This window comes from Shimazuella kribbensis DSM 45090 (assembly GCF_000428065.1).
GTDB classification, from domain to species: Bacteria; Bacillota; Bacilli; order Thermoactinomycetales; family Thermoactinomycetaceae; genus Shimazuella; species Shimazuella kribbensis.
The window spans coordinates 1-230,686 of record NZ_ATZF01000005.1 but is presented as its reverse complement, the minus strand read 5'-3'; the positions used below and the strand labels follow the sequence as shown (position 1 = coordinate 230,686).

Genomic DNA, 230,686 nt, shown 5'->3' with positions numbered 1-230,686 from the left:
ATCTAGGGGTTCATTATCCTAGCGATGTAATCGCTGGATTTGCAGCTGGTGGCGCTTGGGTTACCATTTGTCTTCTGAGTTTAAGAATCTTATCTGAGTGTAGGAAAGGGAACCAACTACATTCGAAAAAGCCCATATCTCCATGATATGAGCTTTTTCTTACAGCAATTGTCGACTGAAATCCCACGGTTTGAATCGTGGGATGAAAGACGATGTTGCTAGAAACCCTAAAGAGGAGTTGCAAGAGAAACGAATATTCTGTATATTAGAACACATGATCGGTGATCATCCTACTGGTAGTAGGTTTGTTCTTTGGAAATGTAATGGTATCGGGTTTCGGCGGCAAATGGATACGTCTCCCGCCGAGTAAAACCATTAGAGGCAAGAAGAGAACTAGAACACTGGTAACAGGTGTTCCGCCCATGCGGGTACACTTCTAACTGAATGGGATGGGGTGATGGCACACCCCTGAACTTGAGTGTTGTTCCAAACGGAAACGGATTGCGGACGCTAACGACTCAAGAATCCCACGGCTAAAGCCGTGGGAGTGTCAATAACTTAAGGCAACTGAGTAGTTTCCATCAAATATTGATCGCACTCCCGTGCAACTTCTCGACCTTCATGGATCGCCCAGACAATAAGACTTTGCCCTCTTCTCATATCTCCAGCAGCAAATACACCATCAATATTTGTCGTATATGCTCCATACTCCGCTTGAACAAGTTTATTATGATGAGCTAAACCCAGTTGATCCATCCATTGTTCATCTGCTCCTGCAAAACCAATCGCTACAAAGATGAGATCTGCTGGCCATACTTTTTCCGTTCCGGCTAGTTCTTGTACATACACTTCCCCAGTCCTTTTTTTGATCACATGTGCTTGAATCGTATGCACTTCTTTCACTTGTCCTTGCTGATCACTGACAATTTTCTTTGTAACTACCGAATATTGACGCGGATCTTCTTTAAATTTAGCTGTTGCTTCTTCATATGCGTAGTCTAATGTGAAAACATAGGGAAACTCTGGCCAAGGGTTATCTTCCGCTCTGCCCTGTGGAAGTTGTGGATGCTTTCCAAATTGCACGACACTTTTACATCCCTGCCTTAGCGCTGTAGCAATACAGTCTGCACCCGTATCTCCTCCACCAATGACAATCACTTCTTTCTCTTTGGCAGATATCGACAGAGGTTCCTTTGTGTTTAACATATGTTTGGTTGATTGCGTCAAATAGTCCATCGCAACATATACCCCTAAAGAAGCAGCACCTTCTACCTCCAATTTTCTCGGCTCCTGTGCTCCTGTACAAAGAATGACTGCATCAAATTCCGATTGGAGTTCATGCAAAGTAACATCTGTACCCAATGCCGTATTCGTCAAAAACGAAACTCCTTCTTGAGTTAACAAATCTACACGACGCTCAATCAAATGTTTTTCTAATTTCATATTGGGAATCCCATACATCAATAGTCCGCCAATCCGATCTGCTTTTTCAAACACGGTCACCAAATGACCTGCCTTATTGAGTTGATCTGCAGCTGCCAATCCAGCAGGACCAGACCCTATGATGGCTACTTTTTTACCAGTCCGTTGCTTAGGCGGTTGTGCTATGATCCATCCTCCTTCAAAGCCTTTATCAATAATTGCTTGTTCTATACTTTTGATCGCAACGGCAGAATCATGCAGGGCAACCGTACAAGAACCTTCACATGGCGCAGGGCAAACTCGTCCAGTAAACTCCGGGAAATTATTGGTCATCATCAAACGATGTAAGGCCTCTTTCCAGTTTCCTTTTGCTACTAGTTCATTCCATTCTGGAATATGATTAAACAATGGACAACCATAATTGCCATTCACAAATGCCCCAGTTGAACAAAACGGTGTTCCACAATCCATACAACGGGAACCTTGCGTTTGAAGCTTCTCCGAGGAGAAGGGGAGAGAATACTCCCCCCAATTTTGTTGTCTTTTGAGCGGATCAATGGATTTAGGATTTTCTCTTCTTACTGTTAACATATTTCTCCCCTCCTCTTAGTTGAACGATGAAGCCTGCGGAATAAGCGTTTCCTCTGTTTGTTCCTCTTGCAGTTCCATGATTTGTTTATATTCTTTCGGTATGACACGAACTAACTGCTCACACATGGATTCCCAATGATGCAACATATACTTACCATACTCGCTATTTGTATATTGCACATGTTTTTGGATCATTTGTTGGACTTGTGCTTGTTCTTTGTCCGTTAATACACTTTCTAGTAAAATCATATCTTGATTACACTTCTGTCCAAATTTTTCTTTATCATCTGTAAAGGTATAAGCAATGCCACCAGACATACCTGCGGCAAAGTTTTTCCCAATCGATCCAAGAATGACTACTCGCCCTCCAGTCATATACTCACAGCCATGGTCTCCTACTCCCTCCACTACTGCATGTACACCACTGTTGCGTACTGCAAATCTCTCTCCTGCAATTCCACTGATATAGGCTTCTCCTGAAGTAGCACCATAAAAAGCTGCATTCCCTGCAATTACGTTCTCAAATGACGAAAATGTAGCTTGTCTAGACGGATATACAATCACTTTCCCACCAGATAAACCTTTTCCAATATAATCATTGACATCTCCTTCAAGAGACAAGGTCATTCCTTTTGGTACAAAGGCCCCAAAACTAACACCGGCTGATCCATGAAAATGGAATCGAATCGTATGATCTGGTAATCCTTTTATCCCATACTTTTTCGTCACTTCACTGCCAGCTATACTTCCTGCCACTCGATTGGTATTGGTGATAGGGAGCACCGCATGCACGGATTGAGCCTCTTGCAAAGTATGGTGACTCAATGGAAGAAGCGTCGTTACATCCATTGTCTGTTCTAGTTGATGATCTCTCCCTTTTTGGCCATATTCTCCCACTACTGCATCTGTATCAGGAAGGTAGAAAAGCGTGGATAAATCCAGATGACTTGCTTTCCAATGCTGCAAAGCTCGATCACTTTTTGTCAATACATCCACTCTACCAACCATTTCATTCAACGTCCGAAATCCAAGTGAAGCCATGATTTCTCTCACTTCTTGTGCAATAAAATGCATGAAATGCACCACATGATCTGGATCCCCAGAAAAACGGTCACGCAAGTCAGGATTTTGCGTCGCAATACCCACTGGACATGTATCCAAATGACAAGCGCGCATCATGATACAGCCTAATACGACAAGTGGCGCAGTGGAAAATCCGAATTCTTCCGCTCCCAAAAGCGCTGCAATAACAACATCTCGGCCGGTCATTAGCTTTCCATCTGTTTCTAAAATCACTTGATCACGAAGATTATTCAACAGTAGAGTTTGATGGGTTTCTGCAAGACCCAGCTCCCAAGGAAGCCCGGCATGTTTCATACTCGTCTTGGGAGAAGCACCCGTACCGCCATCATGTCCACTGATTACAATCACATCCGCTAACGCTTTTGCCACGCCTGCTGCTATTGTACCTACACCCGCTTTTGCTACTAATTTCACACTGATACGCGCATGACGATTTGCATTTTTCAAGTCATAGATTAACTCCCCTAAATCTTCAATCGAATAAATGTCATGATGTGGAGGAGGAGAGATAAGCCCTACACCAGGAGTAGAATTTCTTACTTTGGCAATCCAAGGATATACTTTGGAGCCTGGTAACTGCCCGCCTTCCCCTGGTTTTGCCCCTTGCGCCATCTTAATTTGGATCTCTTTGGCATGTACCAAGTAATCACTAGTAACCCCAAATCTGCCAGATGCGACTTGCTTGATGGCACTAGAGCGAGAATCGCCATTTTCATCCGTTGTATGACGTGATGGGTTTTCTCCACCTTCTCCGCTATTGCTTTTTCCACCAAGTCGATTCATAGCTATTGCTAGTGTTTCATGTGCTTCTTCGCTCAAAGCACCAAAAGACATTGCACCTGTTTTGAAACGCTGCACAATGGATTCAACTGACTCCACTTCTTCTAACGGTACAGCAGGTAAAGTGGATTGAAAATCCAACAGATGACGCAAAAAGATAAGCTGTTCCTTATTTGCCATCTCTGTATATTTTTTAAACAAGGAATAGTCATTCTTTCGGCATGCTTGCTGCAAAGTGTGTATCGTTTGCGGAGCAAATGCATGTGCCTCCCCAGTTCTCCTCCACTGAAAATCACTACCTGCTTCTAAATCTCTGGATGGAAATGCTAAAGATTCATATGCCTGTTGATGACGCAGGATCGTTTCTTTTGCAATAACTTCAAGATTGACTCCACCTAATTGAGAGGGTGTCCGGGTAAAATATCGGTCGATCACTTGCTCATCGATACCAATAGCTTCAAAGATTTGAGCACCGCGATAACTACGTATAGTGGAAATGCCCATCTTGGACATTACCTTTACGATTCCTTCCGTTGCTGTTTGAACATAACGATGGATAGCCTCTGGCAACACCATACCTTGAATCTTCCCGTCTGTTATAGCTTGATCTAATGTAGCAAATACAAGATAGGGATTGATCGCATCTACCCCATAACTGATAAGCATCGATAACTGATGGACATCTCTAGCTTCTGATGTTTCCACGATGATACTTACTTTTGTTCTTTTTCCCGTTCGCACCAAATAGTGATGCAAACCACTAACAGCCAATAACGCTGGAATCGGAGCTAACATTTCATCCATCTTGCGATCCGAGAGAATCAATAACGTTTTACCTGCTTCTATTGCATTATCAGCAAATGAAAACAACTGATTCATTGCGGATTCTAAATCTTGTTCAGATACAGAAAAAAGCATAGGTATCGTTTCCGTTTGAAAAGCCGAAAAAGATTGATTACGAATTTGAGCCATTTGTACATCTGATAAAATGGGTGTCTGTAATCGAATTTTCTGGCAATCCCGTGAATGAGGTTCCAGTAAATTCCCTTCTGAGCCTAGTAAGGAAGTTGTAGATGTGACAGAAGCTTCTCGAATCGCATCAATAGGAGGATTAGTCACTTGCGCAAACGACTGCTTAAAATAGTTATAGAGAAGTTGAGGCCGATCAGATAATACTGCTAAAGGAGTATCACTTCCCATCGAACCAATGGGATCTTTCCCTTCTGTAACCATCAAAAGCAAATTTTTGTGCAGCTCTTCCCATGTATAACCATTCATTTTTTGCATGACAAATAGTTCATCTGCGTTCCATTCAGGTAATACTTGACGTGCTGGGATATCTTCTATAGGTATCATATTTTGATCCAGCCATTTACGATAAGGGTGCTGATTTGCCACTTGTTCCTTTATCTCTTCGTTTCCAACAATTCTTCCCTCTTTCAGATCTACCAACAATGTTTGCCCAGCTTGCAATCGTTTTTTATAACGAATATTTTCTTGAGGAATATTGATAACACCAACTTCGGAAGAGAAAACAATATAATCATCTTTTGTCACACAATATCTCCCTGGCCGCAACCCATTGCGATCTAAAATAGCCCCTATCTGGCTACCATCTGTAAAAGCAATCGCTGTTGGGCCATCCCATGGTTCCATAACACTTGTATGATATTCATAAAAAGCACGAACAGGATCAACGATATCTTCATTTTTTTCCCATGCCTCAGGAATCATCATCATCGCAGCATGTGTAGGAGATCGACCAGATAAAACAAGAAATTCAAAACAGTTATCCAAGATGGCAGAGTCAGTCCCATCCATGTCTAACACGGGTAAAATTTTTTCTAAATCTTCACCAAATAATTGCGAAGCAAATGCTTTCTCCCGAGCGAACATGCTGTTCACATTCCCGCGCAATGTGTTAATCTCCCCATTGTGTAAAAGATAACGATAAGGATGAGAACGCTTCCAACTAGGGAATGTATTGGTGCTAAATCGGTTATGCACCATGGAGAATGCAGATGCAAAACTTTCATCTTGTAAATCTAAGTAAAAAGAACCTAACTGAAATGCTGTAAGTAGTCCTTTGTATACAATGGTTTTACTCGATAAACTAACAATATAAACTTTGTCTTCTGCATGTTTTTCAAACTGCTTGCGAATTACATACAATTTTCTTTCAAAAGCTTGTGTATCCATCCCATCCGATCGTCCTATGATTATTTGACGAATGACAGGAGCTGTCTCTTTTGCCACACTTGTTAGCGCAGCATCATCAGTAGGAACAGTACGCCATCCGATAAGCCGCTGTCCTTCTTGCTCAATCAAAGCAGTGAGTAAACCTTCCCATTCCGTTCGTTCTACTGGGTCTTTTGGAAAAAAAATCATCCCCACTCCATAGTGACCTTCTGCTGGTAAAGAAGGAAAGCATTGTTGAAAAAAAAGATGCGGAATTTGCAACATCATTCCTGCTCCATCACCTGTTCCATTGTTCTCACCGCCACGGTGATGCAGTTGCGTCAACATATGGATCCCTTGTTTCACTATTTCATGTGTCGGATTACCTTTTAAATGAGCAATAAAACCTACTCCACATGCATCATGTTCATTTTGCGGATCATAGAGACCCTGCTTTTGAGGATAATGTGATAGCGTCACTAACTCTCTCTCCTTTATCTTAGAAGTTGCCGATTATCTCAAATTAGAATTATTTTCTTTAAATTTTATACTTATCTTATATTTTCAAACCGATGCGAACAATATATATTTAAGATAGAAATAATCTCAAAATGAGATGGATTTGATGAGAAAGAGGTTTTAGTATGGAGTTAAGGCAAATTCAATATTTTATCGAAGTAGCCGAACGCGAACATATGACCGAAGCTGCATTATCTTTGCATGTAGCGCAATCTGCAGTCAGCAGGCAAATCGCCAACTTAGAAGCAGAACTTGGTGTTCAACTATTTATCCGTGAGGGTAGAAATATAAGAATTACACCAATAGGAAAGATTTTTTTACATCATGCAAAAGCTGCTGTACGAGCTATTTCTAATGCAAAGCAAGAAATGGATGAATTTCTCGATCCCGAAAGAGGTACGATTCGGGTTGGTTTTCCGAGTAGTCTAGCAGCCCATACTTTGCCAACAGTCATTTCTGCTTTTCGTGATCAGTATCCTCATATCGGATTTCAACTTCGACAAGGAAGTTATCTGCAACTGATTGATGCTGTAAAAAAAGGAGAAATCGACCTAGCTTTGCTAGGTCCCATACCAATCAATGAAAAACAAATAGAAGGCCGTATTCTATTTCTGGAAAAGATTGTAGCCTTGGTACCTATCCATCACCCTTTGTCATCTGAACAATCCATCTATTTAAACGATTTACGTGACGATTCTTTTGTTTTATTTCCTACTGGTTTTATCTTGCGAGATATTGTCATCCATGCCTGTACCCAAATTGGATTTTCTCCTAATATCTCATTTGAAGGGGAAGATATTGATGCAATTAAAGGCTTGGTTGCTACGGGATTAGGTGTAACTCTGCTACCAGAAGTAACTTTGATCGATAATGTACCGCGAGGAACAGCGAAAGTACCTATACACGAACCCAATTTAACGCGAAATGTCGGAATCATCATTCCAAAAAATCGTAAACTCCCACCATCTGAGCAATTGTTTTATGATTTTGTAACTCGTTTCTTCTTACGTTTAAATGAATTTAATAGTTAAATTGTCTCTAAAACACGAAAGGGGAGTCAGCATGTTAACCAATCAAAATTCACTCGTGCGTAGAGATGTTCGTTTTCTTGGTACTATTTTAGGTGATGTGCTCACTCAATTAGGCGGAGAATCTCTCTTTTATCATGTGGAACAAATTAGAGAGTGGACCAAACAATTAAGAAGTTCCTTTGATCCTGAGTTACTCGCCACTTGTAAACAAGGAATAGAGCGTTTAGATCCTGCTACGCGTTATGATGTTATCCGAGCTTTTTCTATATACTTTCAATTGGTAAATATCGCTGAACAAAATCATCGCATGCGTCGCAATCGCTATCATCGACGATCAAAAGAGGGAGAAATCCAGAAATTTTCGATAGAAAATACGATCGAACAATGGCATCGTTCAGGTGTATCTGCAACAGAAGTAGAACAAATTCTCTCTTTTTTATCACTGGAATTGATTGTTACTGCACACCCTACCGAGGCAGCAAGAAGAAGTGTCCTCCAAATTCATAAAAGAATCGCCAATGAACTGATGAAGATTGATCAGTTAGAGGAAAACAGCGAGGAATATGAAAACCTATATCACACCTTGTTTTCAGAGATCAGCACGCTATGGCAGACTGACCCTTTGCGCAAGCGAAAACCTACGGTATTAGATGAAGTCAGCAATGGTCTATACTACATGGATCAAACTTTGTTTGATGTTCTGCCACTTGTTCATCAAGAACTTAAACGTTGTTTGACCCACTATTACCCTGAACATCTATGGAATGTCCCTTCGTTTCTCCGATTTGGTTCGTGGATTGGCGGGGATCGAGACGGCAATCCTTCTGTTACACCAGCAGTAACTTGGCGAACACTTATGATGCACAGAGATTTGGTCATTCGTAAATATGAACAAAAAGTAGAAAGCCTATTACCTTATCTCAGTCATTCTTCACAAAGAGTAAAAATATCCGAAAAATTATTGGCATCCATTGAGCAGGACAAGACAGAAGTAAATGCAGAGGATTTGATTCAAGGAGTTTGGCGAAACCAAGAGGAACCTTATCGTATAAAATGCACCTACATGCTAGCTAGACTAAAACATACCCGCTCACCAAGAAGAGAAGCTGGTAGTTATCTTAATCCCGATGCTTTTATAGCTGATTTAAAACTGATTCAAGACAGTTTACAGTGTCACCAGCCAACAGGTATTGCGAATAAGGAACTTCATAGCTTGATCGACCAAGTGAAACTCTTTGGATTTCATCTTCTATCACTCGATTTACGCCAACACAGTGGTGAACATGAAAAAGCAATTGATGAAATTTTAGATACACTCCATATCGTCAAAGGCTATAGTGACTTATCCGAAGAGAAAAAAATAGAGTTATTAACAGCCTTACTTGCTGATCCTAGGCCCTTGACTTCCCATTTTATGGAATATTCATTCGAAACAAAGCAGCTGCTCGAATTATTTCAACTGGTGACCAAAGCAAAAGAGGAGTTTGGAGAGGACTGTATATCCAACTACTTGATCAGCATGACGCAAGGAACGAGCGATTTATTAGAAGTTGTGTTATTAGCAAAAGAAGTGGGGTTATATCGTCATCAGCATGATTCTCGTCTGCATGTCGTACCTTTGCTAGAGACGATCGACGATTTACATCGTGCAGAAGAAATTATGGAGAAGTACTTTCAAAATCCCATGTTTAAACCAGGATGGGTGAATGGACGGGCATATCAAGAAATTACGTTAGGGTACTCTGATAGTAACAAAGATGGTGGGATGATCAGTGCCAATTGGGAATTATATCGTGCTCAATTGCGATTATGGAAACTTGCACAAAAGCACAAGCTCGATGTGAAGTTCTTTCATGGTAGAGGAGGTGCCTTAGGAAGAGGAGGCGGACCTCTACATCAAAGCATAATGGCCAATCCACCACATACGGTACTTGGGGGAGTAAAAATTACGGAACAAGGAGAGGTGCTATCTTCTCGATATGCAATGAAACCAATCGCCTTACGCAGTCTGGAACAAGCTACCTCTACCTACTTGCAATCCGTTGCCACCGCTTTGAACAAAGTTCAAACAGAACTGAATCCAGAGTGGATCAAAACAATGGAGATCATCTCTGATCATTCCTTAAAACAATATCAACAATTGGTTTTTGACGAGCCTTGTTTCATACCTTTTTTTCATGAGGCTACTCCGTTACCTGAAATCGGCGAATTAAAAATCGGCTCTCGTCCTACCAAACGAAAAAATAGCGGTCAGTTCTCTGATCTCCGAGCAATCCCATGGGTATTTTCTTGGACACAGACAAGATATCTTTTTCCTGCATGGTATGCCGCTGGAACAGGAATTGCAAAATACTTAGCAACACATGAAACAGGCTTAGCTGTCCTGCAAGAAATGTATCAAAAATGGCCCTTCTTTTCGACCTTAATCAATAACTTGCAAATGGCTCTTTCCAAAGCCGATATGGTCATCGCTCAGCAATATACATCACTTGTCGATGATCCCGAACATGCAGAGCAAATCCATCCATTCATCCAGCGTGAATTTGATTTAACGAAACAGCAGATTTTAGCAATAACCAGTCAAAATGAACTTCTGGAACAAAACCCCGTGATCCAAGAATCGATTATTTTACGAAATCCATATGTTGACCCACTGAGCTTAATCCAAGTTCATTTATTAAAAGAACGTAGACAAGACGAAACATCACAACAAGATGAACATCTACTAGAACAAGTGTTACAAACCATTAATGGAATTGCTGCCGGACTACGCAATACTGGTTAAGCGCTAAGCGAAACCCATCTGTATTGATGGGTTTTTTTCTGTTTAATTACATTAATATTGTTAAATGCTAAAGTAAGAAGATAGTAGATGGAGAAAGGAGTTTTTTATGAATCACCTAGCAAGTACCTATCAAATTAAAAACTTACATCTTAAAAATAGAATCGTTATGCCGCCCATGTGTCAGTATTCTGTGACAGCAAAGGATGGGATACCAAATGACTGGCACTTTGTCCACTATGTCTCTCGGGCTATTGGCGGGACAGGATTAATCATCATGGAGATGACCGATATTGAACCAGACGGGAGGATCAGTGATTATGATCTCGGCTTATGGTCAAATGATCAGATACCAGCTTTTCGTCGTATCATTGATGAAGTACATAAATATGGTACAAAAATTGGTATACAAATCGCACATGCAGGTCGAAAGGCGGAAGATGCTGAAATTCCAGTTTCTTCCACATATATCGCTGCCAATAAACATTACAAACAGCCACGAGCATTGACTACCGAAGAAGTCAAACAAAAAGTGATCCAGTTTAAAGAAGCAGCAATTCGTGCAGTAGAAGCTGGGGTAGATACAATCGAAATACATGGCGCACATGGCTATTTGATTCATCAATTCCATTCGCCTGCGATCAACCAAAGAAATGATAAGTATGGTCTAGACTTAGCATTATTTGGAACCGAAGTAATTCAAGCAATAAAAAGCGTGATTCCACCGGATATGCCTTTGTTGATGCGAATTTCAGCCGTTGAATATATGGATGGAGGTTATGATCTAGAACATAGTATTGCTTTATGTCGTCGCTATTCAGAGGCAGGGGTAGATATGTTTCATATCAGTAGCGGCGGAGAAGGCCCATCACCCAAAGTAAAACCTAGAAACTATCCCGGCTATCAAGTACCGTATGCTCGCTCTATCAAAGAGGCATTACATGTTCCTGTTATCGCGGTTGGAATGTTAGACGATCCAACTCTTGCTGAAGCAACCCTCGCAAACGGAAATGCTGACTTAGTAGCTATCGGTCGCGCTATGCTACGTGACCCTTATTGGGCATTACACGCATTACAAGGTGAAGAGAGAAAAAGCTTGATTCCTAAACCATATGAACGAGGATTTATGTACTAATAATAGTTGAACAAACCATCGAGCAGATATCAGCCCGAAGGTTTGTTCATGTTCCATAAACAGAAATATTGTCACTCACTTTTGATACATATGTAACCATACAGCTAAATTCCATTTCACACATCATCTGAGATGTATACAAAATTGTTAGGGCTAGATCACGATCTCTTTATCTACAATCAACTAATCAAAACACAACGAAGTACTGTTATTGCTTGTCCGAAAAGAAGGACACGTTGATCAATTGGTTTCACTTTAACAATCCCACCACGTTCCGAAGCTTGGTATCCAATTAAATCAGTTTTATTTAATTTCTTCTCCCAATACGGACCTAGAGCACAGTGAGCGGAACCAGTAACTGGATCTTCTGGATTATCTTCATTTGGATCAAAAAAACGAGAAATAAAATCAAATTCAGCAGACTGAGAACGACTCGTTATGATGATCCCACGGTTAAACATCAGAGAATGAAGAAGTTTAAAATCAGGTGTAACCTGATGAATACTGTATTCGTTATCCACTTCTATAAAATAATCCAATCGATTTTTACCAACAAAAGAAAAATTAGGACATCCCAGTGCAGTTTCTAATTGGTCGGGAACTTCGCAGGCTTCCACAGGTTCAGCTGGGAAATTCAGTTCAATCCATTCCCCGTGCAATTTCGCAGTAAGTAAACCCGATCGAGTATAGAAACGGGCCACCTGATCTTTCGGAAGAATGGATTGTTCCCATAAAATATGAGCAGCAGATAAAGTTGCATGTCCACATAATTGTTCTTCTGTTTTTGGGGTAAACCAACGCAATCGAAAACCATCTTTCTCAGGATATAAGTAAGCCGTTTCTTGTAAATTCATTTCTCTAGCAACAAGCTGCATCCATTTTTCATCTTGAATACTGGGATCTGTGAGTATACAAACAGCCGCAGGGTTGCCTGAAAACGGTTTATTCGTGAACGCATCTACTTGAAAGATTTCATAAGTCATATTGTTAAACTCCTTTAGGTAGCAATAAACTTTTCCAAAACGGGAAAATAGTAAGACAAATCAAGAAATCCATAACAAGAAATCATCTCATTAATCATACACGAAATCCCAATGATGATAAGGAAGATAGCGCTATTGAACTAGTCTCCGCTTCTTCCATTAAGCTGGAGGTTGTGTTTCGGGGTAAGTCATCGCACAAACAGCCCAATAGTTAATTACTTTGGGCTTTAAAAATGGGCAAATTATACTTTGTCGTTGCAGGTTCTAATCGTATCCGTGTATGTGGATTAACCCCTATATTTCCTTTACCATCTTCACAACTTCAGCCTCATAGTTTAAATGCTTGTAGAAGTTAACAGCTCGATAGTTCTTGGAAAAGACATTTAGAACGATCTGCTTGTATCCTTTTTGCCGTGCCCACTCTTCTGCTTTGGTCATTAGTTTCGTGCCGACACCTTTACCTTCACTTTCCGGACAGATAGCGATTGCAACAATATTACCCTGATCTATACCGCTTAAATTATCTCTATAGGGTGCGAGTTCCAAGAAACCGAGTAATTCCCCTGATTCATCTTCCGCTACAAAAATTTCTGTACCAGCAGAAGGATTATCAACGGATTCTCGAGCTATCCTGAGTTGCGCTGTTTTAAAACTATCCTGATCACGCCAGCTCAATAGCTCAAATTCCATAAATCGGGTAGCAAGATTTACAATAAAATCTTTATCCAGCTCTTTAAAAGGTCTTATTTTCATTAGCCTTACCCCTTACAATTTGGGTTTTGTCTACTTTGATCTTCGTCATAGCACCACATTATATAATAAATTTTTATTCACATTTTAAATATAAACGATTTTTATATAATGCAACCATTTTTCCTTCAGACACTTTTTCCTAATTTCTAAGGTCATGGGGACAAATTATTATCTAAATATATAAAATATTTACGATACATTAACCATCAAATGGAAATGCAATGATAAACTCAAAATAACAATGATTCATAGAACAAAGGAATTATTTTGATCGCATGGGTTACAAAAATTTGTAAATCCTAATATTACTATCACCCCTAAACATCCAAATAAGCAAGTGATATAATGCTCGAATACAGTGGCAAGGTTTTCAGATAGATCATGGAGGGGTTAATTTGTTCAAGAAGTTTAAACGAATTCTAATCGGCAGGCCGATGAAATCCAATGAAGCACAAAATCAAAAATTAAACAATTACAAAGCATTAGCAATTCTTTCTTCTGATGCACTTTCTTCCATTGCATATGGACCAGAGCAAATTCTGATTGTTTTAGCCACTGTTAGTGTGATCGCGTTCTGGTACTCACTTCCTATTGCAGTAGGTGTGCTTATTTTGTTAGCAGCTCTCATTTTATCTTATCGCCAAATTATTTTTGCTTATCCCAATGGCGGTGGAGCCTATATGGTGGCAAAGGAAAACTTAGGCACAAAGTTTGGCTTATTTGCCGGAGGGTCATTATTAATCGATTATGTATTAACAGTTGCAGTGAGTGTCTCTGCCGGTACAGATGCAATTTCCTCTGCCTTTCCTGCTTTGCATGAATACAACGTCTTGATCGCGGTAGGTCTGGTTGCCATTATTACACTGCTCAATCTAAGAGGGTTGACAGAGTCAGCATCGATCCTCGCATATCCTGTATATGCATTTGTAGGTGCTCTCGTTATTCTCATTGTAACAGGAATCTATCAAGCACTGATGGGACACGTATCACCCAGTATTCATCCAGAAGTCGGAACACCAGTAATGGGCATTAGTTTATTTCTCATACTTAAAGCGTTTTCTTCTGGTTGTTCTGCCTTAACAGGAGTGGAAGCGATATCGAATGCTGTCCCTGCTTTTAAAGAATCAGCTCCTAAAAATGCAGCGGCAACACTTTCCCTAATGGGTATTATTTTAGGCGTACTTTTTTCTGGCATTGTCTTTTTAGCGTATTGGTATGGTATTGCTCCTACTGAAAAAGAAACCGTTTTATCTCAATTGAGTTCTTCTGTATTTGGACGCAATATTTTTTATTACTTGATACAAGCAACTACTGCTCTGATTTTGATATTAGCTGCAAACACAGGTTTTGCCGCATTCCCATTACTCGCTTTTAACCTAGCTAAAGATAAGTTCATGCCAAGAGCATTTACGGCTCGTGGTGATCGCTTGGGATATTCAAATGGAATTATCACATTGGGAGTAGCATCCATTTTATTAATTATTATTTTTGAGGGTAATACCGAAAACTTGATTCCTCTTTATGCAGTAGGTGTATTTATTCCTTTTTCTTTATCGCAAACCGGGATGATCATCAAATGGATACGCACCAAACCACAAGGCTGGATCACAAAATTAACGATTAATCTGATTGGAGCATTGATCTGTTATCTCATTCTTATCATCTTTTTTGTCACGAAGTTTGGGCAGGTTTGGATGAGCCTTGTCTTTATTCCGATCGCAGTATTTATCTTTCATAAAATCCATCACCACTACATTGCAGTTGGACACCAATTACGAACGGATATATCCGAAAAACTAAAGGAAATGAAGTGTGCTGACAAAGTCGTTATTGTTCCTATTGCAGGAATAACAACAGTTGTTAGACAATCGATCGTATATGCTAAATCATTATCCAATAACGTAATCGCCGTGTATGTCGGCTCAAGTGAAGAAGCAATCCAAAACTTAAAAGATTCTTGGGACAAATGGGAAACAGGTGTGGAGTTGGTAACCTTGCATTCCCCTTATCGAAGCGTCCTAACCCCTTTGAGCCAATTTGTGGATGAGGTAAAGGAAAAAGCAGATAAATCGAAAACACAAGTTACTGTCATTATGCCTCAATTCATCACAAAAAAATGGTGGCAGAGCATCCTTCATAACCAGTCCGGTTTCCTGATCATGGCAAACATTTTAAGAAGGAAAAACATTATTGTTGCCATTGTTCCTTATCAATTAGAAGAATAGCAAGTCACGAAAAAAGCCAATGCTTCTGTCCACACAGATAAAGCATTGGCTTTTACACTTTGATAAGCATGTCTGAAAGTACATCATTCCTAATAAGATCCTATCGTTCCATTCTTTCTCGCTTTTTTTTCTGCTACAAGAAAGAAACTTAAACCTATTATGATGTAGATACCTGTATTTACTAACAACCAACTAAACGCTGAACTGTTGATTATTTGCTGGAAATTCATACTCTTCATTATCATATTTTTGAGATTCAAACATCCCCATGTGATGGGTAAAAACTTCGAAATAAAACCAAAAAAAGAAGGCAATTTACTATCGGATAATGTTATTCCAGTAAAGAAGAGAAATAAATAATGAAAAGTAATCGTAAAAGCACCAATCCGTTTAAAAATCAGGGCAAGTCCTGCTAGTAGAAATGAAAAACCATATATTCCTAGCATTGTTAGTAATAACAAGAAAAGCAAAGCTGTCAAGGAAATATGTAGTTGGAAAAATGCATCCAGAGGTACGCTTGTAATGATGGAAAGAATATAAAAAATAATCACAATTAATGCTATACCACTTATCAATTCAAAAACAAAAGTACTTACAGCTCTGCCAATCAACATTTTGATCAGAGAAGTACGAGTGAGATATATTTGCTCTAATGTTCCGATCTCCCTCTCTTCTTGCAAAATGAAACTAAACTGTGCTACAGCAGATATACCCATGTACCAGATAAATACACCAATTAATAACTGAAAAAAAACGTGTGAATTCCATGTTGAATTTTGGAAAATCGTATAAAACAAACCAATAAATAAAAGTATTTGTGATGCAACAAACCCAAAGGTATCCATCACATATCTTTTATAAAACCCCTTGGATTTAACGAACTCCGCTCTTAACACATATAGAAAACCCATGCTTTCACCTCCCCTTCAATATTTCCCTAAATCCCCATTTATGCGAGCTTTTTTCTCTAGTTTAGTAAAAATAAATAATCCCAAACATAGGTAGAATAAAGTACTCAAGCACAACCAATAAAAGTCGGTTTGCTGAATAAGATCCCATAGTCCCATATTTTCCAAGATTATGTGTCTCAAATTAATGCTTCCCCATGTAATAGGTAAGCATTTGGAAAACCAATCAACTAACGAAGGTATTTGCTTGCTTGATAACGTTACTCCTGTAAAAAAGAGAAATATTTGACACTCCACACGGCTAAAGCCGTGGGATTCTTGGGTAATCCTTAGTATCCCAAGGAAGTTTACCAAGCTTAGACCGCAAGCCCTGCGGCAATGAATCGTAAACCTTCTTGCACTATATTTTTTGCTGCGTTGATGTCTCGATCATGATGTTCGTGACACGAAGGACATGTCCATTCGCGCAAGTTTCGATCTTTTACTTCTTTGTTTTTGTATCGACAGTCTGGGTTGGAACAACGTTGGCTAGAGGGAAATGTTTTCCCTACCTTTACGATTGTTCTTCCATACCATGCAGCTTTGTATGTTAACATCGTAACAAACTCCGACCACGAAGCATCCGTAATCGATTTGGCTAAGTTGTGATTTTTTATCATGTTTCCTGTTTGTAGACTCTCGGTACTGATCACTTGGTTTTCGTGTACCAGTTGGGTGGAGAGTTTATGGAGGAAATCATGACGTTTATTCACAATTTTTTCGTGAATCTGAGCTACTTTTATCCGAGCTTTACGCCAATTGGAGCCGCCTTTCGTACGTTGGGATAGGATTCGTTGTGCTTTCGCCAATTTTTCTTCGTACCGACGAAAGAAACGACTTGGATTGATTTTCGTTCCATCATCGAAGATCGCGAAATCCTTTAATCCCAGATCAATACCAACAGCTTCCTTTTGTGCAGGAACAGATCGGAGATAGCAGCCTTCGCAGAGGATTGAAACTTGGTACTTTCCCGATGGGGTACGACGAATTGTAACAGACAAGATGCGGCCACTGATTTCACGGGTTTGGACAAACTTTACCCAGCCTAATTTCGGTAGCTTGATTTTGTTTTTCACGATTTCGATCGTTGGTCTCCCTTGTTTGGGATAGTTACACTGACTCGTATAGGTTTGAACGCGATTTCGCCTGCTTTTCAAACGAGGGGCATCGTTTTGCTTTTGGAAAAAACGAGAAAACCCATCAGCTAGGTGTTTTAAGGTGTTTTAAGGTGTTTTGCAAAGAAGTGGAGTCGACTTCTTTTAACCAAGTTAGCTCGCGTTTTTTTGCGGTTAGTAGTTGAGAACATTTGGGATAGCTTAGACCTTTACCTGTTTCTTGATAGCTTTCGTTCCATTTTCTTAGAAAATGATTGAAAACAAAACGACTGCATCCGATTGATTTATGAATGAGAATACGTTGTTCTGTTGCGGGACGAAGCCGAAATCGGAAGGCTTTGTGCATCGATTCCACCTCCCTAAATGGGATTTTGTGGATATTATAGAACATATGTTTTTATATGTCAAGGATTTCAAAAAATTAGCCAGACGAGAGATGGCAGAGATTATCTCTCGTCTGACGCTCGCTTTCATCCCACGATGGAAACCGTGGGTTTTCTCGCTCACGAATCTATAAAAGGTGTAATCCTCTTTCGAAACCAAAAGATCACCTCCAAAATAATGCCAAGTAACACCTGTTTGAAATGTAGGAAACATTTTTTGCCCCTTTCTTATTCCCTTGCATAAGGAAAAGCGCCAGATCATCAAGCCTTTGAATAATTTCAGCTCTTCATTTCATACGGACTAAATCCTAAAATTAGTTGGTGTTAAAGGTACGTCGGTTATTGCATTTTTGTCCATCATCATCAAAAGATACTTTTTCGTTCGGACTCTTCTTTTGTTATTTCTTTTTTTGTTGCTACCATACTCGTCTCTCCTCCCATAAGCCTAATTTTCTGACGCTCTTCTTGATGCAAGAGTAAACCTATATTTTTTATCCATCATTTTTAACGAAGCAACTCTAGAAGATAGCGCTCCTGCTTTCGGATCTTCTCCAACTCAAAAACCGAAATATAATTACTAAGCGAAGAACGAAATTGACTCACTTCTTCCTTCTTCCCTGTACGAATGAATTGCAGGAGATCATCTAAGAAATTTTGATTCACCACATCTACACTCTGTTTTACATGCAATTTCGCAAAACGTATCAGGGTTTGAACCGCTTTCAAAAATTCCGAACGGGTACTGGCTAATCTTAATTGCTCCATGAGTAAAACATAATAAACTTCCTCACCAGCATAATAGACAAAATATTCCGATAATTTTTCACTCACATTATCGAATGACAACTCGTTCTACCTCCTGCCCTTCATATAATTGGTTCATGCTAAAATCAATGACTATTAGGAAAAAATATCATAGCTTGATCCTTTTATTGTTACTTTGTTGCTCTCCATGACTACCTTACTTACTTTACTCAAAGGAATTCGTAAGAGTTCACCACCTGTAGTCTCTAATTTCACTGTTGCCATCACTTTGTTTGGTTTATATTCAAACGAACACATAAGAGACGTGGAATGGTGTGGATGCATCTCTCCAGCAGTCACCTCAATCTTGCTAATATACTCTGGCTTATCGAGTAAAGCAGATAGTTTGATTCTCTTATCTCGGGAAAAAGTTTCACTCATTTTTACACCTCCATGATGATACGATTTTTTTCTTTGACCAACGATTTGTTCTTAACGCTATTATCGCTCCTAATGATTAATTTTTCAAACAATTAATAATATTTTTATTTACGTGAATTCCTATTAAAATACTATTTTCCTTATCCCTTTCTTTTCTATTACTTCAAGGACATCTAGATTTAAATTTTAATCCCTTCTTCTGAAATAGAGTTAAATTTTAAAATATTGAAAGTTTAATTAATTATATGTAAACTTTTAGTAGAAAATATTCGATTCTGGTGGTGTTCATTTGGAACAAATTGATCCTATTAAATTAGGCAAATTCCTCCGACAAAAACGAAAAGAATTAGGCTATCGGATTGAAGACTTAGAGGATAAGGAAATATCTTCTGCTACGATCAGTAACATCGAAAGGGGAAAATCAACGCTTAAATCAGATAAAATCCCCTATCTCTGTCAAAAACTAAACATCAATCCTCCAGGACTTCACAAACTAATCAATACCAATCAGAGCAGAAAAAACTTAATCAAACAACGTTTACAAGGCTTAGATGCGATCATTGAATTTGATACTGATTATGTTTTACAACAACTAGAGGAAATTTCACTAACAAATCTTGATTCGTTATCATCATATGTCGAATTTTTAAAAGGCAAGGTCTTTCAATACAAGAGAAGTTGGACAAATGCCAAAAACCACTTTATAGAAGGAATTGAAATTGTAAATCGTAACAAAGCACTTAGAAAAACAAATCTAAAAACTATTTGCCTGACTCAATTAGGAAAACTTTATTATTTTAACAATAATCCCGAACAAGCATTGGAATACGTAAATGAAGCTCTAAAAGAATTCCAACCAGATGGAGAAAAACAAGAGAGTAAACATATTGCGCTTATAAGCAAAGCTATCTATCTAGACGAAATTGGTAAAAAGCAAGAATCGTTGGGAAAAAAACAGGAGTCATTACAGGTTATCAACATCCTTTTAGAAGATACATCAAAAATAACAAACATTGATGTACTACTTAATGCATATGAACTAAAAGGAAGTTTACTTCGAAGGTTACAACTTCCTCAGGAAGCTTTACATTGTGTGCTGGAAGGTCTAAATATCGCAAAATCAAATAGTATGTTTATTCGATCAGTCGAATTGTGGACAGAACTTGGGAAAATTTATTTGGATTTGAGAGAAATTGAAGAAGCAAAGTGTGTCTTAGAAACAGCCATTCGTTTTGAGCCTGTTGTCCCAAAGCAATTTTTTCTAGTAGCCTATACTACACTAGGAAACGTGTATATGATGGATCAAGACTGGGAGATATCAAAGCAATACTTTCAAACTGTTATCGAGCTTATCACTCCAGATACTCCTGTCACCAAATACATTGATGCTTATATTGGACTTGCGGATTGCTATATGTTCCTCGCACAACATGAACAAGCAATGGACACCTATCAATACGCACTCCAAAAATGTCGAGAATTTGGATTGCGAAATAAAGAAAATTATGTTTCCATAAAGTTATGTGAATGTGCTAAAAAATCAGATCAAAGGTTGTTCTATACTTATTTAGAAGATTTGTTTTACGTTCAAAAACAATTATCTGAAATCAAACGTTGAAAGGGAGGGCATTAGCAATGGTTCGTTTTTTTGACGTAGAACCCCCAGACAACTAAATAAAAAAATAATCATCATCGAAGGGGTGTATTCAAATGAAATACACCCCTTTTTATTACGAAAAATGAAATTAGAAATAAAATCATCTCTATTAATAATACTTAACTAAATTCAATTTTCGTTGTATTCCAAACCACTCCCTGCAATTCCAATGTGTTATTTTGCTGTTCCTTCTTTTGCTGATTTGGTGGCAGACAACCACATGGAATATCCTTAGAGAAAGAACAACCCCCGATCAAAAGAAATGAAAAACACCCAAACAAAATCATCCATTTTTTCATCGAACAAACCTCTCTTCCTACTAAGGAAAATATCATTTAGGGACAAGTAGTAAAAAGATCGAAAAATCCGTCACATCCTTGTAGTTCTCGGTTACTGCCGCGAAATAGTTCTTTCTTTATCTGAATAAATAAATCTAGGATCGAATTATCTTTATTGGCTTCAATCTCTTGATCCGTTACATCAGTACCTTTTCCTTGTTTGATTAATTCTTCATGTGGTTTATGAACTACCGGCTTGTCAAACTCGACTGGTGAGCACGCTGAGATTAATGAAATAATCATGAGCATGAGTAAAAAAAGCAAAAGAAACTTTTTATAAAACATGCTATTCTTCCATTCTGTTTTTTTATTCTATCAATTGGAGAGAAAATTAGAATTTTGCCATATCATCCATTGTTTATACTGTATAGTATAGCACTGGTATTGAATATAGCATTATTAATCAATCAGATATCCAGCAAGCCTGAATATGCTATTCATAATTAAAGAGCATCATCATTTCCTATAAAAAACAGATCTTACATAGAAACACCTCTACAAGTTTTCAATAGAGGTGTTTGCCGTATATATGACATTCATGTATTTTCCAGCCGGACAACGAATTCATTGTCCGGTAGGATTATTCTAGTAAGAGAATCCTCTTTCTCGTTCAGCAAACGCAAACGCTCGAAGAGCTTCCTTCTGCGTTTGATCATCGAGCCCGCTGGATGAGATCGCTCCCTTCGAAATCCACGCAAAGTCTACATGAGACTTCCTATTGAGCTCTATCTTGATCGGATGAGGAATATAACCCCAGTAGTTGCAGGTACGGTAGGAGAAGAACTTGAACTTCTTCATGTAGCTATCACTGAACGGATACAGGTTGATCCCAAGCTGATGGATATCCATACCTGTCTCCTCCTGCGTCTCCCGGGCAGCAGCTACAGCGATTCCTTCACCCATTTCGACACAACCACCGGGCGGTTCCACCAGATCATCACGCCGATTCCTATTGGACCTCCTAAGGATAACCAGATCCTTAGGTGATCGAGTGAGAACAAGCAATTCACCCTTTCGGTTAATAAGATAAACACGGACTACGATGAGATTCAAAACCCTACGAATCCTCACCATATTTTCCTTTCTCTTTGGCGAACGGAAAACTATCTATTCTTACATTACCACACTATTTCACCACATATTGTTGCTTTCCAAAAATAACACTCTTATACTTTCGTAAAAACACTGTTTCGATCATTTTGTTTCATACTCGTTCTCTTCTTTACTTTTGCTATGCCACAAACAGCTCTTATGACTGAACCGAAAGCAGCCTCTAGCAGTGTTACTGTTTATGAAGGTATTCATTTTTCAGGGAATTTCACACCTTTTGCGGTAGTACTGGCTATGTTGGTGACTATTGGAATGACCGAATAAGTTCGTTTAAGGCAGATTGCGGGATGAATGCGATCACCGTTTATGATAATGCTGATTTTAATGAAAATGCGGAATGGATAAAGCTTAATAGAGGATGTCGGGAAATAAGCGATTTAACCATTTACAATTTCAATGATCAGATTTCATCGATAAAAATAGAGTAGCCAACGGAGAATCACCTTCTAAAAACCCCCTTCTGAATGTAAAGATCAGAAGGGTTTTCTATGTAGAAATAACATAATCATATCGATCAAATTGCAACTACATAAGTATTTCACTGATTTCTTTACACTTAAATCTTCATACAACAAAATCCAACACAAATCTTCATATTCTCTATGCTATTCTTTTAAAACCTATATTATAATAGAAGTATCTGTAATCGAACGACCTAAGGGGTCAAACCGCATGTTCACCTTCTCTGTCATCGCCGGTGTCATCTCCCGATACAAGTCGCGCAGCTCCCGCCCGGTCGAGCAGCCGACCTCGCAGCAGTTCCCCGAGGGCTTCCTCGAGCGACTCGCGCTCGCTCCGGTCGAGTTCACCAAGCCGATGTTCGGTAACAACAACAGGAGCATGGAGCGGCCGCCGGCGCTGAAGGTCCCCGTCTGTGGTTCTGCCACGACGAGGCGCAGGGTTCTCTGATCATCAACCCGACCCGCTAGGTCGCCCAGTTCCGCGGTTTTAGACAAACCGCGGAACCCAGCATACCCACAATATGTTTTCATATAAATGTAATATCTGAATAATCGGTTTTCTGTTGTGCACAAAAATCGTGCACAACTGGCTAAAGCCATAAAAAAAGCCAATGCTTTTCTATTCACACAGATAAAGCATTGGCTTTTACTCTAAGTATTTTCCATCATCTTTAAAATGCTTTTTCGATCAAACAAAAGCATCGACACTACAGAAACATTGGATTGAGAGACAATTCAATGTTTCTTTGCATGTATGGTTTGGGAACCAATGCAGGGTTTTATCTGCTGGAGATAAAGGCCTCCAATTAGAATTAATTGCAAGTCATAAAATTTCATTCTCTTGCTGGATTCTTTTTTTATAGTTAGAAATGAGGAAAATAGAAACTTATTATTTACCCTTTTTATTTTTTTATGGCATTTTATAATAAAACAATGAGATCAGAAAATAACAAGTATTTCTTGGAATCATTTTATTTATAAAAGGAGCATTAGAAATGAAAAAAATGTTTGGAACTATTTTATTTTTAGCTGTGTTTTGTTTAATAATAAGCGGATGTACGATTAACTTATCTGCAAATGATAATCAACAAAATACAAACGCGAACTTAATTCAAATCAAAGTAAATTTCTACGCAGAATATGGGGATAGTTTTGAGCTGCAAATAGAATTGGATAATGCACAAACAGCAAAAGGAACATGGACAATAAAAAGCTGTAGTGGAGAGATTGTACAAAAGGACAAAGACACTCCCGTCCTTGTCGGTTATCAGAAAGGCGGATGCGAGTGGGACAATAAAACGATCTATATCAACTTTACGGGTATCGCAAATGGCAAACAAATTTCTTTGGATAAAATTCATGAGTTGGATTATAAAGAGCTGGAAACTGCTCCTCGTAATGAAGCGACATTATCAATGGGTTGGAATAATTTGAAAATAAAAGCTCAAGAGGGGTACTTGGTGAATACATCAGCTCATTTAGGAGCTTCTAAAGAGGATATTTTAACTCATATGGGAGATCCTGATATGGTAGACGATGAGAATGATCTAGTGTACAAAGATTTGATTATTGCTTTCAACAAGAACCAAAAAGTAAGTTTCCTCTCTTTTAAAAATCCGAATATTTCTAGTAGCATAGAAGAGATAGAACAAGTATTTGGAAAATCAGAAAAGATTGATGCTTCTTTTGATGGAGTATTTTGGCTGTCCTATATACTAGGTGCTTATGAACTTAATATATGGTTTGATTCTGAATCGAAAATTACTGAAATAAATCTAATGCCTAGTTATAGATAGGGTAGTATTCCAGCGTATCTAGACTAAATAAAAATATTTATATAGTCAGTTGATCTTTGGACATGAACGAAGCTGTATCCAGAAACTACAAAAAAGGGTTATCCTAATAGACAACTCTTTTCTTATTTCTTTTAATTGGGAGCTTGAGTAGCATAGACTACTCAAGCTTTTGGGATGTTTCCCTACCTTTCAGCTCTGCAATGCCTTCATGATGCAAGCGAGATAAGCATCGTACGGACAAAGACGCAAAGCTTCGAGACGAACGCCTAGTTCATCACACTTTGCGTACATGGCAATCGAGACTCGTCCATCACTCCGTTTCCAATAGTAAGTCTCGATTTCTTCGATAGAGCTGGCATGTTGATCAATCTCATCGATACCAGCCTGAAGAACCTCATCTGCAACGTGCTGATCCACTCCGCCTCCATCAATCGAACTCACAAAGCCGACTTAATTCAAGAATACCATACTTGTCGCTCGCTTAAATCGGCAAATCCTTGCGTTTAAAAATAATTGCTGACAGGACAAACAAAAAAATCGAAGCACCTGCCAATCCAATGGACAACGGCAGTACTTTTACTGTTCCATCCGAAATCTTAGCTGGATCAAAGGCATGAAAAAGGGTAAAATTACGAAGCCAATCCAAGTCTTCGCTCACTTTCCCCACGATATCCAAAATTAAGAAAATGATCGTGATGCTAGCAGATATAGATAATGCTCTTCTTTCGTCATTAAATAGGCAAGAAAATAAGAAACTATAAGCACAAATAACAGCAAAAGTAAGACAGCCTATTACATTGATCTGAAGAAACCTATCCATCTCTAACATGGATGTATCGATCAACCAAGCATCACTTACCAAAGCGCCTAATACAATACAAACACTGATAAAGACAAGTCCTGTAAGTGAAAACAGCATCTGAGTAGTGATAACACGTAATCTTGAATTTGGAGTGGCGATCAAATAAGCCATAGAACCACGATCGACCAACCGAGACACCAAATGATTAGCAGTAAGCACACTATAAACAATCAGCAAAATAAGGTAGATCATACTGTAAAATTCGGCAACTAAAAAACCATTTAATGTGTTTAGCCCATCACTTAGGTTGAACGCTTTTAGCAAACCTTCCGGCATGGATTTCAAAAGTTGATCCATGTTTTGATTGGCGATCGTAGGGAAAAGTGCCACATATGCCGCCATGATCACAAAAGAGCCCAAACCCATGTATAGCATTAATTTTCCATTCGTTTTTATCATTGTTCGATACAAAGCACCAATCATGACCGTCCCTCCTGTTCATAGTAATGCATGAACAACTCTTCCAAGCTTTGTGTATGAAGATCTAAGTTTTGTACATCCAAACTAGCAAGCGTTTTTAAAAAAAGTGGATAATCATCTCTAATTACCACTTCTACACGAGAACCTTCTTGATGACGAACCAAAAGATCAGCAGTCTTTAATTTCTCCACCTCTTGGACGGAACCAAAAGTAACGACAAATACTTTCTGTTGTTGTTTTCTTACTTCTGCAACATCGTTTACTGTGATCATTCTACCTTCTTTTATCAGGCCAACTTGATCACATGTCCGATCTATTTCTTGAAACATATGAGAAGACATAAGGATCGTTTTTCCTTGTATTTTCTCTTCTTCTAGAAGTTCAACAAATGTTTTTTGCATCAAGGGGTCTAATCCCGATGTTGGTTCATCTAAAATTAAAATTTCGGGATTATGCATGAAAGCCAGTATGATTCCTACTTTTTGTTTCATTCCTTTGGACATTTTGCGAATCGGAACATCTGGATCAAATTGAAAACGTTCAATCAATTCATCTCTTCGCTTTCTATCCTTTAAACGACGCATGTCGCAGATCAGCCTTATCAAATCTAAGCCGTTCATATTTTCCATTAAGGCGATTTCACCGGGAAGATAGCCTACTTTTTCTTGGATACGCGCTGCATCTTGCCAGCAATCCATGCCATCAATCTTGGCGGTTCCTTTAGTAGGATGAAAAAATCCCATCAGATGACGAATTGTAGTGGTTTTCCCAGCACCATTAGGGCCAAGAAAACCAAAAACTTTTCCTGCTTGTACTTCAAATTGAATATCAAATATTCCCTTTCCATTGGAGAAACGCTTTGTCAAACCTTCCAGTTGTATCATCACTGTTCTCCTTTTCTATACATGCCATGTCGAAAGATTTCCATCACAAGCTCTACGTCTTTCATCTTCTCATCCCATTCAGTCAAGCCTTTATCTGGCTGTTGCAAAGCATCCTTTACCATTTGTTTTCCCATCGCTTCCAAACTGAGAGAAATCAAAGTCATTGCTTTTTCTTGATTGATATCCGTTCGAAAATTAGATAAATCTACTCCATCAAAAAGAACTGGCATATGAGCTTGAACCGATTCCTTCATGAGGGAATCAAATTCGTTTGGAAACCGATACTGAATGTCTTCATAGGCAGAGAGAATAAAACCATATACGATTGGTTCTTGCTTACAAACTTCTAACTTTAATCTCGACAAATAAAGGAGACGATCAAAATAATCGGAGGGCAAGTTTTGTAACTTCGGTTCATAAATCTCCCAAAATAGTTGCGAGCTGTAATCAAAAGTTGCGAGATAAAGTTCTTTTTTGCTCTTAAAATAATGAAACAACAACCCTTTTGAGATACCGGCATCCTGAATAATTTGATTGGTAGAAGCTTTATCATAAGAATGTAAGGTAAATTCTTTCATCGTAGACTGGAAAATCTTATCTCTTTTATCTACAGGTACTCGTTGATACAGGCTATTCAAATAGTCCATCCTCTTTCGACCAAGTGGTCAATTCTTGTATAAAATCAAAATATCACTTTTTGACCACCAGGTCAATTCCCTCCATATAAAAAAACAACAAATGAGAGCAAGAAAAAAGACTTTTCTTTAAAACATGTCAAAGAAGGAAACATAGGTAAATCGAGATCATTTATATTTTTCAACTCTATCATAAACGCAAAAAAGCTGATTCTAGTGTGGAAAATCAGCCACTACTCCTATTCATTTGCATCTAAGAAATCCCAATTCGCGAAGGAAAACCTCTCACTATGGTTAAATGATCAAGCCACTTATATCATCATTTAAACGAATTGCTGGCGTAACCTCACGTATGTTTGTTCTTCATTCCTGCTGGATCAATTTATACTTTACTAAGTCGAAAAGACAAATAGATAATAATTCCATAACGACCGACCGCCTGAACCTATCCGGAGAAATGGTTCAGGCGGTCTTTCCCTCAGGTGGTCAGGTCACTTTCCGCAACGGCGGAGGGAGCTGGTGTACCTTCCGGCCACACGCTCCAGCTCTGTACCCCTCATGCTGCGAACGAACACCGCACGGATCTTCTTCGGTCCTGCCTTACGCCTCATTGCACGGATACGAAAATTGTCACGCTTGGCATTCTTCTGCATACTGACCCCTCTGTGGAATGGACAAATTTGTCCTTACTATTCATTGTATGCATAACACCTCCATAATTCAACATCATAAATGTCTAACCTAATTACCCAGGAAACACAATGGTCTTATTTCCATGTACCAGTACTTGATCATTCACATGCCAAGATACGGCTCTCGCCAATGCAATTCGCTCTATTTCACTCCCAATTCGTACCAAGTCTTCTGGCCGCTGACGGTGACTGACACGTTGAACATCTTGCTCGATGATCGGCCCTTCATCTAGTTCTTCTGTCACATAATGTGCTGTTGCACCGATCAATTTTACGCCGCGGTCAAATGCCCGCTCATATGGATTGGCCCCCACAAAAGCAGGTAAAAAAGAATGATGGATATTGATGATTTGATTGGGATACACATCGATCATGCTAGTGGGAATGATTTGCATATATCTCGCTAAAATGATCGTATCCACTTCTTCTTTATGTAAATACTCCAATTGTTCTAGTGCTGCTGTTTCTCGGTTCTCTTTGGTTACAGGTATATGGTAATAAGGCAAACCGTATGGTTCCACCAAAGGTTTGCAATCAGGATGATTACTGATCACCATTTTTATGTCCGCATCCAACTCCCCAATTCGCCATCTCCATAGCAATTCTTGTAAACAATGATCATATTTCGATACAAAAATTGCGAGTTTCTTTTTGTGAGCAGGCAAAGAAATCCGCCAATCCATCATAAAGGAATCGGCTACTTTTTGAAATTGTTCCTTTAAAAAACTGATTTTTTCTGCAAGATCGTCTAACTGGAAAGCGACACGCATAAAAAACATACCATTTTCTTGCTCTGTGGCATGCTGATCAGAGTGAATAATATTTGCTCCATGCTGATACAAAAATTGTGAAACTGCTGCGATAATCCCCGTGCGATCGGGACAGGAAATAAGCAATCTGCCCACATCTTTCTTTATTTTTGCTAGTTGTGCATTCAAATTCGAAACTTCCTCTCTGATAAAAAATCGATCAAAAACAACGATTACATGATAAAATATACATAAGTTCCATCGACTGAAGGAAGTCACATGAAGGAAAGCAGAAGGGAAAGGCTCCTTCGAAAGGCTGAAAAGGCTGAGAAAAACGCAAGAGAATACGAAGCGCATATGGGCGCCTTGGGGTGGTCGTTCCTTATTCCCCCTGCGTTGCCCATCACGATCCCCGTCATGCTTCTCTTTTCAACCTTGTCTGACAAGGAGAGCAAGCGGGCCGAACGTCTTCGTAAAAAGGCGAATAAGTAAGGCCTCTGTTCAACCGATACCTTCAAAGCCCACAGGAGAGCACCAAATCCTGTGGGCACCACTTTTTGTTTATACATACCGAGCAAGCATCTCATCTATCTGCTGTCCATAAGATTCCCCATAATAATTCAAATGTAACAATAAATAGTATAACTGATAAATGGCTTTACGATCAAAATATCCACTATCTAGTGGCTGTATTTCTTCATATGCATCATAAAAACGTTTGGAAAATCCTCCGAATAACTCTGACATGGCAATGTCTACCTCACGGTCACCATAGCTAACTGATGGATCGATAAATATCGCTTCTCCTGACTGGTCTACGAAGGAATTGCCATTCCACATATCTCCATGCAGCAAGGAAGAAGTAGGTCCAGATGGGATGAAATCGCCTAGTTTATCCATTAACTTTTCCATTTTGTTTAATCTTTCTGATAATAACAGCCCCTTCTCTACCCCGATTTGTTTTTGTACTTGTAAGCGTCTATCTCGAAAAAAATCGACCCAGTTATCCGACCAAGCATTTGGTTGAGAGAAAATACCCAAGTAATTATCTTCAATAAATCCATACAAAGTGTGAGTAGATTGATGAAGTTGTCCAAGTTTTCTTCCCAACTCTTCTTCTGCTTGTTCACATCTTAATCCGACGGAAATCCATTCTAGCCACAAACTCGCTTCCCCTGTAGATTCATCAAATTGATAGTGATACACCTTTGGTACACGAACCTTACAAGACAAAGCAGATAAACCTAATGCCTCTTGAATGAAGAAGTTCTCCGGCATATTTGTATGCGCTTTCAAAATGTACTTGTTTTTATCTGTTTCTACATATGTCACTCGGTTAATACTGCCACCTGATATAGACTTTATCTCACGAATACAGGTGTTATCCCCAAAATCTCGCAATGTTTCTTGCAAATGATTCAATGCAGGTTTCCTCCCTTTTTTCCCCTTTTAAAAATATTGTTTATGTTACAATATCTCCTATACAACTAAAGGGGTGAACAACATGTTTGGCTTTCGATATCTCAAAACCAATCCAACACAGTTTGTGCTTCATTATCAAAAAGGACAACTGAAACAAAGTGGAAAAGGATTATCCTTCTTCTATTTTAAACGTTCTTCGTCTATTTCCGTAGTCCCAATTTCGAGTAAAGATACATCTTTTATCTTTAATGAGATTACAGCTGATTTTCAAACGGTATCTATACAAGGACAAGTCACTTATCGCATCACAGAACCAGAAATGGTTGCGAGTCTATTGGATTACACCATCAAAGATCGTTCCAATCACTACATATCTGATGATCCTGAAAAATTAGAACAACGTATTGTCAACTTATTGCAAGTACATACCCGAACCGAAATCCAAAAACGCTCCTTGCGGGAAGCAGTACAAGTGTCAGACGAAATAAGTGCATCGGTTCGCAAGCTTTTGACAGGATCAGGAGACTTAGAAAAACTAGGAGTGGAAATTCAAACGCTTGCTATTTCTGCGATTAAGCCTACACCTGAGATGGCCAGAGCATTAGAAGCAGAAGCGAGAGAAGAACTCCTAAAAACAGCTGACGACGCTATTTATGAGCGCCGCAACGCAGCAGTCGATCAAGAAAGACGAATCAAGGAAAATGAACTGCACACAGAAATCAAACTAGAAGAAAAACAACGTCAAATACGAGAAACAAAAGCAGAAGCAAATTTAGCGATTGAAATGAAAGAACAAAAAATTCGCGAAGCCAAGCTGCAAGGTTCTGTTAGACTAGAAACCGAAAGAAAACTTCTTGTTGCAACAAAGGTCGAAAATGCCAAAGCCGAAGCCGATTCACAGGCATATGCACTTGCAGCCACATTAAAGCCACTAGCTGAACTCGATCCATCTCTCGTACAAACACTTGCCATCCAAACAGGGGAGCCACGCCTCATGGTGAGCATGGCAATCAAAGAGCTAGCTCGCAATGCTTCCAAAATCGGACAACTCAATATATCACCTGATCTACTCGAATCCTTAATGGATGAGAAACAAAAGAATAAACGATGAATTACGAAAAAATCGTATTGGTCACCAGAGAAACTCGTCTGGATGGTTTAGTCAAACGTTTTAATACTCGATCCCAAGCTAAATTTTACGTCAATCAAAGCCTACAACAGGCTTCTGGGCTGACATCAAGTAATAAGACTCAAGATTTTAGTCTATTTGAAGCTGAACATAATACTTACCTTTCTGCAGTAGAATCTGTCAAAGAACAACTGAGAGAGACTTATAAACTGCAAGTGATTGATCGCTCTTTTTTACCTAATTATATTTTTTCTCCTCAAGATATTGTTGTAACCATCGGGATAGATGGATTGGTGGTAAACACAGCAAAATATTTATCAGGTCAACCACTAATCGCTATCAATCCAGACCCTGAAAACATAGATGGTATTTTACTGCCCTTTCATATACATGACGCGTTTACTGCTATTGAAAACGTCTTCAATGGACGGGAAAGCTACAAACGAATCACGATGGCAAAAGCGAAATTGAACGATGGGCAAACCTTACGTGCTTTTAATGATCTCTTTATTGGTGCTGCTACTCACGTCTCAGCTAGGTATCGTATTGGCTACAAACAACCAAGCGAAACGCAATCTTCAAGTGGAATCATTGTTTCTACTGGAGCTGGCTCAACTGGATGGATCAGCAGTGTGATGAATATGGCAAATGGCGTCTATCAACATTACCAGCCAAAAGGAAACCGTTTACCCACACCAAAATTAGATTGGCAGGATGAATCTCTACTTTTTGCTGTCCGAGAACCTTTTGTAAGTAAGACAACTTCTGCTCAAATGGTGACAGGTACGATTTCGAAACGTCAACCGCTTGTGATTGAGTCCCAGATGGAACAGAATGGGGTTATTTTTAGCGATGGAGTAGAAAATGATTTCTTAGCATTTAACGCTGGAATGACTGCGATCATTTCGATCGCGGAGCAGAAAACGAATTTGGTAATAAAATAATAGCCTAACGCCTGAGGTTTAAATCCTTAGGCTTTCTTTTACGTGTTTTTCTCAAACAAAGGGATTTCATTCTAAAAATAATTAGGCAATTCAAATGATAGGTGATACTCATGCGAAAAGAACATCCCTTATATCAGGACACACAAGCAACTCTAGCATTCGACCTTTTCAAAGTAGCTGCTATACAATTTAACCCAGTGCTAAATCAATGGGATAAAAACATAGAAGAGTTGTTAAAACTTACAAAAGAAGCATTTCAAAATGGCGCAAAACTCGTTGTAACGCCGGAAATGTCTACAACTGGATATCATTTTGCGAATCGTAAAAGCATTCAACCATTCGTGGATACCATTCCTGGAAAAACAACAAATGCGTTTGCAGATTTGGCAAACGAATATGATGCCTATGTTGTACTCGGGTTGCCAGAAATAGATGAAAAAACGAAGCTTTATTATAATGCGGCTGCCTTAGTTGGACCTGAAGGCTACATAGGAACATATCGAAAAACGCAGTTGTGGGAAACAGATACACATTGGGCTGCTTGGGGAAATCTAGGAGTCCCCATATTTCAGACGAAAATTGGAAAAATTGCGATCAATATCTGTATGGATTCTACTTTCTTCGAAATTTCCAGATTAGCTGGACTTGCAGGAGCTGATATATTAGCTTTTCCAACTAATTCATCCGCTCAAGCATTATTTTCTCTCCCTAATCGGGCAATCCAAAATGGCATGTATGTGATAGGTGCTAACCGGTCTAATACGGAAAACAGCTTTCAAATGATTGGAGGAAGTGTCATTTGGTCACCAGAAGGAAAAAAACTTGCCGAAGCTCCTATCCTAAAGGAAAATATCGCTATAAACGAACCAACCATCGTTTATGCACATATTGATACGAAACTATATAGCAATAATAATAGAGATCTCTTACATAAAAGAAGACCAGAAATTTATAAAGAAATAATGCATTATATCGCACCATGGGATTTTACAAAAAACACAAAATCTCATGATATTGTTGCTGCTACAATTCAATATGAACCAATCATCGGTGATAAAACAAAGAACAAAGAAAAAATTGCACAATTGGTAAAACAAGCAAAAAGAAAAAATCCAAAATGTAACCTCGTCGTTTTACCCGAACTCTCTGTAACTGGACCTTTATGTGATATGGAACGAAGAGAGATAGAGAACCTAACAGAAAACGTAGAAGGACCGACTATACAATACATAACCAAACTAGCGAAACAATATCAAGTTGCGATTGTGTTTGGGTTTGCTGAAAAAACAGAAGAAGGTTTATACAACGCTGCACTTCTGATCTCCCAAGAGGGAGAAGTAATAGGAAAATATCAAAAAACGCATCTTAGCAAAAGTGATGAAAACTGGGCATTACCCGGTTCCTCCTTGTCTGTATTTGATGTCAAAGGATTAGGGAAAATCGGCATTTTGATTGGTGAAGATGTTATTTACCCAGAAACATCTGGTGTGTTAACCGTAAAGCGTGCGGATATGATTGCGATACCATCAGCTTGGAATGGTCAATATGGAGAACCACTAAGTACTCATCCAGATCTCTCCTTCCAACCTTATCCAACGAACGCAATGGGAATGTGGAGCGCAATTGGAATAGATACTCAAGCATACACACTGGTAGCCAATTTTGTGGGAACAAAGAATGATTATTTAGGAGGGAGTAGTCTCTATACTATCGATCCGCTCTATGGATTGGATCATCCTATGGTTGCTTCAAACAATCAAGAAGAGGCGTTCATCGTGACATTTAAAACATTGCAAACGGATTGGTGGTTTAATCAAGAACGATATTTACTTGCACGTCGAACATCACATTTTTCACCATTGGTACAAGAATAGATTAACTATTTCATTAATGAATGAAGATGGTGTAAGACCCCACAAGGGTAACCACTGACCCACGAGGTCACATCGCTCACGCAAGGACCCTAACTAATACTAAGAGTTCATTGCCGTGGTCTCGACGTTTATATGTCGAGACCACGGCACACAAAATTCCAGTACATCCAATTCGTACTGGGATCCCGCAAACAATGACTTATCTATAAAGAAAAAGTACCTTTGACAGGTGCTTTTTTTATTTTTTTATTCAGGAAATCTGTAGTATAGATTTTGGAAAACAACTTTATTCTTCTCCATACCTTTCTTTATACATAACATCATTTACAACTCCAATAAACAAGGAATCACCTTAAAAAAACAGCCCAAGTTTTAACTTTGGGCTGTTCGCTATGTAAAAAATTATTTTTTGAAAATAAACCTAGATATTTAAAACATTCCAATTATTGAAACTATCAATGATATTAATATCTCCAATTAAACTCAAAGCAAACACAGCGATGGAAGCAGTAAGTAAAGATTTCATCATGTTAATAACAACTCCTTTTGATATTTGCACTTTTATTATAACAAGTAAAAATAAAAATACCGCATTCAATTATGTATATTTTGTAAATTATACTTTTTATTTCTATTTCGATTTTGATTAATTTTATCCAGTTTGAGAAAACGGAGAATGCAAAAGCGATGAAGGTATTTCGCTTCTATAACTGGCTGAAAAATAATACCTCAAAACTCAAAAGGGAAAGTTAGACATCTAAATTTCCCTTCCTTTGATTGCATATAGAGTATAGGAACGATTAACCATTTGATATTACTGTTGTTTTCTAGTTAGATTCGAATTTCAATATATTCTAATGATAGAAAGACTTATCCACATATGGCCCCTTTATGGCAATACGCATTAACTGTGTTGCCATATATTTTGGCGTGTAAGGCATGTCCTTTTCTAGCCACCAAACAATCACCCCCAGAAATGCAGCAGCAAAGTACCTCACAGCGATTTCCCGTGGTACGGTAAGCATCTGGTCATCTGGCTGCACACTGTTCATTCCTTTCGAAATAAAATCAACTAGGACATCCATTACACAGGAAGTGAAATGGGGCATGTTTTTTTCGGTAAGGAAAACTTTATATAATCTGCTATTTTGTGAAATTTGTTCAAAAAGGTGAATGAAAATTTCATGCGGTTCATCGCTTAAAAAGTCAAATTCTTCTTTTTCATCAAAAGATAAGTTAATACTCTTAGTTAAATCATGTAATGTTTCTTCTGAACTTTGATATAGAAGATCAAATTTGTCACGATAGTGAAGGTAGAAGGTGGCACGATTCAAAGTAGCACGGTTTGTAATATCTTGAACAGTAGTGTTCTCATATCCTCGTTCGTGCATTAATTCAACGAGTGCGTCTCTTAGCATTTGACGCGTTCTTACAACACGCGGGTCCATTTTTTTTGACATTTTTAATCTCCTTGTATTATTTTTTCTAATTTAACAACACTATTTAACAAACTGTCTATTAAGCAACCGTTTCACGAACGATGTTGATTGCCCTTTTTCCGATGACTGTTATAATTATTTTATCAACACAACGTTGTTAAAACAACTTATTGTTTATGTGTTCACGATATCATGATGATTCAGGTATCGTTGACTAGAATAATGGATGAAGAAGAAAAGAATACTTATTTTGCATCAAGAGGTACCATACGAATTTTCACAAAATACATTCGCTATATGCGAGGAGGAATAAAACATGGAACTCACAAATAAGGTCGCTGTTATTACAGGTGCAGGAAGTGGAATCGGACGAGCCAGCAGCATGAAATTAGCATCTATTGGTGCAAAAGTCGTTTTGGTTGATTTCAATAAAGAAGCAGGAGAAGAAACATTAAAACTTATTAATGAACAAGGCGGACAAGGCATTTTCATCCGAGCTGATGTATCGAAGAGTGAAGATGTGCAGAACTATGTAAATCAAGCAGTTGAAGTATATGGACATATCGATGTATTTTTTAACAATGCAGGTATAATCCAAAAGTTCGCTCCTTTCACCTCGATTGAAGAATCAGAATTTGACCGTATTATGTCCGTCAATGTGAAAGGGGTATTCCTTGGATTGAAATATGTATTGAAAGTGATGGATAAACAAGGATCTGGCTCTGTTATCAACACCGCTTCTACCGCAGGGATTCGCTCAGAACATAGCGTAGCTGTATACTCTGCCAGCAAACATGCAGTAATAGGTTTAACTAAGGGTGCTGCATTAGAATATGCAAAAAAAGGAATTCGAATTAATGCTCTTTGTCCAGGAGGTGTGCAAACAGCATTAACAGCTAGTGTTACGGAGCAGTTTGAAAAAGGGGGTTACATCCCAGAAGAGTTACCGAATATGAGAATGGGCCGTTATGCTGCTCCTGAAGAACTTGCGGAAATGGTCGCTTATTTAGCTTCAGAAAAAGCGAGTTATATGACTGGCTCCGTTGTTGTTGTTGATGGGGGTCTGACTTTATAAATATTTAAAAATCAAGAGATAGTTAAGAAAGCACCTAGTATAGGTGCTTTTCTCTTCCTTTGATGTTACATATGGAACAAAGAAAACCCACTTGTTTGAACAACAAGTGGGCGTTGTACGTTTATTCATGCGGATACTTTTTGATATCCTCATCATGTTCGTCATTTTCTTCCGTCTGATTTTCACGAGAGGTGAGGTCATGAAAATATATATTATCTTCCTCTTCTTCAGTGGAGACTTTACTTTCTTTGGTTGCAGTATAAGTCTTCATAAAGCCGCCGGCTAGATCAGACAATTTATAGATACGGAACTTGTCTGAGATATTTATCCCTACTTGATTTACCTTTCTCCCCAGATCCTTCCCGACACCCATAAAAAGGGAGGACAAAGCACTTAAACACCCACCTGCTTTTCTACGTGCTCGTGGAGAAATGATTAAAATGATGGCTGAAAATATGAGTAATCCAAATAAAACAGAACCGCCGGATGATCTACGTCGATAGCTATAGTACATATTGCGTCACGCCTCCATTTCTTTCTCCTTATGAGTTTGCGCTAAATTTGCAACTCTATACAAACAAACTTAACTGATTGCTCTCAGGTAAACCTTTTAAACATCCCATTCGTTGCAAGCTTTCTACAACAGTGCTGGAAATACGTCCACGACGCTGCAAATCTTCAATCGATAAAAATTCACCTGCTTCTTGTGCTTCCGCTATCCCATCTGCTGCACTTTCTCCAACCCCAGCAATAGAAGCAAACGGTGGAAGCAGACCGCCTTCACGGATCAAAAATTTATCGGTATGGGACTGATGAATGTCGATCGGTAGAAATTTTATCCCCCTAGCATACATTTCTTGTGCTAATTCCAATATCGTCATTAAACTTTTCTCTTTTGCAGAGGCACCATAGCCTTTTTCTTTGATCTCTTTCATGGCATTGGTGATGGATTGGTATCCTTTTACCATTAACTCAATATCAAAGTCTTTAATTGCCTTACTAAAATAGGCTGCGTAAAACGCTTCTGGATGGTAAACCTTGTAGTATGCGATCCAAATTGCTGAAATAACGTAAGCAGCAGCGTGTGCTCTCGGGAACATGTACTTGATTTTGCGGCAAGACTCAATATACCACTCTGGTACATCGTGTTCCCGCATAAGTTCCGTCTGTTCGTCTGTTAGGCCTTTGCCTTTCCGTACTGCTTCCATGATTTTAAACGATGTTTTATTTGGAAGTCCTCTGCGGATCAAATAGAGCATGATATCGTCCCGGTTACAGATCGCTTCTGACAACGTACATACACCGTTTTGAATGAGTTCTCTTGCATTTCCAGCCCATACATCTGTTCCGTGGGATAATCCAGATACACGGGTAAACTCCCCAATTGTTCTTGGACGAGCAATCTCCAAAATGCCTTGTGCAAAAGCTGTTCCAAACTCCGGTATTCCAAGCGTTCCTAGAGATACTCCGCTGATATCTTCTGGTTTGATCCCAAGTGATTTTGTACTTTTAAACAGCTCGATTACTTGTGGATCGTTGGTAGGAAGCGTAACGGGATCTACTCCTGTCATATCTTTCAACATTTTGAGCATGGCTGGAGCAGTGTGTCCAAGCAAATCAAGCTTCAATATTTTTCCACCGATAGCATTATAGTCAAAATGGGTAGTAGTTACGGTTGTCTTCATGTTGTTCGCCGGTCTCTGTACTGGTGTGAAATCTTCTACGTCCATTGTCTTCGGTACAACCATCAAACCACCAGGGTGCTGTCCAGTCGTCCTTTTTACCCCAATACATCCGTTGGCAATCCGGGCGATTTCAGCTTGACGGAATGTTCGATTGTTTTCTTCAGCATACTTTTTCACATAACCAAAGGCAGTTTTCTCTTTTACTGTACCCACACTACCTGCGCGGAATATACATTCTTTTCCTAGTAATTCCTCGGTATATTGATGACATCGTGCCTGATAATCACTTGCAAAGTTCAAATCAATATCAGGGGTTTTGTCCCCTTCAAAACCAAGGAAAGTCGCAAATGGGATATCGTGTCCGTCTTTTTTCATCTGTTCAGAGCATTTGGGACAGGCTTTGTCTGGCAAGTCAAAACCCGTCTCCACTGATCCATCGGTCACAAACTCCGTAACAAAGCAATCTTGACAACGATAGTGTGGAGGCAATGGGTTTACCTCAGATACCCGTGACATCGTCGCAACAAAAGACGAACCAACTGATCCACGCGAACCAACTAAGTAGCCATCATCTATGGATTTGACTACCAACTTACTGGAAATCATATAGATAACCGCATAACCATTGCTAATAATCCCGTTTAGCTCTGTCTCCAAGCGCTCCGCTACCACATCAGGTAATGGATTACCATACCATTCATGAGCAGTTTCATAACAAATCGTACGAAGTTCGTCTTCCACTCCCTCAATCTCAGGAGTATAAGTGCCTTCTGGGAAGGGATTGATGTCTTCCATTTGATCTGCGATAAGTTGCGTATTGGTGATAACAACCTCTTTGGCTTTTTCTGGTCCCAAATAGGCAAACTCCTCTAACATCTCATCTGTTGTACGCAGATGTGCCCTTGGTAAGGAACCAGTGAATCGAGCACCGCCCATCTGATTATTGGAGACAATCTCCCGATAAATCGCATCTTTCTCGTCTAAATAATGGGCATTACCTGTCGCAACTACTGGTTTACCGAGCTTTTCCCCGATTTTCACAATCAATTTATTAGCTTGCTTGATTCGATCTATACTCTCTATAAAACCTTTTTCGACCAAATGCTGATTGGTTTCTAGAGGCTGAATCTCCAAGTAATCATAAAACTTTGCTACTTCTTCTGCATCTTCTGGTGTTTTGTTTAGAACCGTCTCATACAATTCCCCTTTTTCACAGCCAGAACCAATAATCAAACCTTCTCGATATTTTTCCAACAAACTTTTGGGGATTCGAGGTACTCGATAAAAATGCTCGATATGAGATTGAGAGACTAGTTCATATAGATTCTTCAATCCTGTTTTGTTTTGAGCAAAAATAATCGCATGAAATGGGCGCAACCTGTTGGTATCTCTGTTTTTGCTCACTTCATTTAATTGATCTAATTGGTGTATATCTCTCTTAACCAACATCTGAATCAACTTCCAGTGAACTTGGCCTGTAGCTTCTGTATCATAAATGGCACGGTGATGCTGTTCAAGGTGTACATCTAGTTTTTTGGCTAGTGTATTAAGGCGATGATTTTTTAAATCCGGAAACAAATACCTAGCCATTTCCAGCGTATCCATTACAGGATTGGTAACCGCCAAGTGACCATATTGTTTAAAAGCGGCTTGGATAAAACCCATGTCAAATCGAGCATTGTGGGCAACAATGACACTGCCTTCTAAAAACTGCTTAAAATCTGGGAGGATTTCATGCAAATCTGGTGCATCTTTCACCATATCATCAGTAATCCCTGTGAGCTCTGTAATATGTGCAGATATTGGCCTGTGGGGATTGATAAATGTTTCATATCGATCAATAATGTTACCTTTTTTCATTTTTACTGCTGCCAACTCTATCATCACATCATGACTGACCGATAATCCTGTTGTCTCCACATCAAATACAACATAAACATCGTCTTCTAGAGAACGATCTTCTGGATTCATTACAATGCCTACTCCATCATCTACTACATTGGCTTCCATTCCTAACAGCATCTTAATTCCATGATCTTTGCCCACACTATAAGCCTCAGGAAATGCTTGGATAACGCCATGGTCCGTGATAGCTAAAGCAGTATGGCCCCATTCTTTTAATCTTTTGCATACTTTGGAAAACTGAGAAAATCCCTCTTTCTCAAATCCATATAAACCATCCATCGCAGACATAGCGGTATGGAAATGAAGTTCTACCCGCTTTTCATCTGCCTCATCCATTCGATACTCTTCTACTTTCGCTACTTCTATCATGTCTCGCGCAGTTAACACGAGATCACGCGAAAATGTATCGTATTGGACTGGTCCTCGTACTTTCAACCAAACCCCATTCTTAATTTGTCTCAATGTAGGCATATCTTCTTTATTCACGAACATTTTCATGGCAATCGAATTTGAATAATCGGTCAGATAACAAGTAAATAAGGTTCTACCACTTTTTAAATCTTTCCAATCTATTCCAAATACTTCACCAGCTACTGTAATACGCTTTTCTTCATCTTGAATGGTATCTATCAATACAGGGGAATCTTGAATCTGATTACCTAATTGAATTTTACTGTCGACAGGAGCCTTTGCTTGCTCTTCTATCTTCGCTTCTTTTATTTGATTTTGATAGAGTTCTCTGCGTAGAACTCGTTCTTCTCTTTGTTTCTTTTCTACTCTTTCCGATGTATCCAATAATTGCTCATCGGTTTGAAGTACAACACGAATATCTTGTCCGGTCAAACGACGATAATATCCTAGAACCAAAGAATCCAATTCTTTTTGTCTTGCCATTTTCTCCATAAAATGATTTGGAAAGGTAATCTCTAAGCTGTTGGAAACAATTTTCCATTTTGCTTTTCCTAGCCATCCACTGGAAGCAACAGCTGATTTTTCTGCAATCTGCTTCTTGATCCAATGCCAATATTTTTCCATCACGACTTTCGTCTCTAGCGGATCATATATGAACTGTACCGTAGCATCGATTGGAGCTAAGTAACGTCTGATCTTCTCTTGAACTCCTTCCCATACCTCAACTGGTACCAGCTCTGGTAAATGGATATGTATCATCCAAGATTTCTTTTGTAGTTGAACATTTACGTTAGTAATGAACGATTGTGTGAAATAAGCTTGATACCATTCGGAAGGGATTTCAGCGATAGAGAATAACTTTTGCAGAGCATCATAACCTCTCGACAAATCCCCCACATCCTTTTCTCATAGTACGAATTAGTTTAACAGATTTTCCTTCAGAAGTCCCTCGCTTTATTCCATTTGAATACTTCTTCTTGCAGGCTAATATAAATATATCAACCTTCACCTAAGCTATACCTAATATTAATAAACAATTAACACTGTACATCCAAAGCTATACCAGCCAAACACCTTATGCACAAAGGAATATAATCGATTATTGGGATCTCAAAAGATTCACGCTAATGTCATGTATTTAGACACAAAATGCAACTGACCTGATATAATAAGCAATGGACTACATCCCTATGATAATGATAAAGGTGATACCATGTTAGGTAATATTATCGCTGGCAGATACGAAATACTAGAGCATATTGCTGGTGGCGGAATGGCTACAGTTTATTTGGGAAGAGATAATGTTTTGAATCGAATCGTGGCAGTAAAAGTAATGGACCCACAACTAGGGCAAGATGATGAATTTGTGAAAAGATTTATTCTCGAAGCCCAAGCCACTGGACGGTTATCTCACCCCAATATTGTAAACGTGTATGATGCTGGTGAAGAGAACGGCATATATTATATGGTAATGGAATTTGTAGAAAGCATCACCCTGAAAGACTATATTATAGAAAAAGGTTTTCTGACCGCAGAAGAAGCGATCGATATCTGCATGCAAATCTGTGATGGACTAGCACACGCACACAAACAGGGCATTATCCATCGAGATATTAAACCTCATAATATTTTGTGTACTCCTGATGGCAGATACAAATTGACCGATTTTGGCATAGCCCGTTTAGTAGATGCTGCTACCCATTTGACCAAAACAGGTACAGTGATGGGATCTGTACATTACTTCTCGCCCGAACAAGCAAGCGGTCATAACATTTCTTATCCTTCTGATCTTTACTCTCTTGGTGTTGTTTTATTTGAAATGCTGACAGGTTCTGTCCCATTCGATGCGAAAGAACATATCTTAGTTGCTATGATGCATCTTCATGATGAAGTTCCAGATCCGAGATTAGTCCAAGAAGATTTACCAGAATCCCTCAAACTTGTATTGGATCGTGTATTGGCAAAAAAACCCGAAGAACGTTATCAAAATGCGGACGAGTTCCGATTGGCTTTGCAACAAGCGTTAGCTTATGGTTCAGAGAATAAACAAATGCAAACCGAATCTGCTTTTCACAATCGCTATCATTCCCAACCAGCAACAGACGAAAGAAGTTGGGAGCAAGAAACAAAAGTGGAACCACCTTCTCAAAGCAGCATGAAATATATGTTGATCGGCTTAGCTGTCCTTGTTATTGTAGCTCTCAGTTATTTTTTCTGGCCAACTGGTGAACCAAATGCACTTACGAATGAAAAAGTCCCAACTAAAGAACAAACTTCAAACACTTCTCAAAATCAATCATCCTATATTGTCATAACTGGCATTTTTAAAAATCGTGAAAACGCAGAAAAATTAGTAGAAAAACTCAAAGACCACCAATTGTATGCTACGGTAAAACCAAAGCAGCTAAATGAAAAAAAACGCTATCAAGTATACTTAGGGCCTTATTCTAGTAAAGAACAAGCGAACGATACATTAGTAGAGCTTAAACAATACAATCTCAAAGATGTAAAAGATCCTTATATTAAAAAATCAGACGATGAAGCGTAAAAAAAGAGTGGTTCTTGTACAAGAACCACTCTTTTTTTATATTTGTATAAACTCTGTGACCAAACAGACAGGCTTATCTTCTTCATCATAACCCCAGTATGTAGGATAAATACCATGTCCACTGCCTGTTTGAAAGCTAAATATATTATATCCTACTTGATTGAGCATTCGCTCTCCCCATGTCATATCGTCTTTGCTGAGTAACTTCATCCAATCTCCGCCATCTTCTACTTCATCTCGACGAACCCGCAATAAATTTGCTGTTTCCAAATCCATGAAGCATCCAACTCCCGCATCGACCGCATAACCAAAAATCTCATCTTCTTTTAGCTCTCTGATATCTTGCCCTTTGGTAGTGGCTAGCTCCCAACGAGCTACTCTCCCATCACCAAAACGCAACATGGCATGAGCTACCTGAATATTTTTTTCATCCTCAGAAGAAACACAATGCAAATATACAGGATACCTCCCTTGAGGTACTACTTGTATAAATGGCTCATATTCTGGACCTAGTGGATATATGTATGGATCACAAGCAACAATTCGACCTGTAGGGAGTAAGATCGTCCCTAATTTCTTCCAACTATCTGATTGTGTAATCGCTTCTTTGCTGTCAGCCTCTAAAGTTATTTGTCTCATGAAACCCCTCCAAATTTTTTTCTTATCATAACATATTGAAAATGTATTTAAATTTCAAGCATGTTTCATTACTTTAACAGTAAAAAGGATGATAGTTACAAAAATAACATATACGAACAATAGGATAGGCATATCTGTCATTTTTAATAAAAGAGTAACTGTCAACCTCCAATCTTTATGAAGAGAATTCCTAGCAACAAAAGTGCAATACCGATATATTGATTGTGCTTTATTTTTTCTTTGAAAAAGAACCATCCTATTAAAGCACCAAACGCAATGCTCAGTTCTCTTGTAGCGGATACATAACCTACTGGTGTTGTTTGCAGCGCATACTGAGTAGCAGCATTCGCTCCAAAAGTGAAAACTGCACCAATGATAGCTTTTGTTCGATAGAAAAGAAAAACCCTTTTGTATTCATGTACTGAAACTCGATTCATGATCACCTTCCCCAAACAAATACCAATAAAAACCATATACTTAAACAAAATCCCGGACATCATAACTGCACCCATGCTGTCAAACGTAATTGCACATCCATTGATAATCCCTGCTAGAAATGCCCAGCCTGATCCAACTTGCCAGGATAATTTCCCACTATACTGCATAAGTAAAATACCTATAACAACAGTTGCGATTCCTCCCAAACCTAACCAAGTCAAAGAAACACCCAAGAAAAAAGAAAATACGGTTGAAGCTAAAGGGCCAAGCCCTCTGACAATCGGATAAGCATAACTAAAGGGCAATTGCTTATATGCTCTAGCCAATGCAAAAAAATAGATCAACTCACACGATGTACTACCTGCCATATAAAGAAAAGCTTTTGGAGGAATAGGATGCTCCAACAAAAGGTAAATTGCCAAAGGCATATAAATTAGGACAGCTAGTCCCAAGATCAAAGTAAAAAAAATATCTTTTTCCTCTACTTGTTTGGAGATCGCATTCCAACCAGCATGTCCCAATGCAGCGATAAACAAGAAAGATAAAATAACTCCAGACAATACATCACATCCTCAATAATTAAATCCATAATGTTACAAAAACAAGAAATCCATTCTTATAACTACTCTTTTTATTATAATTGTGACATTTTGCAAAAAAAAGCCAGCTATTTGCAAAAACAAACTCATAATCATTGTATTTTTAATAAAAACAATAAAATGAACGATTTCATATTTTGATGTGGATATTATTTTTATTTCATTTTACGATTACAGAAATTATCAAAAAATCAAGTATTCTCTGATTTATTAATACGATAAAGGATTAAATGAGCAAAATAGTGACGATTCATATCTTTATCGACAGCTTATAATCTCCATAAAAAACAAAAAAGAAATAGACAGTTTTTTTGAAAATTTATGTAAAAAGGGTAGCAAAATTTTCATTGATGATTTATAATGAAATTGTCCACCTCATCCGAGGAAGCGACGACACCCATCCAAGGAGCTAAAATATAGCTTGGACCTCTTAGGAGGAATCATGTTCGAGAACATGATCGTCATCATGGCCGACGAGTCTTGCGGCAACTGTGGCAAGAACCACGGTGCTGGCCCGCGTTGCCTCGGCGACATCCGTCCTAACAAGGGATAACCAGAAGGGATAGGGAAACAAAGGATGAACGCTGATCATCCGTCGCCTGTACTCTAACCAATACATTGATTTGGTAATGGGATAGAGTACAGGCGGCAGCAAAAATCAAAACACGATATGTGTTTCCTATATGAGCAAAAAGAGACTAGTAGCTTCTAGTCTCTTTTTATTGACGAAAAAGGAAAAAGTATGAAGTGAAAGGGGTCTTATCCATAGAAAAAATCAATGCGTCTAAAGAAAAGGAAGAAAAATAGAAAATAGTCCATTTGGGTCATATCCATATCAGTAGAATATTCTATAATGAAGAAGGAAAACATACAGGTTTTTACATTTAGGTGGTTCTTTATGAGAAAAATAGTAGCTTTTGTCTTATTAGTAGGTGCTGGTGCTGTCTTTCTATTTACCCCTGTGCAAGTTTTTGCCCATGCTTATTTGCTGGACAGCACTCCTGCTCAAGGGGAAACCGTACAACAAACACCAAACGAAGTACACCTACATTTTAGCGAACAAGTAAATGCAGACATGGTCACCATCACGATCACCAATTCGGGCCGGCAATCAATCCCAGTAGATGTTCACTTAGCACCTACAGATCCTTCCCGTGTGATTATCTCTCTACCGAATCTTTCCAAAGGTACTTATCAAGTAAAATGGTCGATTCTCTCGGAAGATGGTCATCCAGTAAGTGGAGATTTTTCGTTTGCCTATGGTCAAAAAGTGAATCAAACCGCTGGCGAAAGTTATTCCGCTCATCCTTTTGCACAATTTTTACTAATTATCCTTCGTTTTCTTTCGGAAGCAGGTTTGCTGCTCGTTACCGGATTTGCTTGGATAGCTTATTTTGCCGCAAAACAAAAATTACCTATCGTTGCATGGCATGATATCTCGAAAAGCAAATGGCTCGCTCCGATAATATGGCTTGGGCTACAAGTATGTATTTGGTTTTTGTATACTTCTCAGTTACCCGAGAACCTAATCAACAAATGGCTAGTAGAAGGACAATTCTCCTTATTGCTTCAGGTACCATTTGTCATCATGCTTCTTGTACAAGCATTTCTCTTTTTATTCGTACTGATTCCTAATATGATGACAGGCTGGTATCTCTCCCTTTGGATACTAATCACTGCCACATTTGCCTTTAGTGGTCACACTTGGTCCAGTCAATTCATTGGTTTGGCTATGATCGCAAAACTGCTTCACCTTTGGTCTGGAGCCTTGTGGTTAGGATCACTTGCCTATCTTTTATTTGTTTGTGTTCGCCAACAGCAAAAAATAAGAGAGGCATTAACTCATTTTCGCTCTTTCTTCTCAAAGCTAGCATTTATCGCATCTAGTTTACTCATTCTCAGCGGAGTCCTTCTTGTAACAGTACAAACAGATTGGTCGAACGTTGTTACCTTTCAAACATTTTGGAGCCGTTTTCTCATCCTGAAAATAATGCTTGTTGTTGGCATGCTTGTCTATGCCGCATTACAGAATCGACAATGGAAAAAGTCAAACACCCTGGAACGTGATTCTCTGCGTACAGAGTGGATGTTAGGTTTAATTGCTTTACTACTTGGCATCTGGATGAGCCAAATCGCTTATCCCATCATGCCTTAATAAGGAGATTATTCAATGAAAAAATATGTTGTTCCGGTAACACTCTTCGCATTGTTTATTTTTTTTGGCTTTGTAACTACCGTTGATGCTCATGTTACGGTATGGCCAAAAGAATCAAAAGTCGGAGCCTACGAAAAATACACCGTTCGAGTCCCATCAGAAAAAGAAAGCAATACCACAAAAGTAGAGCTTGAATTTCCGAAAGAAGTATCAGTAAATACAGTACACCCTGTACCTGGATGGAGCTACCAATTTATCAAAGGGTCAGATGGTAAAAATACAGGCATTGTCTGGACTGCCACAGACGAAGGAATAAAAGCGCATGAATTTTTCGAGTTTCCGTTCATCGGTGCAAATCCAGATCAAGCAGCATCTCTTTCTTGGAAAGCACATCAAACGTATGCTGATGGTACAGTAGTAGACTGGGCGGGAGCACCTGAGAGTGAGAAACCAGCATCTGTTACGAATATAAGCGTAAAAACTGGTGCCGTTGATGAAAATCACACCACAGATACCAATCCTATCCAAACAAATTCAACCGATTCAAAATCTCAATGGATTGCCATTGCACTAGCAGCACTAGCACTTCTGTTTTCTCTCATCAATTTGTTTCGTAAAAAAGCAACAAATGAATAGACATATCTTATCTAGAAGTCGAAACCTAGTTCGGCTTCTTTTTTGTCTAATGAAAACACAAAATCTGAATCCTTGCTATTACGTTAATCTCGGGATATTACTGAATCGAAAAAATAAATCGCAAGGCGATAGCAGAAATAGTATTTATATAAAATAGAATAGATAGTTTAGTTTTTATTGATTGTATCAGATCCCCTTTATTATAAAGATTTTCTGTCAGAAATAGAAAAAAGACCCAGAAAATTAAAAATCCCTAGATCTTAAAAACATGGACTTACCATTTTGGATAAAGTTTATAGTCTGTTCTTAGAGGAATCTGAATCAGGAGCAAGCGTACATCTTGATCCGAATTGGCTTTCACTTGATACCGTTGTTCTGTTTCCGCATCCAGTACTGCAAAATCTCTTTCTTGAAAAGGCACTTCTGTCTCACCAATCCAACTTCCACTACCTTGCAACGATAGCGCAGCAACCGCATACCCATTAGGTATCGTATGTTCCAATACGGCATTCCTGGATAACAGTACATCCCACATTTGTGCATCTGCGGTAAGTTCAACAGGAGAATCTTGTCCAATAATTGTTTTCACTTGTACTCCGTCATGCTCCAATAACGGAAATGCGGAAGCATCATATTGGTTATATTGCGGAGGAAGCTTGATGGATTCTTGAATAAACGGTTCAAACCAGATTTGAAATCCTTCCATATCTGGCCCAATAAATCTCTCTTCGTGTGAAACTCCCGATCCTGTCTGCATCACTTGAACTCCACCTGGACCAACAACACTTTTTGTTCCTAGTGAATCTCCATGTTCTGCTTGTCCTTGTATCACGTAGGTAATAATTTCAAATGCTTGATGGGGGTGAAGGGGAATATATCCTTCTTGATCGGCTCGTGCCCAAGCCCAATAAAATAAAGGACCAATCCTTTTCACAACAGATCCTTCTCCAGAAAAACCAATTGGTTTTTGTTCTGTGATTTTCCCCCCATCAAAAGCTCCTCTTGCTTGGTCTTGTGGAGTATAGATGGTAATCCCCATTCGTAACACCTCATTATATAGAGAAAATATGTTCCCTTTACTTTTTATTAGTATAAGGCATTCACTTACTTTTGTAAAGTTGGTTAAAAACAAGAAGAAGCGAATCCTATAGATGGATTCGCTTCTTCTTGCTGATTATTCTACTACATGAATGATAACATCAATATTTCCTCTTGTTGCTCTAGAATAAGGACATACTTGGTGGGCTGCTTCTACTAGTTCTTGAGCTGTATTCTTATCTACTCCAATAACTTGGACATCCAATTGAACCGCTAACGAAAGTCCATTATCTGTATCGCGACCAATCGAAACATTAGCAGTTACCTTTGTATGCTCTACTTCTTTCAATCTCTTTTTGCGTGTAACGAGGTTTAAAGCACTATCAAAACACGCTGCATACCCTGCTGCAAATAGTTGCTCTGGATTTGTTGCTTCTCCTCCAGGTCCACCTAGTGATTTCGGCATTTTAACATCCAAATCGAGGATTCCATCATCGGATACTACTCGTCCATTTCTTCCACCTTCAGCAGTTACTTTAGCAGTATATAACGTTTGCATGTATGATTCCTCTTTTCTTATTTTGATGCATTCATATGTTTGAGCAATGTTTGTAAACGCTGTAACATATCTTGCATTTCTTCAGCAGTTAACCCGCTTTTCTCAAATAGTTCTTCAGGTATACAATACGCTCTTTCTTTCAAGGATGTCCCTTTTTCTGTCAAACTTATCCATACTACTCGTTCATCATCCTGCGAACGATATCGTTTTACTAAATCATTTACTTCCATTCTTTTTAACATTGGCGTAAGGGTACCTGAGTCCAAATACAACGCCTTTCCTAATTGTTTAACCGTGCGTTCTTTGTGTTCCCAAAGCACCAGCAGTACCAGATACTGCGGATATGTTATACCTAAATCGTCCAACAACGGACGATACAACCCAATTACTTCTCTCGAACAAGCATATATAGAAAAACAAAGTTGTGAATCCAAATAAAGCATGGTTTCTTTACTCATCATCTCTTATCCCCTGAATCTCTTTCCTCCACATAGGCACCCTTTTTATATTGTTAACAATTTAATTGTGCACAATTAAATTATCATAATTCCATCTTGCTGTCAAATAGTCTTCACCGACAGTGTTAAAAGAAAACAAGGCATAAAGAAAAGAGATCACCTTTATTGGCAATCTCTTTTCTTGTATCTCCTCTTATTTTCTGCTATCTTCTGACTTTCATTCACCATATGCTAATTCCATTTTTCTTAATTGATCATTCCCTTGATGGTCATGCTGAGCTGTATAAAAATCTCGTAGTGTTTTCAGAGCTGAATTTTTGATCGTTTTATCATTGGTTTGGAGAGCTTTTTCTAAGTATTCTATACCCTTTTTTTGATCTGAGGTGATAACCTCTTGATCTTCTGGACGAACTGGTTGTTCTTGAAGGTAAGCCACTCCCAATTTCACTTCGATAGCGCTTACATTTTGATTATTAAATTTACTTATAATGTACTCGTAAATGAATATTTTTTGCCACCTGTTTCCATTCGTTTCGATATACTCTGCAAAAGATACAAATTCCTCAAATGTGTGAGGTATAGGTACAGAAACCAACCAATAGCGAATGTTCAAACGAATGATGAAAAAGAAACTAATAAGGAGAACAGCTAGGTAAGCGGAAGAAATAATGGAAACTCCCATTGGATTTTGAGCAAATTCGGCCATTGCTTTACTGATAATATAATAAATAGCACCAGGGACAGCGAATAAGAAAATGAGAAGCCCATATGGATACAAAAACCATCGTTTTGGTAGACCAGGATAATCTGGTAGTCCATTCGGTAAAATGCGCGATAATGCTTTATCAATTTTTCTTTCCATAAATCCACCCCTAATCTATTTCATACTTTTCACATGCCAATTGGATGTTTTTTTAAAATATTGAAGTAATCTTATTTTATCAGAGGTTGGATTAGGAATCACCTCTTTTTTCACAAATTAGACACAAAAATTGAAAGCCCTTTCTATTTCTATGTCATTTCATCGGAACAACAAAGAATTCGAATGTAAAGGAATACAAAATGCGAATTCTATATAAAAATCTATTAAATCGCTGGTTCGAATCTACTATTTATAATAAAATTTACATTATATTTTAAACGCAAAAAATAAGGAGATAAAATATGGATCAATTTCATTTTAAAGTAAACCTCAAAGGGATGATTGATCTACTATCCAATCATTTATACAGCACACCACAAGTCTTTGTTCGAGAACTTATCCAAAATGCAGTAGATGCCGTTACTGCACGTCAAAAAGTAGACCCTGTGCACATGGGACAAATCGGATTAGAACTATTCACATCAGACAATGCATCACCTACTTTATATATAGAAGATAATGGGATAGGTTTAACCGAACAAGAGGTACACCAATTTTTAGCACAAATCGGGCAAACCTCTAAAAACAAAGAAGATACCCAGGATTTTATCGGCCGTTTTGGAGTGGGTCTTCTGTCTTGCTTTATTGTCAGTGATGAAATTGTTTTACTCACTCGATCTAGCAAAGAACCCAAGACGATTGAATGGCGAGGAAAACCAGATGGAAGCTATACCATTCAAATCTTAGAACAAGAGATGGAAGTTGGTACAAAAATCTATCTGCAAAGCAAACGAGGTTTCGAATCTTACTTCACCAAAGCTAGAATTCAAGAGTTAGTCAAACATTATGGAGAATTTCTGCCATACCCCATCCAATTTTATGACGATCAACCCATCCAACTGAATGCAATTCGAGCACCTTGGGACATGAATCTTGAAGAGGCACTGCATTATGGAAATAACAAAATGCAAATGAACTACCTAGATGTTATCCCATTATATTCGCTATCGGGAGATGCAAATGGAGTAGCTTATATTCTTCCCTATTCCATCCGGATAAACGCCAAAAAACAACATCGGGTTTATGTGAAACAGATGCTACTTTCTGAAAAAGTGGAGGGCATTCTCCCTGATTGGGCTTTCTTTGTAACCAGTATTCTTAATGTCAATGAACTAAAACCAACTGCATCACGAGAAGAATTCTCCAATGATAAGCGGCTAAAAAAAGTGCAAAAAGAGCTTGGAGAATGTATCAAACGATATCTCGTTCAATTAACAAAAACAAATCCAGAGCTTTTCAAAAAAATCATCCAAATCCATTATGAATCGCTCAAATTTTTAGCTCAGGAAGACGATGAACTATATGCGCTCTTTATCGATTGGCTTCCATTTCATACTTCTTTTGGGCGACTTACGATGAAAGAAATTCGTGATCAATCCAAAACGATTTTGTATACCTCCAATATGGATGAGTTTCGCCAAATAAACCAAATAGCCAAAGCTCAGTCTATTTGTATTATCAATGGAGCTTATGTACATGACACAGAGTTATTACAAAGATTAACAAGCGTTTTCCCTGAGTGTCAGGTTAAACACATTAATCCAAACTCTTTTATGTATCAATTTACAGATCTAGACCTAGCAGATCGTAGAAAAACATATGATTTTATTCAAATAGCAAATCAAGTGCTACAACCTTATCAATGTTCGGCTGAAATGAGAAATTTTCAACCTGAAGATTTACCAGCACTATATACAACCAGCGAAGAAGCTCTATTTCTGCGGACAACCGAACAGACGAAAGAAGAAGCCAATGATTTATTTTCATCGATTATCAGTCAGTTAACTAGCAGCAAAGTCAAACCTAGCTATGCTCAACTCAGCTTCAACTTTCAAAATCCAACCATTCAAAAAGCAATCCAATCAACGGATACAAAACTCATTCAATTGATAGTAGAAATGCTTTATGTACAAGCTCTTTTACTCGGTAGCTATCCACTAAAAAAACAAGAATTCCATCTGTTGAATAAGGGATTAATCTCATTTATGGAACGTGGGTTAGGAGAATAGAAAAATGGAAAATACATTTGACGAGTTAATGGATCAGGCTTATTTGGCTCCAAATGGTCGAGTAAAAATTGGATTACTAGAAGAAGCAATTCGATATGCTGATATACATCTGGATGTAGATGCACAATTTGAGGCGAGAATGGAACTAGTTGACACAGCGATTTTTTCTGGTCATGGCGAAAAAGCGATTGTCGCTTTTGCTTGGTGCTTGGCTCAATATGACAAAGATCCGGATATATGGAATGAACACCAGATGATGTGGAACTACAAATGGGTTGTAGACCGTTTGCTCCTATTCCCAGATATCGAATTAGCAAAAGTAGAAGAAATGATGGAGGATTTGAAAAAACGATTTATGCAGACCGGTCATGGTCCACATTTCTATTACTTTATGAAACAAGAACTCGCAATGCTTTTGGATAAGCCAAAAGAAGTAGAACACTATTATGCAAAATGGATCAAAGAACCAAGTGATTCACTGTCCGATTGTCATGCTTGTACATTGGCAAATCAGACAAAAGCGCTTCTTTACTTAGGCAAATTAGATGAAGCACTAGCTGTTGCACAACCGATTTTAGAAGGCAGAGCATCTTGCCACAGTGTCCCACATCGTACCTATGGAGACCTTCTGCTTCCTCTTTTACACGCTAATCATAAAGCAGAAGCAGAAAAATACTTTCAAAAGTGTTATGAACTGGTCTATAATCAGACGGGATTTTTAGAGATAATCATTCAGCTATTTCAGTACACAACAATCACCAATACACCCAAAGCGATTTCCTTATTCGAAAATTTTTTACCAGAAGCTTTGGATTCAGATGAATCGCTTATCAAATACAACTTTTATGCAGTAGCTACTGCATTTTGGAATATGCTTGATGATCAAGACAAAAAAGCAGTTCGCCAACCCGAACTTAATACAATCGAAGATATCAAACAAGAAATGAATCGACTGGCTCATCTGTTTGATCAGCAAAATCAGACCGATGTTTATACAAAAAGAATCAACCATGTTCAATCCGAAATCAATGAACTTCGACAAACATTCTCATAGCCCTGACCATTTTTTTGTCAGGGTTATTCTTGTTTGACACTCCACAGGGCTGAAGCCGTGTGATTCTTGGGAACTCCCATCTTCGATAGGATCTATTCCAAGCTTAAACCGCAAGCCCTGCGGCAATGAGTTTTATACCTTCTTGCAAAATGTTGTGGGCAGCGTTGATATCCCTGTCATGTTCTTCGTTACATTTGGGACATGTCCATGATCGAAGATTCAGATCCTTTACGTCCTTGTTTCGATACCCACAACAGGAGCATAGTTGGGACGATGGAAATTGTTTTCCCACCTTTACAAGGTTTCTTCCAAACCATTTTGCCTTATACTCTAGCATGGAGGTAAATTCAGACCAAGAAGCATCCGTTATCGATTTCGCTAGTTTGTGATTTTTGACCATGTTTTTCACTTGCAAGTCTTCGATGCTGATCACTTGGTTTTCGCAAATCAGCTTCGTAGACAGTTTCTGAAGAAAATCATGGCGTGCGTTTACGATTTTTTCATGGATTTTTGCTACTTGGATTCTGGCTTTTTTCCAGTTTGAACCGTCCTTGGTACGTCTGGATAGGATTTGCTGTGCTTTCGCTAGCTTCTTTTCATAGTGACGAAAAAACCGATTTGGTTTGACTTTTGTTCCATCCGTAAGGATGGCAAAATCGTTCAAGCCCAAGTCGATTCCCACTGCGTCCTTTCTTGCTGGAACATGGCGACAAAAGCACCCATCACACAGAATCGAAACAACATACTTTCCTGATGGAGTCCGACGAATCGTAGCAGACAAGATACGTCCACTGATTTCACGCGACTTAACAAACTTCACCCATCCTAGCTTAGGAAGTTTGATCTTGTTTCCCTCTACTTCGATGGTTGGCTTTCCCTTCTTTGGGTAGTTGCATTGGCTGGTATAGGACTGCATTTTATTTCTTCTGCTTTTCCAACGCGGTGCATTATTTTGTTTTTGGAAAAAACGAGAAAAAGCATCCGCTAGGTTTTTTAGTGTGTTTTGTAACGAAGTGGAATCGACTTCTTTTAGCCATTCGAATTCTTTTTTCTTCGCCGTTAACAGACTGGAGCAAAGAAGGTAGGTGAGACCTTTTCCCGTTTCCTTATAGGTATCGTTCCACTTGCCCAAAAAGTGGTTAAATACAAACCGACTACAGCCAATCGACTTGTTGATGAGTGCTGCTTGTTTTGTTGTTGGGTACAATCGATACTGAAACGCCTTGTGCATTTGCTTCTCCTTTCCTTCTATCTAGACACTTACATGGCATTTTCCATGAATTAGTGGGAATAGCTTATCAATCGAATGTATGTTTGTAAAGATGCTTTCAAAAAAATATTATCGGACTTTTGCGAGGATTAACCCTCTCTTGTCCCACGCTCGCTATCATCCAACGATTTAAATCGTTGGTTTTCTCCCTCGCAAATCTTATAATTAAAGAAAATAGATAGGGGATAGTAGCATGTTTGTCACCATTGATCAGTTTCGTGAAGAGTTTATTGAGCACATGATACAAACCCAAAGACTCTTTCAAGCGTTAACGGATGAATCTCTTGACTTGAGAATTACAGAAGACCACCGTTCATTAGGGGAACTAGCATGGCATGTCATATCTTCTTTTCAGTTTGCAACCATGCTCGGATTGCCTATGCCTGCTCTAGAACCAAATGAGGAACAAGTAAACTCAGCAGACCATATCTCTCTGGAGTATCAAAAAATAACGAATGCTTTACTAGAATCGGTAACAAATAATTGGAAAGACAAAACTTTGAAGAAAACCGTAGTTCTCTTTGGACAAAAATGGACATTTGGAGTTGCCCTTCGTTTTGTACTCAATCATACGATTCATCACTGTGGACAGATGACCGTACTTATGCGACAAGCAGGTTTGAGTATACCAGGAATGTATGGCCCAACAAGAGAAGACTGGATTGCTCAAGGAAAAGAACCCTTAATGTAGGCTATTATAAAAAAAACAAAAAACAGGACATTCGATGATGAATGTCCTGTTTTTTTCATACTCCAAAATATTTTACATTTCGGAAACAAAATTTATTCTTTTTCGAAAAAAATGGAAACTATAATAATTGCAAATCAACGAAAAGAAATTATAAAAATGAAAAAAATAACAATTCTATCCATCGCTTTTGCTTCTATTGCACTGTTACAAGTAGGGTGTTCATCATCAGGAGCAGATATCGCTAATTCAGATCCTACAACTCAAACCGTCTCTACGAAAAAAACAACATTCGTATCATCTGAACACAAACAATTAATCCTAGAAGCATTGGAGGTAGCAAAACAAGGAAAAGCACCAAATGGGAAAGAACGAAAGCCTGTCGATGATTTGACGATTGATGATACCAATCAATTATGGGGCAAACCAGATGAATTAAATAATAATCAAGCAACTTACAACGGTAAACAATTATCTTTTTATCACTGATGCAGAAGTAGAAAAAATTTTGGGCCAACCTGATGACCTGCTTACAGGTGATGGGTTCGGTTACCTCTACTATGCTGAAATTATCAGGTTGAATTTATTTTCAATTGCGATAGTGAGTGTATGAGTAAACCAAATTCCATTTCCAACCTAAAAACATATACATCTTTTCTAAATGAGCTTTTACCCAAATTATGACTTGAGGAAACCTGCACAGGTCTCTCAGGTCTTTCTTTATCTCCAATACCTATTCCAACAAGGGGTGACCATGGATATGACACGTAAACTCTTTTTGCGTAAAAATGAATTCGCAAGATTGTTTTCTTTCGGTATTTCTTATTTTTCGTTTTTTTGCGAAAATAAAGATTATCCTTCTGAGGAGGAGATCTTACTGCAAGCAAAAATTTTAGTCGCAGATGACGAAAAAAGCATGACAAAAATACTTTCCTATGCTCTTCAAAGAGAAGGGTTTTTAGTAAAGGTGGCACACGATGGCGAAGAAGCATATGAGCAGATTATGCACTACCAACCAAATATAGCGATTTTAGATGTGATGATGCCAAAAATGAGTGGGTATGATATTTGCAAAAAAATAGGGTCACAAAAAAATCTAGGAATTATTTTACTGACAGCCAAAAATGATATCGTCGATAAAGTAGTAGGGATGGAGTTAGGAGCTGACGACTACATCACCAAACCTTTTGATATACGAGAAGTATTAGTAAGAGTAAAATCATTGCTACGTAGATTACCATTCCATCAGCCTAACTCGAGTGAAACACACAGCATATCTGATTTGACGATTGATAAATCAAGTAGAAAAGTATCGTTAAAAGGAAATACCATAACCCTAACTCAAAAAGAGTTCGATCTATTGTTTCTGCTGATCGATAATATAGAGAGGGTTTTCACAAGAGAAGAGCTACTGGATTTGGTATGGGGAATCGAGTATTTTGGAGGTACACGTACAGTCGATATCCATATTCGACGGCTTCGTCAAAAGCTAGGAAAACCTTATGACAAATTATTAAAAACATCACATGGAGTTGGTTATAAAGCAGTCCAATTGGATTTAGAAGCATGAAAAACAGCTTAAAATTAAAGTCCAGTATCTTTTTGGCACTGCTCTTAAGCATGACCGTTTTTATTTTAGGTTTTATGATCATAAAAGAAATTGATCAAGATCAAAAAAGACAACAAGAAACTTTTTTAAAAGATGCAAGCAATACTGCTCAAGAGTACGTAGAGCAAGTCATTATATCCGAACCAAGTTACCAAAACAATTTTTCTATACGAGGAACGATTCTATTTAAAAAAAGGGAAGCGATTACCACCCATTTAGAAATGAAGACAGGAATGCATGTAGAACTCTTTATTCATGGTGACAATGGTGAAACTATCGCAGATCGCCCTTTTACTTCCTCTAAAAATACAGATTTGAAATTGTTTCAGTATGCCGATGAAAATAAAATTGCTTTTAAAACAGAAGGAAATACATTGTACTATGTAGCACCGCTAAATGATGGATTTGATGGTGTGATCGGATTTGCTTATCCGTTAAAAGAAAGTCAGCTTTTCCTTCAAAGGATACAACGGTTTTTTATTCAAATAGGTGCACTTGTGGTTATTGCTAGTTTCTTGATTGCTTATTTTTACTTTCACCGTATTACCAATGAAATTTTACGATTAAAAGAAGCCTCTGAACAAATTGAACAAGGGAACTATCAAGCAATCACCCCCACTAATCGCAAGGACGAATTAGGCAAACTGCGACAAGGAATCCACTCGATGAGTCAGCGAATCGAAGCTCATGTCCGTGCAATGGAACAAAAACAAGCAACCTTAAATCTTGCAATTGATAAACTAAAGAAATTGGAAAATCAACAAAAGACTTTTATCGGAAATATTACCCACGAATTTAAAACACCATTGTCCATTATTCTTGCTTATATGGATTTATTAGAACTATATGAGGATGATCCAAGCTTAGTTCAAGATGCACGAGGAAATGTAAAGAAAGAAGCACAGCGATTGTACAACTTAGTGGAAAAAGTACTCCAGCTAGCTTCTTTTGAGAAATATGATTTTGAGTTACAGCAAGAAAAAATAGAATCAGCGGAAATATTAGAAGAACTATGCGATCGCATGAAAGGCAAAGCACAAAAATTTGATGTGTCGATCTCTGCTGATCTCCAAAAAGCTACACTATGGTTTGATAAAGAAAGCTTTCATTTGATCTTTATTAATCTCTTAGACAATGCCATAAAATACAATATTCCAGGTGGAAAGATAGTGGCTAAGAGCGAAATAAAAGGAGAAATGCTAATCATCCAAATCATCGATACAGGTATTGGAATACCAACAGATGCTTGTGAGAAAGTATTTGAACCATTCTTTACCGTTAGTAAAGATCGTTCCAAACAATCTGGAGGAACAGGCTTAGGATTAGCACTTGTTAAACGATTAGTAGAAGATCAACAAGGAACCATTACCATTCACCCTGCCAAAAATCATGCTGGGACAGAAGTTACGCTTTCTTTTCCTCTCTATTTGGAATGGAATAACTCCCAGAAGGCATAACGCTTGAATCTTTTTACACCAAGAAGAAGAATAGGGAGGTAAAAAACATAAAAAAAATGGTTCATGTATTTACGATAACCTTAATTTTCCTAACTTTTGGTTGTCAATCGAATACAGATGGGATTACGGTACGTGAGAATGACAATGTTCAGTTCAATAAAGTGGACATGAAAAAAATGGAGATTTACAAAAATATTTCTGCAATTGATTGGCTTAAAAACGACACGATATTAGATATCAATCTTCACGAATATAAGTTGAATACAAAAAAAACAAATCGTCTTGTTTACACAACAGAAAAGTATTATCTCCTCTCACCAAATAAAAAGTACTTGTTAGATTATACAAGTAAAAAAAATGTTGTAATGAATGTTGCGACCAAAAAGAAAATAGATGTACCTATAACAGAAGATTTAGCATCCATTAGCTGGATTGATAATCAAAATCTTATCTTCGCCACGATAACTGGTAAAATCCATATGATGAATATAAATGGGACTATAACAACAATAAATCATATCTTGAAACGTGATGATTTCCCTCTTTCAGATATATCCAACTTTCAATTAGTCAAAGTACAGGATCAGTTTTTTTATTTAGAAGAAGATAATCTAATGGTTTGGAATAGTAAAACTAAAGAAAAGAAGACACTTATGGATTCAGTAAGTACTTTTGTACTGTCCCCAAATAAAAAATATCTAGCAGTCAAAAAACTTACCTCTATTAAAAAACAAAAAGACTGGCCATTTGGTATAATCGAAGCCACTGAAACACTAATGGTAATGGATTTGTTTGGGAAAATCAGATCAACAGTAGCAACTGCTCCATTTATTACTAGTACCTGTTGGTCTGAAGATTCTACAAAGATAGCTTACATGGTGACAAAAAGTAGTGCAACTGAACAAACAGAACTATTCGTATCGGATTTAAAAAATGGACATCCTTCTATGTTAGCAGTCAATATCCCAGGTGGAGTGATGGCATGGAGTCCTTCTAATAACAAATTGTTAATCAATAGCATTTACTATTCCCAAGCCAATTCGGAACCAAGCCCTGTGTTATATGTTGTTACCATTAAAAGTTAGATACGTCTTAAAATACATCACGAACAAGAGGAAATAAAATGGATGAAAGATTGGTAAGACAAAAAAGTAAATTTCTTAGCCTAATTTTACGTCATCAACCAGAACTCATCGGCTTAAAATTGGACAAAAATGGTTGGGTTTCTGTCTCCCAGCTATTAGCTGGATGCGCAAAACACGGAAAACCATTAACAATGGAAGAATTACAATTCATCATCGACACCAACAACAAAAAGCGTTTTGCCTTTGATGAACAAAAGCTACGCATAAGAGCAAGTCAAGGTCATTCGATAAATGTTGATTTAGGTTATGAACCAACATCCCCCCCTCCAATTCTTTACCATGGAACTTCAACACAACATGTTGCCAACATCTTAAAAAATGGATTGATAAAAAAATCTCGTCACCACGTCCACCTTTCTCTCTCCAAAGATACTGCATGGGATGTAGGCAAACGGCATGGTTCTCCTGTAATTCTTACTATCAACGCCTACCAAATGGAGAAAGATGGTTATCACTTCTTTCTGTCAGACAATGGTGTCTGGTTAACGGATCATGTACCATCTCTATATATTGACAGCAAAAAAACAACCACTTTCTAAGAAAGTGGTTGTTTTTTATTGTTGATTTGATTCCATTAGTTTGGATTGACTTCCACTTTCAATGTTGTTGTGGAGACAAATTCTTTTGAGTTTGCAAAATGTAAGCGGTAGTATTGACCCGAAACGGTATTGGAGATATAGAAATAATTGTAATGAAAAGATCCTTTATTGCAATATATGGTTCTCACTCCACGATTTTCCCATTTTCCAGTAGGCATCTTGCGTTGCAAAAACATTGTATGGTATGCACCTTTCGTATTTTTGCAATACACTTTAATACCTAGACCACCACGAATATACTTAAAAGCTTCAGTAGTATTATAGGTCATGAATTGTTTATTTAGAACAGGTTGATACGATGCAAAAGCTTCCGTTGTTGGTATCATAGCAACAACCAATGTTAGTAAACCCAGTACAAGCAGAGCCAGCTTTTTTTTGTTTCTTCTGACTATTAATCCCATGGACTTTCACTCCTCATCATAGCTAACTAACCCAACACCATAACATAATCGAAATATAAGAATTTTTCTACTAAGTATGATTATTATAGAACAAAATACCTTTAATTTCATTAGAATAATTGATAAATTCTTTAACTTTTGCTTCTGTAACCATAGTCTTATTGGTTGATATCAGTATTTTTTATTCTTTTCCAAACATAAATGAGAGTTTTAACAACTTACTCCCTAAATAATTCATCAAAATCAGAATCCACATATATTTTTAATAGGAATTGTACAATTACAATTCTATGCTATAATTCAAATCAAGAAGTATAAACTTCTTTTTTAATTTAAATTGTAGTATAAACTTCTTCAAATAACATTTGGAGGAATAGCGATTGAATATATCTTTTGCGCAATTAGTCAAAGAACATTTTGAAAATTTATCACCTGGCCAAAAAAAAGTTGCAGAATACTTACTCCAGCAACTGGAGGAGGCCGCATTTCGTACTGCTGTACAGATTGGGCGGAAAGTTCAAGTCAGTGAGACGACAGTTACTCGCTTGTCTTATGCACTAGGTTTCAGTGGCTTTTCTCAAATGCAATCCTTTATCCAACGTCAGATCGTCAATGGCCGTGAGACGGTTGTGGAGGAAAAAATGGACTATGCAGATGATAGCTTAGCGCCATTCGTTGAACTCATTCAAAATGACATTTCCATTTTGAAACAAACCGTCAATCAGTTGGATTTGGTCAACCTACTCAAAGTGGCAGATGCCTTACTAGATGCAGACCAAATTCTCGTTATTGGATCTCGATCTTCTTATGGACCTGCTCATTGGTTCTCTTTTATGTTAAGTACGTTTCGGGAACATGTCTCTCTTTCTGAACCCAAAGGTCTGATATATGAAAAAATCTGTGATCTTACAGATAAATCGGTTGTATTTGTCATTTCGTTCCCAAGGTATACCAAAGAAACGATTGAAATTGCAGAAAATGCAAAGCAACTGGGAGCTAAAATTATTTCCGTGACAGATCTTTATCTCTCCCCTGTTGGAAGGATATCAGATATAACACTCATCACAGAAGAAAATATAGGCACAGGTACCGATTCTATCGTTCCAGTTATTGGTTTATTGGACTTGATTTTGCTTGCTGTCAGCAGACGGAATCCATCCCAAATCCAAAAAAGAAAACAACGTTTAGAACGTTTGTATACCAGCGGGGAGGTGTTTCTGGAATAGGTCCTCATTTTGTCCTTGAGACTTTTTAAAGAGGGGAAAAAAATGTTTCCAAACCATTATTTACTTCAACAAAAAGAAAACATCATCCAAACATATGAAGAATTACATGCACTAGCTGAGCCTAGTTGGAAAGAAGAAAAAACTTCTGTCTATCTGCAGACTCGTTTAGCTGATGCGGGATTGATCCTCACACGATTTGCCAATCATCATGGATTTTTTGCTGAAATCCCTGGCAAAACGAAAGAAGTGATCGCCTTACGTGCAGATATGGATGCACTTGTACAAGAAGTAGACGGACAAGTCATACCCAATCATTCCTGTGGCCATGATGCTCATAGCACCATGGTTCTCCACACCGCACTATGGTTAGCATCTTTAAAACAAACTTTCGATAAAACAGTTCGTTTCATCTTTCAACCAGCAGAAGAAGTTGGAGCTGGCGCTTTGCAAATGATCCAAGATGGAGTGCTTGATCGAGTTTCCTTGTTAATCGGTATCCATCTTCGACCATGGATGGAAGTACCTTATGGCAAGGCTTCACCAGTAATTCTTCATCGAGCTTCTGCCACAATCAAAGGGAAAATAATGGGTAAACAAGCCCATGCAGCTCGGCCAAAAGAAGGAATTAATCCCTTGATCTCTGCATCTGAGCTTATCCGAGAGCTGCAACAAATGGAGATACCAAATGCTATTTTCTCTGTAACGATGACTCATCTAGAATCTGGTCATGCTGGCAGTTCCAACGTCATTCCAGAACATGCCGTATTCGCTTTAGATGTACGGGCCCAGAACAATGAAACCATGGCTCTGCTACAACAAAAAATTGCCACCATCATAAATAACGTTATGAACAAAACAGGTACAATGATTCAATGGAAATGCGCTGATCAAGTGCCTGCTGCTATCAAAAATGATAGCGCTATCATTAAAGTGACTCAAGCAATTGCATCCGTACTTGGCTCCAACCATATTGTTCCTGTCTGTATTTCGCCCGGAGGAGAAGACTTTCATTTCTATTCTCAGCATCAACCAGAAATGCTTTCCACCATGGTTGGACTTGGTTGCGACCTCCGTCCTGGATTACATGATCCACATATGCATTTCCGTACAGATGCACTAATCTATGGTACTGAAATTTTAACAACTGTCTTATGGAATAACTGCAACTTTCACCATCACCGTACGGACAACAAGGAAGACTAGATATACGAGATCAACAGTAGGATGCAAAAGGAAATGATAAAACTCAATAATGGATGTTCACTTCTAAGGAGGAAATATCGTGATAAAAAAACGTAGAAAACTCTTAGGTCTCACACTCCTCGCTATGTTATCTCTGTTTATTTTGTCAGCATGTGGAGCAAAAACAGATACATTAGAACAAATCAAATCCAAAAAAGTTATCAACATTGCAATTGAAGGCGCTTACCCTCCATACAATTTTATGGATTCGAAAAACAAACTAGCTGGTTTTGATCCTGAGATAAGTCAAGAAATTGGAAAACGGTTAGGAGTAAAAGTAAATTTAGTACAAACCCCTTGGGATAGCATGATTCCAGGACTTATCGCAAATAAATACGATATTATCGTCTCCGATATGGCTATTACAGAAGAGCGTAAGAAGAAAGTGGATTTTTCCAATCCTTACTTTGTAACAGGGAACCAATTATTTGTGATGAATGATTCTTCTTTAACTCCTGAACAAATGAAAGGAAAAGCGATTGGTGTCACCCTTTCCACTACAGCAGCCGATATGGCAACTCAAGCTGGTGCAGATATAAAACTATACAAAAATGATTTCCTCGCTTTTTCCGATATGATTAATGGCCGATTAGAGGGAGTTGCTACCGATCGTGGTGTAGGTGCTCAAATCATTAAAACAAAAAAATATAACGCCAAAGGTGTAGGAAAATTATTAAATACAGAACAAGCTGGTATCACTATTCGCAAAGGTGATGACAAATTAAAGGCAGAGATTAATCGAATCATCGATGAAATAATGAAAGATGGAACTTATGCTAAGATCAGTCAAAAATGGTTTGGGACCGACATCAGTGGGAAGTAGAGGTGAATAGCAGATGCTGGATTTCACATTAGTGCAAAAATATATTCCTTTTCTTATCAAAGCATCTTGGGTCACCCTTGAAATCTCGATTTTGTCCATTCTTATAGGTCTGATCTTGGGATTGGTCATTGTATTAATGAAAATCTCCTCTATTAAACCTTTATCCTTATTCGCTGATTTTTACATTTGGGTCTTACGCGGAACTCCGATGTTGGTTCAACTCTTTTTGGTATATTTCGGTTTACCACAGCTAGGAATTGAGCTATCTCCTTTTCTTGCATCCTTGATCGCACTAGGAATGAATGCAGGGGCTTACATGGCTGAAATTTTCCGTGGGGGAATCCAGTCCATTCCCAAAGGTCAGATGGAAGCGGCACTTTCTTTAGGTATGGATTACCCTACTATTATGAGACGAATTATTCTTCCTCAAGCATTTCGAGTCAGTATTCCAGGGATCGGCAATGAATCCATTACCTTGTTGAAAGATTCTTCCCTTGCATCACTTGTTACCGTTTCCGAATTGATGATGACATCACAGCGATTCGCATCTAGTAATTATGCCTTCATCGAATTTTATATTACTGCGGCAATTTTTTACTTGATCATGACCACCTTATTGACCTTTGTTTTACGAAGAATTGAGTCTAAGTTAGCAGTTGCGGATTGAGGGGGATGAAAGATGATACAAAATCCGATAATCACAATGGAAAACGTTCACAAAAGTTATGGTGATTTAGAAGTACTCAAGGGAATTGATCTACAAGTTTATCCTGGTGAAGTCATCTCTCTGATCGGCTCTAGCGGCTCAGGAAAAAGTACACTCTTGCGATGCTTAAATCATTTGGAGAAGATCTCCAAAGGCACAATTATTATCGATGGCATACATTTGGATGAATCATCGCGACATATTAATCAAATTCGTCGTGAAGTGGGAATGGTTTTTCAGCAATTTAACCTTTTTCCTCACATGACTGTTTTGCAAAATGTGATGGAAGCTCCCATTCGAGTACTCAAACGTGATCGGTCTGATGTAAAAAAACAAGCGCTTACTTTGTTAAAAAAAGTTGGACTTCAAGATAAAGCAGAAGTATATCCAAAAAAACTATCTGGTGGACAACAACAACGCGTAGCTATCGCCCGAGCTTTAGCCATGAATCCAAAAATTATGCTCTTTGATGAGCCTACTTCCGCATTGGACCCAGAACTCGTAAACGAAGTGCTACTTGTGATGAAAGAGCTGGTTGCAGAAGGAATGACGATGCTCGTAGTCACACACGAAATGTCATTTGCTCGTGATGCTTCTGACCGTGTCATTTATATGTCCAATGGGATCATCGAAGAAACAGGTTCTCCAGATGAAATTTTTCATCATCCGAAAAGTCAAAAACTGAAAAATTTCTTAGTATCGATTAAATAAGCAGATTTTTTGCGAGGAGGATTTGGTAATGAAAGTTCCCAACATACAGATTCGCCTCTTGACTTCCCCTGAGGAACTAGAGCAAGTTCGTGACTTAGAAGCAAAAGTTTGGGATGGAGATGACCCAACACCTGTGCACCAAACAGCAACAGCTGTAAAACATGGCGGAATTGTGCTGGGTGCTTATGATGGTGATCAGCTAATTGGCTTTCAATATAGTTTTGCTGGTTTTAATGGTACAAAAACTTATCTTTGTTCTCATATTCTTGGCATTACTCCTGAATATCGCAGTAGCGGGATTGGTGCCAAACTAAAATGGCATCAACGAACAGAGGCGCTTGCCAAAGGTTACGATTTAATCACTTGGACATACGATCCACTTGAAACTGCTAATGGATATCTCAATATAAAAAAATTAGGTGCGATCTGCCGATCTTACTTACCTAATTTTTATGGTGAAATGACGGACACCCTCAACGAAGGGCTGCCAAGTGATCGTTTTATGGTCGAATGGTGGATCAAAAGTGATAAAGTATCGCAAAAAGCAGATCAAAAACAACATCAAAATACAAAGAAAACATCTTTATCTCTTATCCAAACTTCCTTAAACCCGAATGGTCTACCTACTCCAGAATCCATTGTTCTAAATCAAATGGGAGCAACTACTTCGCTTATTGTCCCTGTACCTGCATCTTTTCAAACACTGAAAAAACAAGATGCGGTACTAGCCAAACAATGGCGGATGTACACAAGAGATGTTTTCACCCATTATTTCCAACATGGTTGGAAAGTGGATGATTTTATGAAAAGCGAGAGCTCAAAAGACGCACTTCACTACTATGTTCTATCTAAATGAATTTTGGGGTGAGACAAATGATCGAAATCAAACATATCGTGTTACGTCATATGAAAATGCAACTATTATCTCCATTCACCACAAGTTTGGGTACAGAATACGACAAAGATTTTGTACTTGTTGAAATCCGTTCAAAGGATGGTATCTCCGGTTGGGCTGAATCTGTTGCTGCTATTGACCCTTATTACAAAGAAGAAACAGTAAAATCCAATTGGAGCATCATGAATGATTTCCTTATCCCTCTCTTACTCGAACGCCCTGTCGAACATCCAGATGAAGTGTCCGAACGATTCGCTCACATCCGTGGCAATTTCATGGCAAAATCAGCCCTTGAGGGTGCGATTTGGGATATTTATGCCAAACAAAAAGGCATTCCTCTGTCAGAGGCATTAGGCGGAGAGAAAAAACAGATCGATGTCGGGATAAGCATCGGAATACAAAATACGATCCCAGAACTTTTGGACCTCGTAGCAGGTTATGTAAAAGAAGGTTACAAACGAATAAAAGTCAAAATCCAACCAGGTTGGGATGTAGAGCCCTTATCTGCCATTCGAGAGCAATTCCCTGATATTCCATTGATGGCAGATGCCAATACTGCCTATACACTAGCGGATATCGATCACTTAAAACAATTAGACGCTTTCAACCTCACCATGATTGAACAACCTTTGGAACACGATGATATTGTGGATCATGCAACACTTCAGAGGCGACTTCAAACTCCTATTTGTTTGGATGAAAGTATTCATTCAGTAGAAGATGCACGAAAAGCATTCCAACTAGGGAGTTGTAAAATCATCAACATTAAAATAGGCCGTGTTGGCGGTCTGACCGAAGCAAAGAAAATTCATGACTTCTGTAAAGCTAATGATATTCCTGTTTGGTGTGGGGGTATGCTTGAATCCGGAATTGGACGAGCACATAATGTAGCGATTACTACGTTGTCTAATTTTATTATGCCCGGAGACACAGCAGCATCCTCCCGTTATTGGGAACATGATATTATTGCTCCTGCCGTTACGGTAGAAAATGGACTGATAACGGTACCAGATGAGACGGGAATTGGGTATGAACCAGATCTAGAACGTATCCAGGAATATACGCTATACAGCAAGACGTTTACTTCTAGCAATACATGAAAATAGTCTTTTCTCTTGTTCTTAAGATGGGTTTATCCATTTTATGGAATGTCGGATAGTACAGATTTAGGCTAAACGAAAAAGCGGAGTCACTATGTTACATACTAGTTACTCCGATTTAAGAATAACCTTAGGTATTTTTCCAAATTTGGTTTGCTGTTATCTTTCTCAATAGTCGAAGTGATTCCTTTCGTTATAATTATGATCTTAGGATTAAAGAAAAGTTTAAGATTTGGAGTAGCTAGAGGAATTTGAAGTGTATTGCGATTAGCATCACCCATATAAGAAACATCAGTTATCCATTTTGGATGGCTGGTGTTTTTCTTTATGCTAATGATCAAAATCATGCAAATAAATGTTAAAATATTTTTAATTGGTTGAACTTACATTTTAAGGGTGATGAAATGACAGCTAGATCAGGTAAGTTTCATTCATTTTTGAAAAAGATGATCACAAGACATAGGAAAAAAAGATATCAAGGGATTAAGCAATTATCTTCTGGTCGATCTTTTATTCGAGCAATAGTAATAATGCTGGAATGTTGGATCATGCAAGAGAAAATATCATGGGATTTTCAGTACGCTAAAACGCAAAGTCCGATCGAACGCAAATTATATAATTTACTGAAGCAGAAAGGGTATCGACTAAAAACGCAAGTACCGTGCGGGAAATACTTTATCGATATCGCCATCCCTCGCTATAAACTTGCAATAGAGTGTGATGGCAAGGCTTATCATTCTTCTCCAGAACAAAAGCGACATGACGAGAGGAAAAACCGATATCTGAGAAAGAACGGATGGAGTGTATTGAGGTTTTCAGGTAGTGATATTAATAGCAGACTGGGATCTTGTTTAAGTCGTATAGAAAATAAATTGAAAGCATCGTAACCCCTTTTTTCGGGGTTTGGAGCAACGCCATCCTCCCACGATTGAAACCGTGGGCTTTCAGTCGGCACAAGTCTGTAAGAAAAGACGCTCTAAGACAGATAAACCTGTCAGAGCGTCTTTTCTTGTTTTCTAAATAGGTGGTGGTAATACCTCACAAAAAAAGGGGAATGATCAAAATAACAGTTTGAATGGGTCCACTCTGGAGATAAAAATGGTATTTATATTAGGGAAAACACAAACCACCGCCACCTACTAACCCAAGTATCAAATTATAAAAGATATGTCTAACTCTTTTCTTGACCAATACTAGTTATATATAATTATAAAGATGATAGCTAAATAGTGGAGGAAATTAAAAAGATGGGTATGATTGGTTATATAAAAGCAATTTCACCAGAGTTGTTACAATCTATTTTAGCAAATACTATTTCACTAACAGAAGTGGTTTTTAATAACGATCACTTAGCTGAAGAATCTCTCGATTTGGATAAAGCATGGAATGGAATCCATTATTTGCTTACTGGTGTTCCATGGGGTGGAGATTCTATACTTGCAAATACTATCTTAGGTGGAAATGTATTGGAAGACAGTGATTTTATAAGCGTATTCTATAAAACACCTAGTCAAGTGAAAAAGATATCAGCAGCTCTTTCCGAATTTTCCGAACAAGAGTTAGCCATCCATTACAATCCAGATAAAATGAATAATTTGCACATATACCCGATGACATGGTCACAAGATGATTTTAGTCATCTATTGGAATATTTCAGGCTACTTTCAAAGTATTATCAATCTGCTTCTGAAAAAAAGAATGCAATCTTGATATATATTTTATGATGCCACTTTGACAGGATGATAAAGATAAGCCCTCTCGACGTAGAGCATACTCGATCGCATCTGTAATGTTTTTTTCATCATCTGCTATTAATATTTCCATTGATTTCCCCTTGCTATACTCTTCATTTATGACAGAGTATAGCAAGCAATAATAATATTCAGACTATTTGATACGATTTAGAGTAACAATGAGAAGTAAAATGTTGACTACATCACTTTGCCTATCCCTAAGCACAAAAAATCCCTCTGCTAAATGCATAAGGGATTTTTCATTTAGACTACAAATATATCGCTCGTTTCTGTAAGCTACTTTCTTTTGCTAACTCAATCAATTTAATCGTCATTAAACCTTCCTCTGCGGTCACAGGAGAATCTTCCCCATGAACAATATGGTCATAAACTTTTTGATAATACGTGAGATAAGATCCTGGAATCGTTTTCATCCTTTGAGATAGAGGATTTCCTTGGTTTTCAAGTGTCAACACTCCATAATGTACTGGATCATCTAAGCCCCAAACTTCTCCTATCGGTTTCTTTCCTGCTTTTAGCGCTTCCTCTTGGCTATCTAATCCATATTTCATGAAGCTGCCTTTTTCACCATGAACAATATATTTTAAATCATTCGCTGGAACGATCGAACCAGCATGTAAAATGACGCGCATGCTATCATATCCTAGTACAACATGGAAATAATCATCCGTCACAGCATTATCACGTTGATTCATAATATCTGCTTGCACAAATTGTGGCACTCCGAATAGATGTAAAGCTTGATCGATCAAATGAGACCCTAAGTCATACAAAATTCCTGAACCCGCCCCTACTTGTTCTCGCCAACGATTTTGTACGTTTGGTCTGTATCGATCAAAATGAGCTTCATAGGTATGAATTTCGCCTAGAACATCTTCGTTGATAAGGTGTTTTATTGTTAAAAAGTCATTGTCCCACCTTCTATTCTGATATACACTAAGCATTCGATTTTTTTCTCGAGCCAGTTTCACGAGTTGTTCCGCTTCTTCCACTGTGTTTACCATTGGTTTTTCTATTACTACATGCTTTCCAGCAAGTAGCGATTTTTTTGCCATATCAAAGTGAAGTGTATTGGGAGTCGTTATAACCACCAATTCAATCGTAGAATCATCTAAAATATTCTGGATGTCAGAAACTACTTCAACATTACCTAGATCTTCTTGTACTTTTTCTGGATTGGAAGATAGGACTTTCGCAATTTCAAAGCTCTCCAGTACTTGTAGGAAAGGAGCATGAAAGGTTGCACCGGAAAATCCATAACCAATAAGGCCTACTCTCAGCATCCGCATAGAAACACCCTCTTATTTTTTTAGTTTGTCTCTTCGATCTCTTTTTACAGACTTTTGCCGACTGAAAGCCCATGGTTTGAATCGTGGGATGAAAGACGGCGTTGCTCCAAACCCCAAAAAAGGGGTTGCAAGGGCAACGAATATTCCGCAAAATAGAACACATGATCGGTTATCGTCCTACGGCTAGTAGGTTTGTTCTTTGAAAATGTAATGGTATAGGGTTTCGGTAGCAAATGGATCTGTCTCCTACCGAGTAAAACCATTAGAGGCAGGAAGAGGACTAGAACGCTGGTAATACCACAGGCACTTCCTTTGGTCGCAGGCGTTCCGCCATGTGGGTACACTTCTAACTGCATGGGACGGGCTGATGAGACAGCCCTGAACTTGGGAGTTGTACAAAGCAGAAATGGAGTGAGTGCGTTAACTACCTAAGAATCCCACGACTTTCGCGCTTCCTCTTCTGATAAATCACCAAAGGCATAGTCGTATGGAGTCTCAATAGACCTGCTTTTAATGCAAACAAGGCTGCTTGTGTTCGATATCGTATCTCCAATTTTTTTATATAGAAGAGATATGATTCTTCCCTGTGCCTTCGCTAATATACATATGGAAATAACAACTCCTGTTATAAATCCATTCCCTTTTTTCAAAAAAAATGAACATCTTCCACCTAATTCTTTTACACCGGTTTGCAAGTTTTCAGTCCGAACCCCAATTGCAAATGGATCACAACCTACTCCATCATCTTCGATATTTAGCTGAAATTGATTATTTTCTGCACGGACATGCATTTCAAGAATAAAAAAATCCACAAAAGTAAGGGATGCCATCACCAACATTCGTAAAGTTATCAATGGAAAAATCGGATTTACTATTAAATGTTTTTTAGTGATCACGGATGTCTCCCATTTAGATAAAAACAAAATTGCCTTTCTTATGGAAAGGCAATTAATCACAATAAAATTAATTAATCTTCTGTAGATAACTTTCGTTTCTTCCCTATAAAATTAGCTATCCAAAAGCACAAATAACCAAAGGGTCCAAAAAGGAGGGTGAAAAACATAATAGTAGATTGTAGAGGGAGAGGAATATTTTTATCCTTCTGATTTTCCTCCATAATAATGTGACCTACAAATAAATCAAAACAGAGCAAGTGAATCCAACATAGAATAGCCAATTGAGGATCAGATAACAAATGAATAACACCTTGGGCAGAACCAAAATCTTTTATAAATCCAAATCCATTTTGAATAATAGTCATAATGATTCCTATTGAATACAATAATGCAAGATAAAATGGGATTATTTTTTTTTCTACTACAAGAACGGTAACTTTCCATGTTGGTAAAAATATTAGTAGCAGCCAAAAGAATATGACACCATTTCCCAAAGTAAATATCACCTCAAACATGTTTCATCTTGCCCCGTTTCTGTATCCAATAATTCTTCAGTCATGTATTGGATCATGTCTTTTTTTTCAAAAATCGGTTACAAACCCTCTAGGAGCATAAGCAAAAGATTTATGTGAAAAAGGGAATGGTAGTTGTCGGATCAGTATCATTGTAGCCGCACATAACTCATCTCCTTGTCTGATGCCAACACGATATGTTTTCCAGTTTCCAAGCGAGGCTTTAAACGTGCCCCATTCACTACTTTGCAGGATATGGCTCTTTTTATGTTTTTGAACAAATGCTGTATACTCTTCTTCTGTGATAAAATCAACAAATTGATAAGGTATATTCATTTTTTGTCGAATACTCTAATTCTTCTAGGACAAAAGCTTCCATCTATCTTGCCCCCAATATTTGATGTTTTCACTCTGATTGGGTTCATTATAGAATCCTTTGAATAACGGAAAAAGTGAAAACAAACACATATACATTTCCTCTTTTTTACAATAGAACGAGATTTTTGGAATATTTCAGCTAGGAGAAAATAGATTGAAAAAATTGCCCCTCCTATTCTAAATAATGGCAAATAACTTTTCCCTCCACAAGATGACGCGAAAATGTTCATTTCTCTATGTAAATCGTTCCATCTAACCACAATTCTTATAGTATGATAGTCAATGAAACGTTATTGGGTCTTTTCATCATGTAACTGATCACTCTTTCTCATTCTGATAACTCCATGTTCGTTATTGAAATAAACTTGGAATGTTCTCAAGACCCATTTTATTGGCGTTTCCATTCATGCTTTTTTTACATAGTTATGGTGCCTGCTTAGTCTTACAAAACTTTTATATTATTAACAACTGATATCTTTTTGGAACAGTAGAGGTGTACATCATGGAAAATTGGATTACTTCTTTTATGGAGGATTTTGGTTACTGGGGCATTTTCTTGATGATTATGTTGGAAAATGTATTCCCACCTATCCCATCAGAAATTGTACTAGCATTTGGCGGGTTTATGACAACACAAACGGATACAACTGTTTTTGGTGTGATTGTAGCAGCAACATTAGGATCAGTTGCCGGTGCTATCATTTTATACTACATTGGAAGTCTTCTTCACATCAACCGATTAGAAAAAATAGTGGATCGTTGGGGATATCTCTTACGCACAAAAAAAGAAGACATCCACAAGGCAAATCAGTGGTTCGATAAATATGGGGTATGGACTGTCTTCTTTAGCCGAATGGTTCCTATTTTACGAAGCCTAATATCGATTCCAGCTGGTATGGCAAAAATGAACTTTCTTGTATTTATTATTTTCACTACAATCGGCTCCATCATTTGGAATGCAATACTAGTTAATATCGGGGCTGCACTAGGAGCTTCATGGGCTAAAGTGCTTGATTATATGAGCGCATATCAAGATGCCGTAATTGTTATCCTTGTTATTGGATTCGTTATTGGGATCATATGGTTTATCAGAAAAAAACGTAATACACCAAGCAACCCAACCAATTAACAAAAATAGAAAACTCATATACATAAAGGCCTCTTTATATCCTATAAAGGGGTTTTTTTATAGTCTTGCGAGTGTGAAAACCCACGGTTTGAATCGTGGGATGAAAGCGAGCGTCACTAACACTGGAGTACAAGTTTCGCTAAGCCACTAAAGTGGCAAGTCTCACTTTGCAGACGAGGGAGGTTTCTACCTCTCACAAGTCTGGAAATTTTTTCAAAAAACATTTTACAAACATACATTCTGTTGTTAAACTATCGGCAGTTGCTCTTTGAAAAATGGATAGTATATAGGGTTGTGCAAACCAATCGTTTTGCACGTAAAATGCTATGCGTACCGAAAAATGGCTAGACTGAAATGCGAAAACCAAGCAGTAAGTCTATGCTATGACGAAAGCAACAAAACTCTGTTCAACCGTGGGACTCACGGAGCTAGCTTGGTAATGAAGTAGTCAGAAGGCTACCGTCCCAAGAATCCCATGGCTTCAGCCATGTGGAGTGTCAAAAATTCGTTAAACCCAGAAAAACTTCCCTCAGAACAGAAAAAAAAGGTCAGGACATCTATATGATTGATCGTAAGATTTAACGAAAACAAATCAAACCGATTTTAATGTAATCATTGTTATCTCAGGACGACAATTCAGTCGAATCGGATATCTGGTAATGCCCAATCCCCTTGTTGTATAGACCTGCAACTTAGAATTAACCTGATACAAACCGCTTGAGTATTTGTGCGAATGCGGCGGGGTATATAAGGCTCCAATCAAAGGTAAACGGACTTGGCCACCATGACTATGTCCAGATAATTGCAGGTCAATTGGATAGAAAGAAAACTCATCTGCAAAATCTGGTTCGTGGGCCAAAAGAATGGTACAAGCATCTTTTGGGATACCTTTCATTGCTTGCTGTATATTTCCATCGCCTACCCAAGGATCGTCCACACCAGCAATATATAAATCATCCGATTGTTTTCGAATCACTTTATGGAAATTGTGCAGAACAGAAAAGCCTGCTTTTTGTAAAACTTTGTGAACTGATCTTCGGTTCCCCCAGTTATCATGGTTGCCGAGCACAGCATTTTTCCCAAATGGAGCTTCCAGTTGAGCCAAATAATCGATCGTTTTCGATATTTCCACAGGCTCATGATCAAATAAATCTCCTGTAAAACAAATTAAATCTGGCGAGCTTTTTTTTATTCGTTTAACCACAGAAGCCAATTTTTCCGGTTCCATATAAAACCCTAAATGCAAATCACTGAAATGGCAAATACGGAATCCTTCAAATGCCTTTGGTAAATTGGGAAGAACAATACTAATATGGCTAGTTTCTATTAAATATGGTTCAACCCAATGTACATAAATACTAGATAAACCCATTGTACCAGCCATACCGATCACAAATTGTAGACTCTTTTTCAAGAAGCTCCTTCTACTAAGTACTGGATTATTCGTCATGGGAATACCCCTTTTGAAACGGTGCAGTACATAAAACATCTAATCCTAGATTTTTAGTTGTATTCATCCATATTCTCTTCAATTGAAAATACCTCCTACTCATCTAATGGTAAGAGGTAAATGTTACATCAGTTTGACAATCCTTCATTTCCCTTTTTATGTTATCAGCAGCATATCAATGGTTAAGGTAAACCAACCATTTTCTTGATCTACTCGATAACGATAATGGTGTCGATCCAAGATTGATTTCACTATTGCCAATCCCAAACCAGTTCCTGACTTTTTTTTATCCCTTGAATCAGCTAAAACAGTGAACGGATCCCAGATCCTTGCTAAATCCTCTATTTCTTTCTCCCTTCCATTGGATATATGGAAGGATAGAATGGATTGATTCTTAGACCAATGAATCACTATCGATTTGTTATCGGTATACTTTGTTGCATTACTTAGTAAGTTATGAAAAACCATTTTTAATTTATCAGGGTCGGCATAAATAGTCCATGGCTCTTTCGGTAATGCTGTATAGCTGCAAATAATCTCTTCTCTTTCAAAAATCACTTGATGTTCATTCAAACAAGATTCCCACAAAGACACTGGATCAAGAGAAGTAAAATGAAATAAATTTTGTTCCAACTGTACAAACCTCAACAATTCATCAATTAGATCAGATATACGTATTGTCTGGCTTATAATAGTCTCAAGATAAGTTCCATCATCCAAATCATCCTGAATCCCACTTGCATACGCCTGAATCAAAGCAAGTGGCGTTTTCAATTCGTGAGTTAAATTTGATGTTAAATGCTTTAAGTTTAGATTTTTTTTCTTCAACTCTAAATGTGCTTGTTGTAAATTCCTACTCATTTTATTGATTGACTTTGCTAAATCTTCTATTTCATCTCGTGTTTCAATCTGAACCTGTTGGAACTTCAATTCTGCAATTTCTTGAGCTAATTTGTTTAACTCCCTGATTGGTTGAGTGATCCGCTTTGAAAAAATGTATACCCATATCAAAGTAATAATTAAAGTAAGGATAAAAAAGATAGCATTGAATTGATTAACCATCTTTATCATTGCTTCCATATGTACCAAGGAGATACCAATTACTATCAATTGATTATCCTTTTGAATAAAACGAACATAGAAACTAGACTTTTGCTTTCGTTGATCATAGATGCGATTAATCGCTTGTCCCTGCTCCAACTTTTGGATCACTTCTGCTGATATCCAAAACCGATTTAAGGAAATTCCTTGTTTCTTCAGTAAAAATGTAACTGTATCGTTTAGGTGCTCAATCGACCGAGATGTAGGAACAAAAACAACCGTAACATCCATATCATTATTCCATTCCGCTATTTTCATCAAAAGCTTAGTTTTGTCCGTCTTCTTTATTTCTTCCGAAATTTTTATCAGCTTTTGTTTATTTTGATACAAAGAATAAGATGGGAGGAGAAATTTAGTCATCAAAAATAAGCATAATAACAAACTTAAAATAATCATAGAAATACGAACCGCAATTTTGTTGCCTAACTTACTCATGGTTATCTTCCCAACTATATCCTATTCCGCGATGCGTTTTGATCCAATACTCCCCAACCTTTTCACGTACCCGACGAATATGAGTATCCACTGTCCGCTCTTCTCCTATATAATCTAATCCCCATACCCTATCCAGTAATTGTTTGCGACTAAGAATTTGTCCTTTATGAGTGGCTAAACATTTTACTAACTCAAATTCAATCCTTGTCGCCATAAGATCAACATCCTTCCGATATATTTTTTTTGCCTCAAAATTGATTGTGATATCACCATATTTCCATTGTTGATTCGATCTGACGAGTCGTTTCGCTCTTGCAATTAAAACACGTGGATGAAATGGTTTACGAAGATAATCATCTGCCCCTGCTTCCAAAGCTATGATTTCATCTTCCACTTCGCTCTTGGCAGTCAACAGAAGAATTTTTGTATCTCTCTTTTCTTTCATTTCACGACAAGTAGCAATCCCATTTCCTTTTTGCATCATCCAATCCAGAATTACCAAATCATACACCTTCTCATAAAAAAGGTTCAAAGCAGCCTGACCATCTCCTGCTGTATCTACTTGAAAACCTTCTTTTTCAAAATAAGCTCTTAAAATAGATAACATTTGTTTTTCATCATCTGCGATAAGTACATTCATCATTTCTTCCTCTTTCCTACAAGCTTACAATCCGAAAAAAGAGTTTTTATTACTTTTCCCTTTGAATGCCTAAAATACGGAAAATGATTAGAAATACCATAACATTTCACGACGAATATCTTGTTCATGAAACACAAAACACCCTTCCAACAGTAGGAAAGATGTCTTTTTGATGCTCACCAATTTTTTAAATCATTCCTACCAGTATGGATAAGGATAATCCGAATTTTCGATAGATGATGTTGATCTTTTAGATGATTTGACCTCAGATTTTGTCTTTGGTTTTCGACCATAAGTATCAGCAACACACTCATCTGTAGGACCAATCACAATGGTCTCGTTGTTCAAAGGAGCCAATGCTTTCTTAAGAAGCTTTGGATCTAAACAATACGTATGAGATAAGACTTCAATTGGGGTTTTGGTTAATAAATCAGATCCAAAAATATATTCTGGATAGGGTGCATCGAAAATCGCAAGCAAATGGGTACCATCTGTGGTTGCCTCTTCCCAATGCCACCAACCTTTTGGGATATTTGCCACTTGCCCAGGTGTAATCGGAATATCTGATCTTTGGTTTGTAAATGGATTGATAAGAGATACCAAAACACTCCCAGAAATACAATACACCAACTCCGCAGCATTCTGATGATAGTGGGGTTCTACCACTCGACCTTTGCTCAAATAAATATCTAATAGAGAATTATTCCCCAATGTGTTTAAATTGTCTCTTCCTAGTCGGTTAATAAAATTTTCATCATTACGTGTATTTAATCGATTTTGATTGAGGTCAAAAAAGAACTCGAGTCCTGGTCTAGTGTATTCTTTCCATGGATTCTTTGCCATTTTCACTGCCCCATTTCTCTAGCCATACTCTCTGGGCAGTATATGTACAGTGAATGGATTCGTGACAAATGCCTAGGGAAACAACTTTCTTATCAGTACCAAGCCGTCGATGTTGGGTGCACAAAAAAGAAAAACGCCCTTCATGAATAGGAGGCCGTCTTTTTTTTCTTTGCTGATAGAAATCATCTCATATAACTCTAAAATATGAAAACGAAGCACATTTGCACAAATTCTTATACAAAACCAAAAGGTTAAAGTTCCTACACATAAGATGGAAATATCGAAATAAATCCTTTAAAAGTACGCGGCCTGCCGACATCATAAAGACGTCAGCAGGCCATGCCCCCTCAGGAGCCAGCATAGGAATCGAAAAACCTACGCCATTTGGATTCTAGACAGAGCTACTTGCCTTTCTGGCTGTCGTCGTCAGGATCCTTGCCATTCCGAATGTCATCCAGAATTTTGGCACCCTGATCTCCAGCAGGGCGGAGGAATTCATCTTCGGTGGTTTCCCTGTGTTGCCGCAGATAAGCATCCGTTGCTGCATTCGTGAGAGCGGCCTGAATCTTCTTGAAAACCACTACGTTCTCCACTCGAATGAACATTATTCCGTCTAGATTTATTATTTTCTCAAATAATTGATTTTATTGCAAGATGGTAACGCGTTACCAGAACATAGTATTAACTTATACAAGATTCTCTAGATCAAACAAAAAAATCCGCTAAATAGAAAACACCTTCCACTTTAGGGAGAAGGTGTTTTCTTTATTTTTCTACTTATACAAAAAAGTAAGGGCATTCGTTCAGTTCTCTTTATTGGTATGTTGCTTGATCAAATCAATGGTGTGAAGGAGTAAGCTCTTATCTCCCCAACTTCCATGTCCTGCTACAACTGTTTGGATAGTTGGATACTTATTGATAACTTTCTGAACAGAATCATCCCATTGCGCTACATTTGCATCAGAGAGATTTCCAAGATCTTTTGCGTCTAATGATTTGATGAAGCATCCACCAAATAATATGTTCGATTGAGGAAGCCAAACTGTAATATTATCCTTCGAATGACCTTCTCTAGGATAAAAAGCTTCCACTACTGTGTCTCCTACTTTCATTACTGGTTTTGCATCCAGTGTCGGTTTAGGAGAAGGATATCCACGGTCTTTCGCTAGTTTTGCTGTCAAAAGGGTACTACGTACATCGATTCCCTCATTCAATAACGCCTGAATGCCTCCGATGCTGTCATCATGCGCATGCGTAACTAGCGCCAGAACTACTTTTTTCTTGAAATGTTTTTGAATCATCTTTAATAACTCTTCTGTTTTTTGGTAGTTGTCCACTGTATCCCATGCTGTATCAATCAGGACTACTCCTTTGGAAGTAGAAACGATCAACCCATTGTGGTCAAAAGTGTTGCCATTCCATTCATTGTAGGAAGTGTGTCCCCATACTTTGTCACTCAATTTCGTCAATACAATCGTCTTATCGGCATTGGTAATCTGTGAGGGAGATGATTTTTTCGATTGATCCTTCATTTGACCTGAACTTGTTGTTTGTTTTTCTTTTTCCGTAGCATTCGTTTGCATTGATCCGTCCTGAAAGAGCGTGGAGCCTATAAAGAGGCTTAATCCTAATAATCCAATACCAACAACTGTTATTATCTTTTTCGTTTTCAAGATAACCAATCCTTTCTCCTCATGCAATTTTAAAAAATAGTGAAGTATAGATGAACATAAACATTACCCAAATTGTCACCACTTGTATGTAAGGGATACAATAGAACACATTTTTACGAAATTTCATGAATAGTCGAATATTACCTAACTCTTATAAGTTTCATCATTTGTAAAATGGATGCAACCTCCTCTTTTTTTAGTTGATTACATTTGTAATACAATACTACACTTGTAATCTGTTGAGTCAAATTTTTTCCTTGTTTAGTGAGTGGAATAAAACATCTTGCTGATTTCTAAACTTTGAACATCTCTACCACACCTTTCGTTATAAATCTTGAATCTGCCCAAAATAAAAAAATTCTCGACCCGTTCTTGCATTTGTATCGCAAAAAAACTGGTAGAATGATGAATAAATAAAATACAATTGTTAATTTTGTATATTCGTGCAAATTTCTTTATCTTAAAAGAGAATAGAATTATGTGATATCTTAAGTGAAAGATCGATGAAATGGAGACGAATTGTATGTTCTTTACTTACTTTGTAGTAAGTTTTCTGATGTCTTCTATTACTGTTGCCATCATTATGCTGATTAGGAAGATATTCTACAAACAATTATCCGCGAAATGGAAATATAATTTATGGTTTCTTCTTCTAATCATATTGACTGTTCCCTTTATACCAAATCATTTCATTGACATTGGAAATCACTTTACATGGGATATTGTTCAAAATAGTAGACTAAGCTCATCTACTGCTTTTACGAATGAGCATGTATTCTCAGAGGAAAATTGGATGCAGGACTTTACACTAGCAGTAACTCGGTTCGATATGGCATCCCTAAATGAAATAGTAATAGGTATATGGATAATAGGAATGTTCGTGATGACTGCCTTGACAATAAAAGCTTGGTTACAATTAAAGAGAATTAAGGAAAGTGTATCGAGCTTAAAAAATCAAGAAATCCTAAGTTTATTCGAACAATGCAAGAAGAGGTTAACTATATCGAATCATTTGATTATAGGAGAATCACCTCTTATCACATCTCCACTCACATTTGGTCTTTTTAAGACTTATGTTGTACTTCCAGTTCATATTGATGAATGGCTGTCTTTGGATGAGATAAAATATATCTTTTTGCATGAATTAAATCATTACATATATAAAGATGTTCAAACGAATTACCTGATTGTCTTATATCAAATTTTATACTAGTTTCACCCTCTTGTTTGGATAGCCTTTAGAGAGATGAAATTGGATCGTGAAATCGCTTGTGATAGTGCAGTCTTACATTCTTTGGATAAACAATGTTATAAAGAATACGGGAATACAATTATCCATTTTGTAGATAGATTCTCCAGACCAAAGTTTATCACTTTGGAACAACCGCTAAACGGTTCCAAGAAACAAGTGAAAAAACGCATTGAAAGTATCGCATCTTTCACAACTGAATCCAGACAATGGAGACGAAAAAGCATCTTCATCTTTCTATTTTTGGGAGTCTTGGTGGCAATTCAAATTCCCCTCTTTTCTGTCATGGCTTACGATGATGAACGTTACGATTTTGATGGCAAACGTACAATGTATGAGGATCTGAGCAAATATTTCGCTGGATATGAAGGCAGCTTTGTTTTATACGATTTGCAAGCTGATCAATATCGTATCTATAATAAACGGAAAAGCACATTGCGAGTTTCTCCTAATTCTACATACAAAATTTATAGTGCATTGTTTGCCTTGGAGTCCAATATCATCACAAGCGAAAATTCCACCATGAAATGGAATGGAAAGCAATTTCCTTATGATACATGGAATAAGAACCAAAATTTATCTACAGCAATGAAAAGTTCCGTTAGCTGGTACTTCTAGGAATTAGATAAAAAGATTCCTCCAACTACGATTCAAAATTATCTCAAGCAAATTGACTATGGAAATTCCAATCTTTCTGGCGGGAACTCACAATATTGGATAGAATCCTCCTTAAAGATTTCTCCCATTGAGCAAGTACAATTACTCAAAGCTTTGTATAAAAACGAATTTGGATTTAAAAAGAAGAATGTTCAAGCAGTTAAAAAAGTCATTCAACTAGAGGAATCAAACGGAGTCCGACTCTCTGGGAAAACAGGCACGGGAAGTGTCAATGGAAAAAAAATCAATGGTTGGTTCATCGGATATGTAGAGACAAAAAAGAACACTTATTTCTTTGCGACAAATATACAAAATGCAACGAATTCCTATGGGAGTAAGGCAGTCGAAATAACGAAATCTATTTTGAAGGATAAAGCTATCTATTAAATATTTTTAAATCAATCCGAAGTTATCCCTTACGCTTAACGATAAAGTAGCAGAAAGGAGGATTCCTTTGTTCAAGAAAGTACCTAAAATATCAGATGCAGAATGGGAAGTAATGAATATCCTTTGGGAAAAGTCTCCGTTAACAGCCAACGAAGTCATTTGTTCCTTGCAGCAGCAAACGGACTGGAAGCCCAAAACGATTCGTACACTTTTGGATCGCCTTGTCCAAAAAAAAGTAATTGGGGTTAATAAAGATCAAAAAGTATATACTTTCTTTCCTCTTTTTTCCCAAAATGATTGCCAGCACGCCGAGACTCAGTCCTTTGTTAAGCGAATTTATGGTGGAACATTAAAATCAATGTTAGTTCAGTTCATACAAGACGATTCCTTATCCGAAGAGGATATAAAAGAACTACGTTCTATTTTGGACAAAAGTCCTAACAATTAAAGTCGTTGCTCCACGAGGTGTTGTATGTGGAAAGACATTTGTATTATAAAATGTTCATAAATATAGACCCTCACTATTGTCATCCTAAACGGAAAGATAGGAATAGTGAGGGTTTTCTAGTTCACACTCTATCCTTTTCCTTTGGAAGAATAAGCTAGTCTTGTTTGGGACTTCATTACTATCCAGTGGATAAAGAGAATATAAGAACAGGTTTGAGGATATAAGATCCCGGATTCTACTGGAGGTAGAACCAACAACCACTCAACATGAAAAGGGGAATTTGAAATGTCCAAACAAAACGAGTTAGTTACCACTCGTATCTTTGATACGTCACGGGAGCTTGTATTCAAGGCGTTTACGGAGACTGAGCATCTTAAACACTGGTGGGGGCCAGGTTACATGATGAATGTCATCAAGTTCGATCTCCGTCCAGGTGGTGTATTTCACTACATCAAGCGATCGCCTGGAGGCGGAGAAATGTGGAACAAATTTGTTTATCGCGAAATCATAGAGCCAGAGAGACTTGTCTACACGAATTCTTTTTGCGACGAGGAAGGCAAGACGATCCGGGCTCCATTTGGCCCTACTTGGCCGATGGAAATCCTTAATACTTTCACATTCATTGAGCAGAAAGGCAAGACGATGCTCACCATGCGTGCGGTTCCTCTATCTGCAACGGAGGAGGAGCTCAAAACCTTTGAGGCAGCACATGATATGGTTCAGATGGGATTTGAAGGGCTCCTCGACCTGCTTGGTGGTTATCTGGCCAGGGTGTACAACTTGTAATTATCCAATTGAAAAAAGTTAATGTTAAATAATTACAAAAAAATTGCCTCCAAGTTTCTGGAGGAAATTTTTTTTATTATACTTCTCTAGATATAAAATAATTTTAGTACATTTGTTTTATATACACTTATCTACTAATCACTTCTCTGAAAATAAAACAGTTGTTTGCATATTCATAAATTATTTCCTGTTTCTCCTTGATAAAACAGTATACTACTTAGAAGGAGGAGAGAGAAAACATGCTATTTAAAATATTTATCGTAGAAGATGATGAAATGCTCCTTTCATTACTAGAAAATTTTTTGCAAAAGTACGGATTTGAGACCTTTTGTGTAAGAGACTTTGATACGCTCATGGAAGATTTCCGAACTTTCCAGCCACACCTTATTCTATTAGATATAAACTTACCCAAATACGACGGATATGAATGGTGCAAACAAATCAGAAAAAACTCAAATTGCCCAATTATCTTCATTTCTGCTCGGGATAGTAAAATGGATCAAGTCATGGCATTGGAATATGGAGCAGATGATTTTATTACAAAACCATTCGACTATGAAATCACACTTGCAAAAATAAAAAGCCATTTAAGACGTGCTTTTGGGACATATGCAACACTGTCCAATCAAAGAATAGTTGAAGCAGATGGTTTACAATTAAACTTAGATCGTTTAACACTCGCTTGGAAATCAAACACAGTAGAATTACGAAATACAGAAGCGAAAATATTGGACTTATGTATGACTCAAATCGATTGTGTCGTTAGTCGAGATCAATTATTGGAAAAAATATGGGATGATCAAGCATTTGTCGATGAAAATACATTGAATGTCTATATCCGACGAGTACGGAACAAGTTAGATCAATTGCAATTAAATGGTTCGCTACAAACCATTCGAGGAGAAGGATATCGCCTAAGATCCATTTGGAGGGAGATAACATGAAACTATTTCTTCGAGAGCAAATATCTTTGTTTGTCTTAAACGTACTGCAATTAGGTTTTATGATTCTACTTCTGTGGATGGATGGTTTTCATGAGCTAACGAAACTGGCATATCCCATTTTCTTTTATTTTTTTCTGCTTTTTTTGTATCTTTGTTACCGCTACTTGACAAATCGGACTTTTTACCAGCGATTATCCACAAATGTTCACTCGGTAGATGCGATTGAGATGAAAGTACAATTGGCTCCACTATCACAAAGTTTAGGGAAACTATTAAAAAATCAAAGTGAACTTTATAGAAAGGAACTACAGTCATATAAAGATCAAATCGATCAACACATTCAATTTATGAATCAATGGGTACATCAAATGAAAACCCCCTTGGCAGTAATCGATTTGATATTACAAAATCATCAAAACAAAGAAGGTAATGCCATTTCTTATGAACTAGACAGACTAAAAAAAGGACTGGAAATGGTTCTTTATACCTCAAGATTAAGTACATTCGACCGGGACTTCTTTGTCGAAAAATTAAACTTAGAATCCATCGTACGTACCGTTACCTCAGATCTGAAGAGATTTTTTATTCAAAAAAAACTTTACCCTCAATTTCAATCGGACAACTCTCTCACCGTTACTTCTGATGAGAAATGGTTATCTTTTGTTGTAATGCAAATTGCGATCAATGCGGTTCGATATAGCCCCAAAGAAGACAGCAAGATTATTTTCCGTATTCACCATCGCGAAAATAGAACTGTCTTAGAAGTAATAGATACAGGAGTAGGTATACCCGCGAGCGACTTACCACGTGTATTTGATGCCCATTTTACTGGCCAAAACGGTAGGAATTTTCACGAGTCTACCGGTATGGGACTTTTTCTAGTAAAACAAATTTGTCAAAAGTTAAACCACCAAGTGGAGATAGAATCAACCGTCTCCAAAGGGACTACTGTGCGGATTTTGTTCTAAATCCACTACCTTACCGAAAGGTAAGATGGAGTAAGATAAACCATTGGTTTGTTCATTTTTTTTTTATTATGATACATACATACCCAGAAAGAGGTGTACACGTGTCTACTTTAAGGGTGAATAAAATCTCAAAAATATATGAGAAACATCCCGTTTTGGATCGTATTAGTTTTTCTATCGAATCTGGTGAATTTGTAGGAATAATGGGACCTTCCGGAAGTGGAAAATCAACTTTATTACGAAGTTTAGGTACATTGGATCATCCAACAAATGGAGAAGTATGGATGAAGGATGAAAATCCTTTTGAGTTACAACAAAAAGACTTAGCTAGGTTTAGAAGAAAAAAGTTAGGTTTTGTCTTTCAGCAGTTCGACTTACTAGATACGTTGACCGTTGAAGAAAATATTCTCCTGCCTCTTATTTTGAATAAAGATGATATTCCTTTTATGAAACAGAGATTGCAAGAGGTTACAACGGAATTGGGAATAGAAAAACTTGTAAAGATGAGGATTGACTCTTTATCTGGAGGTCAGAAGCAAAAAACTGCTATTGCACGGGCGATTATCCATCATCCAGAGCTGTTACTTGCAGATGAACCAACAGGTAGTCTGGACTCCAGGGCTTCACATGAAATCATGGAGATATTCTACTCCCTCCATAAACAAAATAAAACCACTATCTTATTAGTCACCCATGACCCTGTCATTGCTAGTTACTGTGATCGTCTATTATTTCTAAAAGACGGTCGACTATACAATGAAATTTACAAAGGTGGTAACCAAAAAGAGTTCTTCCAAAAAATAGTGGATATGCTTGCGTTGCTAGGGGGAGACAGACGTGACTTTTACACAGTTAATTTTCCGAAATATGATCCGTAATTACTCTATGTATCTAGCTTACTTCTTTAGCTGTGTACTCTCGATCCTGAGTTTCTTTGTGTATACACTTTTCGTCTTACATCCACAACTTAACAATCGAGTTGTTTTACAAAACGCTGTTGATTGGATGTATGGCGCAAGTTGGATTATCTATACTTTTGCGTTATTTTTTATCCTATATTCGATACAAATTTTCCTTCAAAACAGACACCAAGAGTTTGGAATATGGTTTATGCAAGGAATGTCCATCCGTCAATTTCGTGGCATGATCTTTTATGAAAACTTGTGTATCGGAATAAGTTCCATTGTAGTGGGAATTGTTTGTGGGATTAGTATCGAGAAGTTATTTCTTTTAGTCAGTACTCAAATTATGGATATTTCCATTCTAGAATTTTATTTTCCTTGGAAAGCGATTTTCATCACGATTGAGGTATATGTGTTCCTGTTCATTGTATTGGCCTATGGAACTCCTTTTCTCATGAGGAAGAAAAAAATAGTGGATTACCTATATGGTCGAAAACAAGGAGATCAATCGAAAAAAGTATCGATTTTCTTGTCCATTCTATCTATTGTTTTTCTTACTCTTGGATATTATCTAGCATTTGTCACATCAAAATCTACTATTATTTCCAATATTTCTCCAATACTCCTATTGATTGGAATAGGGACTTATTTCTTCTTTACACAACTTATTCCTTTGGTTATCTCTTTATTTAAAACAAGACTTGCTTGGTATTGGAAAAAAACGAATTTCCTTGCAATATCCAACTTATCTATTACATGCAAAAACTATGCTCCTATATTCTTTATCATCACCATCATCTATACCGTATCTTTTTGTATGCTTGGCACATTCGCTTCCTCACAAGCACTAAATAAGCAATTCCGTTTGGATTACCCACTTGATGTCGGTTATATCGCTAAAAGCAAAGAAAAGTTTCATTTGCAAAATATTTTAAAAATAAAACAAGAACTAAGTGCAAGAGGAATCCATTACACAACATATCAATCCAATATAAAATATATCCCAATAAAATCAATGAAAAAGAAAAGCTATACAGATATTCCCGTCATCTCGTATACGGATTACAAAAACATGCTTCTCCAATCGGGGCAAACCGTTGTTGAGCCCAGCATAAAAGGAAATGAAGTAATAGGTTTGTTGACGTCTCAATTAGATAGTTATCTGACCCATGACAAATACCATGTGAAAAATACAACTATCACCTTGTATCAAGAGAAGATGGGAAAATACGTAACTATTCCATGGCGGTTGTTACAAAGCCAAGCTCTGATTGTAAGTGATGACATGTTTGCTAGATTCAATCCATCTAAATCTGCAACATTTACTGGGTTTTATAGTACTGCCCCCCTCACTAAAACGTTAGATTTGGGGAAAACATTGGTCCGAGAAGGTCGTATAATGCCCAGCGATCAAAAACCTTATAGCATGATTGTCAGTGGAACTTTATATAAAAATCAAATCCACCTGTTTCGTATTTTATTTTTTATCATATTTCTGATAGCTATTGGTACATTTGTTGCTTCTGGCAGTTTTGTCTATTTGCAACTTCTCTCCAATATAAACAAGGAAACGGAACACTTCATCATTTTACAAAAAATAGGATTATCGGAACGAGAATGGAATAAAACGATCACTTTTCACTTGGGAGCACTATTTTTTCTCCCTATCACAATAGCAGTTATTCACAGTATATTTGCGTTGATAGTCCTGCAAAACTATTTTATTGTATCCATCACATCAGAATGGATCATTGTAATAACTACATTTTTAGTAGGACAATTATTTTATTTCTTAATCATCCGCAAACGATATAGTTGGAATGTACAAAAAACTATTCTTAATTAGAGGTGTAAATAAAATGGAAAACTGGATCATCTCCTTTATGGAGGAATTTGGGTACTTAGGGATCTTTCTTATGATTATGTTAGAAAATCTTTTCCCTCCAATCCCTTCCGAAATCGTCTTAGCATTTGGTGGATTTATGACAACAAAAACAGACACTACCATTGTAGGAGTAATCACTGCATCTACATTAGGCGCAGTAGCTGGTGCCATCATCTTGTACTACTTTGGCAAACTTCTTCATTTCGAACGATTAGAAAAAATAGTAGATCGATGGGGTTATCTCTTGCGCACGAAAAAAGAAGATGTTCATAAAGCAAATCAGTGGTTTGAAAAGTATGGTATCTGGACAGTGTTCTTTTGTCGGATGGTTCCGATCTTACGAAGCCTTATTTCGATCCCAGCTGGAATGGGCAGAATGAACTTACCTATCTTCCTATTTTTCACTACTTTAGGATCACTCATTTGGAATACCATTTTAGTGAATCTTGGTGCAATGCTTGGTGCATCTTGGTCAAAGGTTCTCGAATATATGAGCGTTTATCAAAATATTGTCATCGTAATTATCGGAATAGTAGGGGTTGGCTTTATCATCTGGTTCATTCGAAATCGCATGTACAAAGCAAGCCGATAATGTCTAAGGGAGTTTAACCATGAATAATAATCAAAAAATTAAAACTATTATGATATTATCATTCGCATTTTTGTTTGCTTGTATCAGCCTTTATACCATTATTCCACCAAGTCCAGATAAGAATGCTGATATCTCGAAAAATTTCTCAGCAGATCGTGCGATCCAACACTTAAACCACATAGCAAAGGCTGCTCATCCAAGTGGCTCAGTAGAAAATGAAAAGGTAAGAAATTATCTTATTGAACAATTACGACTAATGGGATTGAGGCCAGAGGTAGAACACTCCAATCATGCTTCGTTGTACCCTAAAATGTTAACTGGCGGAGATATGTACAATGTAATCGGTAAACTTGAAGGTACTAGCAGTGATCATGCGATCATGATGTCTGCACACTATGACTCTGTTCAACAAGGACCCGGAGCTAGTGATGACGGAAGTGGGGTAGCTGCTTTATTAGAAACCATTCGTGTTTTACAATCAGGCCCTCCTTTAAAAAATGATATTTATTTCATATTTACTGATGGCGAAGAGCAAGGATTAATGGGAGCAAAGGAATTTTGGACGAAATCAAAACATAAACAAAAAATGGATCTCATCATAAATTTGGAGGCAAGAGGAACTAGTGGCCCGTCTATTATGTTCCAAACCAGTGATCAAAACGGTTGGATTGTAAAAGAATTTGCCAAAGTAGCCCCAAATCCTGTTACTTCATCCTTACTCGGAAATCTTTTTGAGATCATGCCAAACGACTCGGATTTAACGGTTTCCAATGAAAATAAAATACCTGGATTGAATTTTGCCTATGGTGATGGATGGACTGGATATCATACACCACACGATGATGTCAAACACCTAGATATACGTTCGTTAGAGCACCAAGGGCAAAATGCCTTAGCAATGGCTAGGCACTTTGGTCAAATGGAATTAAATAATATCAAGAAAGAAAATGCAGTTTATTTTAATTTTTTCGGAGTAGTTATCTCCTACTCCTATTACTGGATTTACCCCCTAACAGGGTTGATCGTACTTTTGTTTGTGATGGTTACGACCTTTGCAGTAAAGAAAAAGGGCGCCACTTACAAAGGATTAGGGATGGGTTTATTAGCTATACTACTAGCTGTTATTGCTTCCATCCTCGCAACTGTATTGATTTGGATGGGCGTAAACGCACTTTGGGCTGAAAAAATGACCTTATTTAGTGGTGCAATCTATGACAGTCTTTATTATCAGTGGGCATTTCTGTTATTCACTGCATCTATCTGTTTCCTTATCTGGAGGAAATTCCATTCCATAAATGAATGGGAAATGACTTTGTCCGCGATTTTTCTCGGTGTCATTTTTCTCGTATTGTTAACACAATTTCTACCTGGTGCTAGCTATCTGTTCGCTTGGCCATTACTTGTATCTCTGTTGGTACTTGGGTGGGCAGTATGGAAAAATAAAATGGATAAAATAAGCTCTAACTCATGGTTATTATCGCTTATATCCTTTTTACCAGTGGTACTATTCATACCCCTTCTCAAGTTACTATTTACCTTTTTTCCAATAAGTCTTGTTCCTTACCTCATGTTGCTTGTTGTTTGGCTCTTAGCCTTGGTATTCATGCACTGTAAACAGCTATTTCAACTGGGACAATGGGTTCCTTATACCTTAATAGGAATTGCGGTAGTGGTATTGGCTATTAGCTTTTTCCGCTCCACCCCAAACGCTGATCGTCCTATAGATAGTAACTTATTCTATGTCGTAGATCAGGACAAAAAACAAGCACAGTGGGTTACTACCCAACAACCGGATGATTGGACGAAGAAATATATATCCACAGCGAATATATCAAATATAAAAGCTATCTTGCCGTTTAACTATGATAAAAAAGCATGGGTAGGAAATGCTCCAGTACGAAACTATCAAATGCCCAAAATAAAGCTAGTAAAGACAAAGAAAAAGCAAGGAAATAAAAGAGTTCATATCCGATTATCAGGCGGAACGGATGTACAAAACATGTATCTAGCTATTCCTGACGGACGCGTTCAAAAAATAAAAATTGGAAAAGAATCGTTCACGATACCATCCACCATGCAAACTTTTTACTATAAACAAGCGGGTGTTCCAAAACAAGGTTTGGATGTGATGGTAGAAATAAAAGGAGAACAACCTGTAGAATTTACTTTTGGTGCTGAGCAACATCCTGATCCTGAAATCCGCTCTAACCGTCCATCCCATCTCATTACAAGTGGACTGTTTGATGAAAGTATTTTAGTAATCAAACGTATTACTTACTAATTCTTTAGAGTTAGAAGGAGCATTTCTTGATTTTGTCTATCATTCGCCCAATAGAATTATATGTAACAGATTAATATGATTCTAAAAAAAAGAAGTTCTAAAACAAACTATGAGAGGACCATTAATAATATTAGAATAGTAGGAATCATTTAGATGGCAAATGAAAAAGAAAGAAATGAGAAATAGATAGGTGTGGAAAAAGAAAAAACCTGTCAGGGAAAATCATATGTACAATCAAGGAAAGAGGAATTTATAATACAGGAAGGTGATACTGTGACCAATACATGGGAACCCACGTCATCAGGTGTGTTGCGACTTCCCTCAGGCCGACTCATCCGCGGCCGAGCACTAAGACGCCCACTTCTACCAGGACCACAGCCCACCTTCGCGCTCTACCTTCTGGGACACCGTCCATCACCCGTAGCATGGGAAAACCGCTGGATCCATTGGCCTGATTTCTGGCTACCAATCAACCGCGATACAACCGCTGAGGCTCTTCGCGAAGCATGGGAACGAGCTGAATTTGAACGGGTCGAAATCGCTTGTGGTGGAGGGAATGGACGCACTGGTACTGCACTTGCTTGCCTCGCCGTGATTGATGGGGTACCTAACCACCAGGCTGTCGCCTATATCCGGCAACACTACGCTCCGCACGCCGTTGAAACACCTTGGCAACGCCGTTTCGTCTCTCGTTTCCAGTAGTGTTCATCACAAGTTGTTTTCTTGTTACTGGTGTTCATACCGATACCTTAACATAAAAATCGCCTCCAAATTAATTGGAGGCGATTCACTTTTCTTTCCTTTGAAACAAATGCTTCAAAGCATGGTACACTTGGCTTTTTTCTCGGATAACAAAATGCATAAATTTTGGGTCTACTAAATGGAGATAGGCTGTCATGAGAAGTACTGTGACGGTTGTATTGTTATAACTATCCAAGACATAGTCAAATTCAAGTTTAATAAAACACTCTTTGTCGTTGTCTTTCCTTTTCTTTCATTAGAAATGGTTAAAAATTACCGGAAAAATGGCAGTTCTTTTACACCAATCATACGTGCATATATGAAAAGTTGACCTTTATGGTGAACTTCGTGATCGTACATCGCGGTGAGATACTTTTTCTTAGGTCCTTGTAGTTTTGGATGTAACGAATTATTTTCAGCTTCCAACTCATCATCAGTGAATGACTTATAGGTAGCCTTTGTTTTTTCCGTAAAATTCTTTACTGCCTTACGAACATCTTCTATATTTTTACATTCGGGTATATCTGGTGTAGCAAATTTTTCTGTTTTTACCATCGAAACGAACACATCATTCCATCCTGCAATGTGTAATACAAGTTCGCCAAGCGTCATAGCATCATCCCAAGGTTTAAAATCAATATGTTCATCATGAATCTGTTTTAGCAGTTCCTCCAACACATTTCGATGCTGTATCCAATCGTTCATCATTTGCTTAGCTAATCCCAAACCAATCTCTCCTAAACATTCTGATTTTTAAATTTGTAACCTCTACATTCGTTAGCAAAAATCCCAAAAAAACAAATGTTCCTATATGTACACTATTTTATCACATAGTAATCTCTTGTTAATAGGAAAATTGAATAGTAGGAAATTTCCTGTCAAAGATTTGGTTAGATATGCACACCATTAAGGAGATATTTTGTATTTTTAGCACCTAGGTAGTTACTTTCCGTAAATACAACATTCGTGCAAACAAAAAGTACAGAATCAATAATAAGCATTGCAATCCAATAGAAATCCATAATAGGATAGGTAAATCTCTTGTAAACAAAATACTTGCACCCAAAAAGTGTAAACCTGCTGCTAATAAAAAGGGTCCAAAGTATAGGTAAATCATCTGACATGTTCCAAGTCGACGGGTTTCCAGCCTTGACCAGCCTAGTTTAGCCAAAATCCGATACTGTTCTTCATCTGACATTTGTTCGACTCGATTACGGAAATAGAGGAAACTTACAGCAGCAATGAAACTAATAATTGCACCAAATAACCCTTCATTTTCCCCAGTAAATAAAGGATCACGAGCAATTAAATTATTAGTCTTTTCCCATCTCTGACTAATGTTAAATTCAGGAGAGCCATACTTTGGATCGCTTTTCATCCATTTGGGTACCAAATAAACAAGATATCTTATTGTCAAAACTTTAGGTTCTTCTCCGGTTAGTTCGGTGGGTTTAATGAGTCTCGATAGTTTTGCATAGGTATTATCCGAGACAACAATGGTATCTACATAAGAAAATAATTTTATCGACTCCCTATGAACCTGAACAGGCTTGGAGATACCCGCTAGTTCTAATACTTTTGACACACGGTCGTTTTGTTGTTTCCTATTGGTATATTCATCATATAAATAAAGTACTTCATTATCTTGTAATGTTGGACGTTTCTTTTGTCCCGTCATAGCTGTTAAAGCTTGATAATTAGAGTATTGTAATACTTTTGTCCTTTCTACTCCATCCAACCAAAGTGCATCAAACTTTTTATACTTATAGGAAACTTTCTCTTGGTCTAACATTTGATTTAATCGAATTTCATCCTTATATGGCTGATTCTTACCAGATGAATTTAAAACTAAGATATACGTGAATGAAGAACTTTTTGTCGGCTGATCGACTTTTTTGTGGATATCACTTATAACCATGTGTGTGAAAAAAATTGCTATAAAGAAAAAGAATGCAGCAAGCACCCCAGCGATCGGAGATGCTTTGGATTGAAATCGTTGGCGGGCTCCCCATAACAAGTAAGTTGGGCTATTGTTCCACTTCCCTAATTGTTGAATAAAAGCACCTAGATGGGCAATCACGAAATAACTCCCTATACAGAAGCATGGAATTAGGATATATCCTTCATCCCAATCCATTGCATAAAAGCCTTTCCCGACCCCAAGCATGACGATACCAATGACAAAGAACAAACTCTTAGCTCTAGATTTTGCAAAGGATTTTCCTTGAAGGAGAGAAATAACTTTTTGGAATCGAATCAAAAGAATGGTAATCAGTGCACTTAATAAAAATAGACCACCGATCATCAGTCCGGTCCAAAACATAGCATTTAACGGAAAATAAAATGGTAATATCCTCGGCATAGATGTCAGCGGAGCGATAAGAATAAAGAATAATTTACTAAGGGATAGTCCAAGTATAATCCCTGAGATGATCGTTGCTACGCCAATCAGCATCTGTTTGAGAAATAGGATGATGCTAAGTTGTACAAATGATGCACCATGTAATAAGAATTGAGCAATTTCTTTTTTTTGAACTTGAAGAAAAAAACTGATCGAAAAAAACAAAAAAAGCAATAAGATAGGAATGTATACAGATTGAGAGAAACTACTAATATTTAAGATTCGTTCTATTAATGTATAGTCAACAATTCCTGATAAATATTTCATCTTCAATGGATGCGTGTTGAGAATATTGCTTAAAAACAAGGTAGTTACGATAATGACATTGCATAGAAAATACGCCAAATAACTTCTTGCATTCCGCCTAACTCCTTGAAAAGCCAATCTTGACATACTCATCTTAGGTCACCTTCCAATAAAGAAAGCAAATCAATGATACGTTGGAAAAAGGTTTGCCTATTCTCTCCTTGGTGAATTTCATTCACTATTTTCCCATCTTTCAGAAAAATAACCCGATGACAATAACTAGCGATAACAGGATCATGTGTAACTAATAGCATTGCCGATTTTTCCGTTTCTTGCACATTACAGAGTAGTTCCATCACATCTCGAGATGTTTTTGAATCTAAATTACCTGTTGGTTCATCTGCTAGGATAAGAAAAGGAGTATGAATGATTGCCCGAGCAATCGCTACTCGTTGTGCTTGTCCACCTGAGAGTTCAAAAACATATTTATCAAGAATAGATTTCATATTTAATTGATCAGCCACTTTTTCTAATCGAACTGTAATCTCATTTGCTTTAAAGCTATTCATCACTAGAGGAAGGGTAATATTTTCCCGAACGGTTAGATTGTCCAGCAAATTGAAATTTTGAAAAACGAATCCTAATTTTCGGCGGATCAAACTACGTTCATGAAAGGGAATTCGTCCCGTATCATTTCCTGTTATGATCACTTGACCAGAAGTGGGTTCATCTATGGTAGAAACGATATTCAACAATGTTGTTTTCCCACTACCTGACGGCCCCATGATCCCTACTCGTTCTTCGGATTGAAGATCAAAACTAATACCATTTAATGCACTTACTAACACATTTCCACTATGCACCTTATACAATTCTTCGATTTTTAATACATTCATTGAAAAACCCCCTTTTATATTGCTACCATAACGAATTGCTGCTTAATTACCTATCGAATTAGTTGAAACCATTCTTACATTGTTGTAAGAATGGTTGTTAGAAAAATAAATCCTTAAGGTGGTCCCGATGCCAACAGTTGACTCCATCTCTATCTGGTGATGCATACGATGGCAAACTTCTCGCACTAAATACAATCCCATACCTGTAGACTCTCTAAACTTCCTCCCATTCCTCCCAGTATAATGGACATCAAACACACGATTAATATCTTCTGTAGGAATTCCTACTCCGTGGTCAGTTATTTCTAAGCTGATTTTATTCCCTTGTTGGGAAGACGCGATTTTGACAACTTGCCCCTTTTCAGCAGAATAACGTACTGCATTCGTCAAAATCTGTTTGATCACAAAAGCCAACCATTTCTTATCTGAGCAAATTACCAACTGATCATCTACTTGAAAATCAGGAAAGATCTTATGCTTAATAAACAATCGCTTGTTTTCTTTTAATACTTGTTTTAATAAAGATGCTAATTCGATCTGTTCTACTTGAAAATCTTTTTCAAATGCATCTAATCGGGATGTATACAGGATCAATTCTAAACCATTCGATACTTTTTCTGTTTCTTCTCGAATTTGTTCTAACACAGGACTGTTCTCTTCTTGGAAAATCAGCGAAATAACGGATAAAGGTGTTTTCATCTGATGAACCCATAAATTAACAAATGCTAAATGCTTTTCTTGCTTCGCTTGATACTGATAGAGCTTATCTTTATACAATCGATATTGAGTCTCTAATAAGTGCTGCAATTTTTTTGGTACTGATGCATCAGATAATGGAGTTACCGTTTCCTCTAGTTTCACTGGAAGTTTTGTAAGACGCTGATAGTAGGTCCGATAACGAACATAACGGTAAAACAAATAAATTATCAAAACCGAAATACTTAGAAAAACAGCATAGAATAAACTCGAAAAGTTACGATATTCACCAAACCAAAATACAATAGCCACAATCGTTAATTGTTTAAGATAGAAAAAAAATAAAACCAAATGTTCACGCAAAAACAACTTCATTTTCATTCACCCCATACTTTCAACAATCGATATCCGACTCCTCGTACTGTTTCAACAGCACCTACAAGCCCAATGAGCTTCATTTTTTTACGTATTCTCGTTATGTAAACGCTTAGTGTATTCTCATCGACAAAGGTATGTTCATCCCATAGTTTTTCTAATAAATGATCTCTGCTCATTACCCGATCCCCTGCATTCATCAATACTTCCATCAGCACAAGTTCTTTTTTTGTAAGCTCTATCTTTTCACCGCGGTAAACTAATTCAAAACGATCTAGGTAGAGAATCAGACCATTTATATTAAGTAAACGTTCTGCATTAGAAAGTGCATACTCACCATACGCACGTCGTAAATGGCTGCGAATTTTGGCTATAACCACATCTAACTCAAATGGCTTGGTGATATAATCATCAGCGCCATTCTCTAATGCCATTATCTGATCCATCTTACCTTCACGAGCAGAGATAAATAAAATCGGACAATTAGAAAGTAAGCGAAGTTGTCTGCACCAGTAAAAACCATCAAAATAAGGGAGATTTACATCCAATAAAACCAAATTTGGCTGTATTTCAGAGAAAATTTTTGTGATTTTCTGAAAATCAACTGCACAATAAGCCTCATATCCATATTTTTTTAACATCGCTTGCAGGCGCAAACTAATCTGTTCATCATCTTCCACTATGAGAATTCGTACCAAAAATAACTCCTCCTATTAGAAAAAAGTGAATATCTTAGATGGGATTCTTTTTTAGAAGGTAACACATATTCAATAACGAAATTATGTCTATCCATCAAACTAAAAACTGACCCACCAGAATCTGCTTCATAAAAACCTGAAATAAAAAATCGCCTCCTATAAAACACTTTACATATTTATCTAATTAAATGCACAACGAAAATAACATTCTCCGATTAATATAGAAGGTTGTTTCAATTCAAACTACTTCTTCCGATCGAAAGAAATGCTTCAACGCATGGTACACTTGGCTCTTTCGCAAGAACAAGATGGGTTTATTCTCTATTTCACACTCCCTTTTGCCACAGGAAAAGATTTAGATGTAACACAGCATGGAGACGAACTAATGATTCAAGTGGGACCCTATCGAAGAAAAGTTACGTTGCCTCGATCATTGACCGGAAGACCCATTCTAGGTGCCCGTTTTATTGAGGAGCAACTATGTATCTGTTTTGGTGACCGTGAATCAACGATGGAAGATGGGGAGGATAAATCATGATTAAAAAAGAGGTAGCCCATCGATTGATTGATCAATTGTTTGAGATTCGTGAAACATTCCAAGAAAAATCAAAAACACAAAAACATTTTCAGCAGGCAAAGAAAGAAGGGTTATTGGGGCTCCAATCTTTAATAGCACATATGATTCAAAAAATAGAAAAAAATGAAAAAAAACAGTCTCAACAAGTACACCAAGAGAAAAAAATCGATATTGAGTATTAATGAGAAACATGAAACATAAAAATCGCCCCCCTGCACAGGAGGCGATTTCTCATTGGACTACTCCGAACACAATCACTTCTGTTGGTGTCATTTCTATCGTTATGAGAGTTATTTATCGAACTCTTTATATCAAAAAATATATAGAAAAATGTAATAAATTACATAATAGAAAGCGTTTACATTTCTTTTTGTTTATAATATTATTGCAATAATAAATAGTATTATAGATTTACATTTTATTCTTTATCTTTCTTTGTGATTTCTATAAATATTAGGAGGGATTCACATGAAAAGGTATCGTGTAGGTCTGGCGGTGATGTTTGCATTAGCCTTAGTTGTCTCTAGTCTTTTTATCCAAACACAAAAGGTTGACGCTGCAAATTTAACGTATGACAGTACCAATCCATATACCACTGGGTGTGCCTACAAAAACGCTTTTGTGTACGAAACCCAGTACTTTTCAGGCGGTTATTTACAACTATGGGGAAGTGCTTACTGTCATACTGCTTGGGCTAGAGTGTATTTATATAATGCTGCTCCTTGGAATGGTTACGCCGATGCGTTTATCCAAAGAAGCGATGGAAAAGAATTACATTGCGATGACATAGGAGGAAATGACACCGTTGATTACGGACAACATTCTTGTCACACTCCACAATTATGGGATAGAAACCCCTATAAATCATGGGCTGGTACAGACGGAGGTATTATTCCTTATTACAAAACAGATTGGCATTAATTCTTTTGAGCCTGTTGTACAAACGAAAAACATTTCTCTGATAAAGAAGTAGTTGCGGTCTATATTACTTAAAGTCGGGATTTTTGATCTTAAAAAACCCCAAAATCATAGACAGAAATATTATGGTCTGCGATTTGGGGATTTATCATGCAGATTAATCTTAGATCCATGATCCAGTGTATATCAGCGTCACATATAAAATATCCCCAAACGACGATACACTGTTGATGCTAGAATTGCTTAAGACGGTACTCTCTTTAATATCATATTATTAATAATAGAATAACAATTCGATATATTTATCGCATTGATACTAGGATGTTAGACTAGATCCTGAATGGGTAAGCTACCTATGCTTAGTAGATTTCAGAGTAATCAATTTTAATTTAATAGCGGTGTATGGTAACTCTTTCCACATCTGATGTTTATTCGTTATTCTGTCGTTAGTGGCTTATTTGTAAATGAACGCATCCATGGTATGATGCACAACATTACCCAACTCATGAAGGGGTTCTTAATAGAAAGCCGATTCATCACATCAATCCAGAAAAGGTAGAAAAAAATATTTTACCCTTATTTCACTCATTTGGCGAAGATTTGAATCAGATCTTATCGAGATATGATGAGAAGGAACTTGAAAACATTCTTGATTTTATTAGACGATGTAATTGTTTGTTAAGGGAACTAGCAGAAAAATGAAAAAATGATGAACTGTATCGCTATCAAATATATAAAGTTTCTCTCGAATATAAAACCAGGTTTATCACAAAAATAGCCTTCTCTGAATTATAGAGAAGGCGGTTCTTTTTAACTACTTCTTGAACTTAAAAGTAATGCTTCAAATACATGGTACACTTGACTCTTTTCACGGATTACAAAGTGAGAAAATTTTGGGTCTACCAAATGGCGATAAGCTGTCATCAAGGTGGAGTAGCGATTGTATTAGAATAGCTGTGCAAGCACTGGGAAATGAATTAAAGAGTTACTTTAACGAAGAATCGCCAACATACCCTGACACCCTGTTGAAGATACCATCCATTCTTTTAGGTTTTTTTATTAACCGTCTGTGAGCATTCTATTTCCTTTATCGAACAGTCACATCAAGTAGTTTTCCAACATCTGGATCTACATTTTGCCAATTAAAGATTACTTCGTAATTCCCAATTTTGTAGTTCCAATATACATGTCCCGCAGCAATTCCAACATGATCTGGTTCTCCAAAAACCTTTTCTACTTCAGATTGTTTTACTTTTAATAAGTTTGGATCTTTGGTAATAATCCAGACTACTCTTTTATTTTCAAGCTCAAAAGAAACATGTCTTTTAGGATAGTCGAGAAAGTCAGATGTGCTTTTCGGTCCTGGTTTCCCATATTCGTTTGTAATGGCGTCTTTTTCACTGCCAATTCCAAATCTACTATTGATAACTTTTCCTTCTGATGCATCTTGTTTTGTCTCTTCTAACAGTTGTTCATTTGATTTTGATCGGTTTGATGATTGAGCAGCAGAAGCGATGTTTACATGAATTACAGAAAATAGTAAGCCAGCAGCAAATAGAAACGCAAAAAATACTCGTATTTCTTTTTTTATCTTCATGACCTTCTTTCATTTATTCTATTTTTAATACATACAGAATTATATGAAAATTATTTATTCTTGTAAATATGAATCTATTTCTCTATTCTACCCATAGGAATAAGGCTTAAGAAGACAAGGGGAAACATAGAAATAATTATAATCAGAAAATAATGCAAAATACCCTAAAGTTGACGGAATAGAGGATAAAGAGAAACAAGCTTTTTATTCCTTGAGCTCTGCAACAAAAATTACACCATTTCCACGATCGGGAGACGAGGAGTACAGATATAGAAATGGCTCAACAAGCTTATCATCTAATAATTGATTATCTTTTCGATTTCAATACTTCCAGTGAGATTGAATCAATCATATCAATCTCTTCAGGTTTCAAAGTAAAGCTCATCGCCTTAACGTTTTCCTCAGCATGATAAATTTTCGATGCTCCAGGAATAGCAAATACAGTTTCACCATTTGCATGAATCATCCAATTTAGTGTAATCTGTGTGGGAGATGCATTATATTTTTGAGCCAAATGTTCGAGTGCATCTATAAGGGTTTTTGACCTTTGCAAACCTGATGGCCGGAATGCTGATGCCCATTTACGCGGGCCATTAATAGACTTCACAAGCGCGGGATTTTTGTGAAATTTCCCACTTAAAATACCTTGCTCGAGTGGGGACCAAGCAATAATTGCAACACCAAGCTCTTTTGCTGTATCCAAAACACCATTTTGTTCTATTCTTCGATCCAGTAAGTTATATTTCACTTGATTCGATACTAGTCGTAATCCGTTTTCTCGCAACACACGATCTGCTTCGCGCATTTTCTTTGCTGAAAAATTACTCACTCCTATATTCTTAATTTTTCCCTGTTTAACCAATTTTGCCATCTCTTTCATCTGGCTTGCTACTGAAGAAAAAGAATAAGGCTGGTGAATTTGATGAAGATGTATAGTCCGATGATCAAGCATTTGCATCCGCTCTTCTATTGTGTTTGAAATACTGCTAGCAGTACGAAAGATAGGCCACCATTTCGTTGCGATATGTGCTTTATCTGCTAAACTTCCTACTTCTTTTAAAGCTTTTGCAAGCATTTGTTCCGATTGCCCTTTACCATACACTTCTGCAGTATCGAACCAATTAATACCTCCTTGTAAACTTATCCGAACTATTTGAAACACATCTTCCTGCGCAAGCACAGGCCAAAACTTTCCTACTATCCCATTTCCATTACTAAATTGCCAACAGCCCAGACCGAGCGGAGAGAGTACTAGATCAGAATTTCCCATCTTTCGCAACTTGAATGATGCTTCCTGTATAACCACAATATCACCTTTCTCTATTTGCTTTATCTCAAAAAGAAGACTTTTGATTTTCTTGTCTGATCAACAGAAGAATCATCTTGAACTTTCGGTTATAAATGATTCAATGTTATCGAAGAGCCGTTTCACTTTAAAGATGGCACTATTTGTTCCAGTTAAAGAATAGTAGTTCTTTGTACCTTCTCGTTTTACTTCGATGATATTGGCATCTTTCAACACTTTTAAGTGGTGAGATACTGCTGGGCGTGATAAGTGTGTCTTTTTTGTAATCTCACCAACCCTAATACCTTGTTCACAACCACATTCAATTAGAGCAATTATAATGGATTGACGTGTTTCATCCCCAATCGCAGTTAGTACTTTTTGGCATTCGCTGAATTCTTGAACTAACCTATTTAAACCTTCTTGTTTATCCATATTCAGTTCCTTTAGTTTAATGGTTTAATTATATAAACGATATTAGCATGAATCATACGTGATAAGTTATTGGGAAAGTATATCGAGACGAATAAGCCACTAACCTTCAAGCTATATCATATATTTCGTTGAGTCCCTAAGCCTCAATCGAAATATATGAGAAAAGATAACAATCAAAAAAGCCTTCTCAAAAAATTGAGAAGGTGATCTCTTTTTACACCACTTCTTTCACTTGAAAGAAATGCTTCAACTAGTGAACACAAAAGATATAGTTACATATTGTTTGTTTTATGGAGAGCCTTTTCTCTGAACTTGATAGACATGTGGAAAATCCAATACAAACGTACTTCCTTCTGGAGAACTTTCTAACAGATATACTTCCCCCTCGCTTAACTCCATGAGGTGTCTTACGATAGACAGTCCGAGCCCGGAGCCCCCTTTATGCCGAGAACGAGAAGAATCCACCCGAAAAAAGCGGTCGAATATCCGCATTTTATCCTGTTCCTGAATACCTATACCTGTATCATGTATCCGAATTATATTTTGTTGGGATTGCTTTACCATTTCGATCGTAATTTCTCCTCCAACCCGATTATACCTTATTGCATTTTCCAGCATATTGATAAATACCCGAAGCATGAGTCCTTCATCAACAACTACTTGAATATCGAGATCTCCTTTTATAAATAAAGAAACTTTCTGTTTTTCAGATAGAGGCTTCACAATCTCCCAAGCTTCTTCTACAATCGGTAAAATAGAAATACTCGCTGTGACCGGCTGTTTTTTCCCCATTGTCAAAATGATCAGATCTGTTACCAATTGTTCAAGACGTTGCAACGCCCTTTCTACGGAAGCAAACGCTAACTGGTATTCAGAAAGGGTTGCCTTCGGATTTAGTTGAATAACTTCTATTTGAGTTCGAATGGTAGCCAAAGGTGTACGCAATTCATGCGCCGCATCTGCAATAAAGTGACTTTGCTGTAAAAACGCTGACTCTATCCGATCAAGCATGGTATTAAAGGAGTGTGCTAATTGAGTCAATTCATCATAAGGCTGGTTTATATCCAGACGAGTATCTAATGTTTCAATATTGATTGACGACGTGGCGTCAACAACTGCTTTTAAAGGGCGAAATGCCATACGAATAAATTGGAACATACAATAAATACCGATAAATATAGTCAAAACAAAACCAATCGTCGAAACGAGCAGTGTTTGTTTTGTATCAAAAATGAACTCAACCACATTGATAAAAGTGACAAGAAATGTACATAGCAAAATAAACATCGTAATGATCCAGAACATCATTTTGATGTAAAAACTTCGGAACGATGACTCTTTAAAATCATTCAACAGATTATCCCTCCTTATTTGTATTAGGAAGAGTTGGTTTGCCAAGTCTATAGCCCTCACCAATCACCGTTTCAATATAAACGCTATCGTTCGCATTCTTTAGTTTTTTACGCAAAGAATTGATATGAACTCTTACTGTTGAGGAAAAAGGATTTGTATTCATATCCCATACATGCTCCAAAAGTTCCTCTGCTGACAATGTTTCATTGGGTCTACGTAGGAAATACTCTAAAACTCCATATTCCTTCTTTGTTAGCCCAATCCTTTTCGTACCGCACCACACCACCTTTGCAATCGTATCCATTATTAATTCTCCATATCGTAAATGAGGATCTCTACCTCTCATATCCCGTCTAAATAAAGCTCTTATTCTAGCTAGCAGCTCTTCAAAATGAAAAGGTTTGACAATGTAATCATCAGCGCCTTGATCCAATCCGAAGATTTTATCATTAGGCTGATCTCTTGCAGTTAACATCAGGATCAGGAGCTGCGGCAGAAGCGCATTTACCTCTCTGCAAACCTCAAGACCATCCATAGTGGGTAAATTCAAGTCCAAGATTAACAAATCATATGTGTTGATCATAACGAGTTCCATTCCCAACTGCCCATCTTCAGCAATGTCTACCGCATAACCTTGCTGCCGTAATCCTTTTGCAAGCGCATCGAGAAGATCCTTTTCGTCTTCAATAATCAAAATACGGATTATGATCACCTCTTTCATAGTCATTATAATGTGGTATACATAGTATGAAAACACAAAACGCCGCATCAACTGCGACGTTTGCAAAAGATTACTTTTTAGTAGGTTTTATGGAGCAGGTTGCCCTATTCAATTGACGAAATCCATACCATGTACCAACTGCCCAAATTAGCGTCACTAATATTCCCGCCAATATAATATTATTGCGGACTAAAATGCCTATCGTGCCTCCACCCAAAATCGTAAGAAGTAGCGTTAATGTAAATGGCAAATGACATGGACAAAATAGAAATGAAGCAGCGATCCAAATTATTCCGCGTTTTTTCCCATGGCTAGATTCAACCTCTGTCATGGAAACTCACCTCATTCTATGCTTTTCTTCTTTTGACAAAGTAAACTATGGTGCATGCAATTACAAGGACAACTGCAGCGCAAATTAAGATTGAAGTAGTACTCATTCGATAACAACCTCCCTATTTTATTTAAATGATCTAGCCACTCTTTTTACTGCAAAAGTCATTAAACTGAAAACATAACAAAATACACAGCCCATAAACTTCGGATATTTTTCAAACTTACACTCATTGGCATTGGCACAATTACTCATCTCACAACCTCCTGGCCACATCGGAATTGCCTTTCTCATTGCATTCTTACTTTAACAAAACCGATGTTAAATCTTTGTTAAGTCAAAAAATCATAAAAAAGACACATGTGCGGCCTATCTTGGGCATTGTTTCTTAAATCGAATAGGTGACAGAATCAGTTGATAGATTTTGAGTGGTCATAAGCCATGTCAAGACAATGTAGGCAGTGTGTAAGGAATGGAGTCCAATGATAACCTTCATTATGTATCTTCAACCTTTTTTTCAATAAGCTGCAAAAATCATGGACACAACCTCCAATTAGTTCATTCCTGAAACTATTAATTCAGAACCATATGTATAACGAAATAGATAGCGGTACCGTTTCAGAAGTGATTTTAATGTAGTAGGAGTAAGAAGAAGTGAGTAGAATTTTCTTCACCTGTCATTGTTCTACTACACACGATTATGATCTGCTTTCCAAGTCTTAATCGATTTTTTGATTTCCTTAGGAGTTAAATTTTCCTCGACAGTTTTTCTACACAAATCCGGAAATTCTTCATCTGAAGCAAAACGTAAGGCAACAATTTGTTTTATGGTTAACTGATCATCGAGTAAATTTCCAGTTAAGGTGTAATAGCGTAGATTTTCTTCTGCTCGAACCGCACGATCCTGTACTGTCGTTGCAAACATTCGTGTAAAAAAAAGTCCAATGGTCGTGATCAGTGCCACAAGAAGGATCAGTGATGAACTGAACAAAGATCCTTCCTCAAACATAGACAACACCCAATAAACAACAGCTGAAAGAGTAGTTAATAGAGCCAATGGGGCTAAAACATAATGAAATCCAGGAACCATTCTAGCGTGATTTTTATAATTTTGCTTATCTATTGTTCTTCACCTCGTATATAAAATGAGATATCACAAACGTGTCATTCTCACAAGCTACTCGCGTCTACCTTTGATTCAACAATCTGCTTCATTATTATGGAAGAACTTCTAAAATAGCATTAGCTATTGCATTCATTCCTGATTGATTTGGATGATAAGACGAAAATGATCCAAACGATGGATAAAATAGAAATGAAGCAGCGATCCAAATTATTCCGCGTTTCTTCGCATGACTAGATTTAACCTCTGTCATGGAAACTCACCCCATCCTATGCTTTTCTTCTTTTGACAAAGTAAACAATAGTGCATGCAATTACAAGAACAACTGCGGCGCAAATTAAGATTGAAGTAGTACTATTCGATAACAACCTCGCCATTTTATTTAAAAAATCTAGCCACTCTTTTTACTGCACAAGTCATTAAACTGAAAACATAACAAAATACACAGCCCATGAACTTCGGATATTTTTCAAACTTACACTCATTGGCATTGGCACAATTACTCATCTCACAACCTCCCGGCCACATCGAAATTGCCTTGCTTTCTTGCATTCTTACTTTAACAAAACCGGTGTTAAATCTTTGTTAAGTCAAATATCATAAAAGAAAGACCAACTTATGACCTATCTTAGCTATCAAATATATAAAGGTCGAAAATCTTTTTGAACTTGTATGTATAACTCATGTTTTTATCACACAAAAAATCACCTTCTCAAACTATACTCGAGAAGGCGATTTCTCTTACACTACTTCTTGCACTTGAAAGAAATACTTTAAAGCATGGTACACTTGGCTCTTTTCTTGGATACAAAGTGAGCAAATTTTGGGTCTACCAAATGACGATAGGCCGTCATCTAAAGCAAATGGCGATTGTATTGATATAACCGTTTAATCACAACTCTTATCGATTCATCTCAATCGTTCTTCATTCGACTTTGCCATCCTACTTCGATCAATCAGGCTTTAGCAATATAGTTATAATGCTTTTTTTCTAAAATCGCAGGGAAAAACGGCTCTACTAGTGCAAAGAAATCCTTAGCATCTGGTCCAGTTTCAAACGCTTGATGTCCTTCTAATGAATCCCATTCGCTTTTAATGATGAAGTGATTAGGTTCCTCTACTCCATTTAATACTTCGAAGGATAAACAATGTTCGGAACGTTGTAGAAATCCACCCACTTCCTGAAAAGCACTTTGGAATTTCTCCAACGATTCTTTTTCTATGTTTAATCGAATAATTTCTACTACCATTATAAACTCCACCTTTTTTATTTTAATAGTGTATGGCTATTGCCTTTTTAATTGTTTGGTTTGTATCTACTATTTGATCTACCATAAAATCGGCTAGATCAGCTCGAGAAATCGTGCTAGTTAATTTCAAATTCCCAGAATCTCCTGTGCGATATTGCTTTTTCAGGGGACCATTTGTTAAAAATGGAGGCCTTACAATTGTCCAATCCAAACTACTATTTCTAATAACAGCTTCCATATCTTCTTTATCTTGAATAGCAGTTTTATCAAGAATCAAACGAATGAAGCTTCTGTTTATTATCGATACTTTATCCAATGATTCAGTTACGCTCGCTTCACTTATTGCAATAAGTCGCTTCACTTGGTATTTTTCCATTGCAGGGACAATCTGTTGAATCCCTTCTGAACAAATCGTTTTTCTCTGCTTGCTTGTAATTCCGAGTGATGAAATGACAACTTCTTGCTTTCGAATGGCGTGTTCCACATCTTCTGCACAAAGAACGTCACCTTTTACAATGGAAAGATTGGGATGACTGATGAATGCGTCGCTTTGGGTTCGGATAAATGCAGTTACTCTATGCCCATTTTGCAAAGCCATGTTGACGATATGTTGTCCTGTCCTTCCATTCGCGCCAAAAACAACAACTTTCATGCCGTAATGCTCTCCTTAACCTTTGCACCATTGCTTCTATACCATTCCACTGTAGCTCTTAATGTTTCTTCTAGTGGTCGAAAAGTAAGATTCAGATCACGTATCGCCTTATCTCCACTTGTTCGTTTCATTTCTGTCATCACCCGAAGTTCATCAAGAGACATATCGACTTCTTTGTTTCTTAATGAAGCTATTTTTTGCGTGAACCATGTAGAAAGATAAACCATCGAAATCGGAAATTTTTTGGTAGGTGCTGAGACACCAGAAACATGTTGTAATATCTCAAATAATTCTCCTAAGCTAGTGTAATGCGCCGTCACGATATACTTTTCTCCACTTGGAGATTTTTTTGCTGCTTGAATCATTGCGTTGGCAACATCTCGAACGTCAACAACATCAATACCAGAAGGAAAGGAACCTGGAAATTTCTGATCTAGAAAATTCAATACGAACTGACCACTTCCCGTTGGAGCTGCATCACTTGGCCCAAACATCCAAGCTGGCATAATTGTAACAATAGGTATATGGTGTTCCTCCATAAATTTCTTAATTTCCAGATCAGCGATTACTTTACTTTTCCCATACAAATTGAGTGTTTCATCTGGATTCATGTGGTCACTCTCATCACTGATTTCCCCGTTATTTCGTTTACGTATTGTAGCATTTGTACTGATATGAATAACCTTACCTACCTCATATTGTTCAGCGAGTTCAAATAATCGAATTGTATTGGTTACATTTATTTTTTCTAGGTTATCCCAATGATCTCCATTGCGAAATGTCTCTCGAAAATAAGCTGCTGTATGGAAAAGAACATCGGAACCATTCATTTGATGTGCCCACGATTCGATATCAAGTAAATCTCCTTGGACTATCTGTACATCTAATCCATCAAACATCATCTCTGCTTTTTTAGAAGACCTCGCCAATGCTTTTACTTCCCACCCCCTTTCCAATAAAAGTCGAACCAAATTGTTCCCCAATAATCCTGTACCACCTGTTACAAATGCTTTCAAAGTCTCCATCTCCTTTATTTTTATTTATTTATTAGTCAATAAATTAATGGGTAAAAAAAAGTACAGTTTTAAATTTCTTCCCAAAGGTAGCTATTCATCTCTTAAAACTGTACATTTCTGGTATATCCAGAACCTCTATTACGACGATAAACTGTCCAGCTGCTATAAATTTTGCTGCTTCTGATTCTGCGTTTTCCACTCCAGCCTGTTTGAACTGATTGGCAATACTTTGGTGAAAACTCTGGTATATTTTCTTTGTGTGTTCCCTAATCCCTGGCTCAGCTATGGTATGAGCTTGCATGACCAATAAAATCTCATCTCGATGCGTGGTGAGAATGGAATGAAAGGACCGACCCATATTATGCATAATTGAGCTTGCAGACCCTTCAACTTTTAAAAATGCTTCTTCCATTCGCTTTGCTGCACCATCGAGCACTGCTTTAAACAATTCCTCTTTATTTTTAAAGAAATGAAAAATATAGGGTTGGGTCACACTTGCCTCTTTGGCAATTTGTGCTGTTGTGGTTTTATAGTAACCTGATTCACTAAAAATCTTAACAGCTTTATTCATGATTTCTTCTTTTTTGTTTTTGATTTTAGATATGAGAGCATCTCCTCTGTAATATTTTCGTTTATTTATTTATCAATAAATATACAGGTGATGTATTTCGTTGTCAAGCGAATATTACAAAAAACTTTAGTTTTTTGTTTTTTATTGTGATTCCGTTGATTCTTTCACTGTTTCTGATACAAAAAGAAAAAAATAAAAACAAAGTAACTTCACTGCATAACTAAAAATCGACTTCTACGGTTAGTAGAGGGCGATTTCTGTTTACACCACTTCCTGTACTTGAAAGAAATGCTTCAATGCATGGTACACTTGGCTCTTTTCTCGGATTACAAAGTGAGAAAATTTCGGGTCTACCAGATGGCGATAAGCAATCATAAGTGTGCTGTGGCAGTTGTATTGATTTAACTGTTTAAGATATATCCGTAAGGTGTTATATCAGTATTATGCAGGATTTTTATGAAAGTATTTCAACAAGGAGAAAGATTGAAAATGATACCATATTATTAAAAGTCGAAGAAGGAATTGTTGTAACTTTCCTTCTTCAACTTTTGCTACTTGTTGGAGCTGTAGTAATTTTTAGCAATAGAATATATGAGATGGAACCATAATACATGATTTTGCTACTCTATCAGGAATGAAAGTTCAGTTTGCTACATTTCGTATTCGTTAATAAATTCAAAATAATTTCTATTGAATTGTTATATGTGATAGAGTAATATAGAATTATTACTCTTCCATATAGAGCTATTAGATAGAACAATATATGTAATAGTTTTCTGTGATATTTTCTTTTATATATGGCAGATAGAAACTAACCAAAAAGAAGATGATAAAACATGTCACCATGCAATAAAACTTACAAAAGTATCATCCCTAGTATTTTTTTCTTCTTACTGTCTCTAATAACAATGTTTTCTTTAACCAAAGTACCTATTGTATACGGGAAAGAACTTGAAACTACCCAAACTCCAGTCTCCTTTCGAAGTAATGATGGAGTAGTATTACAAGGAACAATTGTGTCCCCAGTTTCAGCAAATAAAAAATATCCAGCAATACTCATGGTTTCTGGAGCTGGAACCGGAAAAAGAGATGTGTTTCAAAAAGAAGCTGAGGCATTTGCAAAACAAGGAATAGTCACCTTGATTTACGACAAACGGACCAAAGGTTATTCTATGACTTCACGAGATTATTCGTTACTTGCTGATGATGCGATAGCAGGTATGAATCTTTTACGAAATCGTAACAATGTAGATCCGAATCGGGTAGGAATATATGGACTTAGTGAAGGAGGATGGGTTGCCCCATTAGCAGCAGTTCGTGATCCAAAAACTGCATTTGTCATTGTAGCTGGTGCGGTTGGTCACACTCCTTCTCAGCAACAGGCCTGGAGTTATGGAGAATTTTTACGTCATGGTAAAGTAAAAGGATCACTTCTACCAACAATGCAAGAAACCGTAATGAAACAACTGATTGGTGTTAAACTGTATCCTGAATATGACTACGACACGATTCCAGTATGGAAAGAAGTTAAACAGCCTGTTCTGGCGATGTGGGGATCTTATGATCGAGAAGCTGTAACAAAACAGAGTTCACAAATTATTACGAATGCCCTTCAACAAGGAGGAAATACTCACTATATCATCCGATTCATAAAAGGAGCTCGGCACAACTTACAGAAGACTTATAACAAAGGTTTTGATAGACCCAATAGTCTAACCCCAGGTGTTGCTGATTTGGTAGTTTCTTGGGTGTATGGTTTGGAAAATAAGTTGCCATCTATTCATATCGATTCAAATATTTCATTACCCGAAGCACCTCAAAGCAAATCATTACCTCCACTTAAATGGTATGAATCAACTTGGTTACAACTCTTTATTTTTATTCTGTTACTATTTGCTTTTGTACAGATTCCGGTAATGACCATTTATCGAAAATGGAAAAAGGGTGACTCCAACACCCCAAATTTAAAACTTGAAAATTGGCTTGCTATTATTGGCTTAACGACAATATTGGGAACTATTATTTATCTCTTATTTATGGTTATGACCGCGGCAAATTTGGTTGGTCCTGTGATTTTTGGGCAACCAATTCCATGGATGATACTTCGTATCTTAGCAGCTTCTATAATTATTCTTACCATCATCATAATCGTGAAATGGTGGAAACATCCAACTAGAATACCAATTGGCATTCGCATACAATTATGTGGATTGATTTTTGCAGGTATATTGTTTATACCTTGGGGAATTTATTGGGGATTATTGGATTAGTTCATCTATAAATATATGGATGGTGGCATCTTCTACCCATACTGCAGAAGATTGCGTTATGCAGATGACATAGGTAACATTTACCACTTAATTTGCTAGAACGAAAAAAATATAACCAAATCCTATTTCAAGATCCCTTACAAGCTGGATACAATAGTTTAAGAAACCTATCACAATATAGAAAAATATCAAAAACTTGTTGATCGTTTGTTAATAGTTGACTTAGAATTAGAAAAGAATTTCTTAGATGAGATTCTAATTTTAGGAAGTGACAAAATAAATGACGAAATTATGTCTTTCCATTAGACTAGAAACTGATCCACCAGGATCAGTTTCATAAAGAAACATGAAAACATAAAAATCGCCTCCTCATATCCATCGAGAAGGCGATCTCTTTTCACACCACTTCCTGTACTTGAAAGAAATGCTTCAATGCATGATACACTTGGCTCTTTTCTCGGATTACAAAGTGAGAAAATTTCGGGTCTACCAGATGGCGATAAGCAGTCATAAGTGTGCTGTGGCGGTTGTATTGATTGACCTCGCCGTATCCAAACATATTGGATCTCTCCATTAGTGCTTTGACCAATCCTACACATCTTTCATTATCAGAGGTGAGGTTATCTCCATCTGAGAAGTGAAAAGGATAAATATTGTAACGATTGATGGGATAACGACTATCGATAATCTCAATCGCTTTTTTGTAGGCAGAAGAGCAGATGGTTCCTCCACTTTCTCCTTTGGTGAAGAACAGGTCTTCTGTTACTTCTTTTGCTTCTGTATGATGTGCGATAAATACGATCTCTACGTTTTCATACTTGGTCCGTAAAAAACGAACCATCCAGAAAAAGAAACTACGCGCGATATACTTTTCGAAGATACCCATTGATCCACTGGTATCCATCATCGCAATCACAACAGCATTGGAATGAGGCTGGATTTTCTCTTCCCATGTTTTAAAGCGAAGATCATCAATCGAGATTTTCGAACGTCGCTTGGAACCTGCCAAAGCATTGCGCTTGATCGCTTCGAGCAGTGTTCGTTTTTTATCGATATTGCCCATCAAGCCTTTTTTGCGAATATCCGTGAAACGAATTTCTTCAATCTGGATATCTTCTTGTTCTTTTTGCTCTAAATGGGGTAGTTCCATCTCTGAAAATAGGATGTTTTCTAATTCATCGATCGAAACTTCTGCCTCAAAGTAATCATCACCTGCTTGGTCCCCCGCACCTTGGCCTTTTCCTTTACCTGGAGAGCCAGAGGGGTCTCTTGCTATCACATCACCTACTTGGCTGTCGCCATCTCCCTGACCAACTTGTTTTCCTTTATTAAAATTGTAGCGAATTCGATACTCTTCAATGGAGCGGATGGGAATCTTGACCATTTGTTTCCCATCTGACATGATGATACTCTCTTCACTCACCAGATCAGGCAAGTTTTTTTTGATCGCTTCTTTTACTTTCTCTTGATGGCGCAGCTGATCCTGATAGCCTTTGCGATGGAGGGACCAATCTTCCTCTGACACAATAAACAGGGGATTCTTCATTTTCGGTTCACCTCCCGCCTCGTTCGGTTATCGATTGAGTAAACTTCCTACATAGCGTAGTAGTCCGTTTGCACTCGAAGGAGTATATCCATAATCCTCTACCAATCGGGAAATCACTTCATTCATTTTTTTTAATTGAATTTCATCGGGTGTTTTGGTTGAAGTCGTGATTTTTACAACATCTTTTAAATCAGCGAACAATTTCTTTTGAATTGCTTCACGCAAACGTTCGTGGCTCTTGTAATCAAAGCGCTTTCCTTTTCTAGCAAAAGCAGAAATACGGATAAGGATCTCTTCACGAAATGCCTTTTTCGCATTTTCGGAGATACCAATCTGTTCTTCAATGGAGCGCATCAATTTTTCATCCGGCTCCATCTCTTCTCCTGTCAACGGATCACGAATTTTACCCCAGTTGCAGTACGCCTCTACATTGTCCAAATAGTTATCCATCAATGTTTTGGCTGATTCCTCATAGGAGTAAACAAATGCTTTTTGTACTTCTTTTTTCGCAATTTCATCGTATTCTTTTCGTGCAACAGAGATGAAATGCAAATATTTCTCACGCTGTTCAGCAGTGATAGATGGATGTTGATCTAAGCCATCTTTAAGCGATCGTAAGATGTCTAATGCATTGATGTAATCTTGATCGGTACGAATCAAAGCACTCGAAATACGATTGATCACATAACGAGGGTCAATTCCAGACATCCCTTCATCAAGAAACTCGTTTTGTAACTCGCGTATATCGATATCTTTCATACCTTCAACAGATTCACCATCATAAAGTCTTAACTTTTTGAGTAGGTCTACACCTTGTTTTTTGGAATCTTTGAGACGAGTCAGAATTGAGAAAATAGCGGCGGCTCTGAGAGAGTGTGGTGCGATGTGAATATGAGATAGATCACTTTGTTGGATCAACTTTCCATAAATACGCTCTTCAGCGGTAACTTGCAAATTGTATGGTATCGGCATTACGATCATCCGTGACTGCAATGCCTCGTTCTTCTTGTTTGCAATAAAAGATTTATATTCCGATTCGTTGGTATGAGCGATAATCAACTCATCTGCGGAAATAAGCGCAAATCGCCCTGCTTTGAAGTTTCCTTCTTGTGTGAGTGATAGCAAATTCCATAAAAATTTCTCATCGCATTTGAGCATTTCTTGGAACTCCATCAATCCACGATTTGCTTTGTTTAGCTCTCCATCAAAACGGTAAGCTCGGGGATCTGATTCAGAGCCATAGTCAGTAATAGTCGCAAAATCAATACTACCTGTCAAATCAGCGATATCTTGCGATTTTGGATCAGAGGGACTAAAAGTACCTATCCCTTTACGCTCATCTTCTGAGAGCAAGATGCGTTCGACAATCATATCCTCGATACGACCACCATACTCTTCGTTTAGACGAAAACGACAAGAAGGACACAAATTCCCCTCAATACGAACTCCTAGCTCTTCTTCAGCCTCTGCTCTCAGTTCTCGAGGAATGAGATTTAGCGGATCTTCTTGCATCGGACAACCCTTAATCGCATAAAGTGCGCCTTCGTCCGTGCGAGAATACTGCTCTAATCCTTTTTTCAACATGGCAACAATTGTTGATTTACCTCCACTTACTGGACCCATAAGGAGAAGAATTCGTTTTCTCACGTCTAACCTACGTGCTGCAGAGTGAAAGTACTCCTCTACCAAGCGTTCGATCGAATGATTGAGACCAAAGAGCTCCTCACTAAAAAACAAATACGTTTTTCTTCCATCTGCATTTGTTTTTACTCCGTGACTTTTAATCATGTTATAGACACGTGAGTGCGCTGTTTCCGCCACTTGTGGTTGTGACTTGACAATTTGCAGATAGTCAGCAAACGTACCTTCCCACAAATAATTCAACTCTTTTTCACGGTAGTCGGAAATACGTTTTAAGATGTCCAATGGAAGCCTCCTCTCCGGTAGAACCAGCTTCACTTGCTTAACCGTTTAATTATCGTATTCCACCAATACCCCTACTTTGAAACCTATAAATAGAGAAAAAGTGTATATTACTATATGCTTTTCTATAGAAAAAGGATACGATAAGTTTTAAACTTTTAGAAAAATGGGAGTTCGAAATTCTATCCGTATTTTCTAGGCAAATGGGAGAACATCCACTGTATCATGTATGAATTAAAAAGAATGGATTTGTAATTCCATTCTATTCCCTACTATTTATTATACATCAAGATGACCTTTTTTTCCTTGGTTTTCGCACATTACCGAAGACCTTCTTCCCTTTTTTTTGTTAGTAAAGCATTGTATTTATTTCCTTTTATTTCATGTGATTTTTTCTAGTAATTATCGCAAACCTGGAAATTCGAGCTGACGTAAACCTTCATAAAGTACAATTGCTACCGAATTTGCTAAATTAAGGGAACGTACATCAGGTAACATCGGAACTCGAATAAGACTCTCTTTATTTGCTTTTAAAATCGACTCATCTAAGCCTTTGGTTTCCTTTCCAAAAACAAAAAAATCTCCCTCTCGATAAGAGAATGCTGCGTAAGAATTTTGTGCTTTGGTAGTAGCACAAAAAAAGCGATTATCAGGAAATTTTTCACGAAGTTCTTGAAATGAATCATACATTTGAATATTTAGATCATACCAATAATCGAGTCCAGCTCGTTTTAATTGGGTATCATCTATAGAGAAACCAAGCGGCTTTATCAAATGCAGCTTTGCTCCAGTAACTGAACAAGTACGTACAATATTTCCTGTATTGGGAGGAATCTCAGGCTCAACTAAAACAATGTGAAAAGGCATATCTTTATCTCCTAACATAATCAAATGGGCAAATCATTCAATGTATGTATTATTTTACACTTTAAATTTAAAAATTAACATTTTATAATAATAGAAACAGGTAAAGGAGTAAATTTTTTGATTCATTCAGCGCCGAAAAGAAATGCTTTTATCATCTCCAGTTTCTTTCTATTGTATTTTATCGCAATGGGTTCATTTGCACCCCTTTTTAGTTTGTATCTCCAAGAACTTCGGTTCACAGGAACACAAATTGGAATTATTGCATCGATCAATCCACTTATGATGCTACTTGTCCAACCATTATGGGGATATGTCGCCGATATTACCAAGCGATTTCATTTCATTTTAATCGTTACCATTTTACTCTCAGCTGGGTTAGGGATCGTATTTCCATTTCTCCATGGATTTTCGCTATTTCTTTTATTATCTCTTACACTTGCTTTTTTTCAAGCCGCTGCTGAACCTGTGTCAACGAGTATTATTATGAGTTACACAGAAAGATTCAACCTATCTTTTGGAAACTTTCGATTATGGGGTGCGGTTGGATATGCTTTAGCCGTTTGGGCCCTTGGGCAATTATCTCAAACCTATTCGTTGAAAATAATCTTTTATACCTTTTCTCTATTCCTGCTCTTATCAGCACTTACTGCATGGAAATTACCAGTCTTTGACTGGCAGAGTAAGAAAACATACCCCTCCAAAAATGAAATAAAAAAACTACTGACACATAAGAAATTTGTACTCTTTCTCTTTGCCTGTTTTTTTGTTTATGGTGCTATGCTCTCTAACAATTCCTTTTATGGGATACTTTTTATCAGTTTAGGAGGGACTATTTCAGGACTGGGCATTAGTTTTTTAATCAGTGTTGGCAGTGAAGTTCCTTTTATGAGCCTAGCAGGTAAACTCCTAAAACGAATAAATATCGCAACCATTCTATGTATCGCTTCCCTGGTTTCCGCAGTTCAATATTTTTTATTTTTTTATCCTTCTGCTAAAGATATTATTTATGTGATCAATGTTGCTCAAGGGTTCTCCTTAGGGATATTCATCCCTGTTTCTATCCAATATGTACAACATATCACACCAAAGCAATTACAGACTACAGCAATCGGAATATATAGTGGAGTTAGTTTAGGTCTTGGTAATTGGTTCTTTACGCTCGTTGGCGGAATCATATTAGAACATGCTAATATTCATTTCGTTTATCTCCTATTTAGTATCGTTTCAATCCTTGGGATGTTTCTTTTTCTAGGATTACGTTTTTCATCCCAGAAACTCAACTCTGCCTAATCCTATAAATTTGTGAGGTTAAGTGTAATGAATCCAACATTTCCCTTTCTCGTATCTGATTTAGATGGAACATTATTAAATTCGGATTGCCAGATTCCCTTTGCAGCCAAAAAACACATTACAAAATATCGGACAAATGGCGGAAGGTTCACGATTGCGACTGGAAGAAGTCTAGCAGAATGTAAAATGTATCTTGATCAGCTCCAAGTAGTGGACCCAGTGATTCTCTATAATGGAGCTGCAATCTACCTTCCATTGAAAAAAGAAGTAATTACTCTATCTAGTTTGCCGCCATTCATTATTGAAAAATTATTAAAAGCGATGGAAAATCTACCAATAGAAGCTGATATACTTCTTCATAGCCCAACTAGCATCTATATAAGAAGAATGCGTGTGTCAACAAGATATCAATTGGAACAATTCCCTATACGATATCGTTTATTTCCTCCACGAATGCCGCTATACGAACCTATTCTCAAAATACAATTGATTGGATCTATGAAAGAAATGGAATTCCTAAAAAATTGGTCCACGATCCATCCCTTTGCCCATCGTGTCGAGTTTGTACAAGCAGCAGATAATTATTTCGAAATATTACCTAACAATGTTTCCAAAGGAAGTGCTCTCCATAAAGTATTAAGTATGATAAATCTTTCAGCAAAGCAGGTAGCTGTCATTGGTGATCACTGTAATGATATCACGATGTTTCAAACGGCATCTTTAGCCGCAGCTGTCCGGAACGCACATCCTTTAGCCAAAAAGTACGCTACACATGAAGTTCCTTCTAACGATGCAGATGGCATTGTAACACTCATTCAACATTACTTAATGCGCCCTTCACGTTCCGTATTTCGATAAAATAAAAAGTTCACAATAGAATTCCTTTCTCATTTGACTTGTTTATACGTTTCCAATACTATATTATAGATTCAATGAGTCTTTATTCGAGGTGAAAACTTGAAGTACTCAAGAGCTACCAATTATGCTTTGCACACTATGTTATATATTCTAGCAATGCCTCCAGAAAAGATCATAACAGTTCAACAATTGGCTGAAATGCAGGAGATTTCCCCAACATACCTTTCTAAAATTTTGACCAAGTTGGTGAAATTTGGTTTGATTGAATCCAATACAGGAGCAAATGGTGGATATAAATTATCCAAATCAAAAAATGATATCTCCTTTCTAGATGTCATTTACGCTATCGAAGGCACTACATCTTTGTTTCAGTGCGGTCTAGAACATGCTCGAAATAATTGTGCTATTCAAGAAGTCATGATGGATGCTGAAGGCGAACTAATAAAATATTTGAGTGAAAAAAAGTTAGTAGACCTAGTTGGAAATGTAAATCTTTCTGTCCTATCGAGTGGATCTCGATAATTTTTTTCATCTAATTCAGACTTAAAGTGTCTTTAAAGTCTTTAAAGGAACATCTGGATCTATTCAGATTCCTACAATGCGCATGTAGTTCAGGTATTTAGCGATCTTTAAATTATGTTATTAAAGGAGTGATTTTCATGATAATGGATTGCGCTATTATCGGCGGTGGTCCAGCAGGGCTAAATGCAGCCTTAGTACTAGGCCGAGCAAAACGGAATGTGATCTTATTCGACGATAATAATCCAAGAAATCGAGTAACAAAAGAGTCTCATGGTTTTATAACAAGAGACGGAATCCATCCAATGGAATTTAGAAAAATAGCCCATCAAGAAATCAGTCATTATCCTTCTGTGGAAATGCAAAATGTCCGAATTACAAAAGTAGAAACAGATAAATATCCAGCTTATTTCTGTTTAACTCAGGCAGATGGCGAGAAAATATACGCTAAAAATATAATACTTGCCACTGGTTTAAAAGAAAATCTCCCAGCTATTAATGGTATAAACGATTTTTACGGAAAAAGCTTATTCAACTGTCCTTACTGTGATGGGTGGGAGTTAAGAAATAAACCTTTGATTGTTATATCGGAGCAACAAAACGTCTTTCATCTGACAACTATGGTATGGAACTGGAGTCAAGATTTAATAGTTTGTACAAATGGCCAGCAAAATTTAAATCGAAAACAAAAAGAAAAACTCGAGCAAAAAGGAATACAAGTACAAGATCAAAAAATCATTTCATTAGTGGGTAAAGACGGACAATTAGAACGTGTGATCTTCGAGAATCATGAAGTACAAAGAATGGGAGGTTTTATATCCCCACGACTGATTCAAGCATCTTCCTTTCATGAACTTTTGGGATGTGAAGCAGATGATCAAGGAAAAATAATAAAAGATGATTTCGGCAGAACCAATATAAAAGGTGTCTATGTTGCGGGAGACACTATTACCCCTTCTCATCTAATCTCTTCAGCAGCAGAAGGCAGCCGAGCTGCTATGGGCGTGAATGCGGATCTGACGGAAAGGGAGTTTGCCTGATTTGTTTGTAAGCGGGTTAAACTGATGTTAGCCCGCTTTTACTCCTTCCTAAAACATCGAAAATCCAACCATAGGATGACAGTATTTAAGACTGATATTAACTTCTGATTAGGTGAAGTACTGAATCCTTCAATCATTAGCTACCTTATATGAAAAAAAGCATATTTGATATTAGGTGTCCAAGCAGCGGAGTCTTGGTAAGGCCAGTAACGATATTGACTATTGTTCGTATGGGCATTTACATATGCCTGACCATTTTCATCTTTATAGGTGACAATGGTACTATGATTCCATCTGCCATCCCCTTCAAAGTCATACATAATGATGTCTCCTAATTGCAAATCTTCCACTCTTGACACTTGTACAGCGTGACCGCGTAAAAACCAATAAAAACTATTAGCTACTGCCCAACTGAAACTCCAGTTATTCGGGTTTCCCCTGTGATACCACCAACCTTTACTTCGATTCCTGCCACCAACCATGGGAAAGCCACCAGCATATAAACATTGGGAAATAAAATTAGTACAGTCATCTGTAGAAAAATATCGAAATGCAGGGTTATATGAGTTCCAGTACGTGTTTGCATACGCCACTGCTTGTTCTCGATTATACATACCTCTACCCCCTCCATACATCTATATGAAAAACGAAAGAAGGTGCCACCGTTCATGGTATGATGAAATTGTTTCGATTAAGGATGGAATGAACATTTTTTAATGTTGTCGTATTACAAAACCGACACGTCAAGTAACTTCCAATATCAAGACAGAGTATCCATCCAGATGGATCATTACTTAAGAAATAAAATAATATTTCCAATGAACCTAAAAATCGAATGGATAAGTTTTTATCATCTGATATGAAAGAATGCATACTTAATGTTTGGCGTCCAATTATAGGAATCCCGATAGACCCAGTAACGTTGCTGACTATTTACAGTATGGGCATTGACATATGGTTCTCCATTTTTATCTTTATGTGTTACGATCGTGCTGTGATTAAATCTTCCATCCCCTTCAAAGTCGTAACAAATGATATCACCTATCTGTAATTGATTCGCCTGTAACACTGCATGTGCTTTTCTTCGTAGATAATAGTAAAAGCTATGAGCTACTGCCCAACTATAACTCCAATTATGTGTAGTCCCTTTTTTCCGATACCACCAACCTCTCTTCCGGTCACCACTTGACTCCATCGGGAAGCCACCTTCAGCCAGACATTGAGAAATAAAATTGGTACAATCATTTGTTGCAAAAAAGCGATATGCTGGATTATGTGAGTTCCAATACGTATTTGCATAGACAACAGCTTGTTCCCGGTTATACATGTTTTAACCCCCTTCTTTATTCATATGAGAAAAAATGTATCATGGCAAAAAATTATCAACCGGTGCTGAAACTCGATATTACTTCAAATCAAAAAAATCGCTAAGAACTTCTTAGCGATTTTTAAACAAGTTACCCTCTATTATCATCAGGAAATAAAAAAACTCACCTGTATACTAGGCGAGTTTTTGTTCCATGGAAAGTAAATATTCTTTCTTGTCCAATCCACCACCATAGCCAACCAACTTACCATTTATCCCGATCACACGATGGCATGGAATGATAATAGGAATAGGGTTTTTGTTATTCGCACCGCCAACAGCCCGGACTGCCTTGGGGGAATCAATTGCAATTGCTATGGTTTTGTAAGAACAAACTTCTCCATATGGAATGGATTGCAAAGCGGTCCAGACTCGTTTCTGGAACTTCGTACCATAAAGATCAAGAGGTACAGAGAAAGTCTTTCGGATTCCTAGGAAATATTCCTTTAATTGGGATACGTAAGGATGTAACCTAGTGGAATCTTGTATGATATGAGCATCGAAAATGGAACTTTGACACCATTGTTCTAATCGTTCATCCTCAAAGCCAATATAACACAATCCATTTTCAGTAACAGCAACTGTTAGGGTCCCAAAGGGACTCTCCGTCTCCCATTTATCCCATAATACTTGCATCTTCTTGCTCCCATTTTGCCAAAGCTGTATGAATTTCAGACAGCACTATATCATCTTTTTCTCGACTCAAAGCTTCAGTAAGAGCCTGTTTAGCTTCCAACCCGCCTATTTTTCCTAATGCCCACACTACAGTACCACGAATTACAGGACGAGCATCTGCCTGCAATAGCTCGATTAAATCTGGAATTGCAGATTTATCACGAAAATGAGCTAAAGCGATAATTGCATTGCGTTGTATCGGATTTTTCCCACGCCATGAACCAGACATCTTCCCATATTGCTCCTTAAATTGCCTATTGCTTAATCTTAGAAGGGGTTTTAACAATGGTTTGACTTTTTCAAGGTCAGGTGTGAATTCAGCTTGATGATCAAAATAACGTTTTCTGTTCATTGGGCAGACCGTCTGACATGTATCGCATCCGTAAAGGCGATTACCGATTTTATCACGATATTGTTCTGGAATCATTTTTTTGGTTTGTGTTAAATATGCAATACAAGACTGAGCATCAAGACGACCTGGCTCCACAAGTGCTCCAGTAGGACAAGCTGACATACATAAAGTACAATCTCTGCATCCATCTTCAATAGGATCATCGGCTGGTATATACACATCTACTAACATCTCACCAAGATAAACCCAAGAACCATATTCCTCTGTAATAATAGCAGTATTTTTTCCACTCCAACCAATACCTGCCCGCTCTGCTACTGCTCGATCACTTAAAGAACCAGTATCAACCATTGATTGAATAGTTGCATTAGGCACCAATGAATGCAGGTAATCAGATAAATCATCTAACTTTTGTTTCAGTACATGATGGTAATCTGTCCCCCAAGAAGCACGACAAAAAATTCCACGATAATTTCCAGGTTCAGACTTTGGCGGATTCTTTAGTTTGGCAGGATAAGCAACAGCAATCGCGATGATCGTTTTTACATCAGGCATCAGTTTTTCAGGTTGTGTACGAAGTTCTATATCTGACTCTTCAAATCCAGATGCAAAACCTCTATCTTGCTGTTCGCGCAACCGCTCTTTTAATGTTAAAAAAGGATCAGCAGAGGCAAAACCAATCTTATCAATCTTCAATTCTTTTGCTTTTGTGATCAACATTTCTTTGAGCTGTGCGCCATTCATTTATCCCACCTACCTTTCCTTATTTAGGTACTGCTGCTCTGGCCAATTCATCACATCGATTGTTTAATTCTACGTTGCTATGACCTTTCACCTTTACAAAATCTACTCTATGCTTGCGATACAATGTTAATAATTGTATCCACAAATCCTCATTCTTCTTAAATCCCGATCGCTCCCATTTTACGTACCATTTCTCCCGAAAACAATTGACAATGTAAGCACTGTCTGAGCAAACTTTCACCTTACATGTCTGTTTTAATATTTTAAGCGATTGAATAACAGCCATTAATTCCATTCGATTATTTGTTGTCTGCACCTCTCCACCAGAGATTTCCTTCGTACGTTCACCATGGATTAATATAGCTGCCCAACCTCCCGGACCAGGATTACCAGAGCAAGCACCGTCCGTATAGATAGTTACTTCTTTCAACTCCATACCTCCCTATCAAATAAAAAACTCAATCTAATTGTCAAACGAGTAAATGGGACCGTATGAACTAAACTATAATCAACTTTATTTTGAAGAAATCAGATTTTGGGAACTCCGTTAATTCACATATATCAAGATCAAATGTTCTCTCCTTATTTACCACCATTTAAAGGTTCAGTTCGTTGAGATGATTGATCCCTACAAAAAAACACTTTATCTCTTGCTAAATCCCTCTTTGACAACTCCCCACGGCTGAAGCCGGGTGATTCTTGGGTAATCTTCGGTACTCCAAAGAAATGTACCAAGCTCAGACCGTGAGCCCCACGGCGGCGAGTCGAATTCCTTCTCGCAATATATTTTTTGCTGCGTTGATGTCTCGGTCATGGTGTGCTTTGCATTCGGGGCATGTCCATTCCCGCAGCTGGAGTTTTTTGACTTCTCTATTCCGATATCCACAGCACGAACAAAGCTGACTAGAGGGAAATGTTTTCCCTATTTTCACAAGGGTTCTCCCGTATTCGTTTGCTTTGTAGGTGAGGAGGGAAACAAATTCCGACCATGATGTATCCGTGATTGATTTTGCTAGTTTGTGATTTTTTACCATGTTTTTCACTTGCAGGTCTTCCATACTGATGACTTGGTTTTCGTTCACCAGTTTCGTTGATAGTTTCTGTAAAAAGTCATGGCGTGCGTTAGTGATTTTTTCATGGATACGTGCGACTTTGATTCGTGCTTTGTGCCAATTGGAACCATCTTTTTTTCGTCGTGACAAGACTTGCCCAGCTTGTGCTAATTTTTGTTCATAGCGGCGAAAAAAACGACTAGGATTCACTTTGCTCCCATCATCGAAGACTGCAAAGTCTTTGAGTCCCAAATCGATGCCAATCGCTTCTTTTTGCGCTGGAACAGCTCTTCTATAGCTTCCTTCGCAGAGAATCGATACGTTATATCTCCCTGTCGAAGTACGACGAATCGTCGCGGACAAAATACGACCACTGATTTCTCTTGATTTTACAAACTTCACCCAACCTAGTTTTGGCAGTTTGATTTTATTTCCATTCATTTCAATCGTAGGATGGCTGTTTTTTGGGTAGTTGCATTGGCTGGTGTAGGCTTGGACTCGATTTTTTCTGCTTTTGAACTGAGGAGCATCGTTTTGCTTCTGGAAAAAACGAGAAAAAGCATCCACTACATGTTTTAACGTGTTTTGCAAAGAAGTGGAATCCACTTCTTTTAGCCAAATGAGCTCTCTTTTCTGTTCCCTGAGTAGCTTAGAGCATTTCGCGTAGGTGAACCCTTTTCCCGTTTCTTGGTACGCTTCGTTCCATTGGCTAAGAAAGTGATTGAATACGAATCGGCTGCACCCAATCGATTTATTTATTAACGTTGCTTGTTCTTTGGTTGGTCGAAGTCGGAATTGAAATGACTTGTGCATGGGCTCACCTCCTTTGCTGATTTTCGATATCCTGCGGCTCCTTTCACAACAAATAGTAAGTATATTCAAATAATCTCACCAAAAATGGTCTGGCTTGCGAGAGGAAAAAATCGCCCCTCCCTCGCCTGACGCTCGCTCTCCTCTCCATAGCTGAAGCTAGGGGTTTTCCCACTCGCAAAGATATAAAGAAAAAAGACACATTAGATTTTTTCTCTAATATGCCTTCATCTTGACACCTAAATTGTGGTCGGGGTGACAGGATTCGAACCTGCGGCCCCTCGCTCCCAAAGCGAGTGCTCTGGCCAAACTGAGCTACACCCCGATATGCAATTATAGGTGGTACCGAAGGTGGGACTCGAACCCACACTCCAAAGGAACACGATTTTGAGTCGTGCGCGTCTGCCAGTTCCGCCACTTCGGCTCAGCGACAAGATTTATCTTACGACATATATGCCAAACTGTCAATCCTTTTTTAAATAAAAATATCTTTTTCTGTCCTATCCGTATTTTTTTGTTGTTGAATGAATATTCAATATGTTTTGCTTTGAAAAATATGCTATATTATACCTACTTGTTTGGACTTTATCATCGTAAAGGAGGAATACATCATGAATTGGAAATTTGATATCAACTGGGCTCATGTCACTGATATTCTTGTAAGTTGTTTAGTCATCGTATTCATTACGTACATCGCTTTTCTGATCATCAAAGGAATTATTTATCGTTTTATAGTTGGAAGAAAGAAAGAAAATTCACGTCTTCAAACAATGGCTAGTCTTGCTAGCAACTTTATTGGATATGTTCTATTTTTTATTGCTGTTGTAGCTTTATTGGATCAATTTGGCATCAATGCCACTGGACTGATCGCAAGTGCAGGAATTATTGGTTTAGCAATAGGTTTTGGTGCACAAGGACTTGTAAGTGATATTGTAACAGGATTTTTTATTTTAATGGAAGATCAAGTGAATGTGAATGACCACATTACAGTTAATGGATTTTCGGGTGTAGTAGAACAAACCGGATTACGTGTTCTAAAAATCCGCGATCTAAATGGTGATCTGCACTTCATCCCCAATCGCGAATTAAAATCGTTAACCAACCACTCCAAAGGAACTTCTAATACAATTGTAGACGTAAAAGTCCACTATACAAACGGTAAAAACATGCTCGATTTTATCGCTGAGATTCAAGCAAACTTAAACCTTCTAAAAGAAGAAATGACAGATGTAGTGCAAGGACCAGCAGTGCTGGATGTGCGTACTCCAAACAAAGCAGAAAACTACATAAGAATCATCGCTAAAACAGAACCTAACAAAGGAAGAGAAGTAGCCAGTTTTCTTGAAAAACATGCGAAACAAATTATTGAAGCGGAAAAAAATGATGTAATTTAACCTACAACTTAAAAGGAGATTCTATCAATAGAATCTCCTTTTTTTACTTTTTCTAAAAACGATGTTACCTGTTGTTGTTTTTGAAAGACAAAAATTTGTTTTACATCAGCGTATTCCTTTGTAATATTCCATGCTTTAAAACGGCGATTTGTTGGGTAGTTCCAAATAAAAGATAAAAACTCAAAATCTATTTTTTCTGGACATCCTTGTCCCATATCCGATCTCGTTTTGTTTTGATGTAAGAAATATCTTTTCATCACACAATACAGACAAATCCATCGTGAAAAATCCATAAAAATAATCGTATCGGCTCTTTCTAACCTTGGTGTCCAAATATTGCTATAGGAACCATCCATGATCCATTTCTCTTTTTGAATAACCTTTCCTTGCTTCAACAGCATTTCCTCATTAGAAATGGACACCCATCCTGGTTGCCAAAATAGAGTATCCAGATGAATCACTTCCAATTCTAATATATCCCCTAAGTACTTGGCCAGCGTCGACTTCCCGGAACCAGGTGATCCAATTATACAAATTCGCTCCATAAACAATCCTCCTGATATGGCGTGAGATTAAAAATGGTTCTCTATCCATTATTTTACCTTTACGCAAAAAAAAAGAGAGGTATGAACCTCTCTTATCGAAGCAATCTCAATCCGTTTAAAATAACAAGTAATGTACTACCTTCATGTCCAACGACACCTAGTGGTAAATTAATTAACTCCGTAAAGTTGGACAATAGTAACAACAAAATGACACTTCCTGCAAAAATAAGGTTCTGATAAACAATTCGCTTCATACGCTTGGATAAACGAACTGCGGTTGTGATTCGTGACAGATTATCATTCATTAACACAACATCTGCCGTCTCAAGAGCTATATCACTTCCACCAGCCCCCATAGCAATCCCCATACTCGCTTGACTCAATGCAGGTGCATCGTTTACACCATCACCAACCATGGCAATTTTACCGTGTTTTTCACGAAGATCTCTTACCATATTCACTTTATCTTGAGGTAATAGTCCACTGTAATACTCTCGAATTTCTAATTCGTCTGCAATACTCTCAGCAGTCCGTTTTTGATCACCTGTTAACATTACAGTATGAATACCCATTTTATGCAAGTTTTGAATCAAAGCTTTTGCACTTTCACGAATGGTATCCCGAAGAGCTAGGATACCAACAATTTCTTCTTCTCGTTCTACTACCACAACTGTTTTTCCTTGTTCTTCTAAATCATGGACTTTCCTGTTTACATCACTAGAAAGGCTGAACCATGCAGGCTTCCCTATTCTCCATGTTTTATTTTGATATCTCGCTTTTACACCATAACCGCTTTCTGCATATAATTCTTCTGGTTTTGAACGATCGATACCTTTGTTTTTCGCGTCTGTTACGATTGCTTTGGCTATAGGGTGTTCGGATAACCACTCGATGGACGCAACAGCTTGTAATAATTTTTGTTCCGATAAATCTGCTAACTCCATAATATCCGTCACGATTGGTTTTCCTTCTGTCAGCGTTCCTGTTTTGTCAAATGCTACAACCCGAATTTCAGATAGTGTTTCTAACTGCATTCCATTTTTAAACAAGATACCCTTGCGTGAGCCATTCGACATAGCTGACAATATAGCAGGCATAATCGATGCAACAAGAGCACAGGGTGACGCAACAACTAAGAAAACCATCGCACGATAAAATGTTTCTGACCAACTCCACTGGACAATATAGTGCGGAACAAACAATAGTAACACAGTGGTGAGTAGGATCACTTTAGCATACGTTCTTTCCAAGCGTTCCATTTTTATCTGAGATGTAGGAACTTCTTCCCTTGCTTGATCAACCATTTTTACAATCTTTGCAAACAGGCTGTTTTCGTTTGATACCATTACTTTAATCATTAAAGATCCAGTACTATTCATCGTCCCTGCGTAAACCTGATCATTTTGCTGTTTGGCTACAGGTGTAGATTCTCCTGTAATTGTAGCTTGATCAACCTCCGATTTTCCTTCAACCACTAGTCCATCAACTGGAATCCTTCCACCTGGTCTGACTACTACTACATCATTGATTTGTAAACGAGTAATTGGTACTTCTGACTCTGATCCATCTGAATTTAACCGTGTTGCTACTTCAGGTTGGAGACTGAGGAGATTGGATAAATCTCGTTCACTTCTTGCCATCGTATACGTTTCGAGAGCACCACTAAGTGAAAAAATAAAAATAAGAAGTGCCCCTTCCAACCAATAGCCAATAGATGCTGCTCCTAATGCTGCTATCATCATGAGCAAATCCACACCAAATTCACGCTCTTTCCATAACTCCACTAGCCCTTCTTTTGATTTGATATACCCACCGATCAAAAAAGCCATCAGATACATAGCTATTGCATATGGAAGACTTATTTTTTCAAGGAAAAAAGCAATCAAGGTAAGCAGACCACTAGAAAAAGCAAAAGCAAACTCCAAATAATGATCGGTACTTTTCATTTCTACTTGTTGTTCATTCTTCTCTTTATCTATTTTATACGTCACTAATTCCATCTCGATCACCACCATCACTGGATTTTTCCGAAGGGACAAAAAGAAAGTATGTAATGAGAATGATTTTCATTTTTGCCCATCTGCAACTTATTTGTAATTATTATAATATAGAAATGATTATTTGTGAATACTTATTTCTACTTAATAGCATCTCTTGTTTTATTCAGTTAAAATAGTTCAGGGATTTTAAGCGATAGGAATAAGAAAAGCCCAACGATTATTGAGCTAATAGAAAATAGATACTTCAGAGAGGTTAGATTCAGAGGAAGAGAAAAAATTTTACTTATTTTGTAATGATAAGATTGTGCACCAATCAACTTTTCAAAAACACCCATCTTACTCGAGAAACTTTACTTATCCTTTACATAAGAGGGTGTATCCCAAATAAGAAAGATTTACGCCAAACCTATGAAAGATGCCGTGAATGCGGCTTCTTTTTTCATTCTGATTTCACTATCGTTTTCTGCACTATTATGATAAATTTAAAGAAAATCTGACCACTTCTTGCATAGAAGTTGATTCGATTATGTCCGTTGTAAATTACAGACTAGCCTTACATCCCATATCGTAAGGGAAAGGAGCAGATGATTTTGAAGAGGTTTCACTTCTTACCTTTTCTCATCCCTGAAGGGGTTACTTATGAGATTGAAACACTTATTGGCTCAAAACCAGACTATGAAAAAACACAAAAATCATTGAACAATTACATCGATTACATGAAATGGAAGTGGTACCGACGCTTTCCCTTTCGTATGGTCGAACCATGGATATCATGGGAAATTTACGCAAATGACACACGAACGAGGTACTTCTTCTGGGCCCCAGACCAACAATGGGGAAATGAATTTTGGAATCGCCTTTATTCTTGGAGTCCTGAGCTAAACTTTACATTGGCAGAAACTCCTAAGATGGATTTCTCATTGCCTCATGCCGGTCTAAAACTCCAATTAGAACGTGACTTTGCTGTCCCAATGCGCATTTATGAAAAACCAAATATAGATACTCAATCTGCCTTGCTTGAATTTCTTAGTAATGTGGATGAAGGGGAACAAGTTGGGCTCCAATTTTTAATCAGGCCCATTTTTCATCATCAAACAGCAAATGCCTTTAAAAAAGCTCTAAGAGATGTAAGTCGTGACAAGAGCGCTTCTAAAAGAGAAACCGATCTATATTTTAATGCGATTAAAGGGAAAAGTGCTCAATTACAAGCTGAAGTCTCTATACGTATAGCAGCAACGGCTCAAACCTATGAAAGAGCTTTTGAACTAACAGACCAAACTGCACGGACGCTTAGCTATATGAATTCGAAAGAACTAAATCGTTTTGAGTCTCGTGAATGGTGGCAAATCGTCCGACCGCTCTTTCGCTATGAATGGAATAAGCGGATATTTTCATTTCGAAAAGCCGATAATCGTGTAGTTTTGGGGACTCCTGAACTTGCTGGTCTTGTACGGGTACCTAGTATTGCCGGAACAACAAAATTCATCAAAATTAAAGGAAAAAGAGTCTTAATTCCGGTCGAAGTTCGTACTTTAGCAAATCGACCTGATCCAACTATCTTAATAGGCCATAACAATCGAAACATTAATAGGGCACCTGTTTATCTCCCTGTAGAGGATATGAAAAACCATATATCGATTATTGGCGGACCAAAAACAGGGAAAAGTAGTTTAATCGTCAATATGATCTCTGATTTCCTAAAATTAAAAACAGAGGAAAATAAGCATGGATTAACATTAATTGATACACAAGGGACTTTGTCAAATCAAGTTTTGGAGCAAGTTCCACCGAAATGGCATCATTTGGTTCGAGTAGTTCGCTTCCGTGCGGGGGGCCGTTATCCCTTTAATTTATTTGACGTTGATTTCCCTGCTAGTGATAACCGCAAATCAAACTTAATATCTGAAATCATCAGACGAGTCACTGGTAGTTGGAATCCTATGATGCAAGAAATGTTCCTCGTTAATAGCCTTGCTTTGCTTAAAGTAGGTATGGCAAGCTTAAAGAATTTACTCAAATTAATCGAAGACGAAGAATTTATCAAACGAATTATTTGTTTATTGGATGAAAATGATCCCGAACAAGCCACTCTCATTCGTAGCCTGATGAGAAATTTACGAGATACCAAACGTATTGATTGGCGAAAAGAATTTGTTCTTAGTTCTACTCTTGCTCGATTTAGAGGAATGCTCCTCTCTTATGCTGGCAAGATGCTAAACCAAGAGACAAACTGTATCAAATGGCGTGAGGCTTTAGATGAAGGACATATTGTTATATTAGATGCTTCTGCTTGTCCAGCTTATGAGAGAACATTTTTTGGAACTGCGTCTTATGTTATGTTCCGACAAGCTATGGTTACAAGATCAAAAGAATTCAATGCAGAAGAACATATGCCATTGCATCCTCTAATTGTAGATGATGCCAGTCTTTATATGAATAACACATTGGACAATATTGAATTCACTTTAAACGAAGCAAGAAAATATCATGTGCCGTTCATCTTAGCTAACTCAGCATTAAAAGCAAAGCTATCTGACCAAGGTATTGAGACTTTGTTCCGTAATTTTGGTACCATTTTTTCCTTTCAGCAAGGCAGTTCTACTGACGCCCAAATTGTTGCTGAAAATATGTTGCTGTATGGTCTATCTGCCCGTGATTTCAACTTATTGGAACACCATACTGCTTACTTACAAATGACGGTAAATAACGAAAAAATACGATCTTTTAGTATGCTAACAAAGCAACCACCAAATCCAGCTCATGATAAAACCGCTGATCAGATGGCTTTAGACGCACTTAAATTAGCTCAAGATATAGAAAGTGCAACATATGAGATAAACCAAAAACGGATAAAAAAAGATTGGCTCGATGTAGAAGAAAAAGTGAAATTGCTAGAACGAAAACTAAAAAAGATGGAACCATATCAAACAGAAGATGTAGAAGAAGATGACTTTATCGATATCTTCTATGAAGATTAGTCTCGGTCGAAAGGAGTGAACATGATTGAAAAGATATCATTTCTTACCACATGCAATCCCTAAAGGGGTAACTTATGAAATCAATACTTTATTATCGGAATCGCCACATTATGATATGACTGCAATCGCATGGCAAAATATCCTCGAATTTTTACAGCAGAAGTGGTTCCGGCGTTTTCCATTTGCACTCTACGAACCATGGGTAGCATGGGAAGCTTATGCAACAGGAACAAGGACAAGATTCTTTTACTGGGCACCAAATGAAACGATTGGACAGCATACACTGGATCGAATTGCCTTGGAGCATTTTGAGTTCAACTATGAACATGCTACAGAACCTTATCGGCTTGATTTCTCTAAGCCTCATAATGGAATGAAATTATTTTTAGAACGTGACTTTACTGTACCAATTGAAGTATTCAAAAATAATCATGACAGCTTAACTCAACTCGTAGAGCATATGAGTAATATCGGACCCGGCCAGGAATTATTACTCCAATACTTAGTCCGGCCAGTTTATGATAAACAAATGATCCCAAAGTTCAGGAAAGTATTGAATACCTTAAAGAAAGATCGATCTCCAGATACCTCTATGTATTTAGATGCGATCCAAGAAAAAATGGAACAACCAAAAGCAGAAGTAGCAATTAAAATTGTCAGTTTTGCCGATACAGAAGAGCATGCGAAAAAAATAACAGAACATGCCTACCGTTCGCTTGCTATATTAAATTCACCTGAAATGAATAGCTTTCATTCTCGAGAATGGTGGAGAATCATCCATCCATTGTTTCGATATGAATTAAAAAATCGGATCTTTCCATTCCGAAGATCTCAAAATGCAGTAATATTAGGAACGCCTGAAATAGCAGGGATGGTTCGCTGGCCGACAACATCAGGATCCAGTAAATTGATACGAGTAAAAATGCAGTATCCGCCTCCTCCAATTGCTGTAAGAAAAATCGCCAAAGAACCAGGCACTATTTTTGTAGGAAACGGGCTTCGATTTACTGCTCGATTTCCCATTTATTTTCGGCCTGAAAATCTAGATGATCACATTGCAGTAATGGGTGGTCCCAGATCAGGTAAGAGTGGTTTTATTTTAAATATTATTGACGATTTAATCAAAATGCGTACAGATGAAAATCGAATGGGCTTTACCATGATTGATACAAAAGGCACACTTGCTAACGAAGTATTGGATCGCATCCCTCCTGAAATGCATGATAAAGTTACCGTTGTTCGTGGACGAGAAGGCAATTTTCCACTTAATCCTTTTGATGTGGATTATTCCCTTACGCAAAAAGGCGGGCAAGTAGTTGAAGCCTTGGCTCGAGCTGATTCAAGCGATTGGAAGCCAATCGTAACGGAAACATTATTGCTTATTGGGTACACACTAAGTGTACTTGGTATAGCTACTTTACGAAATATACAGCGTGTAATCGAAGAACCAGAATTTTGTAATTGGGTCATTGATCAGCTCGATGAATCATTACCAGAATCAGCAACCTTAAAACGCTCGCTTTCTAAATATGTGCAAAAGGATAGGACAAAGATTAGCTGGCCAAGAGAATTTGTGGAAAGCTTTAGTACTGCTCGTCTTCGAAACATCAATACTTCCGGAATTAGCAAAATGCTTAATTCTTATACAAGTGGTGTCAAATGGGTCAAATCATGGGAAGAAGGCCACTATGTTATTTTTGATTTATCTGGTATGACACCTGGTGATCAACGATTAGTTGCTTCTACCATCATTTGTCACTTCGAGCTTGGGATGGTATCTCGGGAACAAAAAAATGCAGATGGCAAACTTGCCCAGCATCCGTTAATTATTGATGAAGGTTCTACTTTCATTGACCTATTTGGTGATCTGAAGACATTGACGGACTTTTATCGAGAGTTCAACATGCCTTTGATATTATCCACACAAGGGTTGAAAGACCATATACCCCCTAGTTATGTGGAATCCTTCTTTCGAAACTTTGGGACTCATGCTGTTTTCCAATTAGGAAGTATAAAAGATGCCCAAACCGTAAAAGCAAGTCTTCGTTCCGAAACTTTTTCCTTAACGGAGTATGATTTTTATCAAATAAGCCCTAGACACTGCTATATGCAACATACGGTATTACGATCAGAAGTATTTATCCTCAATCCAAAAGAAACCATTCCTGCACAGTTTAGTGGCAATCGAAATGATCTTGTAGATCAATCTCGTACTCAGGCTCTAGAAAATGAGGAATCGAGATTGAAAGAAATCAAATTAGGACTTAAACCATTGACCAAAGAAAAGCAAGATGATCCTATTGATGCTATGATTGACCAATTATATGAAAATGACGTCTCCTAAAATTAACAAAAAAGGAATATCTGGAGTTCCTAAAAATTTTAATTTTGTATACTCTTCCATGTCCCCTGTATAGTATGATGTGGATAACTTACTAGTGAGGGGAGGAAGAATATGTCCAAATCAACAGATGAAACGAAGGAAAAATCACCAAAAAGTAAATTAGTCAGATGGTTGGAGCTAACATCCATTGGAGTTATCTGTACATTTGGTGGTTTTTTTGTCTATCACTATACCCAAACGTTTGCTGATTCTGCACCGCCTGAAGAAAAACGTGTTCAAACATCACCTATCGTTATAAACACTGCTATAACGAAAGATGTAACGAAACAAATGATGGAAAATCTTCCATCCAAAAGCGTAGAAACTTCACTTGATGTAAAACCAATTTCTTATAAAGGTACAGAAGATGAACCTATTATAGGAGATTCTACTAGTATCACAGGTCCTACTGATACAGCTGAAGTACCAGATACTTCTACCACTACACCTGTAGCTCCAATTACAGGACCTGAAGAAGAGAACAAATCAACAACCAGTCCCATTGAGATCATTACAAATCCAGACCAATCTACCTTTGGACCAGATGAATCTAACAAAAACTCAGAAGTAAAAGGAAATGCAGATAAAGAAAAACCAAAAAATCCTATTGCATCCATTATTCAAAAACCAAAACCTGAATCTAAAGTAAAACCTACACCATTAAAACCAACACCTAAACCAGTTCCTAAACCAACACCTAAACCAGTTCCTAAACCAACACCTAAACCAGTTCCTAAACCAACACCTAAACCAGCACCTAAACCAGCACCTAAACCAGCACCTAAACCAGTTCCTAAACCAGCGCCTAAACCAGCGCCTAAACCAGCACCTAAACCAGCGCCTAAACCAGCGCCTAAACCAGCGCCTAAACCAGCAAAGCCAAAGGCTCCCTATGCAGTACAAGAAACATTTCCTGGTACGAAATATTTTAAAACAGGAGCAAACAATAACTACGTCAAACAATTAGGATATATGCTCGTCGCTGCTGGTTATGGGAAATATTACAAAGTTGGTCCGAGCCCAGAATGGACTTCAGCCGATTTGAAAAACACCCAATCATTCCAACGTGCTCAGGGATGGACTGGTAGTGATGCAGATGGATATCCAGGTCCTGATACTTGGAGACGTCTATACAATAAGTACTATAGTAAATATAGTCACTAAAAAGATTTAAAAACGCTACTTTCTTTTGAAAGTAGCGTTTGTTTGATTCGTTTATTTCTTTTGCATGCGTCTTTTATGCACAAATACATAATAGATAATGTAACACAAAACTATTGCTGGTATACCCAAATATACGGATAAAGAAGTTGCAGGATCGAGCACTTGACTAAGCATGACAATCGCATTTAAGACAAATGCTAAAATTGGTACCAATGGATACAATGGAGTGCGGAATGACAAATCCTCCACTTTCCCACCATTAGCAAGATAGTGACGACGGAAAAAATATTGTGATGCTGCGATACTCATCCATGCGATAACAGCAGTCGTTCCTGCAATAGATAAAATCCACATATATACAGTATCAGCAGCAAACTTTGAAGTTAATAAAGAAAGACTAGCAACTATAAAGCTAATGACTAATGCCCAAAGTGGAACTCCTCTTTTGGTTACGCTTCCAAATATTTTAGGAGCCATCCCATTATTTGACAAGGAATACATCATTCTTGTTGCTGCATATAACCCCGAATTCGCAACAGAAAGCAGCGCAGTTATTACAACAAAATTCATGATATCGGCTGCATACGGAATTCCCATTCTATCGATTGCTACAACAAACGGACTTTCCACTACACCTGCTTGTTTCCATGGTACTAAACAAACCAATACAGTAATAGCTAATCCAAAAAACAATATGGTACGATAAACTGTTTGATTGATAGCTCTTGGTAATGTTTTCTCTGGATTTTCACTCTCTCCAGCTGCAACACCTACCAATTCTGTACCTTGGAAGGAAAAGTTAACCGCAATCATTGTCATGATAATAGCTGCAAATCCATTAGGGAATATACCGTCCTTATACAAATTCGAAATACCTGTATTTCCACCGCTCAAAGGAATTAGACCGAATATAGCCGCAGCCCCTATAATAATAAACAGTACAATCATAGAAACTTTTATAATTGCAAACCAGAACTCCGTCTCTGCAAAACTCCGCGCTGAGAAAGCGTTTACAAGAAATAAAACTGCACCAAACAGCAAACACCACTGCCAGATCTGTACATCCGGGAACCAGCGCTTCATGGTCGAACCAATTGTTACCAATTCTAAAGCAACGGTAGCTGCCCAGCCCAACCAATATAACCAACCGACCATAAAACCAGTTCCAGGTCCTATAAAGCGAGTTGCATAATCTTGAAACGAACCAGATGAAGGATTAGCAATCGTTAACTCTCCTAGACATAACATCACCAAATACATGACAAAACCACCGATTAAATATGAAAGGATGGCTCCAATAGGTCCTGCTTGGCTAATAGTATACCCAGAACCATTAAAAAATCCTGTTCCGATTACACCTCCAAGAGCAATCATAAAGAGATGTCTACTTTTCATGGATCGTTTTAGACCATTATTATTTGTATCCATACATACCTCCTATCTCCCATCGACTAGTATGATCGATAATCATTTTTTCTGCAAGTAATATACAATTTGTTTAAATTTTATAGAAAAAGATGCCTAGATTTAATCATTTTAGGGTATATATACCTTAACTGTTTTCTTTTTCTTGCATATAATAAGAAGAATTGGACTAACCTCGTTTGCAAAGAGAGGAGTATAAACAAATGGCTTGGTCATACGGTTTACTGTTTGACAATGCAGCCGCATTCCTATCTTACATGCAAAAAAATTTATCTGCGACTATTTCAGCATGTCATGTTCATCACACGTATATCCCAGCACACAAAAATTTTACTGGAAGCAATCACCGAAAGCTGCAAGATGGAATGAAAAAGGCTCATCTTTCTCGCGGGTTTTCTACTATAGCTCAACATATCACTATTTTTCCTGATGGAAAAATAATGACAGGACGAGATGTTGATTTATCACCTGCATCAGCTGTCGGTTATAACGAAAAAAATGCAAAACACCCTTTCATGTTTGAGATGATAGGCAATTTTGACCGAGGAAATGATTCCCTAGAAGGAAAACAACTGGAATCTGCAGTAAAAATCACTCAACATTTTTACGAAAAAAATACAAAAATCTTATTTCATCGAGAACTCTTGATTGATGGGAAAGCCCCAAAAAGTTGCCCAGGTACGGGAGTAGACAAAAACGGCTTTATGAGTCTAGTCAAAAAAACTCGCCCTCTACCTGTGCCAGAAGATGATTTGGTTGTAAAAGTAGCAAATCACAAACTTTACAATCGTCCTCTATTCTATAAGGTTCCCATGTTGAAAGGAAATGATGTATTAGCTCTTCAAGAACGTCTACAAATTCATTTGGATCATCTTTTTGGGCCAAATACAAGGGATGCTGTAATCGAATGGCAACAAACACATGATATGAGAGCGACTGGAAGGGTGTATTATGAAGTTTGGGATGCTATGTTTCAGCATATATCTAAAAAAGATACAAATCGATCCTTTCATCGGAATCTAAGCTATATCACCCCTCTTCTAAGAGGTGTAGACATATCACGAGTGCAAAAAAGACTGAATGTTCCGACTACAGGTTACTTTGGCGAAGTTACAGATGAAGCAGTGCGGTTATGGCAGACCAATCATAATGAAAAAGGTAGGCCTGTTGACGATGGAAAAGGATTGCCAATAACTGGAGTAGTAGACAAAAAAACATGGCGTGCACTTTTCCTTGGTGAATAAAACAGCTCAAAAAAGAGCTGTTCTTTTATTAAATTAAATATCTTTATTTACCAAAATTGCTGTGTTCTTCTTGAATTTTTTGCATAGTTTGTTACAATAGTGACTAGTTTCACTACAAATTTTAAAGGAGTTCATAAAAACATGTTTAAAAAAGCTCTTATACTTTTTAGTTGCCTTTTTTTACTTTCTGGTTGTTCCTTGCTTGCTGATTCTGGTACAAAAAAAGAATTAATGGAACAAATGGACAAAATGATGGATCACCATGATAAAAACATGGGATTACAAAGACAAATGATCGATGACTATAACAACGCTAATCAGATTGGAAATAACATTTCACAAGCGATTAATCAGGGTACTACCATGAGTCCTGACCAATATAATCAATTGATGAGTGCTTTAGACAAAGCAAATACAGATCTTAGTACATATAAAAAAGAAGTAGATGCTTTGTTGGCTAAAATCCCTACAGTAGAAAGCAAAGCAAATGAAATTAAAAATGAAGAAACAAAATCTCGTGCAACGAAATATTTAGACGGCTTTAAAAAAGCAACCCAATCACAAGTCGAATATATTAATAATTTTCAAAATCTAATTAATTCCTTTAGAGAGGCTTATGTTACCATCAATAAAGGTCAAGATCCTAACATCAGTCAGTATGATGAGTACTCCAAAAAGGAAGGCGAACTTGTAGATAATTTTAACAAAGAAATTGATGCCTTCAACGCAGATTGGAAAATATTGAATGAAAAAGACTTTAATCGCGAAGTGAAAAATAACATTTCTTTCTAATATTTCCAATTCCAGCTTTCAAATGAAAGCTGGTTTTTCTTATGCCTAATATGAGAGAATAAGAAGAAGTGCACAGTTGTATGTGAAAGGCAGGCCTCTAAATTCATGGTAAGTGATTTACTTGCAAATTTTCCTTTATGGACGTCACTACTCGCGATTTTACTCGCTCAGTTCTTAAAAATTATATGGAACCTTTCTATGACAGGAAAATGGGATTGGATCTGGATCTATCATTCTGGAGGAATGCCAAGTGGCCATACCTCCGCAGTTAGTTCATTGTCTATTGCTATAGGACTAACACAAGGATGGGATTCTGCAACGTTTGCAATAGCAACGATTTTGAGTATTGTTGTCATGTATGATGCTACTGGCGTTAGGAGACAAGCAGGTGTTCATGCCCAGGTTTTAAACCGACTAGTAGAAGATATGACAAAATTACTGAGCGAAGCAAAAGAAAAATCCCCTGCGGAAACAAGGGAAAAGTTAAAAGAAATATTAGGCCATAAACCAATAGAAGTATTTGTGGGATTATGGTTTGGTGTGATTGTTGCCATTATTAATTATTATCTTTGGTATTAAAACATCCGATAACCTTTTGCTCTCAAAAAACGTATAGTTAACCCACTACCAACTACTCCGATTAGACTAGCAATCAACCATGTTACATCGGTAATATGAACAGTATTAATTTGAAAAGCAAAATAAACGATCAGAGCGAGAAACAAGTAAATAGGTAACCAAGTAGTTTTTAATATCATATTTAAGATAAATCCTATCCCAAAGAAAAAGACTAACAATAATGGGATAGAAATAATTAGCTGTACTAGGCTAATTGGAGGAACTGCTAACATTGTCATTTGGAATTGTCTCCTTCCACATGTTGCCTATATGGTACAAAAAATGATACATATGGTCAATCCTACATCACACAAAAGAGCAATCCTACTGAATTTGTAGATGATTGCTCTTGTTTTATTTCCACTACAATGCCATGCTGTTTAAATTTTTACCTAAAACTTACCTTTACGCAATACAAGTGAAATTCCACCTAATAAATATAACCAGCGTAATTCAGTGATTCTCTTCACAAAGGATGCTTTTATTCCCATAACTTTACTATTTTTACCTAAAACTCCAATTGCTTCTTTCCGCCCTAATGATGCTATCGTACCTTTTGTGTGATATACAAATGTTTCCATTTTTCCGCCACGAAGTACTGTTACCAAATTTTTCCCTAAAAATTGTCCTTGTTGTGTAGCTATTTGTGCGGTTGGAGGATATGGGCGCTCGTTTTCACTAGGGAATACTAACGAACTATCTCCAATTATAAATATTTCTTCATGCCCTGGCGCACGTAGTTGTCCATCCACTTTTACACGGCCACGCATTGTTTCTATTCCTGCGTCTTCCACTAACTTATTTCCTCGAACTCCACCTGTCCAAACGACTGTGGATGCTTTGATTTCCTCTCCACCTTTGAGAATAACACCTTCTGTTGTGCATTCAGCAATTGGTGTATTGATATGAAATTCAACGCCTTTACTCTTTAAATAATCTGTAGCATAATTCACTAGGTCTGGATCAAATCCAGGAAGGACACTTGGTGCAGCCTCTATATTCACAATGCGAACTTTTTCTAATGGAATGTCATATTCTCTACATAGTTCTGGCATCCGGTCTACCAATTCACCAACATACTCAATTCCAGTGAAACCAGCACCACCAACAACTATTGTAATAAGTTCATCTTTTTTGTCCTCCGCATATTGTGAGAACATGTACTCCATATGTTCGCGAATCATTCGAACGCTATCAATACTCCTGATAAAAAACGCATTTTCCAATAAACCTTTAATCCCAAATGTTTCAGGAGCACTCCCTAGACCAATAACAAGATAATCATATTCCAATGGATCTTTATGATCAGCTAATGTAACTTTTTTGGCTATTGTATCAATTGAAGTAACCTGATCTTGAATAAAATTTACACGATGAGGATGAATAACAGAAGAAATTGCAAGACGCGCATGATCATGATGAGAAGTCCCTGCTGCTGGCTCATGTAATTTAGTAGTAATGTAATGATAAGAATTTTGGTTCACTAAAGTTACTTCTGCTTCTCCAGGACGAAGATGCTTCTGAAGCCCTTTTGCTGTCATAAGTCCGCCATAACCGGCACCTAAAATCAATATTTTAGGTACTTTCATTGTTCATCACTTCCATCTAATTTTCATTATATTTTTTACTTCCTATGACCTATCGAGACACTATGTGTGAGAGATCACAAACCTATAAAAGAACCTTTAAGAACTTCCTAAAATGCTATCAATAATATGATATGTATTTCACGAACTTTTTACAAGGGGTTTCTGGGTTTCATTCCTTATTCTATAACTTTCTTATCACGATCATGCATGATTTTGATCTTTTACTCGAATGCTAAACAAAAACGAGATGATCTAGGTGAATCAAGGCTCTTATCAATGTCCGCTATGTAATGGCTTTGTTTTTTATCAAGAAATCTGTCCAAACTGCCACCATAAATTGGTTGATTATGGTCCTGTATCATTTTTACTTAGCGCTTATAGCCCTTACCGTCCAATAGATGATATGAAAGAAAATAATGGATGGATCGACAATCAAACCCATCAATGTCCACATGAAATATACTGTTCTCATTGTGGATTTGACCATGTGGTTATGATCAATGAAACACAAACATGAACCTCTCACGACTGAAGTCGCGGTCTTTGTCTACGAAGGTTGATAGCTAAGCTATCCTTATTCGTACAGGCGTGTCCACTTCGCCTCTAGCGTATAAGCCCGTGAGGGCTACAACGTTACTTTTCCGTAAAATATTTAACGCGTCATGGATATCCGCGTGGAGTAACTTACCTGAAGCCGTACGATACAAGCCACGTTTGACACGTTTCCCGCTAAAAGTATATGTTTTGACGTTGGATGGATCATAGGTGGGTAGTTCATCTCGATCCCAAAAACTCGCTTGGGAAGTGTAACTTTCTTCTTGTTGCACAAACGTCATCCCATAGAGCTGACATAAGTATTCCAGTTTCTTTTTGATCATCCCAATTGGAATATTTACGAAGTTTTGGTTGTTGCGCCTGCCTAGATTGCTACCTTTTTGCAGATTTTCGTTATATCCAATGACCAATGTACCAATGCGATGGTTTAAACAGTAGTTAATAATCTTGCGACAGGTTTTGCTGAGGTAATCGTGCACACGACGATTTCGTTTCACAACCAAAGCAAACTGCTGGTCTTTCGGTAGATACCAAGGAATCCGAATAGCTCGAAAGTCGTATTTTCCTTGCTTGGCGAGTCGAATAAGCCCAAAGAAAGACTTCCATACGCCATCGATTTCTTTTAGAATTTGTTGTGCCATATTGCTGTTCAGCCGCTTGTAATTTTCGCTTCCTTTCAAGAGATGATAGTTGTTCTGGTAATTCAGATAGTTTTTCTCCTGAAAGTAGTGCTGGCGAACTTGGTATAAGCCTTCGTTGTACAGGTTTTTAGCAGTGTGACACAGTTCTTTTAAAAGAAGATACTCTTCTTTCGAAAGATGTTTGAGTTGTTGTTTTACGGTGCAATACATAGATTTTTCACCTCTTTTCTATGGAAGATGAAGCTTACTATACAAAATATTAATTTAATTGTCAAAAAAAAGAAAAAACAAAACCTATGAATGAAATCACGGTTTTTCTCGCCGCAAACATAAAACATCCCTCTATTTAAGAGGGATGTACATTAACAATCTGTATCTGGTTTACCTTCATCGACTGCAGTACGGAAAGATGAGCCACATCCACAGGTTAATGATGCATTGGGATTATCAATTTGAAATCCCCCACCCATCAAAGACTCTTTGTAATCAACAACAGTACCATTCATCAATCGCTGACTTTCATCATCTATGAGTACTCGAACACCATGTTGTTCAAGTTCTAAATCTTGTGTTGTTTTTTCTTCATCAAAGCCCATAAGATAAGAAAAACCGCTACAACCACCATGTTGAACACCCACACGGAGATATTGCTTTTCTGGATTCTCTGTATCTTGCAGCATTTCTCTTACTTTAAATGCTGCTTGTTCAGTTAAGGTAATCATCTGTTATCACTCCAATGTGACGGTTGATACCTTTAGTGTACCATACTTCTCGCTAAACTACTGTACGGTATTTTTCATCTAAGGACTCTGTGACCTGATGTTTTGGGCGAGCACGCATATAGTTACGTTCTTGTTTGGATTGATGCCAGTTTCTTTGCCATTCGTTATGCAAATTGTCTAACTCCACACTTAATTTATACACTGCAGGATGACCAATCCCTAAAAGCAATGCAGATTCAACCATCTTTATGCGTAATTTTTCAATACGCTCTTCTAAATCCCACGCTCCCATCTTAAAGCCCTCCTTCATCCTTTATCTGCTACCAATTTTTAGTATACATGTTAACTCGATTTTTGTAAGCTATTTTTTTACATTTTTTTCAGTTTTGTTTTTTTTTGTATATTTTCATCGATCAAACACTGACAAATATCTACAAATACCATTTGGTCTGTATCATAATATTTGGGGATAGGTCAGATGATGACTTTGTGATAGAATGAACTTGTTGAATAGAAAACTGAATGGATGGATTCTTGATAATTGGGAATCCACACATTGTATTGTTTAGAGACTAGAAAATTATTTCTTTCGAAGAAATACCAAGGAGAGAGAAATGATCAAAGAAACGTCTTACTCACCTTCTGATCGACTGTTTAATCAAATAAAGATACTGATTGTTACCTCTGTACTTGCAGAAAAAAAAGCTCTCGAAGAAGGACTAGGAAAAATTGAAAATGTAGATATTGAAGTGGTGGGAGTAGGACCTATTTGTGCAGCGGTAGAGACAACAAAATTGTTATATAAAAAGAAATATGAATTAGTAATATGTGCAGGTATAGCTGGAGGATTTGCAAAGCATACATCCATTGGAACGTTGGTTATATCAGATCGCGTTATATCTGCTGATTTGGGTGCACAATCACCAGAAGGTTTTTTATCACTAAACGAATTAAATCTTGGGAAAACATATTTTCCTGTCACTAGTCCTATTGCCGAAACTGTAAAATCCATACTAAAAAATGGAATGGATGAAGTTGTAATTGGGCCTATTTTGACGTTATCCACAGTTACAGGCACTGATAAAACAACAAAAGAATTGTCTGATCGCTATCCATATGCAGTAGCAGAGGCAATGGAAGGTTTTGGTGTTGCTACTGCCGCAAATGCTTTCTCCATTCCTTTTATCGAATTGCGAGCAATATCCAATTATATTGGCCCTAGAGATAAATCAAAGTGGCGTTTTCATGAGGCTTTTTCACAATTAAAAAAAGCAGGTTATCTTTTACGACAAACCAAGCAATGAACAAATTTACAGAAAGAAGCAGATAAATCATGGATATAGTCTTCTCACCATGTCCAAATGATACTTTTATCTTTCATGCATGGGCTAACGGATTGATACCAAATGCACCAAAATTAAATGTAACTTATGCAGATATTGATATAACTAATAAATTGGCTGAAAGTGGAGATGGACCAGATATATTGAAGATTTCTATAGCCGCTCTTCCTTGGGTGCATGAGAGCTATGGATTCTTACCAAGTGGAGGTGCGCTTGGACGCGGCTGTGGTCCACTCATTCTTACACAAAATGTAAAAAAATCGGTTTCCCTTGCTGGAAAAAAAATTGCTGTCCCCAGTGAACGTTCGACAGCTTATTTGCTATTTCGTTTATGGCTGTCACAGCATGTGCCTGAGGGAGTAAAAGAAATATGTGTTTTACCATTTCATGAAATTATGCCGGCAATTCGCGACGGAAAAATAGATGCTGGACTAGTGATTCATGAAGCTAGATTCACGTATCCCTCTTATGGATTACGTAGTTTAGTTGACCTTGGAGATTGGTGGGAAAAAGAGACTTCTCTACCGATTCCACTAGGAGGTATCATCGCAAAAAAATCAATTGATCGAAACAACATCATCAATTGGATCCAATCCTCATTAGATCATGCATGGAAACACCCATCTGCATCCAAATCTTATGTCATGGAACACGCACAAGAGTTAGATTGGAAAGTCGCTCAAGAACATATAGACTTATACGTAAATTCATTTTCCTACAGTTTAGGAGTAAAAGGCTGTTACGCAATTATGGTACTACTTGAACGAGCAATGGAAAAAAATCTTATTCCACCAGTAAACTTTTCATCCCTTTTGATTAATCAAATACCTATAAACATTAAATAGAGAGGAGAATAAAACATGTTACAAGAAATAACAGATAAAATCAGAGCTGGGGAAAGGCTGTCTTTAGAGGATGGATTGGCACTATATGACTCTCCGGATCTACTCCAAGTAGCACAACTTGCAAATGAGGTAAATCTCAAAAAGAACGGTAAGAAAGTTTATTTTATTGAAAATCTATACATCAATCCAACAAATGTATGTGAAGCGAAATGTGCATTTTGTGGTTTCCGACGTGATCCTGATGAAGATGGTGCTTACACCATGTCAACAGATGAATTACTTCACTATGTTGAAACAAGGATGACAAAAGGAACAAGAGAATTCCACATTGTTGGTGGACACAATCATACTGTTCCATTTGATTATTATCTGGACACCATTTCTATCTTAAAGAAAAACTACCCAAATATTACTATCAAAGCATACACTGGTGCAGAAATTCAGTTTTTCGCTCAAATCGCCGGAAGATCACCAGAAACAATTTTACGAGAATTGATCGATGCTGGATTGGATACTCTACCTGGTGGTGGAGCTGAAATTTTGACAGAGCGTTACCGTGCAAAAATGAGTCCTGACAAAGCGAGTACAGATGGTTGGCTGGAAGCACATCGCATTGCTCATACTCTTGGATTAAAAACACATGCTACGATGCTCTATGGATCTATCGAAAGTTTGGAAGAGCGCTTAATCCATATGATGCGTGTACGTGAATTGCAGGATGAAACAAATGGATTTATGGTATTCATTCCGCTTGCTATGCAACCACGTAAAACTTCCGCATCGCTAAAACGACGTACCTCTGCCATGGATGATATGCGAACCATTGCTATCAGTCGTTTGATGTTGGACAACTTTCCACATATTAAAGCTTACTGGATCAATATCGGGCCACAGCTTACACAACTGGCTACTCATTTCGGTGCATCTGACATTCATGGTACTTTAGTGGAAGAACGTATTAGCCATGCTGTAGGAGCATTAACACAATCAGGAATAACAAGAGATGAACTACAATGGATGATTCAAGGAGCCAATCGCATTCCGGTTGAACGTGATACTTTCTATAATGAAATAAAAGTCTATGCATAACGGTTCCCTTACTCATCCACACAAAAACACCACTTATTTTAAAGAAGTGGTGTTTTTGTATGTAAGAAAGGTCCATACCAAACTTCTATAAAAAAGTAGGAAAGTTGTGAGAAAGCGAAAAACATGATAGGGTAAAAATATATGATGAATTAGTATCAGGTACTAATACCAAGTAACAAATCAACCGAGGTGTAGACAAATGAAAGAATCAAAAGCTCGAATAACCGCTATTGGCACTTATGTTCCAAGAAAAATTTTAACCAATCATAATCTAGAAAAAATGGTAGAAACAAATGATGAATGGATTACAAAAAGAACTGGGATAAAAGAGAGAAGGATTGCTGGTGATAATGAATACTCCTCCACTCTCGCTATCAAAGCTGTTGAAAATCTAATAGAAACTTATCCAGTTGAATTGCAAGATGTAGATTGTATCCTTGTCGCAACAACAACTCCTGACCATATCTTCCCTAGTGTAGCATGCCAAATTCAGAGCTATTTTCATATTCATAGTACAGGAGCCTTTGACTTAAACGCTACCTGTGCAGGATTTACCTATGGATTACATGTAGCAAACAGTCTTATCACGTCTGGAGCACATAAAAAAGTTTTAGTGGTAGCAACAGAAACTTTATCAAAGGTCACTGATTATACAGATCGATCCACTTGTATCCTTTTTGGGGATGGAGCTGGTGCACTTCTTGTAGAATATGATGAAGAAAATCCTAGCTTCATAGCCAGTTATATGGGTTCAGATGGAGCAGGCGGTGCACATGTATATCGAACAAACCTTGCTAGCACATTAGGTGATTCTGTATTACAGAAGACAGATAAAATAGTGCAAAACGGAAGAGAAGTATATAAATGGGCTGTTCGCACTATTCCAATCGGAATCCAAGAATTATTAGTTCAGACAAGATATACGATAGAAAATATCAATTGGTTTGTTCCTCACAGTGCCAATATGAGAATGATTGAAGCAATCTGTGAAAAATCCGAGTTTCCTATTGATAAAACACTTACTAGCATGAAGTATTATGGAAACACTTCATCTGCTTCTATTCCACTATCCCTAGCTTTAGGCATCGAAAAAGGAAAAGTAAAAAACGGAGATACAATGATCTTTTACGGCTTTGGAGGAGGGCTTACCCATTTAGGATTAATAATAAATTGGAACTTATCCTAGTCTATCTAAATCAAAAAACCCCTGTAATCAGGGGTTCTAGTATGATTAATAACGAAATTCCATTTCCTCACAAGCTTCAATGATTTTTTTATATAATTCTTCGGCTGTTTCCGCTGTTACCAACTCCCCATTTACTAAGGCATATGGGGACCTTGCACAAATCCCACAATTCCCTAGACAACCATACTCTAACACATCATAATCCAGATTGCTTTCTAGTTTGGCTTTTATTTGGAGAACATTCGAAGTTAAATTATTTACGCAAAACTCAATTAGTGGCCTCATGATCACTCACTTTCCCTAACCCTAATTTCTCCAATCGTTCACAGATTATTTTTAACTTAGGATTGCCTTCTGCGATTACCTCATCCTGTATCACAACAACAGGATACCATAAATCTTCCTCAAATACCCTTTTTGCAAATAGTTCTTGTTCTTTACCAATTGGTGCATGGATGTCGACATATTGAACATCTACTTCTTTTCCATATTTACGATCCAAAGCATGCGTCAACCAAGATGCGGTTTCTTTGGAAGAAGGAAAAGATACGCAGCTTGGACAAACTTGTTCTGCTCCATAAACGTATACTTTTATCATAGTAAATACCTTCTTTAAGCAAAAATAGCTCTGTCCAAATCATGGATCAAATCTTCCACATCTTCAATTCCGACAGAGATACGAATCAACCCATCTGTGATACCCAATTTTGCTCTTGTTTCTGCTGGAATAGAAGCATGTGTCATTTTAGCTGGGATAGAAATCAAACTTTCTACTGCTCCTAAACTTTCAGCAAGTGTAAAGTATTTCACTTTGGTCAATGCTTTTGCAGCTTTCTGGCCGTCACCTACATCAAATGATATCATGCCACCAAACCCACGTGCTTGCATTTTTGCAATAGCATGATTAGGATGGGACTCCAATCCAGGATAGTATACTTTATCTACTTTGGTAGTCAGCCAATCTGCAATTTTGTTAGCTCCAAATTCATGTTGTTTCATGCGTAAACCTAACGTCTTCATACCTCTCATTAAAAGCCATGAATCTTGCGGGCCTAAGACTCCACCAATTGCATTTTGATAGAAATGCAGTTGGTCACCTAGCTCAGCTTCCTTTGTTACGATCAATCCAGCGACAACATCACTATGTCCGCCTAAATATTTGGTAGCACTATGAACAACGATATCCGCACCTAAATCGAGGGGATTCTGCCAGTATGGTGTATAAAAAGTATTGTCGACAATAAAAAGAGCATTTTTCGACTTTGCTACCCTACTCAGGCTTGAGACATCGGATACTTTTAAGAGTGGATTAGTCGGAGTTTCGACAAAAAGAGCTTTCGTATTCGTTTGAAAAGCAGACTCCACTTCTGCGATATCACTGGTATTTACATAGGAAACAGTTATCCCAAATCGTTTAAACACTTTGTCCATGATTCGAAAAGTACCACCATAAACATCATCACTGCAAATAATATGGTCCCCTTGTTCAAATAAAGAAAGGATTGTACCTGTTGCAGACATACCTGAAGAAAATGCAAGTCCTCTTGCACCATTCTCTAAAGCCGCAATATAATCTTCTAGCGCTTGGCGTGTTGGGTTTCCAGTACGTGAATACTCATATCCTCGATGTTTACCTACTTCGTCTTGTTTGTAAGTAGAAACTTGATAGATCGGAACGCTTACTGCACCTGTTTGTTCATCTATTAAATGACTTCCATGAATTAATTTTGTATCGATTTTCATCTTTATTCTCCTCCTTGGAAAATTTTTTTACTGAGATATCTGTCACTGCCATCTGCAAATAGTACCACAATATTCGCATTAGATGGTGCAATTATTTCTTCTTTCACCGCTGCAAAACATGCGGCACCAGCAGAACTCCCTACCAGTAATCCCTCTTGCTCTGCTAGTTTATTCACCATTGCAAAAGAATCTACATCATCCACTGTGTAAATTTTATCAATAAGATCTCGTTCAAAAAAAGGTGGGAAAAATTCCATACCAATGCCTTCTGTTTTATGTGGTCCTGATGATCCTCCAGCAATGATCGAACCTTGTGGCTCAACAATGACATTTCGAATGCTAGGATTTTTTTCTTTCAAATAGCGAGCTACACCCATATATGTACCTGATGATCCTGCTCCAGCAACAAAAACATCTATTTTTCCACCGGTTTGTTCCCAAATTTCTGGACCTGTAGTCTCGTAATGTGCGATTGGATTTGCAGGGTTATCAAATTGTTGTGGAATATAAGCGTTTGGAATTTCTTCTGCCAGTTCCTTTGCTTTCGCAATTGCACCTTTGATTCCATCTTCTGTGGGTGTATTGACTACTTTTGCTCCTAATGCCCGCATCGTCTCTTGTTTTTCCATCGAAAATTTAGCAGGAACAACGCAAACCACCTGATATTGTGTGCCAATTGCTGCTAACGCCAATCCAATACCTGTATTGCCAGCTGTTGGCTCAATAATGGTACCACCAGATTTAAGCTTACCAGTACGTTCTCCTGCTCGAATTAGCGCGATACCAAGTCGGTCTTTTACACTTCCACCTGGATTAAAAAACTCCAATTTGGCAAGTATGTTTGCATTAGAAGAAAATGTTTTCAATCTCACTATCGGAGTATTTCCAATCAAATCGTGAATACCTTCATATATTTTGCTCATCACATTTTAACTCCCTTGGCAATATCCTAAAAACGTATACTTATTTTAACAGGAATAGGAATAAATTTGCTACATTGCTTTCTTCACAAAGAAGGCATACAATAGCAATGATGTGTACTTTAACAACAGAAAGGAGATCTCTTACTATGGAAGAACAAGTACAAGAAATTTTAGATAAATTGCGCCCTTACATTCAACGTGACGGTGGAGATGTAGAATTAGTAGAGATTGAAGAAGGTATCGTACGTGTTCGCTTGCTTGGTGCTTGTGGAAGCTGCCCTAGTTCCACCATTACCTTAAAAGCTGGAATCGAACGTGCTCTTATGGAAGAAATCCCAGAAGTACGGGAAGTAGAGCAAGTATTATAATATAAACAAGGAGGCAACCTATTTGGTTGCCTCTATTTGTTTTGGCGGTTGATAAGTAGCCCACTTCAAACTATAATCTGCACCAAAAGGATGATACAATACATTTTTTACATACGGTTTTTGAAGGCGTAAATCATTAACGTAAACCAATGGTTTAATAACCGCTTTGTCCACAATTAAATATTTTTCAGCCTGATGTAAATATTGATCACGTTTAGCTGGATTGGCTTCCAAAGATGCTTTTTCGATAAGTGTATCATATTGTTTGTCGGAGAAATTAGAGGTATTTTCCATTGCTTTAGAGGTGAAAATGTTTAGAAAAATACTTGGGTCGTGATATTCTGCGAACCATTCATTGATACTCAGATCATACTCCCCATTTGACTCTTTTTCTTCTTTCTTTTTCACATTATATTTCTCTATATTAACTAAAATTCCGACCTTTAAAAGTTGTTTTTTTATCTCATTAGCTATTGCTAGAGACCTTGAGTCATCATAGGTTAACAGCGATAAATTAAGAGATCCCGATATACCAAGATCTGTTAATCCTGCATGTAATAGTCTCTTAGATTCTGTAAGATTTGATTTTAGTTGAAGGTCAGTTTTAAATGCTTTCCTTTGATTTGTAATTAATACAGGAGGAACTAAACTACTTGCGGCACTAGATTCATCTGATAAATCGGTAACCATTTCTGTTGTATTTAGTGCTAACTGAATGGCTTGACGTAATTTAAAATTTTGAAGATTTTCCTTGCCTTGATTAAAAATTAGGTAAGTAGAGATGGCTTTTTGTTGTTTGAAATTCTCTCTTTGTTTCTTATTCGTTTTTGACATTGACGTTAATTCTGATTTGTAAAGACTGGATCTTTTATCTTCATCAACTTTAACATCAATCTTAATTTCTTTTAGTTTTACATTTCTACTATCCCAATAAACAGGATTTTTAATAAGTACAGCACTTCCAGGATTAAAACTTTTTAGTTGATAAGGTCCAGAATAACTCATTGATTCAGGTACAGGCGAAGTTGCATAATCTTCTCCATATTTCTCGACGCGTTCTTTTGGTAAAGGTAAAAACGGGGTGAGTGTTACCAAACTTAAAAAATTAGGATCCGGTCTATCCAGTTGAATCGTCAAACGTTTTTCATCGTCAGCAGTAATACCAATCTGCTCTGCACCAACTTTACCTAAAGAATACGCTTCTGCATTATGGATCGGATAAAATAAATAGGAAAAGGCATAGTCGTCCTCTGGAGAAAGTGCTCGTTGCCAAGCAAACTTAAAATCGCTTGCCGTAACGGCTTTCCCATCACTCCAAACGGCATTTTTGCGAATCGTAAATGTATAGGTTCGATAATCAGGACTAACCTGATAAGATTCAGCTAATCCTAGTACAGGAATGTTATTTGGCCCTAAACGCATTAAACCTTCTTGTACTTGATTTAAGATATTATATGTAATTTGTTGATTTGCTTTGGAACTGTCCAGTATAGGGATAGCAGTAGATTCTGTGATCGTTAAAACGGGAGGAACTTTTAAGTAATGTTTTACACAACAAACCTCATCTGCATTGTTTGTTTGGAAAAACTTAATATATATGTAGCCAATAGCAATTCCTAAAACCAAAACAAAGGTAAGAAGAATCCACCTTTTCCTAATATACAAACTTTGTGCCTCCTTTGTGAATTTTCATTTTTACAATTATTTTCATTATAGTCCAAACCTCCCCATAAAGAAAACTTTCTATGACAATCATTAAGTCTACAATCATAAACAAAAGAAGATAGGATAACTAAAAAAAGAGACCTTAAGGCCCCTTCCAATTGATCCAATCATTTGCTTCTATAATGATCAAAAACGTAATTAACCGTTCTCTTATAGGAGCTGCTTCTCTACCAAAATACTCTCTCACTCTCGATTCAATTTGACGTACATCGTGTGAACCATCGCACATTTGAAACACAAAACTACCTAATTTATCTAATCTTACTCGGTGATGTGTAGGTTGATTTAAAAAACGAATAGATAAGCGTTCTAAAAAATTTGTTCTAGGGATACAGACAAAAACTTGATCTGGACATGTTATCGATTGTTCCAATACAATGGTTTCTTTTCTCATTGGAAACATGTTCAATACATTTTTAGAGGCCATCTTTTTCACGCTGCTTTTTCATCGTTATTACAAGTAACAATGCAGCTATGCCAAGAAACAGGAAAAACGGAATAAGATTGCTTTCCATCATAACGGCAGCATCTGGATTAATAATACCTGGAACAATCAATAGAGCAATAAACACACTAATCAAAGCTTCTCCTGCTATAAGTCCTGAAGCAAAAAGTGTTCCTACACGCTCTCTTTTCTCCTGTTTATCTTTATTTGCAAATAACTCCGTAATCCAACGAACGATGCCACCAATCATGATCGGAGTGCTAACAGACAGGGGTAAGTAAAATCCAACCGCTACTGTTAATGAGTTTAATCCGAGAAACTCTATACATATCGCTAAAGCTGCTCCAATAAAAATAATATCCCAAGGCAAATCCCCAGACATCAATCCTTGTGCAATAATATTCATCAATGCTGCTTTTGGAGCAGGCAATGCATCTGACCCTAGTCCATAAGTTTTATCAAATAAAATAAGAATACTTCCGATAAAAAGTCCACTAGAAATAACGCCAATCATCATCGCTATTTGTTGTTTCCAAGGTGTTCCTCCAACGAGAAAACCCGTTTTTAAATCTTGGGAAATATCACCTGCTACTGCAAGCGCTACACATATAATGGAAACAACAATCAGTGAGGCAATAATGCCTGTTTGTCCAGAGAAACCCGCTGTTTTAAACAAAATGGTAACGATAAGCAAAGTAGCAATTGTCATACCAGACACCGGCATGGAAGTACTTCCTACTATTCCAACAATCCTCGATGCAACGGTCACAAAAAGAAAACCAAAAATAGCAATAGAAATCGCTCCAACTATTCCTACATTCGTGACAGGAGCAAAAGCAATAACAAACACCAATAAAACTATTCCGATTATTAAGAATTTACTAGGTATATCTCGATCCGTTCTTTCCCTTGTTCCCATATCTTTTTGATTACGTTTATTCAAACCTGAAAATGTATCTCTAAGTGAACGAATGAGAATAGGTAATGTTTTTAGTAAAGTGATAAATCCCCCAGTTGCCACTGCTCCAGCACCGATATATCGAATGTAATTGACATAAATATCATGTGCAGTGAGACTTCCAATAGGGCTTACAGCCGGAAAGATCGAGGCTGGATTACTAGATCCAAAAAAACCTATCATAGGTACAAAAACAATCGAAGATAATAAACCACCAGCTATCATTTGACCAGCTATTCTTGGTCCAATGATATAACCAACCCCTAATAAGGCAGGCATTGCATCCATGCTTAAGCTAGCATATTTGAATTTCCCAAGCCCTGTTGCTACTGTCGTTTTAAAAAGATGAATACCATCTCCTAATACTTTAAATAGACCACCAACAAGAAAACCAAATCCTATTAACTTTGCTTGACTGCCACCTTGTTCACCAGATTTAAGAACTTCTGCACAGGCGGTACCTTCCGGATAAGGTAAGATCTCATGTTCATTAACGATAAGCATACGACGAAGGGGAACCATCATAAGCACACCCAAAAATCCTCCAACCAAAACAATAAATATTATGGTTCCTTGTCCTGGTGCTGCATGGATAAAGAACAATGCAGGTATTGTAAAGATAGCACCAGCAGCAAGTGCTTCTCCTGCTGTCGTCATGGTCTGAACAATATTATTTTCTAAAATGGATTGTCTTCGAAATATACCACGCAGGATGGCCATCGAAATAACTGCCGCCGGAATAGAAGCACTTACGGTGAGTCCGGTCTTTAATCCTAAATAAGCATTAGCTGCTCCAAAAACAATGGCTAGAAAAAAACCTAAAATAACAGCTGTAATAGTTAGTTCTGGTAATGATTTGTTAGATGGAATGTAAGGAACGAAATTCTTTTTTTTGTTCATCTCCACACCTCTTATCTCTTGATCACTCTCTTATCGTAATACAAATCCGCCATCAAAACCATCTTTTTCCATGTTTTCATTGGATATCCTCCTGAAGGAAGGAAAAACTAAAAAAAACGGAAGGGGATGCAGTTATGTCTCCATTAGAACAAACGGTATACTTATGGTTAGAGGAGAGAGGTGTACGAATAACAGAAATTGCGGAATTAACCTTTTTTTTACAATCTGATTTTTATTCTGATGTTACAATGGAAGAATGTATCGAAAATGTACAAATGGTATTGACTAAACGAGAAGTCCAAAATGCTGTTTTAACTGGGATTCAATTAGATATACTCGCTGAAAAAGAGATTCTTCGTGAACCACTTTTACAAATGATTCGATCAGATGAAGGCTTGTATGGAATTGATGAAGTGATGTCATTAGCGATTTTAAATGTTTATGGAAGTATTGGTTTTACAAACTATGGTTACATTGATCGTTTAAAACCAGGAATTTTATGTCGCTTAAACAGCAAAAGCGACGGCAAAATACATACCTACTTAGATGATTTAGTTGCTGCCATAGCTGCTGCTGCTGCTTCACGACTTGCTCACACTCGATCCCATACAAGTTCTCTTATCGACTAGAAAAAACATCCGTTACGATGAATAACGGATGTTTTTTCTCATTTATAATAATGATAGACATTGTCCACTTTGGTTTGCTTGATTTCTCCATTTATTCTTAAAAACTCCAAATGAGCCAATGTCTCTGAAAATGCAAATCTCAAATTATGTATATCCAATGGACGATGAGCAAATAGCTTTTCACATATTTCAAAACCAGTTTGTATCTTACCATCTAGTAAAAAACTTTTTAATTTATCCAAACGCCGTTCATGGTGAGCCTTGATTTCCTCCACTCTTTTTTCTAATAAATGAAAAGCTTCCCCATGAGCTGGATAAACGACTTTGATATCCAACTGTTTAAGCTTATCTAATGTATCTAAAAAGGTCTGTAAAGGATTTGGATCACCGTCTGGTAACAATGGTATATTGGGAGTTACTGATGGCAAAATAACATCACCTGCAAAAAAGCTGCCATCATGATGAAAAAAACTAAGATGACCTTTGGAATGACCGGGAGTAGCTATCACTTCATATTTTTCTCCACTAATATCCAATTCCTCACCTGATTCTATCCACTTTATTACCTGTGGATGTGGTTCTATTACAGCACGAAACTCCTCCATATGGCGAGTAATTTGGGATGATCGATGCTCAGGAAATCCATATGGAATAAAAAAGGATGACACTTGCTTTGGATTTCCATTGTTACGATTCCAAAAAGATTGAATTTGATCAAACTCCGTTTTTGCCATATATATTGGCGCGCCTGACCATTCTTGAAGTTTACCTGCAAACCCATAATGATCAGGATGATAATGGGTAACAACGATTCTTTCCACTTGGTTCCAACTCCAGCCCTGCTCGAAAAAAAATTGTTTCCATGTATCACTTGTTTGTTTGGTATGCAAACCTGTATCAATGATCGTAAGCTTGCTATCGCCTTTGACTACATAACATGTCACTTGTTTGAGAGAATAGGGAAGCGGCTGAGAAAGCGGGTAAATGAGCTGTTTTGACTCAGACATATATATTTCCATTTGCTTTTTCTCTACTTAGAAAAGCATCTATATGTTCCAAAAACTGTTGAAAGACCACTACATCTCCTAGGTGTTCTTCTAAGGATCTATCATCGACTTGATCATAATATCGTACCAATTGTTCACGTAATTTCACAAAGGTCTTCAATTTATTTGCTAGAATAGCAGAAATCACTTGTTCATCTTCTAAAATATCTATAATATCAGAATATCCACCTGGATCACGCATAATAAATCCATCTATAATTGTATTTCCGATATCAATAACACATTCCACTCCGATGTGAAACGATCGCATCAATGCAAACCTTTCGATTTCATTTGTTGGTCTGTCTATCTCTTGGATGACTTGTAAACAGGTAGATAAGTAAGTACTTTGGCTATCAATGCGTGTCAAATTAAGCTCGTACAAAAAAATTACCTCCAATTTTCGAAAGGGGTTTTGTTACCTTTGGTTATGAAAAAATATCGTATTATCGTTCCTATTGTTGTTGTTTTACTCATGATTGGATTTTATATGCTCGGCAGTTCTAACAGTCAAAATGGAAGCGGAAATCAAGATCACTCTTCCACTTCTGAATCAAATACGTACGAATCATCTCCTTCTTCCTTTCAATCCCATAATTCAAAAGAAATTTCCGGACAAATGGATCAATCATCGACTACTTCGCAAATGCCTAACACCAGCAAAGTAGCAGGCAAAGAACAGCAAATGGTATATCAAGCTGATCTCCACATGCAGGTTACCAAACTTCCAGAAGCACAGAAAGAATTAGATGAGGTTGCGAAACAACACAAGGCATCCATGGTGAGTAGTTCAGATTCCCAAAATCTAGATGAAAGGGTTATTCGTATCACCTATAACGTCCCTCAGACTCAATTTCAAACCTTTATAGACCACAGTAAAAAGATATCAGAAAACACACCAGAGATACAAATTCAAGGTGAAGATGTAAGCGAAGAACTAGTGGACTTAACCGCTAGAATCAAAGCAAAAAGAGCGATGGAAACACGTTTAATAGTGATGATGAATAAAGCTACCACAACAAATGATCTTCTAGCTATTGAACAAACTCTCGGTAACGTTCAAACAGAACTAGAGCAACTAACTGGCAGACAACAGTATTTGCAGCATCGTGTTGCATTTTCGACCGTAACAATAGAAATCAGCTCTTCGACTTATCAGCCTTTGCAAACCAAATACTCTTTTATCAATCAGCTCTCTCAAGGATTCCTTCAATCATGTAAAAATTTGTGGACAGGACTCCAACTTTTTGTCATTTGGCTAGCAAAAGCACTTCCTTTTTTGATTTTAATTGTTGTTGTTGCAATTCCTGCCATTCTTTATTTCAAAAAACGTCAAAAGAAGTAGAACGCATAACCTCCCTATTTTTGGTTACAGTATGATTGTATACCTTGAAAGGAGCAATCTACATGCAAATTTCTTCAAAAGATCTTTCGTACTTGAGCGATGAAATGTCGTGGGAATTGATTGCATTTAAAAAATGTCATCATTTTGCAGAAGAGGTGCAAGATCCTCAAATCAAAGCAGCGATCGATAGAATAGGTGCAATGCACCAACAACATTATCAAGAACTGTTGCAATTCTTGCAATCCTCTACAGGACAAATGCAATCCAATTCTTATATGCAGTAAGGAGATCACAAAATATGCAAAACCAACAAATGGGACAACAAACAACATCAGGATCCACTCAAATGCAAGGACCAGAAATGACGGATCGTGATTATGTAAATGATATTTTGTCCACTGAAAAATACTTAACGAATAGTTATAATACAGCTGTAAATGAGGCAAGTATAGACGCACTTTATCAACTTCAGATAAAACATTTAAATGCTAGCCACCAAGCAGCAAGAGATCTATTTACACTCATGCAACAAAAAGGCTGGTACCAAATAGAACCAGCTGAAAGTCAAAAAATCACTCAAAAAACTACACAATTCGCCGGATATACTAGTCAATTTCCATATTAAATAGATAAAAGCGATTATAAATTATAATCGCTTTCTTTTTTTGCAGATCGAAAAAAATACATCTTATCTTATTTTTATACGAAAAATGCAGTCTTTTATCTTCATAGTAATCCTCACGGTCCAAGTTTTCTTTCGATTATTATGGCTTCCTTTGTCAGCTCGTGACTTCCTTTGTCAACGAGCAGGAGAGATAGATATCATGGTAGAAAAAGGTAATAACATCTTTTTATGGGAGGTAATCTATCGTGGATCAACAAGAATTGTTCTCCATTTCGACTCGGGAAGCTTCAGATCGATTAAAAGTAAATGCGAGATGTATTCGTAAGTGGATCGACATGTATGGAGAGTACGTAGGATATGACGTTACCGAAAAGGGTCATTACCTTCTATCGGAGGAGAGTATCGAACGGTTAAAAGAGATCCAAGCGCAATTACAAAGTCCTAACAAATCCATGCGAAAATTGCGTGAAGAAATGATAGAAGAGGGAAAACTATCTCAACCTAGTGAAACATATTATACCCAACAAACTTTTGATGAAATGATTAGTTCTATGCATCAAATGGGGCATATGATGGAAGAATTATTTACACGGATGGAAAGAATGGAAGAGCATCTATATGGCATTTATGATTCTTTTGAAGATATGGAGCAAAAAATGGGTGTCGTAGCACAAGATGCTGTATCCTCTGGAGAAGTTCATAAAATGTTTGATGAGATACGCAAAAAACAAGACCAGTTAAAAATCGAACTACGAAATGTTCACTTTACTCAACGGTTAACATCTGCTACATCTGAACAAGGTTTATTACCCCGTCGACAGAAAAAAAATCGTTTTTTGTTCTTTTTCTAGTATACTAAAGATCATACATACATCTTAGATAGGAGCGAATAAAAATGGAAGAATTTGAGTTTTTGTACGATGATACAGAAGAAACGAAAACTCGTTTCGTTAGTTTCGTCGGGAAAGAAAATCGATATGACCTCGTTATTATGATGTCAGGTCGTTTCTATGGTAAACACCTTATTATGCATCTTCAATCCAATAACTTTGCGATCATTGGCCGTGATGATTTAGAAGAAGAAGGTTACTTAGAAGAAGCATACTCCCTCTCAGAGGCAGAAGCTGAGGAGTTGCATTCTTTCTTACATACCATCGTCTAAATTGGGCACCTTATGAAGGAGGTGACCCAAAGATGGATAAGAAAAAGAAAGAGTATGAGGAATTAGATACTGTCATCGCTTACCACTCTGAAATGGCTTTGGAAGAATTTCCTGAAGGACCCTATGGAGCAGCACATAACGAAGAAAAGTTAGGTAAAAACTCTCCATGGCTTCCCGGACAACATACGTCAGCCTTTACTTATGAAAACCGTAAATTTCATGAAGGCATCGAACGTCAAATGCCAGGCAGTCATCCCACACATGACGAAGTAGAAAGCTAGCCCACGGTTAGCTTTTTTGGTATGACGTGCTATCCATTTATAGTAATCCCTCTCAAACTCTTTGCCACCATTTGCTAAGGCTTGCTGGCTGGCAAATCTCGTTTTATATTTTTTTCAATATGAAATAAGCACAACCATAATTACAATATTCGGAAAGATATTCTTCAAAAAAACTAAACTTCGTTTCGCTTTCAGCCAATTCATGTGTATCTTCATAAAAACCTTTTAATCGAAGTTGACCATATCCCCAATCCCCAACTATATAGTCGTATTTTTCCAATAAATCTACATACCTTTTTCGAAAGGCGTTTTGTTTCCAACCTTTTCGATAGCTCTTGATTAATTTATATTGATTGTCCTCCACTTGAAAGATATCCACCATTATCCCTCCTTAAACAGAAATGGAACTAGCTCCGATAGAAGCTAGTCCTATATTAATCTTTCACTTATAGTTAGGTTGCTACGACTTGTCCTTTACCATTATAAAATATTTTCACTAGTATTTATAGTCTTGCTTCTGCTGATTTTACTTGTTCATGTGCATGATAAGAACTCCGAACCAAAGGACCTGACTCTACATGGGAGAAACCTAGGTTTAATCCAACCTCTTTCCATGAGGCAAATTCATCTGGTGTATAATACTTTTCAATCTTCATATGCTTTTTCGTTGGCTGTAAATATTGACCGATTGTTACGATGTTGACATTATGAGACTGTAAATCTTGCATAGCTTCCACTACTTCATCATATGTTTCACCGACTCCAACCATAATGCTTGATTTAGTAGGAATTTGCGGTTGCATCTCTTTTGCTCTTTTTAACAATTCCAATGAACGTGGATACTTTGCTTTTGAACGTACCCGGTCAGAGCGCCTTCTTACTGTTTCGATATTGTGATTGAGTATATCAGGCTTCGCTTCCATCACTACTTGTAATGCTTCCCAATTACCTTGGAAATCAGGAATGAGAACCTCGACGGTTGTCAATGGATTCCGTTTTCGAATAGCTTCGATGGTGGCTGCAAAAATTGCTGCTCCTCCATCTTGCAAATCATCACGAGCAACAGAAGTTACTACGGCATGTCGAACTCCCATTTGTTCTACCGCTTCCGCAACGCGATCTGGTTCTTGCCAATCAAGTTCTGTTGGCATTCCAGTCTTTACTGCGCAAAAACGACAAGCTCGTGTGCAGATATCTCCTAAAATCATAAAAGTTGCTGTTCGATTAGCCCAGCACTCATATATATTGGGACAACGAGCTTCTTCACAAACGGTATGTAAAGTTTTGCTTCGCATCATCTTTTTTAGTTCTTGGAAGTTCTCACCTGTACTTAGTTTTACTTTTAACCATTCTGGCTTACGCTCTGTCATCATATCACTCCCCACACCTATAAACATCTATCCTATCTTACCACATTGTTACCTAGAAAATTAGGAAGATACCTGTCCTCTACTACGATAGACCAAATACAGAAAATAAGGAACTCCAACTAAAGCAGTAAATACCCCAGCAGGAATTTCTCTTGGTGATAATAAGGTATGTCCGATTAAGTCAGCCCCCACTACCATGACACCCCCTATAAGTGCCGCAACAGGTATAATCAATCGATAATTATTTCCTACAAACCTTCGAGCAAGATGCGGTCCAATAAGTCCAATAAATGTAATTCCTCCAACAAAAGCAACTGCAACTCCTGTCAAAGCTGTACACAGTAATAACAATATAAATCGATCTCGTTTTACTTTGATCCCAAGCCCAATAGCCGTATTTTCTCCTAATTCATGAATCGTTAAGTTTCGCCCATAAAAATATACAATGGGCAGTAATACAATGAGCCAAGGTAAAATAACGATTACTTCTTTCCAAGTGGTACCGTAAATACTACCTGTCAGCCATGTTTTCGCTTGAATAGCACGAAATAATGGGCCGATCAGTACAATCAAATTGACAAGGGCATTCATCAGAATATAGAAGCCTATACCTACCAGTACAAGTCGGAGAGAGGAGACGCCTTTTTTCCATGCTACAAAGTAAATGCATATGGCAACTGTTGTTGCACCTAAAAATGCAAATAATGGCAAATAACTCAAACTAATCGATAAGGAATCCTTTTGAGTACTAAATAACATAATAATGGAAACAGCAGCAACAGATGCCCCGCCGCTAATTCCCATCATTTCCGGAGTTGCCATCGGATTTCTGGTAATTGCTTGAAGAATGCAACCGGCAACTGCTAACGATATACCTGCTAAAGCTGCAAGTAATATACGTGGTAATCGTAATTGAAAAATAATCAAAGAATCAAACGAATTCCCTAATCCTAAAAAAGATTTTACAACTTGAATGGGAGGAATATAAACTTCTCCGACTCCTATACTTACTACCATGAGGCAAAAGAGAATCGAAGCCAGCCAAATCCATGTATATTTTTTCATATTTTTTGCCCCCATGATCTTCTAACCAAAAATAGAAAAATTGGAGCACCTAAAACTGCTGTCATTACCCCGACAGGGATTACTTGATGTATCATGATTGCTCTTCCTAACATATCCGCACATAATAATAAAATGGCTCCTAAGAGGGCACTAAATGGAATAACCAGACGATGATCTTGACCTACCCATATTTTTGCTAAATGGGGGACGAGTAGTCCTACAAATAAAATCGGGCCAGCAATAGCAACAGATCCTCCAGCAAGGAGTACAACCGAAACCCCAGCAAGTAATTTATAAACCGTAACAGATAAACCTAAGCTTTTGGAAACTTCTTCCCCTAAGGCGAGTAGGTTGAGGGAACGAGCTAAAAAAAGCGCTAGTACTAAACCTACTAAAATATAAGGTAAAACAGGGATAATATCTGTCAGTTTACGTCCTTCTACAGATCCAGTTAACCAATATAACATTTGTTCCAAACTTTGCTCATTCAACACAAGAAAACCTTGAGTTAACGAAGAAAACAATGCAGCAATACTTGTTCCAGCCAATGTAAGTTGCAAAGGAGTTTGAGCTCTTCCAATCGCAAAAATCAGCATGAACGTTAATCCCGATCCTATAAAACTAATCCAAATCAATTGATTAAGTGCCAAGCCCGAAAATAACGTCACTGCTATCACCATAAAAAAACTAGCCCCACCATTAATGCCTAGTGTGGTTTCTGAAGCTAGTGGATTTCGAAAGAGTACTTGGGTAATAGCACCTGCTGTCGCAAGGCTTGCACCTACTAGTATCGCAATCAAAGTACGAGGCAATCGATCCGTTAGAACGATTATTTGATCTACAGTAGCATGATAATTCGTAAAACTCTCCACTACTGTTTGCACTGGTATATCCCGGGTACCAACTATTAAACTCAATGCCATGAGAAATAGTAGTAAAATCAAACCACTAATAAAACGAAATATTTTCCCCATCTATCTCAACCTTTTAAAATGTACTTATCCTTTATCAGTTTAAAAAAAGGATTCATCTTGGTCAATGATTTTCATTCTCAATAAGCACAAACCCGTCACAAAAAGCGCTAATTTTTCCTAAACCTAAGCAATTATATAAATAATTCCTTTCACCAATGAAATAATTATCTTTCATAAATCTGTTGACGTTTAGATGAATTTTGGATACATTTGTTATGAGAATGATTATCACTATTAAGAAGGGAATCACCCACCTCATGCGTAAATTGTTATCTTCTATTCTTGTTTTCTCTATCCTTATCTTTGCAATAGCAGGATGTACTCCAGAAAAGTCCCCCGAACCTGCTAGTACTATTTCTATCAAGCATGCAATGGGAACCACCAATGTTCCAACTGCACCAAAGCGAATTGTTGTCCTAACAAGCGAAGGCACAGAAGCATTATTAGCACTTGGCATAAAACCAGTTGGTGCTGTTCAGCCTTACAACGGGAATCCGTGGTATGATCACACCAAAGACAAGCTGCAAGGTGTCAAACTATTAGGAGATGAGAGTGCTCCAAACCTGGAAGCAATCGCCAGTTTAAAACCGGATTTAATTATCGGTAATAAAATGAGACAAGAAAAAGTGTATGCTCAGCTCTCTGCTATCGCACCTACTGTCTTCTCTGAAGAATTGCGTGGAGACTGGAGCCAAAACTTTCAACTATATGCAAAAGCAATAAACAAAGAAGCAGAAGGAAAAAACGTATTAGATGCTTATAACAAACACGTAGAACAAACCAAACAAGCACTTGGAGATTTAGTCAATAAGAAAGTATCTGTAGTACGTTTTATGCCCGGCCAAACTCGTATTTATCAGTTAGATAGTTTTACAGGTGTCATCTTTAAACAGCTCGGCTTCCAAAGACCTGCTAATCAAAATAAAAATGAATTTGCTATCCAAGTGGCTCGAGAACAAATACCAGAGATGGATGCTGACATCTTGTTCTATTTCACTTACGACAAACCTACTGATAAAGGTGGAAGCAAATTAGAACAAGAATTTACCAATGACCCATTATGGAAAGCACTAAACGTAGTACAACAAAAGCATGCATTTAAAGTAGATGATGTGGTATGGAATACAGCAGGTGGTATCTTGGCTGCAAATACAATGTTGGATCAACTGACAGATATGATTAAAAACATGAAATAAGAGATTAGACTAAAAAGCGTTGGAAAATTCCAGCGCTTTTTATTTTTTCACAGACTAGCTTCTAAATCATGCATACGAATTGTTTTTTTTACCAAACTAATAAAGAAAACTTGCTGATTGGCAAGCCTTTAAGGCGCAGACAGAGGCTTAGTTGCACTTATGTAGTTAAGATAAAATTTATACTTTCTTATCTGCCAGCGAAAGGAGTTGGATAATGCGTTATTTATTTCTTTTTATCTTTCTTAATTTGTTTCTAACACCCCAAGTAGCATCTGCTGAAGGAACAAAACCTGAGCTTCAACAACTTTTCGAATCAATGGAAACGCTAACAGGAGTACCTTGGGAGTATCTAGCTGCTTTTGATCAATATGAATCCAATATCCATAAAGAAAAACAAAAAAATAGATTGACTCATATTCAAGTTCCTTCTTACCTGTGGGCAGGAGTAAGTAATCCGTCTCCAGATGATGCTTCGCTCGTGTCCATTCATTATTTTGGCGGGATGGGATTAGATGGAGATGGTGATGGTCGTGCGAGTGCTTCTAGTGATCGAGATGTACTCTATACGCTATCGCGTTACCTTATATCACAAGGCCCTACTGTCTCTCATATACGGGAAAGAATTTGGCACTATTATCATCAACCCATGGCTGTTGATGTAATCACTCATCTGGCAAAAATCTATGAGAAATTTAACACCATCCAACTGGAGGGAAATGCTTTTCCAATTCCAAAAGGCTATATCTATACTTATCGAAGTACATGGGGAGATCGTCGTGGTTGGGGAGGACTTCGAATTCACGAAGGAACCGATATTTTCGCCCACTACGGAACACCTGTAAAAAGTACTTGCTACGGATATGTTGAATTAAAAGGTTGGAATCGATATGGTGGCTGGCGATTGGGAATTCGAGATGTGAACAACCGCTATCATTATTTTGGTCATTTGAATGGATTTGAAAAAGAGATAAAAAAAGGGGATATTGTTCGACCTGGACAAGTAATCGGTTATGTAGGTTCTTCGGGATATGGTCCACCAGGAACTTCGGGAAAGTTCCCTCCTCATTTGCATTATGGGATTTACAAATTTAATGGAAAGAAAACGTACTCCTATGATCCTTATCCTCTTTTGAAACAATGGGAACGAGCGAATAGGAAGAATAATTGAATTATTAAACAATTTAATTTATAATAGAAAAAAGTCGACCACAAAGAGAAGGCGACCAGTCGAAAGAGGAATTATGGGAACCAACGAGAATTCCGAGTCCAGCTCCACCGGATCGGGCAACAGCTCGTTCACCACGAGTACCGGCACGACGCACACCTACGACGAGAACGGTGAGCTGACGTCGTCGGTCACCTCGGACGGCAGGGACATCACCGCTCAGATCAAGAGCGAGTGATGTCTGGGGCCATCCACGAGCAGAAGCTCGCGGACGGCCCCGCTAATTTAAAGACATTTCTATTAAAAAAATACCCACCTTTAAATACAAAAGTGAGCTATTGATTAATTAAATTACCTTTTTCCTTATTGTTTTTTATACAACAAAGAGTGCTTTCTTCCATAAGCAAAATACACAATTACCCCTAACAAAATCCAAATCCCAAAGAAGATCCAAGTTGTCCCGCCAAGTAACAACATCAAATATCCACAACTTACGACAGCCAATATGGGAACCAATGGCACAAATGGCGTCTTGAATTTACGTGGTAAATCTGGCTCTGTTTTGCGAAGCACCAATACTGCAATGGCAACGGTAACAAAAGCTGCCAATGTACCCATATTTACTAGTGTTGCTATCTTCGTTAAAGGAACTAACCCTCCAATTAAACCAGCCACAATCCCGCAAACCCATGTGACTCTTGTAGGAACCTGTCTTTTTTCGTTCATTTTTGCCAATGATCTAGGGAATAATCCATCCCTTGAAATAGAAAGGATGACTCTAGTCAGTCCATAAAGCATAACTAGTATTACCGTCATCATACCTAATACGGTACCGATCGTAACCAAAATAATCAACCAATTTAGATTTATCGCTTCTAAGGCAAATGCGACAGGACGATCCTCATGTCCAATAAAACTTTCCGATGGTACCAAACCTGTAATAACCAAAGTAATAAGAATATACAGAACAGTACAAATTAATAAGGAGTATATGATTCCTCTTGGTAAATCTTTAGCAGGATTTTTGGTTTCTTCTGCAGCAGTACTCACTGCATCAAATCCAAGAAAAGCAAAGAATACAAGGGCAGCGGCACTAAATACATTACCCCAACCGTGTGGAATAAATGGTTTCCAGTTAGCCGGTTCCATATAAAATACACCGACACCTATAATGAGTGCAATTACGAGCACTTTAATAACTACCATCACATTGTTTAAACGCTTCGATTCTTTTACACCAAGAGAGAGTAACAAAGTAATGACCATAACAATAAAAAATGCAGGTAGATTAAAAAACGTATTGACCCCGTCTACTGCTCCAGGTGCTCCAGTCAAGGCTGTAGGAATGTGAACTCCTACACTTTCTAAAAACGCTTGTGCATATCCTGACCATCCGGCAGCTACAGCGCTTACAGCGAGCAAATACTCTGAAATTAGATCCCAGCCGATAAGAAATGCAAAGAACTCACCAAGTGTTGCATATGCATACGTATAAGCTGAACCGGAAACAGGTACAGTAGACGCAAATTCAGCATACGTAAGTGCAGCGAATAGGCATGCCAATCCAGCGATGATAAATGATATGATTACACCAGGTCCAGCCATAATAGCACCCGTGCCAGATAGAACAAAAATTCCTGTTCCGACAACTGCACCAACACCAAGTAAGGTTAAATCCCATGCTCCTAGATCTCTTTTCAATCCTGAATTAGATTGCGAAGCAATCAATGCCCGTATGTCTTTCTTTTGAAATAAACTCATCCTCATCCCCCAGTCATAATTTACAGAATATATAAACGATTCCTTGTTAAAGGTATTGTTATTATATCGAAAGATCAATACCAATTGGAAGTCTTATGTAAAATAAACTAAAATAATGAAATTTTAATGAATTCTTAATGAAATTATAAAACAAATAAAAAAGTCGCCCTCAAAAAAAGGAGAACGACCTTATATCAAACGATTCTATCGACCAAGAGCTTCTAAAATTTCATCCGGTTTTAGCCCTTGGATTTTTTTATCTCCAATAACGGTAACAGGAACTCCAAGAAATCCCATCGCTTTCACTTCTGCTATTCGTTCATCGTTATGTCCACAATCACGTAATTCATAGGTGATATCATAGTCATCTAGAAATTGTTTCAATATGTTGCATTCGATACAATGTGGTTTGGTATATACGATTACTTCCATAGCAAGTCCCCCCAATCTCCTATATAATAAAATCATAGTTTTCATCAACTATCATATAGGAGATTACAACCATATGCATCTTAATTTGCGGTCTTTTCTAAAACAGCTTCGCCGAGAAGGCGAATTACATACCATTGACGCTTCCGTAGATCCTTATCTTGAGCTTGCGGAAATTCACCGCAGGGTTATCGATCAAGGTGGTCCTGCACTGCTATTTACTAATGTAAAAGGCAGTGCATTCCCAGTGGTCACCAATTTATTCGGGACAAGTAGGCGTGTAGAATTAGCTTTTGGTCCACGACCAGAAGAATTAATGAAAGAAGCTGTCCAACTCGTCCATCGATTGATGCCTCCCACTCTAGGTGCCCTGTGGGGTGAAAAGAAATGGCTAAAAGAATTGATGAAAGTAGGATTCCGTTCTATTTCTCCAAATCAGGCACCTGTCTTGGAAGTGTCTCAGCCAAAAATAGATTTACAACAATTACCTGTTTTGACTTCTTGGCAAGAAGATGGTGGGCCATTTGTTACCCTGCCATTGGTATACACACAAAGCCCAAATACAAAGCAACACAACTTAGGAATGTATCGCATGCAAGTGTTTGATACCGCTTCTACTGGAATGCATTGGCAGATCCATAAAGGCGGCGGTTTTCATTATCATGAAGCAGAACAGATGAATCAATCTCTTCCTGTTCATGTCTTTTTAGGAGGACCTCCTGCTTTAATCGCTTCTGCGATTGCACCTGTCCCAGAATTTTTGCCAGAGCTATTGTTGACTTCTCTTATCATGGGAAGCAAGCTTCCAGTTGTCAAAGACGAAACAACAGGATACCATATTGTGGCAGAAGCCGAATTTTTACTAAAAGGCTCAGTTGCATCACACGAGCGAAAAATGGAAGGCCCATTTGGAGATCATTATGGTTACTATTCTTTGGCGCATCCATTCCCCATTTTCCAAGTGGATCAGGTTTTTCATCGCAGAGATGCAATCTACCCAGCTACCATTGTAGGAAAACCAAGACAGGAAGACTATTTCTTAGGAGAATTTTTACAAAAATTACTCTCCCCTGCCTTCCCAATGGTAATGTCTGGTGTAAAAGAACTCTGGACATATGCAGAAACTGGATTTCATCCATTAGCTGCTGCGCGTGTTCGTGAAAGTTACAAACGAGAAACGCTTGCACATGCTTTCCGGATTTTAGGAGAAGGACAGTTAACCCTTACCAAATTTTTGATGCTGACTGATCAATTTGTACCATTAGAAGATTTCCCAGCATTATTTACTGCCATCTTAGAACGATTTGATCCTTCCAGTGATTTGATCATCTTAGGGAATACTTCTATGGATACATTGGACTATACAGGTAGAAGATTAAATCACGGAAGCAAAGCCATTCTTTTAGGTGTAGGAGAGAAGAGAAGAGAACTACCCAGGGGATATCAAGGTTCAGCTCTACCCGGTATTGAACACATCGTTTCTTATGTTCCAGGTGTTCTGGTACTGGAATCCAAAGATAGTTTTGCACTTCATCCAAACTTAGCAGAGGAATTACTGGAACATTATCGAGATGAACTAAAAGATTGGCCATTTGTCTTCCTAGTGGATGATCGTAAAGCAGTAGAAGATCAAACGTCTTTCTTATGGACGATCTTTACCCGATTTGACCCTGCTTTTGATATTTATGCCCATACCACTTTTAAACATCATAGTCCAAACTATCAATTACCTATCATCGTAGATGCAAGAATGAAACCAGATTATCCCGCAGAACTAGAGGTCGATCCAAGTATCAAAAATTTAGTCGACTCCAAATGGAAAGAGTATCAACTAAAATAAAAAATGCTCCCAACAGGAGCACTTTTTATTTTACAGGTGGCACGGGCATCTGTTTAACAGTGCCTTGATCATTATAAAAATAATAATTTGGAACTTTCCCCACTACCAATGCCTGCGCAATAGGGTAATCCACTTCAACAGGTAATAACTCCTCTGTAAAGGGAATAATCAAGTCCATTTCCGTATGAATTTTCAAAACCATGGTAACCATGACCATGTTAATACCTTTCGACTCTAATTTCGGAACAATATTAACTTTAACCGTACCTTTTGGCCACAGCTGCACATATAGCGGTGGACCATAGTTAGCAAATATTGTACTATCTAAAGCTTGACCCAAACTTATATCGATCGGTCTATCTTTTAAATGTTTTAATGAGTCTTGAATTTTTTCTGTAGTATGCTGATAAATCTTGGCTTGAACTTGTTGATTCATCTGTATAAAAGAAATATTACCTTGATTGTCTTTTTGGATACTCATGACTTGATTTATTTGATTGCCTAACTTTACTTGTTCTCCAATTCCATCTACAATAGCTTCCTGTGCTAATCGTTTTGCCTCTGTCTTTGCTATTTGTACCAAAATAGGGTGAACGTTGCGGTCTATTAACCATACCACGATTAATAAAACAAGAAATATAAAAGACCCACCGACAATTATTTTTTGTTTCCTTCTCATCTTGGATCGAAACATGTTGTTGCTATCCACCCCTATCAAATTTTATTACATTCTCCTTTGTATAACGTTTTTCATTAAAAAATTGACATACCTATTAAATAGAGAAAGGAATTGACACAGACCAAAAGAAAGCAGAAACTAGTATAGGAGTTTTGGTATATATCCTTTTCCACAGCTTATTCATAAATGAACAATAGTATGGCACGTAGGGGGATAAAAATGAAACAGTACTTACATTTATTGCAACATATATTGGAAAATGGAGACAAAAGAGAAGACCGAACAGGGACAGGGACAATCAGTGTTTTTGGCCATCAAATGCGCTTTGACTTAGCCAATGGTTTTCCTCTCATCACAACCAAAAAAGTACATCTTCGCTCTATCATCTATGAACTTCTCTGGTTTTTACGAGGAGAAACCAATATCAAATATCTACTTGATAATAAAGTAACGATTTGGAATGAATGGGCAGATGAAAATGGCGAACTTGGTCCAGTTTACGGAAAACAGTGGCGTTCTTTTCCTCGCCCAGATGGAAAGACAGTGGATCAAATCAGTTGGGTAATCGAAGAAATAAAAAAGAACCCCAATTCGAGAAGACTCATCGTGAGTGCTTGGAATCCAGGGCAAATTGATGAAATGGCACTGCCTCCTTGTCATTTGTTATTCCAGTTTTATGTCGCCAATGGAAAGCTTTCTTGTCAGCTATATCAACGCAGTGCGGATACTTTTTTGGGTGTTCCTTTTAATATCGCTAGTTATGTATTGCTCACTCACATGATAGCTCAAGTTACCGATTTAGAAGTCGGCGACTTTGTTCATACTATCGGAGATGCTCATATTTATCTCAATCACATGGAACAAGTAGAAGAACAGCTCACTCGTCTTCCTTATGCACTTCCTCAACTAAAGTTAAATCCGAATGTAAAATCGATTTTTGATTTCCGATTCGAAGACATTTCAATTGAAAATTACGAATCTCATCCTCATATCAAGGGAGAAGTATCTGTATGATTTCCATTGTGGTTGCGTATGACCAAAATCAAGTGATCGGTTATCAAAATCAATTACCATGGCATCTCCCTAATGATCTTAAACATTTTAAAGAAGTAACAACCGGCAATACGATCGTCATGGGTAGATCTACCTTCGACTCTATCGGAAAAGCCCTTCCTAATCGAAAAAATATTGTATTAACACGATCTACTTCTTTCCATGCAGATCAAGTAGAGACAATACATCATATAAAAGATGTCTTAACACGGGAGAATGCCATGATTATTGGCGGAGCATCGGTATATGAACAACTTTTTCCTTATGCCGATGAGTTGTATATAACAGAAATTCACCATTCCTTTCATGGAGATACCTTCTTCCCTACTTGGAATAAATCAAATTTTGAGCTCTTATCACAAAAAAAAGGGGGAGTAGATGAAAAAAATATCTACCCCCACACCTTTTATCATTATCAAAAAAAATCTTAGCGGTTCCAACTCGGGAGAAAGCGTCGTTTTTCTCCCATTTCCTCTTCATAGCTTGTAACATCTTTCAACGCATACTCTTCCATCGGGATACGTATCAAAACCATAGTCAATGTATTAATAAATGTTACAATTGCTGCTGTTAAATATGCCCCGAAGATGATCGGAAAAACAAGCAGCTCAATGGCCACCACTACATAATTAGGATGACGTATAAATTTGTATGGCCCTATTACTTTTGGTTTGTGTCCAGGTACCACCCAAATTCTCGTGTTCCAATACATGCCTAAAGACCGTATACACCAATATCTCAACCCTTGTGTACCTACAAACAGTAAAAAAGGGGCCCATGCCCACGAAGGTGGAGTTGCTCGCAAAAACAAAGTCTCCGCCCATATACCTACAAAAAACAAGATATGAATAAATAGAAGTAACTTATAATGCTCTTGACCTACTTCATAACCACCTTGGCTAGCCATCCATTTTCCATTTCTTTTCGAAATCGCTAATTCGCCAAGCCGCTGCACCGCTACAATCCACCAAAGCAGTATCATCCATGATGTCATCTATCTCCCTCATTCCAATCCAATAATAGTAACTCTGAACTAAATCCTGGACCTAATGCGGTCATCAAACCGTACCCTTTAGTAGGTGATAATTGTAATACTTGTTGCAACACAAATAGCACCGTCACAGATGACATATTGCCAAATTGTTTTAATACCTCATAGGAAAAAGAAAATTTCTCTTTTGATATTTGCAACGCAGATTCATATGCTTCTAATACTTTAAGTCCTCCTGGGTGAGAAACCATAAAAGCAAGATCATTTACTGTCATTTGGAAACCTGCTAAAAAACGATCCACTACAGGTTTTACTTGTTGTTGTACAATCGTAGGAATATCCCGAGAAAAAATTACTTTTAGACCATCCTCTACGACACCCCAACCCATAACATCTAACGAATCAGACCAGATCGCACTACAACTCCCTGTCACTTTAGGAACATGCTTCGTTGTTTCAATTTCGTCTCCTACCACCAATACAGCCGCTGCACCATCCGCGAATAAAGAAGTTGCAACAAAATTACTTTTCGAGCTGTCTTGAGGACGAAAAGTTAAGCTGCACAGCTCCACCGCTACAAACAAGACACGAGAATCTGGGAAACCTTTGGTGTATTCGTAAGCTCTAGCAAGACCAGCTACACCACCAGCACATCCAAGTCCCCATATAGGAGTTCGTTTGATGTTTGCCGACAAACCTAGTTGATTGATGAGATATGCATCTATACTTGGCGTTGCTATTCCGGTTGATGATACAAAAATAATATGATCGATATCTTTTGGATGAGTATTAGCTTGGTCTAAACTCTGTCGAATAGCATCTTCTGCTAACTGACATGCCATCTTGATATATAATTCGTTTCTTTCAGGAAAAGTATGCTCACTTCGAAACCATTCTTGTGGACAACTAATATATCGTCTCTGAATTGCAGTATTTTCGAATATCGTCATTAATCGTTCTATTTGAGGAAAAATACCAGAAAATAACTCTCCAGCAAATGCTTTTGCGTCCGTTTGGGACAAACTATACGGTGGTACTGCTGTTCCCACTGCAACAATTTTGGACAATACCATAAACCCCTTTAGCATTTTTTCCTAGCTTAACCATTTTTCAATAAAAAAATAGCTTATCGAGTCGATAAGCTATTTCTGAAGTAATATATGTTCCAATTTCAAAAGGAAGTTTTTATTTCATGAATTTAATCATTACAAAACGTATTCCACCAACAAGTACACCGAAAATCAGAGGAAAAAATATAGTATCATTTGGAAAACTGTTCATAGTAAGAAGAAAAAATACAATTCCCCATCCTACAGCCCGAATCAAGATTGGCCAAATATACACAGTTACGATTAAAAACAAAAACGCAACTATTGCTGTTGCAGAAGACCCCATTGCAACACCCAATAAAAAACTTAGAAATATTACTTCAATAAAGGGAAAAACGGATCGAGTAAATCCATGAAGTGTTTTTAACAATTTCTCTTCCTCCCATCACAACCATCCATCATGAGTGGACATTTAGGTCAACTCTTCCCGCTGTTGCTCCATATAATGAGAGATTTCTCGATCTAGTTCTTCTACCTCTCTTGCTTCACCAGATTCAATCATTCGTTTGATACCCCAATCCAAACCCCATTGGAATGCTTCTTTGCGTTCATTCGTCTTGTAGTTCGCCATTTTTCCATCCGGTTGAAAAACGGAAGGCGGAAGATTGGACACCACACATGTGGTAACTGTTTTTCGTTGATTCTTTTTCGAATGAATATAGACTGCTGCTGTTCGTTCTGCTAATTTTTCAACAAACGAAGCTTTCAAATGTTTCCGAGTCAGATCCTCAATTTCATCTGCACCTTCTAATTGAGCACAACTAATAATCATCCCAATGTTGCCCTTTATTGCCTGCATCAAATCTTCATTATTAAATTGATCGATTTCTCTTGTGACTAAACCCAATCCAAAATCACATTTTTCATCACTTAAAAAGATCTCTGTAAATAAAGGAATCTGAATTAAATGCACCTCATCAATCATCATCAAATGAAACTTAGCACCCACAGGACGTTTGATCGCTGCTTGATAATAGTGATTGACCAACTGCCCTACTGTTACTTTCAATTCATGATCTTTCATACCATCCAAATCAATAAAGACCAAGTGCCCTTCATTCATATATGCATTGATATCCAGTGTCATTTCTTTTTGCAAATACATCCGCCGCATGGTTGGATCTTGCAGCAAAGGATCAATATGACTCAAGATACCTTCTACTTCTTTCTTTAATTCTTGTTGATCTAGTTTAGTCCAGAAGCGTTTGACATAGGGATCTTTTCCTTTTTGAACAATTTTAGTACGGAATGAGGGGTCTCGGAAAAATTCATCCACACAAAGGATCGTATGACCTTCATCATGCTCCATTAAGCTATGAACAGCTAACGTAAGCAAACGCTTCATTCTAGTCAGAGATTCGCTCTTACCATGTTTGTGCAACAATACTTCCGCGATTTGTTCTGCGATTTGGTCGATAGGAATCTCATTTGGATTCGCCAATAAGTTCAATCCAACAACATGAGAGGTATCACTAGAAAGATTAAAATGATGAATCTTTTCTCTTGGTATCTTCTCGCCATTTTCTTCTAAAAAACGAAGTCGATTTTCAATAATAGGAATAATCTCTCTTGCAGGGTCAAGGATCGTAAAACCCGGATGGGTTTCTGGGTCTTTTAACCAGTCATCTATCATAGACTGAATAATTTGCGTTGATGCACTCGATCTACCCATGCCACTTGTTCCAGATAAAAGGAAATGTTTTGTCAGTTGACTATGACTTACTCTTACTTCTCTTACATGCAGGGGGTGTTTGGCTACCCCTATGAGGACTCCTTCATTTAACTCATCATCTTCCAATGTGCGCTGATCGTTGACCAAATGCATCAAAAACCCACGGCTATTTTTATCTATTTTTTCTGGCTCTTTGTATATCCAGTGAGATGAAGGTGGCAAATGAAATAAATTGGCTAGTTCATTTCCATCCCAAATCATAAACGTAGATGGATACGGATAAGGAACTAGGTTTTTATCTTTGATGGGATTCCACACTTTTTGTGGCCAAAATCGAATAGCACCATCATAATTAATAGCTGTTTCGATTGCATTAGCCGAAGATCGAACAATGGATAATGAATGTTCATGATTCGACCACAGACTAAGTCTCACTTTAAACGAAAGCTCCCTGCCAGTTAGTCGCTTCATCAGACTAATTCTTCGAGCTTTTTCTTCCGGCTCCATCTCAGATATCTTTTTATCTTTAAAACTATCCATCACATCTTCGGAACGATCTTCAAGTTTGGACCAACTGACAGGAGAAAATTGCAAATCTAGAAAAGTACCAGGTCGAAGTGAATTTAAAATGTTGCCAATCGGACTTTCCTTTTTCTGTTCTAATGATGCCAAAGGAAGGCCTTTTCTTTTCCCTAACTGAAAGGTGAAAATCCCTCCAGATCCACCCTGTTCTGGTTCTGGAAATTGTTCTTTATTGATATCATGTATTTCCGCTGAAGGATACACACTCTGAATCGTATCAAACACACTATTGCGTTTATCTTTTGGATAAGACATGTATATTCCAATCTCATTGGAACCAATCGGAATGGCAAAGCGAATCCGAAACCATGGGTTCCCAAACTGAATCCGTCTACCGAAATGGCGAATCATTCCGCCGAATGTTCGAGTCATCATCGTGATTTTATCTATTTCTAGTTCAATATTATCTGCTGGTAAAATACGAAGATACCGTACTCCTTTTGCCGCTTGTTTTCGATAATATATCACCATTAACCAACGAATCGCAATGTACAAGAGAGGAATACAAATTAAAATCAACAAAACCGTAGGCAGCCAAGATAACAGGTAATCGCTTGATGCTTCTACCGTTGAGTTTACGGATTTTACCGCATCTGATGTATCTGGTGACTTCCCTTCTAATCTAGGTTGCAAATAGTTCCAAATTTGTGCGAGGACATAGAGAAATACAAGAGGTAAAACAGCATAAAACAGTACATACCTTGGTATTTTTGACAAATCATCTGGTCCGCCTTTAGGCATTTTCAACCAACTCATGTTTCCCCCACCTATCTTGGAAATTTAATCTTTTCAATCCGAGTTGTAGCAGTTTGTATATATTTCTTAAACTGTTTGGACAGATCCCCTGAATTATCTGTGTATGCAGTGAATTTACCAAGAGATCCATTAACAATGCTGATAAGTTCATTCCTCTTCCAAATAATCCCTACTGTCAAGATCAATTGCATAATAATTGTCCAAGCATAACCAAATTCTTGGGGTGGTGTGAGATTGTACAAAATTTGCGACAAAGTTAAGATCATGCTGAGTAATACACCAACAACAATTTTTAATATCTGAAATCCAATAAACTTCTTACTCCAATCCATTGCCAATCCAGACCACGCTGGATACAGTGCCATCAGAAAAGCAAATGGGGCGAATAGAGCAAAGATGACAAAAATAAATTGATACACCAAAATGGCACCTGCTACAAATAGGAAGACAGCTCCCAAAATAAGATGAGAAACAGCTAGTAATCCAAGAAATGTTAAACGTTGAAAAACACCTAAATTGGTAACCATCACATTTGGTTCATAACCTAATGAACTGTTTCCAACCCGTTCTTCATTGACGGCTTGTATTCTAGTCGCACTTCCTGGTTTATTGTCTAATATTCTTCCAATTCGCTCATCTGTTAATTTGGGATCTCCTGATGTAGTTCCATATTGCAACATGAGATATGGCTGATAAATAAGCATATCGTACAATTTATCTGCTACTACAAAAGAGGAAACTTGAGATGAAAATTGATCCGTATTTTCTTCTGAAGATCGATTTTTCTTTTCGAGTTTCTTATCCTGAGTAGATTCTTCATTCACTTGGTCATTGCTAACCATATCCGCCTGTAATCCAACACCCATGATTTCTTGGCTAATTCCGCTACTGATCCCATTTAAATAATGCATAACACCACTAGAGTTGTTGAAAAATGCAAGAGACACCATCAAAATAAAAATCGTAGAGATGATCCCTGCCCAAGCACTAGAAGTATCTCGTTTGTACAAACCTTTGTATGCAATCCAAGCACCAGCTAACAAAATCATAAAGGTAAGGAAATTTCCCCATATCCCTGAATTTCCTACCACATAGCCATTAAAACCAACGAACTTTTGAATGATCGCATCTACTTTATCGGCAAAAATATCGACAATATCTAAAGAAAATCCATTTTCCACGCCTGATATCACCAAAAAGTCCCAAATCAACAGCATTTGCCATATAGAATTGATCACCAACCAATGAATGAGATTGTATCCGTAATCTGAAAAGTCATCTATGTTCCAATTATTGTGGTCTTCAAATTGAATTTCTAAATAATACCGACTCGGTTTATACTTCGTGTATTTGACATCATAACCTTTTTGTTTAGCCTGTTTGATCCGTTCATCAGGATAGTGTACCAAGGAATCAAACATAAAATTATACCCTGTTTGATCCGGTATCGTTTGTGTTTCCGCACTTGCATTACCCAACATAAAAGTCCACAGGTAACATACCAATACTCCTACAGCCAACCATCTGTTTACCTTTTTCATGAAATCCCTTCACCTCTAGGCTGGATATTTATTGACTTTGAGTAGCACCGTTTCACACAGATATCGTTTCACTAGAGGGAAGAGATTACATGTATAACGATAATCAAAGTCAGTAATACCTAAACTTTCATAGTCTTTGTCTCAATATGTAGCTTTTTTGAGCCAGGTCTTGTATCAAAAGCTTGTAGGAGTCTATCTTCCATGATGCAGATTTCTAGTTCATTCACTCGCTTTTCAAGGTCAGACATGAGACATGTACCTGTAGGAAGATTTCTTACTTTTTCGATGTTTCTTTCATTCGCTTCAATTCCCAATATATTACAAGCAGCCTCTGCTTCCTTATTATCGCGGCAACGGAACACAAAACGACATCCCAAATTCGAACGAATCTCTTCTCCTAACATATCCTTGGCATTTTGACTTATCAGATAGATGGCAGAATTTTTACTACGCCCTGTCCTTACAAGTTCTTCGAGAATTGCTCGACCTTCCCTTACTTTGGCTAACCGCCAAGATTCATCAAACAACACCATTTTGAATTGATCAGAAGATTGATTCGAAAAACGGCGGGAAAAGTCTGATATTGCCATTAATAATGCTATTCCCATACGCCCAAAATCTGTCTGACTTTCCTCAGGAAGTTGCAAATCCTCAATTTGCAGAATGGTAAGGGGTTTGGACAAATCGATCGCTTCTTGTGTCCCATCACCGAACAATAGCTGCCCTTGCCCAGAGGTCGCTAGATAACTGAGAACATCAATCATTTCCTCTAAACTATCTTGTCTTTTCTCTGGTAACTTTTGGATACCTTCCATCAACACTTCTAAAACCATGGTCATGGAAGGTTTTTCTGCTTTAATGACTTGATCCACTACTTTGCCAAGTACAATTGCTTCGTATGTGCCATCTGCTGCACGAGACAAAAATTGCAAAATACGTTTTGCCGTTTCAGAAGCTGCGAATTTCTCTGACTGCGTTTTGGCTCCCATAAGTGGGTCTAATTTTCCACGATCTTGTATACCTGCTCGCAGTGTAATGGTATTGGTTATTGGTTCCAGCTCAGGAAGCATTTTTGCCCAATGACCTCTCTCATCTTTTGGATCAAATATAAGAACTTTCGATCCCTTTAAAAGCGCTTGATATGCTAACAAATTTGCTCCTAGTGATTTCCCTGCTCCAAGGGAACCTATAAAAGCAGCAGAAGCTGTTGTACTTAGCTTTTTATCTTTCGGACCTCGATCATGCTCAAAAAATACCGGCAAGTTTTTCGACATCCCAATAAAGAAGCCATGTTCATCCCCCAATTGACGTACGGCACCAAGCATACTAGAAGCTGCCGCTGTTGGGTCCATGTGATGAACATAATCCGTAATATACCTTTTACTACCTGGGATAAACTCATTAAAACCTCGCCACTGATCCCCATATGGGATCTCTACTTGCACTAACATTTCACTATATAAATCTTTGATCAATTGAATTCGTAATTGTAATTCATCCTTACTCTTTGCAGCTACACCTAAAACAATAGATGTCTGGAGCAATGGGAATTTATCCACCCTTAAATTATTTTCAAGCTCTAACGCTTCTTGACGACTATTCAATATATGAAAAGAAGTATCTTCTCCACTCTCTGTAGCGTGTTCATCTTCCGCTTTTAGTTCTTTCTTTTTATTCTGCACTTGTGATAATGCCTTACGGTATTCAATTGTCTCCGTCCGGACTGATGCCTCTACCGGAAATGGAAGTTTTCCCAAACCATACAACCACTCTGTGCCAGGAAATGGTGCTTTATCTGGTATATGAGATATCGTTAGGAAGGCCATATAGCCTTGTCTCGGTTTTCCAGATACAAATTGCTCCACTATCAGTTGACGTCCACCTGACCCATCAAATCGCCCTTCTGTCAAAGTCAAAATATCACGAGTTGGACGAATTGCCTTTTTTCCTTTTACTTTTACAGAAATGGCTTTGGGTTTCCATTGGTATCTGCCAGGAGGATCACCAATACCTCGATAAAATCCTCTTCGGATTAACCATTCTAACTCACTCGTTTTCAAACGCTTCACGGATAAAAAACCATTCAACCGAGAGAATATGGTTTCCTCTTGAATTTGATAAGCTAGTAATTCTTCTTCTAATATCTCAGGAAAATCGGTCCCAGAACTATTGAGCAAATACCTTTTAAAGTCACGCCATGCATAGGAAATTTCGCGAAAGAAAGAAAGTCCTGAAACTTGTGTTTCCTTTAATTTAATGCCAATAAAAAACCGATATTGATTTAACTCTTTTTCTTTTAAATGTTTTACACTTGCATTTATATGATCCTCACCAGGTTGAAGCAAATTGCTCACCAAAGACTGTTTCATGAATAACTTTTTCTCATCTAAATCTTGGGAAACAGGAATCATCAAAGAATGAATATCTGCATTCATATTCCAATAAAAAGCCTCCAATTTCCCATGGAGGCTAAGCTTGTCATCAACTGTGAGGTAATCATAAGTATAGCCATCTAGTTCATAATAGGCAGTAACGGTTCCATCTTGGGCAAAAACAATATTTTTTTCAAAATATTTAAGCGGGAAAGGAAAGGTGCTCAAATATTGTCACCTCCACTGTTGAAACGAAAAGCAACTTCACCTTCGTACTGGTACTTTGCATTCGTTGTCTTTTCAATGTTTTGATAGCGAGCAAAATAATGATGAGATATGAGATGTTCAAAATAACGAAACAAAAAGCGGTGAGGCGCTTTTCCATCTAACGTTTTTCGGGTAAAAAACCAAGATACTAAAATAGGTACCCCAATAAATTTCACCAAATAGTAGTTCCCAAACCAATTCATGAATGGCAGAGTGTTTAGTAATAGCATGATAAACAAAGTACCAACAAAAAACGCCAACTGCCTATAGGAAACAGGTATAGGTAAGGGAATTCCTTGAATGGAATAAACCGTTTTTTCTATGCGAAATACTTGGTTGTATATTCGGATCTGTTTCATTTTAGATAAGCCTCAAAGAGCCATTGAAATCCATTTTGACCCATTTGCTGCACAAACTCAGGTTTAAATACAAAAACACTAACCAACATAGCAAAAAGTACGAATCCTAAAAACGCTGTAAACGCACGTTTCCAAAACAATGTGACACTAACAAAGATAATGATGAGTAAAAAGATTGCACCTATTTCACTCCCCATTGTATCTTGAAGTTTTTTCCCTGGGCCCTCCGCCGCTAACCATGTAAGAATGGCATTTGTATTCATACTCTATACCTCTCCTTGTTTCATCGATATTACATACCAACGGTCACTTTCCTGTACCAATGTAAAAACATAGTGGCTCACAAACTGTACGCCTGTTTGTACATCTCGTAAGGTAACATTACAGTTGACCATATATTGATCGTCCACCTGAGAAACGACCAAATTATCCATACTAACAAAACTTTGAATGGAGGTTAAACCAGCAGAGGCTTGTTTATTTTTGAAATAATAAGCAATCTCTTGTGGTTCTCCATTGGTGTACACCTTCCAAAACGTTTGCATGAAAGTTTCCGCTTGATTTGCAATCTCTCCAGAAACAGGACTACCGTTTGATTTAGGCTCTTCCATTGTAATATCACTCGACACAGGAGGGGGAATCAAGTAAGGAAAATCTACTACTCGAAACGAATCTCCTGCTTGTTTTATCGGAACAACAATATAACGATCTACTCTTTTTTGATCTGAAGAATTAGTAAGATTCGTTAAGATTGTTTCCGCAAAAACGGTAACTTCCTTTACTCCATCCCCACGATCCTTCACTTGCCAAGCGTTTATATTTTGGGTGTACGAATTATATTTTGCTTCTTTCATATCCAAACCAGCTTGCACATCTAAATTACTATTTAGAAAAGGTTGTAGACGTTGTTTTCTACTTTCCTCTTTTCCGATGGTCCAAAAAAAGTATTCTTTCGCAAATTGTTCAGCAAAAGCAAGCTCTCTCGTTTCATTGGGAGGTTTTTTCTGCTCATCTGTTGCTTGTACTCTTCTTGGCTCTATATTTATAAGTCCAAATTGAATGGACCAAGCAATGGTTGAACTCAAAGCAGTGTAAATTAGCAACCCCCAAAACAATGTCCGAGTCATCCTCTGTTTGTTTAAACGATTCATGGATGAAAATCTCCTTCAATTTACTTCACTAATATTGCTTCAATTATGTAACGTTTGGGAGCAGGTCCGATAAAAGTGAATGGGTAACATGTTGCTAATGTTAAAATCGGTTCATCACGAGAAACGATGACAGTACGATCATCAGGGTTTGTAATCCACATCTTGCGTATACGGTACGTAAATACACCTTGGTTAGAAGATATTTGTAAAATATCTCCATTTTTCAATTGACCCATACGTCGGAAAACAGTATCACGATGACCTGCTATCACACAATTGTCTCCCTCACCAGGTAAAACACTACCTGCATAATGCCCTGCACCCACACTCAGCTCATCTTCATGTGTACCCTCAATTACAGGAATTTTCACTTGTAACCTTGGGATAATTAGATCAGCAAAATGTTGTCCAGTTTTAGGACGTTGATCTTTTGGAACAATAATTGGCAATTCCATACCCGGCTGTGATTTGGCATTTTTTTCTTGTTTTACAACATCGGCGGTTGAAATGATTGATTCATTATTTTGTAATTTTTGGAAGTATAGAATAAGTGAGTAGCTCCCATATGCTACTCCTACCATCACAGAGATAAGGGCGATAATACGATCCCATTTCATTTAAGATTGTTCACGTTTACGTTTCAGTAAAACAACCCCAGCTAAAGCGATACCTGCACCTAGTGCTACTTGATTTAAGTCATTACCTGCTGTTTCAGGTAATTCCCCGCCCTCTTCTGTTTCGGGCAACAATACATCCAAGGATTGATTTATCGATTCATTATTCGTATTTTTTGCTTCTTCCTCTATCTTTTGCTCTTGTTTGTCACTTGGAGTGGAAGAATCAGCTGGTGGTACCTTATTGTTTACATTTTCCTGTTTCATTTGTTTTGAAGAAGTCGACTTTTCTGCTTCTTCTTTGTTTACCGGATTATTCTTTTGTTCTTTCTGAGGGGCTTTTTCTTCTTTTTTTGGTTGTTCCACTTTTTGTTTTGATTTGGTCTCATCTTTTACAGTGTCAGACTGTTCTTTTTTTCGTTTGGTTTCAGTTGTCTGTTGTTTTTGGACTTGTTTTGAAGATTCTCCATTACCCTTTTCTATATGCTCTTGATTGTTTTTACTGTTTTCGGGTTGTTGTTGATCTGTCACATCTGATGCAGGCTCATCTAGTGGAGGGTTACTTGGTGTAATTTCACTAGAATTGGTTTGTGGAACCTTCATTTGTGGTAATTTGACTTCTTTGTCTAACTCCACTTTTGAAGGAGGTTCGTCTAGAGGTGCTTTATTCTGGGGATTTCCATCTTGTGTATTAGCAAATGCACTCCCTACACCCGAAGACAGCCCTGTTACCAAGCAAAGAGAAAGAATTGCTGTATTGGATACTTGACTCAACTCGTTTTTTCGCTTGCGAAACTTCCTAGGTCGATGATGTAACAGCGGATCTTCTTCTTCTACACGTAAAGATTCCAATACTCTTTTTGGATCCTTTTGCAACGGAATGCCTCCTTCAAATCTTGAGCGAAAAAAGATTTGGTCAGCTTCACCAAATCTTGTTCTATCATCATTCAGCAAATTTCATCTTTCCTGCTTCTTAATATGAAAAAAAATAGAACTAAATGTGCGTCTTTTCTCTATATTATTACAGATTAAACCCCAATTTCAACACTTTTTCATATTTTTCGGATATTAGCTCTTGACAAATCGCCTTTTATTTCGACAAAAACATTCACCCGCCTCTTTCCAATGCTCAAAAAAAGCCACCTTTTCTAGTAAAGGAGGCTCAGATGTACATCTTAATTTTCGCCATTTGGAATAAATATTTTTTTAATTTTCTTTCTTCTATATTCAAAAATATCTTCCACTTTATTTTTCACCAACAAGGGATGAAATAATTGTCCAATGGGACCAAAAGGCATAGCATAGTGCACAATATCTGTCATCTCAACACTATTATCTAACTGACGGAAATGATGTTGATGGTGCCAAAAAGCATATGGTCCAAATCGCTGTTCATCTACAAAATACTCTTTTTCTTTCACATGTGTTATCTCTGTAACCCAAGAAAAAGGAATGCGCGAAATTGGTGTTATCTGATATGTAAGAATTAGACCTGGATATATTTCTTGTGGTAAGGAACTTATTAAACGAAACCTTAACCAACTAGGAGTTATGTCCGCAAGATTGACAGGATTTGAAAAATAAGACCATGCCTCATCTAGCGAAACATGTAAATGTTGTGTATGTTCTTTTCGATATATTTTCATTCCTAATTCTCCTATTACGATACTGGATTTAACATCCATATAGATAAATTGAGTAATGCTGCAAACCCCACCCAAAGGGCATACGGAAGAAATAGTATTGCTGCCCACTTAGTCAAATTTCTGGAAATTACAATAAAATAACATATTATACAAAAAAGGATAACAATATCAATTAAAGCAATTAATGGGGATTGCAGCCAAAAAAATAACCAAGTCCATATCAAATTTAAAATAAGTTGGGCACCATATACTTGTAAGACAAATTTACGAATAAGTGTTTTCTCACGAACATATACAAGCCAACCCGATACAGCAATAAGTATGTATAATACAGTCCAAACAGGTCCAAATAGCCAATCCGGAGGTTGAAAAGCTGGCTTTTGCAATCCATTGAACCAACTATTCTCTCCAGTATCAGTGATCAGTGACCCCAATAACGCCACCAAAAAACAAATCGATAGAAACGTTGCAAAAGAAAGTATTGCATGTCTACGTTCTTTCACCACCACTCCCCCTTCTAGTTGTTAAACATATGCTCTAAGGTTCGTTTTAAGTCCGAATACTGAAAAGTATATCCACTATCCATTAGTTTTTTAGAAGATACTCTGTTACCTTCTACCAATAATTCTTCAGCCATTTCCCCATAGATCGCTTTCAATAAAAAAACAGGTATGGGAAAAATGGTTGGACGTTTTAATACACTCCCTAATGTCTTGGTAAACCGATAGTTGGTGACTGGTTCTGGACTGACTGCATTTACTGCACCATGAAGATCCTCTTTCTCTATTAAAAATTGAACGAGTGGTGGTATTTCCTCTAAGGCGATCCAACTAAATGCTTGTCTACCAGTTCCAATCTTTCCACCTAAACCACATCGAAAAGGGAACAACATCTTTTGCAGAGCACCCGAATGCCTGTCCAAAATAACACCGAATCGCATATGTACCACACGTATACCTTTTTCTTTGGCTGGTAAGGTTGCCTCTTCCCAGTTTTGGACTACATCAGCTAAAAACCCTTTTCCTTGTTCACTTTTTTCATCTAGTAAGTCAGAATAAGGGTGATTGCCGTAATATCCAATAGCAGAAGCAGATAATAAACTTTTTGGCGGGTTTTTCAATCGAGCTAATGATGTAGATAATAACTTTGTGCCTAGTATTCTACTTTTTTTGATTCTTTCTTTCTGATTTTTTGTCCATCGTTTACTAATATTTTCACCTGCTAAATGAATGACGACATCCATTCCATCTAGTTGCTGTACATCCAAAAATTGCTTCTCTGGATCCCATGAAATCGTTGCTTCTTTAAAATTCCTGTTGCGTGCTCGTATCACACGGAAAATTTCATGTCCTTGATCACCTAAAGATTGGACCAAGCGTTGTCCAACCATACCAGTTGATCCTGTTATTGCAATTTTCAAGGAATTCCCTCCGTATTCCATATTAAGTTCGTCAAACCATCCTTAATTATGACAAATATTCCTATGTTATATTTTCTCCCATGGTTCGATATCCCCTTCTATTAAGTAAAATAAAGGATGCAAGTCTAACTTTTCTTCTTTTTCCAGGATCTTCATATGAATTTGATCTCTTGTCTTTAGCTTTTCTAATAACCAATTCTTCTCATATTCTACTTGACCATTAGTCACTGGAATTCTAGATTCTGTGTGATTGGCTACTATTTTACTTCTGTCAAATTTATATCTGCGATTTTGTGCATGTTGATGAATACCACTTAAATAAGTTGCAATAGCAGACACTGGGGTAATATGTTCCTTAAAACGGTTTAATTGGGGATGATTTTTATAACCTTTCGTATTCCCTAACAGCACTGCTTGCGCTAATAATGTCTCTCTCCATAATGCTACTAATCCTTTTGTATCCAGATACTTCGGATGAATACTCCAAATACGCACTTCCCACACTCCCTTTTGGGATATATTTACATTCAATAAAGGAAGAAAACCCCGATCATTCGGGGTTTAACTCACTTGAATATGCGACTTTCGATCAGAAAAATTCCATTCGGGATAGTAACTATCTTTAACCAAAAGATTAGGTCCTGTGCATTTTGCCGCTGGACATATACAGTGTAGCTGCTTCGCAAGTGGGTGATCTAACCATGCATGAAAAATATCAACCAAATTATGATCATTTATATTCCCAAATGATTGTAGCTCTGCAAAATCGGTGATGGTTACATTCCCTGTAAATAAATTGATATTTAACCGATTTCTACCGTCCGGATCTTGTCTCACAGTAACATCTGGATGCTGGTGAAGTTTAGTCCATAAATTTTGATCTCTTTTATCATCACTACAGGGAAAGAAAGGCAGTGTCCCAAATAATATCCAAGATTGAGGATCTTGGATAAGTAATTCCACTGCGCGACGATATTCTTCCAAAGACAGCAAAGACATCCCTTTTGCAAAATCACTCGGGTACAATGGATGAACCTCATGACGTTGGCAGCCCATCTGGACTATGTCATCATGCATGGCTAAAATATGAGGGGCTGTAAAGGGACTTAAAAACGTTTCAGCAGATACAAAAACCCCTTTTTCAGTCATTCTTCTTGCATTATCTTTCATTAAGGCAAAGGTTTTTTCTGCTACCTTCGCAGATACTGTACGATCCATTTTTGCGTAGACCATGCGATGAAAATCTTGAAAGTCGCGATAATTATAAGAAATATGTACCACATCCACATCTTCGATCCACCCATCATATCGGTGATAAGGAAGTGTTAGATTGGTATTTAATTGTGTATAAATTCCCCGATTTTTCGCGTATTGTAAAATGGGTTTAATTGCCTTTTCAACCGTATCTGGATGAAAAACAGGTTCTCCACCTGTTAAACTTATCGTTTGCAACGATTCTACTTCATCTAAACGTTCAAATACACGAGAAAGCGGGATAAATGGCATTTCTTTTTCTAGCAGCGTCTCTCCCACTGCACAATGCTCACAGCGAAGGTTACATAGATTGGTAACCGTAAACTCAATGCTTGTTAACTCATAATGTTGTTTTGCTTGAATCGTGTTCCAAGCATCCCATGGGTCCCATTGTGGGGAAATTGGCTTTTTCATCTTTCATCCTCTTTTTGACTAACTACGAATATGTTTTCCATCTATCGAACGGTAATAAATAAAGTCATATCCATGTAAATATGAACACAGGAAGGGTTTATCCATCTAACCATTCGACTTATTCCTAGGAAATAGACAAACGCCAATCTAGATATTCATCATAACTCATTTGTTTATCAATGATTCCAGTTGGAGTAAACTCTATGATTCGATTGGCAATGGTTTGAACAAATTGGTGATCATGTGATGCAAATAAAACGGTACCTGAAAAATTAGTCAATCCTTTGTTTAGAGCAGTGATAGATTCTAAATCCAGATGGTTTGTAGGTTCATCAAGAATCAATACGTTTGCTCCACTCAGCATCATGCGTGAGAGCATAGAACGCACTTTTTCTCCACCGGACAGTACACTTGGCTTCTTCATAACTTCATCGCCTGAGAAGAGCATTCTCCCCAAAAATCCCCGCAAATAACTTTCCGTTTGATCAGACGAATATGGACGTAACCAATCGACAAGGCTCGACTCATTTCCTTGGAAATAGTCAGCATGATCTTTAGGGAAATATGCTTTTTTGATCGTTATTCCCCAATGAATCTCTCCAGAATCCGCTTCTAATTCTCCCATTAATACTTGAAAAAGAGTCGTTTTTGCTAATTCCATATCTCCAACAAAAGCAATTTTATCTCCCTTATTCAACGTAAAACTGATTTGTTCTAAAACTTTTTCATCTTCTAATTCTTTTGTAATACGATCTACACGCAAAATATCATTTCCGGCTTCTCTTTCTGGTTCAAACTGAATAAATGGATAACGGCGTGTGGATGGTTTGATATCTTCTAATGTTATTTTCTCTAATTGTTTTTTTCGAGAAGTTGCTTGTTTCGATTTTGAAGCATTTGCACTAAATCTAGCAATAAATGTCTCCAGTTCTTTGCGTTTTTCTTCTAGTTTTTTATTCTTTTCTCTAGTCAATGTCAAAACCAATTGACTTGATTCATACCAAAAATCATAGTTACCTACATAGAGGCGTATCTCACCAAAATCAATATCCACCATATGAGTACAAACCTGATTCAAAAAGTGTCTATCATGCGATACAACAATAACTGTATTTTCAAACTGAGCTAAGAAATCTTCTAGCCACCTTATAGCTGCAATATCCAAATGGTTGGTAGGCTCATCAAGTAATAAGATATCTGGTTTTCCAAAAAGAGCTTGCGCGAGCAAAACTTTTACTTTTTCCGGTCCAGAAAGGTCAGCCATTTTTTTCTGATGTAAATCTTCTGTTACCCCTAGTCCAGTTAGCAAAATAGCAGCTTCTGACTCAGCTTCCCACCCATTTAGCTCTGCAAAGTCACCTTCTAGCTCTGCTGCACGCATTCCATCTTCCTCAGAAAAATCTGCTTTCGCATATAAAGCATCTTTCTCTTTCATAATGTTATATAGACGTTCATGTCCAATAATTACTGTCTCCAATACAGGATATTCATCGTATTGAAAATGATCTTGCTTTAAAACAGCTAATCTCTCTCCAGAACTAATAGAAATCTCACCTGTATTTGCCTCTAATTCCCCTGACAAGATCTTAAGAAAAGTAGATTTACCAGCGCCGTTTGCCCCAATCACTCCATAACAGTTACCAGGAGTAAACTTAAGGTTCACATCTTCAAACAACTTTCGACCACCTATGCGGTAGCTTACATTACTTACATGAATCATTATCTTTGACATCCCTCTCCTATTTGTATCCGGTCTTATTGTAACAAATAACAACATATTGTAGTTTGATTACAACATTTTTTCCCTAACTTTACATGTAGATTACATTGTAGCAATTTTTAAGACAAATAGCATTCCTGTCTGTATACTAAATCTATCAAGTTAAACAAGCCTTTAACAAACTTACATAGATGAATAGAAAAACAAAATTTCAGGGGGAAATGAACTATGAACGCAACGGTCGGTATTTTAAACGCAAGTCTAATGAGCATTCCATTATGGGCATCCATTTATGCAATTATTCAACTTTGCTTCTAAACAGATAAGATTAAATCGATATTTTCTAATCTACCAAAAAAAGGCCTAAAAGGCCTTTTTTTATTGAAAAAGATCAGAAGCAATGTTGCTTCCGATCTTATGCTTTAACTATTTCTATTTGCTACAAATAGTTGTACAACTTGAGGCCCATAACTATTACGTACCAGCTGAAGCTGCTCCTCGCTTGGTTGTTGCACTTCAACAGACAAGTTTTGTCGTTTTAGATAAGTCAATAATTTGCTGAATTCATGCTTACCGATTGTAGATATATTAATGTCATAGGTTTTACCATTGCGAAAAACCAACCGATTGATAATCGAAACAGTATTACTATTTGTATCGCCTAACACAGTTAAAACAGATTTCTTTAAATCTTTCCAATCCACTTTTTCTTTATCACCAACATTCCAAAATTTCGATTCCACTACCTCACGATCGGAAATATAAAAATAGGAATCCATGCTAAATATTTGGAGTGGTAACAAAATGACAAATAATATCGTATTCAGTGTTAGACACCACTTCTTCATTGTTTTACCTGAATCGTTGCCACGTTTTGTCAATAAATAGAAGTAAACCGCGATGGTACAAGCAAATAATGCAAAAAACAAGGTGCCAGGTTTTCCTTGAAAATAGAAAATTTTCATTTTATCGGTATAAATTAGCTTTTGTCCTGCTAAAAGTATTCCACCTAAAATAAGTGTTAATAGGAGGGAAGTGACAAGTCGAAAGCGATTATGGGTTTTTGTCTGGCTCATAAAAAAACTCCTTCCCTGACAAGTATAGTTATACATTTAACTATACTGTTTACTATCCCCCTATTGTTACACCTATTCATTACAAAATGAAAAAAATTCTTTTACAGATTTACTACATTCTGTGATCATTTTGAAATAGATCCTAATCTTCTTACATTTTTCATTTTTGTTCCTATGAATGTTTGGACACAAAATAGTTCATTTTTCTTTGGTAAATCCTTATAATAAGCATTGAGGTGACAAATCGGTGAATACTCCATTTCTATTATCCATTTTTTATCAATTTTTCTGGGTCTTATTGATCAGTTTAATGGCAATTGGTGGATATTTTATGTTCCGGAAATTCCTAAAAAGCTTACCAAAAGCAGATGGAAAATCTGAATTGGATTGGCAAAACCATTATATCCAAAAAACGCTACACCTATGGAATTCAGATCAAAAATTGTTACTAAATGACCTCGTATCCCCTGTACCTGAACTATTTCGGGATGTAGCAAAACAAAAGATAGCAGGGAAAATTGGAGAGATTGCACTCCAACATCATGCATCAAAAATGACAGAAGCCTACATCATTGAAGGATATATTTTAGCAACCCCAAAAAGAGATCACAAATGGCTTATTCAGACATTAAAAAAGAAAAACATCGATCTGAAACCTTATGAGCACTTGCTAGATTGATCAGCTTTATGGCATAATAGGTTACAGAATTAAAAAGTGGAATACCCAAGTACGGTCTTGTGGCCTCTTGTAAGTAGGTTCATCGATCCAGTTTCTTAGGATCCGCTTTTTAATACACAAAAGGAGGCCCAAGAATGAAGGGTAAAGTTAAATGGTTTAACGCAGAAAAAGGTTATGGTTTCATCGAACGTGAAGATGGTGGCGATGTATTCGTACACTTCTCCGCTATTCAAGGAGATGGCTTCAAAACTTTAGAAGAGGGCGAAGCTGTTGAATTTGAAATCGTTGATGGCGATCGTGGTCCTCAATCCGCAAATGTTGTTCGTGTAAACGGATAATCATTATATAAAGAAAAAGAAGCACAAATCTGTGCTTCTTTTTCTTTATGCATTATACTTGTATGGAAATAGAAAAATAGAAATGGCAGGAGGTTTATAATGAGTAAAAAACGGGTGGTATCTCAAATTATTCGATTTGCAACGAAATATGTTTTGCCGATTGTATTACGAAAATTGCGCAAGAGAAAAAGATACTAATCAAGCATTTTTTGAAGTGCTTCCGCTCCAATCATCCCTTCGTTAATGCCTAGCTCCCTAGCTGAATGAGTGACAGATTCCAATGGAGCTACAAGAAGCTCCTCTAACGTTTTTACACCTACGGCTCTACCCGCAACAATTTTTCTACTTGATAATCGGTCATTAAGTAATCCGACATCAAGTGCACCGCACATGATATAACCTATATTGGTAGTAATGGCAATCAATGTTGTTTTTGGCAATTTCACTTCTACACCAAGTACTGTTACCTCATCACCTATTGTTATTGGTTTTAATTCAATCAAAAGAAAACACTCCTTTCCTTGCTACCATATGTGCAATAGCGGAAAAGAGTGTTTTTTTAATGCAAGCGAGTGCTATCTGTAAAAGATTTGATTGTTTGCAATTTGCCGTCTTGCATCATTTTGATTTTCAGCATCTCCACTAAATAAATACCCAGCATTTGGGAAAGTTCGTCCATGCTCAATCCCTCTAGCAAACGAAGCAAATCCTCATGTGATTGTTCTTCGAGTAGGTTAAGTACAATAGAAATAGCATCTTCTTCGTTATCCTGAAGCTGATCACGGTACATGGAATATACTTCGTCAGCAAAACTCATGGAAAATCCTCCTCAAATTAGACATACTATGTAATAGGGGGAATCAATAATGAATACAAAAAACATTACAATTGTAGCAATGATCGCAGCTATTTATGTGCTACTTACTTATTTATTTGCGCCGCTTTCTTTTAACTACATCCAATTTCGGATATCTGAAGTACTTACAGTACTCCCATTTTTCACCCGACTAGCAATTCCTGGCTTATTTATCGGAACAATACTATCCAATTTGCTAAGCCCTGTCGGAATTTATGATGTGATATTCGGAAGTTTAGCAACACTCATTGCAGCTTATTTAACATCGAAAACAAAGAATCGATATCTTGCTCCACTACCACCTGTAATCGTCAATGCAGTCATTATCGGCGTATTACTTGGTGTTGTGGGTGGACTTCCTGTGAGCATCCCTTGGTTAATGTTATATGTTGGTATTGGAGAACTTGGTGTTTGTTATCTACTCGGAATACCTTTTATTTTCCTTCTTGAACGTTATCGTTCTGTTCTACCGTGGGGATCGAAGTAATCCAACGTTTTACCTTCGATCCTTCTCGCAAATCAGCAGACTGCAAACTATTAGCTAATACATACCGTAAGGGATCAGCAACATAATACTGGAGAACTTCTCCTTTGCTCATAAGTATGTATCCAATACCATACACAAACATGCTCACTGTAGCTATATGGTATATGTTATCATCTAATAGTTGATTTTCACCCATGTAGATTTGTTGTATTTTTTGGTAGGGGGGGTTTGTCGGATTATATTGAACCGTCATTCCAGAAATAGATAGGCCCCCCAACCACTTTCCTCGAAAACCGAATCCGTGGAGTTCCTTCATCGTATATTCTTCTAACAACGATTGCTCTAAAGTATGACGTATGTCTTTCCCCTTCATCGCTATTACAACTGGATTAATTGGATGCGGACACACTTTGTGCAGATCTTGTTTCGTAACCACTCCTGAAGGTAAGGAAAATAAAATTTGGCCGTTGTTCACCATGCCATATTCTACACCTGTCCATTTTACCAAACTATCAGCCAATAAATTTGGCAATCGCGTTTCTTCTTGCAACTTTACGTCCAACTGTTCGTCTATATTGGCTATTGGCTGTGTTAAATGCTCCACTGCCTTTTGTTGATATTGTTCTAATAAAGACAATATTCGATAACTTGGCTCCTCTTTCTCTAATGAATAAGCACCGCCTTCTACCCGAAGCAACTTCCCATTATCGTTGCAAATTAATTGCAAGTGACCGATATATGCACCAAATTTACCTGCCGCTGATAAAGTCGTCAGACCCCTTCTTTCAGGTGTTTCTATCAAGTGATGGGTATGACCACCCATGATGACATCAATACCCTCTATTTCTTCTGCCATTTTTACATCACTTGGATAGCCTAGATGGGATAAAACCAAAATCAGATACCCTTTCGCCCGCAATTGTTCTGTTAGCGTTCGAATACGTCCAAAAGGATCGTTCACTTTCCATCCAAGTGACTCGTATAAATCTTGAAAACAAACAGTCACTCCAATCAAAGCGAGTTTGACCCCATCGGTTTCATAAAGTTGGTAAGGAGGAAAAAGAGCATCTTCTACATTGCTACAGATTACTTGAAAAGAAGAGTTCGTATATATCGCAGACAAATCACGGTGAGAGAACGTAAGCAATTCATTGTTACCTAGTGTAACAACATCATACTCTGACATCTCCAAAATAGCTTTATTTACTAAACCATCCGTACCCTCCGTTTCCCAACTTGCTCGATCCAAATGGTCTCCAATATCTACTAAAAAACCTGTTTCGCCATTACTCTCCCACTTTTTTCTTTCTCTGCATACATAGGTATCTATCTGTGCAGCTGCCTCTAAATGGCTGTGTACATCATTTGTATGAATGAGATGTATTCGCTTCATATCGATCCTCTCTCTACATAAGATGTGTTCCGTCCAATATCATCTTAATGGCTACTACAAATAGGGTAAATCGAAAAATAATTAATAGGAATCCGCTGCTCATTTTTTGAGATAAAAATGCTCCTAATCGTCCACCAATCCAAGAACCGGGTGCAATTAAAACAAATGCTAACCAAGATATATGATCTTGCAAAACATGAGTAACACTCCCTGTAATAGAGGAAAGAAAGATGACAAACATGGATGTGGCCGTTGCGACTAAAGGGGGGAATCCAAAAACGATCAACATCATGGGTACGAGCATAGCCCCTCCGCCAATTCCAAACAAGCTAGAAATGATGCCGATTCCAAAGGAAACAAAGATCGCAGTTGGAGGGTGAAAATGGTATATAAAACTCTCACCAGATGAATCTACATAAGTTCTTTGAATCTCATTTGTAAACCTTATTGGTTTTAATTTTTTTTGAAACAACATGAGTGAAAATAAAAACAGCAAAAACAACCCAAAACCGACCATAAATGCATCAACTGAAAAATAAGAAGAAAAGGTTGCTCCAAGCAAAGAACCAGGGCCTGCTCCAACAAAAAATAATAGTCCGCTACGGTAATCTATCCTTTTTTGTTTGTGAAATGCAATAATAGAAGAGATAGCCGTAACCATTACAACCAACAGTGAAGTTCCTGCTGCCAGTTGTGGAGTTATGGTTGACAGACTCATAAAAACAGCAGCCAAATACAAAAGGCTGGGAACAATAATTATTCCGCCGCCAATACCTACTAAACTACCTAATGTACCAGCAAATAAGCCAATCGAAAATAAAAGAACCATTTCCATGCCTATCATTATATGTACTCCCTAAAATAACTCTGTTTATCTTGATGCAAAGCGAGACTAGGAGCAAAGCGACATAGCGAGGCTTGTGCCCTAATCTGAGGTGCATAGTGAGACTTGTACCCTCACGCCGAGTCACACACGAATAGAAACCGTTAATGGATTTGCCTGACTCAAAGCCTAAAATAATTCGGATTGTCTTGGTGCTAAATTTGTATAGGAGATCCCGTATTTTTGAATGAATTGTTTGGCGTTGTCCACTGCATCTCCTTTGGAGTTGTTATTAAAGAGTAAAATCATTTGGTTTGTTTCTTTCATCATGTGCTTAACTCTCTCTACCCATTCATCCAGTTCATCTGATGAATATCGATAAGCATATCGTACATCCCGCCAGTTTGGATTTTTCGAATCACTCCATCCATTTATATTTCGTCCATGAAATCGAACAAGTACATGATTCTGGTTCGTAACCTTTGTTATAATGGGAACGGACCCAACAGGAACTTGTGGTTCATCGCAAACAACATGAACCAGATTTTCGCTTGCCAAAAAAGAGAGCGTTTTTTCATGATAAACAGAGGAAAACCAGCTTTGATGGCGAAATTCGATTGCGATTGGATAATCGGCAAAAGCATGTCGAACCTTCTGGATATATCTCACATGTGATTCTTTGCAATCATACCAAGGAGGAAATTGAAAGAGCAGAAGGGATAACTTGCCAGTTTGCCGTAAAGGTAACAGACTTGCTTTGGTTTCTTCCACAAGTTCAGACCAAGTTCGCTCTGGTGCTTTTTCAGTTCGTCCATGACCTGTTAACTCTCTGTATGCTTTCACTACAAATCGAAATGTATCGGGAGTTGATTTTACCCATCGATCCATGCGATCAGCAGGTGCAATCGCATAAAAAGTGCTATCGATTTCCACTACAGGGAAATGGCCTGCATATACGGATAATTTATCCGCAGCTTTGGTACCAGGTGGATAAATATCATGGTCACCCCAACCACAAACGCCGACAAGAATAGAACTCATGATGGTTGCCTCACTAGTTAAAAAGTTATTTTTATTCTATCACAGGAATGTAAGAAAGGAGCGACAAAGATTGGGGGTATCCCACCATTTATCGATTCATAGCAAGGTAATTTCGGAATTAACCGCATATTGCTATGAACAACTTCCTGCTGAAGGTTATGGTTTTTTGGCAGGAGCCGGCCGAGAAATAACCCATTTTTTCCCTTTGAAAATTTTGGATCCTTCTCCCTGCTCCTTTGGTTATTTACCTGAGGTATACTGGGAAACGATGAAGCAGATAAGGTCTCATCAATTAGGTTGTCTTGGAATCATACATACTCATCCACATTTGCCTGCATATCCATCAAAATCAGACGCAAAATATTGGGAAAGGCCCGAACTAAGCTGTTGGATTCTTTCCTTTCGTGAAGCCCAAAAAAAATTAAGTGCATTTCAAATACAAAGCGGGGAAATCAACCCACTTATCTATGAAATCATCTACTAGGAGCTCATCATGTCTATCTCACTACATACCGATAAATATCAACTTACGATGATGTACGCACATTGGAAAAATGGAACTCATACCCATCGCCGTTCGTTTGAACTATTTTTTCGATCGCTTCCTTTTGGCAATGGATACGCTGTATTCGCAGGACTGGAACGAGCAGTAGAATATCTGGAGCATCTCCAATTTACGGAAGAAGATATCGATTATCTACAAATAAACTGCCCAGATTTTGAAGCTGATTTTTTTGATTACTTGAGACAGTTTCGTTTTCAAGCAGATGTCGATGCACTTACAGAAGGGGCCATTGTATTTGCTGAGGAGCCTCTTCTTCGGTTAGATGGGACCATTTTTGAACTGCACCTCGTAGAGACAGCACTTTTAAATTTTATCGGCTATCAGACTTTAGTAGCTACAAAAGCAGCTCGTATTCGTCATATTGCCCCACACGACACCTTAATGGAATTTGGTAGCAGACGCGCACAAGAGCAAGATGCCGCACTATGGGGAGCGAGAGCCACTTATCTTGCTGGTTTTGATGCCACTTCCAATTTGCTTGCAGGGCAACGATTCGATATCCCTACGAGTGGAACACATGCTCATGCTTGGGTTCAAGATTTCCCAAGCGAATTAGAAGCATTTCGTGCATATGCCTTCGCTTTTCCTAATTCATCTGTGTTACTGGTAGACACATACGATACATTACGCAGTGGTGTCCCACATGCGATTCAAGTGGGACTGGAACTTCGCGAAAAAGGACATGAATTGGTAGGGATACGCCTCGATAGCGGGGATCTAGCATACTTGTCCAAACAAGCCCGCAGTATGCTCGATGAAGCAGGTCTCACTTCTACAAAAATTATTGCTAGTAGTGATTTAGATGAGGAAACGATTTTAAATCTCAAGCAACAAGGGGCAAAAATTGATGGCTGGGGTGTTGGTACCAAACTCATCACGGCCTATGATCAACCAGCACTAGGGGCTGTGTACAAAATGGTAGCAAAAGAAAACGATGGTACATGGGAACCAACCATCAAAATTTCTTCTAACCCTGCCAAAATATCGACCCCGGGCCGAAAAACGATCTTCCGAATCATCGATAGAGAAACTGGCAAAGCAAAAGGAGACTGGATTGCTTCTTATGAACAATTGCTCAAAGAAGAAGAGCCACTCACCTTATTTCATCCAGACCATCCCTACAAACAAAAAATCGTCACCAACTATCTTGCGATTCCTCTGCTTCAACCATTGCTTCGACAAGGAAAATTGGTCACTTCCTTACCAACGCTAGCGGAGAGTCGTAAATACCATCAAGAACAAATCCAATTGTTTTGGGACGAGCAATTGCGCATCCTAAATCCAGAAGAATATCATGTGGATTTATCCAAGCAGCTTTGGGAACAAAAACAAGCAATGATTGAAAGTATATATACGGAAGTACATCGATAGAAAAAAGGCTAATGCGATATGGCATTAGCCTTTTTTATTTATATGGGATCTCATTGTATGCTGGTGCCCCGGGTTGGAGCACGCTCTTTCGAGGCTCGACAATACGGGACAGTGTGACCCTCAGGTCACTTGACGACGTCGCTGGTGATCGGGACTCCCTCGTACTCCGACTCGGGAATGTTGTCCGTACGCTCGGGGACGGTCGGGGACGGCTTGGCCGGCTGGGTCACAGCCGGGTTCCGGTTCCCTTCGGGAGCCTGGGTGGCCTGGTTGGCCAGGTAGAGGTTGGAGAGGAAGCTCGACACCATCAGCAGGATGCCGACGCCCACGCCGATCAGAACCTTCTTGCAGCGGGACATCTTCTTGCCCTTCTTGTCCGTGGTGGACTTCTTCTCAACAGAAAACTGGTCCATGGCGGATTCCTTCATCTCTAAACCGACGACGTTGATTACCTTTATTTTATAAGATTTGCTCCCTTCTTACTAGTAACAATAAAAGAAAATTTATAGCCGAATTTGTCGATTTTCTTTATACTTAGAGATAACAAAACAATGTTTGTCATTAATTGTTATTTTCAATTTACGGATAGAGGGGAAATACGATGAATAAAAAAATCCTCGTTCTCATTATTGGTGTTGGTGTTTTAGGACTATTTCTGCTTTCTTGGATATTCGCAGATGACGAAGAACAAAAACCGCAGACGAACAATCCACCTGTTACAAGTGACACTCCTTCCCAAGAAGAAATCGAAGCCAAAGGGAATGTAAATAGTGAGGATCTGAGTCAAAGCAAAAATAATTCGATCAAAGCATTTGCTCGCGATTTTACTACAAAATACCTAACTTATAATCCAAGTAAACCTACCGCACATATTGAAAGCGTCAAAAATCTCATGTCTCCCGAGCTATATAACGAACAAATGGCATTATTTAAAAATGGTTCTCCGACGATTACCAATATTGAAATTCGCAAAATTTATATTACTGATATTTATGTAGGTTACAAACATGATAATCTTACGGTACCGATTGATGTGACACTAACAACTAAACAAGGACAAAAAGTAGATACAACTTATATATATATTTACAACATCATCCCAGATGGTACGGGTTGGAAAGTGGTGGGGATACACGATGAGTCAGTCATCCACGAGTAGGACAGTTAGCAGCATATTTTTGGTCGCCGCTGTAATTGGTACCATAGGTGTAATAGCCTCTCTTGTCATAATGGTACTAGGGGGCAACAACACATGAGTAAAACAATTAGCAGCATATCTGTATTTCTCGTCGGCATTGTAATTACTTTGATAGGTACATTATCCTTTTTCGTCATCATATTACTTGGGAACAACAACAACTATAACAAACCCGACGAAGCACCTGAACAAAAAGATATACCTTTCCAAGCAATGTACCAAGAAATAGCGGCTAAATACCCCAGTGTTCCGTGGAATATACTAGCAGCAGTACACCAGTTATCTCCTGAATATGAAACCCATATGAAAGCACTTAATACTGGAGCAGAAGTATCTTTAAAAGATAAAGATCCAACAGTCTTAAAAATTATCAACGATTGGTCGAAAAAACGTAATCTAGACGCCGTTTTAGTCGCAGCTCTTATTCAAGCAGAGAGTAGTTGGAATAGAACTTCCAACTCAGGAGCGGTCTCCGATTGCGGGGTAGGAGCTAGGGGATATATGCAAGTTATGCCTTGTAACTTTAGCTCCATGGGATACAATGCAGATCGTGATGGATTTGATCCAAACATCAATATTGAAGTAGGTACAAAAGTTCTTGCGGATTGTTTTAGAATGTTCAAAGAAACAAGAAAGGCTTTAATGTGCTACAACGGCGGACCAGGCGGGGTCTCCAATCCATACTCAGAAACAGTGAAATACCCAGGAAGAGTATTGGGATACTACGAACAGTATAAAAAAGAAAACCAAGTTACACCTGTCGAGAAACCACAGGAACCAGATAATAAAGTTGACTTGGTTGTTACGATGGATACAGTGAAAAAATGGCTGGATGCAAAAGCAAAACAAATAGCAGAACAATACCGTCTTCAATCGGATAGCTCTAGAAGTTCGGGACAATGTGTCAAAACAGCACAAGAGAAAAAAGAAAAAAAGAGTATGACGATTGGGACATTTTCTTTCCCTCTCAGCTGCGCAATTTTTTACACCGCTCCAGACAAGTATACAAGCAGTGATGATGTTACATGGGATTACGTACAAAAAGTCGAAGTAAGAGCAAGTGAAATCCTTGGAGGAGGAGATGGAACCGTACAGTTTGGTAATTTGATAATGGCTGGTGGAACTCTGCCAATGCCCACTACAACAAAGGTAACCATACCAGGTGGAGGTTCACGCTTTGGATGCCGAGTCCACCCTGTTACAGGTAAAATAAAATTCCATTATGGTGTAGATATGCCAATTCCGACAGGCTCTGCTGTTGTGTCTGTAGCAGATGGTACTGTTGTAGAACATACCATTGATGGATTAATTGGAAACGCATTGGTAGTGGATCATGGACCTATGGTCTTTAATGTAAATGGAGCATCAACAACAAAAGATTTTCGATCCAGATATTTGCATATGATCTCTGTTAATGTCAAGAAAGGACAGAAAGTAATTAAAGGTCAAGTAATTGCAAAATCTGGTGGTGCTCAAGGAATCGTCTACAGTACAGGGGCTCATTTGCACTTTGAAGTCTATTTCAAAAATCCCGGTCAAAAGGAATACGAAATAGGGAACCCTTATCCACTCTTAACAGGTCAAAACGATAGCCCAAATATGAGTTGTAATCATCGCTAAGAAAAACCCGATCCATAGAGGATCGGGTTTTCATTTAAAATTTTTAAAACTATATCTTTTTATAATAAATTTAATTATAATGAGATTAGTCTTATTCTTCTACAGAAAGTATCTTTTTCTCTTGATTTCGTAACTTTATGAGCTGATACACATGGCTCACCACTACTTTCAAAACTGCATACGTCGGGATGGCGAGCAGCATGCCTAAAAAGCCTGCAAGGCTCCCTGCAACAAGTAACAGCAGAATGATTGTCAGTGGATGTACATTTAAGTTTTTTCCCATGACCCTAGGTGTAACGAAGTTTCCTTCCACCTGCTGGGCAATCACTGCAACGATTAATACTTTGAGAATCATGGAAGGAGAGTGGATCGAAGCGACGATAGCAGCTGGTACTAGTCCAATCAGCGGTCCAATATAAGGTATGACATTGACAAACATTGCAAAAATCGCAAGCAATAAGGCATATGGCATTCCAATAATGAGATAACCGATGAACACAATCAATCCGATTGTAATGGCTACTAGAACTTGACCTTTGATATAAGAACTAAGAGCATGATTGAGATCATGTAAGATCGATACCCCATGCTCACGCTCACGTTCTGGCAAGATTCGAAGCATATATGGCGCCGCTTTTTCTCCCTCTTTTAACATGTAATACAAAATAAATGGAACAGTCACGAACACAAGAATGATGTTCGTTATAATACCAAAAAAACCGGCTAAGTTTGTACCAATGGTCGTGTAACTCGTTTTTAAATAATTGATGACGCTGTCGGAAATCACATTCCAATCCACATACTTATTTACCCATGGATTATGGTTTAATTCAATGAATTGCTTCTTCGCAGTCTCTAGCATACTAGGAAAATTACTGATGAGCGCTTCAAATTGATTTCCAAGAACGGGTCCAATAGAGAATCCTAATAAAACAAAGGCTCCAACAATCACTGCATAAATAAGCAAAATCGAGATTCCTTTTGGGATTTTAAATCGAACCATAAACGCGACAATGGGGCGAAACAGATAAAACAGTACACCTGAGATCAAAAATGGAAAAAACAAAGTTTGTACGAAGACAACAATAGGACGAAAAACAAAACTTACTTTACTTCCAAGTAAAACGATCAGAAGCAAGAAAATGATGGCATATAATGTTCGGAAAAACTTAGTTTGTGGCAACTTCTACCATCCTTTCGATCGAAACATCCATTCATTTTTAGATTTATCTTAACACAAAGCAAAGAAATCTTGATAAATATCTTACTTTTTGGGTTCAAAATAGGTTTTTGCAATCAATTGTAGAAGAATAGTCACTATTTGACCTCAATAGAAAGAGGATTTCCGAACAAAGAGAAGAAATAACCTAAGCACTCATCCAAGCCTTGATCATAAGTCTCGCTTTGCACCAAGACAATTCGAATTTTTTAGGCTATGAGTTAATAAATCTTTTAACCATTTCTATTTGGGAGCTTGGGATAAGGGCACAAGTCTCGCTACGTCGCTCTGCTCCTAGTCTCGCTTTGTAGGTTTCTTTTCTTCTGACATGGCTGCATTTATATTTCCTCCAATAATAAGTACCAAAGAGGATATATAAAACCAACCTGTCAGAATAATGATTCCTCCTAAGTTTCCATAAACAAGTGAATAATTGTTAAAGGATGCATAGTAGGAAAATGCAAAAGAACTAAGTTGCCATCCAATTGTCGCAAATATAGCACCTGGTAATGCTTTGACCAATGGTACTTTTGTATGTGGTGCCATAACATAAAGACTTAGCAGTACAACAAACACCAAAGCACTGCTGATAAACCACCGAACATAGATCCATAGATGAACAAACCAAGCAGATAGAGTAATCTTACCTAAAAAATAACTAGCCAAAATTTGTCCGAATACGGATAATCCAAGACTGACTAAAAGTCCTGCAAGAATTCCGAACATGAGGAAAAAGCCCAAAAGTGCTGCTTTCCAAAAACTTCGATTATCTTTGACATCATACGCTTGGTCCAAACTGCGAATAATCGATTGAAAGGCAAGTGATGCTGTATAAAGGGTTGTAATAATACTAAAAGAGAGCAGCCCTCCATTTTGCTCATCTAAAATACTAACCAAATTACTTTCAATTAAATGATAGGTGCTGGCGGGAATGACTGGTTTTAATACGGACAGTACATTTTCACTACTATAAGGTAAATATCCGATCAACGTCACAGCAAGTAATAGAAATGGAAAAAAGGATAGTAAAATATAGTAGGAAAGTTGTGCAGCAGTATCAAAAACTTGATTATCCCTTACTCGGTAAATTATGGTTTTTAATAAATGTACCAAAAGTCTTACCTCCAGTTTCTCTCATCTTCAATATTGACTGAAACACCGCACGTTAATCTTTTGAAATCTGTGTAATATTTTTAAAACTCGGTTTTCTTTTGTTTTATAAAAGTTTAATATATTTATGTCCAAACTTTTCCGTTGAGGTGATAAAAATGAAAACACTAGCTCTACATGAAATGGGGGAAGTGATACGTAAAGTTCGTAAAGAACGCGGTCTGCGCTTAGAAGACTTAGCAGACGAAAACATTTCCCCAGCAACTGTAAGTAATATCGAACGGGGAGTAGCACATGTCAGCCCCGAAAAAGTAACTTATTTACTTGAAAAATTAGAATTACCAATGAGCAAATTACCTGAAATGCTTGTACAAGAACAAGTAGAATTAAAAAGAGTAAAATTTGCCTTATTAACCATCTCTACTCTCCGTCAAATCGGATATGTAGATGATGCTCTAGCTAAATTAGAAGATTTGAAGTTAGATGATAGCCATCCTTATATCGCTCATGCCTACTTCTACAAAGGCAAATGCTATATGGCCAAAAAGAAATGGAAACAAGCAGAACGTTCTTTTTACAATGCACTTCGTAGTGCACAACAAAATGCATACCATGAAAACAATATGGAAGCAGCTAGCTACCTTTTACTCGGAGTTTGTAGCAACCATCAAGGTAATTTGGATCAAGCACTAGAATATATCAATGATGGTCTTCTTGCATTTTATGAAGAAGGTGAAATGCAACACGTAAAACATCTTCTGCACAAACACAAAGGAATCATGCTACAAAAACTTGGTCGCGTTACAGAAGCCATGCAATTGGTACAAGATTCTTGGCACCTCTTAAATGAATTGGACGATATTGAAACTACCTTAGGCTTCTATTGGCTGAGATCCGAATTATCTCGTCGAACAGGCCTCGTTGAAGAAGCGATTGAATATGCAGTTGAAGGTATTGATATCGCAAGACGCAACAAACAATACAGTGCCATGTTTGATTTGTGGATTGTACTTGGAACTATCTATACTGCACAAAAAGATTGGGAGATGGCAGAAACTGCTTTCCTCATGGCTCGAAAATTGGAAGAAAAAATACCAATTGACCAACGTTGGGTCATGGTTTACAGCCGTACAGGTGTCCTCTACTTAAAACAAAACAAATTGGCAGAAGCATTCGAATACTTCCAGCATGCCATTCGCTATGCAACAAAATTTCAAGATGCTCCCCAGTTGATTTCCAATTTAGTACTAACTGGTGAACTTTGTCAAATGATGAATGATACAAATAAAGCAATTCATTTCTTTGAACAAGGGATAGAAATAGCTCAAAAATACCAGTATAGAGATATGGAATGGAAAATCTGGTATAACCTTGCCGGCTGCTTTAATGGACAAGATGAAGAGAAATTCCAACATTGCATGCGTAAAACCTATGAATTAAAAGAAACTTTACTAGATAATCCTACCGATCTAGGCTTGGCGAACTAATCTATTTTGCTATTAAAAAGAACTCCTTTTGGAGTTCTAACTTTTTTGTTAAAAAAAATAATGCCAAACCTTCAATTAAAAATAATCCTGCCCAGGATTATTTTTAATTTTATCTTTTGTATTCAGTGATATATTTAGAAGCTTCCCTGAAAAATATCCATCACTCCATAGTCTTGAAACCCCAGTGACAGATAGACATTTTTACCCTTCTCTGTCGATTGTAGAATGACAATTTCATTTGGATCAATCTTATGACAAATCAATTCATGAAGAAGAGTACTTGCTAGTCCTTTTTTTCGCTCTTCTTCTATTGTAGCAACCAAATAAATTCCACAAACTCCATTCTCGGGTCGAAATAAAAGAGTAGTGACAGCAGGCTTTTGATCAATATATCCTATATAAAATTCAAAGTCTGTCAATGATAGCAAACTGTTTGTAAATGTTTTTAAATATAAACTCTGTTGCTCATCTATAAATCGATATACACTTGATGCAGTAGAGATCCATACTTTTAAGTCCTCTAAATTCTCTACTTTTCTGTATGCAAAATTAGGTTGAAAACGTATTTCTTTTAATCTTGATCGCTCTAAAGCCATACAAGTGAGTATCTTCGTCTTGGAAAAAGATTGTCTCTTTAAAAAAGAAGCTAAACTTTTGGTTTGAGTGGATGGATTTAAAATCCATTCCCATTTTCCACCTACTTGCTTCAAAATACTCATCGTTTCCGTTAATTCTTTTTCGCATTCTATCTGAGAATAAAGCACTCGTTGCATACTTGGTAATGCAATCCATCTCAATTGAGATCTTTCCTCAAAACGAATACCATCATTCATTTTAAACTTCATCCAAAATTGCGAGAAATTGTTTTCTATCTTTTCAAGTATCAGATTATGCATGTCTTTTTTATCCACCTCACCTTGTCTTCATTCTAATTTAACTCGGATGATAAGTATGAAAAATCTAACAAGAAAGAGTGTACAGAGATATACCATTGTCCAACATATGTAAAATGTATTTTCTGATTCGAGGCAGTCACTGCCTCCTGTGTTATGTTATACTTTTGACTTAAGATTGATTGAAAGGATGAAGATACATGCAACATTTAAACTCTGAGGAGCTTGTCCAATATATAGCAAAATCTACAAAGAAAACACCTGTTAAAGTGTACATAAAGGGTAACCTTGAGAAACTTTCCTTTCCAGAAGAAGTACAAACTTTCTTCTCTGCTAACTCTGGCGTCCTATTTGGCAACTGGACTGATATTGAGCCTGTTCTAGCTGATCATAAAGCTGATATAGAAGATTATGTCGTAGAAAACGACCGCCGTAACTCTGGTGTTCCTTTGCTAGACTTAAAAGACGTAGAAGCGCGTATTGAACCTGGTGCAATTATTCGCGAACATGTGCAAATCGAAAAACAAGCAATTATTATGATGGGTGCTGTCATTAATATTGGAGCCGTGATTGGTGAAGGTACCATGATTGACATGAATGCTGTAGTTGGCGGACGTGGACATATCGGAAAAAACTGCCATATCGGTGCAGGAGCGGTTATCGCTGGAGTAATTGAACCTCCTTCTGCTGCTCCGGTAACGATCGAAGATGAAGTCTTGATCGGAGCAAATGCCGTTATTTTAGAAGGAGTTACGGTAGGACACGGCTCGGTAGTAGCTGCAGGTGCCGTTGTAACTCAAGATGTACCACCAAATGTAGTCGTAGCTGGGACTCCTGCTCGAGTTATCAAGGAAATCGATGAAAAAACGAAATCCAAAACGGAAATCTTAGCAGATCTTCGTAACCTATAGGAGGTCAATAAGAACATGGCGGATTGGGCCTCACTGGATCATGAATATATCATGTCCACTTATAGCCGTTTACCCATCGTGATTGATCATGCCAAAGGCAATTATCTTTATGACACCAATCAAAAACGATATTTGGATCTATTTACTGGACTTGCAGTAAATATACTCGGACACTCCCATCCGTACTTAATGAATGCGCTGGCTACACAAGCTGAGCGCTTCCTTCATATCTCCAATTTTTTCTACAATCCACCAGCTATTCAGCTAGCAAAACGGTTGATCCAGCATACCATTGGAGATGGCAAAGTTTATTTTTGCAGTACTGGTGCGGAAGCGACGGAAGCGGCCATTAAGAGCATTCACAAGTGGACGGCAAAACGCAACGATGGGAAAGATGGAATCATCGTTCTAAGAAATAGTTTTCATGGTAGAACGCTAGGAGCTTTACGTCTAACGCGACAATCTGGTATTTATCAAGACTTTCCAACACTACCAATTACGATTTACGAAGTAGAAATGAATGACACAAAAGCCTTAAAAGAAATTTGTGAGCAAAACAATCCTGCTGCGATACTAGTAGAACCCATCCTCGGTGCAGGCGGGATTTTACCACTCACTGAGGAATTTCTGCAAACGGCCCAATCTCTCTGTCTTGAAAAAGATATCTTACTTTGTTTGGACGAAATCCAAACAGGAGTGGGTAGAACAGGTTCCTTATTTGCTTACCAAGCTTATGACCTAAAACCTGATTTAGTTCTATTTGCCAAAGGAATCGGCGGCGGTCTACCTCTTGGTGGGATTCTCGCTGGATCAAAACTAAAAGATAGTTTTCAGCCTGGTGATCATGGTACAACCTTCTCTCCATCTCCCCTATCTACAGCTCTTGGAAATGCTGTTCTAGATGTACTCATTGATCAAAAACAGATGGAAAAAGGAAAAGAAGTCGCAGATTTTTTATGGAGTGAATTACAAGTACTTCAGAGGAAATTTCCGGCTCTTGTGGAACAAATTAATGGTCGTGGTATGATGATTGGAATCATTACTACACTAGACAAATCATCCATTCAAAATCTACAAAAAGCATTTTTAGAAAAAGGCATTCTGATTAATATTACAGCTGGAACTGTTATTCGCTTATTACCGCCTTTGACTTTGACGAAAGAAGAAGTAAAAATCTTTATGAATACTTTCCATCAATTATTAACGAAAATGGAGTAACGAAAATGACTGTTTCTTTGGATAAATGGATACAAATCAGACGACAGCTTCATCAAATACCAGAACCAGGTTTCCTAGAAGAAAAAACACAAGCATTTCTTTTATCACAACTGCAAGACCTGCCAAATATAGAACTACAAACGTGGAGAACTGGGATTATTGTCAAAGTCGCAGGAACCAATCCACGTAAACGGATCGGTTATCGAACCGATATAGATGGCCTCCCAGTACAAGAAGAGACAGGTTATGATTTTCAATCCAAACACCCAGGGTTCATGCATGCATGTGGACATGATCTCCATATGACGATTGCTTTAGGTTTGATTCATCATTTTGCGCATCATCCTGTACAAGATGATCTCATTTTTATGTTCCAACCAGCGGAAGAAGGTCCTGGCGGAGCAGAACCCATGATGCAAAGCATCGAATTCCAAACATGGAGACCAGATATGATTTTTGCCCTGCATATCGCTCCAGAATATCCTGTAGGCACAATCGCTACACGTCCTGGTATTTTATTTGCGAATACGTCTGAGATCAACATCCAATTAATCGGGAAATCTGGTCATGCCGCCTACCCTCATCAAACAAATGATATGGTCGTAGCTGCTACTCAATTGTTCACTCAACTTCAAACTATCGTCTCTCGTAATATCAATCCTTTGGACTCCGCTGTCGTTACTGTTGGCAAATTGACAGCAGGCACCAAAGAAAACATCATAGCGGGTGTTGCGGAGTTAAAAGGCACCATACGCACCCTTTCGTTAGAGACGATGAAAAAAATCCAGCAGCGAGTGAAAGAAATTGTCGCAGGAATCGGTACAAGTTTTCAATGTGAAGCTGTTTTAAATTGGGGCGTGCAATATGTCGACGTTACAAACCATGCTGCAGTCACAACCCAATTCATGGACTGGGTAAAAGAAAACACTGGTTACCAATTAGTTGAATGTCAAGCAGCAATGACTGGTGAAGACTTTGGTTATTTCTTAAAAGAAATTCCAGGATTTTTATTTTGGCTTGGTGCAAATACCCCCTATGGGTTACATCATTCCAAAATTACTCCTGATGAAAATGCGATCGGAGTAGGTATAGACACGATGATCCGTTATCTGGAGGAAATCGGAAATTAACGGATAGGAGGGATGCATTGGATGAAAGCATTAAAACAAGTTTCTCCTTTCTCTAGCAGTGGTGCAGAGAAAGCAAAACGAGCTGTCTTTGGTCGATTGAAACAAAACAAACGTCTCCAATCCTTTATGCAAGAAAATCCCCATATTCCACTATCCACTTATTGGCGATCTCTTTCCAATGTGGGACAATATGTTACAGAAAAAACAGCTTGTGACAGTTGCCGGGGATTAGAAGGTTGTAGCAACTTGATCAAAGGTCACTCTCCAGAACTAATGGAATACAATGGCTATCTTGACTTACAGATGAAGCCATGTCGCTTTCAATTGGCGGATGAAGAAGCCAAAAGACGCAGCTCTCTTATTCAATGCCAACAAATCCCTTCCGATATTCGAGAAGCAACATTTGAGACATTTGCACTGGAAGCAAAACGAGCAAAAGCCTTTCAAGCAGCCCTTCATTTTTGTATTCCTTTTCGAGAAGGTAAAACTACTAAAGGACTTTATTTATATGGTCCCTTTGGTGTAGGGAAAAGTTACTTAGCAGGGGCTATTATGAATGAACTAGCCTTCTATGGTGTCTCTACCTTGATGATCCATACTTCAGCTCTCTTTTCTGAAATGAAAAATGCCATCTCACAAAATGGACAACTGATCTCGGACAAGTTAGAAACTGTTAAAACTGTACCTCTGCTTATTTTAGATGACATTGGTGCAGAGTCTTTGACTCCATGGATTCGTGACGATATTTTAGGCGTTATCTTGCAATATCGTATGACGGAAAAACTACCCATTATCTTTACTTCTAACCTTACTTTGGACGAATTAGAAGAATACTTTTCTAATACTCCCAAAGGAGGAGACGAACCAATAAAAGGGAAACGGATCATGGAGAGGATCAAACATTTTGTTCAACCTATTTATGTAGATGGAGTAAATCGCAGAAGTGAAAACAATATCTAATAAAAAAAGCCCAAGTAATGGACAATAAATATTGTCTACTATTTGGGCTTTTTAAAGAGTAATCATGGATTTTCAGAGGTTATCACACATGAAAATGAATAAGAACAAATTAGTGGCGTATGTATAACTAAATTTTTCAGATCATACTAATTCATTCATCAGAAATGACAGATCCCCGTCCTGCAATAGGACGGGGATCTTTTCAGGAGAAAGTTTCGAGCTTATACAGCCCGGGCACACTCTCCCATCATCTTGCACCACGGCGGAATGTAGCAGAAGGGGCCAACACAGGCCACCTTCGCCATCTCCTCCGTGTCGGTTGCCTCCGTCAACTCACTTGCAGTCTCCTCGGTCACCCTCTCAGGGGTGATCAAAGACACCGCACCTGAAGTTTCCAGTGCGCACCTCATTGTTCTTTTTCTCTTTTCTCTAGGTTCCTCTGGCTGAGGACTATCTAGTTATATATTAAAGTAAATAGTGCACATTTTCAATAAAATATTCCGAATAAAATAAATTATAAATTCCTGTTCCTATCTTTGAAAATTTGTCCCTTGAAGAAATTGATACGCGTTCCACTTGGGAAAAAATAAAAGAAACAAATGAAAGAGCACTACATACTGGATTGTCAAAAGATAAAGGTAATGGAAGACAGAGTATCGTGTAACGGCTAAACTGCTCTTAAAAATCCAAACTGGATAGAAGAACTGGTTAAGAAACCACGTACATTCTACTATTGGGCTTTTTTAATAAATAGGAGAACTAAATAAACAATTCTCCTTATACTAATTTCCTTTTTGTAAGAAATGATTAGAATCAAAAAATAATCATCCGAAAAAGCCGAATGTCAAGATTGGGTAATCGATATAATTAATAATATTATCATCGAGGTTTATACTACTTTGGCTCAACAGGAAAGGGGGACGATTAAAATACGTCAAGTCGAAGGGATCACAGTTGCAAAATCCAAAGGGAAACATCTTGGGCGACCACAGATGAATCTGAGCACTTTGACAAAAGAGAAAAAACAAATTCTAGAAATAGTGAGATATACAAGATGGCAGAACAATTGACGAGTAAAAATTTTGATGGTAACCACACTAGCAGTTGGAGCCATACTTGGAGGATGCGTTATTTCAAATAACGACAGCTTTGCAAATGATACTTCTGCGACTCAAGTTTCTGAAAAACAAAATCATGAACAACTTTTAAAAGAAGCGAAATCATTAGCAGAGGATGGAAAGCAAGTGTCTAATATTGATGCTTATAAAAAAATAACCTCTGATGAAGTACATAAGGTATTGGGTGAGAGTATAAATAGCGAAACCGATGGTGATGTTGTCATAAGGGATGTCTACAAAGCGAAGAAATATGCATTGATCTTTCACTATAAGAAAAATGGGAAATCATCTGTCATTGATTCAATTAAGGTAGAACCATTTAACCCATAACGGACAGATGAAGACTACCGTGCTCTCACTCCTCTTATTTACAACCATATCAATCCATACAGTGAATTTCGCATGGATCTCGATCAGTGTTTAGCTTTATAGACCTAATAAAATGAACCATTCCTTTTTTCGATCGGTTCAATTTTCACCGCAGAATATCTTAGCGTAGGATTTTTACAGAATGTTGGCGGTGCCCCTACATACTGGATTGTCAAAAGATAAAAGGCAATTAAAGGATAAAATATCTGCGAAACTGCTCTAAAAAACCACCTAACTAGTAAAGTGTACATGGTTGTTAACCAGTTCTACTAGCTAGGTGGTTTTTATCACGAGAGGTTATTCACAATCACCTTCCTAACCTATTGATTCTAGTGAAAATACTATCGCTTCAGCTACTATCGGCAAAAGGAAATAAGCTCAGAAAAAATGAAAGCTGTAACATAACATGAAAACCTGTATTTTTTAGTTGCCGGAATACATTTTTTAAAGCAACACTATTTTCCAAAGTCCATCTAGCAAACTTCATCTACTTAAAAAAATCGACTGCCCATTACAACCAAAAAGACAATAATCAAAACAAATAACAACACAAAATAAAAATTTTTACCCAACCATCTTATCATTTTCTTCGTCAGCCTCTTTCTATCATTTAGAATTTAAATTATATTAGAACTAGACCAAATGAAAGGGGTATCATCATGAAGAAATTTCCTATGACAGCCATGTTTGCCCTAGTCTTAACAGTATTTGGCTTTACATCACAAGCTTTTGCTTACCAACGGTATGAAGTCGTTACAAGTTCGTCTGGTAATTATATTTATGTGCGAGATTATCCAAATACCACTACAGGAAAGGTGATCGGTAGGGTATATGATGGACAAGTTGTAAACTATCGCTGCTATAAAACAGGTTCTACCGTCAGTGGTTACTTTGGAACGAGCAACATTTGGGATAAAATTCAAATCGGAACAGATCATGCTGGATATCCTATCTATGGTTATGTCTCTGATACTTATATTTATACTGGTTCGGATGGTGGATATGGACTTCCCTGCCGTTAATATCACATAAACACAGGAAAAAGGCAAATTCGAAAAGATTTTGCCTTTTTTTATATCTCAATATGCCGTAAGACTTCTTCTGTTTGCAATAATTACAATCCTTTTTTACACCAATTCTCCTATGAACCAAATTTCTCCGTTATACTCCGATCCATCTTCATCTTTTATTTCTTCTTTATAACCTTTCTTGTCCATATCATTCGAAACAGATAATCTCCATTCCTTTTCTATGTCCCTTTCTTTTGAAAGAGGTATCCATTTTTGATAATGATTATTCCGATCAAAGAATCCATTAAAATAAGATTCTCCTTTAAATATAATAATCTGGGAATACCATAAACCAGATAAATCAACCGAAACTACAACTCGATATTCTTCTTCATTATGAGGCTTTATGTTCATCAAATGATGGGCTCTATCAATAAGAGTTTGGATGCAGAGTCGTTTTATACCGATAGGAGTCTTACAGCTATCAATAAATCCTTGAGCAACAGGTAAACGAAAATGACAGTATCCATTATAAAAATCTGTTGGAAATACCATGGTACTCTCTTCTAAACGTAAAATCATTTCCTTTGTTTTTCGCTTTAAACCTCGAACTTTTTTTGTAGACATCTTTTTCTCCTCTTTATTCGATTTACCTTGGAACATTCATCCTGTAATAAATCACCAATGAGTGCGAAAAGCGATTGTTTACATCCATATCCTTCACCCTATCAAGATCATCACCGATAAAGATAACATATTTTACAATAAATTTAATAATCAATCAGATAATAGTTATTTACTCACAAAATAATATACTGTAACTATATGATTATTATGAAACTCCTCATATTACAAAAATATAAATCTACTGACAATTATTGGAGGAGATATATTGATTCAGTCAAAAAGAAAACTTCTCAACACCATTCCATTATCCAAAAGGTGTTTATGGATGATGATTATCTGTGTAGCTATTTCTCCCTTTCTTGCTATTTCGCATGCTCAAGCAGAGAGCACAGAAAATCCAAAATGGCATCAGTGGCTAAAAGAAAATGCTCAGCCGATAGAAAGTATTCGACCAGCAGTAGGAGATGTTTATCGGGATCTACGCTTTTTCGATCCTCTCCTAAAAAACAAACGAATTATTTTTTTAGGAGAAAGTTCTCATGGTGCTGCACAATTTAATTCTTCAAAAGTACGACTTGTAAAATATTTGCATGAAAAGTTAGGATATCAAGTACTTGCTTTTGAATCCGGTCTGGGTGAATTATTTGCTTTAAATACACAAATTTACAAACAATCACCCACAGAATCTATGAAAAATAGTCTATTTGAGATTTGGCAAACCAAAGAAATATTGCCTCTTTTTGAGTACATCAAAAAAAGCAAAACAACCAACAACCCTCTCCAAACAGCTGGAATAGATATGCAGCCAGTAGGCTCTTATGGCATATTTTTAAAAGAATGGTTCCAAAATATTAATCCGCAGATGGGAAATCTAGCAAAACGAACAGAAGACAAATTTACTGCGTCTCTTTATCATTCTGATATAAAGAGTTTTCAGCAAGAACAGAAACAGATGATTTATGCCTATCAAAAGCTCTATCAGTTTACAAAAGAAAACGAAAAAGAGTTAGCTAAGATTCATCCTGATTCCAACCAGTTAATGAAAGTAACACAATATGTTTTACAAGATCGTATTCATTCTATTACAAATGTAATCCCTCACTATGTAACCTATAATTACTACTTTCAAGAGGGAAATAAATCATTATCTAATGAAGCATATGATCAATACAATATTGCCCGCGATCAAGCCATGGCAAAACATATGGTTTGGATTACCGAAAAACTATATCCTAAGCAGAAAATTATCGTGTGGGCCCATAATCTTCATATACGTAAAGCCAACACCAAAACAGAAAACCCCAATCGAAGTTCCGTCATTAACTTAGGCGAACTGTTACTACCTAAAATCAAAAAACAATCTTATATATTGGGACTTTATATGAACCGTGGGATATCTGCATTAAACGATCGCAAACCAATCGCAGTTCGATTTCCACATCCTACAGGAAGGATGGAATCAATCCTTAGTAAAACGGGATATCCAAACTTTTTTGTTGATCTATCCCAAGCAAAAAAACACGAAGGAACTTCTTGGATGTTTTCCAAGCGAGCGATTCTAGATTGGGGGGCTTGGGAAGAACAAGTCGTTTTCAAACAACAATATGATGGTATCTTGTATATTGATCAGGTAAATATTCCTCAGTATGTAGACAAGGCTTCAATAGGTAGAACGGTACCATATTTCTCTAATGTATCCATTCCTAAAAAATAAGCAACCACCACTCATAAGAAATGGGTGGTGGTTTTCCTTACTTTCTCTATTTTAACTAAATCAATAATAGTTGTGCCCTGTGTGGTGTGTAGATCCAGCGATTCACTCACCACACGAGAATGCGTCACTCTGACCGTAACGTATTCCGCATGCAGGCCTTAATGTACTCAGGCCAGCCGCATGCGGGCCCTGGTGTCCTCATCCAGAGCCTCGATGTACTCAGTCAGATGCGTGCTGGCGTTGGTTTCCTCATTCAGGATCTTGAAAACATCAGCCCTGGGCAGCAGAGGACATGCATCACAATACTCACCAAGGTTGGGAGACAGAGGAACCGGAAGCTTGAGAATGAATTCCCCGACGGGATTCGACATAACTGCTCCTAACGTGACACGTTGAATATCCTACTTTGATTATCATGGAATATTCCTTATAAATAAACAACTCCTAACAACATTTACTCCATCATCTCAATGAATATAATCCTTTGCCTAAACAAGGAAATTCAACAAATATGAACCATCGAATCTTCCATCTCAAACTTGATAAAACGGTTCATTTCCATCGTATATTTCTTTGGCAATTCTTTTGTAGATGGTTCAATAAAGCCCATATTAATCATGTGGGGTGCTTTGTTATCTGTAAGTCTACGACTCATCAATTAAAAAGGTGATCTTCACTTACTTTGAAAAGGGTACCCTTGTACAAAAAAACAACCACACATATAAAATGTGTGGCTTTCTCTTCTTGCTCTATAGAAACACAACATTGATTATCGCGTCCCATGAAGTGTGCGGATCGATCCACTCACCCCACGGGATTGCGTCACGCCTCCTGCACCACCTTAGACGATGGTGTTCACCTCTTACCGAGGACAACCTCGAGTGAGGGGAAGAGTTCACACGGCACGATTTCGCTCAGGTCGTGCATGTTGCCGAGGACCTCCGTGTTGGTACGGACATCCGTGATTCGCCACCACGCGTTGAACCTCAGCTTCCAGAACTTGGTGAGGAAACTGATCACCGCACGGTGCTTCCCTCTGTTCGGGATGCGCTCATCAAGCACGGACAACAGCTCCGCCTCACCCATCTTGTGACCGTTGATTTCCATTATTCAAAGGAATATAGAATAAGAACCTTTCTGTAAATTAGAAGCGTTAATCTTCACTGCTCCATTCACTTTGAAAACTGTTACTTTATACAAACAAAAACCACACATTAAAAATGCATGGTTTTCTATTTTTCTTTTATATCAACAAAATCATTTATAATCGCGCCCCGTGAAGTGGGCGGATCCGAAGATCCACTCACCCACGGGGATGCGTCACGCCGCCTGTCCCCTCTCTTCCGGGAACAGATTCCCGAGTGCCGAGAACACTCGTGTGTTCTCCAGACCCTCGATGGACAGGTAGTTCATCAGGTCGAGGCACGCGTACCACAGGTCGAGACTCAAGTCACCAGGGCCGCCGAACACAGACACGAACTTGTGCACTTCCGCCTGCTTGTCCTCTTCGAAGGACAGCAGCAGACGGTTGTAGATCGGGTCCTCGGTGCGGTCCTCGGTGCCCAGCTTGTACAGCTTCCTGATCGTCGGAACCTTGCTGCTCGTCTTCAGGGTGTAGTCCCTGATACGCTGCAGGTTCCCTACCAGCTCATCCACGCAGTAGCTCCACCACCAGTCGTCGATGGCGGGAGCGTCCTGAGCGGCGAGTGCGTCGATCACCGCCTGGAGTTCCTTGCACGGTGCGTAGCTGAGCTCGTGGGCGTACCAGCTCTGTCCCTTGTTCTGACCAACCAGCTCCCTCGCTTCGACCATGGTGAGGAGGGAGTGGGTTTCGCGCATCTTGGGCATGATTGCTCCGTCTCGCCGTGACGCTTACATTGTCTACTACGATTATAATAAAGATGTCTAAATAAATAAATAAATACTTTATCCCTAGCTCATTTATCAATCACTAAATATATTTTCATAAAAAAATCCCTCTGCCTAAGCAAAGGGATCTTTAACATTAACCAATGGAACCTTCCATTTCGAACTTGATCAAGCGGTTCATTTCAACTGCATATTCCATTGGTAATTCTTTTGTAAATGGTTCAATAAAGCCCATGATAATCATCTGGGTTGCTTCGTTTTCTGTAAGACCACGACTCATCAAGTAGAAGAGTTGATCTTCACTCACTTTGGAAACAGTAGCTTCGTGCTCCAAGATGATATTATCGTTTTTGATCTCATTGTAAGGAATGGTATCCGATGTGGATTCGTTATCCAAGATCAAGGTGTCACATTTGATGTTTGCTTTGGAGCCTTCTGAGTTACGGCCAAAGCTTGAAAGTCCACGGTATGTTACTTTTCCGCCTTGTTTACTGATCGATTTGGAAATGATGGTAGAAGTACAGTTTGGTGCTAAGGCAGTTACTTTCGCTCCTGCATCTTGGTGTTGATCTTTCCCTGCTACTGCGATGGAAAGGATATCTGCTTTTGCGCCTTCGCCTTTCATCACAACAGCTGGATATTTCATCGTAAGTTTACTTCCGATGTTTCCATCTACCCATTCCATATGTGCTCCACGTTCTGCAACTGCACGTTTGGTAACCAAGTTATAAATGTTTGGTGCCCAGTTTTGGATGGTGGTGTAACGGCAGCGAGCATTGTCTTTTACGATGATTTCCACTACCGCACTGTGTAAGGAGTTTGTGCTGTATACTGGAGCAGTACAACCCTCTACATAGTGTACAAAGCTTCCTTCGTCAGCAATGATCAATGTACGCTCAAATTGACCCATGTTTTCGGAATTAATCCGGAAATATGCTTGCAATGGCACTTCACACTTTACACCTTTTGGCACATAAATGAAGCTGCCACCACTCCATACTGCACTGTTAAGTGCTGCAAACTTGTTGTCAGCAGGTGGAATTATCGTACCAAAGTATTCTTTTAACAGCTCAGGATACTCACGTACAGCTGTATCCGTATCGCAGAAAATAACTCCTTGGTCTTCGAGTTCTTTCTGCATGTTGTGATACACTACTTCGGATTCATATTGAGCAGATACACCAGCAAGAAACTTTTGCTCCGCTTCTGGAATTCCTAATTTATCAAATGTTTGTTTGATTTCATCAGGTACTTCTTCCCAAGTCTTCCCTTGACGTTCGGAAGGTTTTACATAGTAAGTGATATCATCAAAATTCAGCTCATCCAATTTACCAGGTAACAAAGAAAACCATTTGCTATTCAAGTTACTTGGCATAGGCATTTTATAAAACTGCTCCAAAGACTTCAGGCGAAACTCCAGCATCCATTCTGGCTCACCTTTCATCTTGGAGATTTCTTCTACGATTTCACGTGTAAGACCTCGTTTAGCACGAAACACAGAAACGTCTTTATCACGAAATCCATATTTATACTCCGATAGTTCTGGTATCGTAGTCATGAAATGAAGCCTCCTTCTTTATTGTTTTACACCCTTTTCAAGTGCTTTCCAAGCTAATGTTGCACACTTGATTCGTGCTGGGAATTTAGCTACCCCGGTCAACGCTTCAATATCTTCAATCGGAAATTCTTCCGTATCTATTTCTTCCCCTTGCATCATACGCGAAAATAGGTCCACTAAATGGAGTGATTGGTCAATGGTCAAACCCTTCACCGACTCCGTCATCATAGATGCAGAAGCTAAGCTAATGGAACATCCTTCGCCTAGAAACTTCGCATCCTTTATCATACCATGTTCCACGTTCATTTGCAGGGATATCCGATCCCCACAAGTAGGGTTATTTAATTCGATCGAGATATCACCATTATCTAGTTCGCCTTTATTACGAGGCCGTTGATAATGATCCATTATCACACGGCGATATAAATCATCCAAGGAAGACATGTCCGAAATACTCCTTCGTCTTTTGTAAACCTTTTACAAGCTGATCAATATCTTCCTCATCATTATAGAGATAAAAACTAGCCCTAGCAGTTGCAGTCTCTCCTAACAAACGCATCAAAGGCTGGCAACAATGATGACCCGCACGAACTGCAATTCCTTGGGAATCCAGAACAGTAGCTACATCGTGTGGATGGATATTATCCAGATTAAAGGTGACTGCACCCATTCGATTTTCTAAAGGACCAAAAATACGGATTCCATCCATCTCTTGAAGTTTAGAGAGTGCATAAGTTGTTAGCTTTCGATCGTGTGCTTCTACTTGATCCATCCCAATTTCTTGCAAATAATCAATAGCAGCACCTAAACCAATTGCACCAGCGATAATCGGTGTACCGCCTTCAAATTTCCAAGGCAACTCTTTCCACGTAGCATTTTCCAAATCTACGTGATCAATCATTTCGCCACCAAATTCGACTGGCTCCATTGCATTTAACAAGTGTTCTTTCCCGTATAATACCCCAATACCTGTAGGTCCCATCATTTTATGTCCAGAGAAAGCAAGAAAATCGATATCTAACTCTTGAACATCTACTTTCATATGTGGAACACTTTGTGCTCCATCCACTGTAATGATCCCGCCTACTTCATGAACTAATTTTGCGAGTTCTGCTACAGGGTTAATCGTTCCCAATACATTTGATACATGTTGGATAGCTACGATCTTGGTTTTATTCGTAATAAGTGGGCGGACTTTTTCAAGCAAAATGGTACTGTCTGATTCGAGTGGCATATAAATTAATTTTGCACCTGTTTGCTTTGCTACTTGCTGCCAAGGGATCAAATTGGCATGATGTTCGGTTGGACTCAGTAAAATCTCATCCCCAGCTTTACAATTCACCAAAGCATAGCTACGAGCAACAATATTAAGACTTGTAGTAGTACCACGCGTAAAAATGATTTCCTCACGCTTTTTCGCATGAATAAAACGCTGTACTTTATCCCGTGCACCTTCATACGCATCAGTTGCTTTTGTACCTAGTGTATGCACACCACGATGTACATTTGAATTATAGCCTTGGTAATAAGCTGCTACTTGTTCAATGACACGATTTGGTTTTTGTGAAGTTGCTGCACTATCCAAATAAACAAGAGGATGCTCGTTTACTTGTTGGAAAAGAATAGGAAAATCTTTTTTCCATGGATTCATGATGTGAATTTCCCTTCGATAGTCTCATGAATACTTGCACGCAGTGCTGCTGATGGGATATCAGATATAATTGTATCTAAGAAACCACGAATAATTAATTTGGACGCTTCATTCTTGGAAATACCACGCGACATCAAATAAAACAACGTCAACGGATCAATACGACCTACACTAGCGGCATGTCCTGCTGTTACATCATTCTCATCAATTAACAAGATAGGATTGGCATCACCGCGTGCCTCTGGATCAAGCATCAATACTTTCCCCGTTTGCTGTCCATCGGATTTACTCGCACCTTTTTCAATCTTGGTAATACTATTTAGAATACTGGTGGCCTTGTCTTTCATAACTGACCTAGCTTGTATATCACTGGTCGTATGTGTACCTTCATGAAAAACCTCAGCCGTAATATTGGAACGCATCTCACCCGCACCAAAGGCAACTGACTTTACATCCACGTGTCCGCCATTTTCTTTTAAATGGGTTGTGCTTTTAGAAATGATACGGCCATCACTAAGATCAGCTACAATCCATTCCATGTTGCCATCCTGCCCAACAGTTGCAAAACGTTCCATCACATCTACTACAGAATGAGGAAACTGACTTACGGTTGCAACTTGAACATTGGCACCTTGTCCTACGTATGCTTGCACAACACTATTGCTGATGGCAGCTTCAGAACTGGTACTCAAGAAATTAGCTACAATCTCCACTTTGCTGTTGTCTTCAGCAACAATTAAGACATGTGGAAACATCGCTGCTTCCTTACCATCTAACCAGAAAATGGTTTGCAAAGGCAGCTTAAGTGTTACATTGCGAGGGACATAGATAAAAGCACCACCATGTACAAATGCTTGGTGAATAGCAGCTACGCGATGGGATACGTCTTGTCCATACAAATATTTTTTTAATAGCGTTTCATGTTGTTGAAACGCACTAGCTAAACTAGTAAAAATGACGCCCTGCTCCAACGTATTTTCAGTTTGATATACTACAGAATCATTTTTCTGTATCAATACATTGCTGTTTTCATCTAAGAGAAGACGGCTAATTTCATTTGGTAACTGATCGATTTGTTGGTAAGTAGTATTTGCTTTTTGCAGTTGGAAAGAAGAGAAATTCCAACGATCAAGATTGGTTTTCTCCAATTTAGGCAATGGTAAAGAATCAATAGCATCAAATGCTTCTAGTCTTTTTTCTAATGCCCATTTTGGTTCATGCTGAGCTAGGGATAATTGGGTGATTTGTTCGCGGCTCCATACACTCATTGTTGGCATCTTCCTTTACACCTTATGTCCAACAGTCTCGTCTACAATACCTAACTCTTCTTTTACCCAGTCATATCCCTCTTGCTCCAAACGCTCAGCTAACTCTGGTCCACCTGATTTCACAATACGACCTTGCATAAATACATGAACAAAGTCAGGTTTTATATAATTCAACAAACGTTGATAGTGAGTGATGATAATAACGCCCATTTCAGGGCTTCTCATTTCGTTTACACCTGCTGCAACAATTTTAAGCGCATCAATATCAAGACCAGAATCGATCTCATCTAGAATAGCAAATTGAGGTTTTAACATCATCATTTGCAAAATTTCATTGCGCTTCTTTTCTCCTCCAGAAAAACCTTCATTAAGGTAACGGGTAGCAAAAGATTCATCCATATCAAGCACATTCATTTGTTTATCCATTTGACGAATAAATTTCATCAAAGAAATCTCATTACCTTCTCCACGTTTGGCATTAATCGCACTACGTAAAAAATCAGAGTTGGTAACTCCACTTACTTCACTTGGATACTGCATCGCCAAGAAAAGCCCTGCACGAGCTCGTTCATCTACTTCCATCTCTAGCAAATCTTCTCCATTAATGGAGACATCACCAGCAGTAACTTCATATTTTGGATGTCCCATCAAAGCAGATGCCAATGTACTTTTTCCGGTACCATTAGGTCCCATGATGGCATGGATTTCTCCGCCATTCACTGAAAGATTTACACCTTTCAAGATTTGTTTATCTTCAATCGATACTTGTAAATCCCGAATATTGAGGTTCGGTGTTGACATTGTAACATTCCTCCACGGACTTTCCACCTGTATATAGAAACTAGGTAGTATTATCAATAAGTTGGTAAAGCCTAAATTAGATTGATTATCATGTGATTCTCATTTTATTCTAACTTAGACATTTCAAGAGATCAAGGTGATATTGATTTCCATTGAACTCAAAAAAAAAAATTTAACTAATAAAAGTAAAATATTTCCTATTTTAATATAGCGATTATCTTTTTAATTAAAAAAAGATGATAGATATATCATATATAAAAACCACGCTAATTATAATAAATTCCAGCTTTATATTCACGCATTGATCACATTATTTTATGCCCACTTTTTATGAGAATAGTGTACAATAGAAAGTATCTTTTGAAAGATTCTCTCTTCATTATTCTTTTTATTGGGGGAAATTTTGTAACAACTGGGGGCAGAAAGGATGAAGAAGTATAATTTAAATACAGCTGATGCTAAAGTTAACCATTATATTCAATCTAAAAACGTAATCTATTTACGCACACAAAACAAGAATAAATACCAAATACATGAAGATAATGGTAATTATAAAGCATACACAGAGCATGACTATTTGAATAGCTTAAATAACCGCAGATTGCTTCGAACTTGGGAAAAATGCAGATCTCAAGTAAAGGTTGCTCCACACCTACCTGAGATTATCAAAGTAATAATTTATGAAAACACATTTGATGACCTAGAAAAACTTGTTATTCAATCACATCAAGAAAGTTGCACTTCATCCATTAATTCCCGAACTATACAACAATTGTTTTCCAAAATGAAAGAAATATCTCTTCTTTTAAATCGTGAATTAGATGCAGATTACTGGTCTGAACTTACTGATTTTTTCCAAACCTGTTTTTCCCTACAAATACTTAACGAGTCATTTAAGCGTTGTTCGAAAGGACACTAATATGTAATCAATGGCTTTCTTCATCCTCTCCATTACTTTTACTTCCTAATAAATAGGTACAGCCTATTTTGTGAACTCATTTGACGAAATAATCTTCTCACTATATTTAACCAATTCGGCACTCCTATACTGTATAATTATTCCTTTTCATTTATAAAAAGGCAATTCTTTTAATTCTAAAAAAGCCAGTCATTATCCCTATGTTTTAGGGATAATGACTGGCTTTTTCTTTGCCGCTAAGTTTATCTTGTCTGCCAAGTGAGTCTTGAAGCAAAACGACATAGCGAGACCTGTGGCTTAGTCTGAAGTGCATAAAGGATACTAAGCCTCTGTCTGCGCTCCATTAAGCTTGCCAATCGGCAAGTTTTCTTTAAAATTCTGTTGTTACTGTCTGTAAATATTCCTCATGAAAGTACTCAATTACTTTTTCCATCATTACTTTTCTAGTTAAGATCCCGACAAACTGATGACGTATATCAATTATTGGTATATACGATCGATTTACCAATACTTCAAAAGCAAATGAAAAAATGGAGTTGGCCATAATACCCATGTGATTCCGATCCATGGCATCCAGCACACGGTACTCTTTTAATTTCGAAAAATCCAATTCTTGAGTTTTATTTGGGTTAATTAGGAAATCCAAAATATTGGTTTTACTTATAATTCCTTCTACCCGACCATCTGGATGAATAACTGGTACTGAAGTTGTACCTTTACGAGTCAACACGATCAAAGCTCGCTCCAAGGACCAATCGGGCTCCAATACCACTACTTTTTCTTTCGGAATAATTAACGGAGTAATCTCTTTTGTAAACAAAAGATCAGCATTTTTATTCATAAATCATAGTACTCCCACTTCCCTTAACCGGGTTAATCTCCTGTACATCCATCCGTTGTTTGAGGGAATAAACAGTCCTACTCATTTATGGTACCGCTTTCTTCTGTTGATTGTCAATACATTTTCTGTAAAATTACAATATTGCATCCTTAAATCTACGCTTTTTTTTAACTATTTCGGCTACTAAAATCAAAATTCCCTATTATGAATAAATACAAACGCTTGATGTGTAAACCACAAAAAAAGCCCTTATAGGGGCCATCTCCTTTCTCTAATGTGTATTCTGCACAAATGATGAACATGCATCTTGCACAAGTGTTACTGCTTGAGACATTGCCATACCTCCACCAAATGCAGTTGTAACCGCTGATGCTTCCATTATTTCTTGTTTTGTTGCTCCATTTTCAATAGCACCTTTCGTATGATAAATAATACAATATTCATCTTTGCTATATACTCCTAACCCTAGTGCTATCAGATGTTTCATTTTTTTGGATAAATCTCCTTCTTCGAAACAAGCTTCTGTAAATTTATTATATTGACTAACAACTTCAGGAAGATGTTTGGATAACTCTCCTAAACCTTCTTTATAATCCATAAGCGATTCTTGAATAGAATTTCCTTCCATTCCATCTACCTCCATTTAAAATATCACCATTAGTCTCTTCTATATCTAGCAATTTATTCACTTTCTAAAATATGTTCGAAAAGTTTGGTATAATGAAATTGTTATTTTTCGAAGAGAGGATTTTATATTTGGAGACACAAAAAAAAGAATTAATTAAAATGATCTTAATCATGATTAAACAAGTCTATAAGAAAACATTGCAACTAGAAGAGGCATTTGGATCGCAAAGCATACATATATTACCAAAAAATTATGATCCTTTAAAAGAATTATTAGAACTCCTAAATATATCAGGAGAAGAGTCTGTATTGGTTTCTACACTTGTTGGCATTTACTTAGAAGGTGACATGACAGCAGACGAGATTGTTATCGAACTAGAAGAATTAACTACACAAAATGCATAAGATAAAAGAAAACCAAATCATATGATTTGGTTTTCTCTTTTTAGGCCCAAGATCACTAATCTTTAAATTTTTGTAAGTTAGGGATTTACCATAGATTCACTTGTTTATTCAAGAAAACGGATTTTCCATATTCAAGTTATACATATATTTATACAATTGAGCGTTTAACACATCTCTCTAAATAGATGGAATAAGAAGATCCTCTCGTCAACAAGCCACCACCTACGCTAACGCTAAGAGGTGATGGCTTGCATCTGTCCAGTCATACATGTGATTCTAAGAATCTCTGACCTTAGCGTGACGATACATCTCAGGGCAGGCTGACCATCTACCCATCCAACATCAGTCATACTGATGTTGTTGCTGCAACAAGGTACTCTATCCCCTTTCGATGCAGATTCATTGCTCCAATCCGATCATCATTGAAGGTATACCCACAAGTTTTGCATTGTAAGATATGCTTTTTCTTGTTTCGGTTCTCCTTTACTGTGTGTTTACACTTTGGACAAGTCTGAGAGGTATAAGCAGAGTCCACGTAATTTTCATCGCAGAATGCTTGTAAAGGAGGGAAATTCTAATCAAAAATATTTTTTCTTTCTTGACACAACAATTTTTACTCTTTATATTAAAGATAAGATATATACTTAATAACTACGATAGAACAATCTAGAGGTGTAAAGTTATGTATTATAGCATTGGTGTGGAATATGCTCTCCACTGTCTTGTGTATTTGGTCTCTTCGGTTCATAAACCAATCGGGATTAAAGATTTGGCTGAATTTCAAGGAGTCTCTGTTTCTTATCTATCAAAAGTCTTTACGAAACTTGCCAAAGCGGGAATTGTTCAATCTACCCCAGGGGTAAAAGGAGGTTATCTTCTCTCTAGACCTCCTGAACAGATTACATTTTATGATGTAGTTACGGCGATTGAAGGTGTACAACCTGCATTTCAATGTAAAAATATCGTCGCTAAAGGGCTACCTGCTCAGTCTCAGGACACAAATGATCCCACTGTTCCTTGTCGAATCAATTTGACTATGCTAGAAGCAGAACAGATGAAAAATGACTATTTAAAACAAAAAAACCTTGCTTGGTTAAAAGACACACTAGAAAAAGAGCTCGCTCCATCAGTTCTAGAAAAAATAAGTGACTTTTTTGCCAAATGCTAAATTGTTAAATGCAGCCTCTTTTTTTGATCTAATCGTAGATAACATATATATTTAATAGATCTATTAATGGTGATTACTATGAAAGTTTGTATGTTAATGCAAAAATGTAGAACCCCAAATCATATGAAGTTCTTTTTAAATTGAAAAGTATCTGGAAAACACAAATCGATAATACGCTTCTCTCAACTTCATGGATTTTCGTAGATGCCCGTAAAAAAAGACTTGGCAAAGCACATGTAGGCGTAATCACTCGTTTAATACTAAGCAACAAATAATCCATATATGGATGGACGTCGAAAAGGCCCCATCGTATGAGATCAATAAAACTTGGAGGTATAGGATGATGATCAAAGGTTTATATGAAGGGCATTTGCCTGTAAGTGATCTCGATAGATCTATTCAATTTTATGAAAACTTAGGGCTCGAATTTGCTTGTAGAGGAGAAAGACGAGCTTTTCTATGGATTGAAAAAGGGAAAAGTTGGTTGGGATTATGGGATTGCGAACAAGTGAAGATTCCTTATCATGTATCAATTCGCCATGTAGCTTTTACTATTGAGCTCGAAGATATGGAGAAAACAAAGCAATGGTTGAAGGAAAAAGGGATAGAAGTGGTTGATTTTTATGATTTCGAACCTGCTCGCCAACCACTGGTTCTTCCTCACCATCCTCAAGCGCATGCAGCTATTTATTTTGAGGACCCTGATGGAAATTTACTTGAATTCATTGCTCCGATAGAACTGGACGTTGAAAAATATTTCGACATGATGAAGTTAGACGATTGGTATGCGGAAAGAGGTAAGCGTCTTAATATTTCTAATACGTAATAAAATTCTTCTTCTATCACAACACTACTCTATTACATAATCAAAATTTTTCAAAAGGAAGATTTCAGCAGCTCTTTCACTCACCTAAATAAGAAACAGGGGGATCAATCAATGGATATCAAAAATTATTTAGCTCGAATCGGTATAACTCAAGAACTAAAAAACAATTTGGACGATTTAACACATTTACAGCAAAACCATGTCACTCAAGTTCCTTTTGAGAACTTAGATATTTTAAAAAGCATTCCTTTATCCTTTGATCCAAATTATCTTTATGAAAAAATTGCGATCCGTCAAAGAGGGGGAGTTTGCTATGAATTAAATGGTTTCTTTCATGTTTTACTCCGAGAACTTAACTTCGATGTATCCATGCGTGCCGCAACAGTAAATTTAAATGGTTCATGGTTTAAAGAGGGTACACATTTAACAAACATTGTTCTATTAAACGGAGAGGAGTATTTAGTTGACGTTGGATTTGGTGGAAATACCCCAAGTATACCCATTCCTTTAACAGGTGAAAAAATTTTCGCAGTAAATGCTTATTATCGAGTGAAACCTTATGCAGAAGAACAAAGAACGTGGGTTTTAGAAAAAAAGGAGGATGCAGATTGGATTATGCTATATAAGTTCTCAGAAGAAGAGAAGGTTTTAGACGATTTTAAAAGTGTGTGTGACTTTACTCAATACAGTGAACAATCTACTTTTAATAAAACCCCTGTAATCATGAAAGTTACGGACAAAGGAAGGATTACATTACATGATCACTCCTTAACTATTGTAGAAGGATTGAAAAAAACAAAGCATACCTTTGGGCCGGAGCAAACGATAAATATTTATAAAGAGCTATTTGATTTAGAAATATAAACGAGACCGATTGGAGTGATAAAGATGGAAATTACTTTGGCTGAAAAGGTTGAGACATCATTTGTCAAAGTAAATGAGGTTACATACGCCTACCGATTATTAGGAAAAAAATCCGATGTACCACTTGTTCTTTGCCATCGATTTCGCGGGACAATGGATGACTGGGATCCAGCTATTGTAGACTTGTTATCCAAAGAAAGAACCGTGATCTTGTTCGATAATGCAGGTGTAGGGCTATCGACTGGTGTAACACCAAATAACATCCCAGAAATGGCAAACCATGCTGTAATCTTTATGGAGTCGTTGGGATTCGATCAAGTCGATTTACTTGGCTTTTCTATGGGTGGATGCATAGCGCAACAAGTGACATTGGAACGACCTGATCTCGTTCGTTCTCTAATCTTGGCTGGTACTGGGCCTGGTGGGGGAGAGGGTATACAAAGCGCTGCACCAGAAGTGTTTCAAGTTGCCATGAAGCCTGTAAATGTACCTGAGGATTTTCTATATCTCTTTTTTGAGCAGACAGAGACGAGTCAAGTAAAAGGAAAAGTATATCTGGAACGTCTTCAAAAAAGAAAAGAAGATCGCTCTCCTTTCGTGTCAGAGGCTTCCGTAAAAGCGCAAGCTCAGGCCCTCATGAATGTAAGAGAAAAGAATTTCCTTTTCCCTAGGTTAGGAGAGATAAAACAACCTGTACTGATCATGAATGGAAATGATGACATTATGATACCTGCTATTAACTCCTATATCATGTCACAGCATATTAAAAATGCTCAACTAATCATCTATCCAGATGCTGGGCACGGGTTCCTATTCCAGTATCCTGAATTATTTACGGAACACGTTTCTACCTTTTTGAAAAATGTATAGCTTATGCAGCCCATCTTCATTTGAAAACTAAACAACCAAGCTTCTATAAATGCATTGCAAGTTTCATTTCAATTAAATTATAAGATAATACAGGGAGAGAAAGAAAATGGAAAAAATACTTATTATTAATGCGCACCCAAAAGTGGATGATACATCATCCGTCAGCTTGCAAGTGCTTCAGCGCTTTATGGAAACATACAAAACACTTCATCCCGATTATCCAATGGAACAAATCGATCTATATCGTGATATTGTACCGACCATTGATCATGTCGTTTTAAAAGCATGGGAAAAAATCGGCAAAGAAGAGACATTAAACGAGGAAGAGTTATGGTTAACTTCTCGTATGTCGGATATCCTTCAGCAGTTTAAGAGCGCGAAGAAGTATGTAATTGCGATGCCGCTGCATAACTTCAACATTCCCTCAAAGCTCAAAGACTATATGGATAACGTACTGATCGCCAAAGAGACATTTGCCTATACTCCAAATGGATCAGTCGGTTTGCTCAATGACGGCCGTAGCCTCCTCGTTATTCAAGCAAGTGATGGTATATATACCAACAACGACTGGTATACGGAAGTAGAATACTCACATAAATACTTGAAATCCATGTTCCATTTTCTTGGAGTTAAGAACTATCAAATCATTCGGGCACAAGGAAATGCTATTCTCGATAGAGTTGAAATTTTGGAGAAGGCCCTTCAAGAAGCTGAATCAGCAGCTACTTCTTTGGCAAAGTGACACATCAAGAGGTAAAAAACAATTGATAGTTTTAAGTACAGTCAAGAAGACACGTCTATAGTCAAAAAGCAATGTAAATAAGTTAAACCAGCTCTAATATAAATAAATTAGGCTGGTTTTTATTTTTTATGATTATAAATCGTTAGCCCTTGATAGTAATTCTTCCAGAGAAAGAATATTTACTCACCTATTTCTAATGATTGTTTAATATCCATCACTTTTTGAGCAAAAACTTCATCAGTAAGTACAGGATGAGCTACCACTCCTTTTACTAGATCTGGTAGTGACATCCATGACTTACAGCCGCCATATTCGCCTAACATGGGAATTTCAACAGGTTGTTCCAGTTGGTATACACGTAATAAGAGTACGTGCAATGGTAATTTCTTTTTCCATTTGAGCCGTTCTGCTGCAAACTCATTGGTCCAAATGTGGTGAGGGTAAAGCGACTTTAACTTCTCTTCATCCAACAACTCTATATCTTCATGAAGTTGCGCATAATATTTTATCGTGATCGTCTGATCTTCAGGAGACCAATTTTCGATACTTTTTGCAATGTTTTCTTGGTATTCTTCTTTTAGCAATTCTGGCTTTTGATGCTCGTAAGCGGGAAATAAGAAAAAACTATCGCTCGTCACTTCAAAGTGACGAGTCTCTTCATGAATTCCGCCTTTTCGCATGAGAAGGATTTGTGTACCTTTTCCGAGTTCATCTAATGTCACTGCCCAATCTCGCAATGCTATATGTGTGCTTGTTTTCAATTTTGTCATCCTTCCTCTTTAAACAAGGGCCAAATGATCCCCATCACATCATCTATAGAAAAAATCGCATATGCTTTTGATCCTTTTTTATGTTAACACAAAATAATCAGGAGAGGTAATTCATCTACAAATATCATTCTATATCTCATGACAATTAGAACTCCATATGAGTAGATATACTAACATTCTGTTCCAAATGCACTTGTTATGAACGTCTTCCACATCTGTTGTACAGTTGGAATTTAGAATTGATAAAATAAAAAATAGTCTTTAACTTTTAAACACTTCATGTTATTTATAGGAGGCTCAGCATCTTGTGGTTACTACTCGCATTTCTTTGTTTTCTGTTTAATGGACTGAGTGCATTTTTCTTCAAAATCAATACGATGAAAGGTGGTACATCAGAAAAGTTACTCTTTGGTTTCTATTTAGCTGGCTCGTTAGGATCGGGACTATATGTCTGGTATACCCAAACATGGGTATGGGATGTGAAGATCATAATCGCTGGCATCATCATTGGGCTAGCAGCAACATTAGGAAACTTACTGTATAGCAAATCTGTATACATCGGACCTGCTGGCTTAACAGCTACTGTTTCTCACAGCCATGTCATCTTGATCGTTATCATGTCTGTCTTTCTATATGCTGAAAATCTGAATTGGCTAGAAGGTATAGCTATCTTTTTCATTATTTTAGCAGTCTTATTACTACCATTTGATCCAAATCAGAAACTACGAATCAGCAATAAGCTATGGTATCTATTTGTGGGAGTTGCTTTTATTGGATTTTTTATCCGAAATGGTGGCTTGAAAATAACGGAGGAAATGAATCTGAACAACAGTCCTATTATCTTTATTTCCTATGTATTTGGTTTCGTCTGGTTTACTGTCACATTATGGACTAAACGAAATGAAGAAAAATCAACAACAGGGATCGTTAATGGATTATTTGCAGGAGTTCTCTCCTTTGCCATGATGCAGTCTTTAGCAGCTGCTCTGGCAATCGGCCCAGCAAGCATCATTTCGCCAATCGCTTCTGCTAATGGTATTATCGTTGCTGTTTTATCTTATCTGGTTTATAAAGAGAAATTTTCCAAATTTCAATTTCTTTCATTTAGTTTGTTGTTAATAGGAATTATTCTTATTAATAGTTAAAGACTAGGTGCCTGACAGATTCAATGAAAATAGTGGTAGTCGTCAAAGTAAATGGGATCAGAATTTTATCGGAGAATAATAAATGGGGATAGGAAACTGGAGACAAAATGAGCAGTATGTGTTGTTATGGATTACAATTGGTGTCGAGGCGGGCAATAGTTGCCGCTCGACTCCCGATCCTGCGGAGCTCAAGACATGAGCCTGATCCTGAAGGTGGTTCCTTATGTGCTCACGAAGGCTTGTGAGCAGCACAGAGGCGAGCATGAGAAGCAGAGGCCTCATCGAGGAGATCCATCATGGCTTCCCACTCAGCAGGAGGAATCTCCTCCTCCGGCGTGATGAAGTCCTTCGCCAGTTCAGCGGCAACCTTAGCAGCCTCATCAGCCTTCTGCTTCTCGACGTACGCGTTCCACTCCGGGTAGTCCGTGCTCATGGCGTTCTCCCATCGAAATGTTCAGGTTCGGTCAGATTATGTAAATTATACCTCTTTATATTATGTATGTGTAGGTCAGCCGAAACAAAATGTGAAAAGAATAATGAACCAGATGATGAATCAAATAGTCCAGCGGAATAAACCATCTTCCTTAAATGTTTTCACTATATTTGAGCTGATCAAAACAAAGATCTCGCAAACTAGAGTAAGACAAGGAGAAAGGAATACCGGCAAATTATAGCAGAAAATTGTAACGATAAATTTAGCTGAGGAATCGATTTTCAAAGAAAGTAGTTAGGATAATGGCTGGTTTATTTTTGGAACGACTATACATCGTTGCAATCCACAGAACGAATGAATTTTGGATGGAGGTCGGAACTTACTGTATAATCTATAAAACACCAAAAAACCCTAGTACATCTTGTACTAGGGTTTAATTATTCCCTGAAAACCGAAGAGTGAGTAACACGCCTGATTATTTGGTAACCGAATTTGTACCAAAAGGTACTCCATAGAAAGGAGGTGATCCATCCCCACCTTCCGGTAGGGATACCTTGTTACGACTTCACCCCAATCATCTGTCCCACCTTCGGCAGCTCAGTCCCCTAAGGGTTCTGTCACCGACTTCGGGTGTTACAAACTCTCGTGGTGTGACGGGCGGTGTGTACAAGGCCCGGGAACGTATTCACCGCGGCATGCTGATCCGCGATTACTAGCGATTCCAGCTTCATGT

226 protein-coding genes, 2 tRNA genes, 1 rRNA gene and 7 pseudogenes (1 of these 236 cut by a window edge) are annotated in these 230,686 nt (G+C 37.7%); 103 read left to right on the top strand and 133 right to left on the bottom strand.

What is annotated here, in order from left to right; genetic code table 11:
* Positions 1–146, top strand: partial view of a phosphatase PAP2 family protein gene (locus A3GQ_RS24020; protein ID WP_051271547.1) — the end only. The gene continues 544 nt to the left of window position 1, outside the view; only the last 146 of its 690 coding nucleotides appear in the window; its start codon lies off the left edge, out of view; the stop codon is at positions 144–146.
* Positions 147–558: 412 nt separating this feature from the next.
* Here the strand turns inward: A3GQ_RS24020 and A3GQ_RS0110135 are convergent, their stop codons facing one another.
* Both A3GQ_RS0110135 and gltB read right to left on the bottom strand, forming a co-directional pair.
* On the bottom strand, positions 559–2,013 hold the full coding sequence (locus tag A3GQ_RS0110135; protein ID WP_028776955.1) for a glutamate synthase subunit beta: 1,455 nt from the start codon (positions 2,011–2,013) through the stop codon (positions 559–561).
* 15 nt (positions 2,014–2,028) lie between these two features.
* The gene (gltB, locus tag A3GQ_RS24015) at positions 2,029–6,534 is read right to left on the bottom strand and encodes a glutamate synthase large subunit (protein ID WP_051271544.1); all 4,506 of its coding nucleotides are present in this window, start codon (positions 6,532–6,534) and stop codon (positions 2,029–2,031) included.
* A gap of 164 nt (positions 6,535–6,698) precedes the next feature.
* Between gltB and gltC the strand changes: the two genes are divergently transcribed.
* The 3 genes from gltC to A3GQ_RS0110115 all read left to right on the top strand — a co-directional run bounded on the left by gltC (position 6,699) and on the right by A3GQ_RS0110115 (position 11,521).
* On the top strand, positions 6,699–7,604 hold the full coding sequence (gltC, locus tag A3GQ_RS0110125; RefSeq protein WP_028776954.1) for a glutamate biosynthesis transcriptional regulator GltC: 906 nt from the start codon (positions 6,699–6,701) through the stop codon (positions 7,602–7,604).
* A gap of 31 nt (positions 7,605–7,635) precedes the next feature.
* The gene (ppc, locus tag A3GQ_RS0110120) at positions 7,636–10,389 is read left to right on the top strand and encodes a phosphoenolpyruvate carboxylase (RefSeq protein WP_028776953.1); all 2,754 of its coding nucleotides are present in this window, start codon (positions 7,636–7,638) and stop codon (positions 10,387–10,389) included.
* A 106-nt stretch (positions 10,390–10,495) separates the two neighbouring features.
* Positions 10,496–11,521, top strand: coding sequence for an NADH:flavin oxidoreductase/NADH oxidase (locus A3GQ_RS0110115; protein ID WP_028776952.1), 1,026 nt, complete (start codon positions 10,496–10,498; stop codon positions 11,519–11,521).
* Positions 11,522–11,700: 179 nt separating this feature from the next.
* On the opposite strand, the gene A3GQ_RS0110110 is transcribed toward A3GQ_RS0110115, so the two are convergent.
* On the bottom strand, positions 11,701–12,504 hold the full coding sequence (locus tag A3GQ_RS0110110; RefSeq protein WP_028776951.1) for a PhzF family phenazine biosynthesis protein: 804 nt from the start codon (positions 12,502–12,504) through the stop codon (positions 11,701–11,703).
* Between the two features lie 294 nt (positions 12,505–12,798).
* Positions 12,799–13,257 (bottom strand): GNAT family N-acetyltransferase, encoded by a 459-nt coding sequence (locus tag A3GQ_RS0110105; RefSeq protein ID WP_028776950.1) that lies wholly within the window; start codon positions 13,255–13,257, stop codon positions 12,799–12,801.
* A 395-nt stretch (positions 13,258–13,652) separates the two neighbouring features.
* On the opposite strand from A3GQ_RS0110105, the gene A3GQ_RS0110100 reads away from it, so the two are divergent.
* Complete coding sequence (locus A3GQ_RS0110100) at positions 13,653–15,482, top strand: APC family permease (RefSeq protein ID WP_028776949.1); 1,830 nt, start codon at positions 13,653–13,655, stop codon at positions 15,480–15,482.
* Positions 15,483–15,571: 89 nt separating this feature from the next.
* Here A3GQ_RS0110100 and A3GQ_RS0110095 read toward each other — a convergent pair whose 3' ends face one another.
* The 4 genes and pseudogenes from A3GQ_RS0110095 to A3GQ_RS0110075 form a co-directional block, all read right to left on the bottom strand.
* The gene (locus A3GQ_RS0110095) at positions 15,572–16,393 is read right to left on the bottom strand and encodes an ABC transporter permease (RefSeq protein WP_028776948.1); all 822 of its coding nucleotides are present in this window, start codon (positions 16,391–16,393) and stop codon (positions 15,572–15,574) included.
* A gap of 353 nt (positions 16,394–16,746) precedes the next feature.
* A pseudogene (tnpB, locus tag A3GQ_RS24010) lies at positions 16,747–17,890 on the bottom strand (IS200/IS605 family element RNA-guided endonuclease TnpB).
* 541 nt (positions 17,891–18,431) lie between these two features.
* Positions 18,432–18,773, bottom strand: a complete 342-nt coding sequence (locus tag A3GQ_RS0110080) for a hypothetical protein (RefSeq protein ID WP_028776947.1) — start codon at positions 18,771–18,773, stop codon at positions 18,432–18,434.
* A gap of 54 nt (positions 18,774–18,827) precedes the next feature.
* On the bottom strand, positions 18,828–19,112 hold the full coding sequence (locus A3GQ_RS0110075; RefSeq protein ID WP_028776946.1) for a hypothetical protein: 285 nt from the start codon (positions 19,110–19,112) through the stop codon (positions 18,828–18,830).
* Positions 19,113–19,401: 289 nt separating this feature from the next.
* Between A3GQ_RS0110075 and A3GQ_RS0110070 the strand changes: the two genes are divergently transcribed.
* On the top strand, positions 19,402–20,730 hold the full coding sequence (locus A3GQ_RS0110070) for a helix-turn-helix domain-containing protein (RefSeq protein WP_028776945.1): 1,329 nt from the start codon (positions 19,402–19,404) through the stop codon (positions 20,728–20,730).
* A gap of 158 nt (positions 20,731–20,888) precedes the next feature.
* On the opposite strand, the gene A3GQ_RS0110065 is transcribed toward A3GQ_RS0110070, so the two are convergent.
* The 3 genes from A3GQ_RS0110065 to A3GQ_RS0110055 form a co-directional block, all read right to left on the bottom strand.
* Positions 20,889–21,068 carry a hypothetical protein gene (locus A3GQ_RS0110065; protein ID WP_028776944.1) on the bottom strand — a complete coding sequence of 60 codons (180 nt, stop codon included), beginning with the start codon at positions 21,066–21,068 and terminating at the stop codon, positions 20,889–20,891.
* Between the two features lie 36 nt (positions 21,069–21,104).
* Positions 21,105–21,392, bottom strand: coding sequence for a hypothetical protein (locus tag A3GQ_RS0110060; RefSeq protein ID WP_028776943.1), 288 nt, complete (start codon positions 21,390–21,392; stop codon positions 21,105–21,107).
* A 300-nt stretch (positions 21,393–21,692) separates the two neighbouring features.
* A complete protein-coding gene (locus A3GQ_RS0110055; protein WP_169818280.1) occupies positions 21,693–22,178 on the bottom strand; it encodes an NUDIX hydrolase in 486 nt (161 codons plus the stop codon).
* Positions 22,179–22,889: 711 nt separating this feature from the next.
* Here A3GQ_RS0110055 and A3GQ_RS26920 point away from each other — a divergent pair.
* Both A3GQ_RS26920 and A3GQ_RS0110050 read left to right on the top strand, forming a co-directional pair.
* The gene (locus A3GQ_RS26920) at positions 22,890–23,126 is read left to right on the top strand and encodes a hypothetical protein (protein WP_156877647.1); all 237 of its coding nucleotides are present in this window, start codon (positions 22,890–22,892) and stop codon (positions 23,124–23,126) included.
* A gap of 547 nt (positions 23,127–23,673) precedes the next feature.
* Positions 23,674–24,474: a DUF4309 domain-containing protein gene (locus A3GQ_RS0110050; protein WP_028776941.1), complete on the top strand. Its 801-nt coding sequence runs from the start codon at positions 23,674–23,676 to the stop codon at positions 24,472–24,474.
* Positions 24,475–24,663: 189 nt separating this feature from the next.
* On the opposite strand, the gene A3GQ_RS0110045 is transcribed toward A3GQ_RS0110050, so the two are convergent.
* From A3GQ_RS0110045 to purU, 5 genes are all read right to left on the bottom strand, one after another.
* Positions 24,664–24,891: a hypothetical protein gene (locus A3GQ_RS0110045; protein ID WP_028776940.1), complete on the bottom strand. Its 228-nt coding sequence runs from the start codon at positions 24,889–24,891 to the stop codon at positions 24,664–24,666.
* A 64-nt stretch (positions 24,892–24,955) separates the two neighbouring features.
* The gene (locus A3GQ_RS0110040) at positions 24,956–25,759 is read right to left on the bottom strand and encodes an ABC transporter permease subunit (protein WP_028776939.1); all 804 of its coding nucleotides are present in this window, start codon (positions 25,757–25,759) and stop codon (positions 24,956–24,958) included.
* Positions 25,756–26,640: an ABC transporter ATP-binding protein gene (locus A3GQ_RS0110035; protein ID WP_028776938.1), complete on the bottom strand. Its 885-nt coding sequence runs from the start codon at positions 26,638–26,640 to the stop codon at positions 25,756–25,758. The genes A3GQ_RS0110040 and A3GQ_RS0110035 overlap by 4 nt, the downstream gene beginning before the upstream one ends.
* Positions 26,640–27,278 (bottom strand): TetR/AcrR family transcriptional regulator, encoded by a 639-nt coding sequence (locus A3GQ_RS0110030; protein WP_028776937.1) that lies wholly within the window; start codon positions 27,276–27,278, stop codon positions 26,640–26,642. Before A3GQ_RS0110030 ends, A3GQ_RS0110035 begins: the two co-directional genes overlap by 1 nt.
* A 742-nt stretch (positions 27,279–28,020) precedes the next feature.
* On the bottom strand, positions 28,021–28,905 hold the full coding sequence (gene purU, locus A3GQ_RS0110025; protein ID WP_028776936.1) for a formyltetrahydrofolate deformylase: 885 nt from the start codon (positions 28,903–28,905) through the stop codon (positions 28,021–28,023).
* 90 nt (positions 28,906–28,995) lie between these two features.
* Between purU and A3GQ_RS27690 the strand changes: the two genes are divergently transcribed.
* The gene (locus A3GQ_RS27690) at positions 28,996–29,208 is read left to right on the top strand and encodes a hypothetical protein (RefSeq protein WP_028776935.1); all 213 of its coding nucleotides are present in this window, start codon (positions 28,996–28,998) and stop codon (positions 29,206–29,208) included.
* 69 nt (positions 29,209–29,277) lie between these two features.
* Here A3GQ_RS27690 and A3GQ_RS0110015 read toward each other — a convergent pair whose 3' ends face one another.
* Positions 29,278–30,138, bottom strand: a complete 861-nt coding sequence (locus A3GQ_RS0110015) for a fructosamine kinase family protein (protein ID WP_037464531.1) — start codon at positions 30,136–30,138, stop codon at positions 29,278–29,280.
* 82 nt (positions 30,139–30,220) lie between these two features.
* Between A3GQ_RS0110015 and A3GQ_RS0110010 the strand changes: the two genes are divergently transcribed.
* The 3 genes from A3GQ_RS0110010 to A3GQ_RS24005 all read left to right on the top strand — a co-directional run bounded on the left by A3GQ_RS0110010 (position 30,221) and on the right by A3GQ_RS24005 (position 34,085).
* A complete protein-coding gene (locus A3GQ_RS0110010; protein ID WP_028776933.1) occupies positions 30,221–31,249 on the top strand; it encodes an SPFH domain-containing protein in 1,029 nt (342 codons plus the stop codon).
* Positions 31,246–32,211, top strand: a complete 966-nt coding sequence (locus A3GQ_RS0110005; RefSeq protein WP_028776932.1) for a diacylglycerol kinase catalytic domain-containing protein — start codon at positions 31,246–31,248, stop codon at positions 32,209–32,211. Before A3GQ_RS0110010 ends, A3GQ_RS0110005 begins: the two co-directional genes overlap by 4 nt.
* 110 nt (positions 32,212–32,321) lie before the next feature.
* Complete coding sequence (locus A3GQ_RS24005; RefSeq protein WP_051271539.1) at positions 32,322–34,085, top strand: nitrilase-related carbon-nitrogen hydrolase; 1,764 nt, start codon at positions 32,322–32,324, stop codon at positions 34,083–34,085.
* A gap of 854 nt (positions 34,086–34,939) precedes the next feature.
* Here the strand turns inward: A3GQ_RS24005 and A3GQ_RS0109985 are convergent.
* Positions 34,940–35,545, bottom strand: a complete 606-nt coding sequence (locus A3GQ_RS0109985; RefSeq protein ID WP_028776931.1) for a TetR/AcrR family transcriptional regulator — start codon at positions 35,543–35,545, stop codon at positions 34,940–34,942.
* Positions 35,546–35,840: 295 nt separating this feature from the next.
* Here A3GQ_RS0109985 and A3GQ_RS0109980 point away from each other — a divergent pair, with 295 nt between their 5' ends.
* Positions 35,841–36,599, top strand: a complete 759-nt coding sequence (locus A3GQ_RS0109980) for an SDR family NAD(P)-dependent oxidoreductase (protein WP_028776930.1) — start codon at positions 35,841–35,843, stop codon at positions 36,597–36,599.
* A gap of 121 nt (positions 36,600–36,720) precedes the next feature.
* Here A3GQ_RS0109980 and A3GQ_RS27685 read toward each other — a convergent pair whose 3' ends face one another.
* Together A3GQ_RS27685 and A3GQ_RS0109970 are read right to left on the bottom strand one after the other, a co-directional pair.
* Positions 36,721–37,113 (bottom strand): hypothetical protein, encoded by a 393-nt coding sequence (locus A3GQ_RS27685; protein ID WP_028776929.1) that lies wholly within the window; start codon positions 37,111–37,113, stop codon positions 36,721–36,723.
* A 55-nt stretch (positions 37,114–37,168) separates the two neighbouring features.
* Positions 37,169–41,488 carry a PolC-type DNA polymerase III gene (locus tag A3GQ_RS0109970; protein WP_051271536.1) on the bottom strand — a complete coding sequence of 1,440 codons (4,320 nt, stop codon included), beginning with the start codon at positions 41,486–41,488 and terminating at the stop codon, positions 37,169–37,171.
* Between the two features lie 325 nt (positions 41,489–41,813).
* Between A3GQ_RS0109970 and A3GQ_RS25660 the strand changes: the two genes are divergently transcribed.
* Complete coding sequence (locus A3GQ_RS25660; RefSeq protein WP_051271531.1) at positions 41,814–43,148, top strand: protein kinase domain-containing protein; 1,335 nt, start codon at positions 41,814–41,816, stop codon at positions 43,146–43,148.
* 36 nt (positions 43,149–43,184) lie between these two features.
* Here A3GQ_RS25660 and A3GQ_RS23995 read toward each other — a convergent pair whose 3' ends face one another.
* Both A3GQ_RS23995 and A3GQ_RS0109955 read right to left on the bottom strand, forming a co-directional pair.
* Positions 43,185–43,787 carry a DUF4241 domain-containing protein gene (locus A3GQ_RS23995; protein ID WP_051271525.1) on the bottom strand — a complete coding sequence of 201 codons (603 nt, stop codon included), beginning with the start codon at positions 43,785–43,787 and terminating at the stop codon, positions 43,185–43,187.
* A 161-nt stretch (positions 43,788–43,948) separates the two neighbouring features.
* The gene (locus A3GQ_RS0109955) at positions 43,949–44,785 is read right to left on the bottom strand and encodes an EamA family transporter (protein ID WP_028776927.1); all 837 of its coding nucleotides are present in this window, start codon (positions 44,783–44,785) and stop codon (positions 43,949–43,951) included.
* Between the two features lie 937 nt (positions 44,786–45,722).
* Here A3GQ_RS0109955 and A3GQ_RS0109945 point away from each other — a divergent pair.
* The gene (locus A3GQ_RS0109945; protein ID WP_028776926.1) at positions 45,723–46,979 is read left to right on the top strand and encodes a copper resistance CopC/CopD family protein; all 1,257 of its coding nucleotides are present in this window, start codon (positions 45,723–45,725) and stop codon (positions 46,977–46,979) included.
* Positions 46,980–46,994: 15 nt separating this feature from the next.
* The gene (locus tag A3GQ_RS0109940; protein ID WP_028776925.1) at positions 46,995–47,615 is read left to right on the top strand and encodes a YcnI family copper-binding membrane protein; all 621 of its coding nucleotides are present in this window, start codon (positions 46,995–46,997) and stop codon (positions 47,613–47,615) included.
* Between the two features lie 274 nt (positions 47,616–47,889).
* Here A3GQ_RS0109940 and A3GQ_RS0109935 read toward each other — a convergent pair whose 3' ends face one another.
* The 4 genes from A3GQ_RS0109935 to A3GQ_RS0109920 all read right to left on the bottom strand — a co-directional run bounded on the left by A3GQ_RS0109935 (position 47,890) and on the right by A3GQ_RS0109920 (position 50,532).
* Entirely contained in the window at positions 47,890–48,654 is a 765-nt protein-coding gene (locus A3GQ_RS0109935) for a pirin family protein (protein ID WP_028776924.1), read from the bottom strand.
* 135 nt (positions 48,655–48,789) lie between these two features.
* Positions 48,790–49,212 (bottom strand): organic hydroperoxide resistance protein, encoded by a 423-nt coding sequence (locus A3GQ_RS0109930; protein ID WP_028776923.1) that lies wholly within the window; start codon positions 49,210–49,212, stop codon positions 48,790–48,792.
* Positions 49,213–49,229: 17 nt separating this feature from the next.
* On the bottom strand, positions 49,230–49,670 hold the full coding sequence (locus A3GQ_RS0109925) for a MarR family winged helix-turn-helix transcriptional regulator (protein WP_028776922.1): 441 nt from the start codon (positions 49,668–49,670) through the stop codon (positions 49,230–49,232).
* Positions 49,671–49,887: 217 nt separating this feature from the next.
* A complete protein-coding gene (locus A3GQ_RS0109920; RefSeq protein WP_028776921.1) occupies positions 49,888–50,532 on the bottom strand; it encodes a hypothetical protein in 645 nt (214 codons plus the stop codon).
* 302 nt (positions 50,533–50,834) lie between these two features.
* On the opposite strand from A3GQ_RS0109920, the gene A3GQ_RS0109915 reads away from it, so the two are divergent.
* The gene (locus A3GQ_RS0109915) at positions 50,835–52,601 is read left to right on the top strand and encodes an HSP90 family protein (RefSeq protein ID WP_028776920.1); all 1,767 of its coding nucleotides are present in this window, start codon (positions 50,835–50,837) and stop codon (positions 52,599–52,601) included.
* Positions 52,602–52,605: 4 nt separating this feature from the next.
* Positions 52,606–53,655 (top strand): hypothetical protein, encoded by a 1,050-nt coding sequence (locus A3GQ_RS0109910; protein WP_028776919.1) that lies wholly within the window; start codon positions 52,606–52,608, stop codon positions 53,653–53,655.
* A gap of 103 nt (positions 53,656–53,758) precedes the next feature.
* Here the strand turns inward: A3GQ_RS0109910 and tnpB (A3GQ_RS0109905) are convergent, their stop codons facing one another.
* Positions 53,759–54,886: an IS200/IS605 family element RNA-guided endonuclease TnpB gene (gene tnpB, locus A3GQ_RS0109905; RefSeq protein WP_028776918.1), complete on the bottom strand. Its 1,128-nt coding sequence runs from the start codon at positions 54,884–54,886 to the stop codon at positions 53,759–53,761.
* Between the two features lie 232 nt (positions 54,887–55,118).
* Between tnpB (A3GQ_RS0109905) and A3GQ_RS0109900 the strand changes: the two genes are divergently transcribed.
* The 6 genes from A3GQ_RS0109900 (at position 55,119) to A3GQ_RS0109875 (ending at position 60,363) form a co-directional block, all read left to right on the top strand.
* Positions 55,119–55,616 (top strand): DinB family protein, encoded by a 498-nt coding sequence (locus A3GQ_RS0109900; RefSeq protein ID WP_028776917.1) that lies wholly within the window; start codon positions 55,119–55,121, stop codon positions 55,614–55,616.
* Positions 55,617–55,772: 156 nt separating this feature from the next.
* Positions 55,773–56,102, top strand: coding sequence for a hypothetical protein (locus A3GQ_RS0109895; protein ID WP_028776916.1), 330 nt, complete (start codon positions 55,773–55,775; stop codon positions 56,100–56,102).
* A 388-nt stretch (positions 56,103–56,490) separates the two neighbouring features.
* Positions 56,491–57,183 (top strand): response regulator transcription factor, encoded by a 693-nt coding sequence (locus A3GQ_RS0109890; RefSeq protein ID WP_028776915.1) that lies wholly within the window; start codon positions 56,491–56,493, stop codon positions 57,181–57,183.
* A complete protein-coding gene (locus tag A3GQ_RS0109885) occupies positions 57,180–58,679 on the top strand; it encodes a sensor histidine kinase (RefSeq protein WP_028776914.1) in 1,500 nt (499 codons plus the stop codon). Before A3GQ_RS0109890 ends, A3GQ_RS0109885 begins: the two co-directional genes overlap by 4 nt.
* Before the next feature lie 176 nt (positions 58,680–58,855).
* The gene (locus A3GQ_RS0109880; RefSeq protein ID WP_169818279.1) at positions 58,856–59,764 is read left to right on the top strand and encodes an MBL fold metallo-hydrolase; all 909 of its coding nucleotides are present in this window, start codon (positions 58,856–58,858) and stop codon (positions 59,762–59,764) included.
* 38 nt (positions 59,765–59,802) lie between these two features.
* A complete protein-coding gene (locus A3GQ_RS0109875; protein WP_028776912.1) occupies positions 59,803–60,363 on the top strand; it encodes an RNA 2'-phosphotransferase in 561 nt (186 codons plus the stop codon).
* Positions 60,364–60,398: 35 nt separating this feature from the next.
* Here A3GQ_RS0109875 and A3GQ_RS0109870 read toward each other — a convergent pair whose 3' ends face one another.
* On the bottom strand, positions 60,399–60,824 hold the full coding sequence (locus A3GQ_RS0109870) for a hypothetical protein (RefSeq protein WP_028776911.1): 426 nt from the start codon (positions 60,822–60,824) through the stop codon (positions 60,399–60,401).
* A 380-nt stretch (positions 60,825–61,204) separates the two neighbouring features.
* Between A3GQ_RS0109870 and A3GQ_RS0109865 the strand changes: the two genes are divergently transcribed.
* The 9 genes from A3GQ_RS0109865 (at position 61,205) to A3GQ_RS0109825 (ending at position 69,251) form a co-directional block, all read left to right on the top strand.
* The gene (locus A3GQ_RS0109865; protein ID WP_037464527.1) at positions 61,205–62,050 is read left to right on the top strand and encodes a MurR/RpiR family transcriptional regulator; all 846 of its coding nucleotides are present in this window, start codon (positions 61,205–61,207) and stop codon (positions 62,048–62,050) included.
* Positions 62,051–62,092: 42 nt separating this feature from the next.
* Positions 62,093–63,253, top strand: a complete 1,161-nt coding sequence (locus A3GQ_RS23990; protein ID WP_051271523.1) for an amidohydrolase — start codon at positions 62,093–62,095, stop codon at positions 63,251–63,253.
* A gap of 79 nt (positions 63,254–63,332) precedes the next feature.
* A complete protein-coding gene (locus A3GQ_RS0109855; protein WP_051271521.1) occupies positions 63,333–64,115 on the top strand; it encodes a transporter substrate-binding domain-containing protein in 783 nt (260 codons plus the stop codon).
* Between the two features lie 13 nt (positions 64,116–64,128).
* On the top strand, positions 64,129–64,782 hold the full coding sequence (locus tag A3GQ_RS0109850) for an amino acid ABC transporter permease (protein WP_156877642.1): 654 nt from the start codon (positions 64,129–64,131) through the stop codon (positions 64,780–64,782).
* A 12-nt stretch (positions 64,783–64,794) separates the two neighbouring features.
* Positions 64,795–65,532, top strand: a complete 738-nt coding sequence (locus A3GQ_RS0109845) for an amino acid ABC transporter ATP-binding protein (protein WP_037464525.1) — start codon at positions 64,795–64,797, stop codon at positions 65,530–65,532.
* A 28-nt stretch (positions 65,533–65,560) separates the two neighbouring features.
* A complete protein-coding gene (locus A3GQ_RS0109840) occupies positions 65,561–66,388 on the top strand; it encodes a hypothetical protein (RefSeq protein ID WP_028776906.1) in 828 nt (275 codons plus the stop codon).
* A 20-nt stretch (positions 66,389–66,408) separates the two neighbouring features.
* Entirely contained in the window at positions 66,409–67,527 is a 1,119-nt protein-coding gene (gene menC, locus A3GQ_RS0109835; protein ID WP_028776905.1) for an o-succinylbenzoate synthase, read from the top strand.
* Between the two features lie 404 nt (positions 67,528–67,931).
* Complete coding sequence (locus A3GQ_RS0109830) at positions 67,932–68,414, top strand: endonuclease domain-containing protein (RefSeq protein ID WP_245596765.1); 483 nt, start codon at positions 67,932–67,934, stop codon at positions 68,412–68,414.
* Between the two features lie 360 nt (positions 68,415–68,774).
* A complete protein-coding gene (locus A3GQ_RS0109825; RefSeq protein ID WP_028776903.1) occupies positions 68,775–69,251 on the top strand; it encodes a YfbM family protein in 477 nt (158 codons plus the stop codon).
* A gap of 278 nt (positions 69,252–69,529) precedes the next feature.
* Here A3GQ_RS0109825 and A3GQ_RS0109820 read toward each other — a convergent pair whose 3' ends face one another.
* The 4 genes from A3GQ_RS0109820 to A3GQ_RS0109805 form a co-directional block, all read right to left on the bottom strand.
* A complete protein-coding gene (locus A3GQ_RS0109820) occupies positions 69,530–70,570 on the bottom strand; it encodes an oxidoreductase (protein ID WP_028776902.1) in 1,041 nt (346 codons plus the stop codon).
* A 428-nt stretch (positions 70,571–70,998) separates the two neighbouring features.
* Entirely contained in the window at positions 70,999–71,466 is a 468-nt protein-coding gene (locus A3GQ_RS0109815) for a sensor histidine kinase (protein ID WP_028776901.1), read from the bottom strand.
* Between the two features lie 71 nt (positions 71,467–71,537).
* Positions 71,538–71,960 (bottom strand): ABA4-like family protein, encoded by a 423-nt coding sequence (locus tag A3GQ_RS0109810; RefSeq protein WP_245596764.1) that lies wholly within the window; start codon positions 71,958–71,960, stop codon positions 71,538–71,540.
* Positions 71,961–72,047: 87 nt separating this feature from the next.
* The gene (locus tag A3GQ_RS0109805) at positions 72,048–72,314 is read right to left on the bottom strand and encodes a peptidoglycan bridge formation glycyltransferase FemA/FemB family protein (protein WP_028776899.1); all 267 of its coding nucleotides are present in this window, start codon (positions 72,312–72,314) and stop codon (positions 72,048–72,050) included.
* Positions 72,315–72,858: 544 nt separating this feature from the next.
* Between A3GQ_RS0109805 and A3GQ_RS0109795 the strand changes: the two genes are divergently transcribed.
* Positions 72,859–73,485, top strand: a complete 627-nt coding sequence (locus A3GQ_RS0109795) for a DedA family protein (protein ID WP_028776897.1) — start codon at positions 72,859–72,861, stop codon at positions 73,483–73,485.
* Between the two features lie 592 nt (positions 73,486–74,077).
* Here A3GQ_RS0109795 and A3GQ_RS0109790 read toward each other — a convergent pair.
* The 6 genes from A3GQ_RS0109790 to bla form a co-directional block, all read right to left on the bottom strand.
* On the bottom strand, positions 74,078–74,899 hold the full coding sequence (locus tag A3GQ_RS0109790) for a metallophosphoesterase (protein ID WP_169818278.1): 822 nt from the start codon (positions 74,897–74,899) through the stop codon (positions 74,078–74,080).
* 192 nt (positions 74,900–75,091) lie between these two features.
* Positions 75,092–76,471 (bottom strand): sensor histidine kinase, encoded by a 1,380-nt coding sequence (locus tag A3GQ_RS0109780; RefSeq protein ID WP_028776895.1) that lies wholly within the window; start codon positions 76,469–76,471, stop codon positions 75,092–75,094.
* Complete coding sequence (locus tag A3GQ_RS0109775; RefSeq protein ID WP_028776894.1) at positions 76,464–77,111, bottom strand: response regulator transcription factor; 648 nt, start codon at positions 77,109–77,111, stop codon at positions 76,464–76,466. Before A3GQ_RS0109775 ends, A3GQ_RS0109780 begins: the two co-directional genes overlap by 8 nt.
* Before the next feature lie 198 nt (positions 77,112–77,309).
* On the bottom strand, positions 77,310–77,954 hold the full coding sequence (locus A3GQ_RS0109770) for a cupin domain-containing protein (protein WP_028776893.1): 645 nt from the start codon (positions 77,952–77,954) through the stop codon (positions 77,310–77,312).
* Positions 77,955–78,355: 401 nt separating this feature from the next.
* Positions 78,356–78,535 (bottom strand): hypothetical protein, encoded by a 180-nt coding sequence (locus A3GQ_RS0109765; protein ID WP_028776892.1) that lies wholly within the window; start codon positions 78,533–78,535, stop codon positions 78,356–78,358.
* Between the two features lie 222 nt (positions 78,536–78,757).
* On the bottom strand, positions 78,758–79,627 hold the full coding sequence (bla, locus tag A3GQ_RS0109760) for a subclass B1 metallo-beta-lactamase (protein WP_245596763.1): 870 nt from the start codon (positions 79,625–79,627) through the stop codon (positions 78,758–78,760).
* A gap of 508 nt (positions 79,628–80,135) precedes the next feature.
* Between bla and A3GQ_RS23985 the strand changes: the two are divergent.
* From A3GQ_RS23985 to A3GQ_RS28500, 10 genes and pseudogenes are all read left to right on the top strand, one after another.
* A pseudogene (locus tag A3GQ_RS23985) lies at positions 80,136–81,920 on the top strand (BlaR1 family beta-lactam sensor/signal transducer).
* A 67-nt stretch (positions 81,921–81,987) separates the two neighbouring features.
* Entirely contained in the window at positions 81,988–82,368 is a 381-nt protein-coding gene (gene blaI, locus A3GQ_RS0109750; protein WP_028776890.1) for a penicillinase repressor BlaI, read from the top strand.
* Positions 82,369–82,653: 285 nt separating this feature from the next.
* A complete protein-coding gene (locus A3GQ_RS0109745) occupies positions 82,654–83,154 on the top strand; it encodes an SRPBCC family protein (protein WP_028776889.1) in 501 nt (166 codons plus the stop codon).
* Between the two features lie 239 nt (positions 83,155–83,393).
* Positions 83,394–84,098 (top strand): response regulator transcription factor, encoded by a 705-nt coding sequence (locus tag A3GQ_RS0109740; protein WP_028776888.1) that lies wholly within the window; start codon positions 83,394–83,396, stop codon positions 84,096–84,098.
* Positions 84,095–85,066, top strand: coding sequence for a sensor histidine kinase (locus tag A3GQ_RS0109735; RefSeq protein ID WP_028776887.1), 972 nt, complete (start codon positions 84,095–84,097; stop codon positions 85,064–85,066). The genes A3GQ_RS0109740 and A3GQ_RS0109735 overlap by 4 nt, the downstream gene beginning before the upstream one ends.
* 101 nt (positions 85,067–85,167) lie before the next feature.
* A complete protein-coding gene (locus tag A3GQ_RS0109730) occupies positions 85,168–85,944 on the top strand; it encodes an ABC transporter ATP-binding protein (protein WP_028776886.1) in 777 nt (258 codons plus the stop codon).
* Positions 85,904–87,814: an FtsX-like permease family protein gene (locus A3GQ_RS0109725; RefSeq protein ID WP_028776885.1), complete on the top strand. Its 1,911-nt coding sequence runs from the start codon at positions 85,904–85,906 to the stop codon at positions 87,812–87,814. Before A3GQ_RS0109730 ends, A3GQ_RS0109725 begins: the two co-directional genes overlap by 41 nt.
* 13 nt (positions 87,815–87,827) lie before the next feature.
* Positions 87,828–88,445 carry a DedA family protein gene (locus A3GQ_RS0109720; RefSeq protein ID WP_028776884.1) on the top strand — a complete coding sequence of 206 codons (618 nt, stop codon included), beginning with the start codon at positions 87,828–87,830 and terminating at the stop codon, positions 88,443–88,445.
* A 19-nt stretch (positions 88,446–88,464) separates the two neighbouring features.
* Positions 88,465–90,726 (top strand): M20/M25/M40 family metallo-hydrolase, encoded by a 2,262-nt coding sequence (locus A3GQ_RS0109715; protein WP_028776883.1) that lies wholly within the window; start codon positions 88,465–88,467, stop codon positions 90,724–90,726.
* A gap of 192 nt (positions 90,727–90,918) precedes the next feature.
* On the top strand, positions 90,919–91,428 hold the full coding sequence (locus tag A3GQ_RS28500; protein ID WP_425423370.1) for a protein-tyrosine phosphatase family protein: 510 nt from the start codon (positions 90,919–90,921) through the stop codon (positions 91,426–91,428).
* Between the two features lie 85 nt (positions 91,429–91,513).
* Here A3GQ_RS28500 and A3GQ_RS28495 read toward each other — a convergent pair.
* The 6 genes and pseudogenes from A3GQ_RS28495 to A3GQ_RS0109685 all read right to left on the bottom strand — a co-directional run.
* Positions 91,514–91,649 (bottom strand): annotated as a pseudogene (locus A3GQ_RS28495) (sporulation protein YhbH); the annotation flags it as partial.
* Positions 91,650–91,740: 91 nt separating this feature from the next.
* A complete protein-coding gene (locus A3GQ_RS0109705) occupies positions 91,741–92,193 on the bottom strand; it encodes a DinB family protein (RefSeq protein ID WP_028776881.1) in 453 nt (150 codons plus the stop codon).
* A gap of 208 nt (positions 92,194–92,401) precedes the next feature.
* Complete coding sequence (locus A3GQ_RS0109700) at positions 92,402–94,267, bottom strand: FtsX-like permease family protein (RefSeq protein WP_028776880.1); 1,866 nt, start codon at positions 94,265–94,267, stop codon at positions 92,402–92,404.
* On the bottom strand, positions 94,264–95,010 hold the full coding sequence (locus tag A3GQ_RS0109695) for an ABC transporter ATP-binding protein (protein ID WP_028776879.1): 747 nt from the start codon (positions 95,008–95,010) through the stop codon (positions 94,264–94,266). The genes A3GQ_RS0109700 and A3GQ_RS0109695 overlap by 4 nt, the downstream gene beginning before the upstream one ends.
* Positions 95,011–95,052: 42 nt before the next feature.
* On the bottom strand, positions 95,053–96,081 hold the full coding sequence (locus tag A3GQ_RS23980) for a sensor histidine kinase (RefSeq protein WP_169818277.1): 1,029 nt from the start codon (positions 96,079–96,081) through the stop codon (positions 95,053–95,055).
* A 2-nt stretch (positions 96,082–96,083) separates the two neighbouring features.
* Positions 96,084–96,779, bottom strand: a complete 696-nt coding sequence (locus A3GQ_RS0109685; protein ID WP_028776878.1) for a response regulator transcription factor — start codon at positions 96,777–96,779, stop codon at positions 96,084–96,086.
* Positions 96,780–97,044: 265 nt separating this feature from the next.
* Between A3GQ_RS0109685 and A3GQ_RS0109680 the strand changes: the two genes are divergently transcribed.
* The 3 genes from A3GQ_RS0109680 to A3GQ_RS0109670 all read left to right on the top strand — a co-directional run bounded on the left by A3GQ_RS0109680 (position 97,045) and on the right by A3GQ_RS0109670 (position 98,277).
* The gene (locus A3GQ_RS0109680; protein WP_028776877.1) at positions 97,045–97,317 is read left to right on the top strand and encodes an ArsA family ATPase; all 273 of its coding nucleotides are present in this window, start codon (positions 97,045–97,047) and stop codon (positions 97,315–97,317) included.
* Positions 97,314–97,538: a hypothetical protein gene (locus A3GQ_RS0109675; protein ID WP_028776876.1), complete on the top strand. Its 225-nt coding sequence runs from the start codon at positions 97,314–97,316 to the stop codon at positions 97,536–97,538. Before A3GQ_RS0109680 ends, A3GQ_RS0109675 begins: the two co-directional genes overlap by 4 nt.
* A 286-nt stretch (positions 97,539–97,824) precedes the next feature.
* Positions 97,825–98,277, top strand: coding sequence for a DUF2690 domain-containing protein (locus tag A3GQ_RS0109670; RefSeq protein ID WP_028776875.1), 453 nt, complete (start codon positions 97,825–97,827; stop codon positions 98,275–98,277).
* Between the two features lie 1,084 nt (positions 98,278–99,361).
* On the opposite strand, the gene A3GQ_RS0109660 is transcribed toward A3GQ_RS0109670, so the two are convergent.
* From A3GQ_RS0109660 to A3GQ_RS0109595, 12 genes are all read right to left on the bottom strand, one after another.
* Positions 99,362–99,871, bottom strand: a complete 510-nt coding sequence (locus tag A3GQ_RS0109660) for a DUF4309 domain-containing protein (RefSeq protein WP_028776873.1) — start codon at positions 99,869–99,871, stop codon at positions 99,362–99,364.
* Between the two features lie 307 nt (positions 99,872–100,178).
* The gene (locus A3GQ_RS0109655; protein ID WP_037464580.1) at positions 100,179–101,141 is read right to left on the bottom strand and encodes an aldo/keto reductase; all 963 of its coding nucleotides are present in this window, start codon (positions 101,139–101,141) and stop codon (positions 100,179–100,181) included.
* Positions 101,142–101,249: 108 nt separating this feature from the next.
* Positions 101,250–101,591 (bottom strand): ArsR/SmtB family transcription factor, encoded by a 342-nt coding sequence (locus A3GQ_RS0109650; RefSeq protein WP_028776871.1) that lies wholly within the window; start codon positions 101,589–101,591, stop codon positions 101,250–101,252.
* A gap of 288 nt (positions 101,592–101,879) precedes the next feature.
* Positions 101,880–102,944, bottom strand: a complete 1,065-nt coding sequence (locus A3GQ_RS0109645) for a sensor histidine kinase (RefSeq protein WP_028776870.1) — start codon at positions 102,942–102,944, stop codon at positions 101,880–101,882.
* 4 nt (positions 102,945–102,948) lie between these two features.
* Complete coding sequence (locus A3GQ_RS0109640; protein ID WP_245596762.1) at positions 102,949–103,638, bottom strand: response regulator transcription factor; 690 nt, start codon at positions 103,636–103,638, stop codon at positions 102,949–102,951.
* A 97-nt stretch (positions 103,639–103,735) separates the two neighbouring features.
* Positions 103,736–103,996 (bottom strand): hypothetical protein, encoded by a 261-nt coding sequence (locus tag A3GQ_RS0109635; RefSeq protein ID WP_028776868.1) that lies wholly within the window; start codon positions 103,994–103,996, stop codon positions 103,736–103,738.
* Positions 103,997–104,684: 688 nt separating this feature from the next.
* Positions 104,685–105,119 carry a DUF6526 family protein gene (locus A3GQ_RS0109625; RefSeq protein WP_028776867.1) on the bottom strand — a complete coding sequence of 145 codons (435 nt, stop codon included), beginning with the start codon at positions 105,117–105,119 and terminating at the stop codon, positions 104,685–104,687.
* Positions 105,120–105,213: 94 nt separating this feature from the next.
* Complete coding sequence (locus A3GQ_RS26900) at positions 105,214–105,372, bottom strand: hypothetical protein (protein ID WP_156877638.1); 159 nt, start codon at positions 105,370–105,372, stop codon at positions 105,214–105,216.
* A 703-nt stretch (positions 105,373–106,075) separates the two neighbouring features.
* Entirely contained in the window at positions 106,076–106,369 is a 294-nt protein-coding gene (locus tag A3GQ_RS0109610) for an antibiotic biosynthesis monooxygenase family protein (protein WP_028776866.1), read from the bottom strand.
* Positions 106,370–106,391: 22 nt separating this feature from the next.
* Positions 106,392–107,021 (bottom strand): NAD(P)-dependent oxidoreductase, encoded by a 630-nt coding sequence (locus A3GQ_RS0109605; RefSeq protein ID WP_028776865.1) that lies wholly within the window; start codon positions 107,019–107,021, stop codon positions 106,392–106,394.
* A complete protein-coding gene (locus tag A3GQ_RS0109600) occupies positions 107,018–108,037 on the bottom strand; it encodes an NAD-dependent epimerase/dehydratase family protein (RefSeq protein WP_051271516.1) in 1,020 nt (339 codons plus the stop codon). Before A3GQ_RS0109600 ends, A3GQ_RS0109605 begins: the two co-directional genes overlap by 4 nt.
* 94 nt (positions 108,038–108,131) lie before the next feature.
* Complete coding sequence (locus A3GQ_RS0109595; RefSeq protein WP_037464517.1) at positions 108,132–108,608, bottom strand: TetR/AcrR family transcriptional regulator; 477 nt, start codon at positions 108,606–108,608, stop codon at positions 108,132–108,134.
* Between the two features lie 836 nt (positions 108,609–109,444).
* Here A3GQ_RS0109595 and A3GQ_RS23975 point away from each other — a divergent pair.
* Positions 109,445–110,878, top strand: coding sequence for an alpha/beta hydrolase family protein (locus A3GQ_RS23975; protein WP_051271511.1), 1,434 nt, complete (start codon positions 109,445–109,447; stop codon positions 110,876–110,878).
* A 397-nt stretch (positions 110,879–111,275) separates the two neighbouring features.
* Here the strand turns inward: A3GQ_RS23975 and yhbH are convergent, their stop codons facing one another.
* The 3 genes from yhbH to trmL all read right to left on the bottom strand — a co-directional run bounded on the left by yhbH (position 111,276) and on the right by trmL (position 115,214).
* Positions 111,276–112,424 carry a sporulation protein YhbH gene (yhbH, locus tag A3GQ_RS0109580; protein WP_028776862.1) on the bottom strand — a complete coding sequence of 383 codons (1,149 nt, stop codon included), beginning with the start codon at positions 112,422–112,424 and terminating at the stop codon, positions 111,276–111,278.
* A gap of 27 nt (positions 112,425–112,451) precedes the next feature.
* Positions 112,452–114,350 (bottom strand): PrkA family serine protein kinase, encoded by a 1,899-nt coding sequence (locus A3GQ_RS0109575; RefSeq protein WP_028776861.1) that lies wholly within the window; start codon positions 114,348–114,350, stop codon positions 112,452–112,454.
* Between the two features lie 399 nt (positions 114,351–114,749).
* Positions 114,750–115,214 (bottom strand): tRNA (uridine(34)/cytosine(34)/5-carboxymethylaminomethyluridine(34)-2'-O)-methyltransferase TrmL, encoded by a 465-nt coding sequence (trmL, locus tag A3GQ_RS0109570; RefSeq protein ID WP_028776860.1) that lies wholly within the window; start codon positions 115,212–115,214, stop codon positions 114,750–114,752.
* A 117-nt stretch (positions 115,215–115,331) separates the two neighbouring features.
* Between trmL and A3GQ_RS0109565 the strand changes: the two genes are divergently transcribed.
* From A3GQ_RS0109565 to A3GQ_RS0109550, 4 genes are all read left to right on the top strand, one after another.
* Positions 115,332–116,504, top strand: coding sequence for an MFS transporter (locus A3GQ_RS0109565; RefSeq protein ID WP_028776859.1), 1,173 nt, complete (start codon positions 115,332–115,334; stop codon positions 116,502–116,504).
* Positions 116,505–116,531: 27 nt separating this feature from the next.
* Complete coding sequence (locus tag A3GQ_RS0109560; protein ID WP_028776858.1) at positions 116,532–117,362, top strand: Cof-type HAD-IIB family hydrolase; 831 nt, start codon at positions 116,532–116,534, stop codon at positions 117,360–117,362.
* A 99-nt stretch (positions 117,363–117,461) separates the two neighbouring features.
* The gene (locus A3GQ_RS0109555; protein WP_028776857.1) at positions 117,462–117,884 is read left to right on the top strand and encodes an Rrf2 family transcriptional regulator; all 423 of its coding nucleotides are present in this window, start codon (positions 117,462–117,464) and stop codon (positions 117,882–117,884) included.
* A gap of 137 nt (positions 117,885–118,021) precedes the next feature.
* Positions 118,022–118,921, top strand: a complete 900-nt coding sequence (locus A3GQ_RS0109550; RefSeq protein WP_028776856.1) for an NAD(P)/FAD-dependent oxidoreductase — start codon at positions 118,022–118,024, stop codon at positions 118,919–118,921.
* A gap of 140 nt (positions 118,922–119,061) precedes the next feature.
* Here the strand turns inward: A3GQ_RS0109550 and A3GQ_RS23970 are convergent, their stop codons facing one another.
* The 8 genes and pseudogenes from A3GQ_RS23970 to A3GQ_RS0109510 form a co-directional block, all read right to left on the bottom strand.
* Positions 119,062–119,535, bottom strand: a complete 474-nt coding sequence (locus tag A3GQ_RS23970; protein WP_051271508.1) for an amidase domain-containing protein — start codon at positions 119,533–119,535, stop codon at positions 119,062–119,064.
* 236 nt (positions 119,536–119,771) lie between these two features.
* A pseudogene (locus A3GQ_RS23965) lies at positions 119,772–120,245 on the bottom strand (amidase domain-containing protein); the annotation flags it as partial.
* Between the two features lie 177 nt (positions 120,246–120,422).
* Positions 120,423–120,923 (bottom strand): methylated-DNA--[protein]-cysteine S-methyltransferase, encoded by a 501-nt coding sequence (locus A3GQ_RS0109535; protein ID WP_028776855.1) that lies wholly within the window; start codon positions 120,921–120,923, stop codon positions 120,423–120,425.
* Positions 120,904–122,058: a tRNA epoxyqueuosine(34) reductase QueG gene (queG, locus tag A3GQ_RS0109530; protein ID WP_028776854.1), complete on the bottom strand. Its 1,155-nt coding sequence runs from the start codon at positions 122,056–122,058 to the stop codon at positions 120,904–120,906. Before queG ends, A3GQ_RS0109535 begins: the two co-directional genes overlap by 20 nt.
* A gap of 19 nt (positions 122,059–122,077) precedes the next feature.
* The gene (gene rnhA, locus A3GQ_RS0109525) at positions 122,078–122,488 is read right to left on the bottom strand and encodes a ribonuclease HI (RefSeq protein ID WP_028776853.1); all 411 of its coding nucleotides are present in this window, start codon (positions 122,486–122,488) and stop codon (positions 122,078–122,080) included.
* Positions 122,489–122,795: 307 nt separating this feature from the next.
* Entirely contained in the window at positions 122,796–123,923 is a 1,128-nt protein-coding gene (gene tnpB / locus A3GQ_RS0109520) for an IS200/IS605 family element RNA-guided endonuclease TnpB (protein WP_028776852.1), read from the bottom strand.
* Between the two features lie 244 nt (positions 123,924–124,167).
* Positions 124,168–124,245 (bottom strand) — tRNA-Pro (locus A3GQ_RS0109515).
* 15 nt (positions 124,246–124,260) lie between these two features.
* Positions 124,261–124,344: transfer RNA gene (locus A3GQ_RS0109510), tRNA-Leu, on the bottom strand.
* Positions 124,345–124,531: 187 nt separating this feature from the next.
* Between A3GQ_RS0109510 and A3GQ_RS23955 the strand changes: the two genes are divergently transcribed.
* A complete protein-coding gene (locus tag A3GQ_RS23955) occupies positions 124,532–125,314 on the top strand; it encodes a mechanosensitive ion channel family protein (RefSeq protein ID WP_051271501.1) in 783 nt (260 codons plus the stop codon).
* Positions 125,315–125,322: 8 nt separating this feature from the next.
* On the opposite strand, the gene A3GQ_RS0109500 is transcribed toward A3GQ_RS23955, so the two are convergent.
* Together A3GQ_RS0109500 and A3GQ_RS0109495 are read right to left on the bottom strand one after the other, a co-directional pair.
* Complete coding sequence (locus A3GQ_RS0109500; RefSeq protein ID WP_028776851.1) at positions 125,323–125,859, bottom strand: P-loop NTPase family protein; 537 nt, start codon at positions 125,857–125,859, stop codon at positions 125,323–125,325.
* 92 nt (positions 125,860–125,951) lie between these two features.
* The gene (locus A3GQ_RS0109495) at positions 125,952–127,859 is read right to left on the bottom strand and encodes a heavy metal translocating P-type ATPase (protein ID WP_169818276.1); all 1,908 of its coding nucleotides are present in this window, start codon (positions 127,857–127,859) and stop codon (positions 125,952–125,954) included.
* A gap of 590 nt (positions 127,860–128,449) precedes the next feature.
* On the opposite strand from A3GQ_RS0109495, the gene A3GQ_RS0109490 reads away from it, so the two are divergent.
* The 3 genes from A3GQ_RS0109490 (at position 128,450) to A3GQ_RS27815 (ending at position 134,384) form a co-directional block, all read left to right on the top strand.
* On the top strand, positions 128,450–130,837 hold the full coding sequence (locus A3GQ_RS0109490; RefSeq protein ID WP_028776849.1) for an ATP-binding protein: 2,388 nt from the start codon (positions 128,450–128,452) through the stop codon (positions 130,835–130,837).
* 25 nt (positions 130,838–130,862) lie between these two features.
* A complete protein-coding gene (locus A3GQ_RS0109485) occupies positions 130,863–133,181 on the top strand; it encodes an ATP-binding protein (protein ID WP_028776848.1) in 2,319 nt (772 codons plus the stop codon).
* 111 nt (positions 133,182–133,292) lie between these two features.
* Positions 133,293–134,384, top strand: a complete 1,092-nt coding sequence (locus A3GQ_RS27815) for a peptidoglycan-binding protein (RefSeq protein ID WP_028776847.1) — start codon at positions 133,293–133,295, stop codon at positions 134,382–134,384.
* A 51-nt stretch (positions 134,385–134,435) separates the two neighbouring features.
* Here the strand turns inward: A3GQ_RS27815 and A3GQ_RS0109475 are convergent, their stop codons facing one another.
* Positions 134,436–135,812: an amino acid permease gene (locus tag A3GQ_RS0109475; RefSeq protein WP_028776846.1), complete on the bottom strand. Its 1,377-nt coding sequence runs from the start codon at positions 135,810–135,812 to the stop codon at positions 134,436–134,438.
* 200 nt (positions 135,813–136,012) lie between these two features.
* Between A3GQ_RS0109475 and A3GQ_RS26185 the strand changes: the two genes are divergently transcribed.
* The 3 genes from A3GQ_RS26185 to A3GQ_RS0109460 all read left to right on the top strand — a co-directional run bounded on the left by A3GQ_RS26185 (position 136,013) and on the right by A3GQ_RS0109460 (position 138,424).
* Positions 136,013–137,053, top strand: a complete 1,041-nt coding sequence (locus A3GQ_RS26185) for a peptidoglycan recognition protein family protein (protein WP_083964174.1) — start codon at positions 136,013–136,015, stop codon at positions 137,051–137,053.
* A gap of 141 nt (positions 137,054–137,194) precedes the next feature.
* Entirely contained in the window at positions 137,195–137,845 is a 651-nt protein-coding gene (locus A3GQ_RS0109465; RefSeq protein WP_028776845.1) for a hypothetical protein, read from the top strand.
* A gap of 105 nt (positions 137,846–137,950) precedes the next feature.
* Positions 137,951–138,424: a divergent PAP2 family protein gene (locus A3GQ_RS0109460; RefSeq protein WP_028776844.1), complete on the top strand. Its 474-nt coding sequence runs from the start codon at positions 137,951–137,953 to the stop codon at positions 138,422–138,424.
* On the opposite strand, the gene A3GQ_RS0109455 is transcribed toward A3GQ_RS0109460, so the two are convergent.
* Positions 138,421–138,702 (bottom strand): YuiB family protein, encoded by a 282-nt coding sequence (locus A3GQ_RS0109455; RefSeq protein WP_245596760.1) that lies wholly within the window; start codon positions 138,700–138,702, stop codon positions 138,421–138,423. The genes A3GQ_RS0109460 and A3GQ_RS0109455 overlap by 4 nt on opposite strands.
* A gap of 153 nt (positions 138,703–138,855) precedes the next feature.
* The gene (locus A3GQ_RS0109450; protein WP_028776842.1) at positions 138,856–140,052 is read right to left on the bottom strand and encodes an NAD(P)/FAD-dependent oxidoreductase; all 1,197 of its coding nucleotides are present in this window, start codon (positions 140,050–140,052) and stop codon (positions 138,856–138,858) included.
* A gap of 256 nt (positions 140,053–140,308) precedes the next feature.
* On the opposite strand from A3GQ_RS0109450, the gene A3GQ_RS26885 reads away from it, so the two are divergent.
* Complete coding sequence (locus A3GQ_RS26885; protein WP_156877636.1) at positions 140,309–140,569, top strand: hypothetical protein; 261 nt, start codon at positions 140,309–140,311, stop codon at positions 140,567–140,569.
* Positions 140,570–140,615: 46 nt separating this feature from the next.
* Here the strand turns inward: A3GQ_RS26885 and A3GQ_RS0109445 are convergent, their stop codons facing one another.
* The 3 genes from A3GQ_RS0109445 to A3GQ_RS23940 all read right to left on the bottom strand — a co-directional run bounded on the left by A3GQ_RS0109445 (position 140,616) and on the right by A3GQ_RS23940 (position 142,262).
* A complete protein-coding gene (locus A3GQ_RS0109445) occupies positions 140,616–141,458 on the bottom strand; it encodes an IS200/IS605 family accessory protein TnpB-related protein (protein WP_028776841.1) in 843 nt (280 codons plus the stop codon).
* A gap of 152 nt (positions 141,459–141,610) precedes the next feature.
* The gene (locus A3GQ_RS0109440) at positions 141,611–141,970 is read right to left on the bottom strand and encodes a HesB/IscA family protein (protein ID WP_028776840.1); all 360 of its coding nucleotides are present in this window, start codon (positions 141,968–141,970) and stop codon (positions 141,611–141,613) included.
* Positions 141,971–142,022: 52 nt separating this feature from the next.
* Positions 142,023–142,262, bottom strand: coding sequence for an aspartyl-phosphate phosphatase Spo0E family protein (locus tag A3GQ_RS23940; protein WP_037464505.1), 240 nt, complete (start codon positions 142,260–142,262; stop codon positions 142,023–142,025).
* 322 nt (positions 142,263–142,584) lie between these two features.
* Here A3GQ_RS23940 and A3GQ_RS0109430 point away from each other — a divergent pair, with 322 nt between their 5' ends.
* From A3GQ_RS0109430 to A3GQ_RS0109415, 4 genes are all read left to right on the top strand, one after another.
* Complete coding sequence (locus tag A3GQ_RS0109430; protein ID WP_028776839.1) at positions 142,585–143,274, top strand: futalosine hydrolase; 690 nt, start codon at positions 142,585–142,587, stop codon at positions 143,272–143,274.
* Between the two features lie 29 nt (positions 143,275–143,303).
* Positions 143,304–144,158 carry a 1,4-dihydroxy-6-naphtoate synthase gene (locus A3GQ_RS0109425; protein ID WP_028776838.1) on the top strand — a complete coding sequence of 285 codons (855 nt, stop codon included), beginning with the start codon at positions 143,304–143,306 and terminating at the stop codon, positions 144,156–144,158.
* Between the two features lie 15 nt (positions 144,159–144,173).
* Positions 144,174–145,247 carry an aminofutalosine synthase MqnE gene (gene mqnE / locus A3GQ_RS0109420; protein ID WP_028776837.1) on the top strand — a complete coding sequence of 358 codons (1,074 nt, stop codon included), beginning with the start codon at positions 144,174–144,176 and terminating at the stop codon, positions 145,245–145,247.
* 199 nt (positions 145,248–145,446) lie between these two features.
* The gene (locus tag A3GQ_RS0109415) at positions 145,447–146,433 is read left to right on the top strand and encodes a ketoacyl-ACP synthase III (RefSeq protein ID WP_028776836.1); all 987 of its coding nucleotides are present in this window, start codon (positions 145,447–145,449) and stop codon (positions 146,431–146,433) included.
* A 45-nt stretch (positions 146,434–146,478) separates the two neighbouring features.
* Here A3GQ_RS0109415 and A3GQ_RS0109410 read toward each other — a convergent pair whose 3' ends face one another.
* The 4 genes from A3GQ_RS0109410 to A3GQ_RS0109395 are packed head-to-tail and all read right to left on the bottom strand — an operon-like array spanning position 146,479 to position 149,099.
* Positions 146,479–146,718 (bottom strand): YuzB family protein, encoded by a 240-nt coding sequence (locus tag A3GQ_RS0109410; protein WP_028776835.1) that lies wholly within the window; start codon positions 146,716–146,718, stop codon positions 146,479–146,481.
* On the bottom strand, positions 146,702–147,031 hold the full coding sequence (locus tag A3GQ_RS23935) for a DUF1462 family protein (protein WP_037464503.1): 330 nt from the start codon (positions 147,029–147,031) through the stop codon (positions 146,702–146,704). Before A3GQ_RS23935 ends, A3GQ_RS0109410 begins: the two co-directional genes overlap by 17 nt.
* A 14-nt stretch (positions 147,032–147,045) precedes the next feature.
* Positions 147,046–148,176: a bifunctional cystathionine gamma-lyase/homocysteine desulfhydrase gene (locus tag A3GQ_RS0109400; RefSeq protein WP_028776834.1), complete on the bottom strand. Its 1,131-nt coding sequence runs from the start codon at positions 148,174–148,176 to the stop codon at positions 147,046–147,048.
* Between the two features lie 2 nt (positions 148,177–148,178).
* Positions 148,179–149,099 carry a PLP-dependent cysteine synthase family protein gene (locus A3GQ_RS0109395; protein ID WP_028776833.1) on the bottom strand — a complete coding sequence of 307 codons (921 nt, stop codon included), beginning with the start codon at positions 149,097–149,099 and terminating at the stop codon, positions 148,179–148,181.
* Between the two features lie 146 nt (positions 149,100–149,245).
* Between A3GQ_RS0109395 and A3GQ_RS0109390 the strand changes: the two genes are divergently transcribed.
* The gene (locus A3GQ_RS0109390; protein WP_028776832.1) at positions 149,246–149,467 is read left to right on the top strand and encodes a NifU family protein; all 222 of its coding nucleotides are present in this window, start codon (positions 149,246–149,248) and stop codon (positions 149,465–149,467) included.
* Between the two features lie 18 nt (positions 149,468–149,485).
* On the opposite strand, the gene A3GQ_RS0109385 is transcribed toward A3GQ_RS0109390, so the two are convergent.
* From A3GQ_RS0109385 to A3GQ_RS0109375, 3 genes are all read right to left on the bottom strand, one after another.
* Positions 149,486–151,132, bottom strand: coding sequence for a peptide ABC transporter substrate-binding protein (locus A3GQ_RS0109385; protein WP_028776831.1), 1,647 nt, complete (start codon positions 151,130–151,132; stop codon positions 149,486–149,488).
* Positions 151,133–151,274: 142 nt separating this feature from the next.
* Positions 151,275–151,595, bottom strand: a complete 321-nt coding sequence (locus A3GQ_RS0109380) for a PqqD family protein (RefSeq protein ID WP_169818275.1) — start codon at positions 151,593–151,595, stop codon at positions 151,275–151,277.
* Between the two features lie 13 nt (positions 151,596–151,608).
* A complete protein-coding gene (locus A3GQ_RS0109375) occupies positions 151,609–153,495 on the bottom strand; it encodes an OPT family oligopeptide transporter (protein WP_037464496.1) in 1,887 nt (628 codons plus the stop codon).
* Between the two features lie 134 nt (positions 153,496–153,629).
* Here A3GQ_RS0109375 and A3GQ_RS0109370 point away from each other — a divergent pair, with 134 nt between their 5' ends.
* Positions 153,630–154,124, top strand: coding sequence for a phosphatidylglycerophosphatase A family protein (locus A3GQ_RS0109370; protein ID WP_028776828.1), 495 nt, complete (start codon positions 153,630–153,632; stop codon positions 154,122–154,124).
* A gap of 38 nt (positions 154,125–154,162) precedes the next feature.
* On the opposite strand, the gene A3GQ_RS0109365 is transcribed toward A3GQ_RS0109370, so the two are convergent.
* Both A3GQ_RS0109365 and A3GQ_RS23930 read right to left on the bottom strand, forming a co-directional pair.
* Positions 154,163–155,131, bottom strand: a complete 969-nt coding sequence (locus tag A3GQ_RS0109365; RefSeq protein ID WP_169818274.1) for an MBL fold metallo-hydrolase — start codon at positions 155,129–155,131, stop codon at positions 154,163–154,165.
* Positions 155,124–155,555 carry a DUF86 domain-containing protein gene (locus tag A3GQ_RS23930; protein WP_051271499.1) on the bottom strand — a complete coding sequence of 144 codons (432 nt, stop codon included), beginning with the start codon at positions 155,553–155,555 and terminating at the stop codon, positions 155,124–155,126. Before A3GQ_RS23930 ends, A3GQ_RS0109365 begins: the two co-directional genes overlap by 8 nt.
* Before the next feature lie 45 nt (positions 155,556–155,600).
* Here A3GQ_RS23930 and A3GQ_RS0109355 point away from each other — a divergent pair, with 45 nt between their 5' ends.
* From A3GQ_RS0109355 to A3GQ_RS0109330, 6 genes are all read left to right on the top strand, one after another.
* The gene (locus tag A3GQ_RS0109355) at positions 155,601–156,515 is read left to right on the top strand and encodes a DUF4349 domain-containing protein (RefSeq protein WP_245596768.1); all 915 of its coding nucleotides are present in this window, start codon (positions 155,601–155,603) and stop codon (positions 156,513–156,515) included.
* Positions 156,516–156,577: 62 nt separating this feature from the next.
* Positions 156,578–156,799 (top strand): ferritin family protein, encoded by a 222-nt coding sequence (locus tag A3GQ_RS23925; RefSeq protein WP_037464493.1) that lies wholly within the window; start codon positions 156,578–156,580, stop codon positions 156,797–156,799.
* A 14-nt stretch (positions 156,800–156,813) separates the two neighbouring features.
* Positions 156,814–157,140, top strand: coding sequence for a spore coat protein (locus A3GQ_RS0109345; RefSeq protein WP_028776825.1), 327 nt, complete (start codon positions 156,814–156,816; stop codon positions 157,138–157,140).
* Between the two features lie 245 nt (positions 157,141–157,385).
* A complete protein-coding gene (locus tag A3GQ_RS0109340; protein WP_028776824.1) occupies positions 157,386–157,991 on the top strand; it encodes a MerR family transcriptional regulator in 606 nt (201 codons plus the stop codon).
* A gap of 44 nt (positions 157,992–158,035) precedes the next feature.
* Positions 158,036–158,302: a DUF3055 domain-containing protein gene (locus A3GQ_RS0109335; protein ID WP_028776823.1), complete on the top strand. Its 267-nt coding sequence runs from the start codon at positions 158,036–158,038 to the stop codon at positions 158,300–158,302.
* Between the two features lie 32 nt (positions 158,303–158,334).
* The gene (locus tag A3GQ_RS0109330; protein ID WP_028776822.1) at positions 158,335–158,583 is read left to right on the top strand and encodes a hypothetical protein; all 249 of its coding nucleotides are present in this window, start codon (positions 158,335–158,337) and stop codon (positions 158,581–158,583) included.
* A gap of 103 nt (positions 158,584–158,686) precedes the next feature.
* Here A3GQ_RS0109330 and A3GQ_RS0109325 read toward each other — a convergent pair whose 3' ends face one another.
* The 4 genes from A3GQ_RS0109325 to A3GQ_RS0109310 all read right to left on the bottom strand — a co-directional run bounded on the left by A3GQ_RS0109325 (position 158,687) and on the right by A3GQ_RS0109310 (position 161,992).
* Positions 158,687–158,965 carry a YutD family protein gene (locus tag A3GQ_RS0109325; protein ID WP_028776821.1) on the bottom strand — a complete coding sequence of 93 codons (279 nt, stop codon included), beginning with the start codon at positions 158,963–158,965 and terminating at the stop codon, positions 158,687–158,689.
* A 121-nt stretch (positions 158,966–159,086) separates the two neighbouring features.
* Positions 159,087–159,953 (bottom strand): lipoyl synthase, encoded by an 867-nt coding sequence (lipA, locus tag A3GQ_RS0109320; RefSeq protein ID WP_425423369.1) that lies wholly within the window; start codon positions 159,951–159,953, stop codon positions 159,087–159,089.
* A gap of 60 nt (positions 159,954–160,013) precedes the next feature.
* Complete coding sequence (locus tag A3GQ_RS23920; protein ID WP_051271496.1) at positions 160,014–161,018, bottom strand: FecCD family ABC transporter permease; 1,005 nt, start codon at positions 161,016–161,018, stop codon at positions 160,014–160,016.
* Positions 161,015–161,992 (bottom strand): FecCD family ABC transporter permease, encoded by a 978-nt coding sequence (locus tag A3GQ_RS0109310; RefSeq protein WP_028776819.1) that lies wholly within the window; start codon positions 161,990–161,992, stop codon positions 161,015–161,017. Before A3GQ_RS0109310 ends, A3GQ_RS23920 begins: the two co-directional genes overlap by 4 nt.
* A gap of 221 nt (positions 161,993–162,213) precedes the next feature.
* Here A3GQ_RS0109310 and A3GQ_RS0109300 point away from each other — a divergent pair, with 221 nt between their 5' ends.
* The 3 genes from A3GQ_RS0109300 to A3GQ_RS26880 all read left to right on the top strand — a co-directional run bounded on the left by A3GQ_RS0109300 (position 162,214) and on the right by A3GQ_RS26880 (position 164,591).
* Entirely contained in the window at positions 162,214–163,188 is a 975-nt protein-coding gene (locus tag A3GQ_RS0109300) for an ABC transporter substrate-binding protein (RefSeq protein WP_425423371.1), read from the top strand.
* A gap of 214 nt (positions 163,189–163,402) precedes the next feature.
* Complete coding sequence (locus tag A3GQ_RS0109295) at positions 163,403–164,356, top strand: M23 family metallopeptidase (protein ID WP_028776816.1); 954 nt, start codon at positions 163,403–163,405, stop codon at positions 164,354–164,356.
* Between the two features lie 73 nt (positions 164,357–164,429).
* On the top strand, positions 164,430–164,591 hold the full coding sequence (locus tag A3GQ_RS26880) for a hypothetical protein (protein ID WP_156877634.1): 162 nt from the start codon (positions 164,430–164,432) through the stop codon (positions 164,589–164,591).
* A 125-nt stretch (positions 164,592–164,716) separates the two neighbouring features.
* On the opposite strand, the gene bcaP is transcribed toward A3GQ_RS26880, so the two are convergent.
* On the bottom strand, positions 164,717–166,120 hold the full coding sequence (gene bcaP, locus A3GQ_RS0109290; RefSeq protein ID WP_028776815.1) for a branched-chain amino acid transporter BcaP: 1,404 nt from the start codon (positions 166,118–166,120) through the stop codon (positions 164,717–164,719).
* A 198-nt stretch (positions 166,121–166,318) separates the two neighbouring features.
* Positions 166,319–166,546 (bottom strand): glutaredoxin family protein, encoded by a 228-nt coding sequence (locus tag A3GQ_RS0109285; protein ID WP_028776814.1) that lies wholly within the window; start codon positions 166,544–166,546, stop codon positions 166,319–166,321.
* Between the two features lie 73 nt (positions 166,547–166,619).
* On the opposite strand from A3GQ_RS0109285, the gene A3GQ_RS0109280 reads away from it, so the two are divergent.
* Positions 166,620–168,383, top strand: a complete 1,764-nt coding sequence (locus tag A3GQ_RS0109280) for a UbiD family decarboxylase (protein ID WP_028776813.1) — start codon at positions 166,620–166,622, stop codon at positions 168,381–168,383.
* A 25-nt stretch (positions 168,384–168,408) separates the two neighbouring features.
* Here A3GQ_RS0109280 and yunB read toward each other — a convergent pair whose 3' ends face one another.
* A complete protein-coding gene (gene yunB, locus A3GQ_RS0109275; RefSeq protein WP_028776812.1) occupies positions 168,409–169,077 on the bottom strand; it encodes a sporulation protein YunB in 669 nt (222 codons plus the stop codon).
* A 204-nt stretch (positions 169,078–169,281) separates the two neighbouring features.
* Between yunB and A3GQ_RS0109270 the strand changes: the two genes are divergently transcribed.
* Together A3GQ_RS0109270 and A3GQ_RS0109265 are read left to right on the top strand one after the other, a co-directional pair.
* Entirely contained in the window at positions 169,282–170,076 is a 795-nt protein-coding gene (locus A3GQ_RS0109270) for a thymidylate synthase (protein ID WP_028776811.1), read from the top strand.
* Positions 170,073–170,546 (top strand): dihydrofolate reductase, encoded by a 474-nt coding sequence (locus tag A3GQ_RS0109265; protein WP_028776810.1) that lies wholly within the window; start codon positions 170,073–170,075, stop codon positions 170,544–170,546. The genes A3GQ_RS0109270 and A3GQ_RS0109265 overlap by 4 nt, the downstream gene beginning before the upstream one ends.
* Here the strand turns inward: A3GQ_RS0109265 and A3GQ_RS0109260 are convergent.
* A complete protein-coding gene (locus tag A3GQ_RS0109260) occupies positions 170,543–171,109 on the bottom strand; it encodes an isoprenylcysteine carboxyl methyltransferase family protein (protein ID WP_028776809.1) in 567 nt (188 codons plus the stop codon). The two genes, A3GQ_RS0109265 and A3GQ_RS0109260, sit on opposite strands and share 4 nt — an antisense overlap.
* Positions 171,106–172,179 carry a type III polyketide synthase gene (locus A3GQ_RS0109255; RefSeq protein ID WP_037464489.1) on the bottom strand — a complete coding sequence of 358 codons (1,074 nt, stop codon included), beginning with the start codon at positions 172,177–172,179 and terminating at the stop codon, positions 171,106–171,108. The genes A3GQ_RS0109260 and A3GQ_RS0109255 overlap by 4 nt, the downstream gene beginning before the upstream one ends.
* A 119-nt stretch (positions 172,180–172,298) precedes the next feature.
* On the opposite strand from A3GQ_RS0109255, the gene A3GQ_RS26875 reads away from it, so the two are divergent.
* Complete coding sequence (locus A3GQ_RS26875; RefSeq protein ID WP_156877633.1) at positions 172,299–172,571, top strand: hypothetical protein; 273 nt, start codon at positions 172,299–172,301, stop codon at positions 172,569–172,571.
* 56 nt (positions 172,572–172,627) lie between these two features.
* Here the strand turns inward: A3GQ_RS26875 and A3GQ_RS0109245 are convergent, their stop codons facing one another.
* The 15 genes from A3GQ_RS0109245 to A3GQ_RS0109175 form a co-directional block, all read right to left on the bottom strand.
* The gene (locus A3GQ_RS0109245; protein ID WP_028776806.1) at positions 172,628–175,225 is read right to left on the bottom strand and encodes an ATP-binding protein; all 2,598 of its coding nucleotides are present in this window, start codon (positions 175,223–175,225) and stop codon (positions 172,628–172,630) included.
* 11 nt (positions 175,226–175,236) lie between these two features.
* On the bottom strand, positions 175,237–176,766 hold the full coding sequence (locus tag A3GQ_RS0109240) for a CD3337/EF1877 family mobilome membrane protein (RefSeq protein WP_028776805.1): 1,530 nt from the start codon (positions 176,764–176,766) through the stop codon (positions 175,237–175,239).
* A gap of 119 nt (positions 176,767–176,885) precedes the next feature.
* Complete coding sequence (locus A3GQ_RS23915; RefSeq protein ID WP_051271489.1) at positions 176,886–179,366, bottom strand: ATP-binding protein; 2,481 nt, start codon at positions 179,364–179,366, stop codon at positions 176,886–176,888.
* Positions 179,363–179,764: a TcpE family conjugal transfer membrane protein gene (locus tag A3GQ_RS23910; protein ID WP_037464486.1), complete on the bottom strand. Its 402-nt coding sequence runs from the start codon at positions 179,762–179,764 to the stop codon at positions 179,363–179,365. Before A3GQ_RS23910 ends, A3GQ_RS23915 begins: the two co-directional genes overlap by 4 nt.
* Positions 179,761–180,027 (bottom strand): hypothetical protein, encoded by a 267-nt coding sequence (locus tag A3GQ_RS0109225; protein ID WP_028776804.1) that lies wholly within the window; start codon positions 180,025–180,027, stop codon positions 179,761–179,763. Before A3GQ_RS0109225 ends, A3GQ_RS23910 begins: the two co-directional genes overlap by 4 nt.
* Before the next feature lie 3 nt (positions 180,028–180,030).
* Complete coding sequence (locus A3GQ_RS0109220; protein ID WP_028776803.1) at positions 180,031–180,915, bottom strand: conjugal transfer protein; 885 nt, start codon at positions 180,913–180,915, stop codon at positions 180,031–180,033.
* A gap of 20 nt (positions 180,916–180,935) precedes the next feature.
* Positions 180,936–181,532, bottom strand: a complete 597-nt coding sequence (locus tag A3GQ_RS0109215; protein WP_028776802.1) for a class D sortase — start codon at positions 181,530–181,532, stop codon at positions 180,936–180,938.
* Entirely contained in the window at positions 181,533–182,405 is an 873-nt protein-coding gene (locus A3GQ_RS0109210) for a hypothetical protein (protein ID WP_156877632.1), read from the bottom strand. It lies immediately after the preceding gene.
* 299 nt (positions 182,406–182,704) lie between these two features.
* Entirely contained in the window at positions 182,705–183,175 is a 471-nt protein-coding gene (locus A3GQ_RS0109205; protein WP_028776800.1) for an SRPBCC family protein, read from the bottom strand.
* Positions 183,176–183,189: 14 nt separating this feature from the next.
* On the bottom strand, positions 183,190–183,678 hold the full coding sequence (locus A3GQ_RS0109200) for a TspO/MBR family protein (protein WP_051271487.1): 489 nt from the start codon (positions 183,676–183,678) through the stop codon (positions 183,190–183,192).
* A 14-nt stretch (positions 183,679–183,692) separates the two neighbouring features.
* The gene (locus A3GQ_RS23905; protein ID WP_037464484.1) at positions 183,693–184,595 is read right to left on the bottom strand and encodes a TIGR01777 family oxidoreductase; all 903 of its coding nucleotides are present in this window, start codon (positions 184,593–184,595) and stop codon (positions 183,693–183,695) included.
* Between the two features lie 66 nt (positions 184,596–184,661).
* The gene (locus tag A3GQ_RS0109190; protein ID WP_028776798.1) at positions 184,662–185,090 is read right to left on the bottom strand and encodes a pyrimidine dimer DNA glycosylase/endonuclease V; all 429 of its coding nucleotides are present in this window, start codon (positions 185,088–185,090) and stop codon (positions 184,662–184,664) included.
* Between the two features lie 66 nt (positions 185,091–185,156).
* On the bottom strand, positions 185,157–186,263 hold the full coding sequence (gene yfkAB, locus A3GQ_RS0109185) for a radical SAM/CxCxxxxC motif protein YfkAB (protein WP_028776797.1): 1,107 nt from the start codon (positions 186,261–186,263) through the stop codon (positions 185,157–185,159).
* A 124-nt stretch (positions 186,264–186,387) separates the two neighbouring features.
* Positions 186,388–187,983: an ABC-F family ATP-binding cassette domain-containing protein gene (locus A3GQ_RS0109180; RefSeq protein WP_028776796.1), complete on the bottom strand. Its 1,596-nt coding sequence runs from the start codon at positions 187,981–187,983 to the stop codon at positions 186,388–186,390.
* 422 nt (positions 187,984–188,405) lie between these two features.
* A complete protein-coding gene (locus tag A3GQ_RS0109175; RefSeq protein ID WP_028776795.1) occupies positions 188,406–189,059 on the bottom strand; it encodes a hypothetical protein in 654 nt (217 codons plus the stop codon).
* 247 nt (positions 189,060–189,306) lie between these two features.
* On the opposite strand from A3GQ_RS0109175, the gene A3GQ_RS0109170 reads away from it, so the two are divergent.
* Positions 189,307–189,738, top strand: a complete 432-nt coding sequence (locus A3GQ_RS0109170) for a DUF2621 family protein (RefSeq protein WP_028776794.1) — start codon at positions 189,307–189,309, stop codon at positions 189,736–189,738.
* A 134-nt stretch (positions 189,739–189,872) separates the two neighbouring features.
* Positions 189,873–190,076 (top strand): cold shock domain-containing protein, encoded by a 204-nt coding sequence (locus A3GQ_RS0109165; RefSeq protein WP_028776793.1) that lies wholly within the window; start codon positions 189,873–189,875, stop codon positions 190,074–190,076.
* 194 nt (positions 190,077–190,270) lie between these two features.
* On the opposite strand, the gene A3GQ_RS0109155 is transcribed toward A3GQ_RS0109165, so the two are convergent.
* A complete protein-coding gene (locus tag A3GQ_RS0109155; RefSeq protein WP_028776792.1) occupies positions 190,271–190,579 on the bottom strand; it encodes a YunC family protein in 309 nt (102 codons plus the stop codon).
* 56 nt (positions 190,580–190,635) lie between these two features.
* The gene (locus A3GQ_RS0109150) at positions 190,636–190,893 is read right to left on the bottom strand and encodes a DUF6154 family protein (protein ID WP_028776791.1); all 258 of its coding nucleotides are present in this window, start codon (positions 190,891–190,893) and stop codon (positions 190,636–190,638) included.
* A gap of 49 nt (positions 190,894–190,942) precedes the next feature.
* Between A3GQ_RS0109150 and A3GQ_RS0109145 the strand changes: the two genes are divergently transcribed.
* Complete coding sequence (locus A3GQ_RS0109145) at positions 190,943–191,419, top strand: QueT transporter family protein (protein WP_028776790.1); 477 nt, start codon at positions 190,943–190,945, stop codon at positions 191,417–191,419.
* On the opposite strand, the gene A3GQ_RS23900 is transcribed toward A3GQ_RS0109145, so the two are convergent.
* From A3GQ_RS23900 to A3GQ_RS0109130, 3 genes are all read right to left on the bottom strand, one after another.
* A complete protein-coding gene (locus A3GQ_RS23900; protein ID WP_051271485.1) occupies positions 191,367–192,812 on the bottom strand; it encodes a bifunctional metallophosphatase/5'-nucleotidase in 1,446 nt (481 codons plus the stop codon). The genes A3GQ_RS0109145 and A3GQ_RS23900 overlap by 53 nt on opposite strands.
* Before the next feature lie 13 nt (positions 192,813–192,825).
* Entirely contained in the window at positions 192,826–193,656 is an 831-nt protein-coding gene (locus A3GQ_RS0109135; RefSeq protein ID WP_051271482.1) for a sulfite exporter TauE/SafE family protein, read from the bottom strand.
* 168 nt (positions 193,657–193,824) lie between these two features.
* Positions 193,825–194,676, bottom strand: coding sequence for a DUF72 domain-containing protein (locus A3GQ_RS0109130; protein WP_028776788.1), 852 nt, complete (start codon positions 194,674–194,676; stop codon positions 193,825–193,827).
* A 70-nt stretch (positions 194,677–194,746) separates the two neighbouring features.
* On the opposite strand from A3GQ_RS0109130, the gene A3GQ_RS0109125 reads away from it, so the two are divergent.
* Positions 194,747–195,160, top strand: coding sequence for a M67 family metallopeptidase (locus A3GQ_RS0109125; RefSeq protein ID WP_028776787.1), 414 nt, complete (start codon positions 194,747–194,749; stop codon positions 195,158–195,160).
* Between the two features lie 9 nt (positions 195,161–195,169).
* Positions 195,170–196,612: a nicotinate phosphoribosyltransferase gene (locus A3GQ_RS0109120; RefSeq protein ID WP_037464480.1), complete on the top strand. Its 1,443-nt coding sequence runs from the start codon at positions 195,170–195,172 to the stop codon at positions 196,610–196,612.
* Positions 196,613–196,737: 125 nt separating this feature from the next.
* Here the strand turns inward: A3GQ_RS0109120 and A3GQ_RS26870 are convergent, their stop codons facing one another.
* Positions 196,738–197,025: a hypothetical protein gene (locus tag A3GQ_RS26870; protein WP_169818273.1), complete on the bottom strand. Its 288-nt coding sequence runs from the start codon at positions 197,023–197,025 to the stop codon at positions 196,738–196,740.
* Between the two features lie 188 nt (positions 197,026–197,213).
* On the opposite strand from A3GQ_RS26870, the gene A3GQ_RS0109110 reads away from it, so the two are divergent.
* Together A3GQ_RS0109110 and A3GQ_RS25650 are read left to right on the top strand one after the other, a co-directional pair.
* Positions 197,214–197,771: a hypothetical protein gene (locus tag A3GQ_RS0109110; protein ID WP_028776784.1), complete on the top strand. Its 558-nt coding sequence runs from the start codon at positions 197,214–197,216 to the stop codon at positions 197,769–197,771.
* Positions 197,772–197,864: 93 nt separating this feature from the next.
* Positions 197,865–199,430: a transglycosylase SLT domain-containing protein gene (locus A3GQ_RS25650; RefSeq protein WP_028776783.1), complete on the top strand. Its 1,566-nt coding sequence runs from the start codon at positions 197,865–197,867 to the stop codon at positions 199,428–199,430.
* A 91-nt stretch (positions 199,431–199,521) separates the two neighbouring features.
* On the opposite strand, the gene A3GQ_RS0109100 is transcribed toward A3GQ_RS25650, so the two are convergent.
* On the bottom strand, positions 199,522–200,613 hold the full coding sequence (locus A3GQ_RS0109100; RefSeq protein WP_028776782.1) for an AI-2E family transporter: 1,092 nt from the start codon (positions 200,611–200,613) through the stop codon (positions 199,522–199,524).
* A 330-nt stretch (positions 200,614–200,943) separates the two neighbouring features.
* On the bottom strand, positions 200,944–201,762 hold the full coding sequence (locus A3GQ_RS0109095) for a YihY/virulence factor BrkB family protein (RefSeq protein ID WP_051271479.1): 819 nt from the start codon (positions 201,760–201,762) through the stop codon (positions 200,944–200,946).
* Between the two features lie 155 nt (positions 201,763–201,917).
* Here A3GQ_RS0109095 and A3GQ_RS0109090 point away from each other — a divergent pair, with 155 nt between their 5' ends.
* Positions 201,918–203,246 (top strand): helix-turn-helix domain-containing protein, encoded by a 1,329-nt coding sequence (locus A3GQ_RS0109090; RefSeq protein WP_028776780.1) that lies wholly within the window; start codon positions 201,918–201,920, stop codon positions 203,244–203,246.
* Positions 203,247–203,380: 134 nt separating this feature from the next.
* On the opposite strand, the gene A3GQ_RS0109085 is transcribed toward A3GQ_RS0109090, so the two are convergent.
* Positions 203,381–204,142, bottom strand: a complete 762-nt coding sequence (locus tag A3GQ_RS0109085; RefSeq protein WP_028776779.1) for a GNAT family N-acetyltransferase — start codon at positions 204,140–204,142, stop codon at positions 203,381–203,383.
* A gap of 197 nt (positions 204,143–204,339) precedes the next feature.
* Here A3GQ_RS0109085 and dapD point away from each other — a divergent pair, with 197 nt between their 5' ends.
* The 7 genes and pseudogenes from dapD to A3GQ_RS0109045 all read left to right on the top strand — a co-directional run bounded on the left by dapD (position 204,340) and on the right by A3GQ_RS0109045 (position 210,867).
* Positions 204,340–205,050 carry a 2,3,4,5-tetrahydropyridine-2,6-dicarboxylate N-acetyltransferase gene (gene dapD, locus A3GQ_RS0109080; RefSeq protein ID WP_028776778.1) on the top strand — a complete coding sequence of 237 codons (711 nt, stop codon included), beginning with the start codon at positions 204,340–204,342 and terminating at the stop codon, positions 205,048–205,050.
* A 15-nt stretch (positions 205,051–205,065) separates the two neighbouring features.
* The gene (locus A3GQ_RS0109075; RefSeq protein WP_028776777.1) at positions 205,066–206,268 is read left to right on the top strand and encodes an aspartate aminotransferase family protein; all 1,203 of its coding nucleotides are present in this window, start codon (positions 205,066–205,068) and stop codon (positions 206,266–206,268) included.
* A 5-nt stretch (positions 206,269–206,273) separates the two neighbouring features.
* On the top strand, positions 206,274–207,398 hold the full coding sequence (locus tag A3GQ_RS0109070) for an N-acetyldiaminopimelate deacetylase (RefSeq protein WP_028776776.1): 1,125 nt from the start codon (positions 206,274–206,276) through the stop codon (positions 207,396–207,398).
* A 21-nt stretch (positions 207,399–207,419) separates the two neighbouring features.
* Complete coding sequence (dnaI, locus tag A3GQ_RS0109065; RefSeq protein ID WP_028776775.1) at positions 207,420–208,358, top strand: primosomal protein DnaI; 939 nt, start codon at positions 207,420–207,422, stop codon at positions 208,356–208,358.
* 845 nt (positions 208,359–209,203) lie between these two features.
* Positions 209,204–209,359 (top strand): annotated as a pseudogene (locus tag A3GQ_RS28010) (recombinase family protein); the annotation flags it as partial.
* An 81-nt stretch (positions 209,360–209,440) separates the two neighbouring features.
* A complete protein-coding gene (locus A3GQ_RS0109050; RefSeq protein ID WP_169818272.1) occupies positions 209,441–209,806 on the top strand; it encodes a hypothetical protein in 366 nt (121 codons plus the stop codon).
* Between the two features lie 698 nt (positions 209,807–210,504).
* Positions 210,505–210,867: a hypothetical protein gene (locus tag A3GQ_RS0109045; protein WP_028776772.1), complete on the top strand. Its 363-nt coding sequence runs from the start codon at positions 210,505–210,507 to the stop codon at positions 210,865–210,867.
* Between the two features lie 105 nt (positions 210,868–210,972).
* On the opposite strand, the gene A3GQ_RS0109040 is transcribed toward A3GQ_RS0109045, so the two are convergent.
* On the bottom strand, positions 210,973–211,482 hold the full coding sequence (locus A3GQ_RS0109040) for a DUF3916 domain-containing protein (protein WP_028776771.1): 510 nt from the start codon (positions 211,480–211,482) through the stop codon (positions 210,973–210,975).
* Positions 211,483–211,807: 325 nt separating this feature from the next.
* Here A3GQ_RS0109040 and A3GQ_RS0109035 point away from each other — a divergent pair, with 325 nt between their 5' ends.
* Positions 211,808–213,196: an erythromycin esterase family protein gene (locus A3GQ_RS0109035; protein ID WP_156877629.1), complete on the top strand. Its 1,389-nt coding sequence runs from the start codon at positions 211,808–211,810 to the stop codon at positions 213,194–213,196.
* A 167-nt stretch (positions 213,197–213,363) separates the two neighbouring features.
* Here A3GQ_RS0109035 and A3GQ_RS0109030 read toward each other — a convergent pair whose 3' ends face one another.
* From A3GQ_RS0109030 to sufC, 9 genes and pseudogenes are all read right to left on the bottom strand, one after another.
* Entirely contained in the window at positions 213,364–213,567 is a 204-nt protein-coding gene (locus tag A3GQ_RS0109030; RefSeq protein WP_028776769.1) for a hypothetical protein, read from the bottom strand.
* Between the two features lie 131 nt (positions 213,568–213,698).
* Positions 213,699–213,883: pseudogene (locus A3GQ_RS28005) on the bottom strand (Fe-S cluster assembly protein SufB); the annotation flags it as partial.
* Between the two features lie 168 nt (positions 213,884–214,051).
* Complete coding sequence (locus A3GQ_RS26860; protein WP_169818271.1) at positions 214,052–214,264, bottom strand: hypothetical protein; 213 nt, start codon at positions 214,262–214,264, stop codon at positions 214,052–214,054.
* Between the two features lie 252 nt (positions 214,265–214,516).
* The gene (locus A3GQ_RS0109010) at positions 214,517–215,044 is read right to left on the bottom strand and encodes a hypothetical protein (protein WP_028776767.1); all 528 of its coding nucleotides are present in this window, start codon (positions 215,042–215,044) and stop codon (positions 214,517–214,519) included.
* Positions 215,045–215,201: 157 nt separating this feature from the next.
* Positions 215,202–216,623 (bottom strand): Fe-S cluster assembly protein SufB, encoded by a 1,422-nt coding sequence (gene sufB, locus A3GQ_RS0109005; RefSeq protein WP_028776766.1) that lies wholly within the window; start codon positions 216,621–216,623, stop codon positions 215,202–215,204.
* Positions 216,624–216,641: 18 nt separating this feature from the next.
* Entirely contained in the window at positions 216,642–217,067 is a 426-nt protein-coding gene (gene sufU / locus A3GQ_RS0109000) for a Fe-S cluster assembly sulfur transfer protein SufU (RefSeq protein WP_028776765.1), read from the bottom strand.
* Entirely contained in the window at positions 217,051–218,274 is a 1,224-nt protein-coding gene (locus tag A3GQ_RS0108995) for a cysteine desulfurase (RefSeq protein ID WP_028776764.1), read from the bottom strand. The genes sufU and A3GQ_RS0108995 overlap by 17 nt, the downstream gene beginning before the upstream one ends.
* Positions 218,271–219,542 carry a Fe-S cluster assembly protein SufD gene (gene sufD / locus A3GQ_RS0108990; protein ID WP_028776763.1) on the bottom strand — a complete coding sequence of 424 codons (1,272 nt, stop codon included), beginning with the start codon at positions 219,540–219,542 and terminating at the stop codon, positions 218,271–218,273. The genes A3GQ_RS0108995 and sufD overlap by 4 nt, the downstream gene beginning before the upstream one ends.
* Before the next feature lie 15 nt (positions 219,543–219,557).
* Entirely contained in the window at positions 219,558–220,343 is a 786-nt protein-coding gene (gene sufC / locus A3GQ_RS0108985) for a Fe-S cluster assembly ATPase SufC (protein ID WP_028776762.1), read from the bottom strand.
* 427 nt (positions 220,344–220,770) lie between these two features.
* Between sufC and A3GQ_RS0108980 the strand changes: the two genes are divergently transcribed.
* A complete protein-coding gene (locus tag A3GQ_RS0108980; RefSeq protein ID WP_028776761.1) occupies positions 220,771–221,262 on the top strand; it encodes a hypothetical protein in 492 nt (163 codons plus the stop codon).
* A 370-nt stretch (positions 221,263–221,632) separates the two neighbouring features.
* Here A3GQ_RS0108980 and A3GQ_RS0108975 read toward each other — a convergent pair whose 3' ends face one another.
* Both A3GQ_RS0108975 and A3GQ_RS0108970 read right to left on the bottom strand, forming a co-directional pair.
* A complete protein-coding gene (locus tag A3GQ_RS0108975) occupies positions 221,633–222,103 on the bottom strand; it encodes a CBS domain-containing protein (RefSeq protein ID WP_028776760.1) in 471 nt (156 codons plus the stop codon).
* 271 nt (positions 222,104–222,374) lie between these two features.
* Positions 222,375–222,731 (bottom strand): carboxymuconolactone decarboxylase family protein, encoded by a 357-nt coding sequence (locus tag A3GQ_RS0108970; protein WP_245596759.1) that lies wholly within the window; start codon positions 222,729–222,731, stop codon positions 222,375–222,377.
* 128 nt (positions 222,732–222,859) lie between these two features.
* Between A3GQ_RS0108970 and A3GQ_RS0108965 the strand changes: the two genes are divergently transcribed.
* The gene (locus A3GQ_RS0108965) at positions 222,860–223,135 is read left to right on the top strand and encodes a hypothetical protein (RefSeq protein ID WP_169818270.1); all 276 of its coding nucleotides are present in this window, start codon (positions 222,860–222,862) and stop codon (positions 223,133–223,135) included.
* Between the two features lie 346 nt (positions 223,136–223,481).
* Here the strand turns inward: A3GQ_RS0108965 and A3GQ_RS26175 are convergent.
* Positions 223,482–223,670, bottom strand: a pseudogene (locus A3GQ_RS26175) (zinc ribbon domain-containing protein); the annotation flags it as partial.
* A 147-nt stretch (positions 223,671–223,817) separates the two neighbouring features.
* On the opposite strand from A3GQ_RS26175, the gene A3GQ_RS0108960 reads away from it, so the two are divergent.
* From A3GQ_RS0108960 to A3GQ_RS0108940, 5 genes are all read left to right on the top strand, one after another.
* Positions 223,818–224,303: an RrF2 family transcriptional regulator gene (locus A3GQ_RS0108960; protein ID WP_028776757.1), complete on the top strand. Its 486-nt coding sequence runs from the start codon at positions 223,818–223,820 to the stop codon at positions 224,301–224,303.
* A gap of 343 nt (positions 224,304–224,646) precedes the next feature.
* The gene (locus A3GQ_RS0108955) at positions 224,647–225,129 is read left to right on the top strand and encodes a VOC family protein (protein WP_028776756.1); all 483 of its coding nucleotides are present in this window, start codon (positions 224,647–224,649) and stop codon (positions 225,127–225,129) included.
* 111 nt (positions 225,130–225,240) lie between these two features.
* On the top strand, positions 225,241–225,993 hold the full coding sequence (locus A3GQ_RS23890) for an arylamine N-acetyltransferase family protein (protein ID WP_051271473.1): 753 nt from the start codon (positions 225,241–225,243) through the stop codon (positions 225,991–225,993).
* A 24-nt stretch (positions 225,994–226,017) separates the two neighbouring features.
* Positions 226,018–226,863, top strand: coding sequence for an alpha/beta fold hydrolase (locus tag A3GQ_RS0108945; RefSeq protein WP_028776755.1), 846 nt, complete (start codon positions 226,018–226,020; stop codon positions 226,861–226,863).
* Between the two features lie 106 nt (positions 226,864–226,969).
* Positions 226,970–227,605 (top strand): FMN-dependent NADH-azoreductase, encoded by a 636-nt coding sequence (locus tag A3GQ_RS0108940; protein ID WP_028776754.1) that lies wholly within the window; start codon positions 226,970–226,972, stop codon positions 227,603–227,605.
* A 179-nt stretch (positions 227,606–227,784) separates the two neighbouring features.
* Here the strand turns inward: A3GQ_RS0108940 and A3GQ_RS0108935 are convergent, their stop codons facing one another.
* Complete coding sequence (locus tag A3GQ_RS0108935) at positions 227,785–228,375, bottom strand: DUF1802 family protein (RefSeq protein ID WP_028776753.1); 591 nt, start codon at positions 228,373–228,375, stop codon at positions 227,785–227,787.
* Between the two features lie 305 nt (positions 228,376–228,680).
* Here A3GQ_RS0108935 and A3GQ_RS0108930 point away from each other — a divergent pair, with 305 nt between their 5' ends.
* On the top strand, positions 228,681–229,520 hold the full coding sequence (locus A3GQ_RS0108930) for an EamA family transporter (protein ID WP_028776752.1): 840 nt from the start codon (positions 228,681–228,683) through the stop codon (positions 229,518–229,520).
* Between the two features lie 229 nt (positions 229,521–229,749).
* Here the strand turns inward: A3GQ_RS0108930 and A3GQ_RS0108925 are convergent, their stop codons facing one another.
* Both A3GQ_RS0108925 and A3GQ_RS0108915 read right to left on the bottom strand, forming a co-directional pair.
* A complete protein-coding gene (locus A3GQ_RS0108925) occupies positions 229,750–229,953 on the bottom strand; it encodes a hypothetical protein (RefSeq protein ID WP_028776751.1) in 204 nt (67 codons plus the stop codon).
* Between the two features lie 515 nt (positions 229,954–230,468).
* Positions 230,469–230,686, bottom strand: a 16S ribosomal RNA gene (locus tag A3GQ_RS0108915); the annotation flags it as partial.

Bases quoted from the DNA above. Each gene is read 5' to 3' on its own strand.
- A3GQ_RS0110135 (WP_028776955.1), bottom strand. From the start codon at position 2,013: ATGTTAACAGTAAGAAGAGAAAATCCTAAATCCATTGATCCGCTCAAA.
- gltC (WP_028776954.1), top strand. From the start codon at position 6,699: ATGGAGTTAAGGCAAATTCAATATTTTATCGAAGTAGCCGAACGCGAA.
- ppc (WP_028776953.1), top strand. From the start codon at position 7,636: ATGTTAACCAATCAAAATTCACTCGTGCGTAGAGATGTTCGTTTTCTT.
- A3GQ_RS0110115 (WP_028776952.1), top strand. From the start codon at position 10,496: ATGAATCACCTAGCAAGTACCTATCAAATTAAAAACTTACATCTTAAA.
- A3GQ_RS0110110 (WP_028776951.1), bottom strand. From the start codon at position 12,504: ATGACTTATGAAATCTTTCAAGTAGATGCGTTCACGAATAAACCGTTT.
- A3GQ_RS0110105 (WP_028776950.1), bottom strand. From the start codon at position 13,257: ATGAAAATAAGACCTTTTAAAGAGCTGGATAAAGATTTTATTGTAAAT.
- A3GQ_RS0110095 (WP_028776948.1), bottom strand. From the start codon at position 16,393: ATGGGTTTTCTATATGTGTTAAGAGCGGAGTTCGTTAAATCCAAGGGG.
- A3GQ_RS0110075 (WP_028776946.1), bottom strand. From the start codon at position 19,112: ATGAGTGAAACTTTTTCCCGAGATAAGAGAATCAAACTATCTGCTTTA.
- A3GQ_RS0110065 (WP_028776944.1), bottom strand. From the start codon at position 21,068: ATGAAAAAATGGATGATTTTGTTTGGGTGTTTTTCATTTCTTTTGATC.
- A3GQ_RS0110060 (WP_028776943.1), bottom strand. From the start codon at position 21,392: ATGTTTTATAAAAAGTTTCTTTTGCTTTTTTTACTCATGCTCATGATT.
- A3GQ_RS26920 (WP_156877647.1), top strand. From the start codon at position 22,890: ATGTTCACCTTCTCTGTCATCGCCGGTGTCATCTCCCGATACAAGTCG.
- A3GQ_RS0110050 (WP_028776941.1), top strand. From the start codon at position 23,674: ATGAAAAAAATGTTTGGAACTATTTTATTTTTAGCTGTGTTTTGTTTA.
- A3GQ_RS0110040 (WP_028776939.1), bottom strand. From the start codon at position 25,759: ATGATTGGTGCTTTGTATCGAACAATGATAAAAACGAATGGAAAATTA.
- A3GQ_RS0110035 (WP_028776938.1), bottom strand. From the start codon at position 26,640: ATGATACAACTGGAAGGTTTGACAAAGCGTTTCTCCAATGGAAAGGGA.
- A3GQ_RS27690 (WP_028776935.1), top strand. From the start codon at position 28,996: ATGAAGGAAAGCAGAAGGGAAAGGCTCCTTCGAAAGGCTGAAAAGGCT.
- A3GQ_RS0110010 (WP_028776933.1), top strand. From the start codon at position 30,221: ATGTTTGGCTTTCGATATCTCAAAACCAATCCAACACAGTTTGTGCTT.
- A3GQ_RS0110005 (WP_028776932.1), top strand. From the start codon at position 31,246: ATGAATTACGAAAAAATCGTATTGGTCACCAGAGAAACTCGTCTGGAT.
- A3GQ_RS24005 (WP_051271539.1), top strand. From the start codon at position 32,322: ATGCGAAAAGAACATCCCTTATATCAGGACACACAAGCAACTCTAGCA.
- A3GQ_RS0109985 (WP_028776931.1), bottom strand. From the start codon at position 35,545: ATGTCAAAAAAAATGGACCCGCGTGTTGTAAGAACGCGTCAAATGCTA.
- A3GQ_RS0109980 (WP_028776930.1), top strand. From the start codon at position 35,841: ATGGAACTCACAAATAAGGTCGCTGTTATTACAGGTGCAGGAAGTGGA.
- A3GQ_RS27685 (WP_028776929.1), bottom strand. From the start codon at position 37,113: ATGTACTATAGCTATCGACGTAGATCATCCGGCGGTTCTGTTTTATTT.
- A3GQ_RS25660 (WP_051271531.1), top strand. From the start codon at position 41,814: ATGTTAGGTAATATTATCGCTGGCAGATACGAAATACTAGAGCATATT.
- A3GQ_RS23995 (WP_051271525.1), bottom strand. From the start codon at position 43,787: ATGAGACAAATAACTTTAGAGGCTGACAGCAAAGAAGCGATTACACAA.
- A3GQ_RS0109945 (WP_028776926.1), top strand. From the start codon at position 45,723: ATGAGAAAAATAGTAGCTTTTGTCTTATTAGTAGGTGCTGGTGCTGTC.
- A3GQ_RS0109940 (WP_028776925.1), top strand. From the start codon at position 46,995: ATGAAAAAATATGTTGTTCCGGTAACACTCTTCGCATTGTTTATTTTT.
- A3GQ_RS0109935 (WP_028776924.1), bottom strand. From the start codon at position 48,654: ATGGGGATTACCATCTATACTCCACAAGACCAAGCAAGAGGAGCTTTT.
- A3GQ_RS0109930 (WP_028776923.1), bottom strand. From the start codon at position 49,212: ATGCAAACGTTATATACTGCTAAAGTAACTGCTGAAGGTGGAAGAAAT.
- A3GQ_RS0109925 (WP_028776922.1), bottom strand. From the start codon at position 49,670: ATGAGTAAAGAAACCATGCTTTATTTGGATTCACAACTTTGTTTTTCT.
- A3GQ_RS0109920 (WP_028776921.1), bottom strand. From the start codon at position 50,532: ATGGAAAGAAAAATTGATAAAGCATTATCGCGCATTTTACCGAATGGA.
- A3GQ_RS0109915 (WP_028776920.1), top strand. From the start codon at position 50,835: ATGGATCAATTTCATTTTAAAGTAAACCTCAAAGGGATGATTGATCTA.
- A3GQ_RS0109910 (WP_028776919.1), top strand. From the start codon at position 52,606: ATGGAAAATACATTTGACGAGTTAATGGATCAGGCTTATTTGGCTCCA.
- tnpB (WP_028776918.1), bottom strand. From the start codon at position 54,886: ATGCACAAGGCGTTTCAGTATCGATTGTACCCAACAACAAAACAAGCA.
- A3GQ_RS0109900 (WP_028776917.1), top strand. From the start codon at position 55,119: ATGTTTGTCACCATTGATCAGTTTCGTGAAGAGTTTATTGAGCACATG.
- A3GQ_RS0109895 (WP_028776916.1), top strand. From the start codon at position 55,773: ATGAAAAAAATAACAATTCTATCCATCGCTTTTGCTTCTATTGCACTG.
- A3GQ_RS0109885 (WP_028776914.1), top strand. From the start codon at position 57,180: ATGAAAAACAGCTTAAAATTAAAGTCCAGTATCTTTTTGGCACTGCTC.
- A3GQ_RS0109880 (WP_169818279.1), top strand. From the start codon at position 58,856: ATGGAGATTTACAAAAATATTTCTGCAATTGATTGGCTTAAAAACGAC.
- A3GQ_RS0109875 (WP_028776912.1), top strand. From the start codon at position 59,803: ATGGATGAAAGATTGGTAAGACAAAAAAGTAAATTTCTTAGCCTAATT.
- A3GQ_RS0109870 (WP_028776911.1), bottom strand. From the start codon at position 60,824: ATGGGATTAATAGTCAGAAGAAACAAAAAAAAGCTGGCTCTGCTTGTA.
- A3GQ_RS23990 (WP_051271523.1), top strand. From the start codon at position 62,093: ATGTTTCCAAACCATTATTTACTTCAACAAAAAGAAAACATCATCCAA.
- A3GQ_RS0109850 (WP_156877642.1), top strand. From the start codon at position 64,129: ATGCTGGATTTCACATTAGTGCAAAAATATATTCCTTTTCTTATCAAA.
- A3GQ_RS0109845 (WP_037464525.1), top strand. From the start codon at position 64,795: ATGATACAAAATCCGATAATCACAATGGAAAACGTTCACAAAAGTTAT.
- A3GQ_RS0109840 (WP_028776906.1), top strand. From the start codon at position 65,561: ATGAAAGTTCCCAACATACAGATTCGCCTCTTGACTTCCCCTGAGGAA.
- A3GQ_RS0109830 (WP_245596765.1), top strand. From the start codon at position 67,932: ATGACAGCTAGATCAGGTAAGTTTCATTCATTTTTGAAAAAGATGATC.
- A3GQ_RS0109825 (WP_028776903.1), top strand. From the start codon at position 68,775: ATGGGTATGATTGGTTATATAAAAGCAATTTCACCAGAGTTGTTACAA.
- A3GQ_RS0109820 (WP_028776902.1), bottom strand. From the start codon at position 70,570: ATGCGGATGCTGAGAGTAGGCCTTATTGGTTATGGATTTTCCGGTGCA.
- A3GQ_RS0109805 (WP_028776899.1), bottom strand. From the start codon at position 72,314: ATGAATATACCTTATCAATTTGTTGATTTTATCACAGAAGAAGAGTAT.
- A3GQ_RS0109795 (WP_028776897.1), top strand. From the start codon at position 72,859: ATGGAAAATTGGATTACTTCTTTTATGGAGGATTTTGGTTACTGGGGC.
- A3GQ_RS0109780 (WP_028776895.1), bottom strand. From the start codon at position 76,471: ATGAGTAAGTTAGGCAACAAAATTGCGGTTCGTATTTCTATGATTATT.
- A3GQ_RS0109775 (WP_028776894.1), bottom strand. From the start codon at position 77,111: ATGAATGTACTTATCGCAGATGATGAAAAACAAATGTTATCTATTTTA.
- A3GQ_RS0109770 (WP_028776893.1), bottom strand. From the start codon at position 77,954: ATGGCAAAGAATCCATGGAAAGAATACACTAGACCAGGACTCGAGTTC.
- A3GQ_RS0109745 (WP_028776889.1), top strand. From the start codon at position 82,654: ATGTCCAAACAAAACGAGTTAGTTACCACTCGTATCTTTGATACGTCA.
- A3GQ_RS0109740 (WP_028776888.1), top strand. From the start codon at position 83,394: ATGCTATTTAAAATATTTATCGTAGAAGATGATGAAATGCTCCTTTCA.
- A3GQ_RS0109735 (WP_028776887.1), top strand. From the start codon at position 84,095: ATGAAACTATTTCTTCGAGAGCAAATATCTTTGTTTGTCTTAAACGTA.
- A3GQ_RS0109720 (WP_028776884.1), top strand. From the start codon at position 87,828: ATGGAAAACTGGATCATCTCCTTTATGGAGGAATTTGGGTACTTAGGG.
- A3GQ_RS0109715 (WP_028776883.1), top strand. From the start codon at position 88,465: ATGAATAATAATCAAAAAATTAAAACTATTATGATATTATCATTCGCA.
- A3GQ_RS0109700 (WP_028776880.1), bottom strand. From the start codon at position 94,267: ATGAGTATGTCAAGATTGGCTTTTCAAGGAGTTAGGCGGAATGCAAGA.
- A3GQ_RS0109695 (WP_028776879.1), bottom strand. From the start codon at position 95,010: ATGAATGTATTAAAAATCGAAGAATTGTATAAGGTGCATAGTGGAAAT.
- A3GQ_RS23980 (WP_169818277.1), bottom strand. From the start codon at position 96,081: ATGAAGTTGTTTTTGCGTGAACATTTGGTTTTATTTTTTTTCTATCTT.
- A3GQ_RS0109680 (WP_028776877.1), top strand. From the start codon at position 97,045: ATGCTTCAACGCATGGTACACTTGGCTCTTTCGCAAGAACAAGATGGG.
- A3GQ_RS0109675 (WP_028776876.1), top strand. From the start codon at position 97,314: ATGATTAAAAAAGAGGTAGCCCATCGATTGATTGATCAATTGTTTGAG.
- A3GQ_RS0109670 (WP_028776875.1), top strand. From the start codon at position 97,825: ATGAAAAGGTATCGTGTAGGTCTGGCGGTGATGTTTGCATTAGCCTTA.
- A3GQ_RS0109660 (WP_028776873.1), bottom strand. From the start codon at position 99,871: ATGAAGATAAAAAAAGAAATACGAGTATTTTTTGCGTTTCTATTTGCT.
- A3GQ_RS0109655 (WP_037464580.1), bottom strand. From the start codon at position 101,141: ATGGGAAATTCTGATCTAGTACTCTCTCCGCTCGGTCTGGGCTGTTGG.
- A3GQ_RS0109650 (WP_028776871.1), bottom strand. From the start codon at position 101,591: ATGGATAAACAAGAAGGTTTAAATAGGTTAGTTCAAGAATTCAGCGAA.
- A3GQ_RS0109635 (WP_028776868.1), bottom strand. From the start codon at position 103,996: ATGACAGAGGTTGAATCTAGCCATGGGAAAAAACGCGGAATAATTTGG.
- A3GQ_RS26900 (WP_156877638.1), bottom strand. From the start codon at position 105,372: ATGACAGAGGTTAAATCTAGTCATGCGAAGAAACGCGGAATAATTTGG.
- A3GQ_RS0109610 (WP_028776866.1), bottom strand. From the start codon at position 106,369: ATGGTAGTAGAAATTATTCGATTAAACATAGAAAAAGAATCGTTGGAG.
- A3GQ_RS0109605 (WP_028776865.1), bottom strand. From the start codon at position 107,021: ATGAAAGTTGTTGTTTTTGGCGCGAATGGAAGGACAGGACAACATATC.
- A3GQ_RS0109595 (WP_037464517.1), bottom strand. From the start codon at position 108,608: ATGAATAAAGCTGTTAAGATTTTTAGTGAATCAGGTTACTATAAAACC.
- A3GQ_RS23975 (WP_051271511.1), top strand. From the start codon at position 109,445: ATGTCACCATGCAATAAAACTTACAAAAGTATCATCCCTAGTATTTTT.
- yhbH (WP_028776862.1), bottom strand. From the start codon at position 112,424: ATGAAGAATCCCCTGTTTATTGTGTCAGAGGAAGATTGGTCCCTCCAT.
- trmL (WP_028776860.1), bottom strand. From the start codon at position 115,214: ATGCCTTTTCACATTGTTTTAGTTGAGCCTGAGATTCCTCCCAATACA.
- A3GQ_RS0109560 (WP_028776858.1), top strand. From the start codon at position 116,532: ATGAATCCAACATTTCCCTTTCTCGTATCTGATTTAGATGGAACATTA.
- A3GQ_RS0109550 (WP_028776856.1), top strand. From the start codon at position 118,022: ATGATAATGGATTGCGCTATTATCGGCGGTGGTCCAGCAGGGCTAAAT.
- A3GQ_RS23970 (WP_051271508.1), bottom strand. From the start codon at position 119,535: ATGTATAATCGAGAACAAGCAGTGGCGTATGCAAACACGTACTGGAAC.
- A3GQ_RS0109535 (WP_028776855.1), bottom strand. From the start codon at position 120,923: ATGCAAGTATTATGGGATAAATGGGAGACGGAGAGTCCCTTTGGGACC.
- queG (WP_028776854.1), bottom strand. From the start codon at position 122,058: ATGAATGGCGCACAGCTCAAAGAAATGTTGATCACAAAAGCAAAAGAA.
- tnpB (WP_028776852.1), bottom strand. From the start codon at position 123,923: ATGCACAAGTCATTTCAATTCCGACTTCGACCAACCAAAGAACAAGCA.
- A3GQ_RS23955 (WP_051271501.1), top strand. From the start codon at position 124,532: ATGAATTGGAAATTTGATATCAACTGGGCTCATGTCACTGATATTCTT.
- A3GQ_RS0109500 (WP_028776851.1), bottom strand. From the start codon at position 125,859: ATGGAGCGAATTTGTATAATTGGATCACCTGGTTCCGGGAAGTCGACG.
- A3GQ_RS0109495 (WP_169818276.1), bottom strand. From the start codon at position 127,859: ATGGAATTAGTGACGTATAAAATAGATAAAGAGAAGAATGAACAACAA.
- A3GQ_RS27815 (WP_028776847.1), top strand. From the start codon at position 133,293: ATGTCCAAATCAACAGATGAAACGAAGGAAAAATCACCAAAAAGTAAA.
- A3GQ_RS0109475 (WP_028776846.1), bottom strand. From the start codon at position 135,812: ATGGATACAAATAATAATGGTCTAAAACGATCCATGAAAAGTAGACAT.
- A3GQ_RS26185 (WP_083964174.1), top strand. From the start codon at position 136,013: ATGGCTTGGTCATACGGTTTACTGTTTGACAATGCAGCCGCATTCCTA.
- A3GQ_RS0109465 (WP_028776845.1), top strand. From the start codon at position 137,195: ATGTTTAAAAAAGCTCTTATACTTTTTAGTTGCCTTTTTTTACTTTCT.
- A3GQ_RS0109460 (WP_028776844.1), top strand. From the start codon at position 137,951: ATGGTAAGTGATTTACTTGCAAATTTTCCTTTATGGACGTCACTACTC.
- A3GQ_RS0109455 (WP_245596760.1), bottom strand. From the start codon at position 138,702: ATGACAATGTTAGCAGTTCCTCCAATTAGCCTAGTACAGCTAATTATT.
- A3GQ_RS0109450 (WP_028776842.1), bottom strand. From the start codon at position 140,052: ATGAAAGTACCTAAAATATTGATTTTAGGTGCCGGTTATGGCGGACTT.
- A3GQ_RS0109445 (WP_028776841.1), bottom strand. From the start codon at position 141,458: ATGTATTGCACCGTAAAACAACAACTCAAACATCTTTCGAAAGAAGAG.
- A3GQ_RS0109440 (WP_028776840.1), bottom strand. From the start codon at position 141,970: ATGATTACCTTAACTGAACAAGCAGCATTTAAAGTAAGAGAAATGCTG.
- A3GQ_RS23940 (WP_037464505.1), bottom strand. From the start codon at position 142,262: ATGGGAGCGTGGGATTTAGAAGAGCGTATTGAAAAATTACGCATAAAG.
- A3GQ_RS0109430 (WP_028776839.1), top strand. From the start codon at position 142,585: ATGATCAAAGAAACGTCTTACTCACCTTCTGATCGACTGTTTAATCAA.
- A3GQ_RS0109425 (WP_028776838.1), top strand. From the start codon at position 143,304: ATGGATATAGTCTTCTCACCATGTCCAAATGATACTTTTATCTTTCAT.
- mqnE (WP_028776837.1), top strand. From the start codon at position 144,174: ATGTTACAAGAAATAACAGATAAAATCAGAGCTGGGGAAAGGCTGTCT.
- A3GQ_RS0109415 (WP_028776836.1), top strand. From the start codon at position 145,447: ATGAAAGAATCAAAAGCTCGAATAACCGCTATTGGCACTTATGTTCCA.
- A3GQ_RS0109410 (WP_028776835.1), bottom strand. From the start codon at position 146,718: ATGAGGCCACTAATTGAGTTTTGCGTAAATAATTTAACTTCGAATGTT.
- A3GQ_RS23935 (WP_037464503.1), bottom strand. From the start codon at position 147,031: ATGATAAAAGTATACGTTTATGGAGCAGAACAAGTTTGTCCAAGCTGC.
- A3GQ_RS0109400 (WP_028776834.1), bottom strand. From the start codon at position 148,176: ATGAAAATCGATACAAAATTAATTCATGGAAGTCATTTAATAGATGAA.
- A3GQ_RS0109395 (WP_028776833.1), bottom strand. From the start codon at position 149,099: ATGAGCAAAATATATGAAGGTATTCACGATTTGATTGGAAATACTCCG.
- A3GQ_RS0109390 (WP_028776832.1), top strand. From the start codon at position 149,246: ATGGAAGAACAAGTACAAGAAATTTTAGATAAATTGCGCCCTTACATT.
- A3GQ_RS0109380 (WP_169818275.1), bottom strand. From the start codon at position 151,595: ATGTTTCCAATGAGAAAAGAAACCATTGTATTGGAACAATCGATAACA.
- A3GQ_RS0109375 (WP_037464496.1), bottom strand. From the start codon at position 153,495: ATGAACAAAAAAAAGAATTTCGTTCCTTACATTCCATCTAACAAATCA.
- A3GQ_RS0109370 (WP_028776828.1), top strand. From the start codon at position 153,630: ATGTCTCCATTAGAACAAACGGTATACTTATGGTTAGAGGAGAGAGGT.
- A3GQ_RS0109365 (WP_169818274.1), bottom strand. From the start codon at position 155,131: ATGTCTGAGTCAAAACAGCTCATTTACCCGCTTTCTCAGCCGCTTCCC.
- A3GQ_RS0109355 (WP_245596768.1), top strand. From the start codon at position 155,601: ATGAAAAAATATCGTATTATCGTTCCTATTGTTGTTGTTTTACTCATG.
- A3GQ_RS23925 (WP_037464493.1), top strand. From the start codon at position 156,578: ATGCAAATTTCTTCAAAAGATCTTTCGTACTTGAGCGATGAAATGTCG.
- A3GQ_RS0109345 (WP_028776825.1), top strand. From the start codon at position 156,814: ATGCAAAACCAACAAATGGGACAACAAACAACATCAGGATCCACTCAA.
- A3GQ_RS0109335 (WP_028776823.1), top strand. From the start codon at position 158,036: ATGGAAGAATTTGAGTTTTTGTACGATGATACAGAAGAAACGAAAACT.
- A3GQ_RS0109330 (WP_028776822.1), top strand. From the start codon at position 158,335: ATGGATAAGAAAAAGAAAGAGTATGAGGAATTAGATACTGTCATCGCT.
- A3GQ_RS0109325 (WP_028776821.1), bottom strand. From the start codon at position 158,965: ATGGTGGATATCTTTCAAGTGGAGGACAATCAATATAAATTAATCAAG.
- lipA (WP_425423369.1), bottom strand. From the start codon at position 159,953: ATGACAGAGCGTAAGCCAGAATGGTTAAAAGTAAAACTAAGTACAGGT.
- A3GQ_RS23920 (WP_051271496.1), bottom strand. From the start codon at position 161,018: ATGAAAAAATATACATGGATTTGGCTGGCTTCGATTCTCTTTTGCCTC.
- A3GQ_RS0109310 (WP_028776819.1), bottom strand. From the start codon at position 161,992: ATGGGGAAAATATTTCGTTTTATTAGTGGTTTGATTTTACTACTATTT.
- A3GQ_RS0109300 (WP_425423371.1), top strand. From the start codon at position 162,214: ATGATTATCACTATTAAGAAGGGAATCACCCACCTCATGCGTAAATTG.
- A3GQ_RS0109295 (WP_028776816.1), top strand. From the start codon at position 163,403: ATGCGTTATTTATTTCTTTTTATCTTTCTTAATTTGTTTCTAACACCC.
- A3GQ_RS26880 (WP_156877634.1), top strand. From the start codon at position 164,430: ATGGGAACCAACGAGAATTCCGAGTCCAGCTCCACCGGATCGGGCAAC.
- bcaP (WP_028776815.1), bottom strand. From the start codon at position 166,120: ATGAGGATGAGTTTATTTCAAAAGAAAGACATACGGGCATTGATTGCT.
- A3GQ_RS0109285 (WP_028776814.1), bottom strand. From the start codon at position 166,546: ATGGAAGTAATCGTATATACCAAACCACATTGTATCGAATGCAACATA.
- A3GQ_RS0109280 (WP_028776813.1), top strand. From the start codon at position 166,620: ATGCATCTTAATTTGCGGTCTTTTCTAAAACAGCTTCGCCGAGAAGGC.
- yunB (WP_028776812.1), bottom strand. From the start codon at position 169,077: ATGTTTCGATCCAAGATGAGAAGGAAACAAAAAATAATTGTCGGTGGG.
- A3GQ_RS0109270 (WP_028776811.1), top strand. From the start codon at position 169,282: ATGAAACAGTACTTACATTTATTGCAACATATATTGGAAAATGGAGAC.
- A3GQ_RS0109265 (WP_028776810.1), top strand. From the start codon at position 170,073: ATGATTTCCATTGTGGTTGCGTATGACCAAAATCAAGTGATCGGTTAT.
- A3GQ_RS0109260 (WP_028776809.1), bottom strand. From the start codon at position 171,109: ATGACATCATGGATGATACTGCTTTGGTGGATTGTAGCGGTGCAGCGG.
- A3GQ_RS0109255 (WP_037464489.1), bottom strand. From the start codon at position 172,179: ATGGTATTGTCCAAAATTGTTGCAGTGGGAACAGCAGTACCACCGTAT.
- A3GQ_RS26875 (WP_156877633.1), top strand. From the start codon at position 172,299: ATGAATTTAATCATTACAAAACGTATTCCACCAACAAGTACACCGAAA.
- A3GQ_RS0109245 (WP_028776806.1), bottom strand. From the start codon at position 175,225: ATGAGTTGGTTGAAAATGCCTAAAGGCGGACCAGATGATTTGTCAAAA.
- A3GQ_RS0109240 (WP_028776805.1), bottom strand. From the start codon at position 176,766: ATGAAAAAGGTAAACAGATGGTTGGCTGTAGGAGTATTGGTATGTTAC.
- A3GQ_RS23910 (WP_037464486.1), bottom strand. From the start codon at position 179,764: ATGAAACAGATCCGAATATACAACCAAGTATTTCGCATAGAAAAAACG.
- A3GQ_RS0109225 (WP_028776804.1), bottom strand. From the start codon at position 180,027: ATGAATACAAATGCCATTCTTACATGGTTAGCGGCGGAGGGCCCAGGG.
- A3GQ_RS0109220 (WP_028776803.1), bottom strand. From the start codon at position 180,915: ATGAATCGTTTAAACAAACAGAGGATGACTCGGACATTGTTTTGGGGG.
- A3GQ_RS0109215 (WP_028776802.1), bottom strand. From the start codon at position 181,532: ATGAAATGGGATCGTATTATCGCCCTTATCTCTGTGATGGTAGGAGTA.
- A3GQ_RS0109205 (WP_028776800.1), bottom strand. From the start codon at position 183,175: ATGAAAATATATCGAAAAGAACATACACAACATTTACATGTTTCGCTA.
- yfkAB (WP_028776797.1), bottom strand. From the start codon at position 186,263: ATGAAAAAGCCAATTTCCCCACAATGGGACCCATGGGATGCTTGGAAC.
- A3GQ_RS0109180 (WP_028776796.1), bottom strand. From the start codon at position 187,983: ATGATTCATGTAAGTAATGTAAGCTACCGCATAGGTGGTCGAAAGTTG.
- A3GQ_RS0109175 (WP_028776795.1), bottom strand. From the start codon at position 189,059: ATGAGCCAGACAAAAACCCATAATCGCTTTCGACTTGTCACTTCCCTC.
- A3GQ_RS0109165 (WP_028776793.1), top strand. From the start codon at position 189,873: ATGAAGGGTAAAGTTAAATGGTTTAACGCAGAAAAAGGTTATGGTTTC.
- A3GQ_RS0109150 (WP_028776791.1), bottom strand. From the start codon at position 190,893: ATGAGTTTTGCTGACGAAGTATATTCCATGTACCGTGATCAGCTTCAG.
- A3GQ_RS0109145 (WP_028776790.1), top strand. From the start codon at position 190,943: ATGAATACAAAAAACATTACAATTGTAGCAATGATCGCAGCTATTTAT.
- A3GQ_RS23900 (WP_051271485.1), bottom strand. From the start codon at position 192,812: ATGAAGCGAATACATCTCATTCATACAAATGATGTACACAGCCATTTA.
- A3GQ_RS0109135 (WP_051271482.1), bottom strand. From the start codon at position 193,656: ATGATAGGCATGGAAATGGTTCTTTTATTTTCGATTGGCTTATTTGCT.
- A3GQ_RS0109130 (WP_028776788.1), bottom strand. From the start codon at position 194,676: ATGAGTTCTATTCTTGTCGGCGTTTGTGGTTGGGGTGACCATGATATT.
- A3GQ_RS0109120 (WP_037464480.1), top strand. From the start codon at position 195,170: ATGTCTATCTCACTACATACCGATAAATATCAACTTACGATGATGTAC.
- A3GQ_RS26870 (WP_169818273.1), bottom strand. From the start codon at position 197,025: ATGGACCAGTTTTCTGTTGAGAAGAAGTCCACCACGGACAAGAAGGGC.
- A3GQ_RS0109110 (WP_028776784.1), top strand. From the start codon at position 197,214: ATGAATAAAAAAATCCTCGTTCTCATTATTGGTGTTGGTGTTTTAGGA.
- A3GQ_RS25650 (WP_028776783.1), top strand. From the start codon at position 197,865: ATGAGTAAAACAATTAGCAGCATATCTGTATTTCTCGTCGGCATTGTA.
- A3GQ_RS0109090 (WP_028776780.1), top strand. From the start codon at position 201,918: ATGAAAACACTAGCTCTACATGAAATGGGGGAAGTGATACGTAAAGTT.
- A3GQ_RS0109085 (WP_028776779.1), bottom strand. From the start codon at position 204,142: ATGCATAATCTGATACTTGAAAAGATAGAAAACAATTTCTCGCAATTT.
- dapD (WP_028776778.1), top strand. From the start codon at position 204,340: ATGCAACATTTAAACTCTGAGGAGCTTGTCCAATATATAGCAAAATCT.
- A3GQ_RS0109075 (WP_028776777.1), top strand. From the start codon at position 205,066: ATGGCGGATTGGGCCTCACTGGATCATGAATATATCATGTCCACTTAT.
- A3GQ_RS0109070 (WP_028776776.1), top strand. From the start codon at position 206,274: ATGACTGTTTCTTTGGATAAATGGATACAAATCAGACGACAGCTTCAT.
- dnaI (WP_028776775.1), top strand. From the start codon at position 207,420: ATGAAAGCATTAAAACAAGTTTCTCCTTTCTCTAGCAGTGGTGCAGAG.
- A3GQ_RS0109045 (WP_028776772.1), top strand. From the start codon at position 210,505: ATGAAGAAATTTCCTATGACAGCCATGTTTGCCCTAGTCTTAACAGTA.
- A3GQ_RS0109040 (WP_028776771.1), bottom strand. From the start codon at position 211,482: ATGTCTACAAAAAAAGTTCGAGGTTTAAAGCGAAAAACAAAGGAAATG.
- A3GQ_RS0109035 (WP_156877629.1), top strand. From the start codon at position 211,808: ATGATGATTATCTGTGTAGCTATTTCTCCCTTTCTTGCTATTTCGCAT.
- A3GQ_RS0109030 (WP_028776769.1), bottom strand. From the start codon at position 213,567: ATGTCGAATCCCGTCGGGGAATTCATTCTCAAGCTTCCGGTTCCTCTG.
- A3GQ_RS0109010 (WP_028776767.1), bottom strand. From the start codon at position 215,044: ATGCCCAAGATGCGCGAAACCCACTCCCTCCTCACCATGGTCGAAGCG.
- sufB (WP_028776766.1), bottom strand. From the start codon at position 216,623: ATGACTACGATACCAGAACTATCGGAGTATAAATATGGATTTCGTGAT.
- sufU (WP_028776765.1), bottom strand. From the start codon at position 217,067: ATGTCTTCCTTGGATGATTTATATCGCCGTGTGATAATGGATCATTAT.
- A3GQ_RS0108995 (WP_028776764.1), bottom strand. From the start codon at position 218,274: ATGAATCCATGGAAAAAAGATTTTCCTATTCTTTTCCAACAAGTAAAC.
- sufD (WP_028776763.1), bottom strand. From the start codon at position 219,542: ATGAGTGTATGGAGCCGCGAACAAATCACCCAATTATCCCTAGCTCAG.
- sufC (WP_028776762.1), bottom strand. From the start codon at position 220,343: ATGTCAACACCGAACCTCAATATTCGGGATTTACAAGTATCGATTGAA.
- A3GQ_RS0108980 (WP_028776761.1), top strand. From the start codon at position 220,771: ATGAAGAAGTATAATTTAAATACAGCTGATGCTAAAGTTAACCATTAT.
- A3GQ_RS0108975 (WP_028776760.1), bottom strand. From the start codon at position 222,103: ATGAATAAAAATGCTGATCTTTTGTTTACAAAAGAGATTACTCCGTTA.
- A3GQ_RS0108970 (WP_245596759.1), bottom strand. From the start codon at position 222,731: ATGGAAGGAAATTCTATTCAAGAATCGCTTATGGATTATAAAGAAGGT.
- A3GQ_RS0108960 (WP_028776757.1), top strand. From the start codon at position 223,818: ATGTATTATAGCATTGGTGTGGAATATGCTCTCCACTGTCTTGTGTAT.
- A3GQ_RS0108955 (WP_028776756.1), top strand. From the start codon at position 224,647: ATGATCAAAGGTTTATATGAAGGGCATTTGCCTGTAAGTGATCTCGAT.
- A3GQ_RS23890 (WP_051271473.1), top strand. From the start codon at position 225,241: ATGGATATCAAAAATTATTTAGCTCGAATCGGTATAACTCAAGAACTA.
- A3GQ_RS0108945 (WP_028776755.1), top strand. From the start codon at position 226,018: ATGGAAATTACTTTGGCTGAAAAGGTTGAGACATCATTTGTCAAAGTA.
- A3GQ_RS0108940 (WP_028776754.1), top strand. From the start codon at position 226,970: ATGGAAAAAATACTTATTATTAATGCGCACCCAAAAGTGGATGATACA.
- A3GQ_RS0108935 (WP_028776753.1), bottom strand. From the start codon at position 228,375: ATGACAAAATTGAAAACAAGCACACATATAGCATTGCGAGATTGGGCA.
- A3GQ_RS0108925 (WP_028776751.1), bottom strand. From the start codon at position 229,953: ATGAGCACGGACTACCCGGAGTGGAACGCGTACGTCGAGAAGCAGAAG.